The organism is Micromonospora sp. BS32 (genome assembly GCF_059089345.1).
This window is the reverse complement of sequence record NZ_JBSSHR010000002.1, coordinates 1-223806: the sequence shown is the minus strand read 5'-3', so window position 1 is coordinate 223806 and position 223806 is coordinate 1. Positions and strand designations below refer to the sequence as shown.

Here is a 223806-nt window from a genome sequence, read left to right as displayed (position 1 = left end):
CTACTGGCTGATGCGCCGGCTGGTCGGCGGGGACATGCCCGCCCAGGCCGGCGACTTCCGGCTGCTCAGCAGGGACGTCGTCGAGGTGCTGCGCCGGCTGCCCGAGCGCGCGCCGGTCTACCGGCTGCTGATCCCCTCGCTGGGCTTCCCCAGCGCCGAGGTCAGCTACGTCCGGGAGGCGCGCGCCGCCGGCGAGACGAAGTACCCGCTGCGCAAGATGGTGGCCCTGGCCTGGGACAGCACGGCCAACTTCTCGGCCGCCCCGCTGCGGGTCGCCACCTGGCTCGGGGTGACCAGCTTCGTGGCCTGCCTGGCGCTGATCGCCTTCGGCATGACCGCGTACGCCACCGGCACCGCGATCCCCGGCTGGACCTCGATGTTCGTGGCGGTGCTCCTGCTCAGCGGGGTGCAGCTGATCTGCCTCGGCCTGCTCGGGGAGTACGTCGGACGGATCTACGCGACCGTGCAGAACCGGCCGATCTTCCACGTCGGCTTCGACTCCGTGGAGTCGCCCGGTGAGCTGGCGGAGCCGCTGGTGGTGGCCGATTCGGCGGACCCGGCGGTCTCCGCCGACCGGCCGGGCGTTCCCGTCAGCGGCTGAGCCGGATGCTGGAGCTGCACACAACGGAGGACGCGGCACCGTCCCCCGTGGACAGTGATGGAACTTCCGACCTGCCGGACGGCGTCGCGTCCGGCCCTGACGGAGCCGCCGCGCCGGAACCGACCCCGCCGCCGCGACGACGGCGGTTCCCCCGAATCGGCGGCTGGCTGCCGACCGCCCTGGTGCTCGCCGCCACTGCGGTCGTCCTGAACTGGTACGGCGTCTCCGGGAAGGACATCGCCCTCTTCGCCGGCTACACCGTCGGCTGCGCGGCCCTGCCCGGCACCCTGCTGTGGCGCGCCCTGCACGGGCGCTCCGGCACCCTCGCCGTCGACGTGGCGGCGGGCTTCGCCCTGGGGCTCGCCGTCGAGCTGGCGGTATACATCCCGGCCCGCGCCCTCGACGTGCCGCTGGCCGTGCTGGGCTGGCCGGCGCTCACGATCGTCGCGTTCCTCGCCGTGCCCCGACTGCGCCGGCACTGGCGGGGCGGACCCGAGCGGCTCCCCCTCGGGGTCAGCTGGGCGCTCGCCGGCTTCGCCCTGTTCATGCTGGCCCGCTCGGCGCTGTTCTTCCGGACCGAGGCGCTGGCCGGCCCGGCCTCCCTCACCCCCAACGTCGACCTGCCGTTCCAGATCGCGCTGGTCGGCGAGTTCAAGCACCACATGCGACCCACCGCGCCGTACGTGGCGACGGAGGCGCTCCAGTACCACTGGTACGCGCACGCGCACGCCGCCGCGTCGAGCTGGATCACCGGCATCGAACCGCAGGTGCTGATCCTGCGGCTCCTGGTACTGCCGATCGTCGCCGCGTTCCTGGTGCTGGTGGTGGGCGTGCTGCGGGCGATCAGCGGGCGGTGGTGGCCCGGCCCGGTGGCGCTGCTCCTGCTCTACCTCGGCACCGCGACCGTCCCGTACGCCTGGACCTCCGCGCCGGTCTTCGACGCCACGCTGCTCGACACGTTCTGGCTCAGCCCGACCCAGACCATGGCCGCGACGCTGGCCCTGGCCGTCCTGCTGGTGCTGGCCCGGCTGCTCCGCGAGGCCGCCGCCCCGGCCGGCGGCTGGGCCGCCCTGGTGCTGCTGGTCGGCGCCGTCGCCGGGGCCAAGGCCACCTTCGTGCCCGCCCTGGCCTGCGGGCTGCTCCTCGCGCTGGTCGGGCAGCTGGTCACCCGCCGGCGGCGGCTGCGCACGCTGTCCGCGCTCGCGATCGTGCTGGCCTGGTTCGCCTTCGCCCAGTACGTGCTCTTCAACGGCGGCAGCTACGGCACCGAGGTCGCCCCGCTGTCAGTGGTCAGGTGGAGCATGGTGGGCGGGCTCGTCCTCGGCGCGCCGATGCCGACCGAGCCCTGGTCCGCCCTCGGGACGCTCGCCCTGATCTCCCTGCTGGCCTGCGCCTTCGGCCTGGTCGGCATCGTCGGGCTGCTGCGCCGGCGTTGGCTCTCCGATCCGGCCGTACTGTTCATGGCAGGCTTCGCCGCGGCGGGGATCGGTGCGATGTACACGTTCGGCCATCCCGGGCTGAGCGAGATCTACTTCGGTCGGACGGCCCGCCCGTACCTGGCGATGCTGGCCGCGCTCGGGCTGGCCAGCCTGCTGTCCCGCGCAGCGGAGCTGCGCCGCGGCGCCCGGCTCGCCCTCGTCGGGCTGCTGGCGCTGGCCGCCGCGCTCGGGGTGTCGGCCGTGTTCGTGGTCCGGAACGGGGCGGGCCGGTACCGCCCGGCCGGCCTGCACCTGCTGGAGGGGGTGGTCGAGCCGTACCTCGCCCTGGTGGCGGTGCTGGTGGCGCTCGGGGTGGTGCTGCTCGTCCTCGCCCGGCTGGTTCGGCTCGCGCCGTCGGCCGGGGTGGCCGCGGTGGTGGTGCTCTTCGCCGCGACCTCCGCCGTCAGCGACTCGGGTCAGTTGCGGTACATGACGGAGCTGGTCTCGTCCGGTGCGCCGCTGCGGGACCTGACCGTGTCCGAGCCCAGCATCCCGGTGGGCGGCATCGAGGCGGCCCGCTGGCTACGGGAGCATTCCGACCCGGACGACCTGGTCGCCACCAACCGCCACTGCCGGTTCCCCGCCCGTCCGCTCTGCGACAACCGCGACTTCTGGCTGGCTGCGTACTCGGAGCGGCGGGTGCTGGTCGAGGGCTGGGCGTACGTCGAGCAGGCGCTGACCGACCGCACCATCTACGACCACCTCGGCGGCAGTCCGTACTGGGACCCGCAGCGGCTGAGCCACAACGACGCCGTCTTCACCGCGCCGACCGAGGTGAACGTCGCCGCGCTGGCCGAGAACCACCGAATCCGTTGGCTGGTCGCCGTGGAGCCGGGCGTCAATCCGGAGCTGGCCCGGTACGCGACCCCCCGGTTCGTCTCGTACGACGTCACCGTCTTCGAGATCCGCCGGTGACCGCCCCAGGCACCGCCGTGGAGGACCACGTGTCGGACCGGCCCGCCCCCAGCCGGGTCGGCCCGCTGCGCGTCGCGGCGTCCGCCCTGCCCTGGGTGATCGTCCTGGTCGCCGTCCTGTTCGCCTGGGACCGCGGCGACGTGCCGGTCGCCGACGCCTGGCGGTTCGCCGCGTACTGGGCGGTGGCGCTGGTGCTGCCCGGCACGCTGGTGCACCGGGCGCTGCGCGGCGGGCGGGGCAACCTGCCCGAGGACCTCGGCTACGGCGCGGCCACCGGCCTGCTGCTGGAGCTCGTCGCCTGGGCCGGCGCCGCCGCCACCGGTCAGCAGTCCCTGCTGCGCTGGTGGCCGGCGCCCGTGCTGCTCGCCTTCCTGGCCGTGCCGGGGCTGCGCCGGCACTGGCGGGTCGGCCCGCGCCGGCCGCTCCCGGTGGCCTGGAACTGGGCAATCTGCGTGGTGCTGCTGCTGGTGCTCGGCTGGGCGATGACGCAGTGGCGGCACGTCCCGCTGCCGCCGGCCACCTCCGCGTACTACCAGGACCTCTTCTACCACCTCAGCCTCGCGCAGGAGCTGACCCGGTCGATGCCGTTCCGGCTGCCGCACGTCGCCGGGGAGGCGCTGCGGTACCACTACCTCTCCGACGCCCACGTCGCCACGGGCAGCATGGTCACCGGCATTCCGCCCGCCGTGGTGCTGCTGCGGCTCTGGCTGGTGCCGGTGTCCGCCACGGCGGTCCTGCTCGTCGCCGGGCTGGCCCGCGACCTCAGCCGGACCGCCTGGGCCGGTCCGGTGGCGGCCGCCGGTGGCCTGCTCGGGCTGCCGGTGCTCCTCGGCTCGCCGGTCAGCACGCCGGGTAGTTCGCCGCTGTCGCTGGTCAGCATCTCGCAGACGTACGTGCTGGTGCCGATGCTGCTGCTCGCCGGCATCTGCCTCGACGTGGTCCGGGACCAGCGTCTCGGGCGGGCCTGGCCGCTGGTGCCGCTCCTCGGGCTGGCCTGTGCCGGGTCGAAGTCCAGCGCGCTGCCACCGGTGATCGCCGGCCTGGGGCTGGCCACGCTGGTCGGCTGGTGGGTGCGGCGCCGGGTGCCGTGGGCGGCGTTCGGGGCGCTGGCCTGCCTCGTGGCGGCGATGGGCGTCGGCTACGTCCTGTTCGCCGGCGGCGGGGCCTCGTCGCTGCGCCCGCAACTGTTCGGCGTGATCCGCTTCATGCTGCCGTACACCGAGACGCTCGGCGCCGGCGACCGGGCCGCCCCGGGCGGACTGCTGCCGCCCGGCCTCGCCGACGCCGGCCGGATCGGGTGGCTGCTCGGGTTCGCGCTGCTCGGCTGGTGGCTGCTGACCAACACGCCGCGGTGGGCCGGGTTGTCGCTGCTCGCCACCCGGGAGCACCGGGCGGATCCGGCCGGCTGGCTGCTCGCCGGCGCGGTGCTGGCGGGTGCCGGGGCCACCTGGGTCACCTACCACCCCACCGCCAGCCAGCTCTACTTCTGGCTCGGGGTGGTGCCGTTCGGTGCGCTGCTGGCCGCCGGCTGGTTGGTGGCGGCGCGCCAACCGTGGCCGGTGCCGGTGGTGAGCGCCCTGGCCGGCGCGGTGGTGACGCTGGCCGTGCCGTTCCTCGGCCGCCCCGAGCGGCAGCTGGCGGCCTGGAACGGGAAGCTGGCCGACTCGGTGGTCCGCTTCGCGGTGTTCGTGGCGCTGGCGGCGCTGCTCGGGGTCGGGGTCGCCGCGCTGGCCCGCCGGATCCGGCCGGTCGGCGCGGGCGCGCCCCGGATCGGCGAGGAGCCCACCGCCGTGGCCGCGGAAGCGGCGCCGAGCGGTGCGCCGGCCGGCGAGCGGGCCACCGGTCGCCGGCGGTGGGTGGGGGCCGCGCTGGTGGGCGTGACCGCCGCGCTGCTCGGCGGGAGCGTGGCCGCCGGCGTGGACGGCACGGTGAATCTGCTGTCCCGGCCCGCCGGGCCGGTGTATCCCTCGCGGTTCGCCCTCACCGCGGACGAGGCGCGGGCGGCGCTCTGGTTGGACGCGCACGCCGGGACCGACGACGTGGTGGCCACCAACGTGCACTGCCAGCCGGTGGCGACTGTCCCGCACTGCGACGCGCGGGCGTTCTGGGTGACCGGTCTCGGTGGCCGTCGGGCCGTAATGGAGAGCTGGGGCTACACGGACGCCGCGCTGGCCGCGCAGGGCCGCTACGGGCTCGGGTACGTCCGGCAGGACCCGCCCGACCCCGCGCTGCTCGCGTTCAACGACGGCGTCTTCACCGCACCCACTCCGGTCGACCTGGACCGGATGGCGCGGGAGTACGACGTCCGCTGGCTCTTCGCCGACTCCCGGGCCGGCGCGGTCTCCCCGGAGCTGGCCCGGCTGGCCCGGGTCCGGCTGGTCGCCGGCCCGGTGACGATCTACGAGCTGAACCGCCCCTGACCGACCAGGTCCACCTTCGGTGGGCAACAAGCACAAAAGCTCACATTCACGTTCCGACCTCCCGACGATGAAGGCACTGATCGTCCTTTATCGGGAGGTGGGGAGTGGACCGGCACCAGGTGCGCAACGCCCTGCTGACGACGGGACTGTCGCCGGACGCCTTCGAGATCGAGGGCGTGCACGAGCACGTGCCGGTCCCTGCCGACTTCTGGTTCCTGCGGGGGTCGGCGGGGGGACGGTGGGAGATCGGCGCCTACGAGCGCGGCACGTACGACGTGCGGCAGGTCTTCGACACCGAGGAGGAGGCGTGCGCCGGGCTGTGGCGCGCGCTCACCGGGCGTCCCGCGCCCGCCTGACCGGCGGCGGGCGGGTCCAGGCCGGACCGGGCCGTAGGAGAGAATGAGGTACGTGACGACGATCCCGAACGTGCTCGCCAACCGTTACGCCTCGCCCGAGCTGGTCGCCCTCTGGTCACCCGAGGAGAAGGTACGGATGGAGCGGCGGCTCTGGCTCGCCGTCCTGAAGGCCCAGCGCGACCTGGGCGTGGCCGTTCCCGACGGGGTGGTCGAGGCGTACGAGCGGGTGGTCGACGACGTCGACCTGGCCTCGATCGCGGAGCGCGAGCGGGTCACCCGGCACGACGTGAAGGCCCGGATCGAGGAGTTCAGCGCACTCGCCGGGCATGAGCACGTGCACAAGGGGATGACCTCCCGGGACCTCACCGAGAACGTCGAGCAGCTCCAGGTGCGCGCCTCGCTGGAGCTGATCCGGGACCGGGTGGTCGCCACCCTGGCCCGGCTCGCCCGGCACGCCCACGAGTACTCCGGCCTGGTGATGACCGGCCGGTCGCACAACGTCGCCGCGCAGGCGACCACGCTGGGCAAGCGCTTCGCGTCGGCGGCCGAGGAGCTGCTGATCGCGTACGAGCGGCTGGACGACCTGATCGGCCGGTACCCGCTGCGCGGCATCAAGGGGCCGGTGGGCACCGCCGCCGACCAGCTCGACCTCTTCGACGGCGACGCCGACAAGGTGGCCGAGCTGGAGCGCCGGGTGGCCGGGCACCTCGGCTTCGCCCGAGTGCTGGACAGCGTCGGGCAGGTCTACCCGCGGTCGCTCGACTTCGACGTGCTCTCCGCGCTGGCCCAGGTGGCCGCGGGGCCGTCCTCGCTGGCCACGACGATCCGGCTGATGGTCGGCCAGGAGCTGGTGACCGAGGGCTTCAAGCCGGGGCAGGTCGGTTCGAGCGCCATGCCGCACAAGATGAACACCCGTTCCAGCGAGCGGGTGAACGGCTTCGCGGTGATCATCCGGGGTTACCTGTCGATGGTCGGCGAGTTGGCCGGTGACCAGTGGAACGAGGGGGACGTCTCCTGCTCGGTGGTCCGCCGGGTGGCGCTGCCGGACGCGTTCTTCGCCGCCGACGGGCTCTTCCAGACCTTCCTCACCGTGCTGGACGAGTTCGGGCCGTACCCGGCGGTGATCAACCGGGAGCTGGAGCGCTTCCTGCCGTTCCTGGCCACCACGAAGATCCTGGTCGCGGCGGTCCGACGGGGGGTGGGCCGGGAGGTCGCGCACGAGGTGATCAAGGAGCACGCGGTCGCGGTGGCGCTCGCCATGCGCGAGAAGGGCGCTCCCGAGAACGACCTCTTCGACCGCCTGGCGGCGGACGGCCGGCTCGGTCTGTCCCGCGCCGAGATCGACGCCCTGGTCGCCGACCGCGCCGCCTTCACCGGCGCCGCCACCACCCAGATCGACCGCATCACCACCCGCATCGCCGACATCCTGGCCGCCCACCCCCAAGCCACCACCTACACCCCACCCCCCATCCTCTGACCCCGGCCCTCTCGCCGTTGATCAAGAAGTTTGCGCACGCGGGAACGCTCCACGAGGGCGCAAACTTCTTGATCAACAAGGTTTGGCCGGGTCAGGAGTCGCGGGTGGGGGTGTCGGCGGACGAGGAGAGGTTGGGGGCGCTCGCCGGCTCGGCGATGCCGCCGGGGGCCTCGGTGAAGCTGGGCTCGTGGGCCGTTTCCGCGGCGACCAGGGGCTGATCGTGGGGCATCACGTCGGGGGTCTTCTGCACCACGATCACCGCGGTCCCGTAGGCGCAGATCTCCATCCACATCTCGCCGCAGTCGCGGCTGTCGAACCGCATCCCCACCACGGCGTTCGCGCCGAGCCGGAGCGCCTCCTCACCCAGGCGGGCCACCGAGTCGGTACGCCAGCGGGTCAGGTTGTCCGGCGCCATCGGGTCGTACGCGCCGCCGCGCAGGTTCTTGACCCCCTCGCGGTAGGGGTTCCGCGTCCGCGCCATCGACGACACCACTTCGCCGAGGATCTGGCGGATCTCGTAGCCAGGCAGTTGATCCGTCGTCACGACCAGCACGGTTCCGATGCTGTCAGTAGCCGGGCGGCTCGTTCGCGAGCCGTGTTCACCTGATCGGATGCTGCAAAACGGCGCGGCGCGGACGGGCGGCACGGGAACGGGTCGATCGGCCCGGGTCGCGCCGTACTGTCGGACACCGGCCAGCAGGGTTGACCGAACCGTTATGAGCCCACAACCACCCCGGACGTCGCCGAGCCGCCGCGAGGTAACAATTTGATCGCCATGGTCGGCGGAAAATGCCTGCTCAGGGCGGGTTTGGTCGAGCTGGGAGCGGGTGCGGCGACGGACGGCAGCCGGTTATGTCGATCACTGCCTGGACTGCCCCCGACCGGTGCGTCCGGGGCGGAATCTGCCAGGTACGCTGGCTGCGCTCGCCCGTAGTGGGCCGGCACCCAACTGCGTACACAGTCAGGAGTGCCCAGTGCCTCGCGTCGTCGTCGACGTCATGCTCAAGCCCGAGATCCTCGATCCTCAGGGCCAGGCCGTCGCAAACGCGCTGCCGCGGCTCGGCGTCAGTGACGTCGCCTCCGTCCGGATCGGCAGGCGGATCGAGATCGAGTTCACCGGTGAACCGGACCTGGACCGGGCCCGGGAGATCGCCGACAAGCTGCTCGCCAACCCGGTCATCGAGGACTTCACCGTCCGGGTCGTCGAGGCCGACGAGACCGTGGACGCGCACCCGTGACCGCGCGCGTCGGTGTGGTGACCTTCCCCGGCTCGCTCGACGACGGCGACGCGGCCCGCGCCGTCCGGATCGCCGGCGCCGACCCGGTCCGGCTCTGGCACGGTGACCCGGACCTGCACGGAGTGGACGGCGTCGTCCTCCCCGGCGGCTTCTCCTACGGCGACTACCTGCGCTGCGGCGCCATCGCCCGGTTCGCGCCGGTGATGGAGACGATCGTGGACGCGGCGCGCGGCGGCCTGCCGGTGCTCGGCATCTGCAACGGCTTCCAGATCCTCTGCGAGGCGCACCTGCTCCCCGGCGCGCTCACCCGCAACCAGCACCTGCACTTCCGCAACCGGGACCAGGTCCTGCGCGTCGAGTCCGTCGGCACCGCCTGGACGAACGCGTTCCAGGCCGGGCAGGAGATCCTCATCCCGGTGAAGAACGGTGAGGGCTGCTACGTCGCGGACACCGCGACCCTGGACGAGCTGGAGGCCGAGGGGCGGGTCGTGGCCCGCTACGTCGGCGGCAACCCCAACGGCTCGCAGCGTGACATCGCCGCGATCACCAATTCCGCCGGCAACGTGGTCGGCATCATGCCCCACCCCGAGCACGCGGTCGAGGCGCTCACCGGCCCCTCCCTGGACGGTCTCGGCTTCTTCACCTCGGTGCTCAAGCACCTGGTGGGGACGCCGGCGTGACGGTGCGCGGCGGGAACATCGGTCTGCTCCACCGCCCGGCGGGCGGCGACGAGCGCAGCGAGGAGAGGTCATGACCACCCATCAGGACCCGGCCGTACGGGAGACACCGGGCCCCTACCCGGGCGCCCCGGCCGCCGTGGCACCGCAGGGCGGCCCGGCCGACGCGGGCCGGCACTCCGGCCTGGCGCCGGCCGCCGACTGGACCGCCGGTGTGGACACCGTGCAGCGGGCCGTCGACAGCCCGGAGGAACTCCAGCCGTACGCGGAGCTGGGCCTCCGTGACGACGAGTACGACCGGATCCGGCACATCCTCGGCCGCCGCCCCACCCAGGCCGAGCTGGCCATGTACTCGATCATGTGGAGCGAGCACTGCTCCTACAAGTCGAGCAAGGTGCACCTGCGCCAGTTCGGCGAGAAGGCCCCGCCGAGCGACCGGCTGCTCGCCGGCATCGGGGAGAACGCCGGCGTGGTCCGCGTCTCCGACGAGCTGGCGGTGACCTTCAAGGTCGAGTCGCACAACCACCCGAGCTTCGTCGAGCCGTACCAGGGCGCGGCGACCGGCGTCGGCGGCATCGTCCGGGACATCCTCGCCATGGGCGCCCGCCCGATCGCGGTGATGGACCCGCTGCGCTTCGGCGCCGCCGACCACCCCGACACCGCCCGGGTGCTGCCCGGCGTGGTCGCCGGCGTCGGCGGCTACGGCAACTGCCTCGGCCTGCCCAACATCGGTGGCGAGCTGGTCTTCGACCCCTGCTACCAGGGCAACCCGCTGCTCAACGCGCTCTGCCTCGGCGTACTCCCGGTCGACCGGCTGCAGAAGAAGGACGCCACCGGCCCCGGCAACGTGGTGGTGCTGCTCGGCGCGAAGACCGGCCGGGACGGTATCGGCGGCGTGTCGGTGCTGGCCAGCGCCACCTTCGACGAGGGCAGCGAGCAGCGCCGCCCGTCGGTGCAGGTGGGCGACCCGTTCACCGAGAAGCTGCTGATCGAGGCCTGCCTCGAGCTGTACGACGCCGAGCTGGTCGTCGGCATCCAGGACCTCGGCGGCGCGGGCCTGACCTGCGCGCTGACCGAGACCGCCGCGTCCGCGGGCACCGGCATGCGGGTCTGGCTGGAGCGGGTTCCGCTGCGCGAGCCCTCGATGGAGCCGCACGAGATCCTGGCCAGCGAGTCCCAGGAGCGGATGCTGCTGGTCGTCACGCCGGAGAAGCTGGAGGCGGTGCTCAAGACCGCCGAGAAGTGGGGCGTGCTCGCCACCGCGATCGGCGAGGTCACCGCGCCGTCGGCCGACGGCCAGCCGGGCCGGCTGCTGGTGACCTGGCGTGACCACGTGGTGGTCGACGTGCCGCCGGGCTCGCTGGTCGACGACGGCCCGGTCTACGCCCGCCCGATGCGCGAGCCGGCCGACCTGATCCTGCTCCAGGCCGACCGGGCCGAGACGCTGCCCCGGCCGACCAACCCGGAGGCGCTGCGGGAGACCGTGCTCCGCATGATCGCGTCGCCGAACCTGGCCGACAAGACCTGGGTCACCGAGCAGTACGACCGGTACGTGCTGGGCAACACCGTGCTGGCCCAGCCGGAGGACTCCGGCGTGATCCGGATCGACGAGCGGACCGGCCTGGGCGTCGCCCTCTCCGTCGACGGCAACGGCCGGTACGCCCGCCTCGACCCGTACAACGGGACGAAGCTGGCGCTGGCCGAGGCGTACCGGAACGTGGCGGTGACCGGCGCGAAGCCGATCGCCGTGACCAACTGCCTCAACTTCGGCTCGCCCGAGGACCCGGGCGTGATGTGGCAGTTCGCCGAGGCCGTCCGCGGTCTGGCGGACGGCTGCCTGGAGCTGGGCATCCCGGTCACGGGCGGCAACGTCAGCTTCTACAACCAGACCGGCGCGGCGGCGATCCACCCCACCCCGGTGGTCGGTGTGCTGGGCGTGCTGGACGACGTGGCCGACCGGGTGCCGATGGGCTTCGTGCCGCGCGCCGGCGGCGAACACGACCAGATCTTCCTGCTGGGCGACACGCACGTGGAGCTCTCCGGCTCCGAGTGGGCGTGGGTCGCCCACGAGCACCTCGGCGGCATGCCGCCGCAGGTCGACCTGGGCCGGGAGCGGCAGCTGGCCGAGCTGATGGCCGAGGCGGCCCGGGTCGGTCACCTGAGCTCCGCGCACGACCTCTCCGATGGTGGTCTCGCCCAGAGCCTGGTCGAGTCCTGCCTGCGACGCCGGGTCGGCGCCCGGATCGGGGTGCCGGAGCGGTTCGCCGACGGCTCGTTGCCGTTCGTCTTCCTGTTCAGCGAGTCGGCCGGCCGGGTGCTGGTGTCGGTGCAGCGCGGGCACGAGAAGGCGTTCACCGCCCTCTGCGCCGAGCGGGGCGTGCCGTGGGAGCTGATCGGTATGACCGATCCGGCCAGTGCCGCGCTGGAGGTGCACGGCCAGTTCCGGATCGGGCTGGACGAGCTGCACGCCGCGCACAGCGCGACTCTGCCCCGACTCTTCGGTGGGCCCGAGGCCGCCAAGGTTGAGATCGAGGCGACCCGGACCGGTACCACCACCGTCGCGCCGGCCACCGCCGCGCGCCCGGTGGACGTGCCGACCACCGGGCCGGCCGAGGCCGCCGACGCGCCGGTCGCCGAGGCGGTCACGGTCGTGCCGCCCGCCGCGGGCGTACCGGTCGAGGAGACCGACCCGGCCACGACCGGCCCGGCGGCGGAGACCGCGACGGACGCCGTGCCGGCGGCCGACGAGGCCACCGGTGCCGCAGCCGGGGTGCCGGCCGCCGAGCAGGAGCCGACCACGGAGGGCAGTGCCGATGTTACGGCTCCCGATGCGCCGGCGGCCGAGACCGTTTCCGGCGACGACGAGCAGTCCTCCGCGCCCGATAAGCGCTGAGGCGTTGGCCGCGGCCGTTCACGCCCAGCCCGGCTCCGGCGCCCGGTTCGACTGGGGGCTGACCGGGGCGGCCGAGCTCGGCCGGGTCTGCGCCGTGCTGGTGGTGGTGGACGTGCTCTCGTTCACCACCGCCGTGGAGGTCGGGGTCGGCCGCGGCATGCGGGTCCACCCGTTCCCCTGGGGCGAGCAGGCGGCCGAGTACGCCGTGCGGGTCGGCGCGGTCGCCGCGGTGGGCCGCCGGCAGGTGACGCCGGACCATCCGTGGTCACTCTCACCGGCGGCGCTGACCACCGCGCCGGTCGTCGCGGACCTGGTGCTGCCGTCGCCGAACGGCTCGGCCATCAGCGCCGCCGCCAGCGCCACCGGCCTGCCGGTGGTCGCGGCCTGCCTGCGCAACGGCCGCGCCGTCGGGCGCTGGCTGCGCCGCCAGGGGTACGGCACCAGGGACGCCCCGGTGGGCGTGGTCGCCGCCGGTGAACGCTGGCCGGACGGCACCCTGCGCCCGTCGGTGGAGGACCAGCTCGGCGCGGCCAGCGTGCTGGACGCCATCTCCGGGGTGCCCGGTGGGCTGTCGGTGGAGGCGGCGATGGCCCTCGCCGCGTTGGCGAGCACCCCGGATGTGCCGGCAGCGGTACGGGGCTGCGTCTCCGGCCGCGAGCTGATCGAGGGCGGCTTCGCCGGGGATGTCGAGGTCGCCGTCCGGATCGGCGTCTCCGACGTGGTACCCGTCCTGCGTCAGGGTGTCTTCTCCGCCGCATGACCGTTCCCGCGCCACCGCCACCGCCCCCGCGGCGCGCTGTCGCGTCGCCCCGCCCACGGAAAGCCGGTCGGGCGGCACCGTCACACGATGAAGGGCCGCCCGGATGTCCGGGCGGCCCTTCGCCGTCGCGTTGCCGTCGGGGCGCGGCCCCGGGTGGGTCAGTCGTCCAGCCAGTCCAACCGGCGACCGCCGCGCTCCTGCGGGGCGGCGTCGGGCCGGGTCCGCCCCGTCGGGGCCTGGTCGCCGTAGTAGCCGCCACCCTGCTGCTGGTCGTAGCTGTGGTTGTCGTAGCCGCCGCTGCGTGGCTGCGGCGGCTCCTGACCGTAGCCGGCCGGCTGGTCGTACCCGGCCTGCTGGCCGTAGCCGCCGGGCTGGTCGTACCCGCCCGGCTGGCCTCCGTAGCCGCCGCCGCGCTGGTCGTACCCGCCGTCGTAGCCCTGCTGCGGGCCGGCGTCGTAGCCACCCTGGCCGGCGCCGTAGCCGTTGCCGCCGGCGTAGCCACCGGTCGGCTCCTGGGACCGGCCGTAGCCGCCCTGCTCCGGCTGGCCGTAACCGTTCGCCGGCTCCGGCTGGTAGGTGCTGGTCGGGTACGGGTCGGCCGGCGCGGTGTACGACTGCGCCGCGTCGCCGGTGTACCGGCCGGTCGGCTCGTCGTACCGCTGCTCGCCGTAGCCGCCGCCCTGGTCCTGCTGCGGGTAGCCACCCTGGCCGGCGCCGTAGCCGCCGCCGGAGGCAGGGGCGCCGCCGTAGGCGCCGGCCGCGCCGGCCGCACCCGCCGCGCCGTAGCCGCCGCCCGAGGACGGGGCACCACCGTAGCCGCCACCCGAGGAGGGCGCGTTGCCGTAGCTCGCCTGCTGGCCGTAGCCGCCCTGGACGGGGGGCTCGTCGCCGTACCCGTTGCCGGCCCAGCCGCCCGCGGCCGCGCCCGCGCCGTACGCCTGGGGCGGAGCCGCGTACGGGTCCGGCGGGACGTCGTCGACGATCGGACGGTGCATCATGGTCGGCGCGTCGCTCAGCGCGGCGCCGCCGACCATCGTCGGGTCGGCTCCGGCGCCGGCCCGGTTGACGACCCGGGTGTGGTCGTCGGCGCCCCGGTACCCACCCCGGGCGCCGGGCACCGCCGACGCTGCGGCGGCACCGGCCGGGCCGTCCGCGTCGTCGTCATCGGCGTTGCGACGGCGCATCCAGAGCAGCACGATGGTGCCCACTCCGGCGGCCACCAGCAGGCCACCGAGCAGGATGATCAGGAACGAGCCGACGCCGCCGCCCTCGTCGTTCGAAGCGGCCTCCCCCGCTGCCGGGGCCGCCTCGGTGGCCTGGTCGTCGGTGGCCTCCTCGGTCGCCTCTCCGGCGGGCGCGGTGGCCTCCTCGGTGGCCTGCGGCGTCGCGGTCGGGCTGACCTCCACCTTGATCGCCAGGCTGATCCGCTGGCCGGTCAGGCTCTGCCCGGCGCTCGCGCTGATCGACTTGGTGGCGACGATGGCGTCCTTGCTGGCACCCAGGGAGAGCCGGCCCGGTGTGATCGGATTGTCGGTGGAGCCGGTGAAGCGGAAGTTGCCGTTGTCGTCGCTGGTCGTCTGGAACTGGTGCTGCGCCGAGTCGACCAGCATCACCACGGCGTTGGGGACGGCCTCGCCGTTGGCCGCGATGGTCACCTTGCCGGAGACCGACTTGACCGTCTGGACCTGCGGCGGCTGCGTCGTCGGCGGCGGCGGCTTGGGCTTCACGGCGACCTGGAAGTTGGCCGTGGCGGGGGCGGACTGGTCCGGCTTGACCTGGACGGTGACGGAGGTGTTCGCCTCCCCCGCGTTGTCGTTCGCCTTGAGCGTGAGCAGGACGGTCTTCGGCGAGCCGGGCGGGCCGTTGAACGGGAAGTTCCCGCAGCCGTTCGCGCAGGACACGCCGGACGGAAGGCCGGTCAGGCCGAGCTCGCCGCTCTTGTCCTCCGGGCTGGGCAGGATGGTCACGCTGACGGTGGCGTCACTGCCGGCGTTGACCGTCACCGAGCCGGGCTGCACGGTCGCGGTGGCCGCGAGGGCCGGTGCCGCGGGGGCGGTGAGCAGGGCGCCGGCAGCCAGCACTGCGACCACACCCGCCCGCTGCTTCCAGGCATGTCGGTGCGTTGACACGTCCACCGCCTTCCGGTCTGACCTCCCCGGCCAGGGCCGGGGATCATCACGGTACGAATACGCCGTCGGCAACTATGCCTTGTCTGACCGGATCAGCGCGACCCAGGGCCAGCGTGGCAGGCGCTGCGGGCGAGTCGTATCGTCCCGTCGTGTCCTCTCCGTACATTAAGTCCGCCGCGGTCGCGGCGGCGCTCACGGCGCTCGACGAGGGGCGTACGCCCGATCGGCCGGTGTACCGGGAGGCGGTCCGTACCCTTCTGACCGCCCTCGCGGAGCGCGCCCCCGGCCGATCGGTGGAGGTGCGTGTCCCACCTTACGGTGCAGTTCAGTGCGTTCCGGGTCCCCGACACACCCGGGGCACCCCGCCGAACGTGGTGGAGATGCCGCCGGCGGTCTGGCTGGCCCTGGCCACCGGACGGCTCTCCTGGGCGGATGCGGTGACGGACGGTCGCGTACGGGTGAGTGGAAACCGGGCGGACCTCTCCGAGCACCTGCCCCTCGAGCTGGAACGGGGCGACCCCGCTCCGTGACGCCATGGAGCCGAATCGTGACTATCTGTATCGACGGCCATTCGCGTACACTGTCAGGCGACGACAGTGGTCTCGGCCGAGGAGTGCGGATCAGTGCCTGCTGACCCGCCCGGCCAGTCCAGACCAGCATGAGGGAGCGGCAGGTGCCCCGAGGCGACGGCCGGCTGAGCCACGACCTTGATCCCCAGCGACCCGGCCCCCAGGACGCCTGTGGCGTCTTCGGTGTCTGGGCCCCCGGCGAAGAGGTCGCGAACCTCACCTACTTCGGCCTCTACGCGCTGCAGCACCGCGGTCAGGAGGCGGCCGGCATCGCGGTGAGCGACGGCTCGGGCGTGGTGGTCTACAAGGATCTCGGCCTGGTGGCCCAGGTCTTCGACGAGCCGACCCTGGCGAGCCTGCGTGGCCACCTGGCCATCGGGCACGCGCGCTACTCCACCACCGGCGGCTCGACCTGGGAGAACGCCCAGCCGACCATCCGTTCCACCAGCTCCGGCACCACCATCGCGCTGGCCCACAACGGCAACCTGGTCAACACGGCCGAGCTCCAGAAGGAGGTCGCCGAGCGGGGGCTGATCGCCGACGGCGCCACCAACGACACCTCGCTGGTGACGATGCTGCTGGCCAGCCGCCCCGACCTGTCCGTGGAGGCCGCCGCGCTGGAGGTGCTGCCGCAGCTGCGCGGCGCGTTCAGCTTCGTCTTCATGGACGAGTCGACCCTCTACGCCGCCCGTGACCCGCACGGCGTCCGCCCGCTGGTCCTCGGTCGCCTGGAGCGCGGCTGGGTGGTGGCCAGCGAGACGGCCGCCCTGGACATCGTCGGCGCCAGCGTGGTCCGCGAGGTCGAGCCGGGCGAGCTGATCGCGATCGACGAGGACGGCCTGCGCTCCAGCCGGTTCGCCGCGCCGGAGCCGAAGGGCTGCCTCTTCGAGTACGTCTACATCGCCCGCCCGGACGCCACCATCGCCGGCCGCAACGTGCACGCGGCGCGGGTGCAGATCGGCCGCCAGCTGGCCAAGGAGCACCCGGTCGAGGCGGATCTGGTGATCCCGGTGCCGGAGTCGGGCACCCCGGCGGCGATCGGCTACGCGGAGGCCTCCGGCATCACCTACGGCGCCGGGCTGATGAAGAACCCGTACGTCGGGCGCACCTTCATCCAGCCCTCGCAGACGCTGCGCCAGCTCGGCATCCGGCTCAAGCTCAACCCGCTGCGGGAGAACGTGCGGGGCAAGCGGCTGGTCGTGGTGGACGACTCGATCGTGCGCGGCAACACCCAGCGGGCCATCGTGCGGATGCTCCGCGAGGCCGGCGCGCTGGAGGTGCACGTCCGGATCTCCTCACCGCCGGTCAACTGGCCGTGCTTCTACGGCATCGACTTCGCCACCCGGGCCGAGCTGCTGGCCAACGGGTTGGACAACGAGGGGATCCGGCGGTCGATCGGCGCCGACACCCTCGGCTACGTGTCGCTGCCCGGCCTCATCGCCGCGACCGAGCAGCCCAAGACGCGGCTCTGCCGGGCCTGTTTCGACGGGGAGTACCCGATCGAGCTGCCGGCCGGGAACCTGATCGGCAAGCACGTGCTCGAAGGAGTGGGGCGGCGCGTCGCCGGCACCTCGGAGCACATCGCCCCACCGCTCGTCGCCGCTCCGGGCGGCGCGACCGTCCACCCGTAGCACCACCGGGGTCGTCCGGTCACCACCGGCACGGCACCGAGAACCACAAAGGGGAGAACCGTGACGCACGTGTCCGAGCGCAGCGGCGCAGGAAGCAGCCCGACCGGCGCTGGTGGCGACCGCCAGCCCTGGACGGCCGGCGCCGGCCGCGCGACGCGCAAACGCTCGGTCTCGTACGCCGACGCCGGGGTGTCGATCGACGCGGGCGACCGCGCGGTCGAGCTGCTGAAGTCCAAGGTGAAGCAGACCCGGCGCCCGGAGGTCATGGGTGACCTGGGTGGCTTCGCCGGCCTGTTCCGGCTGGACACGAAGAAGTACAAGAACCCGATCCTCGCCTCCTCCACCGACGGCGTGGGCACCAAGCTGGTGATCGCCCAGCAGATGGACATCCACGACACGGTCGGCATCGACCTGGTCGCGATGGTCGTCGACGACCTGGTGGCCTGCGGCGCCGAGCCGCTCTTCCTGCTCGACTACATCGCCACCGGCGAGGTCGTGCCGGACAAGGTCGCCGAGATCGGCGCCGGTATCGCCGACGGCTGCCGGTACGCCGGCTGCGCGCTGCTCGGCGGCGAGACCGCCGAGCACCCGGGCGTGCTGCGCCCGGACGAGTACGACATCTCCGCCACCGGCGTCGGCGTGGTCGAGGAGAGCGACATCCTCAACCCGGAGCGGGTCGAGGTGGGCGACGTGGTGATCGCCATGCGCTCGTCCGGCCTGCACTCCAACGGCTACTCCCTGGTCCGGCACGTGCTGCTGGGCGCCGGTCGGATGCGGCTGGACGTGGTGATCGAGGACTTCGGCCGGCAGCGCACCCTCGGCGAGGAGCTGCTCACCCCGACCAAGATCTACGCGCAGGACTGCCTCAAGCTGATCGCCGAGGCCGAGGTGCGCTCGATCGCCCACGTCACCGGCGGCGGCATCCCCGGCAACCTGGTCCGGGTGCTCCCCGAGCACGTCGACGCGGTGGTCAACCGGTCCACCTGGAAGCCGCAGCCGATCTTCGACCTGATCCAGTCCAAGGGGCGGATCGAGGACCCGGAGATGGAGGCGACCTTCAACATGGGCGTCGGCATGTTCGCGATCGTCTCGGCCGAGGACGCCGACCGCGCGCTGGCCACCCTGGCCGGCCGGGGCGTCGACGCCTGGCAGGCCGGCGAGATCATCGAGGGCACCGGCAACGTGCAGATGATCGGTCAGCACACCCGGGGATGATCACTCTCCGCTGATCAGCCGGGCACCTGATCGGGGGTTCACCCGAGTGGCCATCGCCGCCTAGCCTGAAGGGCACTTCAGGCACGGGGGAGGAGGGCCGATGGCTGCTCGGGCACCGGGCGTGACCGGGATGCGGGGCATCGGCACGCTCCCGTCGTACGTGGTGATGCAGCCGACGACCCTCTGCAACCTGGACTGCGCGTACTGCTATCTCCCGCACCGGGCCCTCGACCGGCGGATGCCGGTGGCGGTGGCCGAGGCGGTCGCCGCCGCGGTGAACCCGTGGGCGGAACGGTCGCGCTTCTCGGTGGTGTGGCACGGCGGGGAGCCGCTCGCGGCCGGCCGGGAGCACCTGGCCGCGCTGATCGCCCCGTTCGGGCCGGCGGTGGAGCACCACGTGCAGACCAACGCCACGCTGATCGACGACGCCTGGTGCGCGTTCTTCACTGAGCACCAGGTGCGGGTGAGCGTGAGCGTGGACGGCCCCCGGGAGCGCAACGGCGAGCGGGTGACCCGGGCCGGCCGGCCGGCGTACGACCGGATCCTGCGCGGCGTCGCGGCGCTGCGCCGGCACGGGCTGCCCTTCTCCGCCCTGGCCGTGGTGAGCCGTCCGGGCCCGGGGCTGGCCACCGAGCTGTACGACTACTTCCTCGACCTCGGCTGCGACGTGCTGGGCGTCAACGTCGAGGAGACCGAGGGGGTGAACACCCGGGGCAACGCGCACGACGCGGCGGCGGTGACCGCGTTCTGGGCGGAACTGGTCGGAGCCTGGCGGAAGGCGCCCCGGATCCACCTGCGCGAGGTGGAGTGGTCGCTGCGCTACGCGGCGGCGGTGCTGGACGGTACGACGGACGACCTGCTGCCCCGACGGCTCGACCCGATCCCCACCGTCGCCCAGGACGGCTCGGTGGTCGTGCTCTCCCCGGAGCTGGCCGGCTTCACCGACCCCCGGTACGGCGACTTCAGCAGCGGCAACGTGCTGTCGACCCCGTTGGGGGAGATCCTGGCCGGCGCGCCGGACACGCCCTGGGTGGCGGAGTTCCTCACCGGGGTCGAGGCGTGCCGGTCGTCCTGTCCCTACTTCGGCTTCTGCGGTGGCGGCCACGCGGCGAACCGCTACTTCGAGCAGGGGCGGTTCGACGGTACGGAGACCGACCACTGCCGCAACAGCAAGATCCGCCTATTGGAGGGAGTGTTGGAGCATGCCCGAGACCACCAGTCACCGGCAGCCTGAGCGTGTCGGGGGAGGTGTCGTGGAACCGGTCGCCGATCGGGTCCGGGACGCCGCCGCAGGGCTCACCGCACTGCTCCACGAGGCCGAGGCCGCGCGCCGGTCCCGGGCGGAGGTGTCGGGCTCCGACGGCGCCAGCGCGGTCTGCGCCTGGAACCACTTCGAGAACATCCCGACGTTCTACAACTGGAACAACCGCCCGCGCTGACACACCGAGATCAGGGACCCTGCCGGTCTGCCGGAGCGTATCCGGCACGGTGGGTCCCTGATCGTCGGTCTGTGGCGCCGCTCAGGTTGGGCACATGCGTGAGCACGCGGGGAGTTGCCGCGTGCTCAGATGCGACCGGAGGTCAGCGGGTCGGAGGAGCCCAGGGATCCGGCTCGTCGTCCGCGTGATCCTCATCATCGTCGTCGACATACTCTTTGTAGTCGTCGTCGAAGTGCTGCTCAGACTTACCAGCACCCGCCAGTTCGCGCTGCAAGGCGGTGAGGTCGGTGTTCGGGGAGTGGTACTTCAACTCCCGCGCCACCTTCGTCTGCTTGGCCTTAGCACGGCCGCGCCCCATGGCTCGACCCCCTCGCACAGAATGCGGGGCAGCCCGAAGGCGGGCCCCGATGACGTCAGGCATCTCTCGTGGCTCTTACGGTACATGGGGATGCCGCCGTTCGGCACCTCGGGTTACCGTAAGCCGGCCCTGCGCGTCGCAGTCATCCGGTCGTCACCGAGTGTACCGGGTAAGGGGCGGGCGGCGGAGCGGCCGTGACACCAGACAAACCCCCCCGAGAGGGGACAAACGGCGACCCCGGGGCGCGGGCGGACCCACGCCCCGAGGCGCGGGTCACCGCAGGTGGATCGTGCGCAGCCGGCCCACGTCGGCCATCCGCCGCTCGGCCAGCCGGTCTGCCGCCACCGCCGGCGGCACGCCCTCGTCGTCGGCGAGCCGGAGGATCTCCCGGGTGGTGTCGTAGATCTTCGTGGCGCGCAGCTTGGCCCGGTCGAAGTTGAAGCCCTCGATCTCGTCCGCGACCTGGATCACGCCGCCGGCGTTCACCACGTAGTCGGGGGCGTAGAGGACGCCCCGGTCGGCCAGGAGCTTCTCGATGCCGGGGTGGGCGAGCTGGTTGTTGGCCGCGCCGGCGACCACCTTGGCGCGCAGCGCCGGCACCGTGTCGTCGTTGAGCGCGCCGCCCAGCGCGCACGGGGCGTACACGTCGATGTCGGCGGCGACCAGCGCGGAGGCGTCGTCGACCAGGTCGACCTGCGGGTGGTTGGCGCGCACCCAGTCCAGGGCCTTCGGGTTGACGTCGGTCGCCACCACCTCGGCGCCGTCCTCGAGCAGGTGCGCGGTCAGGTGCTTGCCGACCTTGCCCAGGCCGGCCACGCCGACCCGCCGGCCGTTCAGCGTCGGCGCGCCCCAGACGTGCTCGGCCGCGGCCCGCATGCCCTGGTAGACGCCCCATGCGGTGAGGACGGAGGAATCGCCGGCGCCGCCGTGCTCCACGCTACGGCCGGTGACGTAGCGGGTCTCCCGGGCGATCACGTCCATGTCGGCGACGTAGGTGCCGACGTCGCAGGCGGTGTAGTAGCGCCCGGCCAGCGACTCCACGAAGCGGCCGTACGCGCGCAGCAGCGCCTCGCTCTTGACCTGCTCCGGGTCACCCCAGATGACCGCCTTGCCGCCGCCCAGGTCCAGCCCCGCCAGGGCGTTCTTGTACGCCATGCCGCGGGACAGGTCGAGCACGTCCGCCAGTGCCGCCTCCTCGCTGGCGTACGGGTAGAACCGGGTGCCGCCGAGCGCGGGGCCCAGCGCCGTCGAGTAGATGCCGATGATCGCCTTCAGGCCGGACTGCTTGTCCTGGCAGAAGACGACCTGTTCGTGACCGGTGGATCCCGGGTCGTCGGTGCTCGCGAATACGCCCATGGCTTGCTCCTGTGTCGGTGTGCGCCCTTGTGGGACGCGGACCTCGTGGACGCCGGCGGGATGCTGCCGGTCCTGCTGAGCCTAATATCGGCCGGCGCCGCACTGTCGCCGACGTCACGCGTGACCGCGGACGGTGGAGGCGTGCCGGCCCGGTTTCATGGGAGGATCGCGCGGTGCCGTCGCTCTTCGCTTCTTACCTGCGCGTGTACGAGCCGCTGACCGCCTTCGACCGGGAGCGCCAGTCGTACTGGCGGCGGTATGTCCGTGAGGGGCGGGCGGTCGCCCCGTTGGAGGGGCCCGGCCGGCAGCGCACCGTGGTGATCGAGGCGCTGGGCGCCGGCTGGACCCGGCTGCCCGACCTGCCCGACGAGGCGTACGTCCTGGAGGCCGACGACACGCTGCTGGTCTGCCCGTGGAACCTGCGGATCCGGGTCGCCGAGGCGGCGCTGAGCGCGCGCGACGGGGTGCCGTCGGTTCTGGCCGACGCGTTCGTCCCGCCGATCCTGGCCGGGCAGGCCAAGGCGGTGGTGGAGGACTGGCGCAGCGGCGCCCGGGTGCTGGAGCACGGGGTGCCGCGCCTGCACGAGCAGATCGCCACGTGGGGTGTGCCGCTGCGCTGGTTCGTGCTCTTCGAGTCGGGCGAGCGCGAGCTGGTCACCGACCCGGCACGGCGGGCGCTGCGCTACCGCACCGAGATCTCCAAGGCCCGCCGACGTGCCTCCCGCGCGCTGTCGGTGCTGCGCAAGTCCGTCGGTGAGGCGCCGATCACCGAGGCGGTGGAGGAGGCCGCCCGCTGGTTGGAGGAGTTCCACCCGCGTTCGGTGGTGGAACTCGACTACGGCGGCCTGGTGCAGCTCCTCGCCGACGAGACCCTCGCGGCGGACGACTCGACGGAGCTGGTGGCGACCGGCCTGGCCGGGCTCTCCCGGGGCGAGGCGGAGGAGGCGTCGGCGGCGTACGACCGGCTGGTGGCCCGGTGGCGCGCGGTGCAGCTGCTGGAGCGGTGCAACTGACCACGAACCACCCATTTACGGTGTCGGATATGAGGCAACCTCGTGGTTGGCGCATCACGAAGCGTGATCATGAGTCCGAATAAGGTACTTTCTGGCGTGTGAAAGTCAGATAAATCGGGCATGGTTCATCCGTCCGTCTAGGGACCTTCGGCCGTTCGGCCCATGTCGGACATCGGGGACTAGCCGGACCATGGGAGACGCGTCGGCCGGCGGGACCCCGGCCGATGTCTATACATGTGGAGGAGTGACCGATGGCATCGCGAACGCACGAACCGGAGCCGCTACTCACGCCGGCCGAGGTGGCGTCGATGTTCCGTGTCGACCCGAAGACGGTGACCCGGTGGGCCAAGGCGGGGAAGCTCAGCGCGATCCGGACCCTGGGTGGCCACCGTCGGTACCGCGAGTCGGAGGTACGGGCACTGCTCCAGGGGCAGATCCCGCAGCAGCGCCAGGGGGACTGACCTCCCGGCAACCAGGACGTTCCGGTCTCAGGGGCGGGCGGACGGCGCGACAGCGCCGATCCACCGCCCCTGAACCATGTCCGGGGTCGGGTGGCTCACTCCTGGAGGCTCACCCGGATCCCGATCGTGCCCCGCTCGCCCCGGCGCAGCCGGCTGCCGAGCAGGCTGAGCCGGCCCAGCAGCCGGTACTTCCGCTTGATCAGGTCGCGGACCCGGCGGCTCTCCTCCGGGCCGGTGAGCACCGCATGCCCCGGCACCGCCCCGCCGTGCGGGCGTCCCCGCACGTCGCACGGCGCCACCGTCACCGCGCCGTCGCGCCGGATCCGCTTGACCTTCCCGGAGTCGGCGGCAGTCCAGACCGCCAGCGTGTCGCCGTCGCGGACCGCCCACACCGGGGTGGGCACCGCGCGACCGTCCTTGCGGAACGTCGTCAGCAGGACGTACTTCTCCGCCGCCAGGCGGTCCAGCTCCGTCACGCCGCCAGGATACGGCCGCGACAGCCCAGCTGGCCGGCAAGTAGCGTGGCGTGGTGACCGGGGAACCCAGGATCGGCGACGTCTTCGGCGAGATGCTGCGCGACGCGTACGCGGTGCACACCGGGATCGGTCCCCGGCCGCTGGTCGGCGGACGGCTGCCCCGGCCGGTCATCGAGATCATCGAGCGTGACGACGGGCTGATCAACGGCGCTCCCGCCGCGCACTACCTGGACGGGCCGCAGGACTGGCAGCCGTACGACCACCGGGCCGTCGACCGGGCCCGCGGCGAGACGCTCGACATCGGCGTCGGCGGCGGGCGGATCGCGCTGGTGCTCCAGGAACGCGGGGTCCCGGTCACCGGGCTGGACACCTCGCTCGGCGCGCTGCGGGTCTGCCGGCACCGGGGCGTCCGGCAGCTCGTCCACGCCACGGTCGACGAGCACGTCGCCGCCGGCCGCCGGTACGACACGTTCCTGCTGCTCGGCAACAACCTCGGGCTGATCGAGGGGCGGGAACGGGCACCAGCCTTCCTCGCCGCGCTGGCCGCGATGGCCCGCCCCGGCGCGCAGGTCATCGCCCACGGCACGGACCCGTACGGCACGACTGACCCGGTGCACACCGGTTACCACGAGCTGAACCGGCGGCGCGGCCGCTTCGGCGGTCAGCTCCGGCTCCGGCTGCGCTACCGGGAGCTGGGCACCGACTGGTTCGACTACCTGGTCTGCTCGGCCGAGGAACTGGCCGAACTGGTCCCGGGCACCGGCTGGCGACTGACCGACGTGGACGACCGCGACGCCCCGTACTATCTGGCCACCCTGCGGCTGGCGGGCTGAGCCGCCGGTGGGGCCCCCGGCCAACCGGAGGCCCCGGCGCGGCCTAGACCTGGACGGTCGGGGGGAGCTGCTCCGGCGGCAGGCCGCCGTCACCGTCGACCACCTCGTCCGGGGTGCCGTCCTCGTCGATGTCGACCATGGTGATGTCCACCTTGCCGTCACCGTCGGTGTCGAACTGGAACAGGTCGGCCTTGCCGTCGCCGTCGGTGTCCACCACCCACACGTCGGTCTTCCCGTCGTTGTTGGTGTCCGCGCGGAGCAGGTCGACGCGCTCGTCGCCCCGCGTCTCCACGGTCTCGCCGGCCGTCTGAGTGCTCTCGACGCTCTCCGGTGCCTGGCTCATGTCGACTGGTCCTTCCCTCGGTGTTGACCGCCGTCTGTACCCGACCGGGCGCTCCCCCACGCATGCCGCCCGGCGCGGTGCTGCATAGGGTCGCACCCATGAGCGAGCGAAGCGAGCGGTGCGACGCGACGGAGACCCCGTGCGCCGCCGCACGCAGCGAGGGAGCGTCATGAGTGGTCGTTTTGTCGTCGTCGGGGCCGGCACGATGGGCCTCGGCATCGCGTACGTGGCGGCCGGCGCGGGCCATGCCGTCGACCTGGTCGAGGTGGACCCGGGTCGGGCGCAGGCCGCCGCCACCCGCCTCGGGGAGCTGTGGGACCGGGCGGTGGCGCGCGGAAAGCTCGACGCCGCGCAGGCGGACGCGAACCGCGCCCGGCTGACCCTGCGCGGGGCCCTGGACGAGGTCGCCCCGGAGCCGGATGTGGTGGTCGAGGCGGTGCCCGAGCGGCCCGACCTGAAGCGGACGGTGCTGCGCGCCGCCGAGCGGCTGCGGCCGGCGCTGCTGGGCAGCAACACCTCCAGCATCCCGATCGCCGAGCTGGCCGACGGGCTCGACCGGCCGGACCGCTTCCTCGGGCTGCACTTCTTCAACCCGGTCTGGGCGATGGCCCTGCTGGAGGTCGTGGTCGGCCCGGCCACCGCGGCGGAGACCACCGCGGCGGCCGTCGCGCTCGCCGGCCGGCTGGGCAAGGACCCCGTCGTCGTACGCGACATGCCCGGCTTCGCCACCTCCCGGCTCGGCGTCACCCTCGGCCTGGAGGCGATCCGGATGGTTGCCGACGGGGTGGCCAGCGCGGGCGACATCGACAAGGCGATGGTGCTCGGCTACCGGCACCCGGTCGGCCCGCTGGAGCTCACCGACCTGGTCGGCCTGGACGTCCGGCTCGACATCGCCCGGACCCTGCGGGCCGCGTACGGGGACCGCTTCGCGCCGCCGCCGCTGCTCGAGGAGATGGTCGCCGCCGGGAAGCTGGGCAAGAAGTCCGGCCAGGGCTTCTACCGCTGGGAAGGCGGTGAGAAGCGATGAGCGGGCTGCGGATCGAGGAACTGCCGGACCGGCTGGTGGTGACGCTGGACCGCCCGGAGAAGCGCAACGCCATCGACGCCGACCTGATCGGCGAGCTGCACGCCGTCTGCGCGGACCTGGAGGCACGCCCCCGGCTGCTGCTGCTCACCGGCGGCGCCGAGGGCATCTTCGCCGGCGGCGCCGACATCGCCCAGCTGCGCGAACGCGGTCGGCTGGACGCCCTCGCCGCGATCAACCAGGCGGCCTTCGCCCGGATCCGGGCGTTGCCCATGCCGACCGTCGCCGCCGTCGACGGCCCGGCGCTCGGCGGCGGCGCCGAGCTGGCGTACGCCTGCGACCTGCGGGTCTGCACGGCCCGGGCGGTCTTCGGCCAGCCCGAGGTGCGACTGGGCATCCTGGCCGGTGCGGGCGCGACGTACCGGCTGCCGGCGCTGATCGGTGAGGCCCGGGCCAAGGAACTGCTCTTCACCGGCCGCCGGGTCGACGCCGACGAGGCGCTGCGGATCGGCCTGGTCAACCGGGTGGTGGACGAGCCGGCCGAGCTCCTGCCCACTGCGCACGGCCTGCTCGACGAGATGGCCAAGGGCTCGGCGCTGGCGCTGCGACTGACCAAGCTGGCGGTGGACGCGCCGGCCGCCGCCCACCCGCACCTCGACCTGGTCAGCCAGGCGGTGCTCTTCGAGGACGAGGAGAAGCGTCGGCGGATGACCGACTTCCTGGAGCGGCGGCGCCCGCGCTGAACCGCCCCGCGACGCGCGACGGCCGCACCGGTCCACCGGTGCGGCCGTCGCCTTCCGTGGTCAGTGCCGGATCGGCACATCCGCGTCGGCGAGCGCGTTGATCAGCCCCGCGCTCTCGCTGAAGCCGATGATCAGCACGGCCTCAGGGCTGTACGACTTGATGTCCTTCGCCATGCCGGAGAAGTCCACCGGCGGGGCCTTGGCGTCCGCCGGCGGGTCGTAGGTCAGCAGCTTCACCCGGTCGCCGCCGACGCCGGCCCGCTCCAGCTCCGCCCGCACCGTCTCCTGGAGGCCCTCACCGTAGGAGTCCTTCCGGGCCACCAGGACGATCTTGTGCGGCCCGTCCCGGAGCATCACGTCGGCCAACGCCCGGCCCTGGAGGCTGTCCGGCGGGGCGGTACGGAAGTAGAGCCCCTTGTCCTCCGCGTTGGTCAGCCCCGAGTCGGTGTTGGACGGGGAGAAGAGGATCCGGCCCGCCGCCACCACGTCCGGCAGCACCGAGCTGGAGATGCCGGAGGCGGCGGCACCGATGATGACCTGGACCTTCTTGCGGATGTGGGAGGCCACGGTGGCCTTCGCGACCTCCGGGCTGGTGCCGTCGTCGCCGTCGATCCAGACCACCGGTTCGCCGAGTACGCCACCCGCGGCGTTGATCTCCTTGACCGCCAGCGCCGCGCCCGCCGCCAGCGGCGGGTTGGCCAGGGCCAGATCACCGGTCTTCGGCAGCAGGCCGCCGAGGATCAGCGGAGAACCGTCGCTGCGGTCGGTCCGGCCGCCCCGCTGCTTCCTCGGCTTCGGCGGGTTCTTGGTGCTCGCCCCGGTCTCGTCCCCGGCGCCGACGAACTCGGTCTTCGCGTCGTTGATCTTCTGGTCGTCGAAGTGCAGCGTCGCGTAGCTGGCGGTGGCCGGCTCGCCCGCGTCGGTGAACCCGGCCCGGTTCAGCGACGGGCCGCGGTACTCGATGTCCTGACCGTCGCGGGCCAGCGCCAGGCAGCTCACCGGCTCGGTGCAGCGCTGCCCGTTGTTGGTCACCCCGACGATCTGCTTGGCGATCTCCGACGGCCGGGTGGTGCCGGCCAGCTGCGCCGCCAGCGCGCTGATCATCACGGCGTCGTACGACTCCGCCGCGTAGAGGAAGTCCGTCAATTTCGGGTCGACGGCGCGTAGTCGTTCCTTGAAGTCCTCGGCCAACGGCGTGAGCGGGGTGGTGCCCTTCATGCCGTCGACCAGGTTGGCGTTGTCCTTCAGCTCGGCTGCGAAGGAGTTCAGCATGTTGCCGTCGGTGCCGTACAGGCGAACCTGCGGCGTGGCTGCCTCTTCAGGCTTGTCGGTCGTCCCGCATGCGCTGGTGACGAGCAGGAACGCCGCACTGGCCGCCACGATGGCTGCGCGCGGGCCGCGTGTTACGAGCATTGTCTTCCTTCCTCCGGGGAGGTCCGCTGGGCACGATAGCGTGCCCGTCCGGATCACGGGAGCGTGGAGCCGGCCCGCGTCGGCGGCCCGACACCTGCCCGTACGCTGCGTTACCGGCGCGTCGTGCCGGGTCACCGCTTGACCGGTCGTCCTACTGTTCCGCAGGTGACCGACGTACCCGACCAGACGTTCGACGACGCGACCGCCGTCCTCCGTTCCGCGTTGGCCGGCGACGGTGACGCGGTGGTGGGAACCTTCGACGCTGTGGTGGACCGGGCCGGACTCGCCGGGGCGTACGGGGTCGCCTGGTGTCTCGCCGCCACCATGGTGGGCGACCCGCCCCCGCCGGGCGCCTGCGCGCTCGACTTCCCCGGTATCGAGGAGGCCGGCTACGACGCCCGCTGGGTGGCCCGCTTCGTCAGCGCGTACGCCAACCACGACGCCGACACCGGCGAGGCGCTCTTCGGGGCGGCCGTCGCCGACGGCCAGCTGCCCGACTGCCTGCTGACCCTGGCCGGCTCGACCGTGGCCACCCTGCGCGACCGGGCCGGGTGACGGCGCGGCGCCCGGCCGGAAAGGGCCGGGGCGCCGCGCCGGCGCCGGTCAGAACGCGTGGTACGCGATCAGCGGATCGTACTGGTAGCGCAGGTTGGAGAAGCGGACCCGGAAGTTGACCCCGTCGCGCACGTTGGTGGCCACCGCCGTCCAGCTCGACCCCGGCTTCAGGTAGGTCAGGTAGTTGCAGCTCTCGGTCTTGTCGACGAAGACCACGCAGGCTTCGGTGCCGAACGCGCTGGCGTTGCGGACGTTGATGTCACGGCAGCGGCTGGTGGTCCGGTAGGTGCCGGCCTCGCCGCCCCACGAGCCGGTCTGGAAGTACGAGCGGACCGCGCCGCCGTAGCAGGTGGCCAGGGGTGCGGCCAGGTTGGTCGTCGGGCTGGCCGTCGCGTCGGCCTCGGGGGCGGCCTGCGCGGGTGCGCCGAGGGCGAGCAGCGACAGCGCCGCCGTGCCTGCCGTCAGGCGGGCGACCGGTGATGCCATGTGGTGCCTCCAGGGATGGGGGTGGACCCTGTGTTGCGGACAGGGAGCTGAGCGTGGCGATGGTACCGGTCAATGTCCGGGCCGGCGGTGGCGAACCCGTGAAACTTCTGTGATAGCTCTGGTAGCCATGTCCGAGGCGATGCTCAGCAAGGTCCGCAAGCTGCTGGCCAAGGCGGAGGACCCGGCCTGCACGGCCGCCGAGTCCGCAGCCTTCACCGCCAAGGCCACCGAGCTGATCGCCCGTTACGGCGTCGACCGGGCGCTGCTGGCCGCCCGCGACCCGGCCGGTGATCCGGTCGGCGACCGGGTGGTCGACGTGCCCGCCCCGTACGCCCGGGACAAGGCCGCGCTGCTCGCCGCGGTCGCCGACCCACTGCGCTGCCGGTGCGTACGCCGGCGGGAGGGCAGCGGCTTCGCCCTGCACCTCTTCGGCTTCGCCAGCGACCTGGAACGCGTCGACCTGCTCTTCACCTCGCTGCTGGTCCAGGCCGCGCACGGGCTGGCCGCGGCGGTCGTACCGGCCGGTGAGCAGCCCGCCGCCTTCCGCCGCTCCTGGCTGGCCGGCTTCGCCGGGGTGGTCGGGGAGCGGCTGCGGGCGGCGGAGGCGGGCGCGGTGGCCGAGCGCGGCGAGCCCTCGGTCGCGCTGGTCCTCGCGGACCGCTCCGACCGGGTGGCCCGCCGGGTGACCGAGGTCTACCCGCGGCTGCGGAGCGCGCCGCGCCGTCGACTGGCCGGCAGCGGTTTCGGCCCGGGGGCCGCGGCGGGACGCCGGGCGGAGCTGGGCGGCGCCGGGGCGGTCGACGGCTCCGACGCGCCGCCGGGGATCGGGCGGTGAGCGGTCAGCTCCGCCGGGAGACCACCGCGAGGTACCTGCTGAGCAGCTCGTGCCAGCCGGCGGTGAGCGCCTTCCGGTAGCCCTCGGCGGCCTCGCCGTGCCGGTCGAAGTGCCGGTGCTCCACCTCGACCCGGGTCTGCCCCGAGTCGTCGGGCAGGAACAGCACCTCGACCTCGCTGGCCCGCGCCGGGTCCGGCACCGGCACCCGGTCCGGGCCGAGCTGCCAGGTGAAGACGAGCCGGCGGGGCGGATCCCAGGTGAGCACCCGCCCCCAGTCGCCGCGGAAGCCGTACGGGCCGATCTCGTAGAGCATCCCGCCGGCCCGGGGTTCCATCCCCAACTCGGCCAGGGCCGCCGGGCCGGACCAGGTGTATTCCCGGACCCACCAGTCGGTCAGCGCCCCGGTGAAGACGGCGAACGCCTGCTCGGCGGTGGCGGGGACGAGAAGACTGCTGCGGAGCCAGTACCGTTCGACGTTCTGACGGACGTGGTCCGGATCCGCCATCTCCTGTCCCATAGGCCCGGACCATACCGGCTGATGCCTCGCTGTGCAGCTTCGCGTCTCTGCCTCCTTCCGGACAGTGACATCGGGTTCCGCGGCGAGCCGGAGCGTGCCTCCGGGGCCACGGATGGCGCTCCCCAAAGCGGGTAACCGCGGCTGACGTGGCCCGGCGCCGGGCCGCCCGACGGGGAGCGGAAGCATGAGCCAGAGCGGGGCACGGCCACCCGAGCCGGAGCGGACCGGGGACCGGCGGGACGTCGAGCCGGACGTCCTGCTCGACATCCCGAACGTGTCGGTCGACGCGATCCGGTTGGCGGTGAACGAGCTCGACGCCGACGTGTCGCTGCGCGTCCGGCTGGCCAACCTCCTCCAGCTGGACGCCGGGGTGCGGGTGCACCTGGCGGGCGTGGAGCTGGACATCGAGGGCGTCCAGGCCGAGGCCCTGCTGAAGGTCCGGCTGGAGCGGCTGGTGGAGATCCTGGACCGCGCGCTGACCACCCTCGACCGCAACCCGGAGATCATCCAGGCGTTGGCCCGTAGCGCCGACGTGGCGCTGACCGACGTCAACCGTTTCGCCGACCGGGTCACCGACGCGACCGCGCCGCTCATCGACGAGGCCGGCCGGCAGGTCCGCCAGCCGGTGGCCTCGATCGGTGCCGTGGCCGACCGGGTCGGCACGGTGGTCCCCGACGACCTGCGAGCCGAGGGGGCGACGGGCGTTCGCCGACCCCCCGCGTCACCCGGCCACCCGCAGGGCGTCAACACCCCCCGGCCGGCCCGACCCGAGGCTCCCGGGGCCGTCCGGCCGGAACGGCCCGTCGGGCCCCGGCCGGAGTCGCCGGCCGGCCCGGCGCCGGTGGGTTCGCCGCCGGAGCCCCCACTGGGCCCGATCGCGCCGTCCACGCCCGCTCCCCCCGGGGGTACGGGCGCCACGGGCGGCGCCGCCGGCCAGGGCGGCGCCACCGGTGCAGGCCCGACCGGTGCTGCCGGGACCGGCGGTGCGGGTGCGGATCGCGGCGGCGCCGAGGGCGCCCGGCCCGGTGCTGCCGAAACTGGCGGTGCGGGTGCGGAGCGGGGCGAGGGCGCCCGGGGCGGTGCCCGGGGCGGGGCCGAGGGTGCCCGGCCTGGTGGGGAAACCGGGCAGGAGGGCGGCCGACGTCCGTCCGGCGCTGCGGAGGGCGGTGTCGGAACCGGCCGGGAGGGCGGCGAACGCCCGCAGGGGGTCGGGGAACGCGCGCAGGAGGCCGCGGCTCAGGCGTCCCAGCTCGCCGGACAGGCGGGGGAGACCCTGCGGCAGGCCGGCCGGAGCGTCTGGGAGGCGATCCAGGGCGGGATGGCCCAGCGGCGCCAACGCCCCGACCGCTGACCTCGGCCAGCGAGCTCGAGGTCGGCCCCGGTCGGCGTGGGTGGCGGTGTGCCGCAGCCAGGGCGTTCAGTGCTGGCGGCGGCGCCACCGGGCCGGGCCGGTGACGAGGGGAAGCGCGGCCAGCGGCGCGACCGTGACGGCCAGCGCCAGGGAGCTGGTCAGGTCGCGGGGCAACCAGAGCAGATTGTCGCCGATGCCCATGGCGTGCGCGGTCAGCGAGAACCCGACGAACAGGGCGACTGCCGCACCGACGACGACCAGCCGGGGTACGCGGGCGACCGGAGCACGCCCCACCGGCGCGGCGACCGCTCGGACGGGTGCCGGCTCGACGGACGCCGGCCCGGTGGGGGCGGGCAGTACGGGCGTCGACTGGACGGGCACCGGTCGGGCCGTGCCGGCGCGGGTGGCCGCGACACCGGTGAGTCGGTGTTGCAGGCTGGTGAGGCCTCGGACGGCCCACGCCACGACCGGGACGACGAGCGTCAGCACCAGACCGGCGTGGACGGCCCAGGCGCCGGCGAGGGTGGGCCCGCCCCAGGAGTCCTGGTACCCGCCGTCGGTCGGACCGGGCAGGCCCAGGAGACTGCGGAACGGATAGGCCAGCACGTTGATCAGGACCAGGAACGCGAGGGTGGCGGTCAGCACCGTCGAGGCGAGGGCGACCGGCAGGGCCAGCAGGGCGCGGGCCAGCGCCCGGAGACGTCCCGCGCCGGCCGCCCGGGCCGCCTGCAGCAGGGCAAGCGGTACCGCGCGGAGCGAGAAGCCGAAGGATCGGCGGCTCTGCGCGCCGTACGCCGTCCGCCACGAGGTGGCGAGCCGACCGATCGGGTGGCGGAGTGCTCTTTCCACTGTCATGTGGCCAGTCTCGATCCGTTCCGCCCAGCCCACCATCGGGACCTTCCCCGACCGAGGTCCCTAGGCGGGCGTCCAGAACGGGTCGCGGCCGATGTGCCCGATGAGCCGGGTTTGGGCGTCGGCGTCGCCGGGGGTGGTTACGCGAGGGCCGTACTGGCCTGACGAGCGGAGCACGTCTTCGAGTGGCTCCATCTCAGCCAGCAGCACTTGACAGAAGCCGGTGTCGAGCCGGTCGTTCTGCCCGGTGGCGCGGGCCAGGTCCCACGTGTGCATGAACACGTCGGAGGTGTAGAACCTGTCGATCGCCTGGTCGAGCGGCACCTCGCCGATGTGCCGGTCGACCAGCATCCGTTGCGGGGTTCCCGGATCGTCCAGCAGCGCCTGCACGCCATCGCAGTGAGCCTGCCAGGCGGCGACCGGGTCGTCGTCCACGCTCGGCCCGCGGGGCAGGTCGACGCTGGCGCCGGCGGCGAGGAACGGTGGGAGCCATTCGGTCAGGTGGCGCACCACGTCGCGGGCTGTCCAACCAGGCACCGGCGAGGGGGCGTCCCAATGTCTGGCGGCGCGGACGCGGTCGGTAAATGTGGCCGCGATGTGGCGGTGCCGCTCTGTCGGGTCGAGGTCAGACAGGGCCATTGGCCAGCATTCTTTCGAGCTTGGCGTACCCGTCTTCCACGCCGATCTCCATGCCGCTCTTCAGCCAGGCGTCGCGGCCCTCGAAGCTGTCCACAAGAGACTGCGTGCGGAGCCTGGTCCAGCCGTTGCCGAGATCCTCGAACCAGAGCGTCTCCAGGGCAACCCCGTCAGGGTCGCCCTCGAACGTGAACCTCTGCACGATGCGATCCGGCCGGATCTCGTGGAAGCAGCCATGGAAGCCGAATTCGAGACCATCCCTGATGGACAAGAACCGGAAGCTGCCGCCGGTACGCGCGTCCCAATGGTCAATGCGCGTCTGCATGCTGTTCGGGCCGACCCACTGGGCGAAGAGCTCCGGGTCTGTGTGCGCCCGCAGCAGCCGCTCAGGTGTGGCCCGGAAGTCGCGTGTGATGCGGATGATGGGAATCGTGGGATCCGCCTCCACCTTTGTCATGACTGGTGCTCCTCGTCGTCGTCGGTCTCGACCATCGCGGCCAGCACCCGGTCGAGGCGTTGGTAGCGCTCTTCGGCTTGGCGGCGGTACCGCTCGGTCCATTCGTCCATCAGGTCCAGCGCGCCGACTTCCAGGTGCACCGGACGCGGCTGCGGGCCTGGTAATCGGCTCACCACGCCCGCCTCCTCCAGCACCCGTAGGTGCTTGTACACCGCCTGCAGGCTCATCTGGTATGGCTCGGCGAGCTGGTTCACCGTGGCGTCGGCTACCGAGAGCCTGGCCACGATGTCGCGGCGCGTCGGGTCGGCGAGGGCCGCGAAGACCTTGGACAAGGCGTCGAGCGGCATCGACATCCTCGTTTCAACTGATCGGTTTAAAGAAACGGTAGCGGGCCGGGTGCAACCCGGTCAAGTGACAGCGGCCCAACCTTCACGGGCTGCCACCGTGGCGCCAGGAGGGACCTGAGCTTCGACGGCGCCGCCCCGGTCCTGGACGCCCTCCGCGTGGTGCGCGTGGTGGCGATGGTGGCAGCGACAGCGGCCCGCTCTTGCCTGCCCCACCGCATTGCCGTCGCCCAAGGCGATGGTTCGGTTCGTTCTGCGGTGCATCAGCTGTCGAAGGCGGGATTCCGGTCAAGCTCCTGGTGACGACCGACCGCGGCTCAGATATGCCGACGAAGGGCATCAAGGATCCACTGGTCAGGTGGAGTGCCCCTCAGCCCGTCCTCCGTGGCGTAGACGCGGCACATCAGGCCGTAGGCGTCACGTTCAGAGGTAGTGGGGTCGACATCTACCCCGTTGACCCGGATGGTGGGCGAGCCGAGGAACCCCTCACGCTCGGCGTCTTCGTCCGATTCGATCCGCCGCGACGTGATCGGCTCGTCAGTGTCGGCCTCGGCCAGCAAGGACCGCAGGTGCCCCTCCAGTCCCTCATGGTTCGGGCAACCGTCGAAGAACAGGATCTCGATCATGTCCTACCCGCAGTCTCGTCCGAGGCGGCCTGGCGGTGTCACCTTGCCTACCGATCCTACGTCGATCACCACCAGGCCCCGCGACGCCGTTCAGCGGCGGTCCGTCGCGTGCAATCCACGTGCAACAAGGGGCGGCCATCAGTGGGATTCCGGGGCCAACGAGGGTTAGACCGGACAGGCGGGCAGCGGAGGTGAAAAGCAGAGCGGCGACCTGCGTTCCGCTGATCGGCGCTCATGTAGCCAGCAGTCCCGGCGAGTCCGCGTTGGCGTCGGCGTCATGTTGGTTGCCGCAAGTCTGCTGATCCTGGAAGCCACGTCGCTAATCCCCATGCCCTTCCTGATCTCGGGCATCCTGTCGGCGGCAGCACTGCTGGTTGCTCTAGCTGCGCTGGGTTGGTTCGTCGTATCGCGGGAGTAACCCATCAGCTAGCCGCGCATGGTGATGTGCCGGGGCAGCCGTGCGACATTTCCGTGCGCCGCCAGCTCCGTGCGCCGCCACGCGCGGCGAGGGTTTGCCCCGTGTGCCGCAGGTCGTGGAAGGTCAGGTCATCCAGGCACACCTTCTTCCGTGCCCGGACGAACGCCTGATACAGGCTGTCCCCCCGCAACGGTGATCCGTCACGGCTGACGAAGAGCCGGTCTTTGCCCGCGTACTCATCAAGGCGGCCCGTAAGCGGGCCGCGCCGGCCCGGCCCCGGCCTGCTGGCGCCCTCCGGCCGGCAGCGCGTCGTGATCGAGGTTCTAATCATCGCCTATCCTGGCTTCGCACATTGCCGGAGGCGTTCGCCCACTTTGGAGCCGTCATGCCTTTGCACATTGAGCAGGCTCTTGGCCTCATCGGATTCGGCCTGCTCCTTGGGTTCGTCGGCCTCATCTGGGTAGCGAACCTCTTCGGTGTCGCAGACGAGCACGCCCGTCAGATCGCGCGGAGTTCATCGACTCGCTGGATGGCTCGCTGGGTGGAGGGCCGCGAGGTACCCCCGGAGGAGATGAAGCGCCATGGCGGGTTCGCCCTCGGTCGGTACATCTGGGGGATCGGGCTGATGCTCGTCGGCTTACTCTTCATTGGCAATGGTGTTGTTGACCTGATCTCACCACCAGCCGAGTAACAGCACGCGACCAATCGGGTGGCACAGCGCTCGACCCCCTCACCCGGCGCCATCTCGGGGCTCCGCCCCGAACCCCGGCCTTCCCTCGGAGATCAGCGGCGGACGCCCGCTAGGCGGGCTCCCTCGCTCAGGCACCGCGAGGGCGTAGGGACAAGCCTGCCTGACCGAGGAGATCCCGCGAGACGCGCTGTATAGCCATCCGTACAGCCAAGACCACCGGCAGATGCCAGCATTTGCTCGACAACAGCTGACGGGCTGACCAGGGGCGCAGCAACCTCACCAGCCATCCGTGGTCTTCTCATAATCCTCCGGCCGCGATGGGCCGTCCGCGGCCGGTAGCCGCCACACTTAGGGGTCACGGGCGGGCATGAGAAGCATTCGAGCCAGCTGTCGCGAGCAGGCGTTTCGGGCATTGCGACCGGTTGAGCACACTCCTTCACGAGCTGCCGGACGTAGTCAGCACGTCGTGCTGCTCGCCTGGACGAGCGAACCAGGCGCCCTCAGGGTTGGCGAGGGTGGTTTCGATCCGGAGTTTTGCGGTCGGTTCCATCTCTGGTAGCGCCCGCACAGGAAACCATCGGACGGCCAGCGCCTCGTCGTCGTTGACCCGCGCTTGGCCACCAGCCGGACGGCAGCGGAACCAGACGTTCATGTACTGGCAGACATCCCCGTTGGGGTAGGTGCGAGGGTAGAGCGCGACGCCCGCGATGCTCTGGACAACGACCCGCACGCCGGTTTCTTCCTCGACCTCGCGGATGAGGGCGTCTGCGGGTTGCTCGCCCGGCTCGACCGCTCCTGCTGGTAGGGACCAGCATCCGTTGTCGGCGCGTCGCACGAGAAGGATTTGATCTTCGTCGCAGACCACGCCACTAACCGAGGGCAGCATCAACAGGTGTTGCCCGAGCTTCGTACGCAGATCCCGGAGATAGGGAGAGATCGCCATCGAGGGAGCCTACCGAGCGGAGGCCAGTCGAGGAGGGGGCAGCGTGGGCCGCCATACGTAGCAGAGCCCGTGCGATCTACGTGCGATAAGCGGCGGCCACTAGTGGGAATCCGGGGTCAGCGAGGGACAGACCGGACAGACAGGCTGCGGGCACGCAAAGCTGAGCGCCGACCTGCGTTTCCGCTGATCGGCGCTCATGTAGCCCGGCGAAAGGCTATGTGGCCAGGGGCGGGGTCGAACCGCCGACCTTCCGATTTTCAGTCGGACGCTCGTACCAACTGAGCTACCTGGCCGTGGTGCTCCGGGTCATGCTACCCGAGGGTCACATGCTCCGATACGCAGAACGCCGCGCAATGGTTCACGCGGCGTCGGCGCTGGCGGTCCTGACGGGACTTGAACCCGCGACCTCCGCCTTGACAGGGCGGCGAGCACTCCAACTGCTCCACAGGACCTAGCATTTGTTGCATCCGACCGGAGTCGGACCGTGCCCCCAACGGGATTCGAACCCGTGCTACCGCCTTGAAAGGGCGGCGTCCTGGGCCGCTAGACGATGAGGGCGGCCCCGCCATCATTGCACACTCGCAACTTCAAGCGGACTTGCTCCCATCCGGCCCCGCCGGAGGCATGAGAAGCATATGCCATGCCCCGCCGGTCGGCCAAACCGGTATGGCCGGCGGCACACCGTACCGCATAACCGCAGGTCAGCAGGGCTGTCAGCGGAGCGGGACGATGCCGAACCGGCGTTTGAGGTCGGAGATCAGGTGCGGGCAGGCGGCCAGGGTGCCACCCCGGTTGCCCCCGCCGTCGTGCATCAGGATCACCGCGCCGGGGCGCGCGGCCCCCTCCACCCGGTGGATGATCGTCGGCGTGGTCGGCTTCGCCCAGTCCTGCGGGTCGACGCTCCAGTGCAGCGGCCGCATCCCGAGCTGCCGGGCCACCGCGATCTCCTCCGCGGTCCACCGGCCGCCCGGCTGACGGAAGAACGGCACCTTCGCCCCGGGGACGGCGCGGCGGATGGCCTCGTTGGTCCGGACCATGTCGGCCCGGATCTCGGCCACCGGTCGCCGGCCGAGGTCCATGTCGTGCCGCCAGCTGTGGTTGCAGAGCTGGTGACCCTCGCGGACGATCCTGGCGACCAGCTGCGGGTGCCTGCGCACCTGTACTCCCACCACGCAGAACGTCGCGGTGACGTGCGCGGCGTGCAGCTGGTCGAGGACCTTCGGCGTCCAGGCCGCGCTGGGGCCGTCGTCGAAGGTGAGCGCTACCCCGCGTACCCCCGTGGTGCGGTTGAGTCCGGCGGGCAGCTTGGCGGGCAGCGCCCGTAGCGGGGGCTTCGCCGGGGGCTTGGGGGTGGGCCGGGGCGTCGGGGCCCGGGTCGGCTCGGGCGGCAGCGGCGCGCTGGGGGTGGCCGCCGCCGTCGCGCCGTCCGCCTGCGGTGTCGTCCCGGTCCGTTCCCCGCAGCCGGCGAGCAGGAGAACCAGGCCGAGGGTGACCGCCAGGACAGGACGTGGACGCATCGTCACTCCGAGGGGATCGGCTACGCGGACGCCCCGACGGTAGTGGACGCGCGCCTAAAGCGGCAGCCCTGGTCAGTCCCCTGTCGACTGGCCCAACGAGTCCCGTACGGCCAGCGCGAGCGAGACCGCCTCCGCCAGATCCACCGGCCGCACCACCCCGGCCGGCAGCGTCTCGGCCCGCCAGCCCGGCCCGGCGGCCAACACCAGCAGGGGCCGGCGGGGCACCGCGAGAAGGGCGCTGAGCTGCCCCGGGTCGGCGGTGGCCCGGGTGTGCGACCAGACCGCCACCGCGGCCGGGCCGGTCCGGTTCACCGCCTCGATCAGGGCGGCCACCGGCACCCGGGCGCCGAGTGTGCGGTAGGCCACTCCCGCCTCGGCGAGCGCGGCGGCCAGCGCCTCCAGGGGCAGGGTGTGCTGCTCCTCGTCGGCGCAGGAGAGCAGGATCCGGGCCGGCCCGGTGGGGCGTCCGCTGCTCGCCACGGCGGAGAACGCCTCGGAGACGCATCGGGACATCAGGTGCTCCACCTCGATCAGCCCGGCGGTGGCGGCGTGCCGCTCGCCGATGCCGAACAGCACCGGGCGGAGCAGGCTCTCCCAGGTGGCGATCACGCCGTCGGTGGCCAGGGCGTGCGAGATCGCCCCGCTGATCGCGGTGGAGTCCAGCCGCATGGCCGCCCGGGCCAGGCCGCGGGCGGCCGGTCCGGCGCGGCCGACCGGGATGGTCTGCCCGCCGCCGTCGCGGCCGACCCCGGCCCGCAACCGCTGTTCGAGGGCGGGGCTGACCGCCGGGCTCTGCTTGGCCCAGCGGGCGGCCTCGGCCGGGCTGACGCCCTCTGCGGTGAGTTTGCGCATGACCTCCAGGCGAGCCAGGTCGGCCGGCGTGTAGCGCCGGTGGTGACCCGGTACGTGCTGGCTGGGGCCGAGGCCGTAGCGCTGGTGCCAGGTGCGCAGCGTGGTGACCGCCACGCCCAGTCGGCGTGCGACGGCCCCCGCGCTCAGCGGCTCATCGGCCACCCGACCGCTCCGACGCGTCGTCCGCCGGAACACCGGGCGGGATGATGTCGCCGGCGGGACCGCCGGTGGACCTGTTCGGGCGCAGCAGTCGGCTGACCACTCCGCCCAGCCAGGGTGCGTACGTGCGCGGGTCGGCGTCGATCTCCGACATCAGCCGGCCCGGGTCGGCCCAGCGCAGCTCGGACACCTCGTCGGGATCCGGCCGGGTCTGGACGTCAGCCGCCACGTCGGCGCGCAGCACGTGGTCGTACTCGAACTCGACCCGGCCGGTGGCCGGGTCCTCCGCGTAGTAGAGGTAGACGCCCACCTCGGCGAGCTCCACCGGGCCGGCGCCCAGCTCCTCGGCCAGCCGACGGTTGGCGGCCTCGACCAGGGACTCGCCGGGCCGGGGGTGGCCGCAGCAGGAGTTGGCCCAGCGCTGCGGGAAGCGGGTCTTCGCCGCCGCCCGCCGCTGGAGCAGCACCTGGCCGGCCGGGTCGACGAGCAGCACCGAGAAGGCCCGGTGCAGCCGCCCCGGCGCCTGGTGCGCCGCGGCCACGGTGGCCTCGCCGAGCACGTGCCCGGTGTCGTCGACCAGCTCGACAAGGTGTCCTTCCCGGGAGGTCACCTGATCACCGACCCGCGCCGGTGATGCGGTTGGCGGCGAGCTTGCCCGAGATCAGCACCATCGGCACGCCCACGCCGGGCTGGGTACCGGAGCCGGTGAAGACCACGTTGGACAGCGTCCGGTGCAGGTTCGACGGGCGGAACGGCCCGGTCTGGAAGAGGCTGTGCGCGGCGGCGAACGGCGTACCGGCGGCCATGCCCTGCTCCTCCCATTCGGCGGGCGTGATCGTGCGCAACACCTCGACGCCGTCGCCGAAGCCGACGTACCCGCGCTCCTCCAGCGTGTGGATCAGCTGGTCGGCGTAGCGGCGGCTGAGGTCACCGCGCCAGTCGAACGGGGCGCGTTGCAGGTTGGGCACCGGCGCGAGCACGTAGTAGGTGTGCCGGCCGGCCGGGGCGACCGAGGGGTCGGTCCGGCTCGGGTTGGTGACCAGCAGCGACGGGTCGGTCATCAGCTCGCCGCGCCGGATCACCTCGTCGAAGGTGCCCTTCCACTTGCGCCCGAAGTGGATGTTGTGGTGGGCGATCTTCTCATACCCCTGCTTCGATCCGATGTGCAGGACGACGCAGGACGGCGAGTAGGTCAGCTTGCGCTGCCGCCCCTCGGGCAGCAGGTCCCGGTAGGCGACCGGCAGGTCCGGGTTGAGCACCACCACGTCGGCCGGGATCAGCTCGCCGTCCGCGGTCACCACGCCGGTGGCCCGCCCGTTGGCGGTCTCCACCCGGGTCACCGTGGTGCCGTACCGGAACTGCACGCCGTGCTTCTCGGCGGCGCCGGCCATGCCGCGGGAGACCGCGTGGATGCCGCCGCGCGGGAAGTACACCCCGGCCACCGAGTCGAGGTACGCGATGACGCTGTAGATGGCCAGCGCGTCGTGCGGGGCGAGGCCGGCGTACATGGCCTGGAAGGAGAAGATGCGCTGGGTACGCGGGTCGGAGAAGAACTGGTTGATCTTCGTCTGGAGACGCCGGAACGCGCCGTTGGCCAGCAGCTTCACCAGGTTGGCGGTGAGCAGGTCGGTGGGGGCGTCCAGGTTGCGGTCGATGAAGTCGACCCGCTCCCAGTTCCACAGGTTGCGCGCGTAGTCGACGAACCGCAGGTAGCCGTCGGCCTCCCGGGGCCCGCAGACCCGGGAGATCTCGGCCGCCATCCGGGTGGTGTCGGTGATGACGTCCAGCGTCGAGCCGTCCGGGTAGTAGGCCCGGTAGGCGGGGTCGACCGGGGTCAGGTCCAGCCAGTCGGTCAGCTCCTCGCCGACCGCGCCGAGCGCCTCGGCGATCAGGTCGGGCATGGTGAGCACGGTCGGCCCGGTGTCGAACTCGTAGCCGTCGACGCTGAGCCGGCCGGCCCGGCCGCCCGGCACCGGCTCGCGTTCCACCACGGTCACCTGCCGGCCGCTGCCGGCCAGGTGCAGCGCGCACGCCAGCCCGCCCAGGCCCGCGCCCACGACCACCACCCGGTCCGTACGTCCGTTCACGGTGCGCACGTGACCACCTCCTTCGCAAAGTCGCTCATCATGCTCGCCGGTTCGTGGCGGCGGTGGCGAGACCGGTCAGCGCGGTGCGCGCCGTCTCGTCGATCGACGCGGTGTCGAGCGCGGTCAGCGCCTCGGTCACCCGGTCGGAGATCATCCGCTCGACCCGGGCCACCGCGCCGGTGTCGGCGACCAGTTCGGCCAGCCGGGCCACCTCCCGGGGGCCGGTGGCCGTGCCGGCGCGCTCCAGTGCGCGCCGCTGGCCCGGGGTGGCGAGCTGCCGGGCCAGCATCAGCAGCGCGGTGGGCTTGCCGGTGCGCAGGTCGTCGCCGGCCGGCTTGCCGGTCGTCGCCGGGTCGCCGTAGACGCCGAGCAGGTCGTCGCAGAGCTGGAAGGCCTCGCCGACGGCCAGGCCGTAGCGGGTGTACGCGGCGATCAGCGGTGCGTCGGCGGCGACGCCGGCCAGGCAGGCGCCGAAGAGCAGCGGCCGCTGGACGGTGTAACTGGCGGTCTTGTAGCGGGCCACCCGCAGCGCCCGGTCCACCGACCAGTTGGCCGCGTCGTTCTCGCCGAGCACGTCGAGGTACTGCCCGGCGACGGTCTCGATGCGCATCTGGTCGTAGCAGCGCCGCACGTCGAAGAGCCGGGCCGGGGGCAGGGTGGCGTGGCTGAGCAGCCGGTCGGCCCAGACCAGGCAGAGGTCGCCGATCAGCACGGCCACCGCCTCGCCGAACCGGCCGGGGTCGCCGGTGTGCCCGGCGGCGACGTGCCGGGCGGCGGCGGCGCGGTGCGCGGTGGGCAGGCCGCGCCGGGTGTCGGAGCCGTCCATCACGTCGTCGTGCACCAGCGCGAAGGTGTGCAGGAGTTCCAGGGCGGCGAACGCCGGGAGCACCGTGGGCAGCGGCGCGGCCCCGCCCACCACCCCGCGCCAGCCCCAGTACGCGAAGGTGGGGCGGACCCGCTTGCCGCCCGCCAGCACGTTGTCGCGCGCCGTTGCGGCGAATCCGCCCATCGCTGCGTCGATCTCGGTGAGCGAGGCGACCTCGGCGGCCAGAAGCGCCGCGAGAGTGTCGTCCACTCCCTTGATCAGGTCTTTGGTGAACGCGGCCAGTACGCCGCGGACCGGATCGTCCGTCGCTCCCGGCTGAGCCGGCGCGACGCGGAGCGCATTACCCGCAACTGCGTCGTTGGCCATGTGGGCGAGCGTACCCTAGGGTTACGAGTTGCGTCGATTGCTGCGTCGAATTTCGAGGAGGGCCGGTGGACACCGATCTCACCGCTGCCTATGCCCGCTGCCAGGAGCTGCACAAACGCCACGGGCGTACCTACTATCTCGCCACCCGCCTGCTGCCCGCATGGAAACGGCGGCACGTGCACGCCCTGTACGGATTCACCCGCTACGCCGACGAGATCGTCGACCGCACCGAGGACCTGCCGCCGGCCGAGCGCGCGGCCCGGCTCGACGAGTGGTCCTCCCGCTTCGTCGCCGGCCTGCACGGCGAGCCGGTCGACGACCCGCTGCTCCCGGCGGTGCTGCACACCATCGCCGTCTTCGACCTCGACCGCGACGACTTTGCGTCGTTTCTGCGCAGCATGGCGATGGACCTCACGGTCATGTCGTACCCGACCTACGACGACCTGCTCGACTACATGGAGGGCTCGGCGGCGGTCATCGGCACGATGATGCTGCCCATCCTCGGCAGCTCCGACCCGGCGGCGGCCCGCGAGCCGGCCCGCCAGCTCGGCTTCGCCTTCCAGCTCACCAACTTCATCCGGGACGTCGCCGAGGACCTCGACCGGGGCCGCACCTACCTGCCCGACGAGGACCTGGCCAAGTTCAACGTCACCCGCGACGACCTGCTCGCGGCGAAGGCGCAGGGCCGCACCACCGCGAAGATCCGGGACCTGATCGAGTACGAGGTGACCCGCGCCCAGGCGCACTACGCCGCCGCCGCGCCGGGCATCACCCTGCTCGCCCCCGCCTCGCAGGCCTGCATGCGCACCGCGTACGCGCTCTACGGCGGCATCCTCGACGAGGTGGCGACGCAGGACTACGACGTCTTCGTCCGGCGCGCCCTGGTTCCGCAGCGACGTCGGATGGCGGTCGCCAGCCGGGCCCTGCTCACCCGCACCGGGACCCCGGTCGTCGTACCGGGACCGGCCTTGCCGTGAGCGGGCGCATCGTGGTCGTGCTCTTCACCCGCGACCTGCGGGTGCACGACCACCCGGCGCTCGCCACCGCCTGCGCCGCCTTCGACCGGGTCGTGCCGCTCTACGTGCTCGACCCGGCGCTGGCCGACCGCTCGCCGAACCGCACCCGGTTTCTGCACCAGAGCCTCGCCGAGCTGCGCGAGGCGCTGCGCGAGCGCGGCGGCGACCTGGTGGTCCGCCGGGGCGACCCGGTGGCCGAGACGATCAGGCTGGCCCGGGAGGTGGGCGCCGAGGGGATCGGCCTCTCCGCCGACGTCAGCCGGTACGCCCGCCGCCGCGAGCGTCGGCTGCTCCAGGAGTGCGAGCGGCACCGGCTTCACCTGCGGCTCTTCCCCGGCGTCACCATCGTCGAGCCGGGGGCGCTGCGGCCGACCGGCGGCGACCACTACCGGGTGTTCAGCCCGTACTTCCGCAGCTGGCAGGGGGCGGCCTGGCGGGAGGAACTGGCCGCGCCGGACCGGATCAGCCTGCCCGACGGCGTCCGGGTCGGGCCGCTGCCGGCGCCGCCGGAGGGGGAGTCGCCGGACGCGGCGGCCGGCGGCGAGAGCGTCGCGCGGCGGCGGCTCACGGCATGGCTGCCGACCCTGGACCGGTACGACGACATCCACGACGACATGGCCGGCGACGAGACGTCCCGGCTCAGCCCGTACCTGCGGTTCGGCTGCCTCTCCCCGCTGGCGGTGGCGTACCGGGCCGGCGGCCGGGACGGGCCGTTCGTCCGGCAGCTCTGCTGGCGCGACTTCTACTACCAGGTCACCGCCGCCTTCCCGGAGATCTCGGGGAAGGCGTACCGGCGCGGGGCGACCGAGGACTGGCGGTACGACGCGGACGCGATGGCCGCCTGGACCGAGGGGCGGACCGGCATGCCGATCGTGGACGCCGGCATGCGGCAGCTGCGGGCCGAGGGGTGGATGCACAACCGGGCCCGGCTGATCACCGCCGGCTACCTGACCAAGGTGCTCGGGCTGGACTGGCGGCCCGGCGTGGCGGTCTTCTCCCGCTGGCTGCTCGACGGGGACGTGGCCAACAACTCCGGCAACTGGCAGTGGGTGGCCGGCACCGGCAACGACAGCCGCCCGTACCGGAGCCTCAACCCGGTCCGGCAGGCCGAACGGTACGACCCCGACGGCGGCTACGTCCGGCGGTGGGTGCCCGAGCTGGCGGCGGTGGCCGGCAAGGCGGTGCACCAGCCGTGGCGGCTGCCGGCCGAGGTGCGCCGGAAGCTGGACTACCCGCAGCCGCTGGCGGTCCCGGGCGCCGACCCGGTCTGGATGCGCTGACCGTCAGGGTCACGCAGCGTGGCTCTCCCGCTGGCGCCGGGACACCCGTTCGCACGCTTTGCTCTGCTGCCCTCCAGGCAACGGTAACTTGCCGTCACCGTGGATCGATCGCCTCAGCAGGCCTCCGCGCATCGCGCCCCTGGTCATTTCGGTGTTGCATCCAGGGCAGCAGAGCAAAGGGCCGGAGGAGGTGGTCCGGTCCGACGGCGGCCGTGACCCACGGTCACCAGTTTGGCCCGTCACAGAAAGTGTCGCCACCGCAGTCTCCGGCAGAAAGTCGTTGGCCCCGATCGGCAACGGGGTCCAGCCTGGACCGATGCGAACCGAGATCCGTCCACTCGGCCCCGCCGAGATCCCCACCCTGGTGGAGTTCTCGCTCCGCGCCTGGGCACCGGTCTTCGCCTCGTTCGGGGAGGTGCTCGGCGAACCCGTTTACCGGGCGATCTATCCGGACTGGCGGGAGAGCCAGGCGCGGGCCGTGGCCGAGGTCTGCCGGGACACCGGCAACGACGTCCACGTCGCCGTCGTGGACGGGCGGCCCGTGGGGTTCGTCGCGATCCGGATCAACGCCGGCCGGACCGAGGGCGAGATCTACATGCTCGCCGTCGACCCGTCCGTCCAGCGGCGGGGGATCGGGTCCGCGCTGACCGGGTACGCCCTGGACCGCCTCCGGGCCGCCGGGGTCGTGCTGGCCGTGGTGGGCACCGGCGGGGACGACGGGCACGCCCCGGCCCGGCGGACGTACGAGAAGGCGGGCTTCGTCGGATTGCCGCTGGTCCGCTACTACGCCCGACTCGACGGGTGACCGGTCACAGGCAGGAGTGCAGCGCCTCGACCAGCTCGTCGACCCGGTCGTGGTCGGCGAGCCGGGCGGTCGCGTACGCGAAGGTGTAGCCCCGCCCCGGGTCGGCCCAGGCGCTGCTCCCGCCGATCCCGCCCATGCCCCAGCTGCCGTCCGGCTCCCACTGCATGCCCAACGTCCAGCACACCCGCCGGCCCAGGACGAGGTCCGGGCCGTCGTACTGGACCCGGGTGGCCTCGGCGACCAGCTCGGGACCGAACAGGCGCACCCCGTCCAGGGTGCCGCCGGCCAGCAGACCCGCGTAGAGCCGGGCCAGGCCGGACGCGGTGGCGTGCAGGTTGACCGCCGGAATCTCCGCGCCCCGCCAGAGCGCGCTGTTGACCACCACCAGGTCCCGACCGCCGGGCGGGTTGTCCACCGCCCGGGCCCGCAGCGACCCCGGCTCACCGCGCATCCGGTCGGGCCACGCCGGATCGCCGTACGACAGGTCGGCGCAGCGCCGCTGGTCCGCCGCGCCGAGACCGAAGCCCAGATCGAGCCGCCACGGCCCGGCGATCTCCTCGGCCAGGAAGCGCCCCACGGATCGGCCGTCCACCCGCCGGACCAGCTCACCCACCAGGTGCCCGTACGTCCAGGCGTGCTCGCCCGCGACGGCTCCGGGTTCCCACTCCGGCTCGGCGGCGGCCAGGTCGGCGCAGAGCAGCGCCCAGTCGGCGATCGCCTCCGCCGGCCGGGGCACCGGGAACGCCGGCAGCCCGGCGGTGTGGCTGAGCACCTGCCGGACGGTCGCCGGCGCGCGGAAGCCCGGCCAGTAGGTCGACACCGGCGCGTCGGGGTCGACCCGCCCCCGCTCGACCAGCATGAGCAGGCAGAGCGCCGCCACCGGCTTGCCGACCGAGTAGACGTCCACCAGGGTGTCCGGCGCGAACTGTCGACCGGCGGAGCCGCCGCCGACCAGCTCGACGACCGGGCGGCCGTCGTACCAGACGGTCAGGCCGGCGCCGGTCTCCCGGCCGCCGGCGAGCAGGTCGTGGAAGCAGTCCCGGACCGGGGCGAAGCGTGCGTGCATCCGGCCACGGTAGGCGGTGGGAATGATTACGGGCGCGGGAATTCCCACCCGGACCGATGGCCGGCCCCAGGTTGGTGCGCAATGCTGGCGGCATGGCGGAGCCGGAACTGGTGGACGTGGTCGTGGTCGGGCTGGGCGTGGGCGGCGAGGAGGTGGCCGGGCGACTCGCCGAGGCCGGCCTCAGCGTGGTCGGCGTGGAGCGGGACCTGGTCGGCGGCGAGTGCCCCTACTGGGGCTGCATCCCGAGCAAGATGATGATCAGGGCGGCGAACTCTCTGGCCGAAGCGCGGCGGGTCAACGAGCTGGCCGGCTCGGCGCAGGTCCAGCCGGACTGGGCCCCGGTGGCGAAGCGGATCCGGGAAGAGGCCACCGACAACTGGAACGACCAGGCCGCGGTGGACCGGTTCACCGGCCGGGGCGGTCGGTTCCTGCGGGGCAGCGGCCGGCTCGACGGCCCCGGCCGGGTACGCGTCGGCGAGCAGGTGTTCCAGGCCCGGCACGGCATCGTGCTCGGCACCGGCACCCGCCCGTCCGTGCCGCCGATCGACGGGCTGGCCGACACGCCGTACTGGACGAACCACCAGGCGATCGAGGTCGAGGAGCTGCCCGGGACGCTGCTGATCCTCGGCGGCGGGGCGATCGGGCTGGAGCTGGCCCAGGTCTTCGCCCGGTTCGGCGTCCGGGTCACCGTGGTCGAGGCGTTCGAGCGAGTGCTCGCCGTCGAGGAGCCGGAGGCCTCCGAGGTGGCCACCGCCGCGCTGCGCGCCGACGGGGTGGAGATCCGTACCGGGGTCAAGGCCGAACGGGTCAGCCACGACGGGACCACGTTCACCGTGCACTCCGGCGACCAGAGCTTCACCGCCGAGCGGCTGCTGGTGGTCACCGGGCGCCGGGCGCACCTCGAGGAGCTGGGCCTGGACACCGTCTCGATCGACGCCTCCCAGCGCTACCTGCCGATGGACGAGCGGATGCACGTCGCCGACGGCATCTGGGCGGTCGGTGACCTGACCGGCGAGGGGGCCTTCACCCACATCGCCATGTACCAGGCGGGAATCGTGATCGCCGACCTGCTCGACCACGCCCGGCATGCCGAGGGTGGCGCGGACGCCAGCGGCACCGCGAGCGTGGTGGGCGGCGCGATGGGAGCGGTCAGCGGGGTCGGCGGGGCGACGGCCACGGCCGGTACGAGCGGCGGAGCCGGCACCGTGCCCGGCGCCGACTACCGGGCGCTGCCAAGGGTCACCTTCACCGACCCGGAGGTGGGCGCGGTCGGGCTCACCGAGAAGCAGGCCCGCGAGCGTGGCATCAACGTGCAGGTCGGCGTCTCGCAGCTGTCGTCGTCAACCCGGGGCTGGATCCACAAGGTCGGCAACGAGGGCTTCATCAAGCTGGTCGCCGACGCCGACCAGGGCGTGCTGATCGGTGCCACCTCGGTCGGCCCGGCCGGTGGCGAGGTGCTGTCGGCGCTGGTGGTGGCGGTGCACGCGGCGGTGCCGCTGAGTCAGCTCCGGCACATGATCTACGCGTACCCGACGTTCCACCGGGCCATCGAGGACGCCCTGCGCAACCTCAGCTGACGGTGCCGTGGCGGCCGGCGCCCGCGGCGAACCGGGCCGCGCCGGCCGCCGCGTCCGTCGCCAGGGACTCCATCCCGTACGCCAGCTCGGTGGCGAGCGCCTCCGGCTCGGAAAGGCCGCCGGTGGCGAGCACCGAGGCGCGGTCGTTGCGCAGGCAGGTCTGCGGGTGGCGGGCGATCTCGGCGGCGAGCCGCTCGGCCGCCGCCCGGGCCTCACCCGGCGCGACCAGCCGGTTGACCAGACCCATCGCGTACGCCTCGGCGGCGGGCACCGCCCGGCCGGTGAGGATCAGGTCCATCGCCCGGCTCTCGCCGATCAGCCTCGGCAGCCGCACCGTCCCGCCGTCGATCAGCGGGACGCCCCACCGCCGGCAGAGCACCCCGAGCGTCGCGTCGGACTCGGCGACCCGCAGGTCGCACCAGAGGGCCAGTTCGAGGCCGCCGGCCACGGCGTACCCGGAGATCGCGGCGATGACCGGCTTGGACAGCGACATGCGGGTGGGTCCCATCGGGCCGTCGCCGTCGGCCTCGACCCGGTTGCCGCTGGGGGTGCCGATGGCCTTGAGGTCGGCGCCCGAGCAGAAGGTGCCGCCGGCTCCCCAGAGCACGGCGACGGCGGCGTCCGGGTCGGCCTCGAAGGCGCGGAACGCGTCGGCGAGGGCCCGGGCGGTGGGCCCGTCGACGGCGTTGCGGGACGCCGCCCGGTCGAGGATCACCGTGGTCACCGGTCCGTCGTGCGTGACGTGTACGGCCATCGGGACAGCATGCCGCCGGCGGCGCCGGCACGCCAGGGCCAACGCGACCTCGGCGCGGGTACGCGGTCGGCGCTCGGCGGCTAGCATCGGCGGCGGCAATGATCATGCGACCGCCCGACCTTCCGGGGCGGGCCCAGCGCAGCGGGAGCCTGCCGTGGACCTCTACACCGCCATCCACCGACGCCGGGACGTCCGGGCCGAGTTCACCTCGGAACCGGTGCCGGACGACACCCTGCACCGGATCCTCGACGCGGCGCACGCCGCACCCAGCGTCGGCTACACGCAGCCGTGGGACTTCATCCTGGTGCGCGACGCCGCGCTTCGCCGCCGGTTCCACGAGCACGTGCAGGCCGAGCGGGACATCTTCGCGGCGACCCTCTCCGGCGAGGCCGCCGATCGGTTCGCCCGGATCAAGATCGACGGGGTGCTGGAGTCGACCCTGTCGATCGTGGTGACCTACTCGCCGTCCCGGGGCGGACCGGCCGTACTGGGCCGGCACGCGATCGCCGACGCCGGCCTCTACTCGGTCTGCCTGGCCATCCAGAACCTCTGGCTCGCCGCCACCGCCGAGGGGCTCGGTGTCGGCTGGGTGTCGTTCTACCGGGAGGCCTTCCTCGCCGACCTGCTGGGCATTCCGTCGGGCGTCCGGCCGGTGGCCTGGCTCTGCGTCGGGCCGGTGACCCACCTGGAGCAGGTGCCGGACCTGGCCCGGCACGGCTGGCGACAGAAGCGCCCGCTCGCGGAGGCCCTGCACGCCGATCGGTGGACGGGCGGTCACTGAGTCCGCGGCCCGCGGGTCTTCGCGGTCTTGTCAGGGTGCCCGCCGTCGGGCCGGCCTGACCGCCCCGCTGACCCCGGCCAGGCCCAGCCAGGACGCCAACGCCGTCAGCTCCGCGCCCACCGCCGCGGTCAGCTCCGGGGTGAACGGGACGTCCTCGTGGACGGCGTCCACCCGCAGCGTCGAGGCCTTCCGGTCGGCGGTCGCGTCCACCTTGCCGACCAGCCGGTCGTGGTGCAGCACCGGCAGCGCGAAGTAGCCCCAGCGGCGCTGGCCCCTCGGCACGTACATCTCCAGCTTGTACTCGAAGTCGAACAGCTCCAGCGCCCGCTTCCGGTCGTGGATCAGCCGGTCGAACGGCGACAACAGAGCGGTACGCCCGGCGAACGGCTGACCCAGCATCGCCGGGTCGACCCGCCAGACACCCGGCGTGCCCGCCACCTCCGCCGGCTCACCGGCGTCACCGACGACGATGGACCGGGCGATGCCCAGGGACCGGAGCAGCCGCCCGTTTCGCCTCGCCCGGGCCTCGGCCAACGGCACCGTCGGCGTGCCCGCCGGATAGACCCGCTCGGCCAGGTCCCACCGGCGCTGCCGCCCGACCCGGCCCGAGATGGCGATCTCGCCGCGGGCGGCGAGGAGCTCCAGCATCTGGGTGACGTTGCGGTTGTTCGTCCAGCCGGTCGACGGCCACGGCACCACGCTGGTGTCCGGCACCTCGCGGGAGAGCAGCGGCCCCGCGCCCCGCAGCCGGTCCAGCACATCCCGCCGGAACGAGGCGTTCGCCTCCAGCCAGGCCCGTTTCCGCCCCTCCTCCGGCGACGCGGCCATCTCGGCCAGGTAGAGCCCCAGATCCGTCATCGGCCGCACCATCGCGCGGTGCTCGAAGGCCGCCCTGTCCCGCTCCACGGCCAGCAGCAGATCCTCAGGGCGGTAGCGGGCGCCGAGCCGGGACCACGCCACCAGGTCGGCGCTCGGCGCCACCGCCGCCGTCGGATCCAGTTGCAGGAAGGTCAACCTCTCCAGCACCGTGCCGAGATCTCCTGGCCGGTGCGCGTCGAGCAGTTGGGCGCGGACCGCGATCTGCCGGGCCTGATCTCGGTCCAAGCGGTGACGAGACATGGACCGAGGCTAACCACCACCTCCGACAGGACACGGCCCGCGGAAAGTCGGCGGCGCGTACAACCCGCCGCGGTGCCGGCCCCGTCAGCGGGGTGGAATCGTTCACGATCGGGGTGGGTGGATGCGGGCGGACCTGGAACAGGAGTACGTCGAGTACGTAACGGCGCGGCTGCCGGCGCTGCGCCGGATCGCCTGCCAGCTCGTCGGGGACGCCCACCGCGGCGACGACCTCGTGCAGGCGGCGGTCACCCGGATCTACGTCAACTGGCGCCGGGCCCGCGAGGCCGACAACCTCGACGCGTACGTCCGGACCGTGCTGATCCGGGTCTTCCTCGACGAAAAACGCCGGCTCTGGTCCCGGGTACGGCTGGTCGACACGCCACCCGAGCGGGTACCCCTGCCCCCCGGCGACACCGTCGAGGACCGGGAAGTGCTCCGCGCCGCGCTCGCCCAGGTGCCGCCCCGGCAGCGGGCCGTGCTGGTGCTGCGCTTCCTGCACGACCGACCCGTCGACGAGGTCGCCCAGACCCTCGGCTGCACCGCAGGCACCGTCAAGAGCCAGACCTCCCAGGGCCTGGCCCACCTGCGTCGTCTGCTCGGCACCGCCGCGTACGCGATCATCGGAGAGGGGAAGTGATGGAGGAGAAGCTGCTCACGCCGCTGCGAGACGCGGCGCTCCCGCCGTCGGCCGTGGACCTGCACCGGGCCGTACGCGACGGGCGCCGGACCGTGCGGCGGCGCCGGGTCGGGCTGGCGGCCGCCGCCGGCCTCGCCGTGGCCGCCGTCCTCGTCGCCGCGCCCGCGGTCCTCGAGCGGCAGGCCGCGCCGACGCCCGCCACGCCCGCGGTCAGGCCGACCCCGACGGTGGCCAGCACCGCCCCGATGCCCTCGCGTGCCCCGGCCGCCTTCGCCCCCTCCCGCCAGTACGCCGACTTCGGCTGGCTCCCGGATGGCCTGACCGACCGCACCGTCACGACGCGGGCCGACCAACTCGCGCTCACCGCGGCGACGCCGGTGTCGCCGGCCGCCAAGAACCCGGGCCTGACGGTCGACCTGCGGATGGTGCCGGCGGGCCGGGGCATCGTCCTCGGCATCGAGTGGGACTTCGCCGCACCCGACAGTGCCACGGGCAAGGCCGGCGCGGAGGCCGCCGAGCCGGTCAACGGCCGCAGTGCGCGATGGAACACCGTCGCCGCGCCCGATCCCGGGTCCACGGCGTTGCGCTGGGAGTACGCCCCGGGTGCCTGGGCCGAGGTGATCGTGCAGCGGGCGCCGGAGGGCGCCGACCCGCGCCTGCTGGCCCGTCGGATCGCCGCGGACGTGCGCTACGGCGTGGACCGACCGGTCCGGCTGCCGGCACGCCTGAGCGCGCTCCCGGCCGGCCTGAAGCCGATCTCGTATCAGGTGAGCAGGTTCTCCCGGGGCGGCTGGAGCGTGGAGCTGGCGTACAGCGCCGGCGGCCGGACGACGTTCGGGGACTGGCCCCTGGTCGTGCTGATGATGCCGCGCGCCTCCGAATCGGGCGACGGCGCCGTCCTCGGCGATCCGGACTCCACGCTGGACGGTCATCCGGCCCGTCGCCGTACGGGCATGGACGGCGGCGCCTCCCTCCAGGTGTACAACGTCCACGGCCTCTACGTGGAGATCGACGTGCATGACCGGGCCACCCTGCGGGCGTTCGGCGGCAGCCTGGACGGGCTCTTCCGGGACACCACCTTCCACCCGAAGGTCGCCGACTGGCGGTGACGTCACCCGAGCGGGGGATTGGTGCCCACCGCCCGGTTTGCGACCGCCCCCGCCGGGAAGTCGGACAGGGTGCGAGCGCTGATGACGAGAATCGAGCAGAACGCGAAGCTGGACCGGTTCGGCGACCGGCTGCAGCGGGTGGTGCAGGGAACCCTGCGGCCGCAGCGGGTCCGGGACCTGCTGCACGGGGTCTTCCTCGGCCACCCACTGCACCCCGCGATGGTGCAGGTGCCGGTGGGCGCCTGGATGAGCGCCGCGGTGGTCGACCTGCTGCCGGGCCAGCGGCGCGCCGCGACCACGCTGGTCGCCCTCGGCACGGTGAGCGCCGTACCGGCCGCCGTCGCGGGGCTCAACGACTGGGCCGCCCTCGCCCGGGACCAGCGCCGGGTCGGGCTGGTGCACGCCGCCTCCAACTCGATCGGGCTGGCGCTCTACGCCGGCTCGCTCGCCGCCCGGCTGCGGGGCCGGCACGGGACGGGGCGGGCGCTGGCGTACCTGGGGCTGACCGCGGCGAGCGCCGGGGCGTACATCGGTGGGCACCTGGCGTACAAGCAGGGCGCGCAGGTCAACCAGAGCATCTCCGAGCTGCACCTGATGACCGACGAGTGGAAGGCGGTCGCCGACCTGGCCGCGCTGCCGGAGCGGAAGTTGATCACCCGTGAGGTGGACGACGTGTCGGTGATCGTCTACCGGCACGGCGACGACATCACCGTGATGCTGGAGCGCTGTCCGCACCAGAGCGGACCGCTCGGCCAGGGCGAGGTGCAGGAGATCAACGGACACGACTGCGTGGTCTGCCCGTGGCACGGGTCGACGTTCCGGCTCAACGGCGGCGAGGTCGTGCACGGACCGTCCGCCAACGACCAGCAACTCCTGCCCACCCGGGTGGTCGACGGCGTCCTCCAGACCAAACTCCCCTGACCCGTCGCCGGCCGCGCCCGTCGGCGCCGCGTCATGATCATGGCCATGTGGTGCGCGTACCCGAGGGTCATTTGCGGCGGTGCCGGCCGGAGACCAGGGCGCGGGCCGCGGACGCCCGGCTCGCGGCCGCCCGGCCGGCGGAGGTCCGCGCGGTCGAGGTACGGGCGGCGAGGGTACGGGCGGCCGACGTGCGGCCCGCGGTGACCCGGGCCGGGCGGCGACGCAGGCCCAGCACCGCACCGATCTGCGCCCCGATGATGCTCGCCACCGCCAGCACCGCCGAGACGGCCAGCGGCCGGTTCATCCCGTCGTCCTCGGTGGCCCGGGAGGCCCCGGCGGCCATCGCCGGGGGCACCCCTGCCGGCTTCTCGACCGGCGACGGCGCGGTCTGCGGCCGAGCGGTCTGCGGGGCCGACGGTCCGCCCTTGCCGTGCGGCGTCCGGGTCCCCGGGGCCGGGGTGATCGCCCCGGCCGACCGCTGCGGACCAGCCTGGCCACCCGACGGCTTGCGCGGGGTGACCAGGCCCCCGGCGGCGTGCCGGCGCGTGCCGGCGTCGTCGGCCCCCGCGGGCAGCTTGATGAGCTGACCAGGGTGGATCCGGTCCGCGTCGGGCAGCCGGTTCAGCCGGGCCACCTCCGGATAACGGTCGAAGTCGTCCAGGTAGCGTTCCGCCACCTCGCCCAGGTAGTCGCCCTTCGCCACCTGGTACACCGCCGGCTGCCCGCCGGCCGGCGTTGCGGCGGTACGCGGCGCCAGCGTCGCCGCCGGGGCCGCCAGGGCGGTCGCGCCCGGCGCGGCCGGGGCCGCACCCGGGTAGGACACTGCGGTCGCCGCGCTCGCCACCGGGGCCGCACCTGGATACGACAGTGCGGTCGCCGCGCTCGCCGCCGGGCTGGCCGCGATGATCAGCGCCACCGACCCGACCAGCGCCGCCGCCGCCCGCTGCTGTCGGCTCATCCCGGGCAGCCGGGGCGCCGGCCGCCGGGCCACCTGCGCGCCCAGCTCCACCAGTACGGAGAAGGCAAACGTCGCCCAGCCGAACCAGCCCACCACGGCGAGGGCGCGCAGGAAGAGCTGACCGTCGTCCCGGCTGGTCAGCGCGGTGCCGACCGCAGCGAGGCTGGGCAGGTGGTCGGGGAGCGGATTGCCGGCGAAGGCGAGCAGCGCCACCGGCGCGCCGGCCAGCAGCGCGACCAGGACGACCAGCGACCCGAAGCCGGTGAGCAGCTGCCCGGTCCGCCGGACGGCGGACCCGCGAGGTGCGGTCATGGCGGCCTTCCCTTCCTACGGTCGGTCGGTGAGGGCCCGTGCGGTGGCCTCACCGGAGACGGTGACGGTGCGGTTCATGCCGATCAGGCCGAGCATGTGCCGGCGGTAGACGACGGTCACCCGGACCTGGATCTGCTTCTCGCCGGCCACCACGGGGAACGCCACCCGCCAGCCGGTCACGTCGTCGAGGCCGCCGAGGTACTGCCCGACGGCGGCGCGGGCGGCCCGCTCGTCGATCACCTTCGGGCGGCCCTCGATCGCCTTGGCCCGGTCGATCATCTGGCCGCCGCTGCGGGCCGCCTCGGCGGCCAGGTCGTCGGCCCGTTGCAGGGTGCGGAGCTGGCCCGCGCCGTCGTACGAGACGCCGATGATCGCCAGCACACCCAGCATGGCGACGGCCAGGAAGAGGCTGATCCGGCCCTCGTCGTGGGTCGGCCGGGTGGTCATCGCCGGCTCCGGTAGCTGTCCAGCGGGGAGGCGAAGCTCGCCTCGACGTTCCTCGTGCCACCCGAGGCCGCCAGCCCGGGAAAGCGGATGTCGTTCAGCGAGACGGTGCAGCTCACCCGCACCCAGATGCTGACCGGCTCACCCAGCGGCTGCCGGTACGCCGCGCTCAGTGACACCTTCGACGCGGTCCGGGTCGATCCCCACAGGGCGACCCGGGGCGCGCTCGCGCAGTTCAGCCCCCGCCAGTCGAGCCGGAGGCGGGCCGCCTCCCGGGCGGCGCGGTCCGCGCTGCCCGCGTCCCGGGCGATCGAGGCGGCGCGGGCGGCGTCGTGGGCGGCGGCCTCCACCGCCTCGTCGGCCACCGCGACCCGGCCGGTCATCCCGGCCAACACCATCAACACGATGAACGCGGGGGCGAGCACGGCCACCTCCACCGAGACCGATCCCCGGGTACGGCCCTCCGGCGCGGCGGTCACGGCTCGGTCCACCGCTCGACGGTGCCGTGCGCGGTCTGCCGTACCCCGAACCGGACCCCAGGAACGACGGTCAGGGACCGGCCGGTGACCGTGCAGGTCACCTCCGTCGCGCCGGCGGCGCACCGGACGTTCGCCCCGACCAGCCAGTCCCCGGCGGCGGCCAGGAACCGGGTGGCCCGGGCCTCGCCGGCACCGGCCGGCGCCTGGAGCACCCGCTGCGCGTTGACCCCGCTCTGCGCGGCGTTCAGCGCGGTCGACCGGGCCACGAACCAGACGGCGAGCTGCACGGAGGCGAAGAGGAGCAGCAGCACCGCCGGCATCACCACGGCCAGCTCGACCGGGTTCGCGCCCCGGTCCGTACCCCCGCTGCTGAGCCGGCGGCGGACGGCCCGGAGCACGCCCCCGGACCGGGCGGTGGCCGCCCGGTCCCGCGACGCGGCTGGCGAGGGTGTCCGGATCACTTGTTCGGGATGTTGTTCATCCAGGTGGTGGCCTTGGTCCGGACCAGGGCGGTGACGGCGATCCCCGCCACCACCAGGCCGGCGATGATCACCGCGGTCGGGACCGGGCTGTCCCCACGGTCGGCCTCCCGGCGCAGCTCGGACAGGCGCGCCACCGCGGCGACGTAGAGGAACGTGACGACGTGCATGGGACTGCTCCTTGGGGTCGGTCTTGCTAGAGGCGGGCGACGAACGGGTAGAGGACGAAGGCGAGCAGGACGAAGACCAGCAGCGAGCCGGGAATGTCCAGCCGGCTGGTGATCCCCTCGGCGCGGGTCAGGTTGTCGGTACGGATCTGGTCCCGCAGCGCGTCGGCGCGGCTGCGGAGGCTCTCGTGCACCTGGGCGCCCTCGCTGCCCGAGGAGCGCATGATCGCGCCCACGTCACCCAGCTCCGCGATGCCGATCCGGTCGGCCAGCTCCTGGAGCTCGTCCCAGGGGGAGTGCATCTGCATCTGGGCGATCCGCAGCGACTCACGGATCCGGTCGAAGACCCAGCCGTCGCAGACCGCCGCGGCCCGCTCCAACGACTGCACCGGCCCGTGCGCGGCGGAGAGCTGCAACGCCACCAGGTCCAGGTAGGCGCAGACCGCCTGGCGGAACTCCTCCCGGGCGGCGTCCGCCTTCGCGAGCACCGCGCGGTGCGCGAGCAGCGCGCAGACCAGCGCCATCCCGATGCTGCCCAGCACCGGCACGACCACCGGCAGCGGCACCCCGGCCAGGAAGAGCAGCGCCCCCGCCACGGCCGGGGTGGCCAGCCCGACCAGGGCGGAGACCAGGATGGACAGGGCGTACTGCTCGGGGGTCTGGTCGATCAGGGCGAGCTGCCGGTGCGGTGGGCTCAGCCAGCGGGAGAACCCGCCCAGCCAGTCCGGACCCCGGGTGGGCGTGGTGGCGGTCCCCGGGGGCTGGTGCAGCCGGCGCAGTGCCGGGCCGAGCGCCGGGGTGGCCGGCAGCGCCTCCCGTACCGCCAGAAACAGGCCCAGCCCGATCGCCGCGCCGCCGAGCACGGCGACCGCGAGCTGCCAGCCGACGATCACGCGATCGCCTCCTCCGGGTCGGGGGCGGGCAGGAAGCGGGCCGGTGGCGGGGGCTGGCTCATCGACCGCACCCAGATCAGCAGCGCGACGAACGCCGCGCCGAGCGCGGCCATCACCAGCTGCCCGAGGACCGTCCCGTACGGCCGGATGTACTCGCTGTTGAGCAGCCCGTACGCCAGCACGGCGAGGGTCATCCCGGTGAGGAAGCGGACCGCGAACCGCGGCTGGGTCCGCTTCGCCTCCACCTCCCGTCGGGTGGCCACCTCGGCGGCGGCGGCCGACGCGATCGAGCCGAGCACGTCACCGAGCCGCTCACCCCGGTCGGTCAGGTGCAGGATCAGTGCGGCCACCACCTGGTCGCAGACCGGGTCGCTGATCTCGTCGGCGAAGGCCAGCAGCGCGGCGCGGGCCGTCCACCCGGCCTGGAGCCGGGCAGCGAGCAGCCGCACCTCCTCCTGGATCCCGTCCGGGACCGTGGCGATGGTGCCGACGATCGCCTGCTGGAGGCCCTGGCCGGTGGCGGAGACGTCGCGGAGCCGGCGGGTCCACTCACCGACCGCCTCGATCCGGGCGATCGCCCGCTCCTCGGCCCGGCCGACCGCGAAGAGCCACGGGGTGCCCGGCACCGCCACCGCCACGATCAGCCCCACCACCGGCAGCCCGGTGATCAGGAAGGCCAGCGCGCCAGCGACCAGAGCCGCCCCCAGCAGGAGCTGGTACGTCCGCTGCTCGCGGTGGCTCGTCCCGGAGCCCCGCCAGAGCCGGCGCAGCCCGGCCCCGGTGGTCGCCGGCCGGACCGGCGTCCGGGTGCCCACCAGCGCCACCACGGCCAGCACCAGCCCGCCGACGCAGGCCGCACCGGAGACGAGCGCGATCAGCGCGATCTCAGTCATCGGCGGGCCGGGGCGGCGAGGCGGCTGTGCCGGGGGCGACGCCACGCGCCGGCGCCGGCCTCGATGAAGCGGGTCAGCAGGCGGGCGTCGTAGCCCACCCGGAGCAGGTTGTCCCGGATGCGTTCCGGCAGGTGGCGGGGGACGGCGCGGCCGTCCGGGCCGGGACCGAAGACGGTGGTGGTGACGATCCGGTTGCCCTCACCGACCCCGATCACCTCCTCCACGTGGGAGACGAACCGGTGCTTGCGCCCGCCGATCGCGGTCTCGTCCTCGACGGTGACGTAGACGATCAGGTCGAGGGCGTTGCCGGCCATCCGGCGGGCCTGGTCGACGGTCATCTCCCGGCCGTGGGCCAGCGCCAGCTCGATGATCCGTTCGCTCACCCCCGCCGGGGTACGCGCGTGGATGGTGCACATCGACCCACGGCTGGTGGTCATCGCCTGGAGCATCGGCACGATCTCCCGGGACCGGACCTCGCCCACGATGATCCGCAGTACGCCCATCCGCAGCGACACCGGGATCAGGTCGGCGATGCTCACCTCGCCGGCGGGCCGCCCGTCCATCCCGCGTTCGCCGTGGCCCTCGCGGGACTCGAAGCTCATCACCGCCCGGTGCTTGTGGCCGCGGCGGGCGGGCAGCAGCTCCCGGCTCTCCTCCAGCAGCACGTACGGCTCGTCCGGCGGGATCTCGTCCATCAGCGCCCGGATCACCGTGGTCTTGCCCGCCCCGGCCAGCCCGGCGACCATGATGTTCAGCCCGGCCCGCATCGACGCGCGGAGGAAGTCGCGCAGCAGCGGGTCGATCATCTCGTCCAGGTCGGGGCGGGCGCCGGCCAGGTCGTCGAGGCTGACGTCCAGGGTGTTGTGCTTGCGGACCACCGCGTACGGGCGGTGGCTCACCTGGAACACCGCCGCGAGCCGGCTGCCGTCGGGGAGCTGGAGGTCGAGGGTGGGCTTGGAGGTGGAGAGCGACCGCTCGGTGGCGCCGGCCCGGCGGGCGGCCGCCTGGAGGATCTCCACCAGCTCGTCGTCGCTGTCGGCGATCGGCTCGGCCCAGTCGACCCCGCCGCCGTGCCGGGTGATGCGCACCTGGTCGCAGCCGAGGATGTGCACCTCCTCGATGGTCCCGTCGACCAGCAGCGTCTGGAGCCGGCCCAGGCCGACCAGCTCGGCGGTGACCTGGTCGAGCAGGAGCCGCTCGGCGTCAGCGTCCATCGGGGTGCCGGCCCGGCGCACCGAGTCGGCGTACCCGGAGACGATGGCGACGGCCAGCCTGGCCCGCTCCACCTCCTCGGCGTCCGCGTCGAACTCCCGGCCGCGCTGCCACTGGGTGAGCCGCTCGCTCAGCTCCCGACGCAGCTCGCGGACCACGGCGAAGTCCACCCGCGGCCGGGGCGGCGGGGCGGGTGCGGGCGCGGGCCGCCCGACCGGGGGCACCGCGACCTGCTGCCCGACCGGAGGAGCCGCGACGTGGTGCCGGCCGTTCGCCAGCACCGGTGGCATCGTCGAGGTGGCGCCGGGCTGCTCGCCGCGCGGATCGTGGGAGACCGGCTCAAACCGCATGGCGTGCCTCCATCACCAGGTCAGACCGCATCCGGCACCCCCTGCTGCACCGGCCAGGCCAGTCGGGCCCGGCGGCGGTCCAGCAGCGCGCCGACCGGCACTTCCAGGCCGCCGGCCGCGCGCATCAGCGGCCGCCCGGCCCGCACGGTCCCGCCGGCAGCGAGCACCTGCGCGGTACGCCGGTCCTCCGGCAGTTTCGCGATCACCGGCACCCCGAGCGCCTTGCTGATCTCGCCCCGGCCGTGGCCGCCACCGACCACGAGCAGTCGCAGGGTGCCCGGCGGCACCCGGTATTCGGTGAAGTCCCGTTCGATCGCCCGGATCGTCGACCGGGTGGCCGACAGGTCGGGCAGCTGGGCCCGGGTGACCAGCAGCACCACCGCGGCGGCCCGCAGCACCGGCCACGGTGGCGCGCCGACCTGGAGCCGTCCGCAGTCGACGATCACGTCGAACGGGGGCCTGCCGCGTTCCAGCGAGGCGAAGAAGTCGGCGAACCGCTGCCAGAGCGGGCTGACACTGCCCGCCTGGGCGGGGTCGACGACGCCCGGCAGCAGTAGCCGCTCCCGCTTCGGCGCGTCCAGGTCGACCAGCTGGGACCAGAACGTCGACTCCAGGCTCCCGTCCCGCAGCTCGCCCACGGCCAGCTCGCCGAGGCCCCGTGGCCCGTCCAGCGCGCCGCCGAGGTAGCCGGCCATCACCGACCCCCCGGCCGGGTCGCACTCGGCGAGCACCAGCCGCCGGTGCCAGCTCAACGTGCAGGCCAGCGCGGTGGTGGTGACGCCGGGCGAGCCCTTCGCCGAGACCAGCGCGATGATCGCCATCCTCAGGCCGCCTCGGTCAGGACGAGGGCGATCCGCTCCTGCGCGGCGAGCACCACCACGGCCGGTACGTCCCGGACGGGCAGTGCCACGTAGACGATCACGTCCTCGTTCTCCGGGGTCACGGTGTCGATCACCGTGCCGGCGAACCGGGTGCCCGGCGCGGCGCTGTCGGCGTCGTCGTCCGGGGTGCTGACCAGCAGCACCTTGTCGCCGGGGTGGAGCTTGCGGGCGGGCACCTGACCCGCTTCCAGGCTGAGCGCGATCTGCTGCTGCCCGGCGCCGAGCAGCGGCGCGTCGGTGAGCTGGCCCATGGTCAGCAGGGTGCCCGGGGTGAGCGCCACCGCGGCCCGCTTGCCGACCACCTCGTCGAGCTTGCCCGCCGGCACCGGGGACAGGCCCGCCCCACCGGAGACCTGGACGCTGACCAGGTCGCCGGCGCCCAGCGTCCGGCCCACCTCGACCGGGCGGGCGACGGCCAGGTAGCTGCCGGTGGCCCGGACCGAGGTGACCGCGAAGGCCGCACCGAGGCCGCCGAGGGCGATCAGCAGCACCGCCAGCCCGAGCAGGCCGGGCCGGGTCCGGCGCTGCCGGACCACCCGGGGTGGGGCGACCGGCGCGTCGACCGGGATGCCGTTGCGTGTGGCCAGGCTCATCGGGCAACCACCTGTAGCTCGTCGATCTCGATGGGGACGGTGCCGCTGGTGCGGGTCTGCGGGATGACGCCGCTCTCGCCGCCGCCGGACCAGCGCACGGTCCAGAACGTGGTGGCGCTGACCCGGTAGGTGCCGGCCCGGTCGTAGCCGGAGTCGTAGCCGCAGGTGGGGGAGGGCTTGCCGGCGTAGCGCCCGGTGGCGGAGTACGCGGTGCCGGCGCCGGCGCAGGTGACCTTGTCGCCGTTGCCCATGTTCCAGACGATCCGGTCGAAGGTCGCGGTGACCGTCACCAGCAGGCCACGCTCCCGCTCGCTGTCGGTGATCGTCTTCCCGAAGTACTGCCGGCCGGTGCTGGCCCACATCCAGACCGGCAGGCCGACCAGACCCGCCCCGGTGCTGCGACGGGGAGCGACCGCGATCCGGGGCGGCAGCATGGTGATCCTGGCCAGCACCCGTCGGGCGATCTCCTCCGGGTCGGGCGGGGTGCCGTAGCCGGGCGGCGGGGCGTCCCGTAGCGCCACGCGCTGGTCGCTCAGGTCACCGCCGTTGCAGGTGATCACGTACCACTGCTGGCCCTCGGGGGCGGGCGGCTGCGGCTCCGCCAGCTTGTAGTAGCACCCGTCGCCGTTGTTGAACCAGCCGAGGAAGTCGTTGTAGCAGGGCAGCGGCTTGCCGTTCCACTGGCACTTCGGGGCGGTCCCACCCCCGCCGCCGGTGCTGCCGCCGGTGTCGCCACCGCCTCCGGGGTCACCGGGGACGCCCGGGTCGTCGTCCCAGACGGAACAGTCGTTCTGGCTGGGCGGGCACTCGCCGCCCGGGCCCCCGGCGTGCGCGGCCGGCGGCGCGGCGACGGCCACCAGGAGGGCCAGCAGCGTGCCGGCGAGCAGCCGGCGGGGCGTCCCGGCCCCGGTCGGCCGAGCCGGGACGCGCCCTCCTCCCCAGGTCAGCACGGCTGGTCCTCGTGGGCGGCGCCGGAGTTGATCAGCCAGCGGCCGTCCGGGTACCGGGTGGCCGTCGCCGTGGCCAGGTACCGGCTGCCGCCGGAACCGGGCACCACGCGCTGGTCCTTGACGTACACCAGGCGGTAGCCGGTGGCGTCCAGGCAGTCCTGGATCTCGACGGTCTGCGGGACGGTGTCCAGGCTGACCGCGGTGACGGTCGGGGCGGACCGGAGTGTCCCGGTCCGCATGGCGCCGTGCCGGCGGGCCTGGTCGATCGCGACCCGGACCCGGGTGAGCAGCGGATCCGCCAGGAAGCGGGCGAGTCCGGGATGGCGTGGGTCGCTCTCCCGGCTCGCCGTGCGGGACGCGTCCAGGTAGCCGGTGTAGGCGGCGAGCGCGGACCGCTCGGCCGCCCGCTCCGCTTCGGTCGGTGCCGCCGGTTTCCCGGCGGCCCGCCCGCCGGTCGTGGCGGCGGTCCCCCCGGTGCCACCGCCGCAGCCGGCGGTCGCGCCGACCGTCGCGGCGATGACCAGGCAGGTTGTCCAGCGGCGGGGATGCCGTGTACGCAACGCCGTGCCCTCCTCGGTACGCCCCCGCGGCCACCACCGGGCGGCCTCCGGGCATGCGCCAGCGCGCCCGGATGATGTCGTCCGGACCTCGTTTGCCGTGCTGCCGCATTTACCTGTGCGAATCTATGCGGAATGTGGAACTCGATGTCTCTGGTGGCCTCCGACGCCTGTTGCCGGGGGTTGCGTCGTACCCAAGGGGCGAGCATAGGCTGACGTCCGCCGATGCAACAGAGGCAATTCAATCGAACACGTTGAGTGATGAGCGGAGGTGGCCGGGGGTGGTGGACGGCGAAGACGGTGGGCCGGTGGGGCCGAAGGCGCCCGATCGTGCGGTCCGGCTCGACGATCGGGCCGTCGCGGCGGCCGGTCCGGCGGTCCGGCCCGGGGTTATGGGATCGGTCGATGCGACTCGCCCGATCCGTCCCCCGGTGCGGACCGTCGCGCCGCCTGAGGTGGGCGGACCCGCCGTGTCGACCGCGGCAAACACCCCGGACATCCCGTCGACACCGGACCGTCACACGAGCGCGACGGTGAAATCACTGTCCGTGATGGGGATTCTTCGCCTCGTGACCCTCGCCCCGGTCCTCCGCTTCGCCGTCGCCCGGTACGCCGTACCCCCGGGGTCGGGGACCCGGAGCGGCTGCGCGGGCTGCGGCGCGTCGATCGGGCCGGCGACGCTGGGGCCGGCGGGCCGCTGCCCGGCCTGCCGGGCGCGGCTCGGGGCGCCCCCGGCCGCCGTCGAGTTGGCCCTGGTCGCCGCCCTCGCGGTCCTGGTGCTGGTCGACGGCACCCTGGCCGAGCGGGCGGCGGTCGCCTGGTGGCTGGCCTGGTCGGTCCCGTTGGTCCTGGTCGACCTGGCGGTACGCCGGCTGCCGGACCGGCTGACCCTGCCGGCCGCCGTGGGCACCGTGCTGCTGCTGGGCGTCGCCGCGGCCACCGGCGCGGGATCCGGCCCGTGGCTGCGGGCGCTCGCGGCCGGGGCCGGGCTGGCGCTGGCCTTCGCGGCCACGACCCTGCTGTTCGGCCGGCGCGGGTTCGGTCTCGGCGACGCGAAGCTGGCGCTGAGCGTCGGCGCGCTGCTCGGCTGGTACGGCTGGCCGACGCTGGTGGTCGGGCTGATGCTCACCTCCGTCCTCTCCGGGGTGGTGGGCCTGGCGTTGCTGCTGGCCCGCCGGGTCCGCTGGTCCAGCCACCTGCCGTTCGGCCCGTTCCTGGTCCTCGGCGCCGCCGCCGCCCTGCTCCTGGCCGCCTGACCCCACCGCCGTCCCGACCGGCCGGAGGGCGTCACCCCACGGTCGCCGCCCCGCCCGCCGGGCCCGAACGCATCTTCTCCCGCACCTCCTCCAGGGCCTCGAAGGCGTACGCCCAGTTGTGGCACTTGAAGCTGCGCAGGCCCTCGATCGGGGTGTGGCAGTCGACGCAGTGCACCCCGGCGATCGCGTCCGGGACCTCGGTGTTGACGTACCGGCGGTCGCCGAGGATGACGGTGGCGATCAGCACCGGGTCGTGCACGCCCTTCAGCGCCGACGAGACGATGTCCAACCAGGTCACCCGCCGGCCGCACTTCGGACAGTCCGGCTCGTCGCCGCTGACCCAGAGCGGCGCCCCGATGCTGCCCGCCGGCATCCCGAGCAGTTTCTCCAGCCGGCGTACGTCGTGCTCGGAGGTGGTCCACCGGTGCGCGCCCGGCAACGAGGCGGGCGAATCGTAGACGGCGCGGAACAGGGCCGGGTCGACCTCCACGGTCTCGCGTTCACGGGTCATCGGCGTGCCTCCTCAAGGGTCGGGGTCCCACCGTCGTCCCAGGTGACGGCCGGATTCAACCGGATCAACGACACGGCGGGTCAGCATGGCGTCGCAGCGAGTGCTAGACATCAAGGCGCGACGATGACGCCGAGACAGGGGGAGGGGCCGGTGACCGCGCCGACCGACGCCGAGCAGGGGCCGAACGTGGCCCGGATGTACGACTACTTCCTGGGCGGCTGCCACAACTTCGCCGCCGACCGGGCCGCCGCCGAGCAGATCCTGCGGATCTTCCCGGACACCGGCGTCGCCGCCCAGGCCAACCGGCACTTCCTGCGCCGGGCCGTACGGCTCGCCGCCGAGCAGGGGGTACGCCAGTTCCTCGACATCGGCGCGGGGCTGCCCACCCAGGGCAACGTGCACGAGATCGTCCGCCAGGTCGCCCCCGCCTCCCGGGTGGTCTACGTCGACTACGACGAGGTCGCCGTCGCGTACGCCCGGCGGTTGCTGCCGGTCGACGACCGCACCACCGTGGTCCGGGGCGACCTGCGCCGCCCCGACGAGCTGCTCGCCCACCCCGACGTGCGCCGGTCGATCGACTTCGACCGGCCGGTGGCGGTGCTGCTGGTGGCGGTGCTGCACTTCCTCACCGACGCCGAGGACCCGTACGCCGCGGTGGCCCGGCTGCGCGAGGCCACCGCCCCCGGCAGCCAGTTGGTCGTCTCCCACCTCACCCTGGACGGCGCGCCGCCGCTCCCCGCCCAGCAGGGGCAGGCGGTCTACCGGCGGAGCAGCGCGCCGCTGGTGCCCCGCTCGCACGCCGACATCCTGCGCTTCTTCGACGGGTACGACCTGGTCGACCCGGGGCTCGTGCCGGTGGCCGAGTGGCGACCGGACGGGGAGCCGCAGGAGCGGGTCTCGCACGGCTACGGCGGAGTCGGCGTCCGGCGCTGACGGGTCAGCCGGCGGCTGGTGTCGCAGCGCCCCGCCGGACCGCCTCGCCGGCCAGCCGGGACCTTCGGCGGTCGTCGTTGCTGACCAGGCCGAACTTGTCGTACAGGTTGGTCAGGTGCTTCTTCACCGCGCTCTCGCTGACGCCCAACGCGGTGGCCAGCGCGCGCACGGTCGGTGGCTCCGGGAAGGCACTGCCCCCCTCGACGTACGGGCGGCAGAGCGCTTCGATCAGCTCGCGTTCCCGCCGGGTCAGCGTCGGGGGCGCCGGCGGCGGCGCCACGCCCACCGTCCGGGTGCCGGCGAGCTGGGCGGGCGCCCGGAACACCAGCCGGGCCGGGCCGATCTCCACCCGGTCCCCGTCGCGCAGCAGCCGGGCCTCGCGCAGCGGGCCACCGTTGACCGTGGTGCCGTTGGTGCTGCCCAGGTCGCGGATGGTCCAGCCGGACGGGAAGCGTTCCACCAGGGCGTGCAGCCGGGAGACCAGCTTGCTGTCGATCGGCAGTTCGTTGCCGGGGGCCCGGCCGATGGTCAGCGCATCGGCGGTCAGCGGCAGCAGGCGCATCCGCCCCGCCACGTGCACCTCGAAGTGGCCGTCCATCCCGGTCACCGGTCGCAGTGCGGCTCGGTGGTGGCGGTGGTGGCCGTCTGAGACCGGGCGGAGGTCACCGTGGCGGTAGCGGTGGTGCAGCGTCCCGCCGACCGGTACGGCTCGGTCCACAGCTCGTACGGCTGGCCGCCGGCCCGCTGCCGGGCCGCCGCCCGGTCGGTGCGCACGGCCAGGTCGACGGTCCAGGTGCCGCCGCCGATCGCCGCGTTGTCCCGGTACTGCTTCCACACCCAGACGTACGCCATGGTGGCCCGGCAGCTCGGCGACCAGTACTGCTTGACGGAGATCGCGCGCAGCCCGCCCGCGTACCCGTAGGCGGACGCGCCGACCTGGTAGGCGTCGGCGTAGCAGGGCCCGGGCGGGGCGTCGTCCCGGCTGGCCCGCCGGGACCGGGCGGTGCCGGTGATCTCGCTGGTCACCTGCCGTCCTCCCACGGTCAGTGTCAGCGTCCCCCGGATCGGCCCGGCGGTGTGCGGCACCACGGCGAGGTGCACCTCGCACCGGTCACCGGGGGCCAGCGCCAGGCCGGTGCAGCCGTCCGCGGCGAGCTTCAGGTCACCGGCGGCCGGCCCGGTCAGCACCACCCGGGCCACCCGGAGCGGACGGTCGTCCCGGTTGCGCACGGTCACCACCTGCGGCGCCGACTCGGCGTTCAGCTCCTGGTCACCGAGGGCGACGGTGCGGGGCAGCGTCACCGGGGCCGGCGTCGGCAGCGCCTGCGAGTGACCGGTGGCCAGCACCGACACGGTCGCGGCGAGCAACCCCAGGGCGCGGAGCAGGGCGTGCCGGCGCAGCCGGGCGGGCCGGCGGGCGGCGGTGGCCGACAGGGCCAGGGCGGCCCGGCGGCGGTCGGTCAGGGACAGGTCCGCGGCCTCCGCCGGCGGCAGCGCCCGGGCGTCGCCGCCGAGGACGAACGGGCTGACCGGCAGCCCGGCCGCCGCCTGCGCGGCCCGCAACTCCTCGGCGAGGGCGGCCGCCGTCGCCGGCCGCCGCGCCGGGTCCTTCGCCATCGCCCGCTCCAGCACCGCGCACACCGCCTCGGGTACGCCGAGCGGGCGCAGGTCGGGCACCGGGTCGACGGTGATCCGGCGCAGCAGCGCGTCGAGCGGTTCACCCGGGGCCGGTGCGAAGGGCGGGGCGCCCCGGATCCAGTGCAGCACGGTCGAGGCCAGCGAGTAGACGTCGGCGGCCACCGTGGCCGGCTCGCCGCGCAGCACCTCCGGCGCGGCGTGCAGCACGCTCGCGGTCACCTTCCCCGGTGCGCTGTCCCGCCGCACCTCGCGGGGGCGGGCCTGCCCGAAGTCGGCCAGCTTCGGCTCGCCGTACCCGGAGATCAGGATGTTCTCGGGTTTGACGTCGCGGTGCAGCACGCCCGCCCGGTGCGCGGTCTCCAGCGCCCCGGCCACCGCTATCCCACCGGCGACGGCGTCCCGCCAGTCGCCCGCCGCGCCGCCAGCGAGCCGGTCGCCCAGCGAGCCACCCTCCTCGTACGCCATCAGCAGGTAAGGGTGGCCGGCGGCGGTCCGGCCGGCGTGGTGCAGGGTGACGATGTGCGGATGGTCGGAGAGCCGGCCCAGCAGTCGCGACTCCCGGTCGAAGCGGGCGCGGGACGGGCCGTGCCAGTCGGTGGCGAGCACCTTCACCGCCACCCAGCGGGAGAAGTCCGGTTGCCAGGCCCGGTAGACGACGCCGAAGCCGCCCCGGCCGACCTCGACGGCGTCGGTGCACCCGTCGATCCCGAGGTGGGACTCCGGGTGCCGTACCGACTGCTCTGAGTGGACCATCGCCGTCGAATGCTACCGATGGGTCGCCATCGGATGGTCACCCTTTCGGATGCGCGACACGTCACGCCAAACGGGGGCGCCCCGACTCCGCGGCACGCCCCCGTCCGGTTCCTAGTAGTCGTTGTAGAACTTGAAGGCCCGGCACTCGGAGTCGTGCCCGTCCTTCCAGCGGCAGAACAGGAAGCCGATGTAGCGGTTCTCGGGCAGGTCGTAGACGCCGCCGTCGCTGGCCCGATGGGTGGCGCAGTTGCCCTCCCCGCCCCGGCTGAACTCGTACCGCGGGGCCCCGTACGCGTCGTCGAGCGAGACGAACATCTTCACCGCGTACCCGTCGGCGTCGGTGTCACAGATCTTGAGGATGTCACCGTGCTCGGTGAAGTACGCCTCACCGCTGTAGTCGAAGATGCCGCCGCCCCAGGCGTCGCCGGTGTTCATCACGTGGTACGAGTCGGACGCCATGGCCGGGCTGGGCAGGGCGACGGTGAGTGCGGTCACCGCCGCGGCCACGCCGAGCGCCTTTCGCATCGTGAACTTCATGCCGTTGGTGTTCCTTTCGGGGTTGTCACTCGGTGCGGGTCAGCAGACGGTGCTGGTGGAGCCGCCCGTGGAGTTCAGGTAGCCGGTGACGTGGGTGCAGTGCGCGGCCGTGTCGGCCGGTCGGCCCCACAGCTCCGCCCGGGTGGTGTTGTTCAGCTCGCCCACCCCGTAGTCGGTGCCGCTGTCGGACTCGTCGATCACGTGGATGTAGAGGTCCCAGTTGGAGTGCGAGGCGCGGTACTGCTCCCAGACGTAGATGTAGGCGTAGTTGTAGCCACAGCCGTAGTACTGCTTCACCGACGCGGCCTGGATGCCGCCGACGGTCAGCACCCGGGTGGTGCCGATCTGCCGGACGCTGGAGCAGCTCGACGGGGTGCTGGCCAGCGCCGGCGAGGCGTCGACCACGGCGACGGCGCCGGCGGCGAGGACCGTGGCGGTGGCGGCGAGGGTACGGCGGAGGATCGACATGTCAGCCCCTGCTCTCTGTGGTGATCCGTCGCCAGAGAGCCAACCAGTGCACCGGCGGCTGCGGCAGGTGACGAAGCGGGGACGGTTTCCTCCCCCGGTGCCCCAACCGTGGGCCGGCCTCGTTCGTCATAGTGGCTGACGCCGGGCGGAACCGGCGCGGCTCGCCGGGGAGGAGGTGGTGGGATGACGGCGTGGGACGCTGCCCTGACCGGGCTCGTGCAGCAGCGCGGCGCCGCGCTCAAGCGGTACGGCTACCTCCTGTGCGGTGACGGCACGGAAGCCGAGGACCTGGTCCAGGAGGCCCTGGTCCGCACCTTCGGCTCGCGGCGGCGGGCCGACATCGCGCACGTCGAGGGGTACGTCCGGACGGTCATGCTGCGGCTCTACCTCGACCGCGCCCGGCGACGGACCCTCTGGCGGCGGCTCCAGCCCCTCGCCGTGGCGGCGCCGCAGCCCGACCGGCACGCCCAGGCCGACCTTCGCGGTGATCTGGGTCGGGCGCTGGGCGAGCTGTCGCCCCGCCAGCGGGCCTGCGTCGTCCTGCACTACTACGTCGACCTTCCGATTCGGGAGTGCGCCGAGCTGCTCGACCTCAACCCGGGTGCCGTCAAGCGGTACCTGCACGAGGCGCGGCTCCGGCTCGCCGAGCGCCTCGGACCGCCCCAGCCCGCGAGGGAGGACCACTGATGGAGCCGGATGACACGTCGCTCCGCGACGACCTGGATGCGGTGGCGGCGCAGGCCGGCCCGCTCCATCTCGACCCGGCGCAGGTGATCGGCCGGGTACGGCGGCGCCGGCGGCGACGTACCCTGCTCGGCGCCACCGCGGGGACCGCACTCACCCTGCTGACCGTGACCGCCGTGACCGCTGTCGTGGGTGGCGGCGGGCGACCTGGGCCGACGGCCGCGGGCGGCCCGCCGGTAGAGCCGTCGATCCTGGGCCCGTCGTCGACCGGCTCACCCGCCCCGACGCCGTCGGTGTTCGAGTGCGGGCGGCGGCTCACCCTGACCGACGCCCCGAGCAGCCGGTCCGGCCTGACCATGACGGTCGGCCCGGCCCGGTTCCGCGCCGCAGGCCTCGGTCCCGCCCTCACCGTGACGTTCACCGCCGGCGCCGCGACGCAGGTCGTCTCCAGCCCGCCGACGCTGTTCCAGGTGCTCTACCTGCGGGACGGCACCATCGTGGGCGGTGGTCCGATGCTCAACATGCCCGGCGACCGGACGCCGCAAGGGCTCGACGCCGTCGGGTACGGGTTCCCGGTCGCACCGGACCGCCCGGCCCGCTTCGATCTCGGCACGCGCGACCGACTGTGCCCGTCGCTGAGCTGGCAGCAGGTCTGGTCGGCGCCTTCGGCGTACGAGGTGGTGGTGCTGCAGGGGCCGGTCGAGCGCGGGCCGGAGCAGACCACGCTCGGCATCCCGGCCCTCGACGGGCCCCTCCTGGCCAGCCGGATCGGCCTGTCCCGGTGACCGGTGCGCGATGCCCGGGACCGCCTCCGGGTGGTGCTGGCGGAACACTGCGCGCACCGCCGGTGCGCACGGCGTGTCCTCGGCCTGCTCGACGCGCGTTGACTCAGACGCCGACGGTCAGCCGGACCGTGACGGTGTCGCCCACGTCGAGCCCCGTGGCGGTGCGTACCTTCGCCTTCATCGGCAGGATGTAGCGCCCGTCCTTGGGGAACAGCGAGGTCTTCCATTCCATCTCGCCGAGCCGGGCGGTCACCGGGATCATGCCCCAGCCGTAGCTCACGTGCCCGGAGACCGCCTCCAGCTCCTGGCACTCCTGGTCCGGAACGGTGACGAAGTGATGGGGCGCCGGGCCGCGCCAGAACCAGATCTCGCCGCTGAACTCCAGCTCCATCGGATCAGGATACGAGCGGCGCGCCCGGCCGGCCGTGGGTGCAGGGACCGGGATCAGGGTCTGGCCGCGGGCGGCAGCAGCAGGGTCGGTGGCGCCGTGAGGGTGCTCCGCAGCAGGTCGGCCAGGGCCTCGACCGGTTCGCGTCGCGGGCCGTGCCGGGTGGCGCAGTACCAGGTGCGGTGTTGTGCGGGGTCGTCGACCGGCACGGCGACGACGGCGTGGCTCCGCAGGTAGGGGGCGACGGTCCAGCTCGGCAGGACGGAGACCGCGTCGCTGGAGACGATCGTCTCGATCAGCAGCTCCGTGAAGGCGGGCACGGTGGTAAGCCGCCCCGGCCGGGCGCCGGGCGGGATGGGCAGGGGAATGGCCGGCATCCGGGCCGGGTCGTACGCGTCGAAGAGGACGAGATGGACGTCGGCGAAGTCCTCGGCGCGGATGAACGTACGGGTGGCCCACTCGTGGTCCGCCGCGACGACGGCGACGAGTTCGTCGTCGAAGAGGCGTTCCAGCCGGACCTGGCTCATCCGGGGCTCCAGCTTGGTGACGATGGCCAGGTCCAGGTCGCCGGCGAGCAGCGCCGGGATGACCTCGCTGTCGTCGGGGCGTTCGATCGACACCTCCACCCCTGGCATGCGGTCCCGGAACGCGCGCAGCACCGGCGGCAGCCACTGGAAGTTGCCGGTGCACTGCGATGCCAGCCGTACGGGTTCGCGCCGGCCGCGGCTCGTCTCGCGGACGTCGTGGGTGGCCGCCCGCACCTCCCACAGGGCGCTGCGGGCCGCCCGGAGCATGCGCTGTCCGGCCTGGTTGGGCACGAGGCGGCGGCCGCGCCGCTCGAACAGTGGGGTGCCGAGCCGCTCCTCCAGTCGGATCAGGCGCTGGCTGAGCGCCGGCTGACTGAGGTACAGGTGCGCGGCGGCGGCGGTCAGGGTGGCGTGCTGGTCCAGGGCCTCCAGGAGTTCCAGGTCCCGCAGGTCGACATCCATAAGCTGAGCTTATCGGTAGCATGGTCACTTGGTCTTGGACCGATACCGGCAGCGCTCCTACCGTGGAGCGGATCCCGGAGGCAGCGAGGCAGCCGGGACGACCAGTAGGGGACAAGGCGGCATGAACGACGTACTCACCGAACCGGACCCGCGGACCCGCGCCGAGATCGAGCGTGCCCTGGCGGTCTACTTCGACGGCCTCCACCACGGCGACGTCAGCCGGCTGGCCCAGGTCTTCCACCCGGCGGCGGTGTACGCGACCGCCACCGAAGGCACCCTCACCCGACTTACCATGGACGAGTATTTCCCCATCGTCGACGCCCGGCCCTCGCCCGCGTCTCGCGGCGAAGAGCGCCGCGACAGCATCGCGTCGATCCACCTGGCCGGGCCGGTGACCGCCCTCGCCGTCGTCACCCTCGCCATGGGCCCGAAGCGCTTCACCGACCTGCTCACCATGATCCGCTTGGACGACCGCTGGCAGATCATCAGCAAGGTCTTCCACTACGACCTCGACGAGAGCTAGGAGCTCAGACCGTGCCCTACGTGAACATCCGCGTCACCGACGAGGGCGTGACGCCGGCCGCGAAGGCCGCCCTGATCGCCGGGGTCACCGAGCTGCTCCAGCGTGTCCTGGGCAAGGACCCCGCCACCACGCACGTCGTCATCGACGAGGTGCCGCTCGACAACTGGGGTGTCGGTGGCGTTCCCGCGGAGGAGTACCGGCGGCGGCACAACGCTCCGTGACGTCGGGCGGCGGGGCCGGTGGGGTCACGTGGAGGTCTGGTAGTAGCAGGCGTTCTTCGCCCAGCGCAGGGGACCGACCCGGGTGCCCCAGGCGCTCCACACGTCGCTGCTCGCGGTGTGCCAGTACCTCGCCAGGTAGCTGCCCGTCGCCGTCCTGAGTGCGGTGTGGTCGAGCCCGTCGTCGTACTGGATCTTGTGCTGGGCGCTCATGGCGACCCCGGACGCGGCATCCACGTCCCCGTCGTCGAATGACGAGACCACCGTCCAGTCGGTTCCCATCGCCGACTGCGGACGGGCTGCCAGCCCGCTCAGGAAGCTACTGCCGGTCTGCATCTCCTTGCACTGGAGCCAGGGGGTGAGGCTGCACCAGCCGGCGAACGTCGCGCCGCCGTGCGGGGTGCCCAGCGTCACGACGTCCTCGGCGTAGACGTAGGGCGGGTAGCCCGAGGTCCTCTTGGCCACCTCGGTGAGAGCCGAGCGGATCACCAGCCCGCCCATGGAGTGACCGACCACGTCGACCTTCACGCCCCGCACCGAGTACCGGTTGTAGATCTCGTTGGCCAGCGACCTGCCCACCGTCTTGATCGATGTCGCGGTGGTGTCGCCGTTGTACTTGATGTCAACTGGCCGTCGGTGCTCGCGCCGGTCGCCAGGTAGCCCACCCTGCTCCTGACCCCGATCTCCAGATCGGGCGGTGCATCAGCCCGCCGGAAGGTGGCGCTGGTGGTGCCGGAGTCGCCGGGATACCGCGGCATCGGATAGGACATCGAATTCTCACCCCACTGCTTGTCGCTCTCGTACGAACCCACGGTATGGATCAGTTGGCTCAGGAGGGAGATCCGATCCGACGTCATCGTATTGGGCCAATGCTGTGACCGTCGGTGCCACTGGGCTGAGCCGGAGCGCCCTTCTGTTAGCGTTCGCGATCATCGAAGCGCACTGCGCATCGATCGTCCGTAGAGGACGCGTTCGGTCGATGTGGCGGCGAACCACGGGAGAACCGGATGCGGACATCCGCCAGGCTCAGGCACTGGGCGCTCGGCACGACGCTGCTGGCTGCCGCACTCGCGGTAACCACCATCGCCCCCACCAGCGCATACGCGGTCAGCTGGGACAACGTCACGCCGTATGTGGACAGCGGAAAGCCGCTGACGGACCTGCAACAGCTGGTATGGCAGCCCGCCGACGCCGCCGGGCTGGCCGCGGTCGACACGGCGGCCGCAGCCGGCGCCCTCACCGGCACTCCCGGCCTGACCCAGGTCTACAACGACACCAACCACCAGATGTACTACAAGACCCACAGCAACTGCAGCAGTGCCAAGTCCGCGATCGCCGCGGCCGACGCGGCCTACACCCTGGCGGCGTGGTGCTTCGCAGGCGCCGACGAGACGTCCGACGCGTGGATTCCCCAGGCGGTCACCAGCTCGCAGGACGCCGCTCAGCAGGCCGGTTACGTCCCCGGCAGCGACCAGGTGGTGGGCCTGTGGCGACAGGCTGCAGCGGCGGACAACCGGGTGCAGTGCCCTGGTGTCGCCGACGACCCCGAGGCGTCGGTGGGTCTGCGGGCGTCGTTCATCCAGCGGCCCTACACCGACGGCACCCACAGCGACTACCGGCACGTGCTGCTGGTGACGCCGACCGCCCCGAACTCCGATGGCCTGACCTTCAAGCCGATCTGCAACGTGCACGGCGGCGGCGTCACCTGGTACGGGCCGTACATGTTCGTCGCGGTGACCTCCGGCAAGATCATGGTGTTCGACACCCGCCGGACCTACCGGATCCCGGCCGAGACCACCTGCGGTCCGAATCACGCGGCCAGCAGCGTCAACGATGTCGGCCAGATCGCCAACCCGAGCGGCGGGACCCAGCTCTGCGCTGGCGGCTACCGGTATGTCATGTTCCGGGCCGGCACCTTCACCACCACCGGTGACCGCTGCCTGCGGACGCCAGCGAGCTTCTACAGCAACCTGTGCATCTCCGGTCTGTCGCTGCAGTGGTCGGACAACTCGCTGGTCACCTCCGAGTACCGCAGCGCCGACGACATGACGGCGGCGTCCTACGACGTGCGGATCGTCAACTGGCCAACGGACACGCTGATCAACCGGATCGACACCGGCTCGACCACGCCGGTCAGCGCGACCCGACTCGCGGGGACGAACTTCCAGGGCGTCCAGGGTGTCGTACAGCGGCCGAACTCGACGTCGGGCCGTCCGGAGTTCTTCGTCGCCCGCACGCTGCCCGGCACCGACGGCAGCGAGCTGTGGTACGAGCACGACGGCGACGGTGTCTGCGCCTCGCGCGGCGTCTACGTGGACAACGCCGAGGCGATGTCGTACTGGGTCAGCTCGGCCGGCGACGGCCATCTGTGGACGTTCACCGAATACAAGAACCGCCGCATGCTCGTGCGGGTCTACACCAAGGAGTACAACGACCCGCCGAGCGGCTGCCCGACTCAGTGATCGGCCAGTTTTCGACAGTGAAACGCCCAGGTCGAATGACCTGGGCGTTTCACTATTGATGGGCCGCCAGGGAGGATTCGGCTCGATGTGCCACGGCACCCCGCCGGGGGAGCCGGAGCATCTTGTCACCGTGGCGCTCGACCGCCGCCGTGGCGCGCAGATCGCTGCCCGGGACGCCGCCGGCCCGGCCTGGCAGCCGTCGGACCTGCCGTTAGCTGGGTGCCTGAAGCCTACTTAGCTCCTCTTCAAGTTGGGCGAGGACAGCTGCTGGATCTGGTGCGCGGGTCAGCGGGCGACCGATCACGATGTGCGTCGCGCCGGCGCGGATCGCGGCCGCAGGATCCGCCGGCCGGGTGTGTTCGGTGGTGGTCACGGCGGTCAGCTCAGGCCGCAGCATCACGCCAGGCGTGACGATCAACATGTTCGGGCCGAGTTCCGCGCGCAGCAACGCTGCGTCCTGGGGTGAGGCGACCACTCCGTGACAGCCGGCGCGCTTGGCCAGCTGGGCCAGCCGGATGACCTGCTCGTCGATCGTGGCGCTCAGCCCGATGGCGGCAAGGTCGGTGTCGGTGAGGCTGGTGACGACGGTCAGCGCGATGACGCGTAGCTGCGGGAAGTCGGCCGCCGCGCGTACCGCTGCCTCCATGGTTGTGGAGCCGCCCATGGCGTGCACGGTGACCATCGTCGCGCCGAGCCGGCCGGCTGCGCGGACGGCGCCGGCGACCGATGTCGGGATCTCGAACAGCTTGAGATCCAGGAAGACATCCTTGCCCTCGCCGACCAGCCTGGCCGCCAGCGCCGGGCCGGCCACGGTCAGCAGTTCCAGGCCCACCTTGTACGACTGACCAGCGTCACCCAGCCGGTCGACGATCGCCTCGGCGTCATGAAGGTTGTCGAAGTCGAGCGCGATGATGATGCGGCGTGCCGTGCTCACCCGCTGATCATGCGGGTTCCGCGGCGCAGCTGTCACGCCGGCGAGAAGGACTCGAGATCGCGACGGCTGAGAGCGGCGTATAGCCGCAGCGCCTCGGCCGCCAAATTCGCCCGTCCGCCCTGCTCGCGATCGATGGCGCAGACCACCGTATCGATCAGAGCGCCGCTGGCTCGCAGTTGCCGACACGACGCCAGTAGCGCCCCGCCGGTCGTGACCACGTCCTCGATCACCACGACGCGCCGGCCATCCACGGGGCCGCCCTCGGCCGCTTTGCCGGTCCCGTACTCCTTGGCCTGCTTGCGAACGAAGACCGTCGGCAGTCCGGTCAGCTGCGACATCACGGTAGCGATCGGTATGCCGCCCATCTCCATCCCTGCCAGCACGTCACACTCCGGCAGCAAGGCGACCATCGCCTCGGCAACCTCCCGCAACAGACCGGGCTGCGCCTCGAACAGATACTTGTCGAAGTACTCATCACTCAACTGCCCGGAGCGCAGGCGGAACGACCCGGTCAGATGGCAGGCTTCATACACACGACGCGCGAGCGAGGAAGTCACGCCTCCAGCGTCGCATCCCGACAGAGGCGGGCTACCAGCCGCCCATGCCATGTCCGGTTGGCCACCTGAACTTCCCGCATGCCGCCGACAACGCGGGGGATGCCGGCCGACTCGTGGTCCATCGATCAGCGGCATACCGCAGCACCGGCCGGCCCCTGCGGGTTCGTGCACCGCCACCGGTTGGATGCACTCTCCGGTCACACGAACCGCAAAAGCGCCAGGTCAACAACGAGATCAAGTCATGGAGTGGGCCGCCAGGGATCAGCTCCCATCGGGACGGGAGCCGGCGGTCGGCTGCGCCGGCCAGAAGGGCCACTCCTCGAACGATCTGCAGCGCCCGTCCTCGGCGAAGCGCATGACCCACAAGTCGCGGTACTCCTGGTCGACTGGGTCGCCATACCGGACCTCAACCCGCGCCACCGCCGTGTCGCCCTCCACCGCGACGATCTCGCTCGTCATTTGGAACACCTCGTCTGGGCCGGCGCGCTCGTCCTCCCACATCCTGGCTATGCCCGGCAGGCCGATGATCGGTGTCCGGTAGGGCCCCTGCAGATAGCTCGCGTCTGCGGTGAAGATCGCGGCAAGCACCTCCGTCCCCGGCACCCGCCACGCCTGCTCGTAGGCCCCAAGCCAGCCAGTCACCTGCTCCCTGTCCACAAGCATCCAGCTTGCCCTTGACTGAGCCCTGACGGCGGGGATTGGGCCACACTGCTGCCTCGAACACCACCATGCCGCTGCCCGACGTCTCTACCGTGGCGCTCGACCGCCGCCGTGCCGCGCAGCCGGCATGACAGTCCTTGTGCGCCGCGACCGCAGCCACTTCCACATGCGGCAATCTCGCTCACTCGGACAGTGGCGCGCGCGAAAGGCCTGGCGCGCATAAGGTCGGCTCGACATGGCGACCTTCGCGAGGACGGGTAGGACATGGACCAAGGCACCCGCGACGAGTTGCTCGGCCGCCTGGCTGAGGCAGTCGGGTCCGTCACAGTCGCACATCCGACGCGGGTTGCCATCGACGGACCGCCAGCCGCAGGCAAGACGACGCTCGCCGACGAACTGGCCGTCGCCTTGCGCATACAGGGCCGCGACGTCATCCGCGCGACGATCGACGATTTCCTCTTCCCACGGGCGCAGCGCTATCCGCGCGGCGAGTACTCGGCCGAAGGCTGCTACTTCGACACCCACGACTACGACGCGCTGAACCGGGTTCTGCTCGATCCGCTCGGCCCAGGCGGAGATAGACGCTTCCAATACGCGGTGTACGACCGCACCGCGGATACTGCCCTGTCCCCGCCGGTCATGACCGCCCCCGCCGACGCCGTGCTGGTCTTCGACGGCGTCTTCCTCATGCGCCCGGAACTGATTGATCGGTGGGATCTGCGCATCTTCGTGTCGACCGCGCTCGAGAAGACTGTGGATCGTGCCGTGATCCGAGAGCGCCGGGTGTTATCTCGGGCCGAAGTCGAACGGCGCTGGCGCGAGCGTTACATCCCCTCCCAACAGCTCTACTTCGCTACGGTCCGCCCGACCGATCACGTCGACATCATCGTGCACAACGACGAGCCTCAGCAGCCGGTCTGGAAGACCCAAACACACTGACCGCGCTCAGTTCGGCATGAGTAGCCCTGTGTCAAGCGGGGCAGGCGAGGACGAACTGACCTGCCTCTACCGTCGCCCGCCCGTGTAACGCGGCCGCGGCCGCAGATCCTCCTCGCCAACGTCGCCGCGTGTTACGAATGCTTCAAGCCTCCGACAAAGCCGGCAGAACGGGCGGGATGATGACGACGAGCGGTGCCAAGCTGCTGCGAAGACCCGAAGCGCCGCGGCGGGCAAACTTTCTGGAGCTGTTCTTCGACCTGGTGTTCGTCGTCGCGCTCGTCCAGCTCTCGCACGGGCTGATCCAGGATCTCACGTGGAGCGGCGCCTTCCAGACGCTGGTGCTGCTGTTGGCGATGTGGTGGGTCTGGTCCATCACGGCGTGGATAACCGACTTGTACGACCCGCAGCGGCCGGCGATACAGCTGCTGGTCACCGCGACCATGCTCGGCAGTCTGGTGATGGTGGTCGCGCTGCCCGACGCGTTCGGCGAGCGAGGTCTGGTCTTCGCAGGCACGTACGTCGCCATCCATGTCGGCCGCCAACTCTTCCTCGTCCTCGCTCTGCGTGGCCACGAGTTGCAGAGCAGAAGCGTGCGGGTGTTGTTCTGGTTTGGTGTGTCGGCGGTGCCGTGGATCGCGGGGGCGCTCGCGCACGGTGCGGCGCGCGGGGCGCTGTGGACGCTGGCGGTGGCCGTGGACTACACGGCACGCGGATTCCGCTTCCCCACGCCGGGGTTGGGTCGCTCGCCCGAATCGGAGTTCCCGATCGCGGCCGAGCATCTCGCCGAGCGGTACCGGCAGCTTTTTATCGTCGCGCTCGGCGAGTTGATCCTGGTCACCGCGTTGACCCTCAGTGGCAGCGGCTTCGCGGCTGATCGGACTGCGGCGTTCGTGGTGTCGTTCGTCGGCACGGCGCTGTTCTGGCGGATCTACATCTACCGCTCGGGAGAGTTGTTGCCGGCTGCCATCGCAGCGGCGCCCCACCCAGACCGCTTAGCCCTGTCGGCGCTAGCCGCTCATCTGCTCATGATGGCCGGCATCGTCGCGACCGCGGTGGGCGACGAACTCCTCATCGCCCATCCACTCGGGCACGCACGGCCGGTCTGGGTCGCCGTCATCCTCGGCGGGCCCGCGCTGTTCCTGGTCGGGCGTTCCTTCTTCGAGTACGCGGTGTTCAGTCGCGTGTCCCGGGACCGGGTGATCGGGCTGCTCGTGTTGGTCGCCCTGACACCGCCGATGCTCCTCCTGCCGCCGATACTGGCCGCCATCGCCGCCATCGCGGTCCTCACCGGGATCGCCATCGCCGACGCAGCCCGCGCCCGCGGACGCCCACCCGAGCCGCCGTCACCACCCGGCTAGCCGAAAACTGTCACCCACGTCTTGAGGCTGTTCTTCTATTCCCGGCGTTTCCGCAGTTCAGAGGCGGTAAATGGTGGGCCGCCAGGGACTCGAACCCTGAACCTATGGATTAAAAGTCCACAGCTCTGCCATTGAGCTAGCGGCCCGCGGCACTCAGGTTACCGGACCTCACCGGCCCCGGCCTGCCGGCTTCCGCCCCCCGTCGACGCCCCACCCCGCAGACGCCTGCGTATGCGTCCGAGCCGCCCGGCGATGGACAGGCGAGTCGCGCACGACCAGCCTGGTGGGCATGAGAACGATCTCCCTGGCCGCCGCCACCGTAGTCACCGGGCTGATGGCGGGGCTCTTCTTCGCGTACTCCTGCTCGGTCATGCCGGGGCTCGCGGCGGTGGACGACCGGACGTTCGTCGGGACGATGCAGTCGATCAACCGGCGGATCCTCAACGGCTGGTTCCTGGCCGCCTTTCTCGGCGCGGCGCTGCTCATCGCGGTGGCGGTGGCGCTGCACCTGACCGTCGGCGGACCGGTGCTGGCCTGGACGGTCGCGGCGCTGGTGCTCTACGGTGCCACCCTGCTGATCACCCTGCGGTTCAGCGTGCCGCTCAACGACCGGTTGGACGCGGCGGGGCCGGTGGACCGGATCGCCGACCTGGGGTCGGTGCGGGCGGCCTTCGAGACGACCTGGGTGCGGTGGAACCTGGCCCGGACGGTCACGAACGCCGCCGCGTTCGCCTGCCTGGTCGGCGCCCTGTTGTCCGGGCGGGCCTGAGCGCCGGGCAGGGCTGGGCAGGTCTGAAAGCGCCAGGCGGGGGAACCGGGGACGGCATGAGGATGAGCAGCACCCCGGCCGTCGCGGCGTCGAGCGAGGAGACCGGCCCGGACGGGACCCGCCAGCCGGGCGGCGAGGTGCACGCCTGGCAGCCCGGCCAGAACTCCACCGTCTGCGGGCTCCAGCTCAGCCGGACCCGGCTGCGCCGCTTCCCGCACGTGCCGTTCGACTACTCCTCGACCGACGTGCTCACCTCGGCCGACCCGGTCGGCTTCATCTGCCCGCGCTGCCTCGCCGCCACCCAGGGGCGCCGCCGGCAGGAGAAGAGCTGGGTGCGGCAGTCACCCCGACCCTGACCGGTCCGGGGGTTGGAGTCCGATTCAACGGGTACGGCACCCGGTATGCGGATCGTGATCGTGGGGGCCAGCGGCAACGTGGGGACGGCGCTGCTGCGCCGGCTGCGCCAGGAGTCGGGGCTGGAACTGGTCGGGGTCGCCCGGCGGCTGCCCGGTCCGGACGCCGGCGCGCCGTACGACCAGGTGGAGTGGCACTCCTGCGACGTCGGGGCGCCGGACGCGGCCGGGAAGCTCGCCGCCATCTTCGCCGGGGCGCAGGCGGTCGTGCACCTGGCCTGGCAGATTCAGCCCAGCCACGACCAGCGCACGCTGCACCGGACCAACGTCGGCGGCAGCCGCGCGGTGACCGAGGCCATCGTGCGGGCCGGCGTTCCCGCCCTGGTGTACGCCTCGTCCGTCGGCACCTACGCGCCCGGCCCGAAGGACCACCCGATCAGTGAGCGGTGGCCGGCGACCGGGGTGCCCGGGTCGTCGTACAGCCGGGACAAGGCCGAGGTCGAGTCGATGCTCGACACCGTCGAGCGGGAGCACCCGGAGCTGCGGGTCGTCCGGCTGCGCCCCGGGCTGATCTTCCAGCGGGACGCGGGCACCGAGATCACCCGGTACTTCCTCGGGCCGCTCGCACCGGTGCGGCTGCTGCGCTACGGGCGCATCCCCGTCGTACCCGCGAACCGCCGGCTGCGGATGCAGGCGGTGCACGCCGACGACGTCGCCGACGCGTACGCGAAGGCGGTCCTGGGTGATGCGCGCGGCGCGTTCAACGTCGCCGCGGACCCGGTGCTGACCCCGGAGCTGGTGGCCCGCCACTTCAAGGGCTGGACGATCCCGGTGGCCGCCCCGGTGCTGCGTGCCGCGGCCGCGCTGACCTGGCGGTTCCGGCTCCAGCCGGTCGACGCCGGCTGGGTGGAGCTGGGCCTGAACGCGCCGCTGATGTCCAGCGAGCGGGCCGAGGCGGAACTCGGCTGGCAGCCGAAGATCGACGCCCTCACCGCCCTCAAGGAACTCTTCGCCGGCATGGCCGCCGGGGCACACACCGAAGGCCCGCCCATGTCCGGCGCCGACGACCTCCCCGGTCGCCCGGGTGGCCTGCTGAAGGCCCGCGTCCCCGGCACCGGCAACCCCTACTGACCCCGGACCGGCCGCTGGCCGGGTCAGCTGAGGCGGGTGGCGGTGATCGTCGGGGGGCGGGCGCCGAGGAAGAAGATGCCCGGGAGGCCCTTCGTCTCGAAGGCGTCGCTGGGATTGCGGCGCAGGGTCGAGTTCTCGATCCGCATCGTGCCGGTGCGGTCGTTGCTGACGAAGAAGATCGCGCCGCCGCCCTCGTTGGCATGGTTGTCCTCGATGATCGTGCCGGCGATCCGCACGGTGAACTCGTTGCCGTCGCAGTAGATCGCGCCGCCGCTGCCGCCGCCCGGTGTACCGGCCTTCGCCGGGTTCGCGCCGTCGCCGACCGCCCGGTTGCCGCGCAGCACGCTGTTCAGCACCACCCAGGAGACGCCGATGCTGCTCAGCGCCGCGCCGTTGGCGCAGACCCCACCGGTGAAGGTGCTGTGCACCACGTACACCGGCCGGTTGTCGTACTGGCTGAGCACCCGCAGCGCCGCGCCGCCCAGGTCCGGGCCGGTACGGTCACAGCGGTTGTCGACGAAGCGGGAGTTGACCACCTTGAACCGGCCACCCCGGACAAAGACCGCGCCACCGCCGCCACCCTCGGCCTTCTCGCCGGTGGAGTTGCCACGGGCGAAGGTCAGGTTCTGCACGGTGAGCTGCGGGTGGTCCTGGTTCTGGCAGTGCGAGGTGGTCCAGCCCTGCGCGCCGTCGCAGGTGTTCATGTAGAGGATCCGCCGTACGCCGCCGCCGCTGAGGGTGACCTTGCCGCCGCCGTCCAGCACGATCCGCGGCCCGTTGGCATTGCGTACCTTCGCGGTGGCCTTCATCGTGATGGTCACCGGGGCCGGCCCGCAGTTGAACGTGATGATGCCGCCGGCCGCCACCGCCCGGACCACCGCGTCGGAGGTGCAGCTCGCCGGCGTACCGGTGCCGACCGTCCTGGTCGGACGGGAGGTGTCAACCGCCCGCGCCTCGGCCGGAATCACCGCGCCACCGTTCGGGTTGCCCGCCACGAGCGCCTTGCCGGTCGCGGTGGACGGCTTCGGGGTGGGGCTCGCGGGGGAGGCGCCCAGACCGGCCCGGGCCGGTGGGCGAGGCGGCCGGGGTGCCGGCCGGGGTGCCGGTGGCCGAGACGATCACCGGCTGGTCGTCGCCGGCCTGCTGGCCGCCGCACCCGGGCAGGGTGGCGGTGGCGACCCCGAGGACGAGCAGAGCGACAACGGACTTCACGCGCACCCGCCGATGCTAGGAGCCCCAACCCCCGGCAAACGAATCCCGCACCCCTTCTTAACCCACGCCTAACCCTCCCACCGGCGTGGGGTGGGGTGGTCAGGCGTGGGAGAGGGTGAAGGCGACCAGGAAGCCGAGGACGGTGATCAGGCCGACCAGCAGGTGGGCGTCCTCGAACGCCTCCGGGACCATGGTGTCGGTGATCATCGCGAGGATCGCGCCCGCCGCGAGCGCGGTGATGGTGGCCAGCACCTCCGGCGGCGCCCCGCCGAGCAGCGTGTAGCCGGCCAGCGCTGCCGCGCCGCTGACCAGGGCGATCGCCGTCCACAGCAGGAAGACGTACCGCCGGGTGCGGCCGGCCTGCCGCATGCCGGCGGCGCTCGACAGCCCCTCCGGCACGTTGCTGAGGAAGACCGCGACGACGGTGACCAGGCTGACCGATCCGCCGGCCAGCAGGCTCGCGCCGATCACCACCGACTCGGGTACGCCGTCCAGCAGCGCGCCCACCGCGATGGCCGAACCGGAACCGGGCTGCTCCTGCTCGGAGGGCTGTACGTCGCCGGAGCGCTTGCGGTGCCGGGCGCCCCGTCGGGCGAGCAGCACGTTCGCCCCGGTGTACGCCAACGCCCCGCCCGCCGCCCCGATCGCGGTCGGCAGCAGCCCGCCCTGCTCGTGCGCCTCGGCGATCAGATCGAACGAGACGGCGGAGAGCAGCACGCCCGCACCGAACGCCATGATCGAGGCGATGACCTTCCGGGGCACCCGGGCGAAATATCCGGCGACCGCCCCGATCAACAGGGCGGAACCGGCGAGCAGACCCCACGCACCCGCTTGCAACCACTCCGGCACCCGCAGACCGTACCCCCGCCCACCCCCACTCAACCCGCCCGCGGATCCGGGGGGTGGGGGTCAGAAGTCGGCGAAGAGGTGGGGGAGGGTGCGGGGGAAGAGGCGGCGGAGTTCGGCTGCCGCTTCCGGGGTGACGTCGCCCAGGCCCCGGATGTGCACCTCGGCCGGGTCGAGCACCCCGTACGCCAGGGCGGAGAGCCCGGCGGCGGTGAGCGTCGCGGCCGGCGCCGGGCCGCCGGAGGTCAGCTCCAGGCGGCCGGTGGTGCCGTCGAGCAGGTGGATGCCGGCGAGCCAGCGGTCCCCGACGAGCTCCACCCGGACCCGGCCCGGGCCGGCGGGCAGCCCGGCGAGGGCGTCCACGCTGAGCAGCCGGGCCATCGGGGCGGGCGAGCCGGGGCGGGACACCCGGGCCTCCACGTGCACGGCCAGGTCGGTCAGCCAGAGCTCCGGCAGCTCGTCGGCGGGAAGCTGGAGGCTGATCCGCTCCACCTGGTCGACGTGCCGGGCGAGGAACTGCAACAGCAGCGCCCGGGCGTACGGGTCGGCGGCGAGCAGGTCGTCCCCGACCAGTTCGCCGCCGTGGTCGTCGATCCGGTACGTGAGCGCGCCGAGCACGCTGCCGTCGATCGTCGCGGTGACCAGCCAGCGGTCGTCCCGGTCCCGCAGCCCGACGTCGCGGAAGTCGGGGAAGATCGCGAAGCCGTGCCGCTCCCGCAGGCAGCGCTCGGTGAACGAGCGGAAGCGGGGGTAGCCGGTGCCGATCCGCTCCCAGCTCACCGTGCCGGGCAGCTCCGTGCGCAGCAGCGGCGCCAGGTCCGCCGGGGAGAACCGGACGGTACGCGCCCGGGGCAGCCCCACGTAGCCGAACCGCTCGTAGAAGCTGGCCCGGAACGGGTACAGGGCGCTCAGCGGGTGCCCACCGTCGCGCATCTCGTCGAGGAGCTGGTGCAGCAGCGCCCGCACGTGGCCCCGCCGACGGGCCAGCGGGTGGGTGGCGATCCCGGCCACCCCGGCCATCGGCAGCACCGCGCCGCGCAGGTTCTGCCGCATCGGGATGGCGCTCGCGGTGGCCTGGGTCTCGCCTCCCTCCTCCACGACCAGCGTCCGGTTGCCCTTGTTGTACGGCAGGTAGCGGTGGAACGCGTCGACCCGCTCCGGGGCCGGCGGGGACCCCTCGAAGGCGTACGCCTGGAGCGGGAAGCTGGTGGTCAGTCGTTCCTCGGCGGCCAGGCGACGGATGAGCATCCGTCCATCCCAACCCGACCGGCGGTCCGCCGCAACCCGATTGGTCCGGTTCTAGGCGTCGGCCACGTCGGAGACCACGACGGTGACGTTGTCCGGTGCTCCGGCCTGGTGGGCCAGCTTGACCAGCTGTTCGCCGCACTGCTGACGGTCGGTGTAGGTGGTCAGCGTCGCGTGGATCGCCTCGTCCGTGACGTAGTCGGAAAGCCCGTCGCTGCAGAGCAGCACCCGGTCGCCGGCGAACATGGTCAGCACGCCGACCGCGGGTGGGGCGTCCGCGCCCTGCACCGCCCGGGTCACCAGGGACCGCTGTGGGTGGTGCCGGGCCTGGTCGGGCGAGAGCGCGCCCTGGTCGACCAGCGCCTGCACGAAGGTGTCGTCCCGGGTGAGCTGGGTCAGCTCCCCGTCGCGCAGCAGGTAGCAGCGGGAGTCGCCGACCTGGGCGAGGACCAGGGTGTCGCCGGCGAGCAGGCCGGCGGTGAGCGTCGTACCCATGCCGTCGCGTGCCGGGTCGGCGGAGATGGCGGCGCGGATGCGCTGGTTGGCGGTGGCGACGACGGCGCGCAGCGCCTCGGCGGCCTCGTCCGGGACGGTGGGCGGGACCAGCTCGTCCAGGATCCGGATGACGATCTCGCTCGCCACCTCGCCGGCGGGCAGCCCGCCCATGCCGTCCGCCACCGCCAGCAGGCGGTCACCGGCGAGGGCGGAGTCCTCGTTGTTGGTGCGGACCAGGCCGACGTCGTTGAGGATGGCCGAGCGGAGGATCAGCGTCATGCGACAAGCTTGCCAAGAACACCCTGCATTCGTCTCTACGCACTAGTGCGTAGGGTGTGAGAAATGATGCCGGTGTCCATGGTCGGCCGGGCTGGCGAGCGTGCCGAGCTCGACCGGGCGTGGTCCACCGTGGCCGACGGTGGCCGGCCGTCGCCCGCTGTGACGGTGATCACCGGAGGTGCCGGAGTGGGCAAGAGCCTGCTGGTCGCCGCCGCCGTCGAGGGCTTCACCCCACGTCCCTCGGTGATCCTCTCCGGCGCCGCCCGGGTGCACGACCCGGCCCCGTACGACTGGCTGGCCGCAGTGCTGAGCGGCCGGGACACCAGCGGGCTCGACCTGCCGGCCGACGCGCTGGCCTGGCTCGCCCAGCAGCCCACCGCCCCGCGCGAGCGCTACGCGCCCGGCACCCTGCTCCGGCTGGCCGTGCGCACGGTCCGACTGCTCGTCGGCGCCGGCCCGGCCGTGCTGGTGGTGGAGGATCTGCACGCCCTCGACCCGGCCAGCCTCAACCTGGTCGCCGAGCTGGCCACCGCCCCGGAGCTGCCCGCCCTGCTGGTGGTGGCGAGCCGGCCGCCGGCCGACGCGGTCGCGCCGGACCTCGCGGTCCGCGCGCTGTCCCGGCTCTGCGGGGTACGCGGCGCGGTGCGCCAGCACCTCGGACCGCTGGGCGTGACCGAGGTGGCCCAGGTGCTCCGCCAGGTCTACGGCGGCCGGTGCCCCGCCGACCGGGTGACCACCGCGGTCTGGCACCGCACCGGCGGCAACCCGTACGCCCTCACCGAGCTGCTCGCCGCGTACGCCGGGCGGGACCCGGCGGCGCTGGTCCGCCAGCCGCTGCCGGAGCACCTGCGACTGCCGGCGCCCCGGCCGGCCGCCCCGCCGGACGCCGAGCTGACCGGCCGGGAGGTCGACGTGCTCGGCTGCCTGGTCGCCGGGATGTCCAACAAGCAGGCGGCCCGGGCGCTCGGCATCTCGGTGCGCACGGTCACCGTGCACGTGTCGAACCTGCTCCGCAAGACCGGCTCGGCGTCCCGCACCGAGGCGGCCCTCTGGGCGGTGCAGCACCGGGTGCCGGCCCGCCCGGCCGGCTGAACGGTCCCGGCCCCTGGGCAGCCCAGTCGCACGTCGCCGGCCGGCAGGCGGCTCTCGTTAGGGTGGCCGCGACACCGGCGGGAGGGGCGGCGATGGGGGAACGACTGCAACCGGTGCTGGCCGGCGTGGTGACCGCGCTGGTCGGCTTCGCCAGCTCGTTCACCGTGGTGCTGGCCGGGCTGCGGGCGGTCGGCGCGAGCGAGGCGCAGGCCGCCTCCGGGCTGCTCGCGGTGAGCGTCGCGTCCGGGCTGTGCGCGGTCTGGCTGGGGCTGCGGCACCGGATGCCGATCGCGATCGCCTGGTCGACGCCGGGCGCGGCGCTGCTGGTCGCCACCGGTCCCGTGCCGGGCGGCTGGCCCGCCGCGGTCGGCGCGTTCGTCCTCTGCGGGCTGCTGATCGTCGCCGCCGGGCTCTTCCCCGCGCTGGGTCGGGCGGTGGCCGCGATCCCCGGGCCGGTGGCGGCGGCGATGCTGGCCGGGGTGCTGCTGCCGCTCTGCACCGCGCCGGTCCGCGCGCTGGTCGAGGTGCCCGCGCTGGCCGTACCGGTGATCCTCACCTGGCTGGTGCTGCACCGCTTCGCGCGACGGTGGGCGGTACCGGCGGCGCTGGTGGCGGCGGCGGTGGCGATCGCGCTGACCTCGCCCGGCGGCGGCGTGGCCGACCTCCGGCCCGCGGTGGCGCTGACCGTGCCGGCGATCAGCCTGCCCGCGGTGGTCGGGCTGGCGCTGCCGCTGTTCCTGGTCACCATGGCCGCGCAGAACGTCCCCGGTACGGCGGTGCTGCGCGGCTACGGCTACCGGCCGCCGCTGAACTCGGCGCTGCGGGTCACCGGGCTGGCCACCGCGCTGGGCGCGCCGGTCGGCGGGCACGCGGTCAACCTCGCCGCGATCACCGCCGCGCTGGCTGCCGGCCCGGACGCCCACCCCGACCCGGAACGCCGCTGGATCGCCTCGGTCACCGCCGGGGTGGGGATGGCGGTGCTGGGGCTCGGCGCGGGGGTGGCGACCGCACTGGTGCTGCTCTCCCCGCCGGTGCTGATCGAGGCGGTGGCCGGGCTGGCGCTGCTCGGCGCGCTGGCCACCGCGATCTCCTCGGCGGTCGCCGACCCGGAGAGCCGGGAGGCGGCGGTGGTGACGTTCGTGGTCACCGCGTCCGGGGTGAGCCTGCTGGGGATCGGGGGCGCGTTCTGGGGCCTGCTCGCCGGCTGGCTGATGCTGCTGCTCTTCCGCCGCCGCACGCCCCGGGACCCGGGACGCGGCGCCACCGGCGCTGAACCGGCCGCGATGCCCGTTCAGCCGGCCGGGATCACGAGGCGCTGACCGTCACGTCGACCGCCACCACCCGCAGCCGCAGGCCGGTGACGTACCGCTCGACCGTGGCCGCGAACTCCAGCGCGTGCTCCCGGGTGTCGACCAGCACCAGGGCGTGCCCGATCTCCTGGTTCGCCTCGTCCGGTCCCCACCAGCCGCGGACGAAGCCCGGGCTCTGCCGGACCACCTCCGCCATGTGCGCGAACTGTGCCCGCCGCTCCTCCGGTTCACCGGCCGGCATCGGCTGCTCCCCGATCACCATGTACACCCGGTCCACACTAGAGCTGTCGGCGGGTTCGCTCACGCGTGTCCGTGCCGGGGCCGTCCGGCACCCGGCGGGCGGTAGACGGCTCACTCCTCCGGCGGGAGGTCACCGACCGGGACGTCGAGGCGTACCTGGTCGCCGGTGACCGTGGCGATCTGGTCGGCCAGCACGTAGACCGCGCCGGTGCGGGCCAGCTCGGTGGAGACCTTCAGGTAACCGGTGCGCCGCAGCCGGGCCGCCAGGTCGGCCGGCACGTCGGGCTCCTCGACCGCCGCCGACTCGATCAGCTCGTCCAGGCTGCTGCCCGGGTCCGCGGTCGGCGCCTGCACGGTCACCGCGTTCGGGTCGCCCCGCTGGACGAGGTCCACGGTGCCGACCTCGACGCCGACCGTGTCGACCACCCGCATGCCGGTGGTGACCCGGGAGATGACCGCCTGCTGCTCGGTGCCCTGCTGCTCCATCTCCGAGCGGTTCCCGGCCCCACCCGGCGCTAAACCGTCGGACCCCAGGCGCTGGGTGGGCGCGGCGAAAGCTCCCGCCAGGCGTCCGACCCCTCCAGCAGCGCGCGGACGGTCTCCTCGGCCTCCTCGGCGCTGCCGTGCTCGTAGAACTGGGAGACGCCCTCCGCGCCGCCGGCCCGCTGCTCCACGTGCCAGCGGTCGCCGTCCACCCGGAGGAAGACGTCCCGCCGGGCGAGCCGTCCCCATTTGCCGTTCCACCAGTGCCTACGCTGCTCCATGGCGGGACTCTATCGAACATGTGTACGACACGGACCGGCCCCCGCGGGATTCCCGCGAGGGCCGATGTGCGATGGGTGGTTCAGCGCGGGGCCGGCGGCTCCGTGCGACGGCCCAGCACGTCGTCCAGCGTGCCCCGGTGCTGCCCCGGAATGCTCTGACCGCCGGCCAGCAGCGCGTCCCGGATCTCGGTGAGCAGCTTGACCTCCTCGCTGGGCGCCGAGGGCGGCGGCTCCTCGCCCCGCTTGCGGCGCTCGGCGAGCCGGTTCATCGGGTAGACGACCAGGAAGTACAGCGCCAGCGCGGTCAGCAGGAAGGTGATCGTCGCGTTGACGAAGGCCACCCAGTCGAACTTGATGCCGCGGAACTCGGGCGTCGAGCCGCTGATGCCGTCCTTGTTGCCGGTGATCAGAACGATGATCACGCGGACCAGCGGTTCCAGGAACGACTTGGTGAGCTGGGTGACGACGCCGGTGAACGCGGCGCCGATGACGACACCGACCGCCAGGTCGACGACGTTGCCGCGCATGATGAAGTCTTTGAAGCCCTTGAGCATCCGCACTCCCGTGCTGTCCGGTTTTCGGGGTCCGGCACAACCTATGCCCCGGGGGGCGGCTCCAGAAAAGCGCCGGCCTCGATCGCCGCACGGGCCGGGTCGCCGGCCCTGATCGCCTCGACGAGCCGGCCGTGGTCGACGTACCGCTCGGGCTCCAGCGCGTCCCCCATGGCCTGCGCGACGGTGCTGCGCAGCGCCGTACCGACCGAGCCGTAGAGCTCGGCGAGCATGCCGTTGTGGGCGGCGGCCACCACCGCGATGTGCAGCGCCGCGTCGGCCTCCACGAATTCGGCGACCCGCCCGGAGCGCCAGGCGGCCTCGCGGGCGGCGAGCGCGCCGTCGAGCGCTGCCAGGTCATCGGGGGTACGCCGCAGCGCGGCCAGTCGGGCCGCCTCCACCTCGAAGGCGCGCCGCACCTCGACCACCTCGGCCATCCGGTCGTCGGTGAGCCGACGGGCCACCACCGGCGCCAGTTCGTCGGTGGACACCACGTACGTCCCGGAGCCCTGCCGGCACTCCAGTACCCCGGCGTGCACCAGCGCCCGGACCGCCTCGCGAACCGTGTTCCGCCCGACCCCGAGCGCGGCGACCAGCTGGGGTTCGGTGGGGATCCGCCCGCCCACCGGCCACTCGCCGCCGAGGATCCGGTCCCGCAGCTGCGCGATGGTCTGGCTGACCCGGTGGCCGCGCGGCGGCACGGCGACGGAATCGACCGACGGTGTCACCGGTTACACCTGCTGCCGAAATTCATCCCATGATTGTAGGTTCGAGGTCATGACCCCGCCACCCGTCTCCACCGCGCCCCGCACCGCCGACGGCGCGGCCGGCGAGGCGACCCCCACCGCCGACGTCACGCCCGGCCCGACGCCCGCCGCAGTGCCGGCCCGGCCGGTCCACCCGGCCACCGGCGGCGCGCTGGTGCTGGTCGGGATGCTGCTGGTCGCGGTCAACCTGCGCGCCGCGGTGACCAGCCTCGGTGCGCTGCTCGACGAGGTACGCACCGGACTGGCCCTCTCCGGCGCGATGGCCGGGTTCGTCACCACGCTGCCCACCATCGCCTTCGCCGGCCTCGGCGCGCTCACCCCGTGGCTGGTCCGCCGCTGGCCGGCTCCCCGGCTGCTGGTGGTGGCGATGTCCGCCCTCGCCCTGGGCCAGGTGCTCCGGGTGGTCACCGACTCCGCGCTGATCTTCGTGCTCACCAGCGCGCTCGCCCTGGCGGGCATCGCGGTCGCCAACATCATGCTGCCGATGCTGGTCAAGCAGCACTTCCCCCAGCGCACCGGGCTGGTCACCGGGGCGTACACGATGGCGCTCACGGTGGGCACGACGGTGGCCGCCGCCTCCGCGGTGCCGGTGGCGCACGCCTTCGGCTCCTGGCGCGCCGGTCTCGGGGTCTGGGCCGGGCTGGCCGCGGTGGCCGTACTCCCGTGGGTGCCGCTGGCGCTGCGGGCCCACGCCGCCCGGCGGGCCGCGCCCCCGACGGCGGCCCCGGCGCCCCGCACCCGGGTCCGGCCCGGGCGCACCCGGCTCGGCTGGGCGATGGCGGTCTATTTCGGCGCGCAGTCCCTCAGCGGGTACGCGATCATGGGCTGGCTGGCCCAGCTCTTCCGGGATGCCGGCTACCGCGCCGAGACCGCCGGCCTGCTGCTCGCCGGCGTCACCGCGCTCGGCGTGTCGGTCGCGCTGGCGATGCCGACCCTCGCCGGTCGGCTGCGCACGCTGCGGCCGCTGGTGTTCTCGTTGACCGCCTTCTCCGCGGCGTCCTACCTGGGCCTGGCCCTCGCGCCGCACGGCCTCGCGCCGCTCTGGGTCCTGCTGCTCGCGCTCGGCCAGGGCGCCTTCCCGCTGATCCTGACCACCATCGGCCTGCGCGCCCGCACCGCCGAGGGCACGGTCGCGCTCTCCGCCTTCGCGCAGAGCACCGGGTACGTCATCGCCGCGCTCGGCCCGCTGCTGGTCGGCATCCTCTACGAGGCCACCGGCGGCTGGACCGCGCCGATCGGCTTCCTGCTCGGCGCGCTCGCCGTGCAGACGACCGCGGGCATGGTGATCGCTCGTCCCCGGTTCATCGAGGACGAGCGCTGAGAGAAGGGGTCAGGAGGAGGCCGGTGTGGGGTCGCCCGCCACGGCCTGCTCGACCGTCGGGTAGGTGTGCAGCACCTCGACCAGGCCGCTGACCTCGAGGATGCGCAGGACGCCGCGCTGCGGGGCGGCCAGTCGGACCACGCCGCCGGCCTCGTCGCAGCTGTTCTTCGCGCGAACGAAGACCGACAGGCCGGTCGAGTCGCAGAACGACACGTCGGCGAGGTCGAACACGAGGCGGCTGCGGCCCTTGTCGAGCAGATCGGTGATCTGGTCCTGCAGCTGCGGCGCGGTCGCCATGTCGAGCTCACCCGCGACCGACACCACGACCACGTCGCCGTGCTGTTCCGTGTGCACCGTCAAGGACATTCGGACCTCCTGTTATCGGGTGGAACGGTATCCCACAACGGGGGTCCCACGCAGAATGGGAGCGGGTTCCGGTGCGCCTGATCATTCCTTTGCAGCGTGACAACTACCTGGCGGGCTGCCAGTGATAGAGTCCGGCCGGCCCAGCTCACAGGAGGTAACCATGGCGTTGACAGCTGAGGAGAGCAGCCGGCTCGCCGGCCTGTTGAGCTCACACACCGAACGCGTCGTCCAGCTCTGGACGGAGACCGTCACCGCATCGCTGCGTGGCCGGCTCAGCCAGGCCGAGCTGCGACTCCAGGTGCAGGATCTGCACCGTAGCATGATCAATGCAGGCGCGGAGGGGCTTCGGGACATCCGCACCGAGGAGGCCGGCGAGCTGCGCGCGCTGCTCTCCGAGCTCTCCCGCAGCCGCGCCCGCCAGGGCTTCTCCGCCACCGAGACCGCGATCAGCATCTACGCCCTCAAGGACGTGCTGATCGAGCTGATGGAGGCCGGCGAGGTCGAGTTCTCGCTGCGCGACTTCGTCGCCGCCACCTCGGTGGTCGACCAGATGGGGCTCTACACCTTCGAGAGCTACGTGCAGGCCCGCGAGAGCCACATCGCCGACCAGGCCGAGCAGCTGCTCGAGCTCTCCACCCCGGTGGTCAAGCTCTGGGACGGCGTGGTGGCCGTGCCGCTGGTCGGCACGCTGGACTCCGCCCGCGCCCAGGTGGTGATGGAGCGGCTGCTCCAGACCCTGGTCGACACCGGCTCGCCGTACGCGATCATCGACATCACCGGCGTGCCCGCGGTGGACACCCAGGTCGCCCAGCACATCCTCAAGACGGTCGTGGCCGCCCGGCTGATGGGCGCCGACTGCATCATCTCCGGTATCCGCCCGCAGATCGCGCAGACCATCGTCGCGCTCGGCATCGAGTTCGGAGACATCGCCACCAAGGCCAGCCTCGCCGACGCGCTGCGGCACGTGCTGCGCCTGCGCGGTGTCGAGACGGCCCGTCGCCACCCGCGCCGGGAGGCGTGATGGAGCGGGTGCCGATCCTCAAGATCGGCGACATCCTGCTCGTCTCCATCCAGATCGACATGTCCGACCAGACCGCGGTCACCCTTCAGGAGGACCTGGCCGAGCGGATCGTGGTCACCGGCGCGCACGGCGTCATCATCGACATCACCGCGCTGGACATCGTCGACTCCTTCGTCGGCCGGATGCTCTCCACCATCGCCTCGATCTCCAAAGTGCTCGACGCCGAGACGGTGGTCGTCGGGATGCGTCCCGCGGTCGCCATCACCCTGGTCGAGCTGGGCCTGTCGCTCAACGGCATCCGTACCGCGCTCAACGTCGAACGGGGCATGGAACTGGTCGCGGCGACCCGCGACGAGGAGGACCACGACTGGGACGACGAGCCTGAGGAGACGGAATCAGGAACGGCGGCGACATCAGCATGACCGCCGGCCTCGACCTGGGACGTCCGCAGGCGCAGACGATCAGCAGCGACGAGGACGTCGTCCGGGTCCGGCAGTTGGTGCGTACCGTGGCGGTGGCGGTGAAGCTCTCCCTGGTGGACCAGACCAAGCTGGTCACCGCCGCCAGTGAGCTGGCCCGCAACACGCTGATCTACGGCGGGGGTGGCAGCGCCGAGGTGACCGCGGTGGAGGACGGCCGGCGGCGCGGCGTCCGGATCGTCTTCGCCGACACCGGGCCCGGCATCACCGACCTCGACCTCGCCCTGACCGACGGCTACACCACCGGAGGCGGCCTCGGGCTCGGTCTCAGCGGCGCCCGCCGGCTCGTCGACGACTTCGACCTGCACAGCGTCGTCGGCGAGGGCACCAGGATCACCATCACCAAGTGGTCCCGATGACCGCCGAGGTGATCGCCGACCCGGGCATCTGGTTCCGGGTCGAGAACGGCAGCGCGGCCAGCACCGTCCGGCGGGCCGCCGAACGCCTCGGCGGCCAGCTCGGCCTCAGCGACAACCGGCTCGCCGACCTCGCCATCGTCGCCGCGGAGCTGACCAGCAACCTGGTCAAGCACGCCGAGGAGGGCACCCTGCTGCTCCGCCCGGTACGGGACGGTGACGTCGCCGGCGTCGAGCTGGTCGCGGTCGACGCCGGCCCCGGCATGGCCGACCTGACCGCCTCCGCGCGGGACGGCCACTCCACCACCGGCACCCTCGGCATCGGGCTGGGCGCCATCACCCGCCAGGCGAGCTGGTCCGACGCCTGGTCCTGGCAGGGGAAGGGCACCGTCCTCGCCGTACAGGTCTGGCCGTCGCGGGTGCCCCCGCCGCCCGCCTGGGCGGCCGGCCTGACCCGCCCGATCACCGGTGAGCAGATCAGCGGCGACGCGCAGGCCATCCGGGTCGTCGAGGGACGGCACCAGGTGCTGGTCTGCGACGGCCTCGGGCACGGGGCGCTGGCCGCCTCCGCCAGCGACGCCGCCCTGGCCGCCTTCCGGAGCGCCCCGGCCGGACCCCCCGTCGCCGTGGTGCAGTACCTGCACCGGTCCATGTCGCACACCCGTGGCGCGGCCCTCGCGGTGGCCGAGCTGGACCGGTCGGCGGGCCTGCTGCGCTACTCCGGCCTCGGCAACATCGCCGGCGCCGTCCTCGGCGCGGACGGCAGCCGCCGCGGGCTGGTGTCGCTGCCCGGCATCGCCGGCCACCACCGCCCCGCCGTCCGGGAGTACGACTATCCCTTCCCGCCCGGCTCGCTGCTGGTGATGCAGAGCGACGGGGTGGTCGACCGGTGGCGGATCGAGGACTATCCGGGCCTCGCCGGCCGTTCGCCGCTGGTGGTGGCCGCGACCCTGCTGCGGGACGCGGGCACCCGGCGCGACGACGCCTGCGTGCTGGTCGCGAGGACACCGGAATGAGACCGCCGGAGCCGCTCCTGCAGATGGCTCTCCGGGTCGAGCAGGACATCTTCCTGGTCCGCCAGCGCGGCCGGGAGGTCGCCGCCGCCGTCGGCCTGGAACACCAGGACCAGGTGCGGGTCGCCACCGCGCTCAGCGAGGTCGCCCGGGACCTGCTGCGGATCGCCGACGGCGCGGACGTCACCTTCCTCGCCACCGGGGGGTCCGACGGCCGGGCCGCCCTGCGGATCGACCTGGTTCCGGTGCGTCCACTGCCCGGCGACCGGTACGAGCCGCAGTCGGGCGCGGTGTCGCGTCTTGTGGACACCCTGGCGGTGAGCCGGGACGAGGGGGATACGGTCGTGAGGATGTCCCGACGTGTCCCCACCACCGCCCCGGAGCTGACCGCGGCGCGCCTCGCCGAGCTGCGCGCGGAGCTCGGTCGCAGCGCGCCCGCCAGCGCCCTGGACGAGCTGGCCGCCCAGAACGGCCAGCTGATCGCCGCCCTGGACGAGGTGCGCAGCCAGCGTGACGAGCTGGCCGTGCTCAACGCGGAGCTGGAGGAGACCAACCGGGGCGTGATGGCCCTCTACACCCAGCTCTCCGAGGAGCTGGAGGAGACCAACCGCGGCGTGGTGGCGCTCTACGCCGAGCTGGACGAGAAGTCCGCGCAGCTGCGGGCGGCGAGCGAGTCGAAGAGTCGCTTCCTGGCCAACGTCAGCCACGAGTTGCGCGCCCCGGTGACCGCGATCATCGGGTTGGGGCGGCTGCTCACCGACTCCGCGTCCGACCCGTTGACCGCCGAGCAGTCCGAGCAGATCGGACTGATCCGGTCGTCCGCCGCCGACCTGCTCTCCCTGGTCAACGACCTGCTCGACCTGGCCAAGGCGGAGTCCGGCCGGATCGAGCCGGAGTGGGGCGCGGTCGACCTGCGGGCGCTCTTCGGGCAGTTGCGCGGCACGCTGCGGGCGCTCGCCACCAGGTCGGCCGTGGAGCTGATGGTGGAGGAGCCGCCGACGCCGGCCGTGCTCCGCTCGGACGAGGTGCTGCTCGGCCAGGTACTGCGCAACCTGCTGCACAACGGGCTGAAGTTCACCGCGTCGGGCGAGGTCCGGATGCGCGCCGAACGGGACGGCGACCGGTGGCGGATCTCGGTCTCGGACACCGGCGTCGGCATCCCGCCCGAGTTGCAGGAACGGATCTTCGAGGAGTTCTACCAGGTGCCGGGCGTGACCCGGGCCGGCGGCACCGGCCTCGGCCTGCCGTACGCGCGGCGGCTGGTGACATTGCTCGGCGGCACGCTGGAGCTGACCAGTGAGCCCGGGAGGGGCAGCACCTTCACCGTCGTCCTGCCCGCGGACGAGGTCTGACCGTGGCCGGCGACCAGGCGACCGTGCTGGTGGTCGACGACAGCCGGACCAAGCGGTACCTGCTCGTCAGCTGGCTCACCCGGGCCGGGTTCGATGTCCGCGAGGCGGAGACCGGCGCCGAGGCGTTGCAACGGGTCGCGGTGGATCCGATCGACCTGGTGGTGCTCGACGTGCGGCTGCCGGACCTGAGCGGGTTCGAGGTCTGTGAGCGGATCAAGGCGGAGTATCCGGCGATGCCGGTGATCCACGTGTCGGCGCACGCGGTCGACGTCCAGGACCGCGCCCAGGGGCTGACCCGCGGCGCGGACGCGTACCTGGCCGAGCCGATCGAGCCGGAGGAACTGGTCGCCACCGCCCACGCGGTGCTCCGCTACTACCAGGCGCGGCAGCGGGCGGAGCTGCTCGCCGAGCGGCTCACCGGGCTGGCCGACACCACCGTCGCCGTGCACGCCGCGCCGAACTTCACCCGGCTGCTGGCGGCGGCGGCGGCCGGCGCGGCGCAGATCTTCAAGTCGCCCGCGGCCGTGGTGGCGGAGACCTTCGACGGGGACTGCCTGGCCGGGGTCGCCGCCGGCCCGGACGCCACGCCGGTGATCGTGCCGTGGGTGGTCGACGACACCGGGATAGGGACCGGCTCGACCGTGCGGGAGTACGACCCGGGCGCGTGGGATCTGGTGCCGTGGCCGGCGGGTGACACGGTGACGGTGGCCGCCGCGAAGCTGCGGGAGGACCGCGCCCCGCTCTACGTGGTGGTCCCTTCGGCCACCCAGACCGCCCGGACGCCGGTGCTGGTGCAGCTGGCGCAGGCGGTCGCGGCGGCGGTGGAGGCGCAGCGCTCCTTCGACGAGGAGCACCGGATCGCGGTCACCCTGCAACGCAGCCTGCTGCCCCGGCGGCTGCCCGAGGTCGCCGGACTCGACTTGGCGGTGCGGTACGAACCGGCCAGCGCCCAGACCGAGGTGGGCGGGGACTTCTACGAGCTGGTGATGCTGGACGGGCACCTGCTGATGGCGATCGGCGACGTCGCCGGCCACTCGCTGCACGCGGCGACCGTGATGGCCGAGCTGCGGCACGCGATGCGGGCGTACGCGGTGGAGGGGCACCAGCCGGGGGTGGTCCTGGACCGGCTCAACGAGCTGATGCGTACCCTGCTGCCGAACGAGCTGGCGACCATCTGCCTGCTGCTGCTGCATCCGCCCACCGGCCGGATCCGGCTGGCCAGCGCCGGGCACCTGCCGGCGCTGCTGAGCGGGGAGGGCGGGGTGCAGTTCGTCCAGCACTCGGCGCCGCTGCTCGGGGTGCGCGCGGACCGCCCCGCCGACCTGGAATTCACCCTGCCGGTCGGCGCGACGCTGGTGCTCTACACCGACGGCCTGATCGAGCGGCGGGACGCCACCATCGACGACGGCCTGGCCGCCCTGGCGGCCTGCGCCCGGCGGGTGGACGACGACCTGGACCGGTTCTGCGAGCGGCTGCTGGTGGAGCTGGCCCCACCGGAGATCCACGACGACGTCGCCGTGGTGGCGGTCCGCCGCCGCTAATCCGCGCTCTCACCCGATAACTCCGCGTGGCCGCTTGCGGCGGGAGGGGTCAGATCACTGTCGGTGATCGACGTCCAGCGACCCGTCGCCTCCTTCGTTCGCTTTGCTCTGCTGCCGTATCGGCAACACCGGTGCTGAGCTGGGGTTCCTGGTCCACAACCGGGAAGCGCCTCAACCACACCGGTCACCGTCGGTTGCTGTTGCCGTGGGGGCAGCAGAGCAAAGGGAGTCGAGGGGGTGGGTGGCAGAGTGGCCGATGGTCGCGCCCAGTGAGCGGACCGGGCGCGGACCGGGTGCGGACCGGGAACCGGGCGGGAGCGGACCGGGAGTGGGTGGCGCTGCCGCGGTCAGCTCAGTGAGCGGACGTAGGGGGCGGGGGAGACACCGGTGACGGCCGTGAAGTCGCGGATCAGGTGGGCCTGGTCGCTGTAGCCGAGGTCGGCGGCGACGGCGGACCAGTCGGGCGACGCCACGGCGGCCTGCTCGATCGCCTCCTGGAGCCGGTACCGGCGGATCACCCACTTCGGACCCACCCCGACATGGTCGAGGAAGAGGCGCTGCAACCGGCGGGTGGAGATCCGGTGCCGCTGGGCGAAGTCGTCCACCCGCAGCACGCTGCGGTCGACCCGGATCTCCTCGGCCAGCGCAACCGCCTCGGTGGTCGTCGGGTCGGGCTCCGGCGCCCACGCGGTGAGGAACGCGTCCAGGGCGCGGCGGCGCTCGTCGTCCGTACCCACGCACCGGTCCGGCGGATCGGCGGACCCGGCGGCGCGGGCGGCGGCGGGGCAGTGGGTGAGCGGGACCCGGCGGCCGGTCAGCTCGGCGACCGGGCGCCGCCAGAACGGGCGGAAGCCGCCGGGGCGGAGCTGGACGCCGCTGACCGTGCCGGTGCCGGTCAGCCTGATCGAGAAGAGCTGCCGGCCGACGCCGGCGATCTCGGCGGTCTCGGGGCCGCCGTCGACCCGCTGGAACACCACGTTCACCGCCGGGTGCGGCACCACCTGCTGCACGAACGGCGTGGTCAACGCCCAGTCGATCAGCCAGTAGTGCTCGACCCAACCGGACAGCGCGGGCGCGGGGAGGTGACGGCGGAAGCGCAATTCGCGCCGCAGCCGGTCGGGGTCGAGGATGCCCCGGTTGTCGCCGCGCGGCTGTCGCATTTGTTCAAGACCACCTTCATACGCTGGCCCTATGGCAACGAAGACTAGCGAACTGCTGGCCGCCGCCGCGCCCCGAACCGTGGCGGTGGTGCGCGCGATCAGCGACGACCAGCTCGGCCTGCCCACGCCGTGCCCCGACTACACCGTTCGCGACCTGCTCAACCACCTCTACGACGTGGTGGTCAACTTCCAGACGCTCGCCGCCCGGCGGGAGGTGGACTGGTCGGCGAAGACCGACCACCTGACGCCGGGCTGGCGGGACCGGTTCGCCGACGAGGTCACTCGCATGGTGCGGGCCTGGGACGACCCGACGGCGGAGGAGGGCGACTCGCCCGGGATGGGGTTGCCGCAGCGCACCGTCGGCCTGATGGGGCTGATCGACCTGACCGTGCACGGCTGGGACCTGGCCCGGGCCACCGGGCAGCCGTACCAGCCGGCGCCCGAGGTGACCGGGGCTGGGCACGGTTTCATGGACGAGATGGGCCCGATGGGCCAGCAGATGGGCGCCTTCGGCGAGCCGGTGCAGACCGGCCCGGACGTCACCGACCTGGACCGGTTGCTCGGTCGCACCGGACGGGACCCGGCCTGGACTTGCTGAACCGTCGAGGTCGACCCGGCTATTCACTCAATGAATAGCCGGGCGGGTGTCCGCCGGCAGCCGTCACGGCTACGAGCTCAAACGGGCGCACGACGCCCGGCTCCCGCGCGCCCGACCACTGGCCTTCGGGCAGGTCTACGCCACCCTGTCCCGCCTGGAACGCGACGGACTGGTGGCGACCGCCGGCCAGCAGCGGGAGGCCGGCCCGGACCGCACGGCGTACGCGCTGACCGCCGAGGGCTGGGCCGCGCTCGACGGCTGGCTCTCCGGGCGCACACCGACCGGCTGCGCGAGCTGACCGCCATCAAGACGGCCCCGGCGGCCACCCTCGACGACATCGTCGCGGCCGACTACGCCGCCGCCCACCTCGACGCGGACCTGAGGTGGCTGCGGACCACCCTGGACCGGGTCGCCGACTGGCACCGGGAGGTGCACTCGTGACGCAACTATCGGCACGCGGTGTACGTGGCCATGGTGATCGCCGCCGGCGGGCTGATCGTCGCGCTGGTCGAGGAGATCGTCGCCCGACGCCGGTCGTACGCCGCGCTGGTCGCGACCGGGGTGCCCCGGGGCACGCTCGGCCGGTCGATCGCCTGGCAGGCGCTGACCCCGGCGGTGCCGGCGGTGGGGCTCGCGCTCATCGTCGGACTGCTGCTCAGCCGGGGCATCGGCGGTCGCACGGCGAGCGGTGGCGGATACACGACCCAGGTCTGCGACGGCCCCGGGCCGCTCTGCGACGATCCGGCCACCCGGGCGCAGCACCTGAAGACCGTGTGGGTGCCCGAGGTGACGGTGGCACCCGGCGTACCCGTGGAGCAGCTGGCCTGGGTCGCCGGCGGCGCCCTGGCCGCGGTGCTGGTCACGGTCGGTGTCGGCCTGCTCTTCCTGCGCGCCAGCACGGCCGTGGAGGAACTCCGGACTGCATGAGCCGGGTGTAACGGCAGTGCGGCGGGTGGCGCTGTTGACTCCGGAGGGCCGGCAGTCGGGCCCCCGCCCCGGGGGTGGACCGGCCCCCGGCGGTCAGCGGCTTCGGGAGATCACCAGATGCACAACCAGCCGGGCGGTGCGCCGCCGGTGTTCGTCGACCGGACCGGAAAACGGCGCCGGCTCACGGTCATCGCTGGCACCGTGATGGGTGTCGGCCTGCTCACCAGCCTCTCGCTGATCCTGGCCGGCCTGTTCGGCGGCTCCGCCGTCCCCCTGCCCGGCTGGAGCGACCCGAAGGCCCCGCCGCCGATCGAGGCGGGCCTGGACGGCCCGAACGAGATCGAGCAGCCGGCCAGCCCGACCCCCGGCCCGCAGCCGACCCGGGCGACCGGCACCGGCGTCCCGCTGCCCACCACCAGCGTGACCGGGGCTCCCGCCACCACCGCACCGCCCAACGCGCGGCCCACCGCGGCCACCGCCACCACCGTGCCCGCCCCGACCGACGTGCGGCGGACCGGCAAGCCCACCCGTTCCCCGGGCAAGCCGCGCTGACGATGGCCCGACACGTCGCTCGCCGCGACCCGCGGGCCCACTGGGTGCTGCTCCTGCTCGGGCTGCTCCTGCTGCTCGCCGCGCTCACCGTGAACGGGCTGGTCACCGGGATGACCGGCGGTTCCGGCCCGGCCACCGGCCCGGCCGCGCCCGCCCCCCGGGCGGTCGCCACCGGCGGCCCGGTGCTGCGACTGGACCGCCCCGAACCGGTCAGCCGGCGGATGCCCGACCGGACGGTCGCGCTGACCTTCGACGACGGGCCGGACCCGGAGTGGACGCCGCGGGTGCTCGACGTGCTCCGCCGGCACCACGCGCACGCCACCTTCTTCGTGGTCGGCTCCCGGGTCAACGCGCACCCCGAACTGATCCGGCGGATCCTCGACGAGGGGCACGAGCTGGGGTCGCACACCTACTCGCACGCCGACCTCGCCTCGGTGCCGCGCTGGCGGGCCGACCTGGAACTGTCGCTGACCCGCAAGGCGATCGCGGCGGCCACCGGCCGGGAGGTGACCCTGCTGCGGCTGCCCTTCTCGTCCACCACCGACAGCCTGACCGCCGGGCAGTACGACGCGCTGCGTGCCGCCGCGGCCACCGGCCACGTGGGCGTGCTCGCCGACCGGGACGCCAAGGACTGGCAGCGACCGGGCGTGCCGGCGATCGTCCGGGCGGCCACCCCGCAGCCCGGACACGGCGCGGTGGTGCTGATGCACGACGGCGGCGGCGACCGCGGCCAGACGGTGACCGCCCTGGACCAGCTGCTCACCGGGCTGACGAAGCAGGGTTACCGGTTCACCTCGGTCTCCGAGGGCGTCGGCGCGCCGCCGTCGACCGTCCCCGCCGGCGTCGGCACCCGGCTCAGCGGGTACGCGCTGCGCTGGACCCAGACGGCGGCCGGCGCCACCGCCGCGGCGATGGACGGGCTGCTCGCCGTGGCGCTGGTGCTCGGCATCGCCCGGCTGGCCGTGCAGGTGTTCTGCGCCCAGACGCACGTGCGCCGGGTCCGCCGGCCGCGCGGCCCGCGCGCTCTCGTGGACGCCCCGGTCTCGGTGATCGTGCCGGCGTACAACGAGGCGGCGAACATCGCCGCGACCGTGCGGTCCCTGGTCGCCAGCGACTACCCGGCGCTGGAGGTGATCGTGGTGGACGACGGGTCCAGCGACGGCACCGCCGACATCGTCGAGCGGCTGCGGCTGCGCGGGGTCCGGGTCATCCGGCAGGCCAACGCCGGCAAGCCGGCGGCGTTGAACACCGGCATCCGGGCCGCCCGCGCGGAGCTGCTGGTGCTGGTCGACGGGGACACCGTCTTCCAGCCGGACACCGTGCACCGGCTGGTGCAGGGCTTCGCCGACGGGACCGTCGGGGCGATCTCCGGCAACACCAAGGTGGCCAACCGGCGCCGGATGCTCGGCCGTTGGCAGCACCTCGAGTACGTGATCGGCTTCAACCTCGACCGCCGGATGTACGACGTGCTGGAGTGCATGCCGACCATCCCCGGCGCGATCGGCGCGTTCCGCCGCGAGGTGCTGCTCGCCGTCGGTGGGGTCCCCTCGGACACCCTCGCCGAGGACACCGACCTGACCATGCAGGTGCTCCGGGCCGGCTGGCGGGTGGTGTACGAGGAGGGCGCGATCGCCTGGACCGAGGCGCCGTCGTCGCTGCGTCAGCTCTGGCGGCAGCGGTACCGCTGGTGCTACGGCACCATGCAGGCGATGTGGAAGCACCGGCACGCGCTCCGCGAGCAGGGCGCCGGCGGCAAGCTGGGCCGCCGTGGCCTGCCGTACCTGACGGTGTTCCAGATCGTGCTGCCGCTGGCCGCCCCGGCGGTCGACGTGTACGCCGTCTACGGCCTGTTCTTCCTGCCCTGGTCGACGCTCGTGCTGGCCTGGCTGGGCCTGCTCCTGCTTCAGGGGTTGACCGCCGGGTACGCGCTGCGGCTGGACCGGGAGCGTTACGGCCCGCTCTGGGCGCTGCCGTTCCAGCAGCTGGTCTACCGCCAGGTGATGTACCTGGTGGTGGTGCAGTCGGCGGTCACCGCGGTGATCGGCAACCGGCTGCGCTGGCAGCGGATGGTGCGGACCGGGGAGGCGGCGGCGCTGGTCGGCGCGGCGCCCGGCGTCCGCTGACGGCACGCCGCCCCACCCGGGCCGGGCGGTTCCTCGTCCGCCCGGCCCCCGTCGTTCGTGGTCATCCCGCCCCGGTCAGGCCCGGCCGAGCCGGTCGAGGATCCAGGCGTTGATGAACGCCTCCTCCCGCCAGGCGTCGTACCGGCCGCTGGGGCCACCGTGGCCGGCGCCCATCTCGGTCTTGAGCAGGTAGTCGCCCTCCGGGGCGACCGCGCGCAGCCGGGCGATCCACTTCGCCGGCTCGTGGTAGAGCACCCGGGTGTCGTTGAGGCTGGTCACCGCGAGGATCGCCGGGTAGTCCACGGCGGCCACGTTCTCGTACGGCGTGTACGACTTCATGTACGCGTACACCTCGGGGTCGTGCAGCGGGTTGCCCCACTCCTCCCACTCGGTGACGGTCAGCGGCAGCGACGGGTCGAGGATCGAGGTGAGGGCGTCCACGAAGGGCACCTGGGCGACGATGCCGGCGAAGGCGTCCGGGGCGAGGTTGGCCACCGCGCCCATCAGCAGGCCGCCGGCCGAGGCGCCCCGGGCGACGAGCCGGTCGGCGGCCGTCCAGCCGGACTTGACCAGGTGCCGGGCGCAGGCGACGAAGTCGGTGAAGGTGTTCTTCTTGGTCAGCAGCTTGCCCTCGTCGTACCAGCGTCGGCCCAGCTCGCCGCCGCCGCGGATGTGCGCCACGGCGAAGATGACACCCCGGTCGAGGAGGCTGAGCCGGGCGATCGAGAACCACGGGTCCACGCTGGCCTCGTACGAGCCGTAGCCGTAGATGACCGCGGGGGCGGAGCCGTCGCGCGGGGTCCCGGCGCGGCAGACCAGCGAGATGGGTACCCGGGTGCCGTCGTCGGCGAGCGCCCAGTCGCGGTGCTGCTCGTAGTCGGCCGGGTCGTACGCCCGTCCATCCGGCCCGGGCCGGACCGGCTTGCGCCGGCGCAGCACCATCTGCCGAGTGACCAGGTCGTAGTCGTACACGGAGTCGGGGGTGACGAGCGAGGTGTAGCGCAGCCGGATCTCCCGGGTGCGGTACTCCGGGTTGGCGTCCAGCCCGACGCTGTAGATCGGCTCCGGGAAGTCGATGTCGTGGGCGTCGCCGTCGCCGACCGGGATGACCCGCAGCCCGGTGAGGCCGTTGCCGCGCAGCGAGACGACGAGGTGGTGCTCGAACGCGTCGACCGATTCCAGCCGGGTGCCGGGGGTATGGTCGATCAGCGGCACCCAGTCGCCCGGCGCGTCCGCCGAGGTGTACGCCAGCGCGAAGTCCTCCGCGCCGTCGTTGTGCAGGATCAGGAACCGGTGGCCGTGGTGTTCGACGGCGTACTCGACGCCCTGCCGGCGCGGCGCGACCACGGCCGGCTCGCCGGTCGGGTTGGCCGCCGGGATCACCCGGACCTCGCTGGTGACCTTGCTGTGGATGTCGATGACGACGAAGCGCTCGGAGCGGGTCAGCTCGACGCCCACCCAGAACCGCTCGTCGTCCTCCTGGTGCACCACCACGTCCTCGCCCGACGGGGTGCCGACGGTGTGCCGCCAGACCCGGTTGGGCCGCCAGGCCTCGTCCACGGTCACGTAGAACAGCACCGACGCGTCGGCCGACCAGGCGGTGCCGTAGAAGGTGTTGGGCACCTCGTCGCCGAGCAGTTCGCCGGTGCTCAGGTCCTTGATCCGCAGGGTGAACCGCTCGTCGCCGGAGAAGTCCGTCGAGTACGCCAGCCAGCGCCCGTCGGGGCTCACGTCGAACGCGCCGAGGGAGAAGAAGTCGTGCCCCTCGGCGAGCTGGTTGCCGTCGAGCAGCACCTCCTCGCCGTCGAGCGGGGCGCCGTCGGCGCTGACCGGGGGCGTGGTCTCGCCGTCGCGGACGGCCCGGCGGCAGTGCACGCCGTACTGCTGCCCCTCGACGGTGCGGGTGTAGTACCAGTAGCCGTCCTTGCGGGTGGGCACCGACAGGTCGGTCTCCTGGGTGCGCCGCCGGGTCTCCTCGAACAGGTCCCCGCGCAGCGCCTCCAGGTGCGCCGTGCGGCTCTCGGTGTACGCGTTCTCGGCGGTGAGGTGGGCGATCGTCGCCGGGTCGTCCTTGGCGGCGAGCCAGGCGTACTCGTCGACGACGGTGTCGCCGTGGTGGGTGCGCTCGGTGGGCACCCGCTTCGCGACGGGCGCGGGGGTCTCGGTGGTCACGGCGTCACGTTACCGGCCGGCCACCGTCCGCGGCGCGGCGTCGTCCGGCGACCCGCCGCCAGCTCTTTCGAACATGTGTACGATGACCGCCATGGCGGCAGCAGCGAGTTCGACCGGCGCGGCGGAGATCACCCGGAGGCTGAGCGAGATCTGTGGGGGCTCCTTCGCCCGGTTCGCGGGGGTGGCCGACGAGGTGGCCGGGCGGGGGGCCCGCTGGGTGGCGGTTCCCGGCGGGCCGGCCGCGGCGGCGCGGGTGCTGCGACTGGCCGCCCGGCACGACCTCACGGTGGTGCCGCGCGGCGCCGGCACGAAGATCGACTGGGGTGCCGCGCCCGCGCGGGTCGACATCATGCTGGACACCGGTCGGCTCGCCGGGATCGGGCACCAGTCGACCGGCTCCCCGGTGGCCGAGATCGGCGCCGGCACTCCGCTGCGCGCGGTGCAGGCCACCCTGGAGCGCACCGGCCGGCGGCTGCCGCTGGACCCGCCGTCACCGGGCGCGACCCTGGGCGGGGTGCTCGCCGCCGACGAGGCCGGCCCGCTGCGCCACCGCTACGGCACCGCCTGTGAGCAGCTGGTCGGCCTGCGCTGGCTGGACGCCGACGGCGAACTGGTCAGCGCCGGGGCCGGCGGGGCCGAGCCGCCCGGCTCGGTGGGGCTGGACGTCGGGCGGCTGCTCTGCGGCTCCCAGGGCGCCCTCGGGGTGCTGGTCTCGGCGACGCTGCGGGTGCATGCCGTGCCGGCCAGCCGGGTCTGGGTCTCCCGCCCGGTGTGGACCCCGCTGGAGGTGCACGACCTGGTCCGGGCGGTGCTCGCCGCCCGCCTCGACCCGGCGGCGGTCGAGCTGGACCTGCCGGTCGACGGCCGGCTGCCGCGCCGCCCGTTGGGTGCGGCGGAGGCGGCGGCCCGGGCCAGCCACCCGTCGGCGGGCGGGCGCGGGGCGCGCCCCTCGGTGGCCCGGGGCGGCGCGGGCACCATGACGGTGCTGCTGGAGGGGGGCCCGTCCGACGTCACCGAGCGGGCCGACGCCCTGGTCCGGCTGCTCGGCGCCGGGACGACCGTCGACCACGCCGCGCCGCCGTGGTGGCGGCGTTACCCGTTCGCTCCCGGCGACACCGCGCTGCGCGTCGAGGTGCCGATCACGGACCTGCACGCCGCGGTCTACGCGCTGCGCGACGCCGCCGGCGCGCCGGTCCCGGTCCGTGGCTCGGCCGGGCTGGGAGTGGTGCACGCGGCCCTGCCGGGGTCGCTGTCCGGTGAGCGGGTGGCCTCGATCCTCGCCGCGGTGCGGGGGGTGCTGCTGGCCCGGCGGGGCCGCTGCGTCGTGGTCGCCGCGCCCCCGCTGGTCCGCGACGAGATCGAGCTGTGGGGCGAGCCCGCGGTGATCCCCCGGATCCGCGCGGCCAAGGAGCAGCTCGACCCGCACCGCCGGCTCGCCCCGGGCCGGCTCCCCGGCGGCCTCTGAGTCCGGCTCGCCCGCCCGTCCAGCTCAGGCGTGTCGCGCGTCGGATCTGGATGGTGCCGTGATGGATATGACTCAGCGGCATATTTGTGACGGAGAGTCATACCGCTCACCGACAAATCCGGTCGCCGCCCGCGACACGGAAGCCTGCCTGCCGCCCGTCCCGCGGCTGACGCCCACGGGCCGCCGACGCGGGTGGCGGAACTCAGACCGCGTCGTTGCGCAGCACGAGGATGGCGATGTCGTCCCTGGGCGACTCCACCGAGAAGTTGATCGCGGTAGACCGTAGTCGCGCCGCCACCACGTCGGCCGAGTACCCGGCCAGCGGGGCGGCCGCGTCGCGCAGGCGCTCGGTGCCGAACAGCTCGCGGCCGCGCCGACGCTCGGTCACCCCGTCGGTATAGAAGATCAGCGAGTCGCCCGGCCCGAGCGGAATCTCCGCCGTCGGCGAGGAGATCGAGTCGAGCAGGCCCAGCGCGGTGCCACCGGCGCCGACGAAGGCGGCTCCGCCGCCACCGCGCAGCAGCACCGGACGGTCGTGCCCGGCCAGGTGCAGCGAGACGTCGAGCTGGCCGCCCGCGCCCTGGCCGACCGCCGCCAGGGCCAGCGTGCAGTACCGACCGCCGCCCCGCTCGACCAGCGTCTCGTTCAGTCGGGCGAGCGCCTCGGGCAGCGGCTTGCCGTCCCCGACGAGCACCCGGATCACGTCCCGGACCAGGCCGGTGACCGCCGCCGCCTGCACCCCCTTGCCGGAGACGTCCCCGATCACCACCAGCCAGCGGCCGTCGGGCAGCGGGACCACGTCGTAGAAGTCGCCGCCGACCTCGGCGTCGTCGCCGGTCGGCACGTACTCGGCGGCGAAGCCGATGCCCTCGACCACCGGGAGCACCGGCGGCAGCAGCGACTGCTGGAGGGTCTGCGCGACCCGGCGGCGCTCGGCGTGGATCCGGGCGTTCTCGATCGCCAGCGCCGCCCGGCGGGCCACGTCCTCCAGCACCGCGACCTCGTCCGGGTCGTGCCGGTGCCCCTGGTGCCGGCCGACGGCCAGGGTGCCGAGCCGTTGGCCGCGGGCGATCAGCGGGACCGCGAAACCCTCCATCGGCCCGCCGAGCGGCACCTGCGACGCGCTGCGGGACGCCTCGCGCAGCCGGGCCTGGACCGAGTCCGGGCCGGTCTCCTGGAGCACCTTGTGCAGCTGGGGCAGCACCGCCTCGTCGGCGTGGCTGCTCGCCGCCAGCCGCAGCCGGCCCCACTCGTCGGTGGTGTGCACCGCGCACCACTGGCCGAGCCGGGGCACCACCAGCTGCGGGATCAACGCCATGGTCAGGTCGACGTCGAGCGACTGGGCGAGCAGTTCGCTCGCCTCGGCGAGGAAGGTCAGCCAGGCCTGCCGGCGGACGTCCGTCCGGCGCAACCGGTCGTTCTCCAGGTGCAGCGACAGCCGCTCAGCGGCGAGCACGGCGAGCGGCCGGGCGTACGCCGAGGGCGCCGCGTCCAGCTCCAGCTCCCCGGCGTACGGCCGGTGCACGGCCAGCGGCACCTGGAGCAGCTCGTTGCCGGGGCGGGGGTGGCGGCCGTACCGGGCGAGCGCCTGCGGCCCCTGCCCGTCGCCCCGGTCCAGCCGGATCACGCCGCCGGCCGCCCCCACCATCTCGGCGACCCGGCTGAGCAGGTCGGTGGCGAAGTCGGGCAGCGGGTCGTCGGCGTACGGGTCGGGGCTGGTCTGGGTCAGCTCGCTCATCGCGGCGGCGCTCGGCGCCGAGGTGGCCGGTGCCCCCTCGCCGCCAGCGGCGGAGGCCTGCGGCGGCGCGGCCGGGTCGTCCGCGTCGATGCCGTTCCGGTCCAGCCGGAACCAGACGCCCTTGCCGCTGGGCAGGTACGTCGTCCCCCACCGGCTGGCGAAGTGGTCCACCAGCAGCAGCCCGCGCCCGCGCTCGGAGACCTCGTCGATCTCCTCGGTGTCGTTGCGGACCCCCACCATCAGCTCGTCGACCGGCCCGGAGGCGAAGTCGGAGACGGTGACTGTGAGGCCGATCCGGTCGGCGACGACCTCGATGTCCAGGTCGGTGCCGGCGTGCTCCACGGCGTTGGTGGAGAGTTCGGTGGTCAGCAGCAGCGCCTCGTTGAGCAGGTCGTCCAGCTCGGCCTCGGCGAGCACCGAGCGGACCAGGGCCCGGGCGGCGGCGGGGGTACGCCGGTCTGCGGGCAGCCGTACCCGCCGGACGTGCTCGTCCTGACCCGCCTCGACCGCGGGTCCTGCCTCCGCCGACACCCTCGTATCCTCCACCGCCGCCGGCCGGGTGCCAAGCCGGACGGGGCGGCCTCACCCGCCCACCGGGGTCGCCACCTCGCGTGTCGCCGCCGCACCGCGCGTCCGTGGCGTCGACACCGGCCCGGGCACAATGATGGGATGGAGGCGTGTCGGCCACGCGCCGGAGGCCCGAGGCGAGCGAGGAATGATGACAGCGAAACAGTCGGTGACCGCTGATCCGTCCGCTTCCGAGCACGACGCGCTCCTGGTCGAGCTGGCGGAGGCGTTGCGGCGGGTCCGTCATGGCGAGTTCAAGGTCCGGCTGCCCCGGCGGGCGGGCGCGGCCGGTGAGGTGGCGGACGCCTTCAACGACGTGGTGGCGCTGCAGGAGCGCCAGCATCTCGACCTGCGTCGGATCAGCCGGATCGTCGGCCGGGACGGTCGGCTGACCGAGCGGCTCGACGAGGAGGGGCTGGACGGCTCCTGGGCCGAGGGGCAGCGGGCGGTCAACTCGCTGATCGACGACCTGGGCCGACCCACCACCGAGATCGCCCGGGTGATCATGGCGGTGGCCGACGGCGACCTCTCCCAGCACATGGCGCTGGAGATCGACGGTCGCCCGCTGCGCGGTGAGTTCCTGCGCATCGGCCGCACCGTCAACACGATGGTCGACCAGCTCTCGTCCTTCTCCAACGAGGTGACCCGGGTGGCCCGCGAGGTAGGCACCGAGGGCAAGTTGGGCGGCCAGGCGGACGTGCGGGGCGTCGCCGGCACCTGGAAGGACCTGACCGACTCGGTGAACACCATGGCGTCGAACCTGACGTACCAGGTGCGGTCGATCTCGCAGGTGGCCACGGCGGTGGCCAAGGGCGACCTGTCCCAGAAGATCACCGTGTCGGCCAAGGGCGAGGTGGCCGAGCTGGCGCACACCTTCAACTCGCTCACCGACACCCTGCGGCTCTTCGCCGAGCAGGTGACCCGGGTGGCCCGCGAGGTGGGCACCGAGGGCAAGCTCGGCGGCCAGGCGGAGGTGCCGAACGTCGCCGGCACCTGGAAGGACCTGACCGACAGCGTCAACTCGATGGCGTCGAACCTGACCAGCCAGGTCCGCAACATCGCCCAGGTCTCCACGGCGGTCGCCCGGGGTGACCTGAGCCAGAAGATCACGGTGGCCGCGCAGGGCGAGATCCTGGAGCTGAAGGACACCGTCAACACGATGGTCGACCAGCTCTCGTCGTTCGCCGACGAGGTGACCCGGGTGGCCCGTGAGGTGGGCATCGAGGGCAAGCTGGGCGGTCAGGCCCAGGTCCGGGGGGTCTCCGGCACCTGGCGGGACCTGACGGAGAACGTCAACCAGCTCGCCGGCAACCTGACCAGCCAGGTCCGCAACATCTCCCAGGTGTCGACGGCGGTCGCGAAGGGTGACCTGTCGCAGAAGATCACCGTGGACGCGCAGGGCGAGATCCTGGAGCTGAAGAACACCGTCAACACGATGGTCGACCAGCTCTCGTCGTTCGCCGACGAGGTGACCCGGGTGGCCCGTGAGGTGGGTACCGAGGGCAAGCTGGGCGGTCAGGCGCAGGTGAAGGGTGTCTCGGGGACCTGGCGGGACCTGACCGACAACGTGAACTCCATGGCGTCGAACCTGACGTCGCAGGTGCGCAACATCGCCTCGGTCACCACGGCGGTGGCCAAGGGTGACCTGTCGCAGAAGATCACCGTGGACGCCCGGGGCGAGATCCTGGAGCTGAAGTCGACGGTCAACACGATGGTCGACCAGCTCTCCTCGTTCGCCGACGAGGTGACCCGGGTGGCCCGCGAGGTGGGTACCGAGGGCAAGCTCGGCGGTCAGGCCCAGGTGCGCGGCGTGGCCGGCACCTGGCGCGACCTCACCGACAACGTGAACTCGATGGCCTCGAACCTGACCGCCCAGGTGCGGAACATCGCCCAGGTCTCCACCGCGGTGGCCAAGGGTGACCTGTCGCAGAAGATCACCGTGGACGCCCGGGGCGAGATCCTGGAGCTGAAGTCGACGGTCAACACGATGGTCGACCAGCTCTCGTCGTTCGCCGACGAGGTGACCCGGGTGGCCCGCGAGGTGGGTACCGAGGGCAAGCTGGGCGGTCAGGCGCAGGTGAAGGGTGTCTCCGGCACCTGGCGGGACCTGACCGACAACGTGAACTCGATGGCGTCGAACCTGACGTCGCAGGTGCGCAACATCGCCTCGGTCACCACGGCGGTGGCCAAGGGCGACCTGAGCCAGAAGATCACCGTCGACGCGCAGGGCGAGATCCTGGAGCTGAAGTCGACGGTCAACACGATGGTCGACCAGCTCTCCTCGTTCGCCGACGAGGTCACCCGGGTGGCCCGCGAGGTGGGCATCGAGGGCAAGCTGGGCGGTCAGGCGCAGGTGAAGGGTGTCTCCGGCACCTGGCGGGACCTGACGGAGAACGTCAACCAGCTCGCCTCGACCCTGACCACCCAGCTGCGGGCGATCGCCCAGGTCTCCACCTCGGTGACCCGCGGCGACCTGACCCAGCGGATCGCGGTCAAGGCGCAGGGCGAGGTCGCCGAGCTCAAGGACAACATCAACCAGATGATCGTCACCCTCCGGGAGACGACCAAGAAGAACGCCGAGCAGGGCTGGCTGGACTCCAACCTGGCCCGGATCGGCGGCCTGCTCCAGGGCCAGCGGGACCTCGGCGAGGTCTGCCGCATGATCATGATGGAGGTCACCCCGCTGGTCGACGCGCAGCTCGGCGCGTTCTTCCTGGCGGACACCTCGGAGGGCGTGATGCGGCTGCGGCTCACCGCCTCGTACGGGTACGTGGCCCGGGGTCACGACGTCACCTTCGGCCCCGGTGAGGGGCTGGTCGGGCAGGCCGCGCTGTCGCGCCGCACGATCCGGCTGAACGCGCTGCCCGACGGGCGGATCGCGCTGCGCTCGGGGCTGGCGGAGACGCCCCCGGCCGACCTGGTGGTGCTCCCCGTCCTCTTCGAGGGCGAGCAGCTCGGGGTGATCGAGTTCGCCAGTGTGGCCCGCTTCTCCGGGCTGCACCTGCAGTTCCTGGAGCGGCTGGTGCTCACCATCGGCATCGCCGTCAACACCATCCAGGCCAACCGGCGTACGGAGGAGCTGCTGGCACAGTCGCAGCGGCTCGCTCTGGAGCTCCAGGACCAGTCGGCGGAGTTGCAGCGCACCAACGCCGAGCTGGAGGACAAGGCGAAGCTGCTCTCGGAGCAGAAGGGCAACATCGAGACCAAGAACCGGGAGATCGAGCTGGCCCGGCTCGGCCTGGAGGAGAAGGCCCAGCAGCTCACCCGGGCGTCGGCGTACAAGTCGGAGTTCCTGGCGAACATGAGCCACGAGCTGCGGACGCCGCTGAACTCGCTGCTGCTGCTGGCCCGCCTGCTGGCCGAGAACTCGGAGCAGAACCTCACCCGCAAGCAGATCGAGTTCGCCCGCACGATCCACAGCGCCGGCTCCGACCTGCTCTCGCTGATCGACGACATCCTGGACCTGTCCAAGATCGAGGCGGGCCGGATGGACGTCGAGCCCACCGAGATCCGGTTCGCCGAGATCCGCGGCTACGTCGAGCAGGCGTTCGCCCCGCAGGCGGAGGAGAAGGGCCTGGACTTCCAGGTACGGGTGGCCAAGGAGCTGCCGCCGGCGCTCGTCACGGACGCCCAGCGGTTGCAGCAGATCCTGCGCAACCTGCTCTCCAACGCGGTGAAGTTCACCGACAACGGCGCTGTCACCCTGCGGATCGCCCCGGCGCCGGAGAACGCCGTCTTCGACGTGCCGGCGCTGACCAACGCCCGGCAGGTGATCGCCTTCACGGTGATCGACACCGGCATCGGCATCTCCGACGACAAGCTGTCGCTCATCTTCGAGGCGTTCCAGCAGGCCGACGGCACCACCAGCCGCCGCTACGGCGGCACCGGGCTGGGGCTGTCGATCAGCCGGGACCTGGCCCGCCTGATCGGCGGTTCGATCACGGTGTCGTCCGCGCCGGGGCAGGGTTCGACCTTCACCCTCTTCGTACCCGATGTGCTGGCGCCGGATTCGGTGGTGGCGCCGCAGGCGCCGTCGCCGCAGCGCGCGGGCCTGCCGTCGTCGCTGCTGATGCCCCCGATGGAGCTGCTGCCGGCGGCACCGGAGGCGCCGGTGACCCGGCAGCTGGACGGCGCCACCGTGCTGATCGTGGACGACGACGTGCGCAACGTCTTCGCCCTGACCAGCGCATTGGAACTGCACGGGATGACCGTGCTGTACTCGGACAACGGGGCGGACGGTGTCCGCCTGCTGGCCGAGCATCCGGAGGTGGACATCGTGCTGATGGACGCGATGATGCCCGACCAGGACGGGTACGAGACCACCCGGCAGATCCGGCGCAACCACCGCTTCGCGGACCTGCCGATCGTCTTCCTGACGGCGAAGGCGATGCCCGGCGACCGTGAGTCGGCGCTGGCGGCCGGGGGTAGTGACTACATCACCAAGCCGGTGGACCTGGACGAGCTGATCGAGCGGATGGCGTCCTGGATCAGCGGCAGCCGAGGCGAGGAGAATTCGTGACGCAGATGGCCAAGGCGCTGCTGGTGGACGACCGGCGGGAGAACCTGATGGCCCTGGAGGCCATCCTCCAGGGGCTTCCGGTGCAGTCCGTCGCCGTGGAGAGCGGCGAGGCGGCGTTGAAGCAGCTGCTGGTGGACGACTTCGCCGTCATCCTGCTGGACGCGCAGATGCCCGACATGGACGGCTTCGAGACCGCCAGCCACATCAAGCGGCGGGAGCGGACGCGGCACGTGCCGATCATCTTCCTGACCGCGGCCGACAAGGACGCCCAGCTGGCGCTGCGCGGCTACGCGGTGGGCGCGGTGGACTACCTGACCAAGCCGTTCGACCCGTGGGTGCTGCGGGCGAAGGTGTCGGTCTTCGTGGAGCTGTGGGTGAAGACCCGGCAGTTGGCCGCCCAGTCCGACGTGGTGCGGGAGCGGGACGCCCAGTGGCGGGTGCTCACCGACGCGGTGGACGAGGCGACGACGCTGCTGCGGATCGGCGACGACCCTGTCGCCCAGGACCGCGCGCTGGAGATCCTGGAGCAGGCTCGCTGGGGCAACACCACCCCCTGACCGTCAGGGGTCGCTGCGGCGGTGGTGGCCGGCGGCGGCCCGGCGGGCGCGCCAGCGTTCACCCAGGGAGTCGATCTCCTCTTGGACGAAGAGGAAGAAGTCGCGCATCTCGGCGACCCGCTGGCCGCCGGGGGTGGCCGGGCCGTGCAGCGCCTCGACGCCGGCGGTCGAGATGTCGATGAAGTTCTTGTAGAGGCCGGTCTTGGTCACCGTCGCCTCGTACCAGGGGTTGTCGGGCATCCGGTAGCGGTCCCGCCGGGATCCTTTCACCGGCTCGCGGACGAGCATGCCGAACTGGGTGAGGTAGCGGACCGCGCCGGAGACGGCCGCGGCGCTGACCCCGAGCCGGTCGCCGATCTCGGCGGCGGTGAGCGGGTCGTCGGCGCTCATCACGGCGAAGAGCACCCGGGCGGCCATCCGGGGGAACCCGACGTCCGCGAAGGCCATCGCCATCCGCTCGACGAAGAGGTGAACCTCGTCCTCGTCGGGGGTGGGCCGGCGGTCGTCAGGCATCGGTGTGGGCTCCTCGTCTGCGGGTCGGGAAGGCGATCGTGCCTCAGGTCTCACAGTCTTCACAACTTTGTGAAACGAGTGTAGCTTCCGATACATGGAAACTCCCATCGAGGTGACCGGCCTGGTCAAGACCTTCGGCCGGACCACGGCGCTCGACGGCCTCGACCTCACCGTCCGCGCCGGCGAGGTGCACGGCTTCCTCGGCCCCAACGGCTCCGGGAAGTCGACCACCATCCGGGTGCTGCTCGGGCTGCTGCGGGCGGACGCGGGGGCCGTCCGACTGCTCGGTGGCGACCCGTGGCGGGACGCGGTCGCGCTGCACCGCCGGCTGGCGTACGTCCCCGGCGACGTCACCCTCTGGCCCCAGCTCTCCGGCGGGGAGGTGATCGACCTGCTCGGCCGGATGCGCGGTGGCCTCGACCCGAAGCGCCGGGCCGAGCTGCTGGAGTCGTTCGAACTCGACCCGCGCAAGAAGGGCCGGGCCTACTCCAAGGGCAACCGGCAGAAGGTCGGCCTGGTCGCCGCCCTCGCCTCCGACGTCGAGCTGCTCATCCTCGACGAGCCCACCTCCGGGCTCGACCCCCTCATGGAGGAGGTCTTCCAGCACTGGGTGGGCCGGGCCAAGCGGGACGGCCGGACGGTGCTGCTCTCCAGCCACATCCTCGCCGAGGTCGAGGCGCTCTGCGACCGGGTGACGATCATCCGCAACGGCCGCGACGTCGAGACCGGCACCCTGACCGAGCTGCGCCACCTGCACCGCACGGCCATCGACGCGGAGATCGCCGGCCCGGTGGACGGCCTCGCCGACCTCGCCGGCGTGCACGACCTGCGGGTGGACGGCAACCGGGTCCGCTTCGACGTGGACACCACCGCCCTGGACGCCGCGCTGCGGCTGCTCACCCGTATCGGCGTACGCAGTCTGGTCAGCCAGCCGCCCACGCTGGAGGAGCTGTTCCTGCGGCACTACGAGAGCACCGGCGAGCGCGCCGAGGCGTCCCGATGAGTACCCTCGCCGGCACCCGCCACCTGGTCCGGCTGATGCTGCGCCGGGACCGCGTCCTGCTGCCGATCTGGGTACTGCTGCTCGCCGTGCTGCCGATGACGTACGCGGCCAGCTACTTCGAGCTCTTCCCGTCGGCCGCCGAGCGGGCCGCGTACACCGCCGGCACCGCCCGCAACCCGTCCATCATCGCCCTGCTCGGCCCGGTGTACGGCGAGAGCGTCGGGGCGCTGACCGCCCAGCGCGGCGGGTTCCTGTCGGTGATCATCGGATTGGCCAGCCTGCTCACCGTCATCCGGCACACCCGCACCGAGGAGGAGGCCGGTCGCCGGGAACTGCTCGGCGCCACCGTGCTCGGCCGGTACGCCGGTCTCACCGCCGCGCTGCTGGTGACGTACGCGGCCGACCTGCTGCTCGGCCTGCTGACCGCAGCCGGGCTGGTCGCCACCGGCCTGCCGGCGGGCGGCTCGCTGGCGTACGGGCTCTCGGCCGCGCTGGTGGGCATCGTCTTCGCCACCGTCGGTGGGCTCGCCGCCCAGCTCACCGAGACCGCGGGTGGCGCCCGGGGGATCGCGATCGCCGTCCTCGGGGCGGCCTTCGGGCTCCGGCTCCTCGGGGACACCGCCAGCCACGACTGGCCGAGCTGGCTCTCCCCGCTCGGCTGGGCCCCCCGCATCCGCGCGTACGAGGGGGAGCGCTGGTGGGTGCTGGCGTTGCCCGTCGCGGCGACCGTGCTGCTCGCCGCGGTCGCGTACCCGCTGTCGGTCCGCCGGGACCTGGGCGCCGGCCTGCTGCCGCCCCGGTTCGGGCCGGCCACCGCGGGTCGCGCCCTCGCCGGGCCGTTCGGGTTGGCCTGGCGCCTGCACCGGGGGCAGATCCTCTGGTGGTCGGTCGGCTTCGGTCTGCTCGGGCTGATCCTGGGCGGGGCGGCGAACGCCGCGGGCAGGTCGGTCGAGGGGAACCGAGAGCTGGAGCAGATCATGGCCCGGCTGGGCGGCGCCTCGGGGCTGGCCGAGGCGTACCTCGGGGCGACGTTGAGTCTGGCCGGCCTCGCCGCGGCCGGGTACGGCATTCAGGCGGCGCTGCGGATGCGGTCGGAGGAGACCGCCGGGCGGGCCGAGCCGCTGCTGGCCACCGGGATGCGCCGGTCCGGCTGGCTCCTGTCGCACCTGGTGTTCGCCCTGCTGGGGCCGTTCGTGGTGCTCGCCGTGACCGGGTTCGCGACCGGCCTGACCTACGGGCTGAGCGTCCAGGACGTGCCGCGCGAGCTGCCCCGGATGGTCGGGGCCGCGCTGGCCCAGGTGCCCGCGGCGTGGGTGCTGGCCGGTCTCGCGGTGCTGCTCTTCGGGCTGCTGCCCCGGCTCGCGCCGGTGGCCTGGGCGGTGCTGGCCGTCTGCGTGCTGCTCGGTCAGTTGGGCGCGGTGCTGGAGCTGAGCCAGTGGCTGCTGGACGTCTCCCCGTTCACCCACACCCCGCAGGTGCTGGGCGGCCACTGGACGGCCGCCCCGCTGATCATCATGGCGGCCCTGGCCCTCCTGCTGGCGCTGGCCGGTTTGACCGCCTTCCGCCGCCGCGACGTCCCCACCACCTGACCCCGCCTCCCCGCTGCGGGGGGCGGGTCAGGAGGCGGTTTCGTTGCGGATCATCAGGGCGGAGCGGAGGCCGGTGATGTCCAGGACGCGGAGCAGGAAGTCGCCGACGTTGCTGAGCACCAGCAGGCTCCGCGCGTGGCTGGCCTTGCGGCTGAGCACCACCAGGGTGCCCAGGCCCTGGGAGTCGCAGAAGGTGACCCCACCCATGTCGAGCACGATGCGGGGCGGGGGATCGGCGAGCACTTCATTCACGACTGTCGACAGCTGGGCGGCGGTGAGCATGTCGATCTCACCGGCCAGGCGAAGCACGACCTCGTCGCCTGTCCGGTGTAGCGTGATGGACAGTTCGGCACGATCCACCGCGTCAGCCTATCGCGATCTCGACGGCCCGGCCCGGTGAGACGTCAGCCGCCCGCCCGCCCGCGCGCGGCGTGAGTCTGGTAACCCCGCCCCGGGGTGGCTGCGGATCAACGCCCCGGCGCTGACACAATGGCGGCATCGTGACCGATACCTTTTCCGCCGGATCCGGCCGTTACCCGGCCGACGCGCCGGCCTCCGAGGCCCTGTTCGACCGCGCCAAGGCAATCGTGCCGGGCGGGGTGAACTCCCCCGTGCGCGCTTTCCGCGCCGTCGGCGGCACCCCCCGCTTCATGGTCCGGGGGGAGGGGCCCTGGCTGTACGACGCCGACGGCCGGCGCTACGTCGACCTGGTCTGCTCCTGGGGCCCGCTGATCCTCGGCCACGCCCACCCCGAGGTGGTCGAGGCCATCCGGGACGCCGCCGGGCGCGGCACCAGCTTCGGCACCCCCACCCCGGGTGAGGTGGAACTGGCCGCCGAGATCGTCGACCGGACCCCGGTCGAGCAGGTGCGCCTGGTCAACTCGGGCACCGAGGCGACCATGTCGGCGATCCGGCTGGCCCGCGGCTTCACCGGTCGGCCGAAGATCATCAAGTTCTCCGGCTGCTACCACGGCCACTCCGACGCCCTGCTCGCCGCCGCCGGCTCCGGCGTGGCCACCCTCGGCCTGCCCGACTCGCCCGGGGTGACCGGCGCGGCGGCGGGCGACACCATCGTGCTGCCGTACAACGACATCACCGCGGTCGAGGCGGCCTTCGCCGCCGAGGGGCCGCACATCGCCGCGGTCATCACCGAGGCCGCCGCCGGCAACATGGGCGTGGTCGCCCCGCGCGACGGCTTCAACCAGCAGCTCGCCGCCATCGCGCACGCGCACGGCGCGCTGCTCATCGTCGACGAGGTGATGACCGGGTTCCGGGTCTCCCGCGCCGGCTGGCACGGCCTCGACCCGTCCGACGCCGATCTCTGGACGTACGGCAAGGTCATGGGCGGTGGGCTGCCCGCCGCCGCGTTCGGCGGACGCACGGAGATCATGGAAAAGCTGGCCCCGGCCGGCCCGGTCTACCAAGCCGGCACGCTCTCCGGCAATCCGCTGGCCTGCGCCGCCGGCCTGGCCACCCTCCGGCTCGCCGACGACGCGCTCTACCGCAGGCTCGACGAGACGGCTGCCGTCGTGGGCAAGCTGGCCGCCGACGCGCTGGCCGCCGCCGGGGTCCCGCACCGCCTGTCGTACGCGGGCAGCATGTTCTCGATCTTCTTCACCGACGCCGACGTGGTCGACTACGACAGCGCCCGCACCCAGCAGGTGCCCGCGTTCAAGGCGTTCTTCCACGCGATGCTCGCCGCCGGCGTCTACCTGCCGCCGAGCGCGTTCGAGTCGTGGTTCGTGTCGGCGGCGATCGACGACGCCGCGTTGGAAAAGATCTCCGCCGCGCTTCCGACGGCGGCGAACGCGGCGGCTGCCGCCACGGGGGGTGGGGTGTGAGCGCGAGGAGTGAGCCGGGTTTGCGAGCCCCGCAGTCGCGAACGGAGATGGCTCAGTGAGCAAGACGGTGGTCCACGTGCTGCGGCACGGCGAGGTCTACAACCCGGATCAGATCCTCTACGGGCGGCTGCCTGGTTTCCGCCTCTCCGAGCTGGGCGTCCAGATGGCCAAGGCGGCCGCCCAGGCGGTCGCCGAGCGGGAGGTCGTGCACGTGGTGGCGAGCCCGCTGGAACGCGCCCAGCAGACCGCCGAGCCGATCGCCGCCCAGTTCGGGCTCCCGGTCGGGGTGGACGAGCGGCTGATCGAGAGCGCCAACTGGTTCGAGGGCAAGAAGGTCTCCCCGGGTGACGGCTCGTTCCGCGACCCGCGCAACTGGTGGGTGCTGCGCGACCCGATGACCCCGTCCTGGGGTGAGGCGTACGTGGCCATCGCCGAGCGGATGTTCGCCGCGGTGCACGCCGCCCGGGTCGCCGCCGAGGGGCGCGAGGCGGTGCTCGTCTCCCACCAGCTGCCCATCTGGACGCTTCGGCGTTACGTCGAGCGCAAGCGGCTCTGGCACGACCCGCGCCGCCGCCAGTGCGGGCTGGCCAGCCTCACCTCCTTCCACTTCGACGGCGCGAAGGTGACCGGGATCGGCTACTCCGAGCCGGCCGCACACCTGGTCAACATCTCGCCGACCGCTCGGACGGCCAAGGGGGCCTGATGCTCACCCGGAGGCCGGTCGCCGCCCTGCTCGCCGTCGTCGCCGCCGCGACGGCGCTGGTCGGCTGCTCCTCCGGCAGTGAGGAGAGCCGCTGCGCCAACAACGGCGGCATCATCGAGTGCGCGCCGGACCAGCGGTCGAAGACCCCGAAGGTGAGCGGCGAGCTGCTCACCGGCGGCAGCTACGACATCTCCCAGGCCCGCGGCCAGGTCGTCGTGGTCAACTTCTGGGGTTCCTGGTGCGCGCCGTGCCGGGCCGAGGCCGACGACCTGGAGGCCACCTACCAGGCCACCCGGGGCTCGGGCGTGACGTTCCTCGGCATCAACGTGCAGGACCAGCGGGACAAGGCGAAGGCGTTTGAGGAGGGCCGGGTCAGCTACCCGAGCCTCTTCGACCCGGCCAGCCGGTTGGCGCTCGCCTTCGACATCCCGCCGAACACCACCCCCGCCACCGTCGTGCTGGACCGGGAGGGCCGGATCGCCACGGTGATCCGGGCCGCCGTCAAGCAGGACGGCCTGCAACCGCTCGTCGAGAAGGTCGCCGCCGAGCAGCCGGACACCGGATCCCGCTGATGGGCGAGACCTTCCGCCAGCTCGCCGAGTCCGGCCCGCTGCTGCTGGCCATCGGCGCGGCGGCGCTCGCCGGGCTGGTCAGCTTCCTCTCCCCGTGCGTGCTGCCGCTGATGCCGGGCTACCTGTCGTACGTCACCGGGCTGGCCGGCGCGGACCTGGAGGGCCGGGCCCGGGCCGAGGCGCCCCCCGCGCCGGGTGACGGCGCTGCGGGCGGCGGGGTGGCCGTCGCCACCACCGCGCCCGCCCGGGCGGCCGCCGCGGTCAAGGGCCGGGTGCTCGCCGGGACGCTGCTCTTCATCGCCGGGTTCACCGTCGTCTTCACCGCCACCGCGATCCTCTTCGCCAGCTTCGGCCGGGTCTTCTTCGACCACGAGCGGACCCTGGAGATCGTCATCGGGTCGCTGGTCGTGCTGCTCGGGCTCAGCTACCTGGGCGTGGTGCCGGGCATGCAGCGGGAGTTCCGGATCAACCGGCTGCCCGCCGCGGGGCTGCTCGGCGCGCCGGTCCTCGGCGCGGTCTTCGCGCTGAGTTGGCTGCCCTGCACCGGCCCGACCCTCGGCGCGGTGCTCGGGATGGCCACCGCGGCCGGCAAGACCGACCGGGCCGTGGTGCTGGCGGTGGCGTACTGCGTCGGGCTGGGGGTACCGTTCGTCGCCTTCGGGCTGGGCTTCCACCGCCTGCTCGGGGTCTTCCGCGCGGTGCGACGCAACAGCCGCTGGGTCACCCGGATCGGCGGCGCCCTGCTGATCCTGATCGGCCTGGCGCTGGTCACCGGTGGGTGGCAGAACTTCGTGATCTGGTTGCAGTCGACCGTGGGTGTGGGCGAGGTGAGCATCTGATGACGACCGTGGACGACCGGCCGGCGAGCCCGCCCGCCGAGGCGCCCCGCCGGCCCAACCCGGTGCTGGCGCTGCTGCGCAACTCGTGGCGGCAGCTGACCAGCATGCGTACCGCGCTGGTGCTGCTCTTCCTGCTCGCGGTCGCCGCCATCCCCGGCTCGGTGCTGCCGCAGCGCGGGGTGAACCCGGAGAAGGTGAACCAGTACTTCGTCGACCATCCCGACCTGGCCCCGAAGCTGGACCGGATCGGCGCCTTCGAGGTCTTCGGCTCGGTCTGGTTCTCCGCGATCTACCTGCTGCTCTTCACCTCGCTGGTCGGCTGCATCATCCCCCGGGTCCGGGACCACGTGCGGGCGCTACGGTCCCGGCCGCCGGCCGCGCCGAAGCGGATGGAGCGGCTGCCGCAGCACGCGGTGCTGGAGTCGCCGGCCGCCGCCGACCCGGCGGCGATCGCCGCGGTGCTGCGCGCCCGCCGGTGGCGGGTCGAGGTCCGCGGCAACGAGGTCTCCGCCGAGAAGGGCTACCTCAAGGAGACCGGCAACCTGCTCTTCCACATCTCGCTGATCGCCGTGCTGATCGGGGTCATGCTCGGCTCCTGGTACGGCTGGCACGGCAACCGCCTGCTGGTGGCCGGCGAGGAGAACGCCTTCTGCAACACCCGGCAGCAGTACGCCGAGGCGACCCTCGGTCCCCGGCTGGACAGCGCCGACCTGCCGCCGTTCTGCCTCACCCTGGACCGGTTCGAGGCGAAGTACTTCCCGTCCGGGCAGCCCTCGCGTTTCTGGGCCACGATGACCGTGGACGAGCAGGACGGCGCGACCCGGCAGGCCGGCTTCTCGGTCAACTCGCCGCTGCGCCTCGGCTCGGCCAACGTCTACCTGCTCGGCCACGGGTACGCCCCGATCCTGAAGTACACCGACCGGTACGGCCGCAGCCAGACCAGCACGGTGCCCTTCCTGACCACCGGGGACGCCAACGTCACCGAGGAGGGCGTGGCCACCTTCCCCGACGCGAACGTCGACCCGAAGACCGGTAAGCGCGCCCCGGACCAGCAGGTGGCCTTCGACGCGATCTACATGCCCACCGCCCCGGACAGCCCACCGTTCAACCGCTCGATCTGGCCGGAGGAGCGGAACCCGGCGGTGCAGCTGATCGCCTACCGGGGCAACCTCGGGTTGGACGCCGGCATCCCCGGCTCGGTCTACGAGCTCGATCAGCGGCAGGTGACCAACGGCAAGCTCAAGCAGGTCGGTAACACGAAGCTGGGCGTCGGCGAGAAATGGACCCTGGACGACGGCAGCACGCTGGAGTTCCTCGGCACGAAGCCGTACGTCACGCTGTCGGTGCGGCACGACCCCGGCCAGACGCTGATGCTCGTTGCCTGCGTGGTGCTGCTGGCCGGCCTGATGGGTTCGCTCTTCGCCCGCCGGCGGCGGGTCTGGTTCCGGGTGACGCCCCCCGACAGTGGATCTCCGACGAGCGGTAGTAGCTTGGTGGAGGCCGGTGGGCTGCCGCGCACCGAGCATCCAGGGTTCGCCGACGAGTTCGCGCAGGTGGTCGCCGCGGTCAGCGACGGTGGGCGGGCCGACCGGCGGGCGCGAGAGGGAGTCGAGTGATGTCCGCAGTCTCCGACCAGCTGGTCACCTTCGCGATCCTGGCGTACCTGGTCGCGATGATCAGCCACGCCGTCGAGTACGCCCTCGGCAACGTCCGCGCCGTGTCGGCCGCCGCGCCGGCCCGCGAGCTGGTGGGTGCGGGCGTCGGGGCCGTGGGCGGCGCCGGTGGCGTCGAGGCGTCCGCCGGCCCGGCCCCGGCCGAGACCCGGCGCAGTCGGTCGGCGGAGCGGGCCCGGCTGGCCGGGCTGATCGCCACCGGGGTCACCGCGCTGGCCGCCGCGCTGCACCTGGGCGCGCTGGTCACCCGGGGCATCGCCGCCGAGCGGATGCCCTGGGGCAACATGTACGAGTTCGTGCTGACGGTCACCTTCATCGGGACGGCGGCCTGGCTGGCGGTGCTCTGGAAGCGCCCCGCGCTGCGCCGGCTCGGGCTCTTCCTGACCCTGGTCATGGTGCTGCTGCTGGCCTTCGCCGAGCTGAAGCTCTACGTGCAGGTGGTGCCGCTGATGCCGGCACTCCAGTCGTACTGGTTCGTCATCCACGTCTCGACGATCGTCTTCGCCTCCGGCATCTTCCTGCTGGGCGTGGTGCCGGCCACCGCGTTCCTGCTGCGCAACGGGTACGAGGCCGGCAAGCGGAGCTTCCCGTACACGCTGGCCCGGCGGCTGCCCGCGGCGGCCGGCCTGGAGCGGCTGACCTTCGCGCTGCACGCCTTCGCCTTCCCGATCTTCACCTTCGCGGTGATCGCCGGGGCGATCTGGGCCGAGGCGGCCTGGGGTCGGGCGTGGGGCTGGGACCCGAAGGAGACCTGGGCGTTCATCTCCTGGGTGGTCTACGCCGGCTACCTGCACGCACGGGCGACGCCGAGCGTGAAGCGCAACGTGGCCACCTGGATCGCGGTGCTCGGCTTCCTGACCATGCTGATGAACCTGTTCGGGGTCAACTTCTTCTTCACCGGCCTGCACTCGTACGCCGGGGTCAGCTGACCGGCCCCGGCCTGGTCCGCAGCACCCGGTCGACTCGCAGGGTGACCTGGTAGGCGATCTCCGGGACGTCGGCCAGGTCGATCCGCTCGGCCCGCAGGGCGAGCTGGGCGTGCAGCTCCCGGGCGACGGCGTCCCGGATCTCCTGGAGCAGGGGCGAGAGGCCGTCCGGGCTCACCTTCTACCAGGCGGTGATGCGACCCGCCTGGACGGCGCTGGAGCAGCGCCGCGGAGCGGATGTCTGGCGCAGGTCGCAGCGCCGGTACGCCAGTGCGGTGCTGGGCCCCCGGTTCGAGGAGATCGTGCGGCAGTGGTCCGTCCGCTTCGCCGACCCCGACACCCTCGGCGGAGTGGTGGCGGAATCCAGCGCGGCCACCGTGACCGACCCCACGAACCGGACCAGCCACGAGCTCGACCTCGTCGCCCTCGGCGAGCCACCCCTCGGGGGCGGGCCGCGCCCGCTGCTCGCCATCGGCGAGGTGAAGTGGGGTCGGCGGCTGGCGTTTCCTGACCTGGACCGACTGGAACGCCTGCGTGAACTGCTGCGGCGTCGGGCCGGCTTCGCCGCGACCGGTACGCGGCTGTTGCTGGCCAGTGCCGAGGGCTTCACCGACGACCTGACCCGGGCGGCATCCGTTCGATCGGACGTCGTCCTGGTCGACCCCGGTGTCCTCTGTTCAGCGGACCAGTGAGCACGGGTCAGGCGCCGAACCAGCCGGGTACGTCGAGGCGGAAGAGGTCGGGGGCGGCGACCCGGCGCAGATCGTCCTCCATCGCGTCGACCCGGTCCGGGCCTAGCGTGGCCGCCCAGCGGTCGCGCAGCGCGTCGAAGACGACCGCCGAGCGGCGCAGCCCGTCCAGGCCCCGCCCGGTCATCCGGACCAGCTTGCGGCGGGCGTCGGCGGGGTCGTCGACGCGTTCCAGGTAGCCGAGGGCGACCAGCCGGTCGACGGTCTTGCCCGCCGCCTGCTTGGAGACGCCGAGCCGCTGACCGAGCTCGGAGGCGGTGGTGCCGTCGACGCCGACGGCCTGGAGGACGAAGCCGTGCAGCGGCCGCAGGTCGGGGTGGCCCTGCCGGGCCAGTTCCGCGTGCAGCTCATCGATGAGCGTCCGGAAACCGGCGAGCAGCAGCAGGGGCAGCACGAAGCCCGGGCGGTCAGACGTTGCCATCTTCGACAACCTCGTTTACTGTTTGGTCAACCACGTTGACCATCTTAACCGAGGGGTAACACCATGTCCCGACCGGTCTTCACCACCCACACTCACGACACCGCCCCCGCCGCCGCCCGGCCGACCATGAGCGGGGTGCAGCGCAAGCTCGGCCACCTGCCCGCCGGCGTCGCCCTGATGGCCGAGTCCCCCGAGCTGCTCAAGGGCTTCGTCACCGCCAACGCCACCTTCGAGGCCACCGACCTCGACCCGATCGAGCGGGAGGTGGTCGTGCTGACCGTGGCCACCCGCAACGAGTGCCACATCTGCGTCGCCATGCACACCGCGACCCTGCACCGGCACGCCGCCGCCCCGGAGCTGGTCGCCGCCCTGCGGGCCGGCACCGGGCTGCCGGTCCCCCGGCTGGAGGCGCTGCGCCGTTTCACCACCGCCGTGCTCGACCACCGAGGCGCGGTGCCGGACGAGGAGCTGGGCGCGTTCCTTGACGCCGGCTTCCGTCCCCGGCACGCCCTCGAGGTGGTGCTCGGCGTCGGGACGTACACGATCTCCACCTTCGCCAACCGGCTCACCGGGGCGCCGCTCGACCCGCCCCTGGCCGCGCACGCCTGGGAGCCGGCGGCCTGACCGGTCAGCCGCGCAGGAACCGCAGCAGCAGGTCGAGGAGTTCGTCCGGTCGTTCCTCGAAGAGCCAGTGGCCGCACTCCTCGACCACCTCACCGGTGACCGTGGTGGCGTACCCGCGGACCTGCCCGGCCACCTGCTCGCCCAGGCTGGCCCGGGCACCCACGGCGAGCACCGGCATCGGCAGCTTCGTCGACCGGTACGCCGCGTTGTCCGCGACGTCCTGCCCGAACGCCCGGAAGTACTCGAAGCTGGCCCGCAGGTGGTCCGGTCTGCGCAGGTGGCGGGCGTACTCCTCGACGTCGGAGGGGTCGATGCTGCCCTTGTTCACCATGATCGAGTCGGTGAACCGGTCCACCCAGAGCGTCTCCCGGCCGGTGACCAACTGCTCCGGCAGCCCGTTGACGACGGTGAAGAAGCCGAAGTTCCACACCGCCGGGCCGGCGGCCGTCAGGGCCGGGATCGAGTAGATGCTCTCGTCGGGGATGGGTGCCTCGGTGAGCACCAGCCGGGACACCACGTCCGGGTGGGCGGCGGCGTAGGCGTACGCCACCATCGTTCCCACGTCGTGGCCCACCAGCCGGACGTCGTCGGCCAGGCCGAGACCGGTGAGCAGCCCGTGCAGGTCCGCCGCGAGGGTCTTCTTGTCGTACCCGCCCGGCGGGGCGTCGCTGTCGCCGAAGCCGCGCAGGTCCGGCGCCACCACCTCGTACCAGCGCCCCAGCTCGGGCAGCACGTGCCGCCACATGTGCCAGCACTGCGGATAGCCGTGCAGCAGCACCAGGGTCGGCCCACTGCCACCCCGGACATGGTTGATCGCCACGTCACCGACCTGGACCCGCTGCTCGGTGAAGCCCGCCGGCACCCGCGCGCCAACCATCGTCGCCCCCTCCGCCGCCGCAGTCGCCGGGGACTACCCCGTCGGCCCGGGCCCATGCCACCGCACCGGCACCGGTGCGGGACGTGGGGCGGCCCACACCGGCCACGACCACCCGGCATGGTTGGACCGTCCTGCCATGCGGGAGACTGGCAGCCATGGCGGCTCGTGGCTTCCCGTACACCGATCTCAAGGACTTCCTCGCGGCGCTGGAGCGCGCGGGCGAGCTGCGGCGGGTGAGCGTCCCGGTCGACCCCACGCTGGAGATCAGCGAGGTGGTCACCCGCACCGTCCGCGCGGGCGGCCCGGCGCTGCTCTTCGAGCACCCCACCCGGGGCGAGATGCCGGTGGCGATCAACCTGTTCGGCACCGAGAAGCGGATGGCGATGGCGCTCGGCGTCGACTCGCTCGACGAGATCGGCGACCGGATCGGCGCGCTGATCAAGCCGGAGCTGCCGGTCGGCTGGTCCGGCATCCGCGAGGGCCTGGGCAAGGTCATGCAGCTCAAGTCGGTGCCGCCGCGCAAGGTGAAGACCGCCCCCTGCCAGCAGGTCGTCTACCGCGGCGACGACGTCGACCTGAACAAGCTGCCCGGCCTGCAGGTCTGGCCCGGCGACGGCGGGATCTTCCACAACTACGGGCTGACCCACACCAAGCACCCCGAGACCGGCAAGCGCAACCTCGGCCTCTACCGGCTCCAGCAGCACGGCCGCAACACCCTCGGCATGCACTGGCAGATCCACAAGGACTCCACCGCCCACCACGCGGTCGCCGAGCGACTCGGCCAGCGACTGCCCGTCGCGGTCGCGATCGGCTGCGACCCGGTCGTCTCGTACGCCGCCAGCGCGCCGCTTCCCGGCGACATCGACGAGTACCTCTTCGCCGGCTTCCTGCGCGGCGAGCGGGTCGAGATGGTCGACTGCCTCACCGTCCCGCTCCAGGTCCCGGCGCACGCCCAGATCGTGCTCGAGGGCTACCTGGAGCCCGGCGAGCGGCTGCCCGAGGGCCCGTTCGGCGACCACACCGGCTTCTACACCCCGGTCGAGCCGTTCCCGGTGCTGCACATCGAGGCGATGACCATGCAGCGCAACCCGGTCTACCACTCGATCGTCACCTCCAAGCCGCCGCAGGAGGACCACGGCCTCGGCAAGGCCACCGAGCGGATCTTCCAGCCGCTGCTCAAGCTGCTGATCCCGGACATCGTCGATTACGACCTGCCGGCCGCCGGGGTCTTCCACAACTGCGCGATCGTCTCGATCCGCAAGCGCTACCCCAAGCACGCCCAGAAGGTGATGAACGCGATCTGGGGCGCCCACCTGATGTCGCTGACCAAGCTGATCGTGATCGTCGACGAAGACTGCGACGTGCACGACTACAACGAGGTCGCCTTCCGGGCCTTCGGCAACGTCGACTACGCCCGCGACCTGCTCCTCACCGAGGGCCCGGTGGACCACCTCGACCACGCCTCCTACCAGCAGTTCTGGGGCGGCAAGGTGGGCGTCGACGCCACCCGCAAGCTGCCCACCGAGGGCTACACCCGAGGCTGGCCCGAGGAGATGACCATGTCGCCGGAGGTTGCCTCCCTGGTCGACAAGCGCTGGAAGGAGTACGGGATCTGATGGCCGTCACCGAGGCCCCGGTCGAACGCCCGGGACGGGTCAAGTCCTTCCTCAAGCTGGTCGCGATCGAGCACTCGGTCTTCGCGCTGCCGTTCGCGTACCTGTCGGCGCTGACCGCGATGCAGGTCGACGGCGGGCACGTCCGCTGGCTCGACCTGCTGCTGATCACCGTGGCGATGGTCGGGGCGCGGACGTTCGCGATGGCCGCCAACCGGATCCTCGACCGGCGGATCGACGCGCGGAACCCGCGTACCGCGAACCGGGAACTGGTCACCGGGGCGGTGAGCCTCCGCACGGCCTGGACCGGCGCGGCCGTCGCCCTGGTGGTCTTCCTCGCCGCGGCGGCCCTGCTCAACCCGCTCTGCCTGGTGCTCGCCCCGCTCGCCGTGGTGCCGCTGGTTGTCTACCCGTACGGCAAGCGGTTCACCGACTGGCCGCACGCCATCCTGGCGATCGCCCAGGCGGTCGGGCCGGTCGGCGCCTGGCTCGCGGTCACCGGCACCCTGGACGGCTCCTGGCCGGCCTGGCTGCTCGGCGCGGCCGTCGGCCTCTGGATCGGCGGCTTCGACCTCATCTACGCCTGCCAGGACTCCGAGATCGACCGGGAGATCGGCGTGCACAGCGTGCCGGCCCGGTACGGGCGGCGTTTCGCGCTGCACGCCTCCACCGTCGCGCACGTGGTCACCTTCGGCCTCTTCCTCTGGTTCGGCGCGCTGGTCGGCTTCGGCTGGCTCTGGTGGATCGGGCTGGCGCTCACCGCGGTCGCCTTCGGCTACCAGCACCTGGTGGTCAGCCCCACCGACCTGAGCAAGGTCAACCGGGCCTTCTTCACCGCAAACGGCTTCGTCGGCATCGCGCTCTTCGTCTTCGCCCTGCTTGACCTGGTGGTCCGCCTCCACCTCCGCCCCTGACCCGTCGGGTCAGGCGCGGTCCGGGACGGGGTAGCGGGCGCTCTCCAGGGTCCAGTCGAGGGTGCCGCGGACGGCGCCGGCGACCCCGTCGAGGTGGCTGGCGACCGCCTCGTCCAGCGCCGGGCCGAACGACGGCGCCGCCGCGCGCAGCACCACGAAGCGCCGCATCGACTCCCGCCAGCGCTCGGCGACCAGCTCCACCGCCCGCTCCAGCGGCACGCCCCGCTCCGCCGCCGTGGCCAGCACCAGGTTGTGGCCGCCCGAGGTGACCCGGTCGTGCTCGAGCGAGGCGATGTCGTTGTACCAGGAGAGCAGGTCGTTGCCGAGCTCGCCGAGCCGGCGCAGCAGCGGGTGGTGGTAGACCGGGTCGGGCAGCACCCGGTCGGTGGCGAACTCGATCAGCGGGTACGACACGTACGCCGCCGAGGTGGCGCGCCGCAGCTCCACGTACTCGGCCACCCGGGGCACCCGCCCGGCCTCCTTGGCGACCGCCTCCCGCCACGTCCCGTCGAGGTGGTGGCCGACCGCGTCGGCGAAGCGCAGCCGCCAGCGGGCCGGCATCCGCCGCCGGGGCACCCGCCATGCCTCGACCAGCAGCCGGCGAAGCGGGCCGCTGAAGCCGGGGTGCCGGCGCCGGGGCCCGTCGTGCAGCAGGCCCAGCGTGCCGGCGCGCAGCGTGCGGATCTGCTCGGGGGCCAGCCGGTCGGGGCCGTCGCAGGCGTCGTCGACCAGGAAGAACCAGGTGAACAGGGTGGCCAGGGTACGTAGGTCCGGCTCGCTGGCGTCCGGGTGGAGGCGGCCCGCGTACCGGGCGAAGCCGGCCCGGTCCAGCTGGTCCAGCGCCTGCGCGTCCAGCGGCAGGCCGAGCCGGGGGAGGCGGTCCAGCAGCCACTCCTGCACGCCGTCGGCGTGTGGGGAGAGCCGGGACGGGATGGGACAGTCGGACCGTAACGACCAGAGGACCTTGTCGATCATGCCCGATCCCTCCCGCGGCGCGGATCGCCGACGGCAGCATGTCAGGTCGGTGGAAATCCCGCCGCCCGGAGGGACGGCCGGTGCCGACCGCGACACGGGGGGTGGTCGCCCGGGCGCCGCGGTGACCAGGCAGGCTGGACGCATGCGCGAACCATGGGTGGTCGGGATCTCCGGGGCGTCCGGCACGCCGTACGCGGCGGCCGTCGTCCGGGGGCTGCTCGACGCCGGCGAGCCGGTGGACCTGATCGTCTCCCGGGCCGCCCGGCTGACCGTCCTCGACGAGACCGGACGCCCCTTCCGGGACGCCCACTGGGCCGAGGACCTGGCCGCCTGGCTGGGCCGGGACCTCGGCGACGCCGACGTGCGGCACTGGCCGGCCGGCGACCTCGCCGCCGGCCCGAGCAGCGGCTCCTACCGGGCACGCGGGATGGCGGTGGTCCCGGCCAGCACGGCGGCCTGCGCCGGCATCGCCATCGGCCTCTCCAAGGACCTGCTGCAGCGGGCCGCCGAGGTCAACCTCAAGGAGCGCCGCCCGGTGGTGCTGGTGCCCCGGGAGACACCGGTGACCCGCAGCCACCTGGAACACCTGATCGCGCTGCACGACGCCGGCGCGGTGGTGCTGCCGGCCAGTCCCGGCTTCTACGGCGCGGGGGCGTCCGCCACCGCCCAGCAGTTGGTCGACTTCGTGGCGGGCAAGGTGCTCGACGCGCTCGGCGTGCCGCACACGCTCTTCCGGCGGTGGTCCGGGCAGCTCGCCGCGGACCGCTCCTGACCGGTACCGCGCGGCGGAGGATCAGTTCAGACGGAAGCGGACCGGTCCCTGCGGCCGGTCCGCGCTCCGATCTCGCACCATTCAGTACATCCCGGCGTTGGCCGGCCCCGGTCCGGTCGAGGCGGCGGGGCCCACGTTGCGTGGCTTGCCCATCTCTTCCGCCTCGTCCAGCATGCCCTCCCCTTCCAGCAGGGCCCGCACCTCGGATTCCCGAAACCGGCGATGCCCGCCTGGAGTCCGGATGCTGCCTATCCGGCCGGCCGCCGCCCAACGCGTCACAGTCTTCGGGTCCACCCGAAACAGCGCGGCGACCTCACCCGGTGTCAGCAGGCGATCTCCAGTGTCCACAGCCCCCTCCTCGCGTCGACGAAGCCCCCGGCTGAACACACTGCCCCCGGCCGGTGCGAGCCCAGAGCCGTCATGAGGGACGTATGGCAATTACAGCACCAGCGACCTGGCCTGTCCGCCAAACGCGAAAAACGCACTGAGTGGGAAGTTAGGAAATATTACCCGGGTCCGACCTCCATCACGCCAAGTCCGCAAATAGTTACGTGTTGTCATGTTCAACGGATGCCGGGCGTCGCGCGTTACGCCCCGGCAGCTAAGGTCACACTCCGTGGACGCCATCGACCTGAGCCTCGTGGACCTGCTGCGCGGCAACGCCCGCCTGTCGTACGCGGAACTGGCCCGGCAGGTCGGCCTCTCCGCCCCGGCCGTGCACGAGCGGGTCGGCAAGCTGGAGTCCAGCGGGGTCATCCGGGCGTACCGGGCCGAGGTGGAGCCCGAGGCGATCGGCCTCGGCGTGACCGCCCTGATCGGCATCGTCGAGGACTCCAACGCCGACACCGACGACGTGCTCGAGGCGTTCCGGCAGATGGCCGAGATCGAGTCCTGCTACTTCATGGCCGGCGTCGAGTCGTTCCTGCTCAAGGCGCGGGTCGGCACGATCGCCGAGCTGGAGCAGCTGATCAACCGGCTGAACCGCACCCCCGGCGTCGCCTCCACCCGCACCGGCATCGCCCTGTCGACCAAGTGGGAGAACCGCCCCCAGCCGCTCGCCCCGCCCGGCGCCTGACCCGCGCCCCTGGTGCCGCCGGGCCGGTGGCGTTAGGTTGCGTCGATGACGACGCCCGCGCCCCGAGCCGCCGTGGTGACCGGGGCGGCCGGCGGCCTCGGCCGGGCGATCGCCGCCGCCCTGCACGCCGACGGCTGGGCCGTACTCCTCACCGACCTGGACGCCACCGCGGCCGCCGCGGCCGCCGCGCCGCTGGGCGGCTGGTCGAGGGCGCTGGACGTACGGGACGAGGCGGCCTGCGCCGAGGTCGCCGCCGAGGCGGCCGGACGGGGCGGACTCGGCCTCTGGGTCAACAACGCCGGCCTCCTGGTCACCGGCCCGTCCTGGACACACGACGCGGCCACCCGGCGGCGGCTGACCGAGGTCAACACCCTCGGCGCGATGAACGGCACGCTGGCCGCCCTGGCCGTGATGCGCGGCGAGCGCCGCGGGCACGTGCTCAACGTCGTCTCCCTCGCCGGGCTGATCGCCGCGCCCGGCGAGACCGTCTACGCGGCCAGCAAGCACGCGCTGCTCGCGTTCAGCCTCGGCACCCTGCACGACCTGCGGATGGCCGGGCTCCGGGACGTACACGTGTCGTGCCTGTGCCCGGACGGGATCTGGACGCCGATGCTGCACGACCGGCTGGACGACCCCGGCGCGCTGGCCTCCTTCACCGGGACGATGCTGACCCCGGAGCGGGTCGCGGCGCGGGCCGCCCGGCTGGCCCGCCACCCCCGCCCGGTGGTCAGCCTGCCGCGCTGGCGCGGCGCCCAGGTCCGGCTCCTGGACGCGCTGCCCCGGCTGGCGCTCGCGCTGACCCCGGTGGTCCGGGCCGCCGGCCGGGCCGGCCAGCGCCGACAGCGGCGCCGGGTCGGGCCGGACCCGAGCTGAGCTCGCTTGTAACGTTGCCGGCGTGACTCATCTGGACCGGTGCGACGAGGCCTGCCGAGCGTGGGTGACCGAGGCGATCGCCGCCGTGGAGGCCGACGCCAACCGGTCCGCCGACACCCACCTGCTGCCCTTCCCGCTGCCCCGGCAGTGGGGGATCGACCTCTACCTCAAGGACGAGTCGGTGCACCCCACCGGGTCGCTGAAGCACCGGCTGGCCCGGTCGCTCTTCCTCTACGGGCTCTGCAACGGTTGGATCGGGCCGTCCAGCACGGTGATCGAGGCGTCCTCCGGCTCCACCGCGGTCTCCGAGGCGTACTTCGCCCGAATGCTCGGGCTGCCGTTCATCGCGGTGATGCCCGCCTCGACCTCACCCGAGAAGATCGCCCAGATCGAGTTCCACGGCGGCCGCTGCCACCTGGTGGCCGACCCGGCCAAGGTGGTGATCGAGGCGCGCTGGCTCGCCGAGGACACCGGCGGGCACTTCATGGACCAGTTCACCTACGCCGAGCGGGCCACCGACTGGCGGGGCAACAACAACATCGCCGAGTCGATCTACGCCCAGCTGTCCCTGGAACGGCACCCCATCCCGGCCTGGGTCGTGGTGGGCGCCGGCACCGGCGGCACCAGCGCCACCATCGGCCGCTACCTCCGCTACCGCCGGCTGCCCACCAAGCTCTGCGTGGTCGACCCGGAGAACTCCGCCTTCTACCCGGCCTGGCAGGCCGCCGACTGGTCGGTCTGCACCGGCCGGGGCTCCCGGATCGAGGGGATCGGCCGGCCCAGCGTCGAGGCGTCCTTCCTGCCCTCGGTGGTGGACCGGATGACCGCCGTCCCGGACGCCGCCTCACTGGCCGCCATGCGGGCCGGCTCGGCGGTGCTCGGCCGCCGGGTGGGCGGCTCCACCGGCACCAACCTCTGGGGTGCCTTCGGGCTGATCGCCGAGATGCTCGCCGCCGGGCGGACCGGCTCGGTGGTCACCCTGATCTGCGACGCCGGCGACCGGTACGCCGACACCTACTACGCCGACGACTGGGTGGCCGGGCAGGGCCTCGACCTCGCCCCGCACCTGGCCACCGTCGAACGCTTCCTCGCCACCGGCGCCTGGCCGGCCTGAGCCGCCGGGTGGTGCGGGGCGGCCGGCCGGCGGGCCGGACGGTCCCGGCTCAGCCGTCGACCCGCTCCGCCAGGCCCGGGTAGCGCCGCACCAGGCCGTCGGCGTCCAGCTCCAGGTCGGCCCGGAAGGTGTCGCTGACGAACCGGACCCGGCCCGGCCCGAGCGGCGTGTAGACCTGCTCGGCGGCGACCACCTCCAGGCTCGGCACCAGCACCCACGCCACCGTGACCGTGTGCGGGAGATCCGGCGTCGCGCCGGCCAGCCCGAGCCGCCGCACCGGCAGGCTGTTGAAGAGCGGGGAGCCGCCCAGGTCCACGTCGAGAGCGTCGTACAGCCGGTCCGGGTCCTCGGCGCCCGGCAGGCCCGCCGGCGGGCGCCCGGCGGCCCGCAGCGCCGCGTCCAGGTCGCCCTGCTCGCCGGCCCGCACCCGCCAACCGTCGCCGCCGCGCTCCAGCCGGACGTGCCGGGACCAGCCGGCTCCCTCGACCTCCACCTGCAGCGAGCCGGTGGCCCCGTCCGCGCCGGCGGCGAGCCGGTAGCGGCAGGTGTAGGCGATCGGGTCCACCGCCACCTGGGTGCCCCGGGCGCTGAACGCCGGGCCGTCGTCCAGCACCGCGTGCTCGGCGCCGGCGGTGTCGGTCCGGCTCCAGAAGAGTGACTTCGGCATGGACCGGACGTTACGCGAGCCGGCCGACACGGGCAGCGCATGCGGAAACGCCGCCGCGGAGCGTGGGCTCCGCGGCGGCGTTCCGGGTGGTCGTGCCGATCAGTGGGTACGCGCCGGCGGCCGGCCGCCGAAGCCACGCCGGTCGTCGCGCGGCCGGTCCTCGCGCGGCCGGTCGTCCCGGCCCCGCCCGTCGGGACGGAAGCCGCCCCGGTCAGCGCCGCGAGGCTCGCCGCCGAAGCGACGCTCGCCCTGCGGCCGGTCGCCGAAGCGCTGCTCGCCCTGCGGGCGGCCGCCGAAGCGCTGCTCGCCCCGGGTGTCCCGATCGCCGTAGCGGCGTTCGCCGGCCGGCCGGTCGGTACGGTCCCCGAAGCTCCGCTGGGTCCGGTCCCCGAAGTCGCGCGGGGCACGGTCGCCGAAGTCCCGCTGGCTCCGGTCGCCGAACGAGCGGTCGCCGGTCGGGCGGTCACCGTAGCGGCGCTCGCCCCTGCCGTCGCCCTGCCGCTCGGCGCGGTTGTCCCGGTCACCGAAGCTCCGCTGGCCGCGGTCGCCGAAGTCGCGCGGGGCACGGTCGCCGAAGTCCCGCTGGCTCCGGTCGCCGAACGAGCGGTCGCCGGTGGGGCGGGCGTCGTACCGGCGCTCGCCGAAGCGCTCGCCCCGCCCGTCCCGGTCACCGAACCGGCGCTCGCCGGTCGGGCGGTCGCTGGTCGGGCGGTCACCGTAGCGGCGCTCGCCCTGCGGGCGGTCGCCGAAGCGCTGCCCGTCCCGGTCGCCGTAGCGGCGCTCGCCGGTCGGGCGGTCGCCGAAGCGGCGCGGGCCACCGGCACGGTCGCCGTGCCGGCGCGCCTCGGGCTCTTCGCGCACCGGGACGCCGCTCGGCTCGCGGGCGCCGGTGAGCTCGGTCAGCGCCGGGTCGCCGGCCCGGACCCGGGTCTCCTCCGGCGCGACGCCGGCCTTCTCCAGCATGGCCAGCGTGGTCCGGCGCTGCTTGGGCAGCACCAGGGTGGCCACCGCGCCCGACTCACCGGCCCGGGCGGTACGGCCCGCGCGGTGCAGGTAGTCCTTCGGGTCCTTCGGCGGGTCCACGTGCAGCACCAGGGAGACCCCGTCGACGTGGATGCCGCGGGCGGCGACGTCGGTGGCGACCAGCACGCTAGTCCGGCCCTCACGGAACTCCGCGAGGGTCTTGGTACGCATCCGCTGGGTCTTGCCGCCGTGCAGCCCACCGGCCCGCACACCGACCGCGGCGAGCTGGTCCACCAGCCGGTCGACGCCGAGCTGGGTCCGGGCGAACACCATCGTCCGGCCGTCCCGCGCGGCGATCGACGCCGTGACGGTGAACTTGTCATGCGGCGGGATGAGCAGCAGGTGGTGGTCCATGGTGGTCACCGAGGCGGTCGACGGCGCGGTCGAGTGGGTGACCGGGTCGGTCATGAACCGCCTGACCAGCGCGTCCACGTCACCGTCGAGGGTGGCCGAGAAGAGCAGCCGCTGCGAGCCGGCCGGGGTCTTGGCCAGCAGTTCGGTCACCTCGGGCAGGAAGCCCATGTCGGCCATCTGGTCGGCCTCGTCGAGCACGGTCACCTCGACGTCGTCCAGGTTGCAGATGCCGCGCGAGATCAGGTCGCCGAGCCGGCCCGGGGTGGCCACGATGATCTCCACGCCCCGGCGGAGCGCGTCGATCTGCCGGTCGTACGGGACGCCGCCGACGGCGGTCTTGAGGAAGATCCCGACGGCCTTGCCGAGCGGCATCAGCGCGTCGTTGACCTGCATGGCGAGTTCCCGGGTGGGGACCAGGACCAGCGCCCGCGGGTGCATCGGACGGGCCCGGTTGCGCTCGGCGAGCCGGGCGATGATCGGCAGGCCGAAGGCGAGGGTCTTGCCGGAGCCGGTCTGGCCCCGGCCGAGGACGTCCCGGCCGGCGAGCGCGTCGGGCACGGTGGCGCGCTGGATCTCGAACGGAGCGGTGATGCCCTGCCGGGCGAGCGCCGCGACCAGCGGCTGCGGAAGCCCGAGGTCGGCGAAGGTGACGTCGGCGACGGGCGCGTCCTGCGCCGGCAGGTCGAGGGCGTCCTGCGCCGGGAGGTCGAGGGCGGACGGAATGGTGCCGTGGTCAGCAGAGGTGGTCAAGGAAAGCCTTTCGAGCGGGGCGCATCTTCGCGATGGCCCGCCGCGGCTGTGCTCGCCGCCGAATCGCCCGCAAGATCGCCCATGGGCGCGCACCGTGCGCGCCAGGTCAGTGATCGAGACAAGTGTACGGCGGACCGCCGACATCGACAGCCGACCGCGCGCGGGTAGTGGGCGGGCTCACGATGCTCCCGCCCGTGCTCACTTGTTCAGGACGCCGCCCACCAGCCCGTCCATCGCGTCGTTGGCGAGCAGGACGACCAGCACGCTGATCGCCACCAGCAGCCCCAGCGAGGCGGCCAGGACGATCACCACCCGGGTGGTCTTCGACCGTGGGGTGGGCGTGTCGGCCCAGCCCTGGGCGAGGATGTGCCCGGTCAGCGAGCCGGAGTTGTCCAGCGGGTTGCCGGCCGGGAAGGAGACCGTCGAGAAGCCCGGCCCGTCGGTCCCGCCGTAGGCCGTGCTGGCCAGGTCCGGTCCGGCCCGGTAGGCGGTGCCCGCCGCGCCGGCCGCCGGCCTGCCGGACGGCGCGGAACGTTCCGCTCCGGCCCGGCGGGTGGTGAGTTCGGCCGAGGGCGGCCAGGCGGGCAGCGCCGGCGCCGGCACCACCGGCGGCGCGGAGACAGGCGCGGCGGCCCGGTACGGCGGCGCGGAGCTCACCGGCGGCGCGGAGACCGGAGCGGCGGCCCGGAAGACGGACCCGGGGCTGGCCGGCGGTGCGGAGACCGGAGGGGTGAAGGCGGGCGGCCCGGGCACCGGCGGCGTGCTGGCCGGTGGCGCGGAGACCGAGGCGGCCGCCCGGAACGTCGGGGCGGGGGCGGGGGCGGGTGGCGCCGACGCCGGCAGACCGGCCCGGTCGAACCCGGGCGGCCCGGCCGGCGGCGCGGAGACCGGGGCGGCGCCGAACGCACCGGCCACGGCCGGTGGCGGCGGGAACGGCGGTGCCGGCATCGGGCCGGGCGGCGGCGGGCCGGGCAGCGGTGGCCCGGGTGGCGGTTGGGGCGGGCCGGGCACGGGCGGCACCGGCCCCGGAGTGGGGCGTGGCCCGGGCGGCGGGGTCGGCAGCGGTGGCACCGGCGGCGGGAACGGTCCGGGCGCCGGTGGCTCCGGGTTCGGGGCGGGCGCCGGGGCCGGCTCCGGCTCCGGTGTCGGCGGAGTGGGCGGCTGAGCCGGCTCCGGCGGCTGGGCCGGCTCGGGCGGCTCGGGGTTGACCGGGGTCGAGCGGTAGACCGTCGGCGCGCCACCCGCGGACCGGGCGGCCGCGTCGGCCGCGGCGCCGGACGCCTCCTCGGCGGAGACCCGGCTGAGTCCGGGCACGGCGGCGCTGGCCCGGGCGGAACCGCCCGGCGTGGCGCCCCGCTGCTCCGGCACGGCCGGAGCAGCGGGTGCCGGCGAAGTGGCCGGCGGGAGGCCGGAGCCCGTGCCCGGGAGGTCGGCGTCGCCGGAGGCGGCGGGCCCGGTGGGCGTACCCGCGCGGTAGGTGGTGCCGCTGGCCGGTGCCGTCGGGAGGCCGGTGCCCGCGGGCGGGGCGGTCGCGGTGGTGACGCTGGCCCGGGCGCGCGCCGGCCCGGCCGCCACCTCGCCGGCGGATGGTGAGTGGGCGGGATCAGGCACGGATCCGCGGTCGACGGTATCCGCCGGAACCTGGTGTTCGCCCATGCCTCGTCCTCCGCGCCACGCTCGCATCCCACCCGTCGCCCGGGGTACGGATGTGCCTGTATGTCACGGTGCCACATTCCACCCCGTCGGCACAGTCGGAGTGGACACCGGAGCCGGTCCGGTCCGGTCGCCGCAGGTCAGCTGCCGGTGCTCGCCGAGGCCGTGACCGAGCTGCTGGTCTCCGGAGCGCTGCTGCTCTCGGCCGTGGTCGGCGCGATGCTGCTGGTCTCCGGGGTCGGCGCGGCGGTGGTCTCCGACGCGCTCGGCTCCGGCGCGGGCGCCTCCGTGGATGGCGGCGGCGGCGTGGTGGCCGGCGGCGTGGTGGCCGGCGGGGGCGTGGTGGGGGTCGGCGACGGGGTGGTCGACGGCGTCGACGGCGGCGTGGTCGGCGTGGTCGTCGGGGGTCCGCTCGGCGTCGTGCCCGTCCCACTGGGCGACGGCGACGGCGTCGTGCTCGGCTTCGGCGACGGCGTGGCCGGCCCGGTGGTCGCCGGCACCGGCAGCGGCGCCGGCGGAACCGGGATGGCCGGGCCGGGTACCGCCCCGACGACCCGGGTGGCGGCGTAGAGGCCGGACCACCGGACCGTGGAGATCTTCACGACGTCGCCGGTGCTCGGCGCCTGCACCATCTTGCCGCCGCCGATGTACATCCCGACGTGGTGGATGGTCGTCCAGCTGCTGCCGGAGGCGAAGAAGAGCAGGTCACCGGGGAGCAGCGCGCCAGGGGCGACGGTCTTGGCGCGGGTGGCGAAGTACTGGTCGCGGGAGACCCGGGGCAGGTCGTAGTAGCCGGCCGACCGGTACGCCGCCCACATCAGACCCGAGCAGTCGAAACGGTCCGGCCCCTCGGCCGACCAGAGGTACGGGTCGCCGAGCTGCGCCAGGGCGTAGCGGACGGCGGCCAGCGCCTCGGGGCTGGCGATCAGCCCGGTGCTGCTCTGCCCCTCGACGTACGCCGCGCCGAGCTTCTGCTCGGCGGCCTCCTGCTGGCGCTCGGCCTGGATCAGCTGGGCCTGGTTGTCGGCGCGGAGCTTGATCAGCTCGGTGTCGCTGGCCCGCAGCGTGGCCTGGGCGGCGGTCAGCTCCCCGTCGGTGCGACGGACCCGGTCCTGGGCGGAGGTGAGCGCCTGGACGGCCCACTGCTCGCCGGCCCGGGCGCGGGACAGCTCGCCGGCGGCGGCGGTGGTCGCGCCGTCGGCCTGCTCGCCCCGGGAGAGTCGTTGCAGGACGCTGAGCCCGCGAAGATCCGCCGCGAGCTCACCCGGCGGCAGGGCGGCGGCGGCCTTGAAGGCCTCCGCGGCGACGTCGTCCGCGCGCTGCTGGGCCTTCGTCAGCGCGTCCCGGGCGGTCACCAGGTCACGCTCGGCGGTGGCCAGCTGGGCGCGGGCGTCGTCGCGCTGCTGGCGCAGCTCGAGCATCCGGTCGCCGAGCTGCCGGTTCTGGTCCTGGAGGGCGGTGATCCGGGTCAGCAGCGGGTTGGCGGGGATGCCGGCGACCGGCAGGGTGGTGACGCCGCCGGGCAGCGTCGGGGTCGGGTAGCCGGGCACGGCACCGGGCAGCCGCAGGTCACCGGCGGCGACCGGGCGGGCGCCGCTGTCGGGGACCACGCCGGGCAGCGCCGGGTCGGCGTACGAGGGCGTGGCCAGGGCCATCGCCGCGACCGCGCCGAGCAGGGCGGACCAGAGCGTCGGACGCAGCACCGGCGAGATCACCGGGCTCCTCCGTCGTGGCTGCCGTGACCTGCGCCCGCTGTCGACCATTCCGCTCCCCAGTCCGGCGTGCCGTGCCGCGCGTGGTGAGCGCGGCGAACCGGGACGCTACCAGTGTGTGTCGCGTCCCACCCATGTCTTACCCGACAGAGAAAGCGATGTCGATGCGTGCGTCGTTACATGAGCCCGAGACTTCGGTGAAGTACGTCGCTGCCGGTGCCCGACCTCACGGCGCGTCGGTGGGTCGACGTAGGCTCGACCGGGACCGCAGGTGGAAGGGACGTGGCTTTCGATGGACGCCGGACTCAAGCGCGAGCTCGAAGCGAAGGTGTACGCCGGGGAGCGGCTGAGCCGCGAGGACGGCATCGCCCTCTACGACAGCGACGACCTGGCCTGGCTGGGCCGGCTCGCCCACCACAGGCGCACCGAGCTCAACGGCGACCGGGTGATGTTCAACGTCAACCGGCACCTCAACCTGACCAACGTCTGCTCCGCGTCCTGCGCGTACTGCTCCTTCCAGCGCAAGCCGGGGGAGAAGGACGCCTACACGATGCGCATCGACGAGGCGGTCCGCAAGGCCAAGGAGATGGAGGACGAGCAGCTCACCGAGCTGCACATCGTCAACGGCCTGCACCCGACGCTGCCGTGGCGCTACTACCCGAAGGTGCTGCGCGAGCTGAAGGCGGCGCTGCCGAACGTCAAGCTCAAGTGCTTTACCGCGACCGAGGTGCAGTGGTTCGAGAAGATCAGCGGGCTGAGCGCCGACGCGATCCTCGACGAGCTGATGGACGCCGGCCTGGAGTCGCTGACCGGCGGTGGCGCGGAGATCTTCGACTGGGAGGTCCGCCAGCACATCGTGGACCACGAGTGCCACTGGGAGGACTGGTCGCGGATCCACCGGCTGGCCCACTCGAAGGGTATGAAGACCCCGGCGACGATGCTCTACGGCCACATCGAGGAGCCCCGGCACCGGGTCGACCACGTGCTGCGGTTGCGTGAGCTCCAGGACGAGACGGGCGGCTTCGCGGTCTTCATCCCGCTGCGCTACCAGCACGACTTCGTCGACTCTGCGGACGGCAAGATCCGTAACCGGATCCAGGCCCGGACCACGATGGCCTCGCCGGCCGAGTCGCTGAAGACGTTCGCGGTCTCCCGGCTGCTCTTCGACAACATCCCGCACCTCAAGAACTTCTGGGTGATGCACGGCCTCTCCGTCGCGCAGCTCTCGCTGAACTTCGGGGTGGACGACCTGGACGGCTCGGTCGTGGAATACAAGATCACCCACGACGCCGACTCGTACGGCACCCCGAACACCATGCACCGGGACGACCTGCTGCACCTGATCTGGGACGCCGGTTTCCAGCCGGTCGAGCGGGACACCCGCTACAACGTGGTCCGGGAGTACCCGAAGCCGCCGTCGCTGGCCGAGCGCCGCGCCGAGCCGCAGCAGGTCTGGGCCTGAGCCGACGAGGGGTGACCCGGCTCCGCTCGCGTACGCTCGTGGCGTTATGAGTGAGCAGCGGAGCGGGTTCCCCCGCCGGGACGCCGAGGGACGCATCCTCACCCTGGGCGACCTGCTCGGGATCGGCCTCGCCGGCTGGTTGATCGGCGTGCTGGCGCTGGTGCTCTTCGACTGGGCCTTCGCGTCGATCGGCGCCGGGGACTTCGGGCGTACCAACGGCTGGCTGGCGGTGATCCTGCCGGCCTGGCTGTTCTGGGACGACTTCCGGGCCTGGGAGTTCGGCGCGGCCCGGGTGGTCGCGGCGCTGCTCGCCGGGGCGGTCGCGGTGCTCTGCGGGCTGCTGGTCGCCGGGTTGGCGGCCGGCCTTGCGCCGCTGCTCACCGGCGGCCTGGCCGCCCTCGCCTTCACCGTGGTCTACGCGGTGCTCTGGTTCCAGGGCGTGCACTGGCTGGCTCGACGGACGGGCTGAACCACCCGCCCGGGGCAACCCGGTGCGCGGAGAACAGGAGTGGGAACGTGAGCGCGGCGGTCAAGTACACGCTGGGCCGGATCGGGCTGTTCGTGGTGGTGCTGCTGGCCCTCTGGCCGGTCGACATGAACCCCTTCCTGAAGCTGCTGGTGGCGCTGGCGTTCTCCGCCGCGGCCTCGTTCTTCCTGCTGCGCGGCTGGCGCGACGAGATGGCCGAGGAGATGGCCGCCGCGGCCGAGCGCCGGCGGGCGGAGAAGGAGCAGCTCCGGTCGGCACTGGCCGGCGACGACCAGCCCGACCAGGCGGACCCGCACCGCGAGGGATAGCCGGCGACGGGGCAGCGAAATCGGGGCGGCCCCGCTAGGGTCTGCCGCCATGGACAAGATCAACGGGTGGCGGACGAAGGTTTTCGTCTGGATCGGGCTGCCGGTAATCGCCGCCATCGGGCTGATGATGGGCGCCACCGACCTCGTGCCGGCCTGGCAGGCCAAGGGCGGCAGCGGTACGGCGGGAACCTTCACGGCCGTGAACGAGGAATGCTCACGGCGCAACTGCGAGTGGCATGGGGACTTCGCGGCCACCGACGGCGGTGCCCGACGCACCGGTGTCATCCTCTACGACGCGCCCGACGGACTGGCGCAGGGCGAAACAGCCCCGGCGCGCGACACGGGCGCCCGCAAGGGCGTCTTCTCCACCACGGGCGGATCCACCTACCTGCTGGCCACGGGGTTGACCCTGGCCGGTGTGGTCGCCGCGGTGGCTTGGGTGGTCATGCTGGTCCGGATGGTCCGCCGGCGGCGGCAGGGGGCCGAGACGCCCGCGCGGTTCGCCTCGTCCCACTGAGGACGACGACCAGGACCGACCCGCGAATCCGACCGACGAGCCCGGCACGGAACTCCGTGCCGGGCTCGTCGCGTCCGTAGCGGTCCCTACCAGTTGGTGGAGCCGGTGACCGTCGGCCAGGGCACGTCGGTCGGCTTGATCAGGTAGACGATCCCGCCGGAGCCGCTGCCGGTCCCACCGCTCGCGGTGGTCCGCTTCGTACGTAGCCAGATCTGCTCGAACTGGGCGCGCGAATAGACGTGCCGGACCGCGTCGTTGCTCGGCGAGGCGGGGTCGTTGGCGATCACGTCGCCCGCGGCGGTGAAGCCGATCACCACCATCAGGTGCCCGGAGGTGCCGTAGCCGGCCCCGTCCAGCTCGCTGGCGAGGAAGGACTGGCTGGTCACCACAGGGATGCCGGCGGCGATGAAATGCTCCAGCTCGTCCAGCGAGTGCAGCCGGGTGACCCGCCCCTCCAGGCCGGGGAAGCTGGCCGCGTACGCGGTGTTGAACGGCCAGTTGCCGGCACCGTCGTACTGGTGGTCGTAGGTGGACCGGGCGGCGTGGTTGACGGTGGGGTCGGGGTAGGTCGGGTCGACCCAGGCGGTGTCGGCGGCGGTGGGCCGGCGACCCCAGTACTCGATCACCATCTCGGTCGAGGTGGGTGAGCACCAGGCCTCGCCGCCGCCGTCGTACTCGGGGTAGTGGCCAGCGTGGACGTTCTGCGAGTAGCGCGGGACGGCCAGCTCGGTGCCCCAGGCGATGCCGCCGGCGCTGGGCGGCACGGTGAACCGGTCGGGCACGGACGAGCTCATCGCGCCGACCGCCCGGACCGTCGGGGTGGCGGTGGTCGCCGGGTCCCGGTAGAGGGTCAGCCGGAGCTGGTACGCCCGGAGCAGCACACCCTTGTCCGCATCGTCGATGGCGAAGGTGTCGGTCCAGACGCTGGACGTCTTGTCGCGCTGCTTGTCGACGCTGGTCCGCTTGATGTCGGCGTCGCCGGAAGCCCAGCGGCCCATGACGTACCAGGGGGTGCGGGTGCCGGTGGTGTAGGTGCCCTGGAGTTCGACCTGGATCCAGGTGCCGGCGGGGGTGTCGGCGTTCCAGGAGGCGACCAGTTCGCTGGCGCCGAAGCCGACCTCGGTGACCGGTGTCGTCCAGGTGCCGTACGCCCAGGTCCGCTTGATGTTGGTGTGCGGGTCCTTGTAGACGGTCGTCCCGACCGGGGTGCCGAGGGTGAGCCCGGCGGCGGTGACGGCGGTGCCGGCGGCGGCGCCGGAGCGCCAGTCGGTGTCGCCGGTCCAGTTCTGCCAGGTGATCTGCTCGTCGTGCACGAGCGCGGTGACCGGGTCGGCCTGGGCGGCGGCGGTCGCGTCGAGGAGGGTCAGCGCGGCGACGCCGGCGAGGGCGACCGCGCGCAGGGGGATGCTGGCAACCATGGCAACTCCGCGAGGTGAGGCAGCGTTGCCGTTCACTGTCCCGCTCGGAGGGAAGTTTCGCCAGAGGGCTGCCGAAGGAAAATCGTTGCCGGTGTGAGGATCCGGTCGGGATGGGCCATTGCAGCGATGAATGTTGATATGACCATGTGACTGCTGGTGAAGTGGCGGACAGCGGGATCTCCCCGTACCCCGAGGAGGTTGTCCATGGCCCTCCGCACATCCCACCTCCGGCGCGGCCTCGCCCTGGCCGTCGCCGCCGGCCTCGGCCTCGTCACCGTCGCCGCCGGGCCGGTCTCCGCACGACCGTCCGCCGAACCCGCGCCGGCCGCCGCCGGCTACCGGGTGCTCGGCCCGCGCACCTTCGCCGACCGCAACGCGGTCGCCCGCACCGGCGCGGCGATCGACTACTCCGAGCACGGCGTGCTGCACGTCTCGGCCACCCGCGCCGAGGCCGCCGCGATCGGCCGGCTGGGCTTCCGGCTGGAGGCCGACCCCGGGCCCGCCCCCGTCGGTGACGCCGGCACCCTCGCCTTCCCACCCGCCGACTCCAACTACCACGACTACGCCGAGCTGACCGCGCTGGTGAACCAGGTCGTCGCCGACCACCCGTCGATCGCCAAGAAGAGCAGCATCGGCACCTCGTACGAGGGCCGCGACCTGATGGCCGTGAAGATCTCCGACAACGTCGGCACCGACGAGAACGAGCCGGAGATCCTCTTCAACGCCCAGCAGCACGCCCGCGAGCACCTGACCGTCGAAATGGCGATCTACCTGCTCAACCTCTTCACCGACAGCTACGGCACCGACTCCCGGATCACCAACCTCGTCAACTCCCGGGAGATCTGGATCGTGCCCACCGTCAACCCGGACGGCAGCGAGTACGACATCGCCACCGGCTCGTACCGCTCCTGGCGAAAGAACCGGCAACCCAACAGCGGCTCGTCGTACGTCGGCACCGACCTGAACCGGAACTGGGCGTACCAGTGGGGCTGCTGCGGCGGCTCGTCCGGCTCCACCTCGTCGGAGACCTACCGGGGCCCGTCCGCCTTCTCCGCCCCGGAGACCCAGGCGCTGCGCAACTTCGTCAACAGCCGGGTGGTCGGCGGGGTGCAGCAGATCAAGGCCAACATCGACTTCCACACCTACTCCGAGCTGGTGCTCTGGCCGTTCGGCTACACCACCTCGAACACCCCCACCGGGATGAGCGCCGACCAGTACAGCACCTTCGCCACCATCGGCCAGCAGCTGGCGGCCACCAACAACTACACCCCGGAGCAGTCCAGCGACCTCTACATCGCCGACGGCACCAGCATCGACTGGATGTGGGCCGCGCACGGCATCTGGGCGTACACGTTCGAGATGTACCCGGGCTCGTCCACCGGCGGCGGTTTCTACCCGCCCGACGAGGTGATCGGAGCGCAGACCTCGCGGAACCGGGAGGCGGTGCTGCTGCTCTCCGAGTACGCCGACTGCCCGTACCGGGCGATCGGCAAGCAGTCCCAGTACTGCGGCACCGGCGGCGGTGGCACCACGGTCTGGTCGGACACCTTCGAGACCGCCACCGGCTGGACCACCAACCCGGCCGGCACGGACACCGCCACCACCGGGGCGTGGGAGCGCGGCGCCGCCCAGGCCACCAGCTCGTCGGGGGCCAAGCAGCTCCTCCCGTACGCCGGGAGCAACGACCTGGTCACCGGCCGGCTCGCCGGCACCGCGGCCGGGGACTACGACATCGACGGCGGGCCGACCAGCGCCCGCTCCCCGGCGGTGACCCTGCCCGCGAGCGGCACGCTGACCCTCTCGCTGGCCTGGTACCTGGCGCACGGCTCCAACGCCTCGTCGGCGGACTACTTCCGGGCCAGCGTGGTCCACGCCGGCGGCACCACCACCCTGCTCAACCAGGCCGGTGCGGCAGCCGACCGGGACGGCGCCTGGGCGGTGGCGAACCTGAACCTCACCCCGTACGCCGGCCAGTCGGTGCGGATCCAGGTGGAGGCGGCGGACGCCTCCGGCGCCAGCCTGGTCGAGGCCGCTGTGGACAACGTCACGATCACCGCGTCCTGAATCCGGGTGGGGCCCCGGAAAACCCCCGACGGGGCCCCACCCACCCCTCCCGTCCGGACGATCTCCGCTGGTCGTGCGCTACCGTGACACCGATCAGCCCGCAGCGAAGCCGGTGCGAAACCGGCGCTGTCCCGCAACTGTGATGCCCCCGCCCGCTCTCCGGCGCCGCCGGAGACCCGGAACGGGGACGAGTCAGGTCGCCTGCGGTTGGTCGCGACACGCGCTCTCGAGGAAGGGCGCCTCGCGGACGGGTACGCGCAGGCGGCCCCTGTCGGCGAAGCAGCACACTCCTCGACCGACAGGAGGACAGATGTCCCGACGTACCCCCCGGTTCCTGGCCGCCACCCTCGCGGTGGCCGCCCTGACCCTCGGCGCCTGCGCCGAGAAGACCTCGAACGACACCCCCGCCGCCGGCGCGAGCTCCGCGGCCGCCACCTTCCCGGTCACGGTCGGCAAGCTGACGCTGGAGAAGCGCCCGGAGAAGATCGTCTCGCTCTCGCCGTCGGCGACCGAGATGCTCTTCGCGATCGGCGCCGGCAAGCAGGTCACCGCCGTCGACGACCAGTCGAACTACCCGGCGGACGCGCCGAAGAGCGACCTCTCCGGCTTCCAGCCGAACGCCGAGGCGATCGCCGGCAAGAGCCCGGACCTGGTGGTGCTCTCCAACGACACCAACAAGATCGTCGCCCAGCTCACCACGCTGAAGATCCCGGTGCTGCTCACCCCGGCCGCCACCACGCTGGACGACAGCTACCAGCAGATCACCGACCTGGGCACGCTGACCGGCCACCCGGCCGAGGCGGCCGACGTCACGAAGCGGATGAAGGACGACATCGCCAAGCTGACCAAGGACCTGCCGCAGCGGACGAAGAAGCTGACGTACTACCACGAGCTGGGCCCCGAGCTGTACAGCGCCACCAGCAAGACCTTCATCGGCTCGATCTACGCGCTGGCCGGCCTGGAGAACATCGCCGACGCCTCGGACGCCGACGGGAAGAACGGCGGCTACCCGCAGCTCTCCCAGGAGGTCATCGTCAAGGCGAACCCCGACTTCGTCTTCCTGGCCGACACCAAGTGCTGCAAGGTGACCCCGGAGGCGGTCAAGGCCCGCAGCGGCTGGGCCGGCGTCAGCGCGGTCAAGAACAACCAGGTGGTCGCCCTGGACGACGACATCGCCTCCCGCTGGGGCCCGCGCGTGGTCGACCAGCTCCGGACGATCGTCGACGCGGTCGCCAAGGTCCCGGCGTGACCCACCGCCGTCGGTGACGGTGCCACCCACGCAACCCCGGCCGGCCGGGACGCCTGACGCGTCCCGGCCGTCCGCCGTGCCCGGGGCGTCCGCCGCCGCGCCGGTCCGACGCCCGGTCACCCGGGCCGGGTCCACCGGAGGTACGCCCCGACCGGCCGGGCTGCGCAAGCGTTGGCTTCTCGCCGGGATCGGCGCGGTGCTCGTCGCCCTGGTCGCCGGGGTTTCCCTCGGCCCGGTCAGCCTGCCGCCCGGCAGCGTCGCCGCCGAGCTGCTCAACCTGCTGCCCGGTGTGCACCTGGAGAGCGGGCTCAGCGAGCAGGAGATCGCCATCGTCACCGAGCTGCGGCTGCCCCGGGTGGTGCTCGGCCTGCTGGTCGGCGGGCTGCTCGCCCTGGCCGGCGGCGCGTACCAGGGCGTGTTCCGCAACCCGCTGGCCGACCCGTACCTGCTGGGCGTGGCGGCCGGGGCGGGGCTGGCGGTCACCGCGGTGATCGCCCTCGGCGCGGGGACGGCGGCGCTGAGCGGGCTGCCGCTCACCGTGCCGCTGGCCGCGTTCGTCGGCTCGCTCGGCGCGGTGGCCATGACCTACCTGCTCGGTGCGGCCGGCGGGCGCAGCCGCTCCCCGGCGACGCTGATCCTGGCCGGGGTGGCGGTCTCCGCGTTCCTCTCCGCCGGGCAGACGTACCTGCTGCAACGGCACTCCGACAGCATCCAGCAGGTCTACTCGTGGCTGCTCGGCCGGCTCGCCACCGCCGGCTGGGACGACGTCCGACTGATCCTGCCGTACTTCCTGCTCACCGCCGTGGTGGTGCTGCTGCACCGGCGGGAGCTGGACGTGCTCTCGGTCGGCGACGACGAGGCCCGCAGCCTCGGCCTGCACCCGCAGCGCTCCCGCTACCTGCTGATCGTCGCCGCCTCGCTGGGCACCGCCGCGGCGGTCTCCGCCTCCGGGCTGATCGGCTTCGTCGGGATCATCGTCCCGCACACCGTGCGGCTGGTCGCCGGGTCGAGCTACCGGGTGATCCTGCCCCTCTCGCTGCTCTTCGGGGCCGCCTTCCTCGCCCTGACCGACGTGGTCGCGCGGACCGCCGCCGCGCCGGCGGAGATCCCGATCGGCGTGGTCACCGCCCTGCTCGGCGGCCCGTTCTTCGTCCTGGTGCTGCGCACCTCCCGCCGGGTGTTCTCATGACGGCGCGGGCGGTGCGGGTGCGCGACCTGCACGTGAAGCTCGGCGGCGTGCCGATCCTGGCCGGGGTCGACCTCACGGTCGCCCCGGGTGAGTGGGTCACCGTGATCGGCCCGAACGGCGCCGGCAAGTCGACCCTGCTGCGCGCCGTCGGCGGCCTGCTCCCCGCGCCGCACGCCATCTCCCTCTTCGGTACGCCCGCCGAATCGCTGCGCCGCCGCGACCGGGCCCGGGTGGTTGCCACCGTCGCCCAGTCCCCGGTGGTGCCGGCCGGGATGTCGGTGCTCGACTACGTCCTGCTCGGGCGTACCCCGTACATCCCGCCGCTGGGCCGGGAGTCGGCCGCCGACCTGGCCGCCGTGGACGACGTGCTGGACCGGCTGGACCTCGGCGCGTTCCACGGTCGGGAGCTGGCCACCCTCTCCGGCGGTGAGCGGCAGCGGGTCTTCCTGGCCCGGGCGCTCGCCCAGGGCGCCACGCTGCTGCTGCTCGACGAGCCGACCAGCGCGCTGGACATCGGCCACCAGCAGGAGGTGCTGGAGCTGGTCGACCAGCTCCGCCGGGAGCACGGCCTGACCGTGCTCGCCACCATGCACGACCTCTCCATCGCCGGCGAGTACGCCGACCGCCTGGTGCTGCTCGCCGAGGGCCGGGTCGCCGCCGTCGGTCCGCCCGCCGAGGTGCTCACCGAGCACCTGCTCGCCACCCATTACCGCGCCCACGTCCGAGTCGTCCACGGCGAACACGGTCCCCTCGTCGTCCCCGTCCGGCCCGGCCCTCGACCGCTCAGGTCGGAGGAGTAGGCCCGAGGATCGAGAAGAACGCCCCCTGTGGATCGGTGAGCACCGCGAACCGGCCCCGGGGCAGATCGGTCGGCGGGAGGAACACCTGCCCGCCCAACCGGTGCGCCTCGTCGGCGAAAGCGTCGGTGTCGGACACCGCGAAGTAGATCATCCAGTGCGACGGGAGGTCGCCCCAGTCTTCGCCGATCATGGGCATCATGCCGGCGACGGAGCGGCCAGTCAGCTGCCAGGTGGTGTAGGTGACCGGGCCCATCGGTTGGTCGTCCGCCGTCCAGCCGAAGACCGACCCGTAGAACTCCTTCGCCCTGTCCCACTCCCGGGTGGTCAGCTCGGCCCAGGTCAGCGAGCCGGGCACGTCGAACACGTCCGCGCCGGGCATGCCGAGCGACTGCCACACCCCGAACGGAGCCCCGGCCGGGTCGGCGAAGAGCGCCATCCGCCGGGAGCCCGGGATGTCGACGGGATCTGTCAGGACCCGGCCACCGGCGGCGGTCACCCGCTGGCCGGCCGCGTCGGCGTCGTCCGTCGCCAGGTAGATCAACCAGGCGGGCGGCCGTTGCAGGCCGGCATTCGGCCCGGTACCGGCCACCGGTCTGCCCTGCTGGTGGAAGACGAGGTGACCGGCGGCCGTGGGTCCCGAATCCGCCCCAGCGACGGCCCAGCCGAACAGGGGCGCGTAGAAGCGCGCCGCGCCAGCGGGGTCGGTGGTGAACAGGTCGACCCAGGCGGGTGTCCCCGGTGATGGCTCGGTCATGGATCGGCTCCGGTTCCTGTGCTCGTCGGGGCGACTCGTCGCTCGATTGATGGTCGTACCCGGGGGCCGACAGGCGAGGGCGATCAACCCGCGCCGGGGCGGGCCAGGGCGATGACGTTGAAGAGGGCACCGTGGGGATCGCGCAGGGCGGCGAAGCGCCCGGCCGGGATGTCCCGGGGTGGGACCAGGATGGTGCCGCCCAGTGCGGCGGCGCGGGCCGCAGCCGCGTCGGCGTCGGCAACCGCGAAGTACACCGACCAGTACGCGGGTAGGTCCGCGGGGTAGCCGTCGCCCAGCGGAGGCGTCATCCCGGCCACGATCCGGGTGCCGAGCCGCCAGCCGGTGTAGGTGAACGAGTCCATCGGCTGATCGTCCGGATGCCAGCCGAAGACCAGCTCGTAGAAGATCTTCGCGCCCTCAGGGTCGGGGGTGACCAGCTCGTTCCAGCTCATCGCGCCCGGCACGTCGAAGACCTCGGCCCCCGGCATCGCCATCGGCTGCCAGACGCTGAACGATGCCCCGGCCGGGTCGGCGAAGACCGCCATCCGCCCTCGGTCGAAGACCTCGAACGGGGGTACCACCACCTGCCCGCCGGCCCGCTCGACCCGGCGGGCCACCAGGTCCGCGTCGTCGGTCGCCAGGTACGTCGACCAGATCGGCACCTGGTCCGGGATGGCCGGCGGTCCGGCGCCGGCCACCGCCCGGCCGCCGAGGAGGAAGACGGTGTAACCGCCTGCCTCCGGCTCGGGGTCGATCCGGCCGGTCCAGCCGAACAGCTCCGGGTAGAACCGCCGCGCGTCGGCGAGACCCGGGGTGGCCAGGTCGGCCCAGCAGGGTGTGCCCGGCGGGACGGTGCTCACGTCGGCCCCTCTCGGCTGGGGGGCGGCCACGCCGGCAGCCCTGCCGGCATCGTGGCACCGAATCCCCGTCGTACGGGGCAGATCGGGCAGAACGTCAGCTGAACCGTCGACCCTCGTCCCGCCGCCGCCCGCCGCGCCGCGTCTCTCGCCTAGCGTCGCACCGGCGTTTCCTCGTGGACCGGACCGGACCGGACCCCGGGGTGCCGGCTCAGCCGAGCGGGGCGGGCAGCGGGGTGGTGTGCAGCACCGACAGCCGGGAGACCGCCCGGGTCAGCACCACGTACAGCCGGTGCAGGCCGCGCGGCTCGGCCGCGACGATCGCGGCCGGCTCGACGACCACGACGTGGTCGTACTCCAGGCCCTTGACCAGGGTCGCGGGCACCACGGTGACCCGCTCCGCGGTCTGCACGTCGTCGGCGGTCGCGGTGGCGACGCCCGCCGCGGCGAGCGCCGCGCGGAGCCGGTCCACCGCGTCGTCGGCGGCGATCACCCCGACCGAGCCGTCGTGCGCGAGCGCCGCCCGCACCTCGGCCACCGTCGCCGCCGTCAGGTCGGTCACGGTACGCACGTCGAGCGCGCCGTCGTGGCGCAGCGACTCCGCCGCGGGTACGTCCACCGCGAGCGCCGGCAGCAGCCGGTTGGCGAACGCGACCACCACCGCGGGCACCCGGAAGCCGATGCTCAGTGGCACCACGGCCGCGTCCGGCTTGCCCAGGTGGGCCAGGGACTCCCGCCAGTCGGTGGCGGCCCACGGCGCGGTGCCCTGGGCCAGGTCGCCGAGGAGGGTGATCGAGCCGTGCTCGCTGCGCCGGGCGATGGCCCGGCACTGCATGGGGGAGAGGTCCTGCGCCTCGTCGACCACCACGTGTCCGAAGCCGGCCGGCCGCTCCAGCAGCCCGGCGGCCTCGTCGATCAGCACCGTGTCGGCGGCGGTCCATTTCGTCGCCCTCGGGGTGCGGCCGAGTGTGGTGCCGGTCGTCGTCCGGCGCCGCGCGGGCGCGACGTCCGTTGCCACCTGCTCGCCGCCCGGTGCCGTCCTGCCGAGCAGCAGCGCCTGCTCCTCGGCGGTGAGCAGCCCGTCGGCCGCGGCGGCGAGCGCGGCCGGGTCGCCGAGCAGGGTGTGCACCAGCCCCTCCGGGGTGAGCGCCGGCCAGACCGCGTCGAGGAATTCGGTCACCGGCTTCGCCTTGGCCATCCGGCGCAGCCAGGCGTCGCTCGGTGACTCGGCGCGGCGGGCCTCGGCCTGGCGTTGCAGCAGCCCCACCACCCGGGCCCGGACCCGTTCCCGGCCGGTGGCGTAGGGCAGCCCCTCGCGGCGGGTCTCCTCGACGATCCGGTGCAGCGGGTCCAGGCCGATCCGCCAGCGGAACGACCCGTCCGACACCATGATCGGCTCGGTCGGCGCCCCGATGTGCGCCTCGACGGCGCGGTGCAGCACCTCCGCCATCCGGACGTCGTGCTTGAGGGTCGCCACCGCCGGGTCCTCGACCGCGCGTACCGGCACCCGGGTGACCAGGTCCTCCACCGTGGCCTGCGCGACCTCGACCTCGCCGAGCGCCGGCAGCACCGCCGCGATGTACGACAGGAACGCCCGGTTCGGTCCGACGATCAGCACACCGGCCCGGCGCAGCCGCTCCCGGTGCAGATAGAGCAGGTACGCGGCGCGGTGCAGCCCGACGGCGGTCTTGCCGGTGCCCGGCGCGCCCTGGACGCAGATCGAGTCGGCCAGGTCGGCGCGGACCAGCTCGTCCTGTTCCGGCTGGATGGTGGCGACGATGTCCCGCATCGGCCCGACGCGGGGGCGCTCGATCTCGGCGGTGAGGATCCGGCTGGCCGTGCCCAGCTCCTCGCCCCGGTCCAGGTGCTCGTCCTCGAAGCTGGTCAGCGCGCCACCGCTGAATCCGAAGCGACGCCGGACGGCGACGCCCTGCGGGTCGCGGGCGCTGGCCCGGTAGAACGACCGGGAGACCGGCGCCCGCCAGTCCAGCACCAGCGGTTCGCCCCGCTCGTCGGTGACGTGCCGGCGGCCGACGTGGTATTCCCGCCCGGCGTGTTCCGCGCCCTGCTCGCCGCTGTGCCGGCCGTCGGCGGTCCCGCCGCTGTGCTGGCCGTCGGCGGTCCCGCCGAAATCGAGCCGGCCGTCGGCGGTCCCGCCGAAGTCGAGCCGGCCGAAGAAGAGCGGGGTGGTCGGGTCGTCGGCCAGCTCGGCCACCCGTCGGGCCATGTGCCGGCCGAGCTGCTCGGCGGTGTACGCGTCGCCGGCGACCTTGTCACCGGTGGCGAAGAGCGCCTCGGCGCGTTCCCGCATCTGGCGTAGGGCGAGGCGGGAGGTGTCCAGGTGGGCCCGCTCGGCGGCGAGCTCCGCGTCCAGGGTCTGTTCTTGGGCGTGCAGGGTCATCCACGTACTCCTCAGACACGGGGAAAAACGCTGCCGCTCGCGTTTCCGACTCGTCGGTCGGCGCGGGGACGTCCGCTGCGGTGCTTACTCACCGCGGCCGTCGGGCGGAAGGGAACAGCCTACTCCCGTCCCGGGGAGCGGCAACCGATTTTCCGTCCGCTCCGGAGGGGTGGTACCGCAGGTCGACGACGTCGCGCCGCTGCTGGTCGAGGCTCCAGTCGGAGACCTCGGTCAGGTCGACCGTGACCCGGAGGGTGCCGGTTTCGCCGGACGGGAGTTCGGCGAGCACCTCGCCGCGGGGCGAGACGACCATGCTCGGGCAGTGCTGGCGTGGGTCGGCGAGGTTGGCGGCGAACACGAACCGCTGGTTCTCGGCGGCCCGGCTGACCAGGTGGCTGCGCCAGACCCCCGGGGTGGCCTCCGGGCTGGCGGCGTTGGTCAGGAAGACGAAGGCGGCCGCGCCGGAGCGAGCGAGGTGCTGCCACTGCTCCGGGTAACGGATCTCCCGGCAGAGCTGCACGCCCACCACGAGATCTCCCCACGGCTGGCGTACGGCGAGCGTCGGCAGCGCGGTGCCGGCCCGCAGCACGGGGCGTTCGTTCATCGCCAGGTTGATCTTCCGGTAGTTCCACCGGTCGCCCGAGGGCGAGAAGTACAGGGCGGCGTTCCACCAGGCGTCCTCCTCGGGGAGCAGTGACCCGCAGAAGACGTGCACGCCCCGGCGTGCGGCGAGCCCGGCCAGCGTCCCGATCGCGTCGGCGAGGGCGTCCCGGTCGAGGGTGGCCAGCGGCCCGAGATCGGGGGCGTAGCCGGAGAGGGCGCCCTCGGGCAGCAGCACGACGTCGTCCGGTCGGCTCTGCGCCAGCACCTCACCGATCGCCGCGAGGTTTGGCATCGATGTCCCAGCCGGTGGGGATCTGGCCGATGGTCACGGACGTCCTCATGCCGAGATCCTGCCCCGGCCCGGCTCCGGACCGGTCGCCGGGCGGGGCGATGGTGCGGGGGAGTCGGGGCCGGGATCATGGGGGGATGACCGAGGCGCGTCCCGAGCAGCGCCGGATGACGATCAGCGACCCGCAGGTGATGCGGGCGCTGGCCCATCCGGCCCGAATCGCGATCATGGAATATCTGAGCACCCGCGAGGCCGGCGGGACGGCGACCGAGTGCGCCGAGATCGTCGGGCTGTCGCCGAGCGCGACCAGCTACCACCTGCGGGCGCTGGCGAAGTTCGGCCTGGTCGAGCAGGCGCCGAGCCGGGGCGACGCGCGGGAGCGAGTGTGGCGCACCTTCAGCAGCAACTGGATGGTCGAGCCCGGCCAGGGCGCCGGGCCGGAGGTCCGGGCCGCCGAGCAGGCCCTGGTGGAGGCGCACGCGGCCCGGGACATGGAGCGAACCCGTGAGTGGCTGCGGCGGGCCGGGGACGAGCCCGCCGAATGGTACGAAGTGGCCCTGTTCAGCGACACGCTGCTGCTGCTCACCGCCGAGGAGTTGGCCGAGCTGAACGAGTCCGTGATGGCGCTGTTCGACCCGTACCGGCAGCGGAACCGGCGGGCCGATCCGCCGCCGGGGGCCCGCCCGGTGGCTGTGCAGTACAAGGTGGTGCCGCTGCCGTAGCGGAGGGGGTTGCGTGGGTCAGTTGTGAAGGATTATTTTCGAAGCATGTCCTTCACAACTGGTCCGTCGCGCTGGTCGGACGTCTGGCTCGCCGCCGCCGCCCGGGGCACCACGATCTGCGGCGAGTTCCTGGCCGCCACCGCGCTGGCGCTGGCCCTCCAGGCCTCCGGCGCCGGCAGCCTCGCCGTCTCCGGCCTGCTGCTCGCCGCCACCCTGCCGCTGGTGGTGCTCGCCCCGCTGGCCGGGCGCGTCGCCGACCGGGTGGACAGCCGCACCCTGCTGGTCACCGTCGGCGCGGTGCAGTCGGCGATCTGCCTGCTGCTCGCGTACGCCGCACAGCCGGTGGTGATCGTGGCGCTGGTGGGGCTGCTCGCCTGCGGGCTCGCGCTGACCCAGCCCTGCCTGGCGGCCCTGCTCCCGGCGATGGTCCGCCGCGACGACCTGCCCCGGGCCAGCGCGGTGCACCAGACCGCCGTGTCCGTCGGCGCGCTGGGCGGCCCGGTGCTGGCCGGGCTTCTGGTGGGCGGGTTCGGCACCCGGATGCCGCTCCTGCTGAACGCGGCGAGCTACCTCGCACTGGTCGCCGCCGGGGTGCTGCTGCGCACCCGGCGGGGTGGCCGGCCGACCGCGCCCGCGGCCGGGGCCGCCGCCGCAGCCGTCCCGGTCTGGAAGCTTCGACAGGACCCGTTGATGCTCGCCATGGTGGTCACCACCGCCGCGGTGATCACGGCGATCGGCGGCATCAACGTCATCGAGGTCTTCTTCATCCGCGAGACCCTGGACGCCTCCGCCACCGTCTACGGGCTGGTGGGCGCCGCCTGGATGGCCGGGATGCTGCCGGGCAGCTGGCTCGCCGCCCGGCTGGCCCGCCGGCTCACCGACGACGGCGCCCTGCTGTACGGCGTGCTCCTGACGCTCGGTGGCTGCTCCCTGATGGTGGTGCTCGCGGCCGCCGTGCCGGCGGCCGCGCTGCTGGTCCCGCTCTGGCTGGTGGGCGGTGCGGCGAACGGCGGGGACAACGTCTTCGCCAACGTGCTGACGGCCCGCCGGGTGCCGGAGGCGGTGCGCGCCCGGGCGTACGCGGTCAACGGCGCGGCGGTGCAGGGCGGGTCGATGGCCGGGTACCTGATCGGCGGCGCGCTGCTGGCCGTGCTGCCGCCCCGACCGCTGATCGCCGGCCTCGGGATCGCCGGCCTGCTGGTGGCGGTCGCGTTCGTCCCCGTCGTCTGCCGGTCGGTCCGCCGGGCCCGGCCCGACGGGAGCCCGACGGCGGCGCCGGCCGCGACCAGCGGTCCGGCGGATGCGGAGTTGGCCACTCCCCGGGCCGCCCGCTGAGCCGGCGCCGACCGGCGGGGATACCGTCGGGTCATGGCTGAGCGCGTGGCACGCCCCCGGGTAGGGCACATCCAGTTCCTGAACTGCCTGCCGATCTACTGGGGGCTGATGCGCTCCGGCGCGCTGCTCGACGTCGACCTGCACAAGGACTCCCCGGACCGGCTCAGTGCCGCGCTCGTCGCCGGTGACCTGGACATCGGCCCGATCTCGCACGTGGAGTACCTGCGGCACGCCGACGAGCTGCTGCTCCTGCCCGACCTGGCGGTGGGCAGCGACGGGCCGGTGCTCTCGGTCAACGTGGTCTCCACCAAGCCGCTCGCCGAGCTGGACGGCGGCCGGGTCGCCCTCGGCTCGACCTCGCGGACCGGCGTGCTGCTCGCCCGGTTGCTGCTCGGCGAGCGGTACGGGGTCCGCCCCGAGTACTTCCGCTGCCCGCCCGACCTGACCCAGATGCTGCTGGAAGCGGATGCCGGCGTGCTCATCGGCGACGTGGCGCTGCGCGCGCTCTACGAGGCGCCCCGCCGCGGCCTGGAGGTGACCGACCTCGGGCAGGCCTGGCGCGACTGGACCGGGCTGCCGATGGTCTTCGCCGTCTGGGCGGTACGCCGCGACTTCGCCGCCGCCCACCCGGGCATGGTCAAGGAGGTGCACGAGGCGTTCCTGCGCTCCCGCGACCTCTGCCTGGCCGAGCTGGACCAGGTCGCCGAGGCAGCCGCCCGCTGGGAGCCGTTCGACGCGGCGACCCTGGCCACCTACTTCCGTACCCTCGACTTCTCGCTGGGCGAGCGGCAGGTCGCCGGCCTGCGCGAGTTCGCCCGGCGGGCCGCGGCGATCGGTGAGGCCCCGGCGCTGCCCGACGGCGGCCCGGAGTTCTTCGCCGGCTGACCGCGCCGCGCGGGCCAACCCGCCGAAACGGCGATGTGGCGGTGCCCCCGGGACCGGGGCACCGCCACATCGGGCGTGACGGGAGCAGGCTCAGGTGTCGGAGCGGAGCACCGCCTCGGTGATCTTCTGGCAGTTCTTCATGCCGTAGTCGTAGCCCATCCCGATCGGGTAGCGGACCATCACGCCCATCGTCCAGTTGTCGCCGATGGCCAGGCAGTTGACGTGCATCTCCTGCTCGCGGGTCCGGTCGACCCAGCCGTTCTTGATGGCGATGGTCTTCTGCTCGGCCTCGGGGAACGCCTTGCGGATCCCGAAGTCACCCTCGCCGCGCACCTGCCGCATCTCGTTCAGCAGCCACTGCGTCCACTTCGGACCGGCGGCGCGACCGTCCTTGATGCAGGCGCCGAGCCGCGCGGTGTCCCGGGGGGAGAGGTTCGTCCGGCTCCAGCCGCCGTCGGCGGCCGGACCGCTGTCGGTGGTCTTGCAGATGGAGACCATCCGCTTGATCGAAGGGGACCGCCCGACGCTGTTGTAGAACTTCTCGGCGAGGGTGTTGTCACTGTCCCGGATGATCCGGGTGGCCTCGGCGAGCCTGGCGTCGCTCGGCTCCTGGCCGGCGTCGTCGGCCCGGCGCAGGTAGTCGGCGACGATCCAGGACTTGATCAGCGACGCGGTGGTGCTGGTCTCGCCCATGTTCTTCGAGCCGATGATCTTCCCGGTCCGGGTGTCCAGCACGCTCCAGGCGTACCAGCCCTTGATGTCGAGGTCGATCTGCTTGTCCGCGAACGGCAGCGGCTCCAGCGACGGCGACGGGGACGGCGTCGGCTTCGCGCGGCTGCTGCGGTCGGTCGGCGCCGTGGTGGTGCGGTCCGGGTTGGACGGGTCGCCCCAGTGCGACGCGGCGCTGGACACCAGCGGGGAGCCGGGCAGCAGCCGGAGCGAGACCAGCACCAGACCGATCATGATGGCCGCGAAGGCGATCAGCTTGAGCGGCTGGTTGTCCCGCCGGCCGCCGCGGTCACCGCGACGGTTGCCGGCCATCAGAGCTTCCCGACGGGCTGCGGCACCTTGAGGGCGGCGCCGGGCTGCGGGCTGACCAGCTGGGTGGCGACGCTGGCGCAGATCTTCGCGCCGTACTCCGGATACTCCGGATTGCTGCTCTGCGGGTACCGCAGCATCACGGCGAGGCTCCACTTGTCGGTGACGGCGAGGCAGTTGACGTGCCAGTTGCCGTCGTAGTTGAGGGGGGTCCAGCCGTTCTTGATGGCGACCGGGCCCTGCGCCTTGATCTCGGCGGGCAGGCCGTCGATGATGCCCCACCTGCCGCCGCCGGACTTGGCCTGCTGCACCTTGACGCTGCCCCGGACGTTGGCCATCTCGTTGAGGACCCACTTGGTCCACTTCCCGGCGGCCTTGCCGTCGGCGATGCAGTCGCCGAGCCGGACCGCGTCCCGAGGGGACATCCGGGTGAAGCTCCACCAGCCGTTGTACATGGCGGGGGCGGGGGGTCCACTGCGGGTGGTGTCGGTGAGGCCGCAGATCTTGATGGCCCGCTGGATCACCGGGTCCGGCTTTCCGTTCGGTTGCGGCTTGTACGACCCGCCGGCCGCCGCGTACACCTTGTTGGCCCCGACGTCGTTGCTGTCCCGGATGGCCAGGCTGGCCCAATTCTTCAGCGCGGAGGTCGGCTGCTTGTCGCCGAGCTGGCGCAGGTAGTCGGAGACGATCCAGGCCTTGAGCATCGACTCGGTCGAGTTGGTCGAGGCCATGTTCTTGGAACCGGAGACCTGGCCGGTCGTCCGGTCCATCAGGGCCCAGCCGAAGAAGTCGCCCTTGAAGTTCACCGCGACCGGGCCGGCGGTGAGGGTCGGCGGCGGTGGCGCGGTCGGCGTGGGGGCGGGCACCTGTTCGACGGCGCCGCCGCCGATGCCGCCGAGCCCGCCGCCGTCGCCGGCCAGCTTCGCGTACGCGGTGGGCACCAGCAGACCGGCGCCGAGCAGGACCGCCAGGACGGCAAGCACCATGGTCACGCGGGATCGCATGAGTGGGTGAGCTCCAGATGTCAGGGCCGGGGGGACCGGCTGTTTTCCGAATGTGTCGGCCTGACCGCCGAGGCCGGGGGAGGTGGCCGTCGTCTTTGGTGGCGATCGTCAGCAGCCGATCGGTGTGACGCGGGGAAGTCTACGTCCGGACAGGCGACGCGCCAGAACCTGACGCCCGGCAACTTGCCGCGAAGCCGGGATTAAACGCCGGTATGCCGCCCTTGAGAGGATTCACCTTCTCTCGGTGACGCAAGTCATAGCAGTGACCTGGGCCTGGTGCCCACCCCCCGCGGCCGGCCGGTGACGGAAAGGCACCTCGGAATCCTGTTACACCCTCTGGTGTCATCAGGGGCGAGCTGTAACACTTGGTGTCATGTATGGCAACGACTTCGCCGCCGAGGAGGACACGCCCGGCGGTGGCTTGCTCGGCCAGGTCGAGGCGGCCGAGGCCGCGCTGCGTGCGGCGGCCGCCCGTGGCCGGGCCGACGGTCCCGGCCCCGGCGGTGACCTGGCGGCCTACTTCGCCGAGGTGATCGACGCCGACCAGAAGATCGAGCCGCGCGACTGGATGCCCGAGGCGTACCGCCGGACGCTGATCCGGCAGATCGCCCAGCACGCGCACTCCGAGATCATCGGGATGCAGCCGGAGGGGAACTGGATCAGCCGCGCCCCCTCGCTCAAGCGCAAGGCGATCCTGCTGGCCAAGGTCCAGGACGAGGCCGGGCACGGCCTCTACCTCTACGCCGCCGCCGAGACCCTCGGGGTCAGCCGCGACGAACTCGTCCAGCTCCTGCTCGACGGCCGGCAGAAGTACAGCTCGATCTTCAACTACCCGACCCTGAACTGGGCCGACGTGGGCGCGATCGGCTGGCTCGTGGACGGCGCGGCGATCGTCAACCAGGTCCCGCTCTGCCGCTGCTCCTACGGGCCGTACGCCCGGGCCATGATCCGGGTCTGCAAGGAGGAGTCGTTCCACCAGCGGCAGGGCTACGAGATCCTGCACGTGATGGCCCACGGCACCCCGGAGCAGAAGGCGATGGCCCAGGACGCCGTGGACCGCTGGTGGTACCCGTCGCTGGCCATGTTCGGCCCGCCGGACGGTGACTCGACCCACTCCGAGCAGTCGATGGCCTGGAAGATCAAGCGGTTCTCCAACGACGAGCTGCGCCAGCGCTTCGTGGACATGTGCGTGCAACAGGCCGAGATCCTCGGCCTGCGGATCCCCGACCCCGACCTGCGCTGGAACGACGAGCGGCAGGCGTACGACTACACCCAGCCGGACTACGACGAGCTGATGCGGGTGATCAAGGGCAACGGGCCGTGCAACCGGCAGCGGATGGAGCACCGCCGGGCCGCCCACGCCGACGGCGCCTGGGTACGCGAGGCCGCCGCGGCGTACGCCGCCAAGCGGACGGTGCAGAAGGAGAAGGTGGCCGCGTGAGCACTGCTGGACACACGCCGCTCTGGGAGGTCTTCGTGCGGGCGCGGCGCGGGCTGTCGCACACCCACGTCGGCAGCCTGCACGCCCCCGACGCCGAACTGGCCCTGCGCAACGCCCGGGATCTCTACACCCGCCGGCAGGAGGGCGTCTCGATCTGGGTGGTGCCGGCGAGCGCGATCACCGCGTCCAGCCCGGACGAGAAGGACGCCTTCTTCGACCCGGCCGCCGACAAGGTCTACCGCCACCCCACCTTCTATGAGGTGCCGGACGGGGTGGCCCACCTGTGAACGGCCCCTTCGACTTCGTCCTCTCCCTCGGCGACGACGCCCTCGTGGCGGCACAGCGGCTCGGCGAGTGGGCCACCCGCGCGCCGGAGATGGAGGAGGACATCGCGCTGGCCAACATCGCCCTCGACCAGCTCGGTGCCGCCCGCCTGCTGCTGACGTACGCGGGTGAGCTGGAGGGCGCCGGCCGGGACGAGGACGCGCTGGCGTACCTGCGCGACGACCGGGAGTTCCGCAACTGCCTGCTGGTGGAGCTGCCCAACGGCGACTTCGCGGTGACCATGGTGAAGCTGCTGCTGCTCTCGGCGTACCAGGTGCCGCTCTACACCGCGCTGGCCGGCTGCGCCGACGAGCGGCTCGCCGCGATCGGCGCCAAGGCGCGCAAGGAGTCGGCGTACCACCTGGACCACTCCTCGCTCTGGGTGAAGCGCCTCGGCGACGGCACCGAGGAGTCGCACCGCCGGGCCCAGGCCGCGGTGGACCAGGTCTGGCCGTACCACCACGAGCTGTTCACGGCGGATCCGGCGGCGCCGGTCGACCCGGCCACCCTGCGGGCCGACTTCGACGCCGTCGTCTCCGCTGTGTTCGACGAGGCGACACTGACCCGCCCGGAGACCGGCTGGACGCCGGGCGGCGGCCGGGACGGCGTGCACACCGAGCACCTGTCGTACCTGCTCGCCGAGATGCAGGTGCTGCACCGGGCGCACCCGGGGGCGACGTGGTAGCTCCCCGGGAGGCCGTGGCGGCGGTGGTGGACCCGGAGATCCGGGTGATCACCATCGACGAGCTCGGCATCCTGCGGGCGGTCGACGAGGACCCGGCCACCGGCCGGGTGGTCGTCACCATCACCCCCACCTACACCGGCTGCCCGGCGATGGATGTGATCCGCTCCGACATCCGCCGGGCCCTGGCGGCCGCCGGCCACCCCGACGCCGAGGTCCGGACGGTCTACAGCCCGGCCTGGAGCACCGACTGGATCTCCGACACCGGGCGGGCGAAGCTGGCCGACGCGGGCATCGCCCCGCCGGCCCCGGTGCGCGCCGGCACCGTCGTACCGTTGACGCTGGCGGTTCGCTGCCCGCGCTGCGGCTCGCTGGAGACCGAGCAGGTCAGCCGGTTCGGCTCCACCGCGTGCAAGGCGCTTTTGCGGTGCCGTTCCTGCTTTGAACCCTTCGACCACCTGAAGGCGCTGTGACTGTCACGATCACCCGACCGGTCCGTCGCCGGCCGGCCTTCCACCCGCTGGATGTCGCCGCCGTCGACCGGCTCACCGACGACGCCGTGGCGATCACCTTCGCCGTGCCCGAGGAGCTGCGGGAGACCTTCGCGTTCTCCGCCGGCCAGCACCTCACCGTGCGGCGTGCCGGGGAGGACGGCGCGGAGGTGCGGCGGTCGTACTCCATCTGCTCCACGCCGGACGACCTGGCCCGGCACGGCCGGCTCCGGATCGGCGTGCGGGAGATCCCCGGCGGCGCCTTCTCGGCGTACGCCTGCGGCGCCCTGCGCCACGGTGACACCGTCGAGGTGCTGCCCCCGCTGGGGCACTTCACCACCGCGTTCGCGCCGGACCGGGTCCGCCACTACGGCGCGGTGGTCGCGGGCTCCGGCATCACCCCGGTGCTCGCGCTGGTCGCGACGGCCCTGGCCGTCGAGCCGGCCAGCACCTTCACCCTGGTGTACGGCAACCGCACCGCGAACACCGTGATGTTCGCCGAGGAACTGGCCGACCTGAAGGACCGCTATCCGACCCGGCTGCACCTGGTGCACGTGCTCTCCCGGGAGGAGGGCGAGTCGCCGCTGCTGTCCGGGCGGATCGACGCGGAGCGGCTGGGCCGACTGCTGGAGACCATCGTGCCGGGCGACGTGATCGAGGAGTGGTTCCTCTGCGGCCCGTACGCGATGGTGGTGGCCGCCCGGGAGCTGCTGACCGGGCGCGGCCTGCCGGAGTCGGCGGTGCACACCGAGCTGTTCCACGTCGACGCGCCGCCGGAGCCGGTGCGGCGCCCCGGTGACGAGCCGGGGGCCGGGGCCGAGGTGACCATCGTGCTGGACGGCCGGTCGTCGCGCTTCACCATGGGCCGCGACGAGCGGGTGCTGGACGCCGCGCTCAAGGTCCGCAGCGAGCTGCCGTACGCCTGCAAGGGCGGCGTCTGCTCGACCTGCAAGGCGAAGGTGGTCTCCGGCGAGGTGACCATGGCCCGCAACTACGCGCTGGAGCCGGACGAGCTGGCCGCCGGGTACGTGCTGACCTGCCAGTCCAGCCCGACCACCGACAGCCTCACCGTCGACTACGACGCGTGACCGGCATCCCCGCCCGAAGGGTGGGATGGACGACAGAGACGGGACACCCCGGAGGAGACCTTCCGGGGTCGACGTAGGCTCGGAGGCGTGACGGTGAGCCGGGAGATCGACGACATCCTGCAGCGCGGCGCGGACGGCGGGCGGATCACGCCCGACGAGGCCCTGCTGCTCTACACCGAGGCGCCCTTCCACGCGTTGGGCGAGGCGGCGGACGCGGTGCGCCGTCGGCGCTACCCGGACAACATCGTCACCTACCTGATCGACCGCAACATCAACTACACGAACGTCTGCGTGACGGCGTGCAAGTTCTGCGCGTTCTACCGGGCCCCCAAGCACAAGGAGGGGTGGACCCACCCGACCGAGGAGATCCTGCGCCGCTGCGGCGAGGCGGTCGAGCTGGGCGCCACCCAGGTGATGCTCCAGGGCGGTCACCACCCGGACTACGGGGTGGAGTACTACGAGGAGCTCTTCTCCTCGGTCAAGCAGGCGTACCCGCAGCTCGCCATCCACTCGATCGGGCCGAGCGAGATCCTGCACATGGCGAAGGTCTCCGGGGTCAGCCTGGACGAGGCGATCGCCCGGATCAAGGCCGCCGGGCTCGACTCGATCGCCGGCGCCGGCGCGGAGATGCTCCCCGACCGGCCGCGCAAGGCGATCGCCCCGCTGAAGGAGTCGGGCGCGCGCTGGCTGGAGGTCATGGAGCTGGCGCACCGGCAGGGCCTCGAGTCGACCGCCACGATGATGATGGGCACCGGCGAGACCAACGCCGAGCGCATCGAGCACCTGCGGATGATCCGCGACGTGCAGGACCGGACCGGGGGCTTCCGGGCGTTCATCCCCTGGACGTACCAGCCGGAGAACAACCACCTCAAGGGCCGGACCCAGGCCACCACCCTGGAGTACCTGCGGCTGGTCGCGGTGGCCCGGCTCTTCTTCGAGACCGTCCCGCACCTGCAGGCCTCCTGGCTCACCACCGGCAAGGACGCCGGCCAGCTCGCGCTGCACATGGGCGTCGACGACCTGGGCTCGATCATGCTGGAGGAGAACGTCATCTCCTCGGCCGGCGCCCGGCACCGCTCCAACCTGCACGAGCTGATCGGGATGATCCGTACCGCCGGCCGGATCCCGGCCCAGCGGGACACCCTCTACAACCGGCTGGCCGTGCACCACACGCCGGCGGACGACCCGACGGACGAGCGGGTGGTCTCGCACTTCTCCTCGATCGCGATGCCGGGCGGTGGCGCCGGAAAGACGCTGCCGCTGGTGGAGGCGCACTGACCCGCTGACGGCCGGCCCCGGTGGTGATCGTCCGATCGGCCACCGGGGTTCCGCCGAGCGGGCGTATTCCGCCACGTGGCGGGGGGTGCTGGCCCCGCAGATCGCCATCAATCCCGGCAATTCGGGGCTGATCGCTCATTGCGCAGGTCATAACGGTTCGGGTTGAAGGGTGGCGAGGGGCATCGACGGCCGCTAACGTGCGGCGGCGTACCTCTCATTCTTCCCACGGGGGAAACCTTTCATGAGCTTCCACAACCGACCGCTCGCGCGGCTCGGCGCTGCCAGCCTGCTCGCCGCCGGCGCGCTCGCCGCCTTCGGCGCCCCGGCGCACGCCGCCGGCACCGAGACCGACCTGTCGCTCGACGTGGTCGGCACCCGGGTCGCCACCAACGCCGGTGAGAAGATCGCCTTCGCCAAGGTGCGTAACCTCGGGCAGAACACGCCGAGCGAGCTGTTCATCCACGCCGACCTCGCCGGCTTCGATTTCAGCAAGTTCACGATCTGGCCGCTCGACACGAGCAACTGCAACCCCGAGGGCGAGCGCGACGAGGTGCGGGCCTGGACGTGCGCCGTGCCGCAGGAGCAGCTGCCCGGCCCGGGCGAGACCCTGGAGTTCCCGCTCCTGGCCTTCAAGGCGAACTCGACCGCGACGAGCTACTCCGGCGACGTCACGTACACGATCTCCTCGAAGGACGACACCAACCCGGCGAACAACACCCGGGTCGGGAAGCTGGAGTTCACCGCGGAGCAGGGCGTCGATCTGGGCGTGCTGGTCTCGGACGTGACCAAGGCCGTCGAGCCGCCGGCCAACGATCCGGAGGCGCCGAACAACCAGCCGCTCTACCCCGGTGACAGCACCATGGCCTTCGGCACCCTGGTCAACCAGGGCGACCGCACCACTGACGGGGTGCGGCTGACCATCAAGCTGCCCGAGGATGTCACCTTCTCGCTCAAGTTCACCGACTGCGTCCACTCGGCCGACAACCGGACGGCCACCTGCGACCTCACCGACCTTCAGTTGGCCGAGGGCGGTGACGCGCTCTACTTCCAGCTCCCCATCCACGTCGCCGGGGACGTCAAGGCGCCGGTCGCCCTCAAGCCCGGCACGGTCACCGCGGTCGCGCTCGGCCAGCTGGACCCGGAGGTGAAGCCCCTGGCGCCGGCCAAGCCGAAGCTGCCGGCGGGGATGAAGCTGGCACCGGCGCACGAGATCGACCCGAGCGACAACAGCGACGACTTCGCGGTGATCGTGGCGGCGAAGCCGAACGGTGGCGGTGGTGGCACCGGTGGCGACAGCGGCACCGGCGGCGGCGGTCTGCCGGTGACCGGCCCGCAGGCGGGTCTGATCGGTGGCGTCGGTGTCGCGGCGGCGATCGCCGGTGGGGTGCTGTTCCTGGCGGCGCGTCGGCGCCGGGTGGTGCTGGTGACGCCGGGCGACGAGAAGCCGACGGCCTGAGGTACGTCCTCCATCGGCCCGTGAGGGCCGTTCACATAACGCAGGGCGGTGCGGGCGGGATGGGAAACCATCCCGCCCGCACCTATTCCCGCCACCGGCCACGGAGGACGGTCGTTTCTCGAACGGCCAGGTGGTGGTCCGGAGATGCTGAACGGTTCGGCCGTTCGGGGGAGGTGGCGGCCACCTCGAGGCCGACAAGGGCCATCAATACCGGCACTTCGTGGTCGTCCGCCGGTGTTGGACGCCGAGTCGCCCGGCGCGCGGGGTGGCGAGGTGTATCGCCGGCCGCTAACGTCCGCCCGACCCACCTTTTTTCTTCCCACGGGGGAACCTTTCATGATCTTCCACAACCGACCGTTGGCGCGGATCGGTGCCGCCGCCCTGCTCGCCTCCGGCGCGTTCACCGCGCTGGGCGTGCCGGCGTACGCGGCGGGCACCGGGACCGACCTGTCGCTCGACGTCGCCGGCACCCGCATCGCGGCGGACGTCGAGGGCAAGGCCGCGTTCGTCAAGATCAGCAACAAGGGTGAGAACACGCCGTCGACGGCGCAGGTCATCATCGACATCGCCAAGCTCGACCCGGCGAAGGCGGGCGTGCTGCCGTTCGCCGACGAGTGCGAGCCCGGCACCGCCAGCACCTGGGTGTGCACCCTGACCGAGCGGGAGATCCCGGCCCCCGGCGCCACCGTGGAGCTGCCGCTGGTCATCTTCAAGGACACCGTGCCGGGCGCGTACTCGGCGCCGGTCACCTTCACCGTGCAGTCGCCGGAGGACACCAACCCGGCCAACGACTCCAAGACCGTCCAGGTCGAGTTCACCGAGGAGAACGGCGTCGACCTCTCCGTACTGGCCCCGGACGTCGACCGCCGGATCGAGCCGGAGCACTGGGACACCGACCCGGCCAAGGCGCCGCTGCTGAAGCCGGGCGAGGAGACGATCGCCCAGGCGTACATCTTCAACCAGGGCGACATGATCGCCGACGGTCTCGACCTGAAGGTCACCCTCCCCAAGGGGGTCACCTTCAGCCGGGACCTCAAGGAGTGCGACTTCAGCGCCGACCGGCGTACCGCCAACTGCTCGGGTGGCCTGATCAAGCTCAAGCCGGGCGAGGACCTCTGGGGCGTCTTCCCGGTGCAGGTCGCCGCCGACGTGAAGGCACCGGTGAGCCTGACCGGCGGCATGGTCACGGCGAGCGCCCGTGGTGAGCTTCCGGCCACCGAGAAGTCCCTCGCCGCGGCCGGCTCCACGCTGCCCTCGTTCCTCAAGGAGGCGGCACCCGGTGCCAAGGCGACCGACGTCGACGAGAGCGACAACAGCGACAACTTCGCGGTGATCGTGGCGGCGAAGCCGAACGGTGGCGGTGGTGGCACCGGTGGCGACAGCGGCACCGGCGGCGGCGGTCTGCCGGTGACCGGCCCGCAGGCGGGTCTGATCGGTGGCGTCGGTGTCGCGGCGGCGATCGCCGGTGGGGTGCTGTTCCTGGCGGCGCGTCGGCGCCGGGTGGTGCTGGTGACGCCGGGCGACGAGAAGCCGACGGTCTGAGCATCGTTGAGCTGACGTAGGGCGGTGCGGGCGGGATGGGCGACCATCCCGCCCGCACCGTTTCATCCGTTCGGACCGGTGTGGACGGAGACCGCCCGTCGCGGCTGGCGCAGGGCCATCGATGTCCGATAACGTCCGGCCGGTTCGCAACCTTCCGTTCTTCCCTAACCCCGGGGGACCGATGACACTGTTCCACCGCACGGCCCTGGCCCGTCTCGGCGCCGTGGCCCTGCTCGCCGCCGGTGGCGTGGCCACCGGCGCCGCGCCCGCACAGGCCGCCGACCCGGCGGACCTCCAGCTGATCCCGCTCAGCTACGAGCTGGCCAAGGGCGTCAAGGAGGCCAAGGCCAAGCCGTTCAAGTTCACCGTCGACAACACCCGCAGCGCTGTCGACGCCAAGGACGTCTCGGTGACCGTCGAGACCAAGGACCTCAAGGACAACAAGGTCGGCGTGGTCGTCCCCGACGGCTGTGAGGTCGACGGCACCGCCTTCACCTGCCTCCTCGGCGACCTGGCCGGTGGCACCACCGAGGACTTCTACATCCCGCTCTTCTCCACCGGCGGCCGCGGCGCCGCCGGCACCCTGGTGGTCACCATCAGCTCGGCCACCGCCGACCCCCACCTCGACGACAACACCGTCGAGCACGACATCACCGTCGCCCGCCCCGGCTACGACCTCACCACCTGGGCACAGGACGTCTACGCCGACGTGACGGTCGACGGCGACGAGGCCGGCGAGTCGGCGCTGCGGGGCGTCAAGCCGGGCGAGACCGCGCCGCTGGACTGGGTCGTCTTCAACGACGGCAGCCGGCGGGCCACCGGCATCGCGTACGGCATCACGCTGCCGGCCGGCGTCACCTTCGCCGAGGTGCCGGAGGGCTGCGTCGAGCAGGAGCTCGGCGGGTTCGCGCAGGCGTACTGCGAGGACGCCGGCGCGGTGCTGCGGCCGGGCCAGTTCTACACCGCCGACGTGCGGGTGAAGGTCGGCGCCGGCGTCACCGAGAAGCTGCTCCGCCCGGGCTTCGTCTTCGCCGCCGGTCTGGACGCCGCCGAGGGACAGCCGGAGGAGGAGCCGCAGGTCGCCACCGGCGCCCAGCGGCGGACCTTCACCGAGACCGACGACGGTGACAACACCGCCCAGTTCGACGTCTTCGTCGACCTGACCGTCGAGCCGACCCCGACCGGTTCGCCGACCGCGAACCCGACGGCGACGCCGACCGCGACCCCGATCGGTCAGCCGACCGGCGTCCCGACCGCCAGCCCGACCGCCGGTGGCGGCAGCGGTGGCGGCGACGGTGGCCTGCCGGTGACCGGTACGCAGGTCGGCCTGATCGGCGGCATCGGCGGGGCGATCCTGCTCGCGGGCGGGGCGCTGCTGGTGCTCTCGCGCCGGCGCCGGGTCGTGCTGGTGACCCCGGGGGACGAGAAGTCCGAGGACTGATTTCTTCCGCGGAGTAAGGGCGGGGTGGGTGACCACCCCGCCCTTTCCCGTACCCGGGGCGGCGAGACCCAGCGGCCAGCGGCCGCGGCCCGGCTGGCAGAGTGGAGGGGTGAGCCGTACCCCGCAGGGCCAGCGCGCCAGCCTGGACAAGCAGCCGCACGAGGTCGCCGCGATGTTCGACGGCGTGGCCGCCCGCTACGACCTGACCAACACTGTGCTCTCCTTCGGGCAGGACCGGTCCTGGCGGCGGGCGACCCGCGCCGCGCTCGACCTGCGTCCGGGGGAGAAGGTCCTGGACGTCGGCGCGGGCACCGGTGTCTCGACCGAGGAACTGGCGTACTCCGGGGCGTACGCGGTGGGCGCGGACCTGTCGCTGGGGATGCTGCACGCCGGCAAGCGGACCCGCCCGGCGGTGCCGCTGCTGGCCGGGGACGCCTTGCGGCTGCCGTTCGCCGACGCCAGCTTCGACGCGGTGACCATCTCCTTCGCGCTGCGCAACGTCAACGACACCGACGCGGCGCTGCGTGAGCTGGCCCGGGTCACCCGGCCCGGTGGCCGGCTGGTGGTCTGCGAGTTCAGCACCCCGGTCAACCCCGCCTTCCGCACGGTCTACCTGTCGTACCTGATGCGGTCGCTGCCGGCGGTGGCGCGGGCCGTCTCGAGCAACCCCGACGCGTACGTCTACCTCGCCGAGTCGATCCGGGCCTGGCCGGACCAGCCGGCGTTGGCGGCGCGGATCGGCGCGGCCGGCTGGGGGCGGGTGGCCTGGCGCAACCTGACCGGTGGCGTGGTCGCGCTGCACCGGGCGGTTCGCGACTGACGCGGCATTCAGCCATCTGTTTCGTGAATATCGGTTTTTAGTCTACTTTGCCCCGTAGGCTCGCCCCCATGACGGCAGCAGACAAGCCGGACGTGCCGACCGACGACGACGCGGCCGAACTCATCGCCCAGCTCAGGGAGCTGGCCGGCGCCGATCCCACCGACGTCCGTCAGGTGGTCGCCGAGGTGCTGGCCGCGCTCGATCGGGCGGCCGGCGGCGCGCTGCGCGAGCACCTGCCCGAGACGATCCGGGCCGACGCCGGCCTGGACCCAGCCTCACCGGTCCGGCGCTGATCCCCAGGTGAACGCCGCCCCGCGTGTTTCCGGCAAGTTAGGTACCCCTCAGCGGCCCGGGGTGTAACGCCGGTCATAGACTCCAACCCGATCGGCTTGTGAAGCATTTCACGAGCATGCGGGAGGAGGCGCAGATGACTTCGGTGGAGAACGACGCCGACGTGATCGTGGTGGGCGCCGGTCCCGGAGGATCGGCGACGGCGTACCACCTGGCGCGGCACGGCGTACGCGTGCTGCTGCTGGAGAAGACCGAGTTCCCTCGCGAGAAGGTCTGCGGGGACGGGCTCACCCCCCGGGCGACCCGGCAGCTCATCCGGATGGGCGTGGACACCTCGCCCGAGGCGGGCTGGCTGCACAACAGGGGCCTGCGGGTGATCGGCGGCGGGGTACGCCTCGAACTGGACTGGCCCGACCTGGCCAGCTTCCCCAACTACGGACTGGTCCGCACCCGGCTGGACTTCGACGATTTACTCGCCCAGCGGGCGGTCGCCGCCGGCGCCAAGCTGCGCACCAGCGTCAACGTCATCGGTCCGGTGCTCGACGCCGACGACCGGGTGATCGGCGTGCAGGCCGAGGTCGGCCCGGACAAGGAACCCGCCGCCTTCCACGCGCCGCTGGTGGTCGCCGCGGACGGAGTCTCCGGCCGCTTCCCGCTCGCCCTCGGGCTGGCCAAGCGGGAGGACCGGCCGATCGGGGTGGCCGTCCGGCGCTACTACCGCTCGCCCGCCAAGCACGACGACAACTACCTGGAGTCCTGGCTGGAGCTGCGCGGCAAGGGCAGCGACGCCCTGCTCCCCGGCTACGGCTGGATCTTCGGCCTCGGTGACGGCCGGGTCAACGCCGGCCTCGGCATCCTGAACTCCTCCTCCGCCTTCGGCAAGACGAACTACCGACGGCTGCTCACCGACTGGCTGGCCAACACCCCGGAGGACTGGGGGATGACCGACGAGGCGAACGCCGAGGGGCCGATCCTGGGCGCCGCGCTGCCGATGGGCTTCAATCGGGTCCCGCACTACACCCGGGGCGTCATGCTGGTCGGCGACTCCGGCGGCATGGTCAACCCGTTCAACGGCGAGGGCATCGCGTACGCGATGGAGTCCGGCGAGCTGGCCGCGGAGATCGCGGTCCAGGCGCTCGCCCGGCCGGCCGGCCCCGAGCGGGAGCGGGCGCTGATGGCGTACCCGCAGGAGCTGAAGGCGCGCTTCGGTGGCTACTACCGGCTCGGCGGAATCTTCGTCAAGCTGATCGGCCGTCCCGAGGTGATGCGGATGGCGACCAAGCACGGCATGCCGCACCCGACGCTGATGCGCTTCGTGCTCAAGCTGCTGGCCAACCTGACCGACCCGCGCGGCGGGGATGCGATGGACCGGGTCATCAACGCGATGACGAAGGCGGCACCGGCCGTCTAGACCACCGCGTTCGGGCCGCGAGGCCCGGGCGCGGACAGAGATCGACCCCCGCTGGCGGACGTCACGAGGGACGTGAATAGTGTGATTTTCGCCAAGTACCAGGGGCAGGGGAAGGACGAGCAGGAGAAAAGATGTCGCTCTCGCCTTACGCACCGATCATCGGGCTGTTCGCCCTCGCCGCGGGGTTCTCGCTGTTCTCCGTGGCCGCCGCCCGCTTCGCCGGTCCCCGGCGCTTCAACAAGGCCAAGCTCGAGGCGTACGAGTGCGGCATCGAGCCGAGCCCGCAGCCGGTCGGCGGCGGCCGGTTCCCGATCAAGTTCTACCTGACGGCGATGCTCTTCATCGTCTTCGACATCGAGATCATCTTCCTGTACCCCTGGGCGGTCTCGTTCGACGCCCTGCCGATCTTCGGCTTCGTGGAGATGGTCATGTTCATCGTCGCGGTCTTCGTCGCTTACGCCTACGTGTGGCGGCGCGGCGGCCTGGACTGGGACTGAGGGAGGTACGTCAGATGGGCATCGAGGAGAAGCTCCCGGCCGGCGTCCTGCTCACCTCCGTGGAGAAGCTGGTCAACTGGTCGCGGAAGTCGTCCGTCTGGGGCGCCACCTTCGGCCTGGCCTGCTGCGCCATCGAGATGATGGCCGCCGGCGGTCCGCACTACGACATGGGCCGCTGGGGCATGGAGGTCTTCCGGGCCTCGCCGCGCCAGGCCGACCTGATGATCGTGGCCGGGCGGGTGAGCCAGAAGATGGCCCCGGTCCTGCGCCAGATCTACGACCAGATGGCCGAGCCCCGCTGGGTGCTCTCCATGGGCGTCTGCGCCAGCAGCGGCGGCATGTTCAACAACTACGCCATCGTCCAGGGCGTCGACCACGTGGTGCCGGTCGACATGTACCTCCCGGGCTGCCCGCCCCGGCCCGAGATGCTCATCGACGCGATCCTCAAGCTCCGCGAGAAGATCATGTACGAGCCGCTGGGCGCGAACGGGCGCAAGATGCTGGCGGCCCGCCAGGAGCGCGGCGACGTCCCGGTCGTGCCGTACGGCTCGATGCCGTCCTCGTACCGCAACGACAAGGCCCGGCGTGCCGAGTGGACCCAGGCGGTCCGCGAGGGGCGCGAGGAGCAGCTGCGGATCGAGAACTGGATGAACGCCCAGAACCACCTCCACGCGCACGGGGGCCCGAAGTGACCGCACCGAACGACAGGAACAACGACGGCGGGGTACCGGTACCGGTCACCCCGGCGGGGGCCAGCACCGGCGCCCCGGCCGAGTACCCGCCGTCCAGCCCCGCCGGCCGCGGCATGTTCGGCATGCACGGCACCGGTGACGTCTCCGGCTACGGCGGCCTGGTCCGCCAGCGCAAGCCGATCGAGGAGACCCCCCGGCCGTACGGCAGCTACTTCGACGAGGTCCGCGACGCGCTGGAGGAGGCGTACCCGGGCTTCGCCGACGCGATCGAGAAGGTCGTGGTCGACCGCGGCGAGCTGACCCTGCACGTCCGCCCCGAGCGGATCGCCGAGGTCTGCCAGGTGATGCGGGACGACATGGGGCTCCGCTTCGAGCTCTGCTCCTCGGTCTCCGGGGCCGACTACCTCGGCGCCGACGAGCGCCGGCTGCATGTGGTCTACCAGCTCACCTCGATGACCTACCGGCGTCGGGTCCGGCTGGAGGCCGCGGTCTCCGTCGAGCAGCCCCACCTGCCGAGCGTCACCGCCGTCTACCCGACCGCCGACTGGCAGGAGCGGGAGGCGTACGACATGTTCGGCATCGTCTTCGACGGCCACCCCAACCTCACCCGGATCCTCATGCCGGACGACTGGGAGGGTCACCCGCAGCGCAAGGACTACCCGCTCGGCGGCATCCCCGTCGAGTACAAGGGTGCGGAAATCCCGCCGCCGGACCGTAGGAGGTCCTACCAGTGACCACGTCCAACTACGCGACCGAGCGTGAGACCACCGAGGGGAAGGTCTTCACCGTCACCGGTGGGGACTGGGACCAGGTCGTCTCCGGCACCGACCCGATCAACGACGAGCGGATCGTCGTCAACATGGGTCCGCAGCACCCGTCCACGCACGGCGTGCTCCGGCTGATCCTGGAGCTGGAGGGCGAGACGGTCCGCGAGGCCCGCTCGGTCGTCGGCTACCTGCACACCGGCATCGAGAAGAACCTCGAATACCGCAACTGGGTCCAGGGCTCGACCTTCGTGACCCGGATGGACTACCTCTCCCCGCTGTTCAACGAGACGGCGTACGCGCTGGCGGTGGAGAAGCTGCTCGGCATCACCGACGAGATCACCGAGCGGGCCACCACCATCCGGGTGCTGATGATGGAGCTGAACCGGATCTCCTCGCACCTGGTCTGGCTGGCCACCACCGGCATGGAACTGGGCGCGATTTCTATCATGCTGTACGGCTTCCGCGAGCGGGAGTACATCCTCGACATCTTCGAGACCATCACCGGCCTGCGGATGAACCACGCGTACATCCGGCCGGGCGGCGTGGCGCAGGACGTGCCGGACGAGGCGATCGGCAAGATCCGCAACTTCCTCGCGATGATGCCGAAGAAGCTCAAGGAGTACGAGGACCTCCTCTCCGGCCAGCCGATCTGGACCGAGCGGACCAAGGGCGTCGCGGTGCTCGATGTGACCGCCTGCGTCGCGCTCGGGGTCACCGGCCCGGTGCTCCGCTCCGCGGGCCTGGCCTGGGACCTGCGCAAGACGATGCCGTACTGCGGCTACGAGACGTACGAGTTCGACGTGCCGACCCACCCGGACGGTGACGTCTGGGGCCGCTACCTGGTCCGGCTCGCCGAGATCCGGGAGTCGCTGAAGCTGGTCGAGCAGGCCCTCGACCGGTTGAAGCCGGGCCCGGTGATGGTCGCCGACCGCAAGATCGCGTGGCCGGCGCAGCTCGCCATCGGCGTGGACGGCATGGGTAACTCGCTGGAGCACGTCGCCAAGATCATGGGTCAGTCGATGGAGTCGCTGATCCACCACTTCAAGCTCGTCACCGAGGGCTTCCGGGTCCCGCCGGGCCAGGTGTACGTCGGCATCGAGTCGCCCCGCGGTGAGCTGGGCGTGCACGCGGTCTCCGACGGCGGCACCCGGCCCTACCGGGTGCACTACCGGGAGCCGAGCTTCGTCAACCTCCAGGCCCTCCCGGCGATGGCCGAGGGCGGCCTGATCGCCGACGTGATCGCCGGTGGCGCCTCGCTGGACCCCGTGATGGGTGGTTGTGACCGATGACCTTCAGTGAAACGACTCGCGAGCGGGCGCGGGAGATCGTCGCCCGGTACCCGGCCGACCGGTCCCGCTCGGCGCTGTTGCCGCTGCTGCACCTGGTGCAGTCCGAGCAGGGCTACGTCTCCCCGGCCGGCGTCGAGTTCTGCGCCGAGGTGCTCGGGCTGAACAAGGCCCAGGTCGGCGCGGTGGCGACCTTCTACACCATGTACAAGCGCCGGCCCACCGGCGACTACCTGGTCAGCGTTTGCACCAACACGATGTGCGACGTGCTGGGCGGCCAGGCGGTCTACGACACCCTCGCCGAGCACCTCGGCGTCGGGCACGACGAGACCACCGCCGACGGGAAGATCACCCTGGAGCACGCCGAGTGCCTCGCGGCCTGCGACTACGGCCCGGTGATGACCGTCAACTACGACTTCTTCGACGGCGTCGACCCGCAGACCGCGCTCGGCGTGGTCGACGAGCTGCGCTCCGGCGGCCGGCCGATGCCGACCCGCGGCGCCCGGCTCTGCACGCTCAAGGAGATGGCGGTCCAGCTCGCCGGTTTCGCCGACGAGCGGGAGGGCGCGGTCGCCGACGGCGGGCCGGGCGAGCCGACCCTGCGGGGCCTGCGCCTGGCCGAGCAGCACGGCATCTCGGTACCCGGCTACGACCCGAACACGCCGATCCGGAGCAAGGCCGAGGCCGACAAGGCCGCCGCCCAGGCCAAGGCCGCGGAGGCCGCCAAGGCCGAGCCCGCCAAGGCCCCGGCCAGCGGCAGCACCGCCCCGGACGTCAAGGCTCCGGACGGCAAGTCGCCGCAGGTGCGTACCGCCGAGACCCGGCAGCCCGACGCGGCGACCGCCGTGCCGGACGCCCCCGGCACCAAGCTCCCGGTGGACACCACCGCGCCGGCGCCCCGCGACGCGCGGCAGGCGGTGGCCGCCGGCGTGGCGGCCAACCCGCCGGCCGGTGACGGCAAGCCCGCCGGCGACGAAGCCGGCGCCCAGGAGCGCAACCTCAAGGAAGCGGAGGCGGGCGCCAACGGCGGCCCCGCGGTCGCGAGCGAAACGGGGGGCCAGAAGTGACCACTCCTCGGCCGGAGACGCTGGCCAAGCTGACGCCCGTGCTGACCAAGCGCTGGCTGTCGCCGGACGCCTGGCGGATCGACACCTACGAGAAGCTCGACGGCTATGCGGCGCTGCGCAAGGCGCTCAAGGCCCACCCGGACGACCTGATCCAGCTGATCAAGGACTCCGGGCTGCGCGGCCGGGGTGGCGCCGGCTTCCCGACCGGTCTCAAGTGGGGGTTCATCCCGCAGGGCGACGGCAAGCCGCACTACCTGGTGGTCAACGCCGACGAGGGCGAGCCGGGCACCTGCAAGGACCTGCCGCTGATGACGCACGACCCGCACGCGCTGGTCGAGGGCGTGATCATCGCGTCGTACGCGATCCGGGCCAGCCGCGCCTACATCTACATCCGGGGCGAGGCGGTGCACGCCGCGCGCCGGCTGCGCAACGCGGTGCGGGAGGCGTACGACAAGGGCTACCTCGGGAAGAACATCATGCGTTCCGGGTTCGACCTGGAGCTGGTGGTGCACTCCGGCGCCGGGGCGTACATCTGCGGTGAGGAGACCGCGCTGCTGGACTCGCTGGAGGGCTTCCGGGGCCAGCCCCGGCTCCGCCCGCCGTTCCCGGCGACCCACGGCCTGTACGCCAGCCCAACCGTGGTCAACAACGTCGGCACCATCGCCAGCGTGCCGCCCATCGTGCTGGGCGGCGCGGACTGGTGGAAGACCATGGGGACGGAGAAGTCCTCCGGCCCGATGATCTACTCGCTCTCCGGCCGGATCGCCAACCCCGGCCAGTTCGAGTGCTCGATGGGGATCACCCTGCGCGAGCTGATCGAGCTGGCCGGCGGGATGCAGCCCGGGCACAACCTGAAGTTCTGGACGCCGGGCGGGTCGTCGACGCCGCTGCTCACCGCCGAGCACCTGGACGTGCCGCTGGACTTCGAGGGGGTGGCGGCGGCCGGCTCGATCCTGGGCACCACGGCCACCCAGATCTTCTCCGACCAGGACTGCCCGGTGTACGCGACCTACCGGTGGCTGGAGTTCTACCACCACGAGTCGTGCGGCAAGTGCACCCCGTGCCGCGAGGGCAACTACTGGATGGTCCGGGTCTACCGGCGGATCCTCGCCGGCCAGGGCACCCACGAGGACCTGGACACCCTGCTCGACACCTGCGACAACATCCTCGGCCGGTCGTTCTGCGGTCTGGGTGACGGTGCGACCAGCTCGGTGACCTCGTCGCTGAAGTACTTCAAGCAGGACTACCTCGACTACATCGAGGGACGTACCGCGCCGAAGCTCTCCGACAAGCAGCTGGTTGGAGCTCACTGATGACGGACGTAGCCAAGCAGACCGAGACGGTCACGCTCACCATCGACGGCGTCGAGGTCACCGCCCCCAAGGGCGCGCTGCTGATCCGGGTCGCCGAGCAGTTGGGCACCGAGATCCCCCGGTTCTGCGACCACCCGCTGCTGGCCCCGGCCGGCGCCTGCCGGCAGTGCCTGGTCGAGGTGGAGGGGCAGCGCAAGCCGGTCGCCTCGTGCACCCAGACCGTCGCCGACGGCATGGTGGTCCGCACCCAGCTCACCTCCCCGGTCGCCAAGAAGGCGCAGGAGGGGGTGATGGAGCTGCTGCTGCTCAACCACCCGCTCGACTGCCCGATGTGCGACAAGGGCGGCGAGTGCCCGCTGCAGAACCAGGCGATGTCGACCGGCCGCACCGACTCCCGCTTCCACGAGCACAAGCGCGAGTACGAGAAGCCGATGTCGATCAGCAGCCAGGTGCTGCTGGACCGTGAGCGCTGCGTGCTCTGCCAGCGCTGCACCCGGTTCTCCGAGGAGATCGCCGGCGACAAGTTCATCGACCTGATGGGCCGGTCGTCCGCCGAGGAGATCAACATCTACCGGGACGAGGCGTACGGCGAAGAGGGCGACGCGGGCGACGTCCCGTTCAACTCCTACTTCTCCGGCAACACCGTGCAGATCTGTCCGGTGGGCGCGCTCACCGGGAGCCAGTACCGGTTCCGGGCCCGCCCGTTCGACCTGGTCTCGAGCCCCAGCGTCTGCGAGCACTGCTCGGCCGGCTGCGCCCAGCGCACCGACTGGCGGCGCGGCAAGGTGCTGCGCCGGCTGGCCGGCGACGACCCGCAGGTCAACGAGGAGTGGAACTGCGACAAGGGGCGGTGGGGCTTCCAGTACACCCGCGCCTTCGACCGGATCACCACCCCGCGGGTACGCGACGAGAGCACCGGCGAGCTGCGCGAGGCCTCCTGGAGCGAGGCGCTGACCCGGGCCGCCGACGGGCTGCGTGCCGCCCGGGACGGCGGCCGGGGCACCGCGGTGCTCACCGGCGGCCGGCTCACCGTCGAGGACGCCTACGCCTACGCCAAGTTCGCCCGGGTGGCCCTGCACACCAACGACATCGACTTCCGGGCCCGGCCGGTCTCCCGCGAGGAGGCCGACTTCCTGGCCAGCAGCGTCGCCGGGTTCACCGAGGTGACCTACGCCGACGTGGAGAAGGCGTCCACGGTGGTGCTGGTCGGCCTGGAGCCGGAGGAGGAGTGCCCGATCCTCTTCCTGCGGCTGCGCAAGGCGTACCTGAAGAAGAAGTTGACCGTCTACGCGATCGCGCCGTTCGCCACCCGCGGCCTGGAGAAGCTCGGGGCCAAGCTGGCCCGGGTGGTGCCGGGCGAGGAGGCGAGCGTGCTCGCCGAGCACGACACGGTGGCCGAGGCGCTCAGCGCCGAGGGCGCGATCCTCTTCGTCGGCGAGCGGCTGGCCAGCGTGCCGGGCGGGCTCTCCGCCGCGGCGGCGGTGGCGCGGCGGACCGGCGCGAAGCTGGCCTGGGTGCCGCGGCGCGCGGGTGACCGCGGCGCGGTCGACGCGGGCTGCCTGCCCAACCTGCTCCCCGGCGGGCGTCCGGTCACCGAGCCGGCCGCCCGGGCGGAGCTGGGCGAGGCCTGGGACATCCCGGCCGGGGTGATCCCGAGCCAGGCCGGGCGGGACACCGACGGCATCCTCACGGCGGCGGTCAACGGCCAGCTCGGCGCCCTGGTGGTGGCCGGCGTGGACCCGGCCGACCTGGCCGACCCGCGGCTGGCCGAGGAGGCCCTGGACGCGGTGCCGTTCCTGGTCAGCCTGGAGCTGCGCAACTCGGCGGTGGCCCGCCGGGCGGACGTCGTCCTTCCGATCGCCCCGGTGGTCGAGAAGGCCGGCAGCTTCCTGGACTGGGAGGGCCGGCTGCGCACCTTCGAGGCGGTGCTGAACACCACGGCGATGACCGACGGTCGGGTGCTCGACGCGCTCGCCGCGCAGCTCGACGTCCGACTCGGCACCGGTGACGTGCCGAGCATTCGGCGCGAGCTGGGTGGCCTGCCGCCGACCCGGGTGGATCGACCGGCCGTCCCCACGGTGGAGCCGGCCTCCGTCCGGCAGCCCGGGCCCGGCGAGGCGGTACTGGCCACCTGGCACCAGCTGATCGACCTGGGCAGCCTCACCGACGGCGACGAGCACCTCGCCGGCACCGCCCGCCCGCCGGTGGTCCGGCTGGCGAAGGGCACCGCCGACGCGATCGGTGTCGCCGACGGCGACCCGGTCACGGTGGGCACCGACCGGGGGGCGCTGACCCTGCCGGCGGAGATCACCGAGATGCCGGACGGGGTCGTCTGGCTGCCGACCAATTCACCCGGCTCGACCGTCCGGCGCAGCCTCGGGGCCGCGTCCGGCACGGTCGTGCGGATCTCCGTTCCCGCTCCGACCGCGGCCATCCCGGCCGGTCGGGTCGCGGCGGACGAGGCCGGCCGCCCGGGTCCCCTCCTCAACGCTGGGGGTAACCAGTGAACGCGCTCTACCTGGCGCAGGACCCGACGCTGGCCGATTTCGGCAAGGACCCCTGGTGGCTGGTCCTCGGCAAGATCGTCTTCGCCTTCGCCTTCGGCCTGCTGGCCACGCTGCTCGGCGTCTGGTTCGAGCGGCGGGTCGTCGGCTACATGCAGGTCCGGCCCGGCCCCAACCAGGTGGGCCCGTTCGGCCTGCTGCAGACCCTCGCCGACGGCCTGAAGATGGCCTTCAAGGAGGACATCCTGCCGCGGGCCGCGGACAAGGTCGTCTACTTCTTCGCGCCGACCATCTCGGTGATCTGCGCGGTGACCGCCCTGTCGGTGGTGCCGTTCGGCCCGATGGTCAGCATCTTCGGCCACCACACCCCGTTGCAGGTCACCGACGTGTCGGTGGCGGTGCTGGTGCTGCTGGCCTGTTCGTCGATGGGCATCTACGGCATCGTGCTGGGCGGTTGGGCCTCCGGCTCGACCTACCCGCTGCTCGGCGGTCTCCGCTCCAGCGCCCAGATGATCTCGTACGAGGTCGCGATGGGGCTGAGCATCGTGGCGGTGTTCATGACCGCCGGGACGATGTCCACCAGCGGGATCGTCGCCGCCCAGGCGAACGGCACCCAGCTCAGCATCGGCGGCGCGGAGATCCCGGCGCCCGGCTGGTACGCGATCCTGCTGCTGCCCAGCTTCATCATCTTCTTCATCGCCACCGTCGGTGAGACCAACCGGGCGCCGTTCGACCTCCCCGAGGCCGAGTCGGAGCTGGTCGCGGGCTTCATGACCGAGTACAGCTCGCTGAAGTTCGCGCTCTTCATGCTCTCCGAGTACGTCTCGATGGTGACCATGTCCGCGGTCACCACGACGCTCTTCCTCGGCGGCTGGCGGGCGCCCGCGCCGATCACCACCTTCTGGGCCGGCGCCAACTCCGGCTGGTGGCCGATGCTCTGGTTCTTCGGCAAGGTGCTGATCCTGGTCTTCGTCTTCGTCTGGCTCCGGGGCACCCTGCCCCGGCTCCGCTACGACCAGTTCATGCGGTTCGGTTGGAAGGTCCTGCTCCCGATCAACCTGGTCTGGATCCTGGTCCTCGCCGGGCTGCGCTCCATCGAGGACTGGCAGTCGCGGGACCGGCTGCTCGCCACCGCCATCGGCGCGGGGGTGCTGCTGCTGGCGACGGTCTTCTGGCCGAGCCGGAAGCCGGAGCCGAAGCCGTCCCTGCAGGAACAGGCCAACAACCGGCCGTACGGCAGCTTCCCGCTGCCGCCGCTGGATCTTCAGGTACCACCGAGCCCGCGCACCAAGCGCGTGGTCGCCGAGCGGGAGCCGGCCAACATCGCCACCGGCTCCGACTCCAGGGAGGTGTGACGTGGGCGCGATCACCGGAACGTTCAAGGGCTTCGGTGTCACCTTCTCGCACATGTTCAGGAAGGTCGTCACCACCGACTACCCGTTCAAGCCGCCGGTCTCGGCGCCGCGCTACCACGGGCGGCACATCCTGAACCGGCACCCGGACGGCCTGGAGAAGTGCATCGGCTGCGAGCTGTGCGCCTGGGCCTGCCCGGCGGACGCGATCTACGTCGAGGGCGGCGACAACACCGACGAGCAGCGCTTCTCGCCGGGTGAGCGGTACGCCAGCATCTACCAGATCAACTACGCCCGGTGCATCTTCTGCGGGCTCTGCATCGAGGCCTGCCCGACCCGCTCGCTCACCATGAGCAACGAGTACGAGCTGGCCCGGGACAACCGGCAGGACCTGATCTTCACCAAGGAGCAGCTGCTCGCGCCGCTGCTGCCGGGGATGGAGCAGCCGCCGCACCCGATGCGACTGGGCGACAGCGAGAAGGACTACTACGTCGGCGCGCTGACCAACCCGGGCACCTCGGCCGGTGCCGAGCACTCGGCCAACAACCCCGGCCGGTACCAGGTCGACCAGCATCCCGGGGTGACCTTCCCCGGTGCCGAGCAGGCGGCCCAGCGGGCCGAGGCGACCAACGGGTCGGCTGGCCAGGGCAAGGAGGGCACGGCATGACCACCCAGACGGTGCTCGCCGCGGCGGGCCAGGTGTCCGGGGGTGAGCAGGTCACCTTCTGGATCCTCGCCCCGCTGGCGCTGATCGGCGCGATCGGCATGGTGTGGGCCCGCAACGCGGTGCACTCCGCGCTCTGGCTGGTGCTGACCATGCTCTGCCTGGGCGTGTTCTACGTGCTCCAGGCGGGGCCGTTCATCGGCATGGTGCAGATCATCGTCTACACCGGCGCGATCATGATGCTCTTCCTCTTCGTGCTGATGCTGGTCGGTCGGGACGCCTCCGACTCGCTGATCGAGACGCTGCGCGGCCAGCGGGTCGCCGCGGTGGTGCTCGGCCTCGGCTTCGCCGGCCTGGTCGGCACCGGCCTCTACCGGGCCCTCAAGGGAGTCACCGCGGTGGGCCTGGAACAGGCCAACGCGGAGGGGAACGTGCAGGGCATCGCCCGGCTGCTCTTCACCAAGTACGTCTTCGCCTTCGAGCTGACCTCCGCGCTGCTGATCACGGCGGCCGTCGGCGCGATGGTGCTGGCGCACGTGGAGCGGCGCAAGGAGGACCGGATGGATCAGGTCGCCACGATGAAGGCCCGGTTCCGCCCCGGCAACTACCCCGGCCCGAAGCCCGGCCCGGGGGTCTTCGCCACCTCCTCCTCGGTGGCCACCCCGGCCCGCCTGCCCGACGGCCGGCTGACCGACCGCAGCACCCCGGCGATCCTTCCGCAGCGGGAGCTGACCGCCGAGGAGACCACGCTGAAGGGGACGGACAAATGACGCCGGACTACTACCTGATCCTCGCCGCTGTGCTCTTCACCATCGGTGCCGTCGGCGTGCTCGTCCGGCGCAACGCGATCGTGCTGTTCATGTGCGTCGAGCTGATGCTCAACGCGGCCAACCTGACGCTGGTCACCTTCAGCCGGATCAACGGTGACCTCAACGGCCAGATCATGGCGTTCTTCGTGATGGTGGTGGCCGCGGCCGAGGTCGTGGTCGGGCTCGCGATCATCATGTCGATCTTCCGGACCCGGCGCTCCGCGAGCGTCGACGACGCCAACCTGCTGAAGTACTGAGGGGCCCTGCGGTGGATGAGATTCTGACGTACGCCCAGGCAGAGCCGGCCGGCACCGTCGCCTACGCTCCGGCTGGCGGCCTGCTGAGCAGCGTCTGGCTGCTGGTGGCCATCCCGCTGGTCAGCGCGGCGATCCTGCTGCTGCTCGGCCGGCGGGCCGACCGCTGGGGGCACTGGCTCGGCGTGGCCGCCATCGGCGCCGCGTTCGTGCTGGGGCTCAGCTCCTTCTTCCAGCTGCGCGGCCTGGAGAACAAGTCGGTCGAGCTGAGCCTCTGGGACTTCATCACGGTCGGCGGCCTGAAGGTGGACTTCGGTCTGCTCTTCGACCCGCTGGCCGCGGTCTTCGTCCTGCTGATCACCGGGGTGGGTTTCCTGATCCACCTCTACGCGGTCGAGTACATGGCGCACGACGAGGGCCGGCGACGGTTCTTCGCGTACTTCAACCTCTTCGTCGCCGCGATGCTGCTGCTGGTGCTCGGCAACAACTACGTGATGCTCTACTTCGGCTGGGAGGGCGTCGGTCTGGCGTCGTACCTGCTGATCTCCTTCTGGTACGGGCGGCCGAGCGCGGCCACCGCCGGCAAGAAGGCGTTCCTGATGAACCGGGTCGGCGACGCCGGCCTGGCCATCGGCATCTTCATCATGTTCGCCACCCTCGGCACCACCCAGTACGACGAGGTCTTCAACGGCGTCGGCGCGCTCCAGGCTGGCACGGTGCTCGCGCTCGGCCTGCTGCTGCTGCTCGGCGCGGCCGGCAAGTCCGGTCAGTTCCCGCTCCAGGCGTGGCTGCCGGACGCGATGGAGGGCCCGACCCCGGTGTCGGCGCTCATCCACGCCGCCACCATGGTCACCGCGGGCGTCTACCTGATCGCCCGGTCCAACCCGATCTTCTCGGCCAACTCCACGCTCCAACTGGTCGTGGTGAGCGTCGGCGCGCTGACCCTGCTGATGGGCTGCATCATCGGCGCGGCCAAGGACGACATCAAGCGGGTGCTGGCCTGGTCGACGGTGAGCCAGATCGGCTACATGTTCCTCGGCGTCGGCCTCGGTGGCGGCGCTTACGCGCTGGCCATCATCCACCTGCTGGCGCACGGCTTCTTCAAGGCCAACATGTTCCTCGGCGCCGGTTCGGTCATGCACGGCATGAACGACCAGGTGGACATCCGGCGCTTCGGCGGCCTGTCGAAGTACATGAAGATCACCTGGATCACCTTCATGACGGGCTGGCTAGCCATCATCGGCATCCCACCGTTGTCCGGCTACTTCTCCAAGGAGCCGATCATCGCCTCGGCCTTCGAGCGGGAGGGCTGGACCGCCTGGCTCTTCGGCGGGGCTGCGTTGCTCGGCGCGGGGCTCACCGCCTTCTACATGACCCGGCTCTTCGTGCTCACCTTCCACGGCCCGAAGCGGTGGACCGAGGACATCGAGCACCCGCACGAGTCGCCGAAGCTGATGACCATCCCGCTGATCCTGCTCGCGGCCGGCTCGGTGCTGGCCGGTGGCCTGATGACGTGGAACGGCGGGGTGGTCTCCTGGCTGACCCCGGTGCTCGGCGAGGAGGCCGGCGGTGAGCCGCACGCGGTGCTCCCGCACGCCGTGATCACCATCCTGTCGATCCTGGTCACCGTGCTCGGCGCCGGGCTGGCCTGGGCGCTGTTCCGCAACGGCACCGCCACCGAGCCGCAGCCGGCCGGGGTGCTGGTCACCGCCGCCCGGCGCAACCTCTACACGGACGCCTTCAACGAGGCGGTCTTCGAGAAGCCGGGCGTCTTCCTCACCCGGGCGCTGGTCTTCCTCGACAACCGGGGCATCGACGGGCTGGTCAACGGCCTCGCCGCGGCGGTCGGGGGCGGCTCGGGTCGGCTCCGGCGGCTGCAGACCGGCTTCGTCCGGTCGTACGCGACGTCCATCCTCACCGGCGCGCTGCTCGTGGTGGCGGCGTTCCTGGCCGTGCAGGCGGGGTGGCTGGCGTGATCGATCTCTTCCCGGCCGCCGCCGCCGGCGGACCACGCAGTGACGACGGAGGTAAGGCCGCATAATGTCCAACTTCCCGTTCCTCTCGGTGCTGACCGTGGCACCGCTGGTCGGCGCCCTGGTCGTGGCCCTCCTGCCGCGCCGCCGGCCCGACCTGGCCAAGCAGGTGGCCTTCGGCTGGTCGCTGCTGGTGCTGGCGCTCTCCGTGGTCATGTGGTTCGCGTTCCAGGCGGACGGCGACCGGCTCCAGTTCCGGGAGTCGTACCCGTGGATCCCGACCTGGGGGGTCAGCTTCACCTTCGCCGCCGACGGCATCGCGCTGGTCATGCTGATGCTCATCGCGATCCTGGTGCCGCTGGTGATCCTGGCGTCCTGGCACGACGCGGAGGCGTCGAAGCGGTCCGTGCCGGTCTACTTCGCCCTGCTGCTCATCCTCGAGTCCACGATGATCGGCGTCTTCGCCGCCGCCGACGTCTTCCTGTTCTACGTGTTCTTCGAGGTCATGCTGGTGCCGATGTACTTCCTGATCGGCAGCTACGGCGGCCACCAGCGGCAGTACGCGGCGGTGAAGTTCTTCCTCTACTCGCTGGTCGGCGGCCTGTTCATGCTCGCCGCGGTGATCGGCCTCTGGGTGGTCGGCGGGAAGACCTTCGACTGGCAGGCGCTGACCCAGGTGGACATCTCCACCGGCACCGCCCGCTGGCTCTTCCTCGGCTTCTTCCTCGCCTTCGCGATCAAGGCGCCGTTCTTCCCGTTCCACACCTGGCTGCCGGACGCCGGTGGCGCCGCGCCGGCCGGGGCCGCCGCGCTGCTCGTCGGCGTGCTGGACAAGGTCGGCACCTTCGGCATCCTGCGCTACTGCCTGCCGCTGTTCCCCGAGGCGTCCCGCTGGTTCGCCCCGTGGGCGCTGGCGCTCGGCGTCATCGGCATCATCTACGCGGCGCTGCTGGCGGTCGGCCAGTCCGACCTGAAGCGGCTGGTGTCGTACACCTCGATCGCGCACTTCGGCTTCATCGGGGTCGGCATCTTCGCCTTCACCACCCAGGCCGGCACCGGCGCGGTGCTCTACATGCTCAACCACGGGCTCGCCACCGGCCTGCTCTTCCTGGTGGTGGGCATGCTGATCGCCCGCCGCGGCTCGGCGATGATCCGGGACTTCGGCGGCGCCGGCAAGCTGGTGCCGCTGCTGGCCGGGGTGCTCTTCTTCGCCGGTCTGGCGTCCCTGGCGCTGCCCGGCACCGCGCCGTTCGTCTCCGAGTTCCTGGTGCTGATCGGCACGTTCACGGTGAACAAGCCGGTCGCGGTGATCGCCACCGTGGGGATCATCCTGGCCGCCGCGTACGTGCTCTGGATGGTGCAGCGCACCACCCAGGGGACGCTCAACCCGGAGCTGGCCGAGGTCGAGGGGATGCGCCGGGACCTCAGCCTCCGGGAGAAGGCAGTGGTCGCCCCGCTGATCGCCCTGATCGTGCTGCTCGGCTTCTATCCCAAGCCGGTCACCGACGTCATCAACCCCGCCGTGCAGGCGACCATGAACGACGTCGGCCGGACCGATCCCGCCCCGACGGTCGGCAGCGTCCAGGAGGCCGCAAAATGACCGAGCTCAAGTTGCCGTCGATCGACTACGCGGCGCTCGCTCCGATCCTGATCATGCTCACGGTGGCCCTGCTCGGCGTGCTGGTGGAGGCCTTCGTGCCGCGCCGCCACCGGCACCTGGTGCAGCTCACGCTGGCCCTGCTGGCGGTGCTCGGCGCGCTGGTGATGGTGGTGCTGCACGCCGACGACCGGCTGATCACGGCCGGCGGCGCGATCGCCGTGGACGGCCCCACGCTCTTCCTCCAGGGCGCCATCCTGGTGCTCGCCGCGATGGCGCTGCTGCTGATCGGTGAGCGCTCGGTGGAGCGCGGCGGCGCGTTCGTGGCCCAGGCCGCGCTCACCGCCGAGTCGGCCGACGACCGGCGGCAGGCCGAGGGGAGCAACGGCGCCACCGAGGTGTACCCGCTGACCACCTTCGCGATCGGCGGCATGCTGATCTTCGTGGCGGCGAACGACCTGCTGACCATGTTCATCGCGCTCGAGGTCTTCTCGCTGCCGCTCTACCTGCTCTGCGCGCTGGCCCGTCGCCGGCGACTGCTGAGCCAGGAGGCGGCGATGAAGTACTTCCTGCTCGGGGCGTACTCGTCGGCGTTCTTCCTGTTCGGGGTGGCGCTGATCTACGGCTTCACGTCCGGCATCCCGGGCCGGTCGGCCGGCGTCGACTTCGCCACCGTGCACGCCGCGGTGGGCGAGTCGCCGGCCAGCCCGGTGCTGCTCTTCGCCGGCATGGCGCTGCTCGCCATCGGCCTGCTCTTCAAGGCCGCCGCCGCGCCGTTCCACGTCTGGACCCCGGACGTCTACCAGGGCGCCCCGACCCCGGTCACCGCCTTCATGGCGGCCTGCACCAAGGTCGCCGCGTTCGGCGCGCTGCTGCGGGTGTTCCACGTGGCGTTCGCCCAGGCCGCCTGGGACTTCACCCCGGTGCTGGGCGCGGTGGCGGTGCTGACCATGCTGGTCGGCGCGGTGCTGGCGGTCACCCAGACCGACATCAAGCGGCTGCTGGCGTACTCGTCGATCGCCAACGCCGGCTACCTGCTGGTGGGGGTGCTCGCGCCCTCCGGTGCGGGCGTCTCCGGCACGATGTTCTACCTGGCCGCGTACGGCTTCTCGGTGCTCGCCGCGTTCGCCGTGGTCACCCTGGTCCGGGACGCCGACGGGGAGGCCGGCCACCTGTCCCGCTGGGCCGGGCTGGGCCGCCGCTCGCCGTTCTACGCCGCGATCTTCACCTTCATCCTGCTGGCCTTCGCCGGTATCCCGCTGACCAGCGGCTTCACCAGCAAGTTCGCGGTCTTCGGCCCGGCGCTGGAGAGCGGGCACGTCTGGCTGGTGGTGGCCGGCGTGCTGACCAGCATGGTGCTGGCCTTCCCGTACCTGCGGGTCGTGGTGATGATGTGGCTCTCCGAGCCGGGCGAGTCCACGCCGACCGTGACGGTGCCGGGCGGGCTGACCGCGACCGCGCTGATGATCGGGGTGGCCGCCACGCTGATCCTGGGCGTGGCGCCGGCGCCGCTGCTGGACCTGGCGAACGATGCCGCCACGTTCGTACGATGATCCACTTCGGGTGGCTCGCGGGGCCGGTGCGCGGTGCGCGCCGGTCCCGCGGCCGTATCCCCGCCCCGGAGCAGGTCGAACGGGTGTGGCATGGTTGATGGTGTGGTGATTCCGGCGGGCGAGCGTTCAGATGCCGTCGGCTCCGGCGGTCGTCGGAGCCGGGCGGGCACGAGTCAGGTCGGCGCGCTCGGCGTGTACCTCGCCGATCCGCGGGTCGAAGCCTCCGTGCTGCGTCTGCTCGGCGGCGTCGAGACCGAGCTGCGGGCCAGTGTGGCCAGCGCCGACCCGTTCGTCACCGAGGCCGCCCGCCACCTGGTGGAGGCCGGCGGCAAACGGTTCCGGCCGCTGCTGGTGGCGCTGGGCGCCCAGTTCGGCGACCCGGAGCGGGCGGAGGTCGTCCCGGCCGCGGTGGTGATGGAGCTCACCCACCTGGCCACCCTCTACCACGACGACGTGATGGACGAGGCCGCCGTGCGGCGGGGCGCCCCGAGCGCCAACTCCCGCTGGACCAACTCGGTGGCCATCCTGGTCGGCGACTACCTCTTCGCTCGCGCCGCGGACATCTCCGCCGAACTCGGCACCGAGGCGGTACGGCTCCAGGCGCGCACCTTCGCCCGGCTGGTGCACGGCCAGATCGCCGAGACGGTCGGCCCGCGTGCCGACCAGGACCCGGTCGACCACTACCTGCACGTCATCGCCGAGAAGACCGGTTCGCTGATCGCCACCTCCGCCCGCTTCGGCGGCCTGTTCAGTGGCGCCACGCCGGAGCACACCGAGGCCCTGGCGGGCTACGGCGAGACCATCGGGGTGGCCTTCCAGCTCTCCGACGACCTGCTCGACATCGCCAGCGAGTCGGTGCAGTCCGGCAAGACCCCCGGCACCGATCTGCGGGAGGGCGTGCCCACCCTGCCGGTGCTCTACGCCCGGGCGGCGGACGACTCGGACGCCGCCTCGGTGCGGCTGCGGGAGATCCTGGCCACCGGCCCGCTGGTCGACGACGCGCTGCACGCCGAGGCGCTCACCCTGCTCCGCGACTCCCCGGCGCTCAAGCGCGCGCGGGAGACCGTCCGCAGCTACGCCGAGGACGCGAGGGCTCAGCTCGCCCCGCTCCCGCAGGGTCCGGCCCGGCGCGCCCTCGAATCCCTCTGCGACTACATCGCCGACCGCACCAGCTGACCCCCAGGCGCGCCCCGACGCGCGCCGGTGCCGGACGTGGCGTCAGGGGGTGGGGCGGGTGAGCATCCGGCTGCCCGTGAGCATGAGGGCGGCGGCGGCGAGCATGGCGACCGCCGCGATCGACCACATCGCCGGATAGCCGAGGCCGGCGGCGGCGGCGCCCAGGCCGAGCGGGCCGACGCAGCCGCCCGCGTACACCCCGGTCTGGGTGATCGAGGTGGCGGCGGCCGGGGCCTGCGGGTGCAGCTGGACCACCGCGAAGTTCATCAGCCCGGGCCAGGCCCAGCCCAACCCGAAGCCGAGCACCACGCCGGCCACCAGCGACGCCGTGCCGGCCAGGGCGAGCAGCGCCAGGCCGGCCGCCCCGACCACCAGCATCCCGGCGATCAGCGCGACGTGCCCGCCCTCCCGGCGGTCGGCCAGCCAGCCGGCGCAGATCCGGGCGGTCACGCAGACCACACTGCCCAGGGTCAGGGTGAGGCCGGCCAGTCCCGGGGCGAGCCCGCGGGTCACCGACGAGTCCACCAGGAAGGTGCCCAGGGCGTTGGCCGCGGCCGCCGCCAGCGTCGCGGCCAGCCCGATCACCACCAGGGCCGTGGTGGCCCGCCCCGCGCGGGCCGGCGCGGCCCGGCCGGCCGGACCGGCCTGCCCCGGGGGTACGGCGGGCAGCGCGGCCAGCGCCGCCACCGCACCGGCCACGAAGGCCCAGCGCCAGCCCGCGGTCAGCGCGATGGCCGGCACCGCCACTCCGGCCAGCAGGGTGGAGACCGGGATGGCGGACTGCTTCACGCCGAACGACAGCCCCTGCCGCCGGGCCGGGACGTGCCGGGCCAGCGCCGCGTTGCTGGCGAGCTGGCCGAGGGCGTTCGCCGCCGCGCTCAGCCCCAGCAGGGCGACCAGCACCGGGTACGACCGGGCCAGTCCCGCGATGGCGAGCAGGCACCCGGCGGCGAGCAGGATGCCCACCCGGGCCACCACCGCCGGGCCGTACCGCTCGACCAGCCGGCCGGACGGCACCGAGGCCAGCGCGCTGACGCCGAAGTAGAGGGAGACGGCCAGGCCCAGCCCGGCGGGGGAGAAGCGTAGGTCGTCGCCCATCTGCACGGCCAGCCCGCCGACCAGGAACACGGGTAGCACGCAGGCGATGGTGGTGGCGACCGCCCCGGAACCGGCCCGCAGGGGGCTCACGGCCGGACGGCTCGGTGCGGGGGTGAGCGCGGTGTCGGTCATGGTCAGGCCAACCTACGCGAGTCCCCTAGCCGACAACTCGGCGTGTCAGGCTGGTACACGCCGGGTACGGGGTCGTTTGAGATCCTCGACCCGAACGGGCGTTCCGTACCGGGGTCATTTTTCATATGGTGTAAGTCCCCGGCTGCGGAGGTGGTTGTGCGCGACCCCCTGGCGGAGCCTTCGGACCTGATCCGGAGCGTCTCCCGCGCGCTACGCGTGCTCGAGTCGGTCGGTCGCGCCCCCAAGGGACTGACCGTCAAGCAGATCGCCCGGCGCTGCGAACTGACCGTGGCGACCACCTACCACCTGGTGCGCACGCTGGCCTACGAGGGCTACGTGATCCGTCGCGAGGACGGCACCTACATCGTGGGGCTGGAGGTCGCCGACCGTTACCGGGAGCTGGTGACGGCGTTCCGCGGGCCGCCCGCCGTCGGCGAGACACTGCGCCGCGCCGCCGTCGACACCGGCTGGAGCCACTACCTCGGCCGCTTCGTCGGCGGCCAGGTGGCGGTCACCGCGGTCGCCGAGGGGGCCCGCTCGCCGTACCTGGAGGATCTGGTCCCCGGCTTCGACGAGGGGGCGCACGCCACCGCCCTCGGCAAGTCGCTGCTGGCCACCCTCACCGCTGAACAGCGCTTCCGCTACCTGCGCGAGTACGGTATGCGCCCGTTCACCACCGCCACGCTGACCAGCACCGAGGCGTTCGAGGCCGACCTGGCCGCCGGGGACCGGCGCGGCATGCAACTCGAGCTGGGCCAGTTCCGGCAGGGGGTGGCCTGCGCCTCCGTGCTGGTCATGCCCGACAAGGACATGGAACGCCGGGTGGTGCTGGCCTGCGCGCTCCCGGCCAGCGAGATGATGACCTCCGCCCGGGTCGTCCGGGCCAAGCTGCTCACCGTCGCGCGCGCGGTCGCCGACGGCATCGCCGCCGACGCCTGACCGTTGCGGCTCCGGGCTCTGGATACGCCGAGGGGCCCCTCGGCGTACCCGAGGGGCCCCTGGCGGGCGGTCCAGCGCCGGACCGCCGGGTGGAACGTCAGCTGCCGATCGGGCCGCCGTCGAGGCGCCAGGTGACCACCACGCCCGGCTTGGCGTAGTCGCCGTCCGGCCAGGTCGACGCCGGCTTCTCCACCGAGGCGCCGGTGATCTCACCGGGGTGCTGCACGGCCACGAAGACCGACCGGTTGTCACCGGTGATGAACGGGCCGCAGGTCTCCGCGCCGAGCGGCACGGTGAGGAACTGCTTCAGGTGACCTCGCTCCGGGCCCTCCACGGCGGTGGCGAAGAGACCGTCGTTGCTGCCCAGCGCGTTGCCGTCGGTGGAGATCCAGAGGTTGCCGGTGGCGTCGAAGGCGACGTTGTCCGGGCAGGAGATCGGCGAGACCCGGGTCTTGTCGTACCCGGCGAAGTGGGTCGACGGGTCGGCCGGGTCGCCGCAGACGATCGGCAGCGACCAGGTGAAGGTCTCGGCGGTGTTGTCGGCCCGGTCCTCCACCAGCTCCAGGATCTGGCCGTGCTTGTTGAGGTTGCGCGGGTTGATCTCGTCGGCCGGGGCCTTGCCGGGCTTGCCCCGGTCGGTGTTGTTGGTCAGCGCCGCGTACACCTTGCCGGTGAGCAGGCTGGGCTGCACGTCCTCCGGGCGGTCCATCTTGGTCGCGCCGACCTTGTCGCCGGCGAGCCGGGTGAAGGTGAGCACGTCCGCGGCGGTCATCCCGTCCACGTACGAGCGGTTGCCGCTGACCAGCTTGATCCAGCGGCCGGAGCCGTTGAAAGCGCCATCGGCGGGGAGCTTGCCCGACCCGTCGATCTCGGCGGCGCTGGTCTGGTCGAACTGCGCCACGTACAGGGTGCCGGACTCCAGCAGGGTCAGGTTGTGCCTGCGGGCCACCCACGAGTCGCCCGGCATGTACTTCTTGTCCGAGACGAACTTGTACAGGTAGTCGAACCGCTCGTCGTCACCCATGTACGCCACCACGTGACCGCTCTTCGCCACGATGACGTTGGCGCCCTCGTGCTTGAACCGGCCCAACGCGGTGTGCTTGCGCGGGCGACTCTCCGGGTCGAACGGGTCGATCTCGACGATCCAGCCGAACCGATGTGCCTCGTTCGGGTGCTTCGACAGGTCGAAGCGCTCGTCGGCTCGCTCCCACTTGCGGCTGCCGCTCGGGTAGCGGGCGGCGGTGCCGATGCCGTACCGGTCCAGCTTCGGCTTCAGCTCCGCCGGTGCGCCGTCGGCGCCGACGAAGTACTGGTTGAAGTTCTCCTCGCCGGAGAGGACGGTGCCCCACGGGGTGACGCCGCCAGCGCAGTTGTTGAGCGTGCCGACCACCGTACGGCCCGTCGGGTCGGCGGCGGTGCGCAGCCACGCGGAACCGGCGGCCGGACCGGTCAGCTCGAACTTCGTGGCCAACGCGGTGACCCGCCGGTTGTACGGCCGGCGGCCGTGCGGGACCGGACGCCACTGCCCGGTGCCGTCCACCCGCTCCAGCTCCACCACGGACATGCCGTGCGCGGCCATCGCCGTGCGCAGCTGCTCGACGGTGAGGTTGTCCAGGCCGGTGAAGCCAGGGAACATCAGGTCCTCGTTGGTGTACTCGTGGTTGACCACGAGCAGCGCCCGGTGGCCGCGCCGGTCCAGCGGCAGCACCCCGACGAAGTCGTTGTTGTAGCCGAACTGCTTCGCCTGCGCGGCGGCGTTCTGCCGGTGCAGGTCGAACTCCGGCGCGCCGGGGACCACCTGGTCACCCCACTTGATCACCACGGCGTGGTCGTACCCGTTCGGGACGACCAGGGTGTCGAGCTTGTTCGGCGGGATCGAGTTGAAGGTCAGCGCGCCGTTGCCCACGGAGGGCTGCGGGCGGGCGAAGTCGGTCACCTCGGGGACGACCGGCGTGGCCGGGGCGGCCGAGGCCGGGGCGGCGCCGGCGGCGGCGCCGCCGAAGCCGAGGACCAGCGCGCCGACGGCGCCGGCGCGGACCACCCCGCGGCGGGACACCCCCTCGGAGACGATGTCCCCGAAGTACGTGTTGTCGGAGGTGTTCGGCACGGGGTGGTCGCAGGCGTTGCCGCACCGGTACAGACAGGTCATCGCATCGCGGCTGCCGTGCCGGGTGGCACCGAGCAGCGGGAGCAGCCGGGGACGGTCGCTCATGGAAGGAGCCTCCTGGAAGCAAGATCGGTGGCACGTCGGATCACCGCACCGGCGTGCGTACCGGCCGGACGCTGCCAGGGCGGGGTGAGCGGTCGCCGGACTGGTGGTGAACCCGATGTGAACAGCAGTCACTGGTGAACCGATCCGGGTCACCGCGCGTATTCACGAGCGGACACACGTCGCCCCGACGCGCCGGAGAGCGAGGGGATCACCATCAGCGACCACGACGCCCAACTGCTGCGCGCGCTGCACGACGAGCACGCGGAGGCCCTGTACGCGCACGCACTCCGGCTGGTCAACGGCGACCGGACGCGGGCCGAGGACCTGGTGCAGGAGACCCTGCTGCGGGCCTGGCGCCATCCGGAGTCGCTGGATCCGCGGCGCGGCTCGGTCCGCGCCTGGCTCTTCACCACGGCGCGGAACCTCGCCATCGACGCCTGGCGTCGACGGTCCACCCGGGTCGGTGAGGTGTTCACCGACGAGTTGCCCGAGCCGCCCGAGGCGGTCGACGAAGCGGAGCGCGCGGTGGAGGCGTGGACCGTCGCCGAGGCGTTGAACCGGCTGAGCCCGACCCACCGCGAGGTGCTGGTGGAGTGCTTCTACCAGGGCCGCTCGGTGGCCGAGGCCGCCGCCCGGCTGGGCGTGCCGCCTGGGACGGTCAAGTCCCGCACCCACTACGCACTGCGCTCACTACGGTTGGTCCTGGCCGAGATGGGGGTGACCGGATGACCCGCTGCGAGTTCGCGCACGACGACGGCGCGTACGTGCTGGGCGCCCTGGCCCCCGCCGACCGCGCGGCCTACGAGCGGCACCTGGCCGGCTGCGCGGCCTGCCGGGAGGCGGTCGCCGAGATCGCCGTGCTGCCCGGGCTGCTCGGCCGGCTCGACCCGACCGCGCTGGACGAGTTCCTCCCGCCGCCGCCGGAGACCACGCGGGTGCCCGCGCTGCTCGACGCCGCGCGGGCCCGCCGGCGCCGCGAGCGGTCCCGCACCCGCCGCCGGTACGCGCTGACCGGCCTGGCCGCCGCTGCGCTCGCCCTGGTGGTGGGGGTCGGCGCGACCAGCGCGCTGCGCCCCGCCGCGCCGACCGGGCCGACGGTCCAGGCCGTCCGGATGGTCGCCATGCAGCCGGTGGCGCCGAAGGCGCCGGTGCACGCCGAGATCGGGCTGACCGGCACCGACTGGGGCACCCAGGTCACCATGCACTGCGGGTACGACGCGACGTCCGGCTACCACAAGGCGTACGCCTTCCGGCTGGTGGCGCACGGTCCGGACGGCGCGACGGAGCAGATCGGCTCCTGGCTGGCCGCCCCCGGCGACGACGTCCGGCTCACCGGCGGGACCCGGTTCACCGACGCGGAGCTGGTCCGGCTGGAACTGCTCCGCGCCGACGGCACCGTCGTGCTGGGCTACGACGTCGGTTGACGCACCGGTCACCGGCTGGCGGTGACCGGTTCCGCGATGCGGGCGGCGGCCCGGGTACGGCGGGTGTGCCGCAGCGCGTCGACGGTGAACACGATCAGCGCGACCCAGACCAGGGCGAAGCCGGCGAGCCGGGCCGGCGGCATCGGCTCATGGAAGATCAGCACGCCGCAGCCGAGCTGGAGGATCGGGGCGAGGTACTGCAACATGCCGAGCGCCGACAGCGGCAGCCGGTTGGCCGCGCCGGCGAAGAGCAGCAGCGGGATCGCGGTGGCCGCGCCGGCCAGCACCAGCAGCGCGGTGTGCCCGGCCGAGACGTGGCCGAACGTCGACTCGCCCCGGCGGGCCAGCCAGCCCAGGTAGGCCAGGGCGGGCAGCGCCAGCACCGCCGACTCGACGAAGAGCCCCTCCGCGGCGGGCAGCCCGAGTCGCTTCTTCACCAGCCCGTACCCGGCGAAGCTGAACGCCAGGGTGAGCGCCAGGTAGGGCAACCGGCCGTAGTCGACGGTGAGCACCGCGACGGCCGCCGCGCCGACTCCCAGCGCGGCCCACTGCGCCGGGCGCAGCCGCTCGCGCAGCACGAAGACGCCGAGCAGCACCGAGACCAGCGGGTTGATGAAGTAGCCGAGCGCGGTCTCCACCACCCGGTCGGAGTTCACCCCGTAGATGTAGGTGCCCCAGTTGACCGCGATCAGCGCCGCCGCGACGCCGATGCCGGCCAGCGTCCGGGGCCGGCGGGCCAGCGCCCGCAGGAATCCGACGTTGCGCAGCGCGGCGAGCAGCAGCGCCACGAAGACCACCGACCAGACGATCCGGTGTGCCAGGATCTCGATCGGCCCGGCCGGCCGGAGCAGCTTCAGGTAGATCGGGAAGAAGCCCCAGAGCAGGTACGCCCCGAGGCCGTAGAGGTAGCCGAGCCGGATCTGGTTCACCCCTCCACCGTAAGGGGCGAAGTGGTGCCGTGTTCCTTTCCGGTGACCGGCCTCACCGGTTGTTCGCGCTGGTCCAGCTCCATGAACCGGCCCGGCGGCACCTCGGTGAAGCCCAGCTTCGCGTACACCCCGTGGGCATCCAGGGTGGCCAGCAGGATCCGGCGTACGCCGAGCCCCGCCAGGTGGTCACGGACCGCCTCGACCAGCCAGCTGCCCAGCCCTCGGCCCCGCTCCTCCCGCGCCACGTAGACGTCGCAGAGCCAGCCGAAGGTCGCCCCGTCGGTGACCACCCGGGCGACCGCCACCTGTCGGTCGTCCGCGACCCGGTGCACGGCGTACCCGATCGAACCGGCGAAGGCGCGGGCCACCGTCTCCCGGTCCCGCCCCAGCGCCCAGTACGCGTCGGTGGAGAGCCAGTGGTGCACCAGCCCCAGGTCGAGTTGGTCGGGATCGGTGCTGAGTCGGTAGCCGTCGGCGCGGGTCAGAGTGAACACCGCTCCGACGCTAGCGGGCACGCCGGGACACCGCGCCAGCCAATTCCCGCCTACTGGCCGCCGCACGCCCGCCGTCACCGGGCCGCACCCGGCAGTGCTGACGAAGGTCAGTCGCGGTCGAGGATGGCGCCGAGGATCCAGGTCACGATGCCGACGAAGAGCGCGCCGAGCACCGCCTCCGGCCAGAAGCTGTCCACATGGAAGGGCAGCCCGGCCTGGTCGGCGATCCAGCTGGTGAGCAGGAAGAGCAGGCCGTTGACCACCAGCGCGATCAGCCCCAGGGTCAGCAGGTAGAAACCGCAGCCCACGGACTTGATGATCGGCTGGAGCACCGCGTTGACCACGCCGAAGATCACCGCGACCAGCACCAGCGTGGTGACCGTCTCGACGGCCGAGTCGGAATTCAGCGAGATGCCGGGGATCAGCAGTGTCGCCAGCCAGAAGGCCACCGCCGTGGAGCCCAGCCGGATCAGAAGGCCCTTCAGAAAACCCATGGCGCGCATCGTGCCACGGGAGATCCACCCGGGGAACCCTCCGCGGGGCCGGGTCAGCGCCGACCCGGCCGTCCGATCAACTGCGACTCGATCGGAGTCGGGGAGAGCAGGGCCCAGCGCAACGCCCGCCGATTCACCACCGCCACCATGTCCTCCCGGATCCGGGTCAGCCACTCCGCCGACCCGCCCAGACCCAGCGCGGCCCCGGCCAGCGTCGCCTCCGCCGGGTCCAGCGGTTGCAGCACCGCCAGGTCGGCCCGGCCCAGGGTGTCCAGGTCGGCCGGCGTCAGCTCGTCGCGGACCACCAGCATGGCCGACCAGGCCGCGCCCGGCGTCGACTCGGCCGGCGCCGTGCCGGCATCCACCACCAGCAGCAACGGGCGCAGCGGCGAGCCGGCCGCCCGGGCCACCGAGCGGCCCGGCGGGACCACCGCGACGGCGCCGCCGACGCCCCGGACGAACGGTTCCCATTCGCGCGGCCGCCCGGTCCGCACCACCACCACAGCGCCCAGTGCCATTGCCCGCAGCACCAGCAGCTGCGCCGCCCGCACCCCGCCCACCAGCGCCAGCCGGGTGCCCTCCGCGCGGAACAGCCGGACGGTGACCGCGCCGCCGTGCCGATTCGCGCCCACCATCAGCCCGGCGTCGCCGAGGGTCAGCTCCAACTGTTCCGGACCGTCGACCGCGGGGACGCCGGCCACCGCCAGGGGCAGGGTGGCGGCCAGGCCGTCGAGCTGCGCCCCGTCCAGGCGAGCCACCTCGCCACCGGCGTCGGCGACGAGCCGGCGCAGCCCCTGCGCCGCGGCATCCAGCTCGGCGACGCTCCAGGCGCTGAGCCGTACCGTCGCCTCGACCGGCACTGGCGCGGAGTCGGCGCCGACGCGCGGGCCGGCGCAGAGCGACACGGTGGTGGCCGTCGCGGGCAGCGCCAGCAGTCTCGGCACCAACCGCCGGCCCAGGTCGGCGCGCGGGTCGGGCCAGCGCCGCAGCCGGAAGGCGGCCTGTGCCAGGCCGCCGGAGCGGACCAGCTGCCAGCTCTCCCGGGTCGGCTGGTCGCCGTCGTGGTGGGCCAGTTCTCCGAGTACGCGCAGCGCGGCGGGCGCGCCGAGCGGCCGGGTGGTGGTCGAGCCGAGCCTCCGGACGATCCGTCGCACCGTGCCGGAGAGAGCCCGGCGCAGCTCCTCGTCGGACCAGCCGTCCACCCGCAGCACCCGGACGGCGAGCAGGGCCCGCTCCTGCCCGGGCAGCCGTCCCTCGGTCAACTGCCGGTACGACGTGCCCGCCGTGCCGCCGGCCACCGCTGGCGAGGCGTGCAGCAGCAGCTGAACCCGCACCGGCGGCTGCTCGGGCGCGCCGGGTGGCAACAGCGTGGCCGGCGCCGGCAGCGCCCGGGGGCCGTCGCCGAGCAGGTCGCCAGGGTCCCCCAGGTCGAGCAGCGCGGTCAGCCCGGCGGCGTCGTCGACCGCGGCGACCGGGCCGCCGGCCAGCTCCACGGTGCGCAGCACGGCGCCCGGCAGGACCAGCTCCAGCAGCGCCTGCGGACCGGCGGCCGGAGCGAGCGCGCGCCGCCGGGTGAGGTAGCCGACCCCGGTGCCCAGCCACTCGAAGAGCCACCGGCCGCGCCAGCGCGCCCAGGCCAGGGCGGTCAGCAGCACGGCGCCGGCGAGGGCGAGCACGGTCGGGCCGACGCCCCGGCCCAGCGCGGCGACCGGCAGCGCCACCGCCACCTGCGCGGCGACCACCTGACCGGCCCGTACGGCGCTGGCCGTGCGGGGGCCGGCCGGGGTCCACCGGACCTGGTGGTCCACCCTGGCCGGACCTCCGGTCGTGCTCGCCGTCACCGGGTCTCCTCCCGCTCCGCGCGTGGGGTGCCGTGCCGCCGCCGGAACACGATCTGATCGCACCGCGACGGCGGCGTGACCCATCGTAGGCGGTGACCAATGTCCGCAGTTGTCCACAGGGGAGGGCGAGGGGGTAGCACGACGGCGAGCGGACGACTACCGTCAGCGACGAGTTTCGCTGACCGTCACGCCGTGGGCACAGCGCGGTGACCGGTGTGGAGCGTCCATGCTGGAGGCCCCGACGGCCAGCCACGATCGAGGAGGCGAGGTGACGTCCGGGGTGTCCCAGACCCAGGCAGAAGCCGCGGTGATGCAGCAGACCGCCGCGAAGTTCGAGCAGGTGGACCAGTCCCTGCAGACCATGCTGAGCGGCCTGATGGCCGAGCTGGAGGTGTTGCAGCAGGCCTGGCGCGGGGCCGGCGGGCGCTCCTTCGAGCAGGTCAAGCAGCAGTGGTCGCAGGACCAGGCGGCGTTGCAGCGGGCGCTGCGGGAGACCGCGTCGGCGATCCGCACCGCCGGCCAGCAGTACGACGTCTCGGATTCCGAGGCGGCCAGCCGGGTCGCCGGCGCCAACCGCGGCATCCAGCTGCCGCTGTAACCAGATCCCGGGGAGGGAGCATCCAATGGACCACGGTGTGCTGGTCGTCAACTTCGCCGCGCTGCAGCAGGCCAGCGAGGACATCCAGAAGGCTCTGAACACGCTCGACTCGCAGCTCGGCCAGCTGGAGCGGGACGCCGCGCCGTTGGTGGGCAGCTGGGCGGGCGAGGCCCGGCAGGCGTACGAGCAGCGGCAGGCCCGGTGGCGGTCCGCGTCGCAGGACCTTCAGGCCATGCTGCGCGACATCAAGCTCGCGGTGGACGATTCCGCGTCCGACTACCTCAACACCGAGAAGAGGAACGTCGGCCTGTTCCAGTGAGCACCCCGGCGGCGGCGCCCGACGGTCCCGTCGGGTTCCGCCGCCCGCTCGGGCCGCTCAGGCCGGCCCGGCGGGTCGCCAGCCGCGGCGGGCGCCTCGCGGCAGCACCACGGCCAGCAGCACCAGCAGCGTCACCGCGGCGGCGGTGACCGAGGCGACCAGCAGCGCGCGGTCCTGCGCCGCGGCGCGACGTGCCTGCCGGGCGAACGCCGCCGGGTCGGGCCGGTCCGCCGCGAGCGCCGCCGGACGGGCCGCCGTCGCCGCTTGCGCGCCCGTCTCGACGACCGCCCGGTACGGGTTGAGCACACCCGCGCCGTACCCGCCCCGGTCGCCGCCCGGCGCCGGGTCCGCGGTGTCCATGATCCGGCGCGTCACCTGCGCCGCGGTCAGGCTCGGCCGGTACTGCCGGACCAGCGCCGCGGTCGCCGCCACGAACGGGGCGGCGTAGCTGGTCCCCTCCGCCCGGCGATGCCCCTGCTCGGGAGCGGCCATCAGCACGTCGCTGCCCGGCGCCACCACGTCGACGTACGGTCCGGTCTGGGAGAACGCCGCCCGGGAGCCGCCGGCGGTGATCGCACCCACCCCGAGCACCCCGTCGTACGACGCGGGGTAGGGGCGGGGGTCGCCGCTGTCGTGCAGGTTGCCGGCGGCGGCCACCACGACCACGTCCCGCCGTACCGCGTAGCCGACCGCCTCGCGGACGGCCGGATCGTCGGAGTACAGCACCACGGAGAGGTTCAGCACGTCGGCGTCGTGGTCCACCGCCCACCGGATCGCCCGGGCGAAGTCGGTCGCGCTGACCGTACGCCCCGACTCCCGCCCCTGGACCACCTGCTGCTCGCTGACCCGGACCGGCAGGATCCGGGTCCCGGGCGCCAGCCCGTGGAAGGGCAGCCCGTCCTCCTCCGCAGCGGCGATGATGCTGGCCACGCCGGTGCCGTGACCGGCGCAGTCGCGGGTGCCGTCGCCTCCCGGGTCGAGGAAGTCCGCCCCGTCGAGGACCCGACCGCGCAGCTGCGGATGCCGTCGGTCGACCCCTGAGTCGATCACCGCCACGGTCACCCCGGCGCCGTCGGCCAGGGGGGTGAGCCGCTCCGGGGCGTACCGCCGCTGGGGCCACGGGGTGGCCGTGACCGGGCGGGCCGGGGCGAGCGGGGTGGCGCAGGCGGGGACGGCGGCGCCGGCCACGACCGGGCCCGCCGTGGGGGCGAGGGAGACGGCCGGTGCGGCCGGACGGGCCGCGGCGAGGGCCGACACGGCTACGGCCGGCAGGGTGGCCAGCAGGGCCGCCGCCGCGCCGGCCATGGCCGGGCGCGTACCGGATCGGGACATCGACCGCCTCCGTATCGTGTCGACTCCGGGACGGAATGTTATCTCCTCGGCGTGCGGCGGGCGGGCCGCCCGCCGCTCGGCCCATTGTGATCTTGTTACCACCTTGTAGGTTGTACGCGATGCCTATGGCCTGTTCGCGGGAGGAGAGGTGGCCGTGACCGACTGGGAGCCGGCTACCGAGGCCGAGACGGCGATGCGCGACGCACTCCAGGCCAACGACCAGGAGCTGTACTTCCGCATCCTGGCCCAGACCGAGCTGTTCCTGCCGGTCTCCGCCCAGGCCCTCGCCGGTGAGGCGCCGATGGGTTGGGGCACCTGGACCACCGGCGGGCGTACGCACGTGCTCGCCTTCACCTCGACCGCCGCGCTGCACGCCTGTCTCGGCGCCACCGTCGGGCCCAGCCGGCGCCGGGCGTTCGCCGACCTGGCCACCGACTGGCCGCACCACGAGTGGTGGCTGGCGGTCAACCCGGGCCTGCCCGTCGAGGGGTACCTGCCGGCGTGGTTCGTCTCCCAGCTCTCCCGTGGGGACGTCCGCCTGCCCGGCCGCACGATGGGCGCGCGGGCCCGGTTGGAGCGGGCCGAGACGCTCGCCCGGGCCCGGGGCGACGCCGCCCCCGGCCAGGAGCCCTCGTCGGCTCCGCCGGCCGGCATTCCCACGACCGGCGGCTGGACACCGCCGCGCCCGGCCGCGCCGGCCGGCGCGGCAGCGTCCGGTGCCACGGCCATCGGCGCCGTCCCGGAGGGCCGCTCCGACCCCGCAGCCGTCCGAATACCCGGCACGTCGCCGGCCTCCCCCGGGTCCGCCACGGACGCGGACGACGCGGGTGCGGTCGACGGGGGAGCGCGCGCCGGCAACGGCCGGGTCTCCGCCGCCCCGGGGGGCCCCACCGACCTGCTCCGGCCCTCCCCGCTACGCCGTCGGTCGCTGGGGGAGGAGACCGGTCCGGCGAACGGTCGCAGCTCCTTCTTCGAGCCCGCCCCGGGGCGGGGCGGGGCGGTCCGGTCACCGCGGGACAACCCGCTGCGCGCCGGCGACCGCGCTGCCCCGTCGCCCCGACCGGGCCTCGGCGGCCAGCCTTTTCCCCGTCGCCGGCCTGCGACGAACCTGCCCGACGACGACCCAACCCGGGCGTTCCAGGTGGACGACGACCCGACCCGGGCGTTCCGGGTGGACGACCAGGCGACCCAGCCGATCCCGGCGCCCGCGCCGGCCGACCGCCGGCCGGACCCGCTGGCGGAGGAACCCACCCGGGCGTTCCGGCTCGACCCGTCCGCGGCCGAGGCGACCCAGGTGCTGCCCCGCCGCACCCTGGCACCGGCTGACGAGCAGACCCAGCGCCTGCCCGACCCGACGGTACGGCCGGTCTCCCCGGCCGCCCCTGCGTCGTTCGCCGAGGAGCTGCCGGCCTCGATCGCCGAGCCGGTCTCCGGCCCTCCGGCGCCGCGTCGGGGCTTCTCGCCCATCGTCATCGAGGGCACCATCATCGAATCCCGGGATCTGCCGGGGCCGCACGAGCCGGACCCGGTCACCGCCGCCTTCGGCTGGCGGCCGACCGTCGGCGCTCCCAGGGTCAAGGACGAGGCGGCCGACGTGTCCGCCCCGTCCTCCCCGGCGCCTGGCTCCCGGCCGGGGCCGGTGGACGCCGAGCTCGCCAGCATCGCGTTCCCCGCCGGCGCCGCCTTCCCCACCGCGCCCGCGACGACGGGCCCGGTCGACGCCGCGCCGTCGAGCACTACGCCGTCGAGCACTACGCCATCGAGCACCGCGCCGGCGAGCACCGGGAGGTTCGGCGGCGCGCCGGCGAGCAACGGGCCGGTCGACTCCGGCCCGGCGACGACCGAGCCGGTCCGCGCCGAGCGCGCCGCGTCCGCCGGCCCCACGACCGTGCCGCGGACCGCGAACGGGACGCCGCCGGACCCCGGCCCGGGGTGGCTGCCGTTCGACGGTGCTCCGGCGGCCGGTGTCACGCCGGACGACGCCGGCCCGGAGCCGACGTTGCGAACCACGCCGTCCGCCGGCGCCGCGCAGGCCGCACCGACCGCCCAGGCCGCACCGACTCTCGCGCAGGCCGCACCGACCGCCGCGCAGGCCGCCGCACCGACCGCCGCGCAGGCCGCCCCGCCGACCGTCGCCCAGGTCGCACCGAGCGGCTCCGCCGGACGGGATGCGGACGCCGCGCCGGCCACCGGACCCTCCGTCGACGCGGTGGCGTTCCAGCCGGCCAACGAGGTCGAGGAGGACCTGCTGGACGCCGCCGGCAGCGGCAGCACGGACACCTTCCTCTCCACCCTGCTGCTGGCCCGGGTGCTGCTTCCGGTCTCGCCCGACTCGGCACCGGGCAGCCGCCCCGGCGAGCCCGGTTTCGTGTGGCGTACGGAGGAACTGGACGGTGAGCCGTACGTGGTGGTGCACACCTCGCCCGAGCGGCTGGCCGACCACGCCGGGGAGCCGGTGGAGACCATCGAGGTCCGGTTCGTGCAGCTGATCCGGCGCTGGCCGGAGGAGAACTGGTGGTTCGCCGTCAACCCGGGCACCCCGGTCGGCGCGAAGCTGCCCGGTGAGCAGATCGTCAACCTGGCCAGCTGGGCCGCCGAGGTGGGGCTCGGCGACGACCCGGAGGTCGAGCCGGCGGCGCCCGCCGAGGAGCCGGCCGAACGCAGCCGGTACGCCCCGACGGCCACCGACCCGTCCCGTCCGGTGGTCATGCAGAAGGCGGTCGCGCCGAGTCAGCTCGCCTACTACCTGGAGCGCGGCTACGACCGGGTCTCCGGTTTCGTGCACCGGGCCGGCGAGCTGGCCCACCTGACCACCCCGGCCCAGCTGCACAGCGCGCTCGGCCTCGGCTACCCGGATTCGCCCTTCGCCCGGGACGCGGAGCAGATCTACCTGCTCCGCTGGCCGGCGTACCGGCCCAGCCTCTACCGGATCCCGTACGGCGGTCAGAACGAGGCGGCCATGCGGGCGATGGAGGGCTGGGTCATCGAGCGCGCGCCCTTCCGGGGCAACGGCTTCGCGCCGGGGGAGAGCAGCGACGTGGTGGCCGAGTTCAAGGTGGACAGCGCCCGGCTGCCGCACGGCGCGCAGCTCTGGCGGGTCGGCTCGGACGGCACCGAACGGGTCATCGCCATCTTCGACGCCGACGCGCTGCTCTGGCGACAGGTGGGTGAGTCCTGATGCGGGACGGTTACGTGGCCCGCTGGCGCGGCCGGGAGTACCAGGCCAGCCCGGACGTCGACGACGTGCGGATCTACCAGCCCGAGCCGGGTGACGGCTTCGAGGAGGTACGCCCCGGCCGGCACGTCCGGGTGGTGCCGGTCGGTGAGGTGGAGGAGCTGGCGTACGTCCGGACCACCTGCACGTGGCAGGGGCAGCCGTTCATCGTCCTCGGCGAGCACGAGGGGTGGCTGCGGGTCGAGTACACCGGCGGACGCTGGCCGGTGGCCCGCTCGATGGGCCTGGAGGTCTTCGACTTCGGCGTCTACCAGGGCTGGGCGCCCGCCGCCGAGGTAGTGGACCTGCGCGAGCAGCGGGTCTGACGGCTCAGGACTTCGTCCAGCGCAGGATCTCGCCGAGCACCAGGTCCCGGGCCTCCAGGTGCGGGAAGTGCCCCACCCCGTCCAGCAGCCGCCACTCGTACGGGGCGAGGACGTACCGGCCGGAGCCCTGGGCGGTACGGGGCAGCGCGGCGACGTCGTCCGCGCCGTGCAGTTGCAGGGTCGGGGTGACCAGGGGCTTCTGCATCAGCCGGACGAACCGGTAACCGTGCAGCCGTACCGCCGACCGGAACGCCCACCGGTAGCCCTCCAGGGCGCAGAAGGCGGCCTGCGGGATGCACATCGCCTCGCGGCAGCGCTCCGCGTACGCGGCGAACTCCGGCCCCTGCACCCAGGCCGTCCCGCCCCAGCTGCGCAGCATCTCCGCGACGGCGGCGGCGTCGTTGCGGGTGAGCACGTGCTCGTAGCGGGGCAGCTGGAACCGCAGTGCCGGCATGGCGGCGGCGAACTGCCCGCGGGGGTCGGCGAAGATGGCCGCGCGCAGCCGTAGCGGGTGTGGCGCGCCGAGCACCACCAGCCGCCGGACCATGGTGGGGTGGAAGGAGGCGGCGGTCCAGCCGATCATGCCGCCGGCACCCGCGCCGACCACGGTGGCGGACCGTTCGCCGAGGGCCCGGATCAGGCCGGCCACGTCGGCGGCGAGGGTGTAGCCGTCGTACCCCCGGGGTGGCTTGTCGCTGGCGCCGTAGCCGCGCAGGTCGACGGCGACCGCCCGGAAGCCGGCGTCGGCGACGGCCGGGAGCATCTCGTGCCACGCCCACCAGTGCTCGGGGAAGCCGTGCAGGAAGAGCACCATCGGCCCGGTTCCCGCCTCGACCACATGGAAGCGGCTGCCGTTCGCGCCGACGAAACGGTGCGTCCACGGCCCCTCGGTCAGGACGCAGGACTCGTCGACGGGTCCGCCACGCTGCTCGGTCATGGGGCACAGCCTAGGACCCGAGGTCACCGGCGCGGCCCGCCCCGCCCGTCGTGGGCGAACGACGCGACGGTACGCGCCGACGGAGTGCCCGCCGGCCCGTACCGTCCGTGGTCACCTCAGGTAGGTGCTGAACACCCGGTTGGCGACGGAGTCACCGGTGGCCAGCCCGGCGTCGGCGTCCCACTGGTAGTGCACGCCGAGGTACACCCGGCTCGCGCGTTCTCGTTGGCGGCGGCCGAGAAGCCGGTGAAGGTGCGCTGCACGCCGGACGCGTGCGCATCCTCGGGGGTGGCCGTGAAGGTCACCGCGTCGGTGCCGTAGTAGCGCTTCATGATCCCGGCCCCGGCACCGGCGAAGGTGGCGTGCCCGGAGACGTAGGCGGGGAACGGCGGGGAGAAGTGGACGCCGTTGTTGTCCTGCGGTGCCCCGAGCCGCCGACGGCGAGCAGCGGGTGCGCGTCGCCCGGCCCGTCGACCCGCTCACCGTGCAGGAGCCGGCAGCCGCCCGTTTCCCGAGCGCAGAGCCGCGCCGACAGCCGGAGGAGTTCCGGCCCGTCCGGGACGACCTCGATCCCGTCCGGCCGCCCGGTCGTCACCGCGGACCGTTGGCGCTCCCACCACTCCAGCTCGGCGTGCGTCCCCGTCAGCCGGCGCTGCGCGCGGTGCAGGTCGCGCTGGCTCGCGGAGATCGAACGCCGCAGCTCGTCGAGGAGCGACATCTCCCTGGGTGTGGCGGGCCCACCGGTGGGCGCGACCACGATCGACGGTCGCTCGACCTCGTCGGACAACAGTTCACCGGACATGTGACCACCCCCGTGGACCGCGTGGCGGTGGTGGCGCCCCGGTCCGCCCGGTGCCGCCGGCCTTCGCCGTCGGAGCCGGCCCACCGCCTCACAGCGAAGGCCGTCGTTGGCTCGGCCGTGGTGGTCAATCGTCCGTACCCCTGTTGACCGCCTCCCGGTCCTGTGCTGACCGTTCCGGCGATGCTACCGACCGTTACCCGGTGACGATCCGCATCGGGACGCCGGGCCCGCAGTCGACCGACGGGGTGCGCGGCGCCACCCGCAGGGTGACGAAGCTGCCCTGCTTCAGCTCGCCGGCGTCGGGGCCGTAGAGGGCGTACTCCCGCTCGTTCTCGTCCACCAGGGTGTAGCAGGGGCCGGTGCCGCCCCGGGTGATCCGACCGGCGATCAGGTCGGTCGGCCGGTTGTCGGTCGGCTCCTTGGGCGGCCCGGCCGGTCGCGGCAGCGTGGGCAGGGCGGTGGCGGAGAGCGGCGTGGGCCGGCCCTCGGGCGCGACCGGGGTGCCGGACGCCGCCTCGGCCGGCAGGGTGGGCGGCGGCGACGCGGGCGTGGCCGAGGCGGGTGGGGTGGGCGGGATCCGGTCGTCGGACACGGGGCCTCCGTTCCCGGCGCAGCCGGCGAGGGGGACGAGCAGCGCCAGCGCGATCAGGGCGAGCGGTCCGGCGGTACGAGGAGTCACCCCGGTCGGACGTACCCGGGGCCGCCGGGGTTCCCGGAAAGGGCGATGCCCGGGCGGTGACCCGCCCGGGCATCGTGTGGTGCTGGTGGTACCTCGATCAGGAGATGCGGATCTTCATCGAGGTGCCGTCTTGCTGGAGAACCCGGATCTGGACCCCGTTGTTCGGGACCTTGACACCGTGGTTCGGCAGCTCCGCGTACCAGTACTGCTTGCTGTCGTCGAACAGCGGGGCAGCGGCCTGGCCGCGGATGTACTGCGGCTGGCTGTTCACGTGGAGGGTGAACGAGTCGGCCTTCTTCAGGCTGAACGGCGCGTCGTAGATCTGCACCCGGGCCCGCCAGGCGTTGCCGGTCAGGTTGTACAGCGGCTTCGGGCGGGAGTCGATGTTCAGGTTCCGACCCTCACCCGGGTGACCGCCCGGGTTGTTGACCGCGTCGTACGGCATGGTGTTGTTGTCCGCCCACCGGAGGTTCCAGTAGGTGATCAGCAGACCCTGCTGGTAGGCGTAGTGGTCCACGTAGTCCGGCCGGGTGTTGGCGTAGCCGAAGAAGTACGGACCGGTCTTCAGGTACTGGTCGAACGAGACGTACGACCGGTTGCCCGCGATGTAGTAGTTGTCGAAGAGCCGGGTGTAGGTCTCCTCGACGATGCTGAAGCCGTTGAGGGCCCAGCCGTTGGCACCGGCCTCGGCGCCGTCCGAGAGGACGGTCTGCCCGTCGGCGGTCACGGTGATGGCGTCACCGAAGAAGCCGCCGGAGGAGACGCCGCCGTCGGTGATGTAGTGGTAGCGGAACTGCACGACCTTGCCCGCCGCCGCGTCCATCGGCACGGTCAGGTCGACCCAGTCCGGCGTTCCGTCACCGGTGGTGTCGGAGTCACCGTCGAGGGCGTTGCGGCCGTTGCCGTCGGTCTTCGGCGTGCCGTTGACGCTGAACGGCAGAGCCGCCCAGTTCTGTCCACCGTCGAGCGACGCCTCGAAGTACATGTAGTCGTAGTCGGTCTCGATGTTGTAGCGAGCCTTCATCGACAGCGAGGCGGAGGACTTCCCGGTGAAGTCGAACGTCCGGGTCATCGTGGTGTTCAGGTCGTCGTCGTTGCCGGAGAAGTACTGCTTGGTTCCCTCGGCCGGCTTGCCGTTGTCGAAGCTGTAGCTGCGCTGCGGCAGCACGACCACCGCGGCCTGGGCCTTGGCGGAGTTGTACTCCTCCGGGCCGAGGTCGATCGTCTGGGCGTCCTGCTTGGCCGGGACGACGGTCTCGTAGTCCAGCCAGCCGAGCTGCAGCTTGTTCCAGGCACCGAGGTCGGCGCCACGCTCGCCGATGCCGGCGTCGTTCTTGGCGCTGACCCGGCTCTGGGCCATCAGGGTCCAGTGCTCCTGGCTGTTGTCGCCGCTGGCACCGGTGTTGTAGTCGTCCGGCAGACCCAGGTCGTGACCGTATTCGTGGTAGAAGACGCTCCGGCCGCCGTTCTCGGGCTGCACGGTGTAGTCACCGATCCACACGCCGGTGTTGCCGATCTGGGTACCGCCGAGCCGCGCCTGCTCCGGACCGGTCTGACCCTGGTCCGTGGCGTACGCGTACCAGCGGTGGCTCCAGATGGCGTCCTCGCCCTGGTACGGGTCACCGTCGGCCTGGTCGCCGCCGGAGTGGACGATCTGGAAGTGGTCGATGTAGCCGTCCGACTCGTTGAAGTTGCCGTCGCCGTCGACGTCGTAGCGGTCCCACTGGTCGAAGGACTTGACGTCGGCCGCGATCTCGGCGTCGGACTTGCCGGCCGCCTTCTGGTCGGCGACCCACTGGTTGGCCGCGTCCCGGACCAGCGCCCAGGTGTTCTGGCAGGTGGTCTGGGCGCAGACAGCCGGGTCGTCGCCGTTGGCGTCGTTCGGGTTGTCGTTGGACCGGCCGTACCGGGCCTCGTTGTACTTGACCTTGACCCAGTCCGTGACCTCGCCGTCCACCGTGTACCGGCCGGACGACTGGGCCTCGTAGTACTGCTTGAGCGACTCGTCGCCCTGCCCGGTGCCGAAGTACAGCTTGCGGTAGTGGTCCGCGCTGTAGTCCGGCTGCCAGACGGTGGAGTTGTCGACCGCCCGGTTGGGCGCGTCGATCTGGTTGTGCAGCGGACCGTCGAACCTGGTCGGCCCTGCGGTGGCCGGGTCGATGTCCTTGTCCGGGTAGGACGGGTGCCGCTCGTTGCCGAACTCGGCCAGGATCACGAAGATCCGGTCCGAGCGCTCACGCTCCAGCTCGACGTACTGGTCGGTACGGGCGGCGCCGGCGTTGGCCGCCGTCGCCGTCCGGGTGTTCTCGCCGGCAGCGTTGGTCGCGGTCTTACCGACCTTGACGACCGTGCTGCCGTTGATCCTCTGCGCCTTGGCCTTGCCGGAAAGGACCTCGCTGAGACCCTCCTGGCGCAGCGCCCGCCGCTTCTCCTCAAGCGGGTTGGGCAGATCGTGGTCGACCTGGGCAGGCTCGGTGACCGACGGGGCGGCCGCCGGCAGCTTCGGCGTCGGCGCGGCGCTGGCGGACGTGCCCGCCACCAGTCCCGTTGCCGTCAGCGATAGCCCGAGCAGACCCACTGCGACTTTGCGCACGTGGTACCTCCGGTGTGAGGGAACCGGCCCAACGGGGGTAGGGGCCGGTGAACGTCCCACTGATGCGGCCAGTGGGACCACTGGTGAAGATAGACACTCCCGTGACGGGTGGGAAGACAGCCGCGTCGATTTGTAGCAAGTTTTTGTTGGGAATGCTTTTCACCGTCACACCGGTGCCGCTCATCAACGGTCGTGAGCTGCGCGGACCTCCGCGGGTGGAGACCGCAGTGACAGATCTCGATCAGATTGCGGCACCACACAAAACAGGAGGGGCCGGTGGCGTCTCCGCCACCGGCCCCTCTGTTAACTGTCAGGTCAGTTGCTGACCTTCACCACCATGTCGTCGGTGGGGTTGGTGCCCTGCTGAAGGATCTCGATCTTGGTGCCGGTGCCGGCCACCTTCACCGAGTTCCACGGGTTGCTGCTGTTCCAGTACTTGCTCGCCCCGCTGTCGGTGAAGAGCGGGTTCGGGTCGAGCGCCGGAACGGTGACCGCCACGCCGTTCTTGTGGAAGGTCTGCGCCGGCTTGGCGTACAGGCTGAACGTCGCGTCGTAGCCGTTACGCCGGTTGCTGATGGTGCCCTGGCCGTCGACCTTGATCTGGCCCGGCCGGACGTCGACCGGCAGGTTCAGGCCGTAGCCCGGGTGCGCCGACGTGTTGTTGTCGCCGTACGCGTAGTTCACGTACCAGACCAGCAGGCCGGGCTGGTTCGAGAACCGCTCCACGAAGTCCGGCCGGGTGTTGCCCCAGCCGAAGTTGTACCCACCGGTCCGCAGGGTGTCGTCGTAGCCGACGTAGGTCCGGTTCTCCGCGATGTAGAAGCGGGGGTACGTGTCGGTGACCGAGCCACCCATCCGGGTGAAGCCCTTGGCGGTCCACTCGGCGGCGAGGGTCTCCGCGTCGTCGGTCCACGCGACGGTGCCGTTCTTGTTCAGCGAGATGTTGTCCAGGAACGCGCCGGCGAAGTGCACGCCGCCGTCGGTGGCGTAGCGGTAACGGAACAGCACGGTCTGACCGGCGTACGCCGACAGGTCGTAGGTCGAGTCGACCCACGCGCCGTTGCTGGAGCCGTCGATGCCGCTGTCACCGGAGTCGACCAGGTTGTTCTTCAGGTCGGCCCAGGTGGTGCCACCGTTGGTCGACACCTCCGCGTAGAGGTAGTCGTAGTCCTCTTCGATGTCGTACTGCAGCTTGGACGTGATCGACGCGGTGGTCGCGCCGGTCAGGTCCAGGGTGCGGGTCAGCGTGGTGTTCAGGTCGTCCGCGCTGCCGCCCCACCACTCGTACGCCCCGCCGAACGGCGTGTTGTAGCTCGTGGTCTGCGTCTGGCTCGGCAGGTTGACGACGACCGCCTGGGCCTTGGGCCCGTCGCTGTCGCCGGCCGGGCCGAGCGTCACCTGGGTGCTGCCCTTGCCGTAGTCGACCGTCGAGTGGTTCAGCCAGCCGAGGAAGAGCTTCGACCACGGGTCCATGTAACCCGGGGTCGAACCGATGTCGTCGGTGCCGTGGCTCAGCCACGAACCCGAGGACATCAGGCTCCAGAACCCGACGCCGTTGTCGCCACCCGCGGTGTCGTACAGGTCCGGCAGACCGAGGTCGTGACCGTACTCGTGGGTGAAGACGCCCAGACCACCGTTCTCCGGCTCCGTGGTGTAGTCACGGATCCACATCCCGGTGTTACCGATCTGCACACCACCCGCGAGGTTGCCGGACGGGCCGGCCCTGCCCTCGAGGTTGGTGAACGCGGCCCAGCGGTGCGACCAGATGGCGTCCTCGCCCTGGGCGCCGCCACCGGCCTCTTCGCCCTCGCCGGCGTGCACCGCCTGGAAGTGGTCGATGTAGCCGTCGGCCTCGTTGAAGTCGCCGTCACCGTCGAAGTCGTACCGGTCCCAGACGTCGAACTGCTTCAGGTAACCCTGAATCTCGGCCTGGGTCTTGCCGGCGGCGACCTGGGCGTTGTACCAGGACGTGGCGCTGTCCCGGACAAAGTTCCAGTAGCCCTCGGCCTCCGAGATGTTGTCGTTCGGGTTGGCCGGGTCGTCGTTGTGACCGTAACGGGCCTCGTTGTAAGGCACCGTGACCCAGTCGCTGACGTCGCCGCTGACGGTGTACCGGCCACCGGACTGCTTGAGGTAGAAGTCCTTGAACGACTCGCCCTCACCGTAGAACATGTCCATGTAGTGGTCGCGGCTGAAGTCGGACCGCCACAGGGTGCTGTTGTTGTCGGTGGCGCTGCCGTCCCAGTTGCGGTCCGGTTCGGGGATCTGGTTGACCACCGGACCGGCGGCTCCGCCCGCCCGAGGGTCGGTCTTGTCGCCGAAGTTGACCAGCATCGTGAAGATGGGGTCGGTCTTCGGGGACTGCTGGTACTCGACGAACAGGTCGTCCTTGACCTGGATGACCTTCGAGCCGTTGCGCGTCTGAAGCTTGGCCTTGCCCTGAAGCAGGTCGGCGATGGCCTGCTTCTTGAGCTCCCGCTGCTGATCCGACTTCGGATCCGGGAGGTTGTCCTTGCCGTGCTTCGCCTTGTCGGCGCCAGTGGTGGGCTCCGCCGCCGGGGCAGCGGAAGCCGGGGCCGTAACGACGCCGGCCGCCAGCAGCGCGGCCGCGGCCGAAGCCAGGCCCGCCGTGACTCGTCTCCTCAAAGGTCCTCCTCCTTTGTGGAACCTGTTACATGACGCGACTGACCGCAGTCGGAAGTGTCATGTGATGCGTCACTCACGATGACAGAGGATTTGACAGTTGTCACGAGTCAAATACGTGAGGTGCCGGCCATCATTAGCGGGCAAAACGGGACCAAAGGGTGCGCCGAAACGTGATCCATTCACATTACGTTTCGGCCACGATCACCTAGCGTGATGGTGGTTATGGGGTCCCTATAGGGGAGCGCAGCAGCCCGCAAAAATGTCACACGTCTTGGTCGAGAGATGCTCGGGCGCGTAAGAGGGCGGGGCCCGGCTGCGAGCAGTGTGCTCACAGCCGGGCCCCGCCGTGTGTCCCGAGGGACAAATCCGTACGGATCAGTTCGTAGCCGGCGTCACGTGCACCGTGGCGTACGAGTTGTCCTTCGCGGCCTTCAGGATGGTGATCGTGACGCCGTAGCTCACGCCCAGGTCACCCGGGTTGCCGGAACCCAGCACGATCGCGCCGCCGCCCAGGGTCGCCCCGTAGTACGCCGACGCCGGGGTGCCGTCCGGGTTCACCACCCGGGTCGTGTACTTCGCGTTGCCCCGCGACGGGATGACCACCGAGGCGTCGTTGTCCCGGGCGTACGCCCCGCCGTTGCGGATCTCGATGCCCGGGTACCAGCCCCTGGCGTCGCTGAACATCGACACCGGCGCCTGCGCCCCGAAGCTGGTGCAGTACTCGCTGTAGAACTCGTCCGCCGCCTCCAGGCACTCGGTGAACGGGTACGTCGAACCCAGCGAGAAGGCCGCGTTGGCCGACTGCGGACGGCTGGGCAGGTTGTCCAGCACCGACGGGTCCTTCACGGCCGCCTCGCCCTGCCGGCGGTACGGGTCGAAGTGCGAGTCCACGACCAGCAGGCCGCCCTTGGCGCCGTAACTCGGCAGCGCGGTCATCTGCGCGGTGACGTGGTTGACGTCGCCCAGCACCGTGTCCCGGTACCAGACCAGCATGCCCGGGGCGTTGTAGGCGATCCGGTCGACCTTCCACGCCTCGTGCGAGTAGACGGTGTCGTAGGCGTACTTCAGGCCCTTGTCGAAGCCGTCGAAGTTGCGCCACTCGGCCAGGTAGTAGTGCGCCTTGGTCTGGGTGCCGATGTCGACGCGCCAGCCCGGCCCGGTGGTGTCGGTGAAGGTGCCGCCGGTCTGGGTCCAGCCGTTGGCGCCGCCCTCGACGTCGTCGCTCCAGGTGGTGGTGCCGCCACCGGTGACGGAGAAGTCGTCGGCGAACCAGCCCCGCTCGAGGAAGGCCTCGTCGGTGGCCTGCCGCAGCCGCAGCTGCACCGTCTGCCCCGCGTACGCCGACAGGTCGACGTAGTCGTGACGCCAGCCGTGGCTGTCACCGGTCAGGCCGTACTTCTTGCCGCCGAAGTCGACCATGCGGCCGTTCGGGTCGGCGTAGCCGTCGGGGGTGGTGACCGCCTTGCCGGTGGCGTCGTAGACCTTCTGCTCCGACCAGGTGGTTCCACCGTCGGTGGAGACCTCGACGAAGCCGTAGTCCCAGTCGGCCTCGATGACGTAGTTGTTCCACATCCAGAACTTCGCGTCGGCCGCCGCCGGCACGCTCACCTGACGGGTGAGCTTGATGTCCGCCCAGTCCTGGTCGGCGCCGGTGTACCACATGTTGGCGCCGCTGTGCGGCTGCGCCAACGTGATCACCTTGTTCGGCAGGTTGATTTTGATGCCGTCCTTGGTGCCGGACGGCGTCCGGGAGGTCTGGCCGAGCTGTACGTCCTTCGCGTCCGAGCCGGGCGTGAAGTTCAGCGGGTCGGCCCAGCCGAGCACCCACTTGTCCCAGAGACCCATGTGGCTCGGCAGCGCCTGGAAGATCTCGCCGTTGTGCGAGCCCGAGGCCATCAGGTCCCAGAAGTCGACGTCCGAGTCGGCGTTGCCCGAGGTGTCGTAGAGGTCGGGCAGGCCGAGGTCGTGACCGAACTCGTGGGCGAAGACGCCGACGCCGGCGTCCTCCGGCTGCACGATGTAGTTCGACAGCTTGATGTTCGTGCCCGGGATGGTGTAGCCGCCCGCCACCGACGAGGAGTGCGCCCAGACGGCGTACACGCCCTGGTCGCCGCCGCCGCGGGACTTGCCCTGGCCGGCGTGCACCAGCACCAGGTGGTCGATCACGCCGTCCGGCTCGAAGACGTTGCCGTCACCGTCCCGGTCGCCCTGGTCCTCGATGTCGTAGTCGGCCCACGGGAAGCTCGGGTCCTGCGCCGCCAGTGCGTCGACCGCGTCGGTGGCCAGCCGGCCGGCACCCTGGGGGTTGTCCGGGTGGCCGTTCATCGACTGCTGCCGCCCGGCGACCCAGTTGCCGTTCTCGTCCTGGAAGCAGCGGGAGGCCGCGTACCAACCCTCGGAGTGCGGCACGGTGATCCACGGGCTGGCCTGCCCGTCCACCGTGTACGCGCCCTTGGACATCTCCAGGTACATGTTGTGCATGGTGCGCCCGGCGATGTCGATGCCCGGCTTGCCGTCCGGCCCGGTCAGGTCCTTGCGGACCCGCTCGGTGATGCCCTCCTTGGTGTAGAGCATCTTGTCGAAGTGCTCGGAGGAGAAGTCCGGCACCCACATCGAGTTGTTGTCCTCGTGCGCCAGGGTGCCCGGGTCCGGGATGCCGTTGTGCTTCGGCCCGTTCTGCACGGTGCCGAGGACACAGCTCCGGTCCTCGAAGACCGTCTTGGGGACGTACACGTCGGTGAAGTCGTCGTTCGCCTGGTCGTTGAACTCCACCAGCAGGGTGAGCAGCTTGGCGGTCTGGGTGCCCTTGGCCTGCTTGATCTGACGCGGGTTCTGCCCGGTCTTGATCGCCTTGGCCTCGAGCTTGGCCAGCTGCCCCGCGGTCACCGGGTTGCCCCCGGCGAACTTGCGGTCGTACGTCCGGGCCTCGTCCGCCGCCGAGGTGTAGATCCCGTCGGCGCCCTTGACCTCCTTGCCGCCGCTGTCCGGCTGGACCTCGGGCTCGGCGTAGTTGATGTAGAACTCGTCCGCCCCGATCGTGGCCCCGGCCGGGCCGGCGGACTGGGCGGCCGCGCTACCGGTCACGGTCAGTGACGTGGCGGCGAGGGCGATGGCGGGCAGCGCGACGAGTAGGCGTCGGCGCGACCCGGATTGCGGAAATGTGTTCATGCCGCTCCGTTTCTCGGGCATGGGGAGGAGGAGCCGGGCGGCGCACATCATCGATGTGACGTCCATCGAACCGTCCCGACCTGCGTGAAACTAAATGAGAAAGAAGATGAACGACAGGGTTCGGCGTGCCCTTGTGTCCGTTCAGCTTCTCCGATCTCCCCGATCGACCGATGTGACGCAGGCCGCGCGATCCGAGGCGTACCCGTCAGAAAACGACGGTGGGTGACGGTCCGCCCGGACCGTCACCCACCTCGGGGGTACGCCTGCCGTCAGTCCTCGTCGGACTTGCCGCCACCCATCCCGGAGGAGATCAGCTCCATCACCGAGGAGTCCTGGAGCGTGGTCACGTCGCCCAGCGAGCGGTTCTCCGCCACGTCCCGCAGCAGCCGGCGCATGATCTTGCCGGAGCGGGTCTTCGGCAGCTCCGGCACCAGCATGATCTGCCGGGGCTTGGCGATCGGACCGAGGGTCTTCGCGACGTGGTTGCGCAGCTCGGCGATGAGCTTCTCGCCGGCCTCGCCCGAGACGTCGGCGGTGCCGCGCGGGATGGCGAACGCGACGATCGCCTGACCGGTCGTCGGGTCGGTCGCGCCCACGACCGCCGCCTCGGCCACCGACGGGTGGCTGACCAGCGCGGACTCCACCTCGGTGGTGGAGATGTTGTGCCCGGACACCAGCATCACGTCGTCCACCCGGCCGAGCAGCCAGATGTGCCCGTCGTCGTCCTTCTTCGCCCCGTCACCGGCGAAGTACATGCCCTGGAACCGCGACCAGTACGTCTCGATGAACCGGTTATCGTCGCCCCAGATGGTGCGCAGCATCGACGGCCACGGCTCGCGCAGCACCAGGTAGCCACCGCCGCCGTTCGGCACGGACTGCCCCTGGTCGTCCACCACGTCGGCGCTGATGCCCGGCAGCGGGGTCATCGCCGAGCCGGGCTTGGCCTCGGTGACGCCGGGCAGCGGCGAGATCATGATCCCGCCCGTCTCGGTCTGCCACCAGGTGTCCACGATGGGCAGCTCACCCCGGCCGACGTGCTGCCTGTACCACATCCACGCCTCCGGGTTGATCGGCTCGCCCACGCTGCCGAGCAGGCGCAGCGAGCTCAGGTCGTACCCGGCGGGAATGTCGTCGCCCCACTTCATCATGGTCCGGATCAGCGTCGGCGCGGTGTAGAGGATGCTGACCCGGTACTTGTCGACGAGCTCCCAGAACCGGCCCTTGTGCGGGGTGTCCGGGGTGCCCTCGTACATCACCTGGGTGGCGCCGTTGGCGAGCGGGCCGTACACGATGTAGGAGTGCCCGGTGACCCAGCCGATGTCGGCGGTGCACCAGTAGACGTCCTGCTCCGGCTTCAGGTCGAACACCGCGTGCGCCGTCCAGGCCACCTGGGTGAGAAAGCCGCCGGTGGTGTGCAGGATGCCCTTGGGCCGGGCGGTGGTGCCGCTGGTGTAGAGGATGAAGAGCGGGTGCTCGGCGTCGAACGGCTGCGCGGTGTGCTCGACCGGCGCGGTCTCCACCGTCTCGTGCCACCAGTGGTCCTTCGCCGACCAGGCGACGTCCTCACCGGTGCGGCGAACCACCAGCACGTGCTCGATCGTCGGACAGTTGGCCACCGCCTCGTCCACCGTCGGCTTCAACGCCGACGGCTTGCCCCGCCGGTAGCCGCCGTCGGCGGTGATCACCACCTTGGCGGAGGCGTCCTGGATCCGGTTGGTCAGCGCGTCGGCGGAGAACCCGCCGAAGACCACGCTGTGGGTGGCTCCGACCCGGGCGCAGGCCAGCATCGCGACCGCGGCCTCCGGGATCATCGGCAGATAGATCGCCACCCGGTCACCGGCGGTCACGCCCAGCTCGGTCAGCGCGTTCGCCGCCTGGCAGGTCAGCCGGTGCAGGTCGGCGTAGGTGAGGGTGCGGGTGTCGCCCGGCTCGCCCTCCCAGTGGATCGCCACCTTGTCGCCCCGGCCGGCCTCCACGTGCCGGTCCAGGCAGTTGTACGCCACGTTGAGCTGGCCACCGACGAACCACTTCGCGAACGGCGGGTTCGACCAGTCGAGCACCTGGTCCCACTGCTTCGCCCAGGCCAGCCGCCCGGCCTGCTTCTCCCAGAAGGCGAGCCGGTCCGCGGCGGCCTCCGCGTACGCGTCGGCGGTGACGTTGGCCTCCGCGGCGAGTGCGGCCGGCGGCGGGAACTGGCGCGTCTCGTTCAGCAGGTTGGCCAATGCCTCGCTCATGCGGTGACTCCTTCTCCGGGGTGACCTGCGTCTCCTACCCGGCTGAGGTTAGTCGGGGGGCTCGACGCCCGCGACAACTCGGTGCCCGGTCACGCGCTCAGCGGACGCCCCGGCGCGCTCGACGGCCGGGTGGTCCGGGTCGCCTTGCGGGCGGGTGGCACCCGACCCGACCGGTCGAGTCGCTAGCGTGGCGGGGTGACCACCGACCCACTCGCCCCGCTGCTGGCGCTCGCCGACATCGCCCCCGCCGTCGAGCGGGCCCGCGAGCACGTCGACCAGGCGATGCGGCACCGCGCACTGCGCCGGCACGGCGGCCAGGTCGCGGCCGAGGCCAGCCTCCGGTCCGCGGTCGCCAGCGCCGCCCTCGAGGGGTACGACCACGAGCGCGAGGCGGTCCGCGCCGGCACCGTGACCGAGCCGGTGCTCCAGGGCGCGCTCCGGGTCGCCGGCGCGCTGCCCGGCCTCACCGAGCTGTGGCCGAAGGCCCCCCGGCAGGCGCTGGCGAAGCTGCACGTCCTCGCCGCCCGGGACGTGGTGGCCGAGTCCGAGCTGGGCCGCCCCGTCTCCGACCCGGTGGTCGGCGCGCGGCTGGACGGGCTGGCCGGACTGGTCGCCGGCGGGACGAAGGTCTCCCCGCTCGTCCTGGCTGCCGTCGTGCACGGCGAACTGCTGAACCTGCGGCCGTTCGCCGGGCCGTCCGGCGTGGTGGCCCGGGCCGCCGCCCGGCTGGTGCTGATGTCCCGTGGCCTCGACCCGCGCGGCCTGGTCGCCGTCGACGTCGGCCACCGCGAGCGGGAGCCGGAGTACGTCGGCGCGGCCGGCGCCTTCGCCACCGGCACCCCGGACGGGCTGCGCTCCTGGCTGCGGCACTACATGGCGGCCGTCGAGGTGGGCGCCGACCAGCTCACCGTCATCGGCGACGAGATCCTCGCCGCCGCCTGATCGGTCCCGCGAGGTCAGGCGACGGGGGCTACCCGGCCGCGGCGGTGCCGGCCGTACCAGGCGATGCCGATGGCGACCCCGACCCCGACGCCGAGCGCCGCCGCGGCGACCGGCACGGCGGGCCGCTCCCGCAGCCGCCGGCCCAGCGGGATCGGGTGCCGGAACTCCAGCACCGGCCAGGCGTTCTCCACCGCGAGCTTGCGCAGCGCCCGGTCGGGGTTGACCACGCTGGGGTGCCCGACGCACTCCAGCAGCGGCCGGTCGCTGTACGAGTCGGAGTAGGCGTACGAGTCCGCCAGGTCGTAGCCACGGGCGGTGGCCAGCTCACTGACCGCCTCGACCTTGCTCGGGCCGGCCGCGTAGAACTCCACCTCACCGCTGTAGCGCCCGTCCTCGACCGCCATCCGGGTGGCGATCACGTCGGTGACGCCCAGCAGCTCGCCGATCGGGCGGACCATCTCGTCGCCGGACGCGGAGACCAGCACGACGTCCCGGCCGGCGGCCTGGTGCTCCTCGATCAGGACGGCCGCCTCGGCGTACACGTAGGGGTTGATCAGCTCGTGCAGCGTCTCCGCGACGATCTGGCGGACCTGTTCCACCTGCCAGCCCTTGCAGAGCGTGGCGAGGTAGTCCCTGGTCCTGGCCATGGTCTGCTCGTCGGTGCCGCCCAGCCGGAACATCAGCTGCGCGTACGCCGACTTGACCACGTCCCGCCGGGTGATCAGCCCGTCCCGGTAGAACGGCCGACCGAACGCCAGGGCGCTCGACTTGGCGATGACGGTCTTGTCCAGATCGAAGAAAGCGGCACTTCGGCCCACGGCGCGAAAGTCTAGCCCGATGGTCTATCGTCGGCGGGTGCCCGGGGTCAGTAACCCTCTCGACCTGCGGGCCCCCTCCCCAGCACCACTGCGCAACGTGACGGCTGTCACACTCTGCGACCATAATTTCGCCGTGAGTGGGGCTGACACCACTCGACGTGAACACTCTGCTCGGGCATGCTTGTCCTCACCACGAGTATTCGCGACACGGATATGTGGCAGACCCTCGGCGGTTGCACCCCCCGCGGCCGCTGAGTGGGTTCGGCTCAACCCCCCCGGAGCCGAACCTCCCGACGACCCCCGTCTCCCCCCGACGGGGGTCGTCCCTATTCCGGGGTAGTACGCCGGCCCAGCTCACAGGGCGTCTCCTTCGTCGTCCAAGACACTCTCCGGCGGCGTTTTCACCGGCCGGAGGCAGCAGAGAGGCAGCAGAGCTGTCGAAGGCAGCCAGGACCCGAGCGGCGTAGTCGTCCGGGGTGTGGGTGTAGCGGTTGAGCGTCGTGGACGCCTGCTCGTGGCCCATGACCCGCTGGACCAGGTTGACCGGGCCGCCGTCGGTGACCAGCCAGGTGGCGTAGGTGTGCCGGAGGTCGTGGAACCGCATGCCGCCCGCAGCCTTGGCGGCGACGCAGGCGACCGCTTCCCGCTCGGTGGTGAACTCTGGGACGAGCAGGTCCGCCAGCACAAGCAAGGCCACCTCAAGAACGAGCGCCCGAAGATCCGCATCCAGCGCCTCGTCTGATGCCGGCAGTACAGCAGCGAAGTACAGCAACCGTGCCAGCCGAACCGGACCGAGAAGCGCACCGGCAGCGCGGATGACCTCGCACCGCAGCCGATCCGGCCGGCTCGCCGGCAGTCCATAGGTTCAGGACTGCGGCCAGGACCACGACTTGCGGGGCACACCGGCCATGCATCGTGAGGTGGAGTCAGCAGAGAGTCTGCAGGTCACGCATGCCCCTGCGGCCACCCGGCATGGACATCGATCTCGATTTTCGCTGTGGTGGGGCCTACCGCCTCGACGGAGAAGCAGTGGCCGCCCCAGTCGACGAAGCGGAGGACTGGCAGGAGGCCGCCGACCGGCTCGCACTCCTTCGACCAGCCGTGGTCGTGGAGTTGTCGGCGTAGCTGGCCGGCGGGATCACCGCCAGTCCTCTCACGAGTCAGGGTCAGCGTCAGCCCATAGCAGCCGCCGCTTCCACAACTGTTCTGCTCGTCGAGGACAGTCCACCCGTCGGGCAGCGGCAGTACCTCCGCACGGTAGGGCTCGACCTTCGCCTCGGCCTCCGCGCCGTCGCCCAGAGCGAGCTGGTAGGCCGCCCACGCGGAGAAGACCGCTGCCGCCAGCATGGCAGCGGTGCCAAGATGAGCAGGCCAGCGCTTGTGATCCTTTTCTTCGTCAGCGGTCGTCGACACCCTGCGCTCTGAGCGCAACACGTACTCCTGCCACGCCCCGACTACCAGGCACGTAGCGCCAGCGAACCCCACGAACGGGATCCCCCAGTCGGCCATCGGCGGCCGGACTGGCCCGGCGAGGAAGACCTGCGACGTCAGATGCACCGCGGCCAGCACACCGAGCAGCGCCGCTCCGACCGGTAAGCCCCACCGCCGTGTGCGTGCCCACAGCAGCCAGGCGAACAGCGGCCCACACAGCAATGCCGTTGCCACGACGCCGAACCACGCCCCAGACCAACCCAACCGATGCCACGGCGAGACCGAGACGACCGCAGCGCAATCAGCAAGCAGCAGCCAGCCGCGCCACTGCAGCCGGCCGACCGCGCTCAGAACACCCACAGGGTCATCCTTCCCCACAGCCCAAACCAAGCCAGATTGCGCCAGCTCCGGTGGACTCTAGTACGGCGGCCGGGGTTGAAACATTGGTCGAGGGCAGCGAACCAGCCGTTGACACGCCGTCCCTGATCGAGATGAGGGCGACGAGGATATGACGCTCCGTGCAGCGAGCGGTCACCTACCTGCGGGCAGGCGACGGGCGGGCCCGAGTCAACCGTAAACCCCGCAAAGCCCCTCAAAAACCCTCAAACCGGCCATAGACTTGGGCTCGGCCGGCCGGTCATTTTGCCCGGCTGCTCGCGAGAACGGTCGTGCGCACTGACGCGGGCTTGACTCCGGGCTGTTCACACCACGAGGAGGAATGAATACATGAGGACCTTCGCGCGTCGCGCCGTGCTCTGTGCCAGTGGTGCCGTACTCGCGGCCGCGCTCGTAGGGACCGGCGGTACGGCCTCCGCCGCACCCCCCGACACTCCGGGCCAGCCAACACGGGAGTGCGGCGACGATAACGCCACGATGAGGCCAGGTGCCTCGGCCAACGCGCCCGGTTCCCCGTTCAATGAGAACGGCGTCGCCGGAGAACACTACGCGGGGGAACAGCCGCAGAACTCGAAGAACCCCAAGTCCGTATCGCAGTATGACGTCGCCTGCTTCCAGGTGACGCAGAACCACTGATCCAACGTCCTCTCCGCCGACCCGTCAGTGGCCGGCCCGTGGGATCCTGCGGGCCGGCCACAGGCCGCCAGCCGCCAAAGCGGGTAGCTCGTCTCGACCACTCGCACCGACGCCTGATGTCTCCGAGCCAGGCCGTCGCCAACAAGGGATCAGGCGGTCGAGTTGACAGCCACGCCGACAGCAACGGGCATGGACGAGGACGGCCGTGGTCGGCAGTCCGCAGACGGTTGCCCGAGGTGGCGAACGGGCACCGACGCTGGCGGACAAGGCGCACAGAGCTTGTAAACGAGATGTCAAGGTGGCCAGCACAAGCGGGCCGCCGCACTGGCGCTGGCCACGAGCCTGACCGGGAGGCCGATCTAGCGACGCTTTCCGAGGCTTGGAAGCCCACTCGGCCTTGCCGGAACGCTCTGGGAAGGTCCGTCGTAGTACTGCGGGCTGCTCGGCTTTGGCTCGGGCGGCCTCCGTAGAGGAGGCAGGGTTGGCGGCTTGTCCCTTTCCAGCTGGGGTGGGCGTACAGCGGAAGCTGACGCGGGACAAATCTCTGTCTGGTGAGGACGGCTGTGCGAGTAAAGCAGGCCCGTCCGGAGGTTGACCTTCGTCCGACGCCCACAGTCAGGGCAGTCATGGGGCGCGGCGTCTGGATTTCCGTGCTTCGCGCGCTCCTGGCGCGCCTGCTCGGTGGATATCCAATTTCGTAGAGTCACGGGGCTGATTCCAAGGTCCTGAGCAACGCGGTTGACAGCAACGCCCGCGCCTACCATTCGTAACGCCTCGCCACGTTTGGGGGCCGATCGCTTTCGCTCCGGTTGCTCCACGGGGTCCTCCCATCCGCTTGGCCAGGTAAACGTATCTTCGGTCCGCATCGATGAAAAATCGGCCGGACGGTCACTGGCCCCACCACGCCTAGAGGGAGACCGGCCAAGATCCGGACTATGCGCGGAACGATCTCGGGCATCAGGGCATGCCTGGCAGGCATTTCCGCTGCTCAGGGGCCCCTTCACGTAACCGGCCGCAACCGCCTTCCTCAACCGTGTGTCGCAGGGCCTCCAGCAAGGCTGGCTTGCAACCCTCGCGCGATGGGCAGGCATGCCGGTCAGCGTGCGAGCCTGTCTAGAGCGGCGGATATGGCGTCGTCGGGCGCGTCCGTTCGGACATGGCGGATGACGGCGCCGTCGGCGTTGACGAACGCGATCACGCCTGACTGCGCCGCGTCGACCTCTGCCATGTCGAAGAACCAGACTGCCGGCCGAGGGATCGCGGCATAACCAACTGGAACGGTGACCTGGCCGGCCTCCTGCTCGATCTCCGCGATTGGTGCCGGGGCGTCTTTGGACCCGAACGGCTTCCATACCAGGCCAATGACGGCCGGCCGGGGACTGGTGGTCAGCGCAAGGACGCGCTGAATCCCTGTGAGCACGTGCGGCACGTCACCGACCACGACCACCACGGGCTTGCCGAGGTACGCCGCCCAACGGAGGTCACCGCCGCCGAGCCGGGCCACGGTGAAGTCAGGCACCTGCATATCCCCGACCGGTTCCGATCCCTCTTCGGGTTCCATGCGACCGGTGTCGCCCGGGTTCTTCCCGCAGGCAGCTTCGACGACATGCAGGGCCACGGTGTCCGGCGGCGGAAGTGCCGCACGGGAAAGCTCCGCACCTACCTCGCGCAGCTGCTCCGCGGCGGCGACGGCGGTCGCCGTGTCATCACCGGTCACGGCGACGGTGACCAGCGAGTCACCGGTGAGCAGGACGAGCGCACCGCCGAAGTGCACTGCTGGGACGCCACGGACCGGCGGCAGGCGCCTGCAACCGACGGCCATACTCCACGCTGAGAAGTCGAGCCGCTGATTGATGACGTCGACCGGGGGCGAACACCCGTCAACGGCCGCGAGACATGTCCCGTAGATCGCGTCGACCCGGCCGGTGTCGTCCGCGCCCACTTCGGTTAGCGGCCAATCACGGAACTGCGGACCGAGGTAGTAGACCGGCCGTTCGGCCTCGGCGGCGATCTCGCTGAGGCGCTCGGGTCTGCTGCACCGGTAGGTGACATCTGAGATGGCTTGCCCTGGTGGCGGGCTGGAAGGATGTTGCTGTGCCCAAGCCCTACCCTCGTGAGTTCCGCGATGATGTTGTGCGGGTGGCCCGTGACCG

General features: G+C 72.7%; 218 protein-coding genes, 4 tRNA genes, 2 pseudogenes and 1 riboswitch (1 of these 225 only partly in view). Of the genes and pseudogenes, 122 read left to right on the top strand and 102 right to left on the bottom strand.

The genetic code is table 11. The features are described from left to right. From AC5RWQ_RS03760 to purB, 5 genes are all read left to right on the top strand, one after another. Positions 1–601 carry the 3' portion of a glycosyltransferase family 2 protein gene (locus tag AC5RWQ_RS03760; protein WP_494281336.1) on the top strand. The gene continues 425 nt to the left of window position 1, outside the view, so 601 of the gene's 1026 nt are visible here — the last part of the coding sequence; its start codon lies beyond the left edge, outside the window; the stop codon is at positions 599–601. Between the two features lie 47 nt (positions 602–648). Further along, positions 649–2994: a hypothetical protein gene (locus tag AC5RWQ_RS03755; protein WP_494281335.1), complete on the top strand. Its 2346-nt coding sequence runs from the start codon at positions 649–651 to the stop codon at positions 2992–2994. Then, positions 2991–5414 (top strand): hypothetical protein, encoded by a 2424-nt coding sequence (locus tag AC5RWQ_RS03750; protein WP_494281334.1) that lies wholly within the window; start codon positions 2991–2993, stop codon positions 5412–5414. Before AC5RWQ_RS03755 ends, AC5RWQ_RS03750 begins: the two co-directional genes overlap by 4 nt. 104 nt (positions 5415–5518) lie before the next feature. Beyond that, on the top strand, positions 5519–5770 hold the full coding sequence (locus tag AC5RWQ_RS03745; protein ID WP_334486598.1) for a hypothetical protein: 252 nt from the start codon (positions 5519–5521) through the stop codon (positions 5768–5770). A 52-nt stretch (positions 5771–5822) separates the two neighbouring features. Beyond that, positions 5823–7247, top strand: coding sequence for an adenylosuccinate lyase (purB, locus tag AC5RWQ_RS03740; RefSeq protein WP_494281333.1), 1425 nt, complete (start codon positions 5823–5825; stop codon positions 7245–7247). 91 nt (positions 7248–7338) lie between these two features. On the opposite strand, the gene AC5RWQ_RS03735 is transcribed toward purB, so the two are convergent. Beyond that, positions 7339–7893 carry a YbjQ family protein gene (locus tag AC5RWQ_RS03735; RefSeq protein ID WP_494281332.1) on the bottom strand — a complete coding sequence of 185 codons (555 nt, stop codon included), beginning with the start codon at positions 7891–7893 and terminating at the stop codon, positions 7339–7341. A 328-nt stretch (positions 7894–8221) separates the two neighbouring features. On the opposite strand from AC5RWQ_RS03735, the gene purS reads away from it, so the two are divergent. The 4 genes from purS (at position 8222) to AC5RWQ_RS03715 (ending at position 12815) form a co-directional block, all read left to right on the top strand. After that, positions 8222–8485 (top strand): phosphoribosylformylglycinamidine synthase subunit PurS, encoded by a 264-nt coding sequence (gene purS / locus AC5RWQ_RS03730; protein WP_088959474.1) that lies wholly within the window; start codon positions 8222–8224, stop codon positions 8483–8485. After that, positions 8482–9165 (top strand): phosphoribosylformylglycinamidine synthase subunit PurQ, encoded by a 684-nt coding sequence (purQ, locus tag AC5RWQ_RS03725; protein WP_494281331.1) that lies wholly within the window; start codon positions 8482–8484, stop codon positions 9163–9165. Before purS ends, purQ begins: the two co-directional genes overlap by 4 nt. Positions 9166–9235: 70 nt before the next feature. Further along, positions 9236–12055 carry a phosphoribosylformylglycinamidine synthase subunit PurL gene (gene purL, locus AC5RWQ_RS03720; RefSeq protein WP_494281330.1) on the top strand — a complete coding sequence of 940 codons (2820 nt, stop codon included), beginning with the start codon at positions 9236–9238 and terminating at the stop codon, positions 12053–12055. A gap of 4 nt (positions 12056–12059) precedes the next feature. Next, positions 12060–12815 (top strand): 2-phosphosulfolactate phosphatase, encoded by a 756-nt coding sequence (locus tag AC5RWQ_RS03715; RefSeq protein WP_494281329.1) that lies wholly within the window; start codon positions 12060–12062, stop codon positions 12813–12815. Positions 12816–12973: 158 nt separating this feature from the next. On the opposite strand, the gene AC5RWQ_RS03710 is transcribed toward AC5RWQ_RS03715, so the two are convergent. Next, positions 12974–14944 carry a carboxypeptidase-like regulatory domain-containing protein gene (locus AC5RWQ_RS03710; protein ID WP_494281328.1) on the bottom strand — a complete coding sequence of 657 codons (1971 nt, stop codon included), beginning with the start codon at positions 14942–14944 and terminating at the stop codon, positions 12974–12976. Between the two features lie 149 nt (positions 14945–15093). On the opposite strand from AC5RWQ_RS03710, the gene AC5RWQ_RS03705 reads away from it, so the two are divergent. From AC5RWQ_RS03705 to amcA, 5 genes are all read left to right on the top strand, one after another. After that, positions 15094–15474 (top strand): sterol carrier family protein, encoded by a 381-nt coding sequence (locus AC5RWQ_RS03705; RefSeq protein WP_494281327.1) that lies wholly within the window; start codon positions 15094–15096, stop codon positions 15472–15474. Positions 15475–15617: 143 nt separating this feature from the next. Then, the gene (purF, locus tag AC5RWQ_RS03700; protein WP_494281326.1) at positions 15618–17144 is read left to right on the top strand and encodes an amidophosphoribosyltransferase; all 1527 of its coding nucleotides are present in this window, start codon (positions 15618–15620) and stop codon (positions 17142–17144) included. Positions 17145–17204: 60 nt separating this feature from the next. Continuing rightward, positions 17205–18359, top strand: a complete 1155-nt coding sequence (gene purM, locus AC5RWQ_RS03695; protein WP_494281325.1) for a phosphoribosylformylglycinamidine cyclo-ligase — start codon at positions 17205–17207, stop codon at positions 18357–18359. A 130-nt stretch (positions 18360–18489) separates the two neighbouring features. Continuing rightward, on the top strand, positions 18490–19593 hold the full coding sequence (gene amcB, locus AC5RWQ_RS03690; RefSeq protein WP_494281617.1) for a cyclophane-forming radical SAM peptide maturase AmcB: 1104 nt from the start codon (positions 18490–18492) through the stop codon (positions 19591–19593). Next, entirely contained in the window at positions 19562–19798 is a 237-nt protein-coding gene (gene amcA / locus AC5RWQ_RS03685) for a multiple cyclophane-containing RiPP AmcA (protein ID WP_334486569.1), read from the top strand. Before amcB ends, amcA begins: the two co-directional genes overlap by 32 nt. Before the next feature lie 142 nt (positions 19799–19940). Here amcA and AC5RWQ_RS03680 read toward each other — a convergent pair whose 3' ends face one another. Then, complete coding sequence (locus tag AC5RWQ_RS03680) at positions 19941–20156, bottom strand: DUF3073 domain-containing protein (protein WP_494281324.1); 216 nt, start codon at positions 20154–20156, stop codon at positions 19941–19943. A gap of 273 nt (positions 20157–20429) precedes the next feature. After that, positions 20430–21512, bottom strand: coding sequence for a Glu/Leu/Phe/Val family dehydrogenase (locus AC5RWQ_RS03675; protein WP_494281323.1), 1083 nt, complete (start codon positions 21510–21512; stop codon positions 20430–20432). A gap of 173 nt (positions 21513–21685) precedes the next feature. Between AC5RWQ_RS03675 and AC5RWQ_RS03670 the strand changes: the two genes are divergently transcribed. Next, the gene (locus tag AC5RWQ_RS03670) at positions 21686–22525 is read left to right on the top strand and encodes a DUF8083 family protein (RefSeq protein ID WP_494281322.1); all 840 of its coding nucleotides are present in this window, start codon (positions 21686–21688) and stop codon (positions 22523–22525) included. 251 nt (positions 22526–22776) lie between these two features. After that, positions 22777–22986, top strand: coding sequence for a BldC family transcriptional regulator (locus AC5RWQ_RS03665; RefSeq protein ID WP_007073996.1), 210 nt, complete (start codon positions 22777–22779; stop codon positions 22984–22986). Positions 22987–23081: 95 nt separating this feature from the next. Here the strand turns inward: AC5RWQ_RS03665 and AC5RWQ_RS03660 are convergent, their stop codons facing one another. After that, on the bottom strand, positions 23082–23462 hold the full coding sequence (locus AC5RWQ_RS03660) for a PPOX class F420-dependent oxidoreductase (protein ID WP_334486558.1): 381 nt from the start codon (positions 23460–23462) through the stop codon (positions 23082–23084). 53 nt (positions 23463–23515) lie between these two features. Between AC5RWQ_RS03660 and AC5RWQ_RS03655 the strand changes: the two genes are divergently transcribed. Then, positions 23516–24295 (top strand): class I SAM-dependent methyltransferase, encoded by a 780-nt coding sequence (locus AC5RWQ_RS03655; protein ID WP_494281321.1) that lies wholly within the window; start codon positions 23516–23518, stop codon positions 24293–24295. Between the two features lie 43 nt (positions 24296–24338). Here AC5RWQ_RS03655 and AC5RWQ_RS03650 read toward each other — a convergent pair whose 3' ends face one another. After that, positions 24339–24638: a hypothetical protein gene (locus AC5RWQ_RS03650; RefSeq protein ID WP_494281320.1), complete on the bottom strand. Its 300-nt coding sequence runs from the start codon at positions 24636–24638 to the stop codon at positions 24339–24341. Positions 24639–24807: 169 nt separating this feature from the next. Here AC5RWQ_RS03650 and AC5RWQ_RS03645 point away from each other — a divergent pair, with 169 nt between their 5' ends. Both AC5RWQ_RS03645 and AC5RWQ_RS03640 read left to right on the top strand, forming a co-directional pair. After that, positions 24808–25665, top strand: a complete 858-nt coding sequence (locus AC5RWQ_RS03645; RefSeq protein WP_494281319.1) for a 3-hydroxyacyl-CoA dehydrogenase family protein — start codon at positions 24808–24810, stop codon at positions 25663–25665. Further along, complete coding sequence (locus tag AC5RWQ_RS03640; protein WP_334486550.1) at positions 25662–26405, top strand: enoyl-CoA hydratase/isomerase family protein; 744 nt, start codon at positions 25662–25664, stop codon at positions 26403–26405. The genes AC5RWQ_RS03645 and AC5RWQ_RS03640 overlap by 4 nt, the downstream gene beginning before the upstream one ends. Before the next feature lie 60 nt (positions 26406–26465). Here the strand turns inward: AC5RWQ_RS03640 and AC5RWQ_RS03635 are convergent, their stop codons facing one another. Next, a complete protein-coding gene (locus AC5RWQ_RS03635; RefSeq protein WP_494281318.1) occupies positions 26466–27818 on the bottom strand; it encodes an ABC transporter substrate-binding protein in 1353 nt (450 codons plus the stop codon). A 165-nt stretch (positions 27819–27983) separates the two neighbouring features. Here AC5RWQ_RS03635 and AC5RWQ_RS03630 point away from each other — a divergent pair, with 165 nt between their 5' ends. Beyond that, complete coding sequence (locus AC5RWQ_RS03630) at positions 27984–28373, top strand: hypothetical protein (RefSeq protein WP_494281317.1); 390 nt, start codon at positions 27984–27986, stop codon at positions 28371–28373. Between the two features lie 48 nt (positions 28374–28421). Here the strand turns inward: AC5RWQ_RS03630 and AC5RWQ_RS03625 are convergent, their stop codons facing one another. Continuing rightward, on the bottom strand, positions 28422–28859 hold the full coding sequence (locus tag AC5RWQ_RS03625; protein ID WP_334486542.1) for a hypothetical protein: 438 nt from the start codon (positions 28857–28859) through the stop codon (positions 28422–28424). Between the two features lie 127 nt (positions 28860–28986). On the opposite strand from AC5RWQ_RS03625, the gene AC5RWQ_RS03620 reads away from it, so the two are divergent. Then, on the top strand, positions 28987–29694 hold the full coding sequence (locus tag AC5RWQ_RS03620) for a DUF2786 domain-containing protein (protein ID WP_494281316.1): 708 nt from the start codon (positions 28987–28989) through the stop codon (positions 29692–29694). Between the two features lie 4 nt (positions 29695–29698). Here AC5RWQ_RS03620 and AC5RWQ_RS03615 read toward each other — a convergent pair whose 3' ends face one another. Then, the gene (locus tag AC5RWQ_RS03615; RefSeq protein WP_334486538.1) at positions 29699–30211 is read right to left on the bottom strand and encodes an SRPBCC family protein; all 513 of its coding nucleotides are present in this window, start codon (positions 30209–30211) and stop codon (positions 29699–29701) included. A gap of 184 nt (positions 30212–30395) precedes the next feature. Here AC5RWQ_RS03615 and AC5RWQ_RS03610 point away from each other — a divergent pair, with 184 nt between their 5' ends. Beyond that, entirely contained in the window at positions 30396–31562 is a 1167-nt protein-coding gene (locus AC5RWQ_RS03610) for a hypothetical protein (protein ID WP_494281315.1), read from the top strand. A 66-nt stretch (positions 31563–31628) separates the two neighbouring features. On the opposite strand, the gene AC5RWQ_RS03605 is transcribed toward AC5RWQ_RS03610, so the two are convergent. From AC5RWQ_RS03605 to AC5RWQ_RS03585, 5 genes are all read right to left on the bottom strand, one after another. Further along, a complete protein-coding gene (locus AC5RWQ_RS03605) occupies positions 31629–32417 on the bottom strand; it encodes a hypothetical protein (RefSeq protein WP_494281314.1) in 789 nt (262 codons plus the stop codon). Positions 32418–32477: 60 nt separating this feature from the next. Next, a complete protein-coding gene (locus AC5RWQ_RS03600; protein ID WP_494281313.1) occupies positions 32478–33053 on the bottom strand; it encodes a TIGR03086 family metal-binding protein in 576 nt (191 codons plus the stop codon). Continuing rightward, positions 33040–33507 (bottom strand): SRPBCC family protein, encoded by a 468-nt coding sequence (locus tag AC5RWQ_RS03595; protein ID WP_494281312.1) that lies wholly within the window; start codon positions 33505–33507, stop codon positions 33040–33042. The genes AC5RWQ_RS03600 and AC5RWQ_RS03595 overlap by 14 nt, the downstream gene beginning before the upstream one ends. Continuing rightward, positions 33504–33854: an ArsR/SmtB family transcription factor gene (locus tag AC5RWQ_RS03590; RefSeq protein WP_494281311.1), complete on the bottom strand. Its 351-nt coding sequence runs from the start codon at positions 33852–33854 to the stop codon at positions 33504–33506. Before AC5RWQ_RS03590 ends, AC5RWQ_RS03595 begins: the two co-directional genes overlap by 4 nt. 314 nt (positions 33855–34168) lie before the next feature. After that, positions 34169–34477, bottom strand: coding sequence for a DF family (seleno)protein (locus tag AC5RWQ_RS03585; RefSeq protein ID WP_494281310.1), 309 nt, complete (start codon positions 34475–34477; stop codon positions 34169–34171). An 803-nt stretch (positions 34478–35280) separates the two neighbouring features. Here AC5RWQ_RS03585 and AC5RWQ_RS03580 point away from each other — a divergent pair. Then, positions 35281–35586 (top strand): hypothetical protein, encoded by a 306-nt coding sequence (locus AC5RWQ_RS03580; protein ID WP_494281309.1) that lies wholly within the window; start codon positions 35281–35283, stop codon positions 35584–35586. Between the two features lie 436 nt (positions 35587–36022). On the opposite strand, the gene AC5RWQ_RS03575 is transcribed toward AC5RWQ_RS03580, so the two are convergent. From AC5RWQ_RS03575 to AC5RWQ_RS03535, 9 genes are all read right to left on the bottom strand, one after another. Next, complete coding sequence (locus AC5RWQ_RS03575; RefSeq protein ID WP_494281308.1) at positions 36023–36529, bottom strand: NUDIX hydrolase; 507 nt, start codon at positions 36527–36529, stop codon at positions 36023–36025. A gap of 219 nt (positions 36530–36748) precedes the next feature. Next, positions 36749–36822, bottom strand: a tRNA-Phe gene (locus AC5RWQ_RS03570). An 82-nt stretch (positions 36823–36904) separates the two neighbouring features. Next, positions 36905–36981 (bottom strand) — tRNA-Asp (locus tag AC5RWQ_RS03565). 33 nt (positions 36982–37014) lie between these two features. After that, positions 37015–37087, bottom strand: a tRNA-Glu gene (locus tag AC5RWQ_RS03560). A 155-nt stretch (positions 37088–37242) separates the two neighbouring features. Then, positions 37243–38046 (bottom strand): polysaccharide deacetylase family protein, encoded by an 804-nt coding sequence (locus AC5RWQ_RS03555; RefSeq protein ID WP_494281307.1) that lies wholly within the window; start codon positions 38044–38046, stop codon positions 37243–37245. A gap of 72 nt (positions 38047–38118) precedes the next feature. Then, complete coding sequence (locus tag AC5RWQ_RS03550) at positions 38119–39060, bottom strand: MerR family transcriptional regulator (protein WP_494281306.1); 942 nt, start codon at positions 39058–39060, stop codon at positions 38119–38121. Further along, the gene (idi, locus tag AC5RWQ_RS03545) at positions 39050–39667 is read right to left on the bottom strand and encodes an isopentenyl-diphosphate Delta-isomerase (RefSeq protein WP_494281305.1); all 618 of its coding nucleotides are present in this window, start codon (positions 39665–39667) and stop codon (positions 39050–39052) included. The genes AC5RWQ_RS03550 and idi overlap by 11 nt, the downstream gene beginning before the upstream one ends. Positions 39668–39671: 4 nt before the next feature. After that, positions 39672–41153, bottom strand: a complete 1482-nt coding sequence (gene crtI, locus AC5RWQ_RS03540; RefSeq protein ID WP_494281304.1) for a phytoene desaturase family protein — start codon at positions 41151–41153, stop codon at positions 39672–39674. Positions 41154–41181: 28 nt separating this feature from the next. Next, positions 41182–42336, bottom strand: coding sequence for a polyprenyl synthetase family protein (locus tag AC5RWQ_RS03535; RefSeq protein ID WP_494281303.1), 1155 nt, complete (start codon positions 42334–42336; stop codon positions 41182–41184). Between the two features lie 65 nt (positions 42337–42401). Here AC5RWQ_RS03535 and AC5RWQ_RS03530 point away from each other — a divergent pair, with 65 nt between their 5' ends. The 3 genes from AC5RWQ_RS03530 (at position 42402) to AC5RWQ_RS03520 (ending at position 45437) form a co-directional block, all read left to right on the top strand. Then, complete coding sequence (locus AC5RWQ_RS03530) at positions 42402–43313, top strand: phytoene/squalene synthase family protein (RefSeq protein ID WP_494281302.1); 912 nt, start codon at positions 42402–42404, stop codon at positions 43311–43313. Then, a complete protein-coding gene (locus AC5RWQ_RS03525) occupies positions 43310–44632 on the top strand; it encodes a cryptochrome/photolyase family protein (protein ID WP_494281301.1) in 1323 nt (440 codons plus the stop codon). Before AC5RWQ_RS03530 ends, AC5RWQ_RS03525 begins: the two co-directional genes overlap by 4 nt. Before the next feature lie 316 nt (positions 44633–44948). Continuing rightward, on the top strand, positions 44949–45437 hold the full coding sequence (locus AC5RWQ_RS03520; RefSeq protein WP_494281300.1) for a GNAT family N-acetyltransferase: 489 nt from the start codon (positions 44949–44951) through the stop codon (positions 45435–45437). 4 nt (positions 45438–45441) lie between these two features. Here the strand turns inward: AC5RWQ_RS03520 and AC5RWQ_RS03515 are convergent, their stop codons facing one another. Beyond that, positions 45442–46503, bottom strand: a complete 1062-nt coding sequence (locus AC5RWQ_RS03515; RefSeq protein ID WP_494281299.1) for a serine hydrolase domain-containing protein — start codon at positions 46501–46503, stop codon at positions 45442–45444. A 92-nt stretch (positions 46504–46595) separates the two neighbouring features. Here AC5RWQ_RS03515 and AC5RWQ_RS03510 point away from each other — a divergent pair, with 92 nt between their 5' ends. Next, positions 46596–48080 carry a dihydrolipoyl dehydrogenase family protein gene (locus AC5RWQ_RS03510; protein ID WP_494281298.1) on the top strand — a complete coding sequence of 495 codons (1485 nt, stop codon included), beginning with the start codon at positions 46596–46598 and terminating at the stop codon, positions 48078–48080. On the opposite strand, the gene AC5RWQ_RS03505 is transcribed toward AC5RWQ_RS03510, so the two are convergent. Beyond that, entirely contained in the window at positions 48073–48834 is a 762-nt protein-coding gene (locus tag AC5RWQ_RS03505) for a crotonase/enoyl-CoA hydratase family protein (RefSeq protein WP_494281297.1), read from the bottom strand. The genes AC5RWQ_RS03510 and AC5RWQ_RS03505 overlap by 8 nt on opposite strands. Before the next feature lie 154 nt (positions 48835–48988). On the opposite strand from AC5RWQ_RS03505, the gene bluB reads away from it, so the two are divergent. Beyond that, on the top strand, positions 48989–49615 hold the full coding sequence (gene bluB / locus AC5RWQ_RS03500) for a 5,6-dimethylbenzimidazole synthase (RefSeq protein ID WP_494281296.1): 627 nt from the start codon (positions 48989–48991) through the stop codon (positions 49613–49615). 30 nt (positions 49616–49645) lie between these two features. Here the strand turns inward: bluB and AC5RWQ_RS03495 are convergent, their stop codons facing one another. Further along, on the bottom strand, positions 49646–50734 hold the full coding sequence (locus AC5RWQ_RS03495; RefSeq protein ID WP_494281295.1) for a DNA glycosylase AlkZ-like family protein: 1089 nt from the start codon (positions 50732–50734) through the stop codon (positions 49646–49648). A 121-nt stretch (positions 50735–50855) separates the two neighbouring features. Between AC5RWQ_RS03495 and AC5RWQ_RS03490 the strand changes: the two genes are divergently transcribed. The 3 genes from AC5RWQ_RS03490 (at position 50856) to AC5RWQ_RS03480 (ending at position 53401) form a co-directional block, all read left to right on the top strand. Beyond that, a complete protein-coding gene (locus AC5RWQ_RS03490) occupies positions 50856–51371 on the top strand; it encodes a SigE family RNA polymerase sigma factor (protein WP_494281294.1) in 516 nt (171 codons plus the stop codon). Then, positions 51371–52480, top strand: a complete 1110-nt coding sequence (locus AC5RWQ_RS03485; RefSeq protein ID WP_494281293.1) for a hypothetical protein — start codon at positions 51371–51373, stop codon at positions 52478–52480. The genes AC5RWQ_RS03490 and AC5RWQ_RS03485 overlap by 1 nt, the downstream gene beginning before the upstream one ends. Before the next feature lie 81 nt (positions 52481–52561). After that, positions 52562–53401 carry a Rieske (2Fe-2S) protein gene (locus AC5RWQ_RS03480; RefSeq protein ID WP_494281292.1) on the top strand — a complete coding sequence of 280 codons (840 nt, stop codon included), beginning with the start codon at positions 52562–52564 and terminating at the stop codon, positions 53399–53401. A 67-nt stretch (positions 53402–53468) separates the two neighbouring features. Here the strand turns inward: AC5RWQ_RS03480 and AC5RWQ_RS03475 are convergent, their stop codons facing one another. The 12 genes from AC5RWQ_RS03475 to AC5RWQ_RS03420 are packed head-to-tail and all read right to left on the bottom strand — an operon-like array spanning position 53469 to position 62572. Then, positions 53469–54671, bottom strand: coding sequence for a LysM peptidoglycan-binding domain-containing protein (locus tag AC5RWQ_RS03475; protein ID WP_494281291.1), 1203 nt, complete (start codon positions 54669–54671; stop codon positions 53469–53471). A 15-nt stretch (positions 54672–54686) separates the two neighbouring features. Further along, positions 54687–55118 carry a hypothetical protein gene (locus AC5RWQ_RS03470; RefSeq protein WP_494281290.1) on the bottom strand — a complete coding sequence of 144 codons (432 nt, stop codon included), beginning with the start codon at positions 55116–55118 and terminating at the stop codon, positions 54687–54689. Next, a complete protein-coding gene (locus AC5RWQ_RS03465) occupies positions 55115–55606 on the bottom strand; it encodes a TadE/TadG family type IV pilus assembly protein (RefSeq protein ID WP_494281289.1) in 492 nt (163 codons plus the stop codon). The genes AC5RWQ_RS03470 and AC5RWQ_RS03465 overlap by 4 nt, the downstream gene beginning before the upstream one ends. Further along, positions 55591–55992 (bottom strand): TadE family protein, encoded by a 402-nt coding sequence (locus AC5RWQ_RS03460; RefSeq protein ID WP_494281616.1) that lies wholly within the window; start codon positions 55990–55992, stop codon positions 55591–55593. Before AC5RWQ_RS03460 ends, AC5RWQ_RS03465 begins: the two co-directional genes overlap by 16 nt. 59 nt (positions 55993–56051) lie before the next feature. Then, on the bottom strand, positions 56052–56243 hold the full coding sequence (locus AC5RWQ_RS03455) for a hypothetical protein (RefSeq protein ID WP_334486479.1): 192 nt from the start codon (positions 56241–56243) through the stop codon (positions 56052–56054). Positions 56244–56269: 26 nt separating this feature from the next. After that, the gene (locus AC5RWQ_RS03450; RefSeq protein ID WP_494281288.1) at positions 56270–57133 is read right to left on the bottom strand and encodes a type II secretion system F family protein; all 864 of its coding nucleotides are present in this window, start codon (positions 57131–57133) and stop codon (positions 56270–56272) included. After that, positions 57130–58071, bottom strand: a complete 942-nt coding sequence (locus tag AC5RWQ_RS03445; RefSeq protein ID WP_494281287.1) for a type II secretion system F family protein — start codon at positions 58069–58071, stop codon at positions 57130–57132. Before AC5RWQ_RS03445 ends, AC5RWQ_RS03450 begins: the two co-directional genes overlap by 4 nt. Then, on the bottom strand, positions 58023–59588 hold the full coding sequence (locus tag AC5RWQ_RS03440; protein WP_494281286.1) for a TadA family conjugal transfer-associated ATPase: 1566 nt from the start codon (positions 59586–59588) through the stop codon (positions 58023–58025). The genes AC5RWQ_RS03445 and AC5RWQ_RS03440 overlap by 49 nt, the downstream gene beginning before the upstream one ends. A gap of 20 nt (positions 59589–59608) precedes the next feature. Next, positions 59609–60409, bottom strand: coding sequence for a CpaE/TadZ family protein (locus AC5RWQ_RS03435; RefSeq protein WP_494281285.1), 801 nt, complete (start codon positions 60407–60409; stop codon positions 59609–59611). Positions 60410–60411: 2 nt separating this feature from the next. Beyond that, positions 60412–61062, bottom strand: coding sequence for an SAF domain-containing protein (locus AC5RWQ_RS03430; RefSeq protein WP_494281284.1), 651 nt, complete (start codon positions 61060–61062; stop codon positions 60412–60414). After that, the gene (locus tag AC5RWQ_RS03425; RefSeq protein ID WP_494281283.1) at positions 61059–62012 is read right to left on the bottom strand and encodes a hypothetical protein; all 954 of its coding nucleotides are present in this window, start codon (positions 62010–62012) and stop codon (positions 61059–61061) included. The genes AC5RWQ_RS03430 and AC5RWQ_RS03425 overlap by 4 nt, the downstream gene beginning before the upstream one ends. After that, positions 62006–62572: a hypothetical protein gene (locus tag AC5RWQ_RS03420; RefSeq protein ID WP_494281282.1), complete on the bottom strand. Its 567-nt coding sequence runs from the start codon at positions 62570–62572 to the stop codon at positions 62006–62008. The genes AC5RWQ_RS03425 and AC5RWQ_RS03420 overlap by 7 nt, the downstream gene beginning before the upstream one ends. Before the next feature lie 548 nt (positions 62573–63120). Between AC5RWQ_RS03420 and AC5RWQ_RS03415 the strand changes: the two genes are divergently transcribed. Then, positions 63121–63825 carry a prepilin peptidase gene (locus AC5RWQ_RS03415; RefSeq protein WP_494281281.1) on the top strand — a complete coding sequence of 235 codons (705 nt, stop codon included), beginning with the start codon at positions 63121–63123 and terminating at the stop codon, positions 63823–63825. Positions 63826–63856: 31 nt separating this feature from the next. On the opposite strand, the gene AC5RWQ_RS03410 is transcribed toward AC5RWQ_RS03415, so the two are convergent. Next, positions 63857–64336 (bottom strand): DUF8243 domain-containing protein, encoded by a 480-nt coding sequence (locus tag AC5RWQ_RS03410; RefSeq protein ID WP_494281280.1) that lies wholly within the window; start codon positions 64334–64336, stop codon positions 63857–63859. 123 nt (positions 64337–64459) lie between these two features. On the opposite strand from AC5RWQ_RS03410, the gene AC5RWQ_RS03405 reads away from it, so the two are divergent. Further along, positions 64460–65269 (top strand): SAM-dependent methyltransferase, encoded by an 810-nt coding sequence (locus tag AC5RWQ_RS03405; RefSeq protein WP_494281279.1) that lies wholly within the window; start codon positions 64460–64462, stop codon positions 65267–65269. A 4-nt stretch (positions 65270–65273) separates the two neighbouring features. On the opposite strand, the gene AC5RWQ_RS03400 is transcribed toward AC5RWQ_RS03405, so the two are convergent. The 4 genes from AC5RWQ_RS03400 to AC5RWQ_RS03385 all read right to left on the bottom strand — a co-directional run bounded on the left by AC5RWQ_RS03400 (position 65274) and on the right by AC5RWQ_RS03385 (position 68665). Continuing rightward, positions 65274–65867 (bottom strand): FHA domain-containing protein, encoded by a 594-nt coding sequence (locus AC5RWQ_RS03400; protein ID WP_494281615.1) that lies wholly within the window; start codon positions 65865–65867, stop codon positions 65274–65276. Between the two features lie 5 nt (positions 65868–65872). Then, positions 65873–67660 carry a protein kinase domain-containing protein gene (locus AC5RWQ_RS03395; protein WP_494281278.1) on the bottom strand — a complete coding sequence of 596 codons (1788 nt, stop codon included), beginning with the start codon at positions 67658–67660 and terminating at the stop codon, positions 65873–65875. 111 nt (positions 67661–67771) lie between these two features. Further along, positions 67772–68197 carry a hypothetical protein gene (locus AC5RWQ_RS03390; RefSeq protein WP_494281277.1) on the bottom strand — a complete coding sequence of 142 codons (426 nt, stop codon included), beginning with the start codon at positions 68195–68197 and terminating at the stop codon, positions 67772–67774. 39 nt (positions 68198–68236) lie between these two features. Then, positions 68237–68665 (bottom strand): hypothetical protein, encoded by a 429-nt coding sequence (locus tag AC5RWQ_RS03385; protein ID WP_494281276.1) that lies wholly within the window; start codon positions 68663–68665, stop codon positions 68237–68239. Positions 68666–68848: 183 nt separating this feature from the next. On the opposite strand from AC5RWQ_RS03385, the gene AC5RWQ_RS03380 reads away from it, so the two are divergent. Together AC5RWQ_RS03380 and AC5RWQ_RS03375 are read left to right on the top strand one after the other, a co-directional pair. Next, entirely contained in the window at positions 68849–69352 is a 504-nt protein-coding gene (locus AC5RWQ_RS03380) for a sigma-70 family RNA polymerase sigma factor (protein ID WP_494281275.1), read from the top strand. Next, complete coding sequence (locus AC5RWQ_RS03375; RefSeq protein WP_494281274.1) at positions 69352–70134, top strand: hypothetical protein; 783 nt, start codon at positions 69352–69354, stop codon at positions 70132–70134. The genes AC5RWQ_RS03380 and AC5RWQ_RS03375 overlap by 1 nt, the downstream gene beginning before the upstream one ends. A gap of 103 nt (positions 70135–70237) precedes the next feature. On the opposite strand, the gene AC5RWQ_RS03370 is transcribed toward AC5RWQ_RS03375, so the two are convergent. After that, positions 70238–70525 carry a DUF1905 domain-containing protein gene (locus AC5RWQ_RS03370; RefSeq protein WP_494281273.1) on the bottom strand — a complete coding sequence of 96 codons (288 nt, stop codon included), beginning with the start codon at positions 70523–70525 and terminating at the stop codon, positions 70238–70240. 53 nt (positions 70526–70578) lie between these two features. Then, positions 70579–71511, bottom strand: coding sequence for a LysR family transcriptional regulator (locus AC5RWQ_RS03365; RefSeq protein WP_494281272.1), 933 nt, complete (start codon positions 71509–71511; stop codon positions 70579–70581). A 121-nt stretch (positions 71512–71632) separates the two neighbouring features. Here AC5RWQ_RS03365 and AC5RWQ_RS03360 point away from each other — a divergent pair, with 121 nt between their 5' ends. Continuing rightward, positions 71633–72034: a nuclear transport factor 2 family protein gene (locus tag AC5RWQ_RS03360; protein WP_494281271.1), complete on the top strand. Its 402-nt coding sequence runs from the start codon at positions 71633–71635 to the stop codon at positions 72032–72034. A gap of 11 nt (positions 72035–72045) precedes the next feature. Next, positions 72046–72255, top strand: coding sequence for a tautomerase family protein (locus AC5RWQ_RS03355; RefSeq protein ID WP_494281270.1), 210 nt, complete (start codon positions 72046–72048; stop codon positions 72253–72255). A gap of 24 nt (positions 72256–72279) precedes the next feature. Here AC5RWQ_RS03355 and AC5RWQ_RS03350 read toward each other — a convergent pair whose 3' ends face one another. Continuing rightward, positions 72280–72873, bottom strand: coding sequence for an esterase/lipase family protein (locus AC5RWQ_RS03350; protein ID WP_494281614.1), 594 nt, complete (start codon positions 72871–72873; stop codon positions 72280–72282). Positions 72874–73259: 386 nt separating this feature from the next. Between AC5RWQ_RS03350 and AC5RWQ_RS03345 the strand changes: the two genes are divergently transcribed. Next, on the top strand, positions 73260–74714 hold the full coding sequence (locus tag AC5RWQ_RS03345) for a hypothetical protein (RefSeq protein WP_494281269.1): 1455 nt from the start codon (positions 73260–73262) through the stop codon (positions 74712–74714). A 211-nt stretch (positions 74715–74925) separates the two neighbouring features. On the opposite strand, the gene pyrF is transcribed toward AC5RWQ_RS03345, so the two are convergent. The 3 genes from pyrF to AC5RWQ_RS03330 all read right to left on the bottom strand — a co-directional run bounded on the left by pyrF (position 74926) and on the right by AC5RWQ_RS03330 (position 76862). After that, on the bottom strand, positions 74926–75648 hold the full coding sequence (gene pyrF / locus AC5RWQ_RS03340; RefSeq protein WP_494281268.1) for an orotidine-5'-phosphate decarboxylase: 723 nt from the start codon (positions 75646–75648) through the stop codon (positions 74926–74928). Between the two features lie 32 nt (positions 75649–75680). Then, a complete protein-coding gene (pyrE, locus tag AC5RWQ_RS03335) occupies positions 75681–76205 on the bottom strand; it encodes an orotate phosphoribosyltransferase (protein WP_494281267.1) in 525 nt (174 codons plus the stop codon). 261 nt (positions 76206–76466) lie between these two features. Next, entirely contained in the window at positions 76467–76862 is a 396-nt protein-coding gene (locus tag AC5RWQ_RS03330) for a nuclear transport factor 2 family protein (protein WP_494281266.1), read from the bottom strand. A gap of 267 nt (positions 76863–77129) precedes the next feature. Between AC5RWQ_RS03330 and AC5RWQ_RS03325 the strand changes: the two genes are divergently transcribed. Beyond that, entirely contained in the window at positions 77130–77804 is a 675-nt protein-coding gene (locus AC5RWQ_RS03325) for a cytidylate kinase family protein (protein WP_494281265.1), read from the top strand. Between the two features lie 176 nt (positions 77805–77980). After that, complete coding sequence (locus AC5RWQ_RS03320) at positions 77981–79162, top strand: low temperature requirement protein A (RefSeq protein ID WP_494281264.1); 1182 nt, start codon at positions 77981–77983, stop codon at positions 79160–79162. A 71-nt stretch (positions 79163–79233) separates the two neighbouring features. Here AC5RWQ_RS03320 and AC5RWQ_RS03315 read toward each other — a convergent pair. Beyond that, positions 79234–79308, bottom strand: a tRNA-Lys gene (locus tag AC5RWQ_RS03315). Between the two features lie 143 nt (positions 79309–79451). Here AC5RWQ_RS03315 and AC5RWQ_RS03310 point away from each other — a divergent pair. The 3 genes from AC5RWQ_RS03310 (at position 79452) to AC5RWQ_RS03300 (ending at position 81415) form a co-directional block, all read left to right on the top strand. Then, positions 79452–79931, top strand: a complete 480-nt coding sequence (locus AC5RWQ_RS03310) for an anthrone oxygenase family protein (RefSeq protein ID WP_494281263.1) — start codon at positions 79452–79454, stop codon at positions 79929–79931. Positions 79932–79993: 62 nt separating this feature from the next. Then, complete coding sequence (locus AC5RWQ_RS03305) at positions 79994–80287, top strand: hypothetical protein (protein ID WP_334486417.1); 294 nt, start codon at positions 79994–79996, stop codon at positions 80285–80287. Positions 80288–80332: 45 nt separating this feature from the next. Next, positions 80333–81415, top strand: coding sequence for an NAD-dependent epimerase/dehydratase family protein (locus AC5RWQ_RS03300; RefSeq protein ID WP_494281262.1), 1083 nt, complete (start codon positions 80333–80335; stop codon positions 81413–81415). Positions 81416–81438: 23 nt separating this feature from the next. Here AC5RWQ_RS03300 and AC5RWQ_RS03295 read toward each other — a convergent pair whose 3' ends face one another. The 5 genes from AC5RWQ_RS03295 to AC5RWQ_RS03275 form a co-directional block, all read right to left on the bottom strand. Continuing rightward, a complete protein-coding gene (locus tag AC5RWQ_RS03295) occupies positions 81439–82383 on the bottom strand; it encodes a hypothetical protein (protein WP_494281261.1) in 945 nt (314 codons plus the stop codon). Continuing rightward, the gene (locus AC5RWQ_RS03290; protein ID WP_494281260.1) at positions 82355–82633 is read right to left on the bottom strand and encodes a hypothetical protein; all 279 of its coding nucleotides are present in this window, start codon (positions 82631–82633) and stop codon (positions 82355–82357) included. The genes AC5RWQ_RS03295 and AC5RWQ_RS03290 overlap by 29 nt, the downstream gene beginning before the upstream one ends. Positions 82634–82726: 93 nt before the next feature. Next, a complete protein-coding gene (locus tag AC5RWQ_RS03285) occupies positions 82727–83476 on the bottom strand; it encodes a ZIP family metal transporter (protein WP_494281259.1) in 750 nt (249 codons plus the stop codon). Positions 83477–83536: 60 nt separating this feature from the next. Further along, positions 83537–84721 (bottom strand): GNAT family N-acetyltransferase, encoded by a 1185-nt coding sequence (locus AC5RWQ_RS03280; protein WP_494281258.1) that lies wholly within the window; start codon positions 84719–84721, stop codon positions 83537–83539. A gap of 51 nt (positions 84722–84772) precedes the next feature. Further along, a complete protein-coding gene (locus AC5RWQ_RS03275) occupies positions 84773–85492 on the bottom strand; it encodes a PP2C family protein-serine/threonine phosphatase (protein ID WP_494281257.1) in 720 nt (239 codons plus the stop codon). Between the two features lie 63 nt (positions 85493–85555). Between AC5RWQ_RS03275 and AC5RWQ_RS03270 the strand changes: the two genes are divergently transcribed. Together AC5RWQ_RS03270 and AC5RWQ_RS03265 are read left to right on the top strand one after the other, a co-directional pair. Beyond that, complete coding sequence (locus tag AC5RWQ_RS03270) at positions 85556–86584, top strand: helix-turn-helix domain-containing protein (RefSeq protein WP_494281256.1); 1029 nt, start codon at positions 85556–85558, stop codon at positions 86582–86584. 92 nt (positions 86585–86676) lie between these two features. After that, positions 86677–87903, top strand: coding sequence for a benzoate/H(+) symporter BenE family transporter (locus AC5RWQ_RS03265; protein WP_494281255.1), 1227 nt, complete (start codon positions 86677–86679; stop codon positions 87901–87903). Here AC5RWQ_RS03265 and AC5RWQ_RS03260 read toward each other — a convergent pair. The 5 genes from AC5RWQ_RS03260 to AC5RWQ_RS03240 all read right to left on the bottom strand — a co-directional run bounded on the left by AC5RWQ_RS03260 (position 87890) and on the right by AC5RWQ_RS03240 (position 90177). Then, positions 87890–88198 carry a hypothetical protein gene (locus AC5RWQ_RS03260; protein ID WP_494281254.1) on the bottom strand — a complete coding sequence of 103 codons (309 nt, stop codon included), beginning with the start codon at positions 88196–88198 and terminating at the stop codon, positions 87890–87892. The genes AC5RWQ_RS03265 and AC5RWQ_RS03260 overlap by 14 nt on opposite strands. Positions 88199–88245: 47 nt before the next feature. Next, positions 88246–88620 carry a hypothetical protein gene (locus tag AC5RWQ_RS03255; protein WP_494281253.1) on the bottom strand — a complete coding sequence of 125 codons (375 nt, stop codon included), beginning with the start codon at positions 88618–88620 and terminating at the stop codon, positions 88246–88248. A 29-nt stretch (positions 88621–88649) separates the two neighbouring features. After that, on the bottom strand, positions 88650–88898 hold the full coding sequence (locus AC5RWQ_RS03250) for a hypothetical protein (protein WP_334486394.1): 249 nt from the start codon (positions 88896–88898) through the stop codon (positions 88650–88652). An 80-nt stretch (positions 88899–88978) separates the two neighbouring features. Then, positions 88979–89452: a large conductance mechanosensitive channel protein MscL gene (mscL, locus tag AC5RWQ_RS03245; protein WP_494281252.1), complete on the bottom strand. Its 474-nt coding sequence runs from the start codon at positions 89450–89452 to the stop codon at positions 88979–88981. A gap of 41 nt (positions 89453–89493) precedes the next feature. Further along, the gene (locus AC5RWQ_RS03240; RefSeq protein WP_494281251.1) at positions 89494–90177 is read right to left on the bottom strand and encodes a FadR/GntR family transcriptional regulator; all 684 of its coding nucleotides are present in this window, start codon (positions 90175–90177) and stop codon (positions 89494–89496) included. Between the two features lie 49 nt (positions 90178–90226). Here AC5RWQ_RS03240 and AC5RWQ_RS03235 point away from each other — a divergent pair, with 49 nt between their 5' ends. Beyond that, positions 90227–91537 (top strand): MFS transporter, encoded by a 1311-nt coding sequence (locus AC5RWQ_RS03235; RefSeq protein WP_494281250.1) that lies wholly within the window; start codon positions 90227–90229, stop codon positions 91535–91537. Between the two features lie 9 nt (positions 91538–91546). On the opposite strand, the gene AC5RWQ_RS03230 is transcribed toward AC5RWQ_RS03235, so the two are convergent. Further along, the gene (locus tag AC5RWQ_RS03230; protein ID WP_334491838.1) at positions 91547–91903 is read right to left on the bottom strand and encodes an STAS domain-containing protein; all 357 of its coding nucleotides are present in this window, start codon (positions 91901–91903) and stop codon (positions 91547–91549) included. A gap of 160 nt (positions 91904–92063) precedes the next feature. Between AC5RWQ_RS03230 and AC5RWQ_RS03225 the strand changes: the two genes are divergently transcribed. Genes AC5RWQ_RS03225 through AC5RWQ_RS03200 form a run of 6 tightly spaced genes read left to right on the top strand, consistent with a single transcriptional unit; the run spans position 92064 to position 97665 of the window. Next, positions 92064–92924: an STAS domain-containing protein gene (locus tag AC5RWQ_RS03225; protein ID WP_494281249.1), complete on the top strand. Its 861-nt coding sequence runs from the start codon at positions 92064–92066 to the stop codon at positions 92922–92924. Next, on the top strand, positions 92924–93346 hold the full coding sequence (locus tag AC5RWQ_RS03220) for an STAS domain-containing protein (protein ID WP_494281248.1): 423 nt from the start codon (positions 92924–92926) through the stop codon (positions 93344–93346). Before AC5RWQ_RS03225 ends, AC5RWQ_RS03220 begins: the two co-directional genes overlap by 1 nt. After that, on the top strand, positions 93343–93762 hold the full coding sequence (locus tag AC5RWQ_RS03215; protein WP_494281247.1) for an ATP-binding protein: 420 nt from the start codon (positions 93343–93345) through the stop codon (positions 93760–93762). The genes AC5RWQ_RS03220 and AC5RWQ_RS03215 overlap by 4 nt, the downstream gene beginning before the upstream one ends. Beyond that, positions 93759–94775, top strand: a complete 1017-nt coding sequence (locus tag AC5RWQ_RS03210) for a SpoIIE family protein phosphatase (protein WP_494281613.1) — start codon at positions 93759–93761, stop codon at positions 94773–94775. The genes AC5RWQ_RS03215 and AC5RWQ_RS03210 overlap by 4 nt, the downstream gene beginning before the upstream one ends. Next, positions 94772–96124: an ATP-binding protein gene (locus tag AC5RWQ_RS03205; protein WP_494281246.1), complete on the top strand. Its 1353-nt coding sequence runs from the start codon at positions 94772–94774 to the stop codon at positions 96122–96124. The genes AC5RWQ_RS03210 and AC5RWQ_RS03205 overlap by 4 nt, the downstream gene beginning before the upstream one ends. Beyond that, positions 96121–97665: a SpoIIE family protein phosphatase gene (locus AC5RWQ_RS03200; protein WP_494281612.1), complete on the top strand. Its 1545-nt coding sequence runs from the start codon at positions 96121–96123 to the stop codon at positions 97663–97665. The genes AC5RWQ_RS03205 and AC5RWQ_RS03200 overlap by 4 nt, the downstream gene beginning before the upstream one ends. 347 nt (positions 97666–98012) lie before the next feature. Here the strand turns inward: AC5RWQ_RS03200 and AC5RWQ_RS03195 are convergent, their stop codons facing one another. Beyond that, a complete protein-coding gene (locus tag AC5RWQ_RS03195) occupies positions 98013–98825 on the bottom strand; it encodes a DUF6597 domain-containing transcriptional factor (RefSeq protein WP_494281245.1) in 813 nt (270 codons plus the stop codon). A 31-nt stretch (positions 98826–98856) separates the two neighbouring features. Here AC5RWQ_RS03195 and AC5RWQ_RS03190 point away from each other — a divergent pair, with 31 nt between their 5' ends. The 5 genes and pseudogenes from AC5RWQ_RS03190 (at position 98857) to AC5RWQ_RS03170 (ending at position 103025) form a co-directional block, all read left to right on the top strand. Further along, a complete protein-coding gene (locus tag AC5RWQ_RS03190) occupies positions 98857–99423 on the top strand; it encodes a TIGR03086 family metal-binding protein (RefSeq protein WP_494281244.1) in 567 nt (188 codons plus the stop codon). Between the two features lie 34 nt (positions 99424–99457). Continuing rightward, positions 99458–99864 (top strand): annotated as a pseudogene (locus tag AC5RWQ_RS03185) (PadR family transcriptional regulator). 18 nt (positions 99865–99882) lie between these two features. Beyond that, complete coding sequence (locus tag AC5RWQ_RS03180) at positions 99883–100350, top strand: FtsX-like permease family protein (protein WP_494281243.1); 468 nt, start codon at positions 99883–99885, stop codon at positions 100348–100350. 117 nt (positions 100351–100467) lie between these two features. Next, positions 100468–100902: a hypothetical protein gene (locus AC5RWQ_RS03175; protein WP_494281242.1), complete on the top strand. Its 435-nt coding sequence runs from the start codon at positions 100468–100470 to the stop codon at positions 100900–100902. A 2-nt stretch (positions 100903–100904) separates the two neighbouring features. After that, positions 100905–103025 carry a bifunctional polysaccharide deacetylase/glycosyltransferase family 2 protein gene (locus tag AC5RWQ_RS03170; protein WP_494281241.1) on the top strand — a complete coding sequence of 707 codons (2121 nt, stop codon included), beginning with the start codon at positions 100905–100907 and terminating at the stop codon, positions 103023–103025. A 75-nt stretch (positions 103026–103100) separates the two neighbouring features. On the opposite strand, the gene AC5RWQ_RS03165 is transcribed toward AC5RWQ_RS03170, so the two are convergent. Beyond that, positions 103101–105197, bottom strand: coding sequence for a S9 family peptidase (locus AC5RWQ_RS03165; protein ID WP_494281240.1), 2097 nt, complete (start codon positions 105195–105197; stop codon positions 103101–103103). Between the two features lie 91 nt (positions 105198–105288). Between AC5RWQ_RS03165 and AC5RWQ_RS03160 the strand changes: the two genes are divergently transcribed. Continuing rightward, positions 105289–106662, top strand: coding sequence for an FAD-binding oxidoreductase (locus tag AC5RWQ_RS03160; RefSeq protein ID WP_494281239.1), 1374 nt, complete (start codon positions 105289–105291; stop codon positions 106660–106662). Between the two features lie 202 nt (positions 106663–106864). Here the strand turns inward: AC5RWQ_RS03160 and AC5RWQ_RS03155 are convergent, their stop codons facing one another. After that, on the bottom strand, positions 106865–108931 hold the full coding sequence (locus AC5RWQ_RS03155; protein ID WP_494281238.1) for a SpoIIE family protein phosphatase: 2067 nt from the start codon (positions 108929–108931) through the stop codon (positions 106865–106867). Between the two features lie 184 nt (positions 108932–109115). On the opposite strand from AC5RWQ_RS03155, the gene AC5RWQ_RS03150 reads away from it, so the two are divergent. Further along, positions 109116–113486: a HAMP domain-containing protein gene (locus AC5RWQ_RS03150; protein ID WP_494281237.1), complete on the top strand. Its 4371-nt coding sequence runs from the start codon at positions 109116–109118 to the stop codon at positions 113484–113486. Next, positions 113483–114043: a response regulator gene (locus tag AC5RWQ_RS03145; protein ID WP_494281236.1), complete on the top strand. Its 561-nt coding sequence runs from the start codon at positions 113483–113485 to the stop codon at positions 114041–114043. Before AC5RWQ_RS03150 ends, AC5RWQ_RS03145 begins: the two co-directional genes overlap by 4 nt. Positions 114044–114046: 3 nt before the next feature. On the opposite strand, the gene AC5RWQ_RS03140 is transcribed toward AC5RWQ_RS03145, so the two are convergent. Beyond that, entirely contained in the window at positions 114047–114556 is a 510-nt protein-coding gene (locus AC5RWQ_RS03140; RefSeq protein WP_494281235.1) for a GbsR/MarR family transcriptional regulator, read from the bottom strand. 94 nt (positions 114557–114650) lie between these two features. Here AC5RWQ_RS03140 and AC5RWQ_RS03135 point away from each other — a divergent pair, with 94 nt between their 5' ends. Both AC5RWQ_RS03135 and AC5RWQ_RS03130 read left to right on the top strand, forming a co-directional pair. Next, positions 114651–115559, top strand: coding sequence for an ABC transporter ATP-binding protein (locus tag AC5RWQ_RS03135; protein WP_494281234.1), 909 nt, complete (start codon positions 114651–114653; stop codon positions 115557–115559). Beyond that, a complete protein-coding gene (locus AC5RWQ_RS03130) occupies positions 115556–117148 on the top strand; it encodes an ABC transporter permease (protein WP_494281233.1) in 1593 nt (530 codons plus the stop codon). Before AC5RWQ_RS03135 ends, AC5RWQ_RS03130 begins: the two co-directional genes overlap by 4 nt. A 27-nt stretch (positions 117149–117175) precedes the next feature. On the opposite strand, the gene AC5RWQ_RS03125 is transcribed toward AC5RWQ_RS03130, so the two are convergent. Further along, positions 117176–117508: an STAS domain-containing protein gene (locus AC5RWQ_RS03125; protein WP_494281232.1), complete on the bottom strand. Its 333-nt coding sequence runs from the start codon at positions 117506–117508 to the stop codon at positions 117176–117178. A 140-nt stretch (positions 117509–117648) separates the two neighbouring features. On the opposite strand from AC5RWQ_RS03125, the gene hemL reads away from it, so the two are divergent. The 6 genes from hemL to ccsB are packed head-to-tail and all read left to right on the top strand — an operon-like array spanning position 117649 to position 123705. Beyond that, positions 117649–118989, top strand: a complete 1341-nt coding sequence (gene hemL, locus AC5RWQ_RS03120; RefSeq protein WP_494281231.1) for a glutamate-1-semialdehyde 2,1-aminomutase — start codon at positions 117649–117651, stop codon at positions 118987–118989. A gap of 55 nt (positions 118990–119044) precedes the next feature. Further along, a complete protein-coding gene (locus AC5RWQ_RS03115) occupies positions 119045–119692 on the top strand; it encodes a histidine phosphatase family protein (RefSeq protein WP_494281230.1) in 648 nt (215 codons plus the stop codon). Continuing rightward, positions 119692–120264 (top strand): TlpA family protein disulfide reductase, encoded by a 573-nt coding sequence (locus AC5RWQ_RS03110; RefSeq protein WP_494281229.1) that lies wholly within the window; start codon positions 119692–119694, stop codon positions 120262–120264. Before AC5RWQ_RS03115 ends, AC5RWQ_RS03110 begins: the two co-directional genes overlap by 1 nt. Next, entirely contained in the window at positions 120264–121103 is an 840-nt protein-coding gene (locus AC5RWQ_RS03105) for a cytochrome c biogenesis CcdA family protein (protein ID WP_494281228.1), read from the top strand. The genes AC5RWQ_RS03110 and AC5RWQ_RS03105 overlap by 1 nt, the downstream gene beginning before the upstream one ends. Beyond that, positions 121103–122719, top strand: a complete 1617-nt coding sequence (gene resB / locus AC5RWQ_RS03100; RefSeq protein WP_494281227.1) for a cytochrome c biogenesis protein ResB — start codon at positions 121103–121105, stop codon at positions 122717–122719. The genes AC5RWQ_RS03105 and resB overlap by 1 nt, the downstream gene beginning before the upstream one ends. Continuing rightward, positions 122719–123705: a c-type cytochrome biogenesis protein CcsB gene (gene ccsB / locus AC5RWQ_RS03095; RefSeq protein ID WP_494281226.1), complete on the top strand. Its 987-nt coding sequence runs from the start codon at positions 122719–122721 to the stop codon at positions 123703–123705. Before resB ends, ccsB begins: the two co-directional genes overlap by 1 nt. Here the strand turns inward: ccsB and AC5RWQ_RS03090 are convergent. Further along, on the bottom strand, positions 123698–123880 hold the full coding sequence (locus AC5RWQ_RS03090) for a hypothetical protein (protein ID WP_494281225.1): 183 nt from the start codon (positions 123878–123880) through the stop codon (positions 123698–123700). The two genes, ccsB and AC5RWQ_RS03090, sit on opposite strands and share 8 nt — an antisense overlap. Before the next feature lie 16 nt (positions 123881–123896). Here AC5RWQ_RS03090 and AC5RWQ_RS03085 point away from each other — a divergent pair, with 16 nt between their 5' ends. Next, a complete protein-coding gene (locus tag AC5RWQ_RS03085; RefSeq protein WP_494281224.1) occupies positions 123897–124394 on the top strand; it encodes a hypothetical protein in 498 nt (165 codons plus the stop codon). A gap of 7 nt (positions 124395–124401) precedes the next feature. Here AC5RWQ_RS03085 and AC5RWQ_RS03080 read toward each other — a convergent pair whose 3' ends face one another. Next, a complete protein-coding gene (locus AC5RWQ_RS03080; RefSeq protein WP_494281223.1) occupies positions 124402–124872 on the bottom strand; it encodes a MarR family winged helix-turn-helix transcriptional regulator in 471 nt (156 codons plus the stop codon). Between the two features lie 63 nt (positions 124873–124935). Here AC5RWQ_RS03080 and AC5RWQ_RS03075 point away from each other — a divergent pair, with 63 nt between their 5' ends. Continuing rightward, positions 124936–125496: a carboxymuconolactone decarboxylase family protein gene (locus AC5RWQ_RS03075; RefSeq protein ID WP_494281222.1), complete on the top strand. Its 561-nt coding sequence runs from the start codon at positions 124936–124938 to the stop codon at positions 125494–125496. Positions 125497–125500: 4 nt separating this feature from the next. Here the strand turns inward: AC5RWQ_RS03075 and AC5RWQ_RS03070 are convergent, their stop codons facing one another. Continuing rightward, the gene (locus AC5RWQ_RS03070; protein WP_494281221.1) at positions 125501–126373 is read right to left on the bottom strand and encodes an alpha/beta fold hydrolase; all 873 of its coding nucleotides are present in this window, start codon (positions 126371–126373) and stop codon (positions 125501–125503) included. Between the two features lie 155 nt (positions 126374–126528). On the opposite strand from AC5RWQ_RS03070, the gene AC5RWQ_RS03065 reads away from it, so the two are divergent. Then, positions 126529–127989, top strand: coding sequence for a menaquinone biosynthesis decarboxylase (locus AC5RWQ_RS03065; protein WP_334491869.1), 1461 nt, complete (start codon positions 126529–126531; stop codon positions 127987–127989). Continuing rightward, on the top strand, positions 127989–128900 hold the full coding sequence (mqnP, locus tag AC5RWQ_RS03060) for a menaquinone biosynthesis prenyltransferase MqnP (RefSeq protein ID WP_494281220.1): 912 nt from the start codon (positions 127989–127991) through the stop codon (positions 128898–128900). The genes AC5RWQ_RS03065 and mqnP overlap by 1 nt, the downstream gene beginning before the upstream one ends. 9 nt (positions 128901–128909) lie before the next feature. On the opposite strand, the gene AC5RWQ_RS03055 is transcribed toward mqnP, so the two are convergent. Beyond that, positions 128910–129875, bottom strand: coding sequence for a terpene synthase family protein (locus AC5RWQ_RS03055; RefSeq protein WP_494281219.1), 966 nt, complete (start codon positions 129873–129875; stop codon positions 128910–128912). Positions 129876–130017: 142 nt separating this feature from the next. Here AC5RWQ_RS03055 and AC5RWQ_RS03050 point away from each other — a divergent pair, with 142 nt between their 5' ends. Further along, positions 130018–130647: a UbiX family flavin prenyltransferase gene (locus AC5RWQ_RS03050; protein ID WP_334491873.1), complete on the top strand. Its 630-nt coding sequence runs from the start codon at positions 130018–130020 to the stop codon at positions 130645–130647. A gap of 81 nt (positions 130648–130728) precedes the next feature. Here the strand turns inward: AC5RWQ_RS03050 and AC5RWQ_RS03045 are convergent, their stop codons facing one another. Then, positions 130729–130995 (bottom strand): BldC family transcriptional regulator, encoded by a 267-nt coding sequence (locus AC5RWQ_RS03045; RefSeq protein ID WP_088976967.1) that lies wholly within the window; start codon positions 130993–130995, stop codon positions 130729–130731. A 268-nt stretch (positions 130996–131263) separates the two neighbouring features. Between AC5RWQ_RS03045 and AC5RWQ_RS03040 the strand changes: the two genes are divergently transcribed. Genes AC5RWQ_RS03040 through cds1 form a run of 3 tightly spaced genes read left to right on the top strand, consistent with a single transcriptional unit; the run spans position 131264 to position 133709 of the window. Continuing rightward, the gene (locus tag AC5RWQ_RS03040) at positions 131264–131722 is read left to right on the top strand and encodes an Lrp/AsnC family transcriptional regulator (RefSeq protein ID WP_494281218.1); all 459 of its coding nucleotides are present in this window, start codon (positions 131264–131266) and stop codon (positions 131720–131722) included. Positions 131723–131767: 45 nt separating this feature from the next. After that, positions 131768–132595, top strand: coding sequence for an SDR family NAD(P)-dependent oxidoreductase (locus AC5RWQ_RS03035; RefSeq protein ID WP_494281217.1), 828 nt, complete (start codon positions 131768–131770; stop codon positions 132593–132595). A 22-nt stretch (positions 132596–132617) separates the two neighbouring features. Then, positions 132618–133709, top strand: coding sequence for an L-cysteine desulfhydrase Cds1 (gene cds1, locus AC5RWQ_RS03030; RefSeq protein ID WP_494281216.1), 1092 nt, complete (start codon positions 132618–132620; stop codon positions 133707–133709). Positions 133710–133758: 49 nt separating this feature from the next. Here the strand turns inward: cds1 and AC5RWQ_RS03025 are convergent, their stop codons facing one another. The 4 genes from AC5RWQ_RS03025 to AC5RWQ_RS03010 form a co-directional block, all read right to left on the bottom strand. After that, positions 133759–134376, bottom strand: a complete 618-nt coding sequence (locus AC5RWQ_RS03025) for a putative glycolipid-binding domain-containing protein (protein WP_494281215.1) — start codon at positions 134374–134376, stop codon at positions 133759–133761. 99 nt (positions 134377–134475) lie between these two features. Next, positions 134476–136503: a DEAD/DEAH box helicase gene (locus AC5RWQ_RS03020; protein ID WP_494281214.1), complete on the bottom strand. Its 2028-nt coding sequence runs from the start codon at positions 136501–136503 to the stop codon at positions 134476–134478. A gap of 198 nt (positions 136504–136701) precedes the next feature. Beyond that, on the bottom strand, positions 136702–138114 hold the full coding sequence (locus AC5RWQ_RS03015) for a hypothetical protein (RefSeq protein ID WP_494281213.1): 1413 nt from the start codon (positions 138112–138114) through the stop codon (positions 136702–136704). A 182-nt stretch (positions 138115–138296) separates the two neighbouring features. Then, positions 138297–139919, bottom strand: a complete 1623-nt coding sequence (locus AC5RWQ_RS03010; protein ID WP_494281212.1) for a C40 family peptidase — start codon at positions 139917–139919, stop codon at positions 138297–138299. A gap of 241 nt (positions 139920–140160) precedes the next feature. Here AC5RWQ_RS03010 and mqnE point away from each other — a divergent pair, with 241 nt between their 5' ends. Genes mqnE through AC5RWQ_RS02990 form a run of 4 tightly spaced genes read left to right on the top strand, consistent with a single transcriptional unit; the run spans position 140161 to position 142642 of the window. Continuing rightward, entirely contained in the window at positions 140161–141330 is a 1170-nt protein-coding gene (gene mqnE, locus AC5RWQ_RS03005) for an aminofutalosine synthase MqnE (protein ID WP_334491296.1), read from the top strand. A 46-nt stretch (positions 141331–141376) separates the two neighbouring features. Continuing rightward, a complete protein-coding gene (locus AC5RWQ_RS03000) occupies positions 141377–141799 on the top strand; it encodes a hypothetical protein (protein ID WP_334491294.1) in 423 nt (140 codons plus the stop codon). Between the two features lie 47 nt (positions 141800–141846). Beyond that, on the top strand, positions 141847–142125 hold the full coding sequence (locus tag AC5RWQ_RS02995) for a DUF4229 domain-containing protein (protein ID WP_494281211.1): 279 nt from the start codon (positions 141847–141849) through the stop codon (positions 142123–142125). Between the two features lie 49 nt (positions 142126–142174). After that, positions 142175–142642, top strand: a complete 468-nt coding sequence (locus AC5RWQ_RS02990) for a hypothetical protein (protein ID WP_494281210.1) — start codon at positions 142175–142177, stop codon at positions 142640–142642. A gap of 86 nt (positions 142643–142728) precedes the next feature. Here AC5RWQ_RS02990 and AC5RWQ_RS02985 read toward each other — a convergent pair whose 3' ends face one another. Then, a complete protein-coding gene (locus AC5RWQ_RS02985) occupies positions 142729–144060 on the bottom strand; it encodes a C39 family peptidase (RefSeq protein WP_494281209.1) in 1332 nt (443 codons plus the stop codon). A 204-nt stretch (positions 144061–144264) separates the two neighbouring features. Here AC5RWQ_RS02985 and AC5RWQ_RS02980 point away from each other — a divergent pair, with 204 nt between their 5' ends. The 4 genes from AC5RWQ_RS02980 (at position 144265) to AC5RWQ_RS02965 (ending at position 149362) form a co-directional block, all read left to right on the top strand. Continuing rightward, positions 144265–146124 (top strand): M14 family metallopeptidase, encoded by a 1860-nt coding sequence (locus AC5RWQ_RS02980; RefSeq protein ID WP_494281208.1) that lies wholly within the window; start codon positions 144265–144267, stop codon positions 146122–146124. 108 nt (positions 146125–146232) lie between these two features. Further along, a riboswitch (cobalamin riboswitch) is annotated at positions 146233–146321 on the top strand. A gap of 113 nt (positions 146322–146434) precedes the next feature. Beyond that, complete coding sequence (locus AC5RWQ_RS02975; protein WP_494281207.1) at positions 146435–147373, top strand: ABC transporter substrate-binding protein; 939 nt, start codon at positions 146435–146437, stop codon at positions 147371–147373. A gap of 160 nt (positions 147374–147533) precedes the next feature. Continuing rightward, positions 147534–148562 (top strand): FecCD family ABC transporter permease, encoded by a 1029-nt coding sequence (locus tag AC5RWQ_RS02970; protein ID WP_494281611.1) that lies wholly within the window; start codon positions 147534–147536, stop codon positions 148560–148562. Continuing rightward, complete coding sequence (locus AC5RWQ_RS02965) at positions 148559–149362, top strand: ABC transporter ATP-binding protein (protein WP_494281206.1); 804 nt, start codon at positions 148559–148561, stop codon at positions 149360–149362. Before AC5RWQ_RS02970 ends, AC5RWQ_RS02965 begins: the two co-directional genes overlap by 4 nt. Here the strand turns inward: AC5RWQ_RS02965 and AC5RWQ_RS02960 are convergent. The 4 genes from AC5RWQ_RS02960 to AC5RWQ_RS02945 all read right to left on the bottom strand — a co-directional run bounded on the left by AC5RWQ_RS02960 (position 149346) and on the right by AC5RWQ_RS02945 (position 154269). Beyond that, entirely contained in the window at positions 149346–150116 is a 771-nt protein-coding gene (locus AC5RWQ_RS02960) for a VOC family protein (RefSeq protein WP_494281205.1), read from the bottom strand. The two genes, AC5RWQ_RS02965 and AC5RWQ_RS02960, sit on opposite strands and share 17 nt — an antisense overlap. A gap of 83 nt (positions 150117–150199) precedes the next feature. Continuing rightward, positions 150200–150976 carry a VOC family protein gene (locus AC5RWQ_RS02955; protein WP_494281204.1) on the bottom strand — a complete coding sequence of 259 codons (777 nt, stop codon included), beginning with the start codon at positions 150974–150976 and terminating at the stop codon, positions 150200–150202. Positions 150977–151184: 208 nt separating this feature from the next. Further along, on the bottom strand, positions 151185–153374 hold the full coding sequence (locus AC5RWQ_RS02950) for a HelD family protein (RefSeq protein ID WP_494281203.1): 2190 nt from the start codon (positions 153372–153374) through the stop codon (positions 151185–151187). Between the two features lie 88 nt (positions 153375–153462). Next, on the bottom strand, positions 153463–154269 hold the full coding sequence (locus AC5RWQ_RS02945; RefSeq protein ID WP_494281202.1) for a carbon-nitrogen hydrolase family protein: 807 nt from the start codon (positions 154267–154269) through the stop codon (positions 153463–153465). Between the two features lie 134 nt (positions 154270–154403). Here AC5RWQ_RS02945 and AC5RWQ_RS02940 point away from each other — a divergent pair, with 134 nt between their 5' ends. Genes AC5RWQ_RS02940 through AC5RWQ_RS02930 form a run of 3 tightly spaced genes read left to right on the top strand, consistent with a single transcriptional unit; the run spans position 154404 to position 157208 of the window. Then, the gene (locus AC5RWQ_RS02940; protein ID WP_494281201.1) at positions 154404–154988 is read left to right on the top strand and encodes an ArsR family transcriptional regulator; all 585 of its coding nucleotides are present in this window, start codon (positions 154404–154406) and stop codon (positions 154986–154988) included. A 45-nt stretch (positions 154989–155033) separates the two neighbouring features. Next, positions 155034–156323, top strand: coding sequence for an MFS transporter (locus tag AC5RWQ_RS02935; RefSeq protein WP_494281200.1), 1290 nt, complete (start codon positions 155034–155036; stop codon positions 156321–156323). Between the two features lie 33 nt (positions 156324–156356). Continuing rightward, positions 156357–157208: a menaquinone biosynthetic enzyme MqnA/MqnD family protein gene (locus tag AC5RWQ_RS02930; RefSeq protein ID WP_494281199.1), complete on the top strand. Its 852-nt coding sequence runs from the start codon at positions 156357–156359 to the stop codon at positions 157206–157208. A 90-nt stretch (positions 157209–157298) separates the two neighbouring features. On the opposite strand, the gene AC5RWQ_RS02925 is transcribed toward AC5RWQ_RS02930, so the two are convergent. Beyond that, on the bottom strand, positions 157299–158249 hold the full coding sequence (locus AC5RWQ_RS02925; protein WP_494281198.1) for a serine hydrolase: 951 nt from the start codon (positions 158247–158249) through the stop codon (positions 157299–157301). Continuing rightward, the gene (locus AC5RWQ_RS02920) at positions 158249–159250 is read right to left on the bottom strand and encodes a barstar family protein (RefSeq protein WP_494281197.1); all 1002 of its coding nucleotides are present in this window, start codon (positions 159248–159250) and stop codon (positions 158249–158251) included. Before AC5RWQ_RS02920 ends, AC5RWQ_RS02925 begins: the two co-directional genes overlap by 1 nt. A 373-nt stretch (positions 159251–159623) precedes the next feature. On the opposite strand from AC5RWQ_RS02920, the gene paaA reads away from it, so the two are divergent. The 27 genes from paaA (at position 159624) to AC5RWQ_RS02785 (ending at position 189019) form a co-directional block, all read left to right on the top strand. Further along, positions 159624–160691: a 1,2-phenylacetyl-CoA epoxidase subunit PaaA gene (gene paaA / locus AC5RWQ_RS02915; RefSeq protein ID WP_334491267.1), complete on the top strand. Its 1068-nt coding sequence runs from the start codon at positions 159624–159626 to the stop codon at positions 160689–160691. Next, complete coding sequence (gene paaB / locus AC5RWQ_RS02910; protein WP_494281196.1) at positions 160688–160978, top strand: 1,2-phenylacetyl-CoA epoxidase subunit PaaB; 291 nt, start codon at positions 160688–160690, stop codon at positions 160976–160978. Before paaA ends, paaB begins: the two co-directional genes overlap by 4 nt. Further along, complete coding sequence (paaC, locus tag AC5RWQ_RS02905; RefSeq protein WP_494281195.1) at positions 160975–161700, top strand: 1,2-phenylacetyl-CoA epoxidase subunit PaaC; 726 nt, start codon at positions 160975–160977, stop codon at positions 161698–161700. Before paaB ends, paaC begins: the two co-directional genes overlap by 4 nt. Further along, entirely contained in the window at positions 161694–162170 is a 477-nt protein-coding gene (paaD, locus tag AC5RWQ_RS02900) for a 1,2-phenylacetyl-CoA epoxidase subunit PaaD (RefSeq protein ID WP_494281194.1), read from the top strand. The genes paaC and paaD overlap by 7 nt, the downstream gene beginning before the upstream one ends. Then, positions 162167–163276, top strand: a complete 1110-nt coding sequence (paaE, locus tag AC5RWQ_RS02895; RefSeq protein ID WP_494281193.1) for a 1,2-phenylacetyl-CoA epoxidase subunit PaaE — start codon at positions 162167–162169, stop codon at positions 163274–163276. Before paaD ends, paaE begins: the two co-directional genes overlap by 4 nt. An 87-nt stretch (positions 163277–163363) precedes the next feature. Beyond that, on the top strand, positions 163364–164554 hold the full coding sequence (gene mqnC / locus AC5RWQ_RS02890) for a cyclic dehypoxanthinyl futalosine synthase (RefSeq protein ID WP_494281192.1): 1191 nt from the start codon (positions 163364–163366) through the stop codon (positions 164552–164554). Positions 164555–164795: 241 nt separating this feature from the next. Continuing rightward, positions 164796–166010: a hypothetical protein gene (locus AC5RWQ_RS02885; protein WP_494281191.1), complete on the top strand. Its 1215-nt coding sequence runs from the start codon at positions 164796–164798 to the stop codon at positions 166008–166010. Positions 166011–166346: 336 nt separating this feature from the next. Continuing rightward, entirely contained in the window at positions 166347–167552 is a 1206-nt protein-coding gene (locus AC5RWQ_RS02880; protein WP_494281190.1) for an LPXTG cell wall anchor domain-containing protein, read from the top strand. Between the two features lie 181 nt (positions 167553–167733). Then, positions 167734–168993, top strand: a complete 1260-nt coding sequence (locus AC5RWQ_RS02875) for a PT domain-containing protein (protein WP_494281189.1) — start codon at positions 167734–167736, stop codon at positions 168991–168993. 109 nt (positions 168994–169102) lie between these two features. Then, positions 169103–169813 carry a demethylmenaquinone methyltransferase gene (locus AC5RWQ_RS02870; protein ID WP_494281188.1) on the top strand — a complete coding sequence of 237 codons (711 nt, stop codon included), beginning with the start codon at positions 169103–169105 and terminating at the stop codon, positions 169811–169813. 68 nt (positions 169814–169881) lie between these two features. Continuing rightward, positions 169882–170106: a hypothetical protein gene (locus AC5RWQ_RS02865; RefSeq protein ID WP_334491244.1), complete on the top strand. Its 225-nt coding sequence runs from the start codon at positions 169882–169884 to the stop codon at positions 170104–170106. A gap of 134 nt (positions 170107–170240) precedes the next feature. Then, a complete protein-coding gene (locus tag AC5RWQ_RS02860) occupies positions 170241–171515 on the top strand; it encodes a geranylgeranyl reductase family protein (RefSeq protein WP_494281187.1) in 1275 nt (424 codons plus the stop codon). Positions 171516–171646: 131 nt separating this feature from the next. Continuing rightward, on the top strand, positions 171647–172012 hold the full coding sequence (locus AC5RWQ_RS02855) for an NADH-quinone oxidoreductase subunit A (protein ID WP_088959279.1): 366 nt from the start codon (positions 171647–171649) through the stop codon (positions 172010–172012). Positions 172013–172026: 14 nt separating this feature from the next. After that, positions 172027–172704 carry a NuoB/complex I 20 kDa subunit family protein gene (locus tag AC5RWQ_RS02850; protein WP_334491239.1) on the top strand — a complete coding sequence of 226 codons (678 nt, stop codon included), beginning with the start codon at positions 172027–172029 and terminating at the stop codon, positions 172702–172704. Continuing rightward, positions 172701–173438: an NADH-quinone oxidoreductase subunit C gene (locus AC5RWQ_RS02845; RefSeq protein WP_494281186.1), complete on the top strand. Its 738-nt coding sequence runs from the start codon at positions 172701–172703 to the stop codon at positions 173436–173438. The genes AC5RWQ_RS02850 and AC5RWQ_RS02845 overlap by 4 nt, the downstream gene beginning before the upstream one ends. Further along, positions 173435–174760 (top strand): NADH-quinone oxidoreductase subunit D, encoded by a 1326-nt coding sequence (locus AC5RWQ_RS02840; protein WP_494281185.1) that lies wholly within the window; start codon positions 173435–173437, stop codon positions 174758–174760. Before AC5RWQ_RS02845 ends, AC5RWQ_RS02840 begins: the two co-directional genes overlap by 4 nt. Beyond that, a complete protein-coding gene (gene nuoE / locus AC5RWQ_RS02835) occupies positions 174757–175824 on the top strand; it encodes an NADH-quinone oxidoreductase subunit NuoE (protein WP_494281184.1) in 1068 nt (355 codons plus the stop codon). The genes AC5RWQ_RS02840 and nuoE overlap by 4 nt, the downstream gene beginning before the upstream one ends. Beyond that, a complete protein-coding gene (gene nuoF / locus AC5RWQ_RS02830; protein WP_494281183.1) occupies positions 175821–177137 on the top strand; it encodes an NADH-quinone oxidoreductase subunit NuoF in 1317 nt (438 codons plus the stop codon). The genes nuoE and nuoF overlap by 4 nt, the downstream gene beginning before the upstream one ends. Continuing rightward, a complete protein-coding gene (locus tag AC5RWQ_RS02825) occupies positions 177137–179644 on the top strand; it encodes an NADH-quinone oxidoreductase subunit G (RefSeq protein ID WP_494281182.1) in 2508 nt (835 codons plus the stop codon). The genes nuoF and AC5RWQ_RS02825 overlap by 1 nt, the downstream gene beginning before the upstream one ends. Next, the gene (nuoH, locus tag AC5RWQ_RS02820; RefSeq protein WP_494281181.1) at positions 179641–180996 is read left to right on the top strand and encodes an NADH-quinone oxidoreductase subunit NuoH; all 1356 of its coding nucleotides are present in this window, start codon (positions 179641–179643) and stop codon (positions 180994–180996) included. The genes AC5RWQ_RS02825 and nuoH overlap by 4 nt, the downstream gene beginning before the upstream one ends. Position 180997: 1 nt before the next feature. Then, positions 180998–181660, top strand: coding sequence for an NADH-quinone oxidoreductase subunit NuoI (gene nuoI / locus AC5RWQ_RS02815; RefSeq protein ID WP_494281180.1), 663 nt, complete (start codon positions 180998–181000; stop codon positions 181658–181660). Next, positions 181657–182427, top strand: coding sequence for an NADH-quinone oxidoreductase subunit J (locus tag AC5RWQ_RS02810; RefSeq protein ID WP_494281179.1), 771 nt, complete (start codon positions 181657–181659; stop codon positions 182425–182427). The genes nuoI and AC5RWQ_RS02810 overlap by 4 nt, the downstream gene beginning before the upstream one ends. Further along, complete coding sequence (gene nuoK, locus AC5RWQ_RS02805) at positions 182424–182723, top strand: NADH-quinone oxidoreductase subunit NuoK (RefSeq protein WP_088959269.1); 300 nt, start codon at positions 182424–182426, stop codon at positions 182721–182723. Before AC5RWQ_RS02810 ends, nuoK begins: the two co-directional genes overlap by 4 nt. 11 nt (positions 182724–182734) lie before the next feature. After that, positions 182735–184696 carry an NADH-quinone oxidoreductase subunit L gene (nuoL, locus tag AC5RWQ_RS02800; protein ID WP_494281178.1) on the top strand — a complete coding sequence of 654 codons (1962 nt, stop codon included), beginning with the start codon at positions 182735–182737 and terminating at the stop codon, positions 184694–184696. A 64-nt stretch (positions 184697–184760) separates the two neighbouring features. Continuing rightward, the gene (locus AC5RWQ_RS02795; RefSeq protein WP_494281177.1) at positions 184761–186293 is read left to right on the top strand and encodes an NADH-quinone oxidoreductase subunit M; all 1533 of its coding nucleotides are present in this window, start codon (positions 184761–184763) and stop codon (positions 186291–186293) included. After that, positions 186290–187843 (top strand): NADH-quinone oxidoreductase subunit NuoN, encoded by a 1554-nt coding sequence (nuoN, locus tag AC5RWQ_RS02790; protein WP_494281176.1) that lies wholly within the window; start codon positions 186290–186292, stop codon positions 187841–187843. The genes AC5RWQ_RS02795 and nuoN overlap by 4 nt, the downstream gene beginning before the upstream one ends. Before the next feature lie 90 nt (positions 187844–187933). After that, complete coding sequence (locus AC5RWQ_RS02785) at positions 187934–189019, top strand: polyprenyl synthetase family protein (RefSeq protein ID WP_494281175.1); 1086 nt, start codon at positions 187934–187936, stop codon at positions 189017–189019. 42 nt (positions 189020–189061) lie between these two features. Here the strand turns inward: AC5RWQ_RS02785 and AC5RWQ_RS02780 are convergent, their stop codons facing one another. Beyond that, positions 189062–190249 (bottom strand): MFS transporter, encoded by a 1188-nt coding sequence (locus tag AC5RWQ_RS02780; protein ID WP_494281174.1) that lies wholly within the window; start codon positions 190247–190249, stop codon positions 189062–189064. A gap of 156 nt (positions 190250–190405) precedes the next feature. Between AC5RWQ_RS02780 and AC5RWQ_RS02775 the strand changes: the two genes are divergently transcribed. Continuing rightward, positions 190406–191188: an IclR family transcriptional regulator gene (locus AC5RWQ_RS02775; protein ID WP_494281173.1), complete on the top strand. Its 783-nt coding sequence runs from the start codon at positions 190406–190408 to the stop codon at positions 191186–191188. 97 nt (positions 191189–191285) lie between these two features. Here the strand turns inward: AC5RWQ_RS02775 and AC5RWQ_RS02770 are convergent, their stop codons facing one another. After that, positions 191286–193400 carry a PhoX family protein gene (locus AC5RWQ_RS02770; RefSeq protein WP_494281172.1) on the bottom strand — a complete coding sequence of 705 codons (2115 nt, stop codon included), beginning with the start codon at positions 193398–193400 and terminating at the stop codon, positions 191286–191288. Between the two features lie 234 nt (positions 193401–193634). Here AC5RWQ_RS02770 and AC5RWQ_RS02765 point away from each other — a divergent pair, with 234 nt between their 5' ends. Together AC5RWQ_RS02765 and AC5RWQ_RS02760 are read left to right on the top strand one after the other, a co-directional pair. Continuing rightward, positions 193635–194129, top strand: coding sequence for a sigma-70 family RNA polymerase sigma factor (locus AC5RWQ_RS02765; protein WP_280840715.1), 495 nt, complete (start codon positions 193635–193637; stop codon positions 194127–194129). Further along, a complete protein-coding gene (locus AC5RWQ_RS02760; protein ID WP_494281171.1) occupies positions 194126–194824 on the top strand; it encodes an anti-sigma factor family protein in 699 nt (232 codons plus the stop codon). Before AC5RWQ_RS02765 ends, AC5RWQ_RS02760 begins: the two co-directional genes overlap by 4 nt. 8 nt (positions 194825–194832) lie before the next feature. On the opposite strand, the gene rarD is transcribed toward AC5RWQ_RS02760, so the two are convergent. From rarD to eccE, 4 genes are all read right to left on the bottom strand, one after another. Beyond that, positions 194833–195753 carry an EamA family transporter RarD gene (gene rarD, locus AC5RWQ_RS02755; protein WP_494281170.1) on the bottom strand — a complete coding sequence of 307 codons (921 nt, stop codon included), beginning with the start codon at positions 195751–195753 and terminating at the stop codon, positions 194833–194835. Continuing rightward, positions 195750–196247, bottom strand: coding sequence for a GNAT family N-acetyltransferase (locus AC5RWQ_RS02750; protein ID WP_494281169.1), 498 nt, complete (start codon positions 196245–196247; stop codon positions 195750–195752). Before AC5RWQ_RS02750 ends, rarD begins: the two co-directional genes overlap by 4 nt. Before the next feature lie 107 nt (positions 196248–196354). After that, complete coding sequence (locus AC5RWQ_RS02745) at positions 196355–196741, bottom strand: phage holin family protein (protein WP_334491209.1); 387 nt, start codon at positions 196739–196741, stop codon at positions 196355–196357. A 53-nt stretch (positions 196742–196794) separates the two neighbouring features. Further along, the gene (gene eccE, locus AC5RWQ_RS02740; protein WP_494281168.1) at positions 196795–198666 is read right to left on the bottom strand and encodes a type VII secretion protein EccE; all 1872 of its coding nucleotides are present in this window, start codon (positions 198664–198666) and stop codon (positions 196795–196797) included. A gap of 196 nt (positions 198667–198862) precedes the next feature. Between eccE and AC5RWQ_RS02735 the strand changes: the two genes are divergently transcribed. Next, on the top strand, positions 198863–199180 hold the full coding sequence (locus AC5RWQ_RS02735) for a WXG100 family type VII secretion target (RefSeq protein WP_494281610.1): 318 nt from the start codon (positions 198863–198865) through the stop codon (positions 199178–199180). A gap of 25 nt (positions 199181–199205) precedes the next feature. Further along, positions 199206–199499, top strand: a complete 294-nt coding sequence (locus AC5RWQ_RS02730) for a WXG100 family type VII secretion target (protein WP_494281167.1) — start codon at positions 199206–199208, stop codon at positions 199497–199499. Between the two features lie 57 nt (positions 199500–199556). On the opposite strand, the gene mycP is transcribed toward AC5RWQ_RS02730, so the two are convergent. Then, a complete protein-coding gene (gene mycP / locus AC5RWQ_RS02725; protein WP_494281166.1) occupies positions 199557–200831 on the bottom strand; it encodes a type VII secretion-associated serine protease mycosin in 1275 nt (424 codons plus the stop codon). 154 nt (positions 200832–200985) lie between these two features. Between mycP and AC5RWQ_RS02720 the strand changes: the two genes are divergently transcribed. Then, complete coding sequence (locus AC5RWQ_RS02720) at positions 200986–204009, top strand: SseB family protein (RefSeq protein WP_494281165.1); 3024 nt, start codon at positions 200986–200988, stop codon at positions 204007–204009. Beyond that, complete coding sequence (locus tag AC5RWQ_RS02715) at positions 204006–204371, top strand: UCP033725 family protein (protein ID WP_334491480.1); 366 nt, start codon at positions 204006–204008, stop codon at positions 204369–204371. The genes AC5RWQ_RS02720 and AC5RWQ_RS02715 overlap by 4 nt, the downstream gene beginning before the upstream one ends. Positions 204372–204375: 4 nt before the next feature. Here AC5RWQ_RS02715 and AC5RWQ_RS02710 read toward each other — a convergent pair whose 3' ends face one another. From AC5RWQ_RS02710 to acs, 8 genes and pseudogenes are all read right to left on the bottom strand, one after another. Then, entirely contained in the window at positions 204376–205308 is a 933-nt protein-coding gene (locus tag AC5RWQ_RS02710; protein WP_494281164.1) for an alpha/beta fold hydrolase, read from the bottom strand. Between the two features lie 269 nt (positions 205309–205577). After that, positions 205578–205643 (bottom strand): annotated as a pseudogene (locus AC5RWQ_RS02705) (hypothetical protein); the annotation flags it as partial. Beyond that, entirely contained in the window at positions 205637–206110 is a 474-nt protein-coding gene (locus tag AC5RWQ_RS02700; RefSeq protein WP_494281163.1) for a hypothetical protein, read from the bottom strand. The pseudogene AC5RWQ_RS02705 and the gene AC5RWQ_RS02700, both read right to left, overlap by 7 nt. Positions 206111–206303: 193 nt before the next feature. Next, complete coding sequence (locus AC5RWQ_RS02695; protein WP_494281162.1) at positions 206304–206789, bottom strand: hypothetical protein; 486 nt, start codon at positions 206787–206789, stop codon at positions 206304–206306. Between the two features lie 97 nt (positions 206790–206886). Beyond that, positions 206887–209367, bottom strand: coding sequence for an immune inhibitor A domain-containing protein (locus AC5RWQ_RS02690; protein WP_494281609.1), 2481 nt, complete (start codon positions 209365–209367; stop codon positions 206887–206889). Between the two features lie 330 nt (positions 209368–209697). After that, positions 209698–212028 (bottom strand): immune inhibitor A domain-containing protein, encoded by a 2331-nt coding sequence (locus tag AC5RWQ_RS02685; RefSeq protein ID WP_494281161.1) that lies wholly within the window; start codon positions 212026–212028, stop codon positions 209698–209700. Positions 212029–212403: 375 nt separating this feature from the next. Beyond that, complete coding sequence (locus AC5RWQ_RS02680) at positions 212404–215196, bottom strand: immune inhibitor A domain-containing protein (RefSeq protein WP_494281160.1); 2793 nt, start codon at positions 215194–215196, stop codon at positions 212404–212406. 269 nt (positions 215197–215465) lie between these two features. Then, positions 215466–217430: an acetate--CoA ligase gene (acs, locus tag AC5RWQ_RS02675; RefSeq protein ID WP_494281159.1), complete on the bottom strand. Its 1965-nt coding sequence runs from the start codon at positions 217428–217430 to the stop codon at positions 215466–215468. 195 nt (positions 217431–217625) lie between these two features. Here acs and AC5RWQ_RS02670 point away from each other — a divergent pair, with 195 nt between their 5' ends. Continuing rightward, entirely contained in the window at positions 217626–218372 is a 747-nt protein-coding gene (locus AC5RWQ_RS02670) for a Fic family protein (protein WP_494281158.1), read from the top strand. A 14-nt stretch (positions 218373–218386) separates the two neighbouring features. On the opposite strand, the gene AC5RWQ_RS02665 is transcribed toward AC5RWQ_RS02670, so the two are convergent. The 5 genes from AC5RWQ_RS02665 to AC5RWQ_RS02645 all read right to left on the bottom strand — a co-directional run. Beyond that, positions 218387–219190, bottom strand: coding sequence for an HAD family hydrolase (locus AC5RWQ_RS02665; protein ID WP_334491437.1), 804 nt, complete (start codon positions 219188–219190; stop codon positions 218387–218389). A 187-nt stretch (positions 219191–219377) separates the two neighbouring features. Then, a complete protein-coding gene (locus AC5RWQ_RS02660) occupies positions 219378–219962 on the bottom strand; it encodes a tyrosine-type recombinase/integrase (protein WP_494281157.1) in 585 nt (194 codons plus the stop codon). A gap of 173 nt (positions 219963–220135) precedes the next feature. Then, the gene (locus AC5RWQ_RS02655) at positions 220136–220981 is read right to left on the bottom strand and encodes a hypothetical protein (RefSeq protein ID WP_494281156.1); all 846 of its coding nucleotides are present in this window, start codon (positions 220979–220981) and stop codon (positions 220136–220138) included. 1031 nt (positions 220982–222012) lie between these two features. Further along, the gene (locus AC5RWQ_RS02650; protein ID WP_494281155.1) at positions 222013–222519 is read right to left on the bottom strand and encodes a transposase; all 507 of its coding nucleotides are present in this window, start codon (positions 222517–222519) and stop codon (positions 222013–222015) included. Positions 222520–222749: 230 nt separating this feature from the next. Next, the coding region (locus AC5RWQ_RS02645) for a hypothetical protein (protein ID WP_494281154.1) at positions 222750–223806 on the bottom strand (1057 nt) is incomplete at its 5' end.

Bases quoted from the DNA above. Each gene is read 5' to 3' on its own strand.
- AC5RWQ_RS03215 (WP_494281247.1), top strand. From the start codon at position 93,343: ATGACCGCCGGCCTCGACCTGGGACGTCCGCAGGCGCAGACGATCAGC.
- AC5RWQ_RS03160 (WP_494281239.1), top strand. From the start codon at position 105,289: ATGGCGGCAGCAGCGAGTTCGACCGGCGCGGCGGAGATCACCCGGAGG.
- AC5RWQ_RS02855 (WP_088959279.1), top strand. From the start codon at position 171,647: ATGTCGCTCTCGCCTTACGCACCGATCATCGGGCTGTTCGCCCTCGCC.
- purL (WP_494281330.1), top strand. From the start codon at position 9,236: ATGACCACCCATCAGGACCCGGCCGTACGGGAGACACCGGGCCCCTAC.
- AC5RWQ_RS03320 (WP_494281264.1), top strand. From the start codon at position 77,981: ATGATGACGACGAGCGGTGCCAAGCTGCTGCGAAGACCCGAAGCGCCG.
- AC5RWQ_RS03010 (WP_494281212.1), bottom strand. From the start codon at position 139,919: ATGGTCGACAGCGGGCGCAGGTCACGGCAGCCACGACGGAGGAGCCCG.
- AC5RWQ_RS03430 (WP_494281284.1), bottom strand. From the start codon at position 61,062: ATGAGCCTGGCCACACGCAACGGCATCCCGGTCGACGCGCCGGTCGCC.
- AC5RWQ_RS03170 (WP_494281241.1), top strand. From the start codon at position 100,905: ATGGCCCGACACGTCGCTCGCCGCGACCCGCGGGCCCACTGGGTGCTG.
- AC5RWQ_RS03080 (WP_494281223.1), bottom strand. From the start codon at position 124,872: ATGGCAACGTCTGACCGCCCGGGCTTCGTGCTGCCCCTGCTGCTGCTC.
- nuoK (WP_088959269.1), top strand. From the start codon at position 182,424: ATGACGCCGGACTACTACCTGATCCTCGCCGCTGTGCTCTTCACCATC.
- AC5RWQ_RS03610 (WP_494281315.1), top strand. From the start codon at position 30,396: ATGAGCCAGAGCGGGGCACGGCCACCCGAGCCGGAGCGGACCGGGGAC.
- AC5RWQ_RS03150 (WP_494281237.1), top strand. From the start codon at position 109,116: ATGATGACAGCGAAACAGTCGGTGACCGCTGATCCGTCCGCTTCCGAG.
- AC5RWQ_RS03210 (WP_494281613.1), top strand. From the start codon at position 93,759: ATGACCGCCGAGGTGATCGCCGACCCGGGCATCTGGTTCCGGGTCGAG.
- AC5RWQ_RS03140 (WP_494281235.1), bottom strand. From the start codon at position 114,556: ATGCCTGACGACCGCCGGCCCACCCCCGACGAGGACGAGGTTCACCTC.
- nuoE (WP_494281184.1), top strand. From the start codon at position 174,757: ATGACCTTCAGTGAAACGACTCGCGAGCGGGCGCGGGAGATCGTCGCC.
- AC5RWQ_RS02950 (WP_494281203.1), bottom strand. From the start codon at position 153,374: ATGACCCTGCACGCCCAAGAACAGACCCTGGACGCGGAGCTCGCCGCC.
- AC5RWQ_RS03055 (WP_494281219.1), bottom strand. From the start codon at position 129,875: ATGATCGACAAGGTCCTCTGGTCGTTACGGTCCGACTGTCCCATCCCG.
- paaA (WP_334491267.1), top strand. From the start codon at position 159,624: ATGTATGGCAACGACTTCGCCGCCGAGGAGGACACGCCCGGCGGTGGC.
- AC5RWQ_RS03360 (WP_494281271.1), top strand. From the start codon at position 71,633: ATGAACGACGTACTCACCGAACCGGACCCGCGGACCCGCGCCGAGATC.
- AC5RWQ_RS02880 (WP_494281190.1), top strand. From the start codon at position 166,347: ATGATCTTCCACAACCGACCGTTGGCGCGGATCGGTGCCGCCGCCCTG.
- AC5RWQ_RS03490 (WP_494281294.1), top strand. From the start codon at position 50,856: ATGCGGGCGGACCTGGAACAGGAGTACGTCGAGTACGTAACGGCGCGG.
- AC5RWQ_RS03510 (WP_494281298.1), top strand. From the start codon at position 46,596: ATGGCGGAGCCGGAACTGGTGGACGTGGTCGTGGTCGGGCTGGGCGTG.
- AC5RWQ_RS03000 (WP_334491294.1), top strand. From the start codon at position 141,377: ATGAGTGAGCAGCGGAGCGGGTTCCCCCGCCGGGACGCCGAGGGACGC.
- AC5RWQ_RS03575 (WP_494281308.1), bottom strand. From the start codon at position 36,529: ATGGCGATCTCTCCCTATCTCCGGGATCTGCGTACGAAGCTCGGGCAA.
- AC5RWQ_RS02945 (WP_494281202.1), bottom strand. From the start codon at position 154,269: ATGCCAAACCTCGCGGCGATCGGTGAGGTGCTGGCGCAGAGCCGACCG.
- AC5RWQ_RS02680 (WP_494281160.1), bottom strand. From the start codon at position 215,196: ATGAACACATTTCCGCAATCCGGGTCGCGCCGACGCCTACTCGTCGCG.
- AC5RWQ_RS03235 (WP_494281250.1), top strand. From the start codon at position 90,227: ATGACCCCGCCACCCGTCTCCACCGCGCCCCGCACCGCCGACGGCGCG.
- AC5RWQ_RS02925 (WP_494281198.1), bottom strand. From the start codon at position 158,249: ATGGCCGGCAACCGTCGCGGTGACCGCGGCGGCCGGCGGGACAACCAG.
- AC5RWQ_RS02960 (WP_494281205.1), bottom strand. From the start codon at position 150,116: ATGACCGAGCCATCACCGGGGACACCCGCCTGGGTCGACCTGTTCACC.
- mscL (WP_494281252.1), bottom strand. From the start codon at position 89,452: ATGCTCAAGGGCTTCAAAGACTTCATCATGCGCGGCAACGTCGTCGAC.
- AC5RWQ_RS03225 (WP_494281249.1), top strand. From the start codon at position 92,064: ATGGCGTTGACAGCTGAGGAGAGCAGCCGGCTCGCCGGCCTGTTGAGC.
- AC5RWQ_RS03535 (WP_494281303.1), bottom strand. From the start codon at position 42,336: ATGGCCAACGACGCAGTTGCGGGTAATGCGCTCCGCGTCGCGCCGGCT.
- AC5RWQ_RS02930 (WP_494281199.1), top strand. From the start codon at position 156,357: ATGGCTGAGCGCGTGGCACGCCCCCGGGTAGGGCACATCCAGTTCCTG.
- AC5RWQ_RS03620 (WP_494281316.1), top strand. From the start codon at position 28,987: ATGTCCGAGGCGATGCTCAGCAAGGTCCGCAAGCTGCTGGCCAAGGCG.
- mqnE (WP_334491296.1), top strand. From the start codon at position 140,161: ATGGACGCCGGACTCAAGCGCGAGCTCGAAGCGAAGGTGTACGCCGGG.
- nuoN (WP_494281176.1), top strand. From the start codon at position 186,290: ATGACCGAGCTCAAGTTGCCGTCGATCGACTACGCGGCGCTCGCTCCG.
- mqnP (WP_494281220.1), top strand. From the start codon at position 127,989: ATGGCCGTCACCGAGGCCCCGGTCGAACGCCCGGGACGGGTCAAGTCC.
- AC5RWQ_RS03110 (WP_494281229.1), top strand. From the start codon at position 119,692: ATGCTCACCCGGAGGCCGGTCGCCGCCCTGCTCGCCGTCGTCGCCGCC.
- resB (WP_494281227.1), top strand. From the start codon at position 121,103: ATGACGACCGTGGACGACCGGCCGGCGAGCCCGCCCGCCGAGGCGCCC.
- AC5RWQ_RS03025 (WP_494281215.1), bottom strand. From the start codon at position 134,376: ATGCCGAAGTCACTCTTCTGGAGCCGGACCGACACCGCCGGCGCCGAG.
- AC5RWQ_RS03175 (WP_494281242.1), top strand. From the start codon at position 100,468: ATGCACAACCAGCCGGGCGGTGCGCCGCCGGTGTTCGTCGACCGGACC.
- AC5RWQ_RS03480 (WP_494281292.1), top strand. From the start codon at position 52,562: ATGACGAGAATCGAGCAGAACGCGAAGCTGGACCGGTTCGGCGACCGG.
- AC5RWQ_RS03625 (WP_334486542.1), bottom strand. From the start codon at position 28,859: ATGGCATCACCGGTCGCCCGCCTGACGGCAGGCACGGCGGCGCTGTCG.
- AC5RWQ_RS03650 (WP_494281320.1), bottom strand. From the start codon at position 24,638: ATGAGCCAGGCACCGGAGAGCGTCGAGAGCACTCAGACGGCCGGCGAG.
- AC5RWQ_RS02980 (WP_494281208.1), top strand. From the start codon at position 144,265: ATGGCCCTCCGCACATCCCACCTCCGGCGCGGCCTCGCCCTGGCCGTC.
- AC5RWQ_RS03635 (WP_494281318.1), bottom strand. From the start codon at position 27,818: ATGCTCGTAACACGCGGCCCGCGCGCAGCCATCGTGGCGGCCAGTGCG.
- AC5RWQ_RS02770 (WP_494281172.1), bottom strand. From the start codon at position 193,400: ATGAGCGACCGTCCCCGGCTGCTCCCGCTGCTCGGTGCCACCCGGCAC.
- AC5RWQ_RS03075 (WP_494281222.1), top strand. From the start codon at position 124,936: ATGTCCCGACCGGTCTTCACCACCCACACTCACGACACCGCCCCCGCC.
- AC5RWQ_RS03600 (WP_494281313.1), bottom strand. From the start codon at position 33,053: ATGGCCCTGTCTGACCTCGACCCGACAGAGCGGCACCGCCACATCGCG.
- AC5RWQ_RS03345 (WP_494281269.1), top strand. From the start codon at position 73,260: ATGCGGACATCCGCCAGGCTCAGGCACTGGGCGCTCGGCACGACGCTG.
- AC5RWQ_RS02700 (WP_494281163.1), bottom strand. From the start codon at position 206,110: ATGTCCGGTGAACTGTTGTCCGACGAGGTCGAGCGACCGTCGATCGTG.
- AC5RWQ_RS03370 (WP_494281273.1), bottom strand. From the start codon at position 70,525: ATGGAGCTGGAGTTCAGCGGCGAGATCTGGTTCTGGCGCGGCCCGGCG.
- AC5RWQ_RS03405 (WP_494281279.1), top strand. From the start codon at position 64,460: ATGACGCCGAGACAGGGGGAGGGGCCGGTGACCGCGCCGACCGACGCC.
- AC5RWQ_RS03595 (WP_494281312.1), bottom strand. From the start codon at position 33,507: ATGACAAAGGTGGAGGCGGATCCCACGATTCCCATCATCCGCATCACA.
- AC5RWQ_RS02920 (WP_494281197.1), bottom strand. From the start codon at position 159,250: ATGCGATCCCGCGTGACCATGGTGCTTGCCGTCCTGGCGGTCCTGCTC.
- AC5RWQ_RS02795 (WP_494281177.1), top strand. From the start codon at position 184,761: ATGTCCAACTTCCCGTTCCTCTCGGTGCTGACCGTGGCACCGCTGGTC.
- AC5RWQ_RS03190 (WP_494281244.1), top strand. From the start codon at position 98,857: ATGGCAACGAAGACTAGCGAACTGCTGGCCGCCGCCGCGCCCCGAACC.
- AC5RWQ_RS03070 (WP_494281221.1), bottom strand. From the start codon at position 126,373: ATGGTTGGCGCGCGGGTGCCGGCGGGCTTCACCGAGCAGCGGGTCCAG.
- AC5RWQ_RS03680 (WP_494281324.1), bottom strand. From the start codon at position 20,156: ATGGGGCGCGGCCGTGCTAAGGCCAAGCAGACGAAGGTGGCGCGGGAG.
- AC5RWQ_RS03270 (WP_494281256.1), top strand. From the start codon at position 85,556: ATGATGCCGGTGTCCATGGTCGGCCGGGCTGGCGAGCGTGCCGAGCTC.
- acs (WP_494281159.1), bottom strand. From the start codon at position 217,430: ATGAGCGAGGCATTGGCCAACCTGCTGAACGAGACGCGCCAGTTCCCG.
- AC5RWQ_RS03640 (WP_334486550.1), top strand. From the start codon at position 25,662: ATGAGCGGGCTGCGGATCGAGGAACTGCCGGACCGGCTGGTGGTGACG.
- AC5RWQ_RS03205 (WP_494281246.1), top strand. From the start codon at position 94,772: ATGAGACCGCCGGAGCCGCTCCTGCAGATGGCTCTCCGGGTCGAGCAG.
- AC5RWQ_RS02745 (WP_334491209.1), bottom strand. From the start codon at position 196,741: ATGGGTTTTCTGAAGGGCCTTCTGATCCGGCTGGGCTCCACGGCGGTG.
- AC5RWQ_RS02860 (WP_494281187.1), top strand. From the start codon at position 170,241: ATGACTTCGGTGGAGAACGACGCCGACGTGATCGTGGTGGGCGCCGGT.
- AC5RWQ_RS03250 (WP_334486394.1), bottom strand. From the start codon at position 88,898: ATGGAGCAGCGTAGGCACTGGTGGAACGGCAAATGGGGACGGCTCGCC.
- AC5RWQ_RS03380 (WP_494281275.1), top strand. From the start codon at position 68,849: ATGACGGCGTGGGACGCTGCCCTGACCGGGCTCGTGCAGCAGCGCGGC.
- AC5RWQ_RS02990 (WP_494281210.1), top strand. From the start codon at position 142,175: ATGGACAAGATCAACGGGTGGCGGACGAAGGTTTTCGTCTGGATCGGG.
- AC5RWQ_RS03665 (WP_007073996.1), top strand. From the start codon at position 22,777: ATGGCATCGCGAACGCACGAACCGGAGCCGCTACTCACGCCGGCCGAG.
- AC5RWQ_RS03390 (WP_494281277.1), bottom strand. From the start codon at position 68,197: ATGAAGTTCACGATGCGAAAGGCGCTCGGCGTGGCCGCGGCGGTGACC.
- AC5RWQ_RS03255 (WP_494281253.1), bottom strand. From the start codon at position 88,620: ATGGAGCAGCAGGGCACCGAGCAGCAGGCGGTCATCTCCCGGGTCACC.
- AC5RWQ_RS03220 (WP_494281248.1), top strand. From the start codon at position 92,924: ATGGAGCGGGTGCCGATCCTCAAGATCGGCGACATCCTGCTCGTCTCC.
- AC5RWQ_RS03365 (WP_494281272.1), bottom strand. From the start codon at position 71,511: ATGGATGTCGACCTGCGGGACCTGGAACTCCTGGAGGCCCTGGACCAG.
- AC5RWQ_RS03645 (WP_494281319.1), top strand. From the start codon at position 24,808: ATGAGTGGTCGTTTTGTCGTCGTCGGGGCCGGCACGATGGGCCTCGGC.
- AC5RWQ_RS03435 (WP_494281285.1), bottom strand. From the start codon at position 60,409: ATGGCGATCATCGCGCTGGTCTCGGCGAAGGGCTCGCCCGGCGTCACC.
- AC5RWQ_RS03470 (WP_494281290.1), bottom strand. From the start codon at position 55,118: ATGACCACCCGGCCGACCCACGACGAGGGCCGGATCAGCCTCTTCCTG.
- AC5RWQ_RS03375 (WP_494281274.1), top strand. From the start codon at position 69,352: ATGGAGCCGGATGACACGTCGCTCCGCGACGACCTGGATGCGGTGGCG.
- AC5RWQ_RS03310 (WP_494281263.1), top strand. From the start codon at position 79,452: ATGAGAACGATCTCCCTGGCCGCCGCCACCGTAGTCACCGGGCTGATG.
- AC5RWQ_RS03585 (WP_494281310.1), bottom strand. From the start codon at position 34,477: ATGATCGAGATCCTGTTCTTCGACGGTTGCCCGAACCATGAGGGACTG.
- AC5RWQ_RS03395 (WP_494281278.1), bottom strand. From the start codon at position 67,660: ATGGTCCACTCAGAGCAGTCGGTACGGCACCCGGAGTCCCACCTCGGG.
- AC5RWQ_RS02825 (WP_494281182.1), top strand. From the start codon at position 177,137: ATGACGGACGTAGCCAAGCAGACCGAGACGGTCACGCTCACCATCGAC.
- AC5RWQ_RS03415 (WP_494281281.1), top strand. From the start codon at position 63,121: ATGGGGATTCTTCGCCTCGTGACCCTCGCCCCGGTCCTCCGCTTCGCC.
- AC5RWQ_RS03230 (WP_334491838.1), bottom strand. From the start codon at position 91,903: ATGTCCTTGACGGTGCACACGGAACAGCACGGCGACGTGGTCGTGGTG.
- AC5RWQ_RS03085 (WP_494281224.1), top strand. From the start codon at position 123,897: ATGCGACCCGCCTGGACGGCGCTGGAGCAGCGCCGCGGAGCGGATGTC.
- AC5RWQ_RS03130 (WP_494281233.1), top strand. From the start codon at position 115,556: ATGAGTACCCTCGCCGGCACCCGCCACCTGGTCCGGCTGATGCTGCGC.
- AC5RWQ_RS03275 (WP_494281257.1), bottom strand. From the start codon at position 85,492: ATGACGCTGATCCTCCGCTCGGCCATCCTCAACGACGTCGGCCTGGTC.
- amcB (WP_494281617.1), top strand. From the start codon at position 18,490: ATGCGGGGCATCGGCACGCTCCCGTCGTACGTGGTGATGCAGCCGACG.
- AC5RWQ_RS03495 (WP_494281295.1), bottom strand. From the start codon at position 50,734: ATGTCTCGTCACCGCTTGGACCGAGATCAGGCCCGGCAGATCGCGGTC.
- AC5RWQ_RS03050 (WP_334491873.1), top strand. From the start codon at position 130,018: ATGCGCGAACCATGGGTGGTCGGGATCTCCGGGGCGTCCGGCACGCCG.
- AC5RWQ_RS03455 (WP_334486479.1), bottom strand. From the start codon at position 56,243: ATGCACGTCGTCACGTTCCTCTACGTCGCCGCGGTGGCGCGCCTGTCC.
- eccE (WP_494281168.1), bottom strand. From the start codon at position 198,666: ATGGGTCACGCCGCCGTCGCGGTGCGATCAGATCGTGTTCCGGCGGCG.
- AC5RWQ_RS02650 (WP_494281155.1), bottom strand. From the start codon at position 222,519: ATGCGGACCGAAGATACGTTTACCTGGCCAAGCGGATGGGAGGACCCC.
- AC5RWQ_RS02935 (WP_494281200.1), top strand. From the start codon at position 155,034: ATGTCCTTCACAACTGGTCCGTCGCGCTGGTCGGACGTCTGGCTCGCC.
- ccsB (WP_494281226.1), top strand. From the start codon at position 122,719: ATGTCCGCAGTCTCCGACCAGCTGGTCACCTTCGCGATCCTGGCGTAC.
- AC5RWQ_RS03105 (WP_494281228.1), top strand. From the start codon at position 120,264: ATGGGCGAGACCTTCCGCCAGCTCGCCGAGTCCGGCCCGCTGCTGCTG.
- AC5RWQ_RS02985 (WP_494281209.1), bottom strand. From the start codon at position 144,060: ATGGTTGCCAGCATCCCCCTGCGCGCGGTCGCCCTCGCCGGCGTCGCC.
- AC5RWQ_RS02850 (WP_334491239.1), top strand. From the start codon at position 172,027: ATGGGCATCGAGGAGAAGCTCCCGGCCGGCGTCCTGCTCACCTCCGTG.
- AC5RWQ_RS03065 (WP_334491869.1), top strand. From the start codon at position 126,529: ATGGCGGCTCGTGGCTTCCCGTACACCGATCTCAAGGACTTCCTCGCG.
- AC5RWQ_RS03325 (WP_494281265.1), top strand. From the start codon at position 77,130: ATGGACCAAGGCACCCGCGACGAGTTGCTCGGCCGCCTGGCTGAGGCA.
- AC5RWQ_RS03300 (WP_494281262.1), top strand. From the start codon at position 80,333: ATGCGGATCGTGATCGTGGGGGCCAGCGGCAACGTGGGGACGGCGCTG.
- AC5RWQ_RS03615 (WP_334486538.1), bottom strand. From the start codon at position 30,211: ATGGGACAGGAGATGGCGGATCCGGACCACGTCCGTCAGAACGTCGAA.
- AC5RWQ_RS03410 (WP_494281280.1), bottom strand. From the start codon at position 64,336: ATGACCCGTGAACGCGAGACCGTGGAGGTCGACCCGGCCCTGTTCCGC.
- AC5RWQ_RS03515 (WP_494281299.1), bottom strand. From the start codon at position 46,503: ATGCACGCACGCTTCGCCCCGGTCCGGGACTGCTTCCACGACCTGCTC.
- AC5RWQ_RS03580 (WP_494281309.1), top strand. From the start codon at position 35,281: ATGCCTTTGCACATTGAGCAGGCTCTTGGCCTCATCGGATTCGGCCTG.
- AC5RWQ_RS02940 (WP_494281201.1), top strand. From the start codon at position 154,404: ATGACCGAGGCGCGTCCCGAGCAGCGCCGGATGACGATCAGCGACCCG.
- AC5RWQ_RS03280 (WP_494281258.1), bottom strand. From the start codon at position 84,721: ATGCTCATCCGTCGCCTGGCCGCCGAGGAACGACTGACCACCAGCTTC.
- AC5RWQ_RS02710 (WP_494281164.1), bottom strand. From the start codon at position 205,308: ATGACCGAGCAGCGTGGCGGACCCGTCGACGAGTCCTGCGTCCTGACC.
- mycP (WP_494281166.1), bottom strand. From the start codon at position 200,831: ATGTCCCGATCCGGTACGCGCCCGGCCATGGCCGGCGCGGCGGCGGCC.
- AC5RWQ_RS03590 (WP_494281311.1), bottom strand. From the start codon at position 33,854: ATGCCGCTCGACGCCTTGTCCAAGGTCTTCGCGGCCCTCGCCGACCCG.
- AC5RWQ_RS02965 (WP_494281206.1), top strand. From the start codon at position 148,559: ATGACGGCGCGGGCGGTGCGGGTGCGCGACCTGCACGTGAAGCTCGGC.
- AC5RWQ_RS02865 (WP_334491244.1), top strand. From the start codon at position 169,882: ATGACGGCAGCAGACAAGCCGGACGTGCCGACCGACGACGACGCGGCC.
- AC5RWQ_RS02885 (WP_494281191.1), top strand. From the start codon at position 164,796: ATGAGCTTCCACAACCGACCGCTCGCGCGGCTCGGCGCTGCCAGCCTG.
- AC5RWQ_RS03475 (WP_494281291.1), bottom strand. From the start codon at position 54,671: ATGACCGCACCTCGCGGGTCCGCCGTCCGGCGGACCGGGCAGCTGCTC.
- AC5RWQ_RS03485 (WP_494281293.1), top strand. From the start codon at position 51,371: ATGGAGGAGAAGCTGCTCACGCCGCTGCGAGACGCGGCGCTCCCGCCG.
- AC5RWQ_RS03305 (WP_334486417.1), top strand. From the start codon at position 79,994: ATGAGCAGCACCCCGGCCGTCGCGGCGTCGAGCGAGGAGACCGGCCCG.
- AC5RWQ_RS03605 (WP_494281314.1), bottom strand. From the start codon at position 32,417: ATGACAGTGGAAAGAGCACTCCGCCACCCGATCGGTCGGCTCGCCACC.
- AC5RWQ_RS02760 (WP_494281171.1), top strand. From the start codon at position 194,126: ATGACCCGCTGCGAGTTCGCGCACGACGACGGCGCGTACGTGCTGGGC.
- AC5RWQ_RS03400 (WP_494281615.1), bottom strand. From the start codon at position 65,867: ATGGACGGCCACTTCGAGGTGCACGTGGCGGGGCGGATGCGCCTGCTG.
- AC5RWQ_RS02785 (WP_494281175.1), top strand. From the start codon at position 187,934: ATGGTTGATGGTGTGGTGATTCCGGCGGGCGAGCGTTCAGATGCCGTC.
- AC5RWQ_RS02780 (WP_494281174.1), bottom strand. From the start codon at position 190,249: ATGACCGACACCGCGCTCACCCCCGCACCGAGCCGTCCGGCCGTGAGC.
- AC5RWQ_RS03035 (WP_494281217.1), top strand. From the start codon at position 131,768: ATGACGACGCCCGCGCCCCGAGCCGCCGTGGTGACCGGGGCGGCCGGC.
- AC5RWQ_RS02875 (WP_494281189.1), top strand. From the start codon at position 167,734: ATGACACTGTTCCACCGCACGGCCCTGGCCCGTCTCGGCGCCGTGGCC.
- AC5RWQ_RS03440 (WP_494281286.1), bottom strand. From the start codon at position 59,588: ATGCGGTTTGAGCCGGTCTCCCACGATCCGCGCGGCGAGCAGCCCGGC.
- AC5RWQ_RS03195 (WP_494281245.1), bottom strand. From the start codon at position 98,825: ATGCGACAGCCGCGCGGCGACAACCGGGGCATCCTCGACCCCGACCGG.
- AC5RWQ_RS03135 (WP_494281234.1), top strand. From the start codon at position 114,651: ATGGAAACTCCCATCGAGGTGACCGGCCTGGTCAAGACCTTCGGCCGG.
- AC5RWQ_RS03520 (WP_494281300.1), top strand. From the start codon at position 44,949: ATGCGAACCGAGATCCGTCCACTCGGCCCCGCCGAGATCCCCACCCTG.
- AC5RWQ_RS02975 (WP_494281207.1), top strand. From the start codon at position 146,435: ATGTCCCGACGTACCCCCCGGTTCCTGGCCGCCACCCTCGCGGTGGCC.
- AC5RWQ_RS02810 (WP_494281179.1), top strand. From the start codon at position 181,657: ATGACCACCCAGACGGTGCTCGCCGCGGCGGGCCAGGTGTCCGGGGGT.
- AC5RWQ_RS03555 (WP_494281307.1), bottom strand. From the start codon at position 38,046: ATGCGTCCACGTCCTGTCCTGGCGGTCACCCTCGGCCTGGTTCTCCTG.
- AC5RWQ_RS02730 (WP_494281167.1), top strand. From the start codon at position 199,206: ATGGACCACGGTGTGCTGGTCGTCAACTTCGCCGCGCTGCAGCAGGCC.
- AC5RWQ_RS03505 (WP_494281297.1), bottom strand. From the start codon at position 48,834: ATGGCCGTACACGTCACGCACGACGGACCGGTGACCACGGTGATCCTC.
- AC5RWQ_RS03385 (WP_494281276.1), bottom strand. From the start codon at position 68,665: ATGTCGATCCTCCGCCGTACCCTCGCCGCCACCGCCACGGTCCTCGCC.
- AC5RWQ_RS03675 (WP_494281323.1), bottom strand. From the start codon at position 21,512: ATGGGCGTATTCGCGAGCACCGACGACCCGGGATCCACCGGTCACGAA.
- AC5RWQ_RS03265 (WP_494281255.1), top strand. From the start codon at position 86,677: ATGGGGGAACGACTGCAACCGGTGCTGGCCGGCGTGGTGACCGCGCTG.
- amcA (WP_334486569.1), top strand. From the start codon at position 19,562: ATGCCCGAGACCACCAGTCACCGGCAGCCTGAGCGTGTCGGGGGAGGT.